Source organism: Variovorax jilinensis, from assembly GCF_030316885.1.
GTDB classification, from domain to species: domain Bacteria; phylum Pseudomonadota; class Gammaproteobacteria; order Burkholderiales; family Burkholderiaceae_C; genus Variovorax; species Variovorax jilinensis.
Window position 1 is genome coordinate 109,291 of record NZ_JASZYQ010000001.1, and the last position, 222,936, is coordinate 332,226.

At 67.7% G+C, this 222,936-nt stretch carries 216 protein-coding genes and 1 tRNA gene (1 of these 217 only partly in view); 114 read left to right on the forward strand and 103 right to left on the reverse strand.

The genetic code is table 11. The annotated features are described in order from the left end of the window. The 3 genes in view from QTH87_RS00575 to QTH87_RS00585 are tightly spaced (at most 35 nt apart) and all read right to left on the reverse strand, a layout consistent with a single transcriptional unit that may run on beyond the window. Positions 1–506 carry the 5' portion of an NAD(P)-dependent oxidoreductase gene (locus QTH87_RS00575; protein WP_286606089.1) on the reverse strand. 415 nt of this gene lie to the left of the window's left edge, so the window shows 506 of its 921 coding nt (coding positions 1–506); its start codon is at positions 504–506; the stop codon falls past the left edge of the window. 35 nt (positions 507–541) lie between these two features. Next, positions 542–1,678, reverse strand: a complete 1,137-nt coding sequence (locus QTH87_RS00580) for a PilT/PilU family type 4a pilus ATPase (protein ID WP_286606090.1) — start codon at positions 1,676–1,678, stop codon at positions 542–544. Between the two features lie 22 nt (positions 1,679–1,700). Beyond that, a complete protein-coding gene (locus QTH87_RS00585) occupies positions 1,701–2,744 on the reverse strand; it encodes a type IV pilus twitching motility protein PilT (protein ID WP_286606091.1) in 1,044 nt (347 codons plus the stop codon). 39 nt (positions 2,745–2,783) lie between these two features. Here QTH87_RS00585 and QTH87_RS00590 point away from each other — a divergent pair, with 39 nt between their 5' ends. The 3 genes from QTH87_RS00590 to QTH87_RS00600 all read left to right on the forward strand — a co-directional run bounded on the left by QTH87_RS00590 (position 2,784) and on the right by QTH87_RS00600 (position 5,663). Further along, positions 2,784–3,470, forward strand: a complete 687-nt coding sequence (locus QTH87_RS00590; protein ID WP_286606092.1) for a YggS family pyridoxal phosphate-dependent enzyme — start codon at positions 2,784–2,786, stop codon at positions 3,468–3,470. A 136-nt stretch (positions 3,471–3,606) separates the two neighbouring features. Next, positions 3,607–4,881, forward strand: coding sequence for a Glu/Leu/Phe/Val family dehydrogenase (locus QTH87_RS00595; RefSeq protein ID WP_286606093.1), 1,275 nt, complete (start codon positions 3,607–3,609; stop codon positions 4,879–4,881). A gap of 134 nt (positions 4,882–5,015) precedes the next feature. Then, a complete protein-coding gene (locus QTH87_RS00600) occupies positions 5,016–5,663 on the forward strand; it encodes a DUF2242 domain-containing protein (protein WP_286606094.1) in 648 nt (215 codons plus the stop codon). Between the two features lie 51 nt (positions 5,664–5,714). On the opposite strand, the gene QTH87_RS00605 is transcribed toward QTH87_RS00600, so the two are convergent. Beyond that, positions 5,715–6,119 carry a response regulator gene (locus QTH87_RS00605; protein WP_286606095.1) on the reverse strand — a complete coding sequence of 135 codons (405 nt, stop codon included), beginning with the start codon at positions 6,117–6,119 and terminating at the stop codon, positions 5,715–5,717. A gap of 137 nt (positions 6,120–6,256) precedes the next feature. On the opposite strand from QTH87_RS00605, the gene QTH87_RS00610 reads away from it, so the two are divergent. Beyond that, positions 6,257–6,535, forward strand: a complete 279-nt coding sequence (locus QTH87_RS00610; RefSeq protein WP_286606096.1) for a hypothetical protein — start codon at positions 6,257–6,259, stop codon at positions 6,533–6,535. A 39-nt stretch (positions 6,536–6,574) separates the two neighbouring features. On the opposite strand, the gene rocF is transcribed toward QTH87_RS00610, so the two are convergent. From rocF to QTH87_RS00625, 3 genes are all read right to left on the reverse strand, one after another. Beyond that, positions 6,575–7,486 (reverse strand): arginase, encoded by a 912-nt coding sequence (gene rocF / locus QTH87_RS00615; RefSeq protein ID WP_286606097.1) that lies wholly within the window; start codon positions 7,484–7,486, stop codon positions 6,575–6,577. A 72-nt stretch (positions 7,487–7,558) separates the two neighbouring features. Then, the gene (locus QTH87_RS00620; RefSeq protein ID WP_286606098.1) at positions 7,559–8,806 is read right to left on the reverse strand and encodes a branched-chain amino acid ABC transporter substrate-binding protein; all 1,248 of its coding nucleotides are present in this window, start codon (positions 8,804–8,806) and stop codon (positions 7,559–7,561) included. A 96-nt stretch (positions 8,807–8,902) separates the two neighbouring features. Beyond that, entirely contained in the window at positions 8,903–9,595 is a 693-nt protein-coding gene (locus QTH87_RS00625) for a TetR/AcrR family transcriptional regulator (RefSeq protein WP_286606099.1), read from the reverse strand. Positions 9,596–9,670: 75 nt separating this feature from the next. Here QTH87_RS00625 and QTH87_RS00630 point away from each other — a divergent pair, with 75 nt between their 5' ends. The 4 genes from QTH87_RS00630 to QTH87_RS00645 all read left to right on the forward strand — a co-directional run bounded on the left by QTH87_RS00630 (position 9,671) and on the right by QTH87_RS00645 (position 15,880). Beyond that, positions 9,671–11,293, forward strand: a complete 1,623-nt coding sequence (locus QTH87_RS00630) for an AMP-binding protein (RefSeq protein ID WP_286606100.1) — start codon at positions 9,671–9,673, stop codon at positions 11,291–11,293. Then, complete coding sequence (locus tag QTH87_RS00635; protein WP_286606101.1) at positions 11,293–14,598, forward strand: acetyl-CoA carboxylase family protein; 3,306 nt, start codon at positions 11,293–11,295, stop codon at positions 14,596–14,598. Before QTH87_RS00630 ends, QTH87_RS00635 begins: the two co-directional genes overlap by 1 nt. Positions 14,599–14,665: 67 nt before the next feature. Continuing rightward, complete coding sequence (locus QTH87_RS00640) at positions 14,666–15,382, forward strand: SGNH/GDSL hydrolase family protein (RefSeq protein ID WP_286606102.1); 717 nt, start codon at positions 14,666–14,668, stop codon at positions 15,380–15,382. Positions 15,383–15,505: 123 nt separating this feature from the next. Then, positions 15,506–15,880, forward strand: a complete 375-nt coding sequence (locus QTH87_RS00645; protein ID WP_286606103.1) for a hypothetical protein — start codon at positions 15,506–15,508, stop codon at positions 15,878–15,880. 11 nt (positions 15,881–15,891) lie between these two features. Here QTH87_RS00645 and QTH87_RS00650 read toward each other — a convergent pair whose 3' ends face one another. Genes QTH87_RS00650 through purU form a run of 3 tightly spaced genes read right to left on the reverse strand, consistent with a single transcriptional unit; the run spans position 15,892 to position 17,839 of the window. Further along, positions 15,892–16,617 (reverse strand): LrgB family protein, encoded by a 726-nt coding sequence (locus QTH87_RS00650; protein ID WP_286606104.1) that lies wholly within the window; start codon positions 16,615–16,617, stop codon positions 15,892–15,894. Positions 16,618–16,621: 4 nt separating this feature from the next. After that, entirely contained in the window at positions 16,622–16,981 is a 360-nt protein-coding gene (locus tag QTH87_RS00655; RefSeq protein WP_286606105.1) for a CidA/LrgA family protein, read from the reverse strand. A gap of 12 nt (positions 16,982–16,993) precedes the next feature. Further along, positions 16,994–17,839 (reverse strand): formyltetrahydrofolate deformylase, encoded by an 846-nt coding sequence (purU, locus tag QTH87_RS00660; protein ID WP_286606106.1) that lies wholly within the window; start codon positions 17,837–17,839, stop codon positions 16,994–16,996. A 90-nt stretch (positions 17,840–17,929) separates the two neighbouring features. On the opposite strand from purU, the gene aptA reads away from it, so the two are divergent. Beyond that, positions 17,930–19,264 (forward strand): omega-aminotransferase AptA, encoded by a 1,335-nt coding sequence (aptA, locus tag QTH87_RS00665; RefSeq protein WP_286606107.1) that lies wholly within the window; start codon positions 17,930–17,932, stop codon positions 19,262–19,264. A 67-nt stretch (positions 19,265–19,331) separates the two neighbouring features. On the opposite strand, the gene QTH87_RS00670 is transcribed toward aptA, so the two are convergent. The 3 genes from QTH87_RS00670 to QTH87_RS00680 all read right to left on the reverse strand — a co-directional run bounded on the left by QTH87_RS00670 (position 19,332) and on the right by QTH87_RS00680 (position 21,943). Further along, on the reverse strand, positions 19,332–20,153 hold the full coding sequence (locus QTH87_RS00670; protein ID WP_286606108.1) for a ChaN family lipoprotein: 822 nt from the start codon (positions 20,151–20,153) through the stop codon (positions 19,332–19,334). A 154-nt stretch (positions 20,154–20,307) separates the two neighbouring features. After that, positions 20,308–20,619: a BTH_I0359 family protein gene (locus tag QTH87_RS00675; protein ID WP_286606109.1), complete on the reverse strand. Its 312-nt coding sequence runs from the start codon at positions 20,617–20,619 to the stop codon at positions 20,308–20,310. 106 nt (positions 20,620–20,725) lie between these two features. Beyond that, positions 20,726–21,943 carry a DUF3108 domain-containing protein gene (locus QTH87_RS00680; protein ID WP_286606110.1) on the reverse strand — a complete coding sequence of 406 codons (1,218 nt, stop codon included), beginning with the start codon at positions 21,941–21,943 and terminating at the stop codon, positions 20,726–20,728. A gap of 107 nt (positions 21,944–22,050) precedes the next feature. Between QTH87_RS00680 and QTH87_RS00685 the strand changes: the two genes are divergently transcribed. Next, a complete protein-coding gene (locus QTH87_RS00685; protein WP_286606111.1) occupies positions 22,051–23,067 on the forward strand; it encodes a fumarylacetoacetate hydrolase family protein in 1,017 nt (338 codons plus the stop codon). Positions 23,068–23,076: 9 nt separating this feature from the next. Here QTH87_RS00685 and QTH87_RS00690 read toward each other — a convergent pair whose 3' ends face one another. Continuing rightward, positions 23,077–23,853, reverse strand: a complete 777-nt coding sequence (locus tag QTH87_RS00690; protein ID WP_286606112.1) for a helix-turn-helix transcriptional regulator — start codon at positions 23,851–23,853, stop codon at positions 23,077–23,079. Between the two features lie 73 nt (positions 23,854–23,926). Between QTH87_RS00690 and QTH87_RS00695 the strand changes: the two genes are divergently transcribed. From QTH87_RS00695 to QTH87_RS00705, 3 genes are read left to right on the forward strand one after another with little or no spacing between them, the layout of a single operon-like run. Next, a complete protein-coding gene (locus tag QTH87_RS00695) occupies positions 23,927–25,708 on the forward strand; it encodes an FAD-dependent monooxygenase (protein ID WP_286606113.1) in 1,782 nt (593 codons plus the stop codon). After that, on the forward strand, positions 25,705–25,908 hold the full coding sequence (locus QTH87_RS00700) for a hypothetical protein (protein ID WP_286606114.1): 204 nt from the start codon (positions 25,705–25,707) through the stop codon (positions 25,906–25,908). The genes QTH87_RS00695 and QTH87_RS00700 overlap by 4 nt, the downstream gene beginning before the upstream one ends. A gap of 43 nt (positions 25,909–25,951) precedes the next feature. Beyond that, complete coding sequence (locus tag QTH87_RS00705) at positions 25,952–26,932, forward strand: Bug family tripartite tricarboxylate transporter substrate binding protein (protein WP_286606115.1); 981 nt, start codon at positions 25,952–25,954, stop codon at positions 26,930–26,932. 32 nt (positions 26,933–26,964) lie between these two features. Here QTH87_RS00705 and QTH87_RS00710 read toward each other — a convergent pair whose 3' ends face one another. Together QTH87_RS00710 and QTH87_RS00715 are read right to left on the reverse strand one after the other, a co-directional pair. Further along, positions 26,965–28,158, reverse strand: a complete 1,194-nt coding sequence (locus QTH87_RS00710) for a toxin-antitoxin system YwqK family antitoxin (RefSeq protein WP_286606116.1) — start codon at positions 28,156–28,158, stop codon at positions 26,965–26,967. Then, positions 28,155–28,565, reverse strand: coding sequence for a VOC family protein (locus QTH87_RS00715; protein WP_286606117.1), 411 nt, complete (start codon positions 28,563–28,565; stop codon positions 28,155–28,157). Before QTH87_RS00715 ends, QTH87_RS00710 begins: the two co-directional genes overlap by 4 nt. Positions 28,566–28,699: 134 nt before the next feature. On the opposite strand from QTH87_RS00715, the gene QTH87_RS00720 reads away from it, so the two are divergent. Together QTH87_RS00720 and QTH87_RS00725 are read left to right on the forward strand one after the other, a co-directional pair. Continuing rightward, positions 28,700–29,455, forward strand: coding sequence for a PhaM family polyhydroxyalkanoate granule multifunctional regulatory protein (locus tag QTH87_RS00720; RefSeq protein WP_286606118.1), 756 nt, complete (start codon positions 28,700–28,702; stop codon positions 29,453–29,455). An 11-nt stretch (positions 29,456–29,466) separates the two neighbouring features. Beyond that, entirely contained in the window at positions 29,467–30,735 is a 1,269-nt protein-coding gene (locus QTH87_RS00725; protein ID WP_286606119.1) for an FIST signal transduction protein, read from the forward strand. Positions 30,736–30,764: 29 nt separating this feature from the next. On the opposite strand, the gene QTH87_RS00730 is transcribed toward QTH87_RS00725, so the two are convergent. After that, complete coding sequence (locus QTH87_RS00730; protein WP_286606120.1) at positions 30,765–32,009, reverse strand: FAD-dependent oxidoreductase; 1,245 nt, start codon at positions 32,007–32,009, stop codon at positions 30,765–30,767. Between the two features lie 236 nt (positions 32,010–32,245). Then, on the reverse strand, positions 32,246–32,980 hold the full coding sequence (locus tag QTH87_RS00735; RefSeq protein ID WP_286606121.1) for a helix-turn-helix domain-containing protein: 735 nt from the start codon (positions 32,978–32,980) through the stop codon (positions 32,246–32,248). Positions 32,981–33,106: 126 nt separating this feature from the next. Between QTH87_RS00735 and QTH87_RS00740 the strand changes: the two genes are divergently transcribed. The 5 genes from QTH87_RS00740 (at position 33,107) to QTH87_RS00760 (ending at position 38,174) form a co-directional block, all read left to right on the forward strand. Continuing rightward, positions 33,107–33,949 (forward strand): hypothetical protein, encoded by an 843-nt coding sequence (locus QTH87_RS00740; protein ID WP_286606122.1) that lies wholly within the window; start codon positions 33,107–33,109, stop codon positions 33,947–33,949. Positions 33,950–33,974: 25 nt separating this feature from the next. After that, the gene (locus QTH87_RS00745; protein ID WP_286606123.1) at positions 33,975–35,930 is read left to right on the forward strand and encodes an MFS transporter; all 1,956 of its coding nucleotides are present in this window, start codon (positions 33,975–33,977) and stop codon (positions 35,928–35,930) included. A 10-nt stretch (positions 35,931–35,940) separates the two neighbouring features. Continuing rightward, positions 35,941–36,591 (forward strand): phosphatase PAP2 family protein, encoded by a 651-nt coding sequence (locus QTH87_RS00750; protein ID WP_286606124.1) that lies wholly within the window; start codon positions 35,941–35,943, stop codon positions 36,589–36,591. A gap of 107 nt (positions 36,592–36,698) precedes the next feature. Further along, entirely contained in the window at positions 36,699–36,860 is a 162-nt protein-coding gene (locus tag QTH87_RS00755; protein ID WP_286606125.1) for a hypothetical protein, read from the forward strand. Positions 36,861–37,082: 222 nt separating this feature from the next. Beyond that, positions 37,083–38,174 carry a serine endopeptidase gene (locus QTH87_RS00760; RefSeq protein ID WP_286606126.1) on the forward strand — a complete coding sequence of 364 codons (1,092 nt, stop codon included), beginning with the start codon at positions 37,083–37,085 and terminating at the stop codon, positions 38,172–38,174. On the opposite strand, the gene QTH87_RS00765 is transcribed toward QTH87_RS00760, so the two are convergent. Further along, positions 38,147–38,926 (reverse strand): SDR family NAD(P)-dependent oxidoreductase, encoded by a 780-nt coding sequence (locus QTH87_RS00765; protein WP_286606127.1) that lies wholly within the window; start codon positions 38,924–38,926, stop codon positions 38,147–38,149. The two genes, QTH87_RS00760 and QTH87_RS00765, sit on opposite strands and share 28 nt — an antisense overlap. 123 nt (positions 38,927–39,049) lie before the next feature. On the opposite strand from QTH87_RS00765, the gene QTH87_RS00770 reads away from it, so the two are divergent. Then, positions 39,050–39,985, forward strand: coding sequence for an aldose 1-epimerase (locus tag QTH87_RS00770; protein WP_286606128.1), 936 nt, complete (start codon positions 39,050–39,052; stop codon positions 39,983–39,985). Between the two features lie 3 nt (positions 39,986–39,988). Here QTH87_RS00770 and tgt read toward each other — a convergent pair whose 3' ends face one another. Then, positions 39,989–41,161, reverse strand: a complete 1,173-nt coding sequence (tgt, locus tag QTH87_RS00775) for a tRNA guanosine(34) transglycosylase Tgt (RefSeq protein WP_286606129.1) — start codon at positions 41,159–41,161, stop codon at positions 39,989–39,991. After that, positions 41,155–42,207, reverse strand: coding sequence for a tRNA preQ1(34) S-adenosylmethionine ribosyltransferase-isomerase QueA (queA, locus tag QTH87_RS00780; RefSeq protein ID WP_286606130.1), 1,053 nt, complete (start codon positions 42,205–42,207; stop codon positions 41,155–41,157). Before queA ends, tgt begins: the two co-directional genes overlap by 7 nt. A gap of 103 nt (positions 42,208–42,310) precedes the next feature. Between queA and recG the strand changes: the two genes are divergently transcribed. The 4 genes from recG to ubiA all read left to right on the forward strand — a co-directional run bounded on the left by recG (position 42,311) and on the right by ubiA (position 47,156). After that, positions 42,311–44,419, forward strand: a complete 2,109-nt coding sequence (gene recG / locus QTH87_RS00785; RefSeq protein WP_286606131.1) for an ATP-dependent DNA helicase RecG — start codon at positions 42,311–42,313, stop codon at positions 44,417–44,419. 52 nt (positions 44,420–44,471) lie between these two features. Continuing rightward, positions 44,472–45,437 (forward strand): LysR substrate-binding domain-containing protein, encoded by a 966-nt coding sequence (locus QTH87_RS00790; protein WP_286606132.1) that lies wholly within the window; start codon positions 44,472–44,474, stop codon positions 45,435–45,437. A 128-nt stretch (positions 45,438–45,565) separates the two neighbouring features. Further along, positions 45,566–46,150: a Dps family protein gene (locus QTH87_RS00795; protein ID WP_286606133.1), complete on the forward strand. Its 585-nt coding sequence runs from the start codon at positions 45,566–45,568 to the stop codon at positions 46,148–46,150. Positions 46,151–46,289: 139 nt separating this feature from the next. Then, positions 46,290–47,156 (forward strand): 4-hydroxybenzoate octaprenyltransferase, encoded by an 867-nt coding sequence (gene ubiA, locus QTH87_RS00800; RefSeq protein WP_286606134.1) that lies wholly within the window; start codon positions 46,290–46,292, stop codon positions 47,154–47,156. 30 nt (positions 47,157–47,186) lie between these two features. Here the strand turns inward: ubiA and proC are convergent, their stop codons facing one another. Continuing rightward, the gene (gene proC / locus QTH87_RS00805) at positions 47,187–48,044 is read right to left on the reverse strand and encodes a pyrroline-5-carboxylate reductase (RefSeq protein WP_286606135.1); all 858 of its coding nucleotides are present in this window, start codon (positions 48,042–48,044) and stop codon (positions 47,187–47,189) included. Then, on the reverse strand, positions 48,041–49,210 hold the full coding sequence (locus QTH87_RS00810) for an esterase-like activity of phytase family protein (protein ID WP_286606136.1): 1,170 nt from the start codon (positions 49,208–49,210) through the stop codon (positions 48,041–48,043). Before QTH87_RS00810 ends, proC begins: the two co-directional genes overlap by 4 nt. 281 nt (positions 49,211–49,491) lie before the next feature. Here QTH87_RS00810 and rplN point away from each other — a divergent pair, with 281 nt between their 5' ends. The 18 genes from rplN (at position 49,492) to QTH87_RS00900 (ending at position 58,360) form a co-directional block, all read left to right on the forward strand. Then, positions 49,492–49,860: a 50S ribosomal protein L14 gene (gene rplN, locus QTH87_RS00815; protein ID WP_068674584.1), complete on the forward strand. Its 369-nt coding sequence runs from the start codon at positions 49,492–49,494 to the stop codon at positions 49,858–49,860. A 13-nt stretch (positions 49,861–49,873) separates the two neighbouring features. Continuing rightward, the gene (gene rplX / locus QTH87_RS00820; RefSeq protein WP_286606137.1) at positions 49,874–50,191 is read left to right on the forward strand and encodes a 50S ribosomal protein L24; all 318 of its coding nucleotides are present in this window, start codon (positions 49,874–49,876) and stop codon (positions 50,189–50,191) included. A gap of 11 nt (positions 50,192–50,202) precedes the next feature. After that, positions 50,203–50,742: a 50S ribosomal protein L5 gene (gene rplE, locus QTH87_RS00825; protein WP_286606138.1), complete on the forward strand. Its 540-nt coding sequence runs from the start codon at positions 50,203–50,205 to the stop codon at positions 50,740–50,742. A gap of 8 nt (positions 50,743–50,750) precedes the next feature. Then, complete coding sequence (gene rpsN / locus QTH87_RS00830) at positions 50,751–51,056, forward strand: 30S ribosomal protein S14 (protein ID WP_286606139.1); 306 nt, start codon at positions 50,751–50,753, stop codon at positions 51,054–51,056. Between the two features lie 15 nt (positions 51,057–51,071). Then, positions 51,072–51,467 carry a 30S ribosomal protein S8 gene (gene rpsH / locus QTH87_RS00835; RefSeq protein WP_286606140.1) on the forward strand — a complete coding sequence of 132 codons (396 nt, stop codon included), beginning with the start codon at positions 51,072–51,074 and terminating at the stop codon, positions 51,465–51,467. Positions 51,468–51,491: 24 nt separating this feature from the next. Continuing rightward, positions 51,492–52,025: a 50S ribosomal protein L6 gene (gene rplF, locus QTH87_RS00840; RefSeq protein WP_286606141.1), complete on the forward strand. Its 534-nt coding sequence runs from the start codon at positions 51,492–51,494 to the stop codon at positions 52,023–52,025. Positions 52,026–52,039: 14 nt separating this feature from the next. Next, positions 52,040–52,405: a 50S ribosomal protein L18 gene (gene rplR, locus QTH87_RS00845; protein ID WP_286607988.1), complete on the forward strand. Its 366-nt coding sequence runs from the start codon at positions 52,040–52,042 to the stop codon at positions 52,403–52,405. 19 nt (positions 52,406–52,424) lie between these two features. Further along, a complete protein-coding gene (gene rpsE / locus QTH87_RS00850; protein ID WP_028250822.1) occupies positions 52,425–52,943 on the forward strand; it encodes a 30S ribosomal protein S5 in 519 nt (172 codons plus the stop codon). Between the two features lie 14 nt (positions 52,944–52,957). Beyond that, a complete protein-coding gene (gene rpmD, locus QTH87_RS00855; protein WP_286606142.1) occupies positions 52,958–53,143 on the forward strand; it encodes a 50S ribosomal protein L30 in 186 nt (61 codons plus the stop codon). Between the two features lie 21 nt (positions 53,144–53,164). After that, positions 53,165–53,596, forward strand: a complete 432-nt coding sequence (rplO, locus tag QTH87_RS00860) for a 50S ribosomal protein L15 (protein WP_286506519.1) — start codon at positions 53,165–53,167, stop codon at positions 53,594–53,596. Positions 53,597–53,624: 28 nt separating this feature from the next. Beyond that, positions 53,625–54,935, forward strand: coding sequence for a preprotein translocase subunit SecY (secY, locus tag QTH87_RS00865; RefSeq protein WP_286606143.1), 1,311 nt, complete (start codon positions 53,625–53,627; stop codon positions 54,933–54,935). Between the two features lie 51 nt (positions 54,936–54,986). Further along, complete coding sequence (rpmJ, locus tag QTH87_RS00870) at positions 54,987–55,100, forward strand: 50S ribosomal protein L36 (RefSeq protein WP_038201958.1); 114 nt, start codon at positions 54,987–54,989, stop codon at positions 55,098–55,100. Between the two features lie 24 nt (positions 55,101–55,124). Continuing rightward, positions 55,125–55,490 (forward strand): 30S ribosomal protein S13, encoded by a 366-nt coding sequence (rpsM, locus tag QTH87_RS00875; protein WP_286371094.1) that lies wholly within the window; start codon positions 55,125–55,127, stop codon positions 55,488–55,490. A gap of 12 nt (positions 55,491–55,502) precedes the next feature. After that, on the forward strand, positions 55,503–55,907 hold the full coding sequence (rpsK, locus tag QTH87_RS00880; RefSeq protein WP_009124825.1) for a 30S ribosomal protein S11: 405 nt from the start codon (positions 55,503–55,505) through the stop codon (positions 55,905–55,907). Between the two features lie 133 nt (positions 55,908–56,040). Beyond that, positions 56,041–56,664 carry a 30S ribosomal protein S4 gene (rpsD, locus tag QTH87_RS00885; protein ID WP_286606144.1) on the forward strand — a complete coding sequence of 208 codons (624 nt, stop codon included), beginning with the start codon at positions 56,041–56,043 and terminating at the stop codon, positions 56,662–56,664. Positions 56,665–56,788: 124 nt separating this feature from the next. Beyond that, positions 56,789–57,778 (forward strand): DNA-directed RNA polymerase subunit alpha, encoded by a 990-nt coding sequence (locus tag QTH87_RS00890; RefSeq protein ID WP_093059385.1) that lies wholly within the window; start codon positions 56,789–56,791, stop codon positions 57,776–57,778. A gap of 85 nt (positions 57,779–57,863) precedes the next feature. After that, positions 57,864–58,265 (forward strand): 50S ribosomal protein L17, encoded by a 402-nt coding sequence (gene rplQ / locus QTH87_RS00895; RefSeq protein WP_286606145.1) that lies wholly within the window; start codon positions 57,864–57,866, stop codon positions 58,263–58,265. Positions 58,266–58,283: 18 nt separating this feature from the next. Then, positions 58,284–58,360: transfer RNA gene (locus QTH87_RS00900), tRNA-Met, on the forward strand. 157 nt (positions 58,361–58,517) lie between these two features. On the opposite strand, the gene QTH87_RS00905 is transcribed toward QTH87_RS00900, so the two are convergent. From QTH87_RS00905 to QTH87_RS00930, 6 genes are read right to left on the reverse strand one after another with little or no spacing between them, the layout of a single operon-like run. Beyond that, entirely contained in the window at positions 58,518–58,913 is a 396-nt protein-coding gene (locus QTH87_RS00905; RefSeq protein ID WP_286606146.1) for a RidA family protein, read from the reverse strand. Further along, positions 58,910–60,538, reverse strand: a complete 1,629-nt coding sequence (locus QTH87_RS00910) for an AMP-binding protein (protein ID WP_286606147.1) — start codon at positions 60,536–60,538, stop codon at positions 58,910–58,912. The genes QTH87_RS00905 and QTH87_RS00910 overlap by 4 nt, the downstream gene beginning before the upstream one ends. Continuing rightward, positions 60,535–61,737, reverse strand: coding sequence for an acyl-CoA dehydrogenase family protein (locus tag QTH87_RS00915; RefSeq protein ID WP_286606148.1), 1,203 nt, complete (start codon positions 61,735–61,737; stop codon positions 60,535–60,537). The genes QTH87_RS00910 and QTH87_RS00915 overlap by 4 nt, the downstream gene beginning before the upstream one ends. Positions 61,738–61,741: 4 nt before the next feature. Beyond that, a complete protein-coding gene (locus QTH87_RS00920) occupies positions 61,742–62,596 on the reverse strand; it encodes an enoyl-CoA hydratase family protein (protein ID WP_286606149.1) in 855 nt (284 codons plus the stop codon). Continuing rightward, the gene (locus QTH87_RS00925) at positions 62,593–63,072 is read right to left on the reverse strand and encodes a MarR family winged helix-turn-helix transcriptional regulator (protein ID WP_286606150.1); all 480 of its coding nucleotides are present in this window, start codon (positions 63,070–63,072) and stop codon (positions 62,593–62,595) included. Before QTH87_RS00925 ends, QTH87_RS00920 begins: the two co-directional genes overlap by 4 nt. Continuing rightward, on the reverse strand, positions 63,072–65,429 hold the full coding sequence (locus QTH87_RS00930; RefSeq protein ID WP_286606151.1) for a bifunctional salicylyl-CoA 5-hydroxylase/oxidoreductase: 2,358 nt from the start codon (positions 65,427–65,429) through the stop codon (positions 63,072–63,074). The genes QTH87_RS00925 and QTH87_RS00930 overlap by 1 nt, the downstream gene beginning before the upstream one ends. A 106-nt stretch (positions 65,430–65,535) precedes the next feature. Between QTH87_RS00930 and QTH87_RS00935 the strand changes: the two genes are divergently transcribed. Next, complete coding sequence (locus tag QTH87_RS00935) at positions 65,536–66,807, forward strand: class I SAM-dependent methyltransferase (protein WP_286606152.1); 1,272 nt, start codon at positions 65,536–65,538, stop codon at positions 66,805–66,807. A 12-nt stretch (positions 66,808–66,819) separates the two neighbouring features. Beyond that, on the forward strand, positions 66,820–67,143 hold the full coding sequence (locus tag QTH87_RS00940; RefSeq protein WP_286606153.1) for a DUF1840 domain-containing protein: 324 nt from the start codon (positions 66,820–66,822) through the stop codon (positions 67,141–67,143). Positions 67,144–67,325: 182 nt separating this feature from the next. Here the strand turns inward: QTH87_RS00940 and QTH87_RS00945 are convergent, their stop codons facing one another. Further along, positions 67,326–68,342, reverse strand: coding sequence for a Bug family tripartite tricarboxylate transporter substrate binding protein (locus QTH87_RS00945; RefSeq protein WP_286606154.1), 1,017 nt, complete (start codon positions 68,340–68,342; stop codon positions 67,326–67,328). Positions 68,343–68,404: 62 nt separating this feature from the next. Further along, positions 68,405–69,328 (reverse strand): LysR family transcriptional regulator, encoded by a 924-nt coding sequence (locus tag QTH87_RS00950; protein ID WP_286607990.1) that lies wholly within the window; start codon positions 69,326–69,328, stop codon positions 68,405–68,407. A 112-nt stretch (positions 69,329–69,440) separates the two neighbouring features. Here QTH87_RS00950 and QTH87_RS00955 point away from each other — a divergent pair, with 112 nt between their 5' ends. Then, a complete protein-coding gene (locus QTH87_RS00955; protein WP_286606155.1) occupies positions 69,441–70,205 on the forward strand; it encodes an SDR family oxidoreductase in 765 nt (254 codons plus the stop codon). Positions 70,206–70,334: 129 nt separating this feature from the next. Here the strand turns inward: QTH87_RS00955 and QTH87_RS00960 are convergent, their stop codons facing one another. The 4 genes from QTH87_RS00960 to QTH87_RS00975 all read right to left on the reverse strand — a co-directional run bounded on the left by QTH87_RS00960 (position 70,335) and on the right by QTH87_RS00975 (position 73,991). Then, the gene (locus QTH87_RS00960; RefSeq protein WP_286606156.1) at positions 70,335–71,357 is read right to left on the reverse strand and encodes an alpha-ketoacid dehydrogenase subunit beta; all 1,023 of its coding nucleotides are present in this window, start codon (positions 71,355–71,357) and stop codon (positions 70,335–70,337) included. Then, a complete protein-coding gene (locus tag QTH87_RS00965) occupies positions 71,348–72,370 on the reverse strand; it encodes a thiamine pyrophosphate-dependent dehydrogenase E1 component subunit alpha (RefSeq protein WP_286606157.1) in 1,023 nt (340 codons plus the stop codon). Before QTH87_RS00965 ends, QTH87_RS00960 begins: the two co-directional genes overlap by 10 nt. Before the next feature lie 73 nt (positions 72,371–72,443). Continuing rightward, positions 72,444–72,716 (reverse strand): hypothetical protein, encoded by a 273-nt coding sequence (locus QTH87_RS00970; protein ID WP_286606158.1) that lies wholly within the window; start codon positions 72,714–72,716, stop codon positions 72,444–72,446. 18 nt (positions 72,717–72,734) lie between these two features. After that, positions 72,735–73,991, reverse strand: coding sequence for a helix-turn-helix domain-containing protein (locus tag QTH87_RS00975; RefSeq protein ID WP_286606159.1), 1,257 nt, complete (start codon positions 73,989–73,991; stop codon positions 72,735–72,737). 132 nt (positions 73,992–74,123) lie between these two features. Between QTH87_RS00975 and QTH87_RS00980 the strand changes: the two genes are divergently transcribed. Next, on the forward strand, positions 74,124–76,232 hold the full coding sequence (locus QTH87_RS00980; protein ID WP_286606160.1) for a PQQ-dependent dehydrogenase, methanol/ethanol family: 2,109 nt from the start codon (positions 74,124–74,126) through the stop codon (positions 76,230–76,232). Positions 76,233–76,522: 290 nt separating this feature from the next. Here QTH87_RS00980 and QTH87_RS00985 read toward each other — a convergent pair whose 3' ends face one another. Further along, complete coding sequence (locus tag QTH87_RS00985) at positions 76,523–77,500, reverse strand: tripartite tricarboxylate transporter substrate-binding protein (protein ID WP_286606161.1); 978 nt, start codon at positions 77,498–77,500, stop codon at positions 76,523–76,525. A gap of 128 nt (positions 77,501–77,628) precedes the next feature. On the opposite strand from QTH87_RS00985, the gene QTH87_RS00990 reads away from it, so the two are divergent. Further along, on the forward strand, positions 77,629–78,360 hold the full coding sequence (locus tag QTH87_RS00990; protein WP_286606162.1) for an SIR2 family NAD-dependent protein deacylase: 732 nt from the start codon (positions 77,629–77,631) through the stop codon (positions 78,358–78,360). Between the two features lie 15 nt (positions 78,361–78,375). Here QTH87_RS00990 and QTH87_RS00995 read toward each other — a convergent pair whose 3' ends face one another. Continuing rightward, entirely contained in the window at positions 78,376–79,884 is a 1,509-nt protein-coding gene (locus tag QTH87_RS00995) for a hypothetical protein (protein WP_286606163.1), read from the reverse strand. A gap of 226 nt (positions 79,885–80,110) precedes the next feature. On the opposite strand from QTH87_RS00995, the gene QTH87_RS01000 reads away from it, so the two are divergent. Then, entirely contained in the window at positions 80,111–80,542 is a 432-nt protein-coding gene (locus QTH87_RS01000; protein ID WP_286606164.1) for a CBS domain-containing protein, read from the forward strand. Positions 80,543–80,554: 12 nt separating this feature from the next. On the opposite strand, the gene QTH87_RS01005 is transcribed toward QTH87_RS01000, so the two are convergent. The 8 genes from QTH87_RS01005 to QTH87_RS01040 all read right to left on the reverse strand — a co-directional run bounded on the left by QTH87_RS01005 (position 80,555) and on the right by QTH87_RS01040 (position 90,304). Beyond that, a complete protein-coding gene (locus tag QTH87_RS01005; RefSeq protein ID WP_286606165.1) occupies positions 80,555–81,850 on the reverse strand; it encodes an acetyl-CoA hydrolase/transferase family protein in 1,296 nt (431 codons plus the stop codon). Positions 81,851–81,889: 39 nt separating this feature from the next. Next, complete coding sequence (locus QTH87_RS01010; RefSeq protein WP_286606166.1) at positions 81,890–83,137, reverse strand: phenylacetate--CoA ligase family protein; 1,248 nt, start codon at positions 83,135–83,137, stop codon at positions 81,890–81,892. Positions 83,138–83,173: 36 nt separating this feature from the next. After that, positions 83,174–84,013: an ABC transporter ATP-binding protein gene (locus tag QTH87_RS01015; protein WP_286606167.1), complete on the reverse strand. Its 840-nt coding sequence runs from the start codon at positions 84,011–84,013 to the stop codon at positions 83,174–83,176. A gap of 13 nt (positions 84,014–84,026) precedes the next feature. Further along, entirely contained in the window at positions 84,027–85,352 is a 1,326-nt protein-coding gene (locus QTH87_RS01020; RefSeq protein WP_286606168.1) for an ABC transporter substrate-binding protein, read from the reverse strand. A 45-nt stretch (positions 85,353–85,397) separates the two neighbouring features. Next, positions 85,398–86,462, reverse strand: a complete 1,065-nt coding sequence (locus QTH87_RS01025) for a branched-chain amino acid ABC transporter permease (RefSeq protein WP_286606169.1) — start codon at positions 86,460–86,462, stop codon at positions 85,398–85,400. 97 nt (positions 86,463–86,559) lie between these two features. Next, entirely contained in the window at positions 86,560–87,489 is a 930-nt protein-coding gene (locus QTH87_RS01030; RefSeq protein WP_286606170.1) for a branched-chain amino acid ABC transporter permease, read from the reverse strand. Positions 87,490–87,578: 89 nt separating this feature from the next. Beyond that, positions 87,579–88,364 carry an ABC transporter ATP-binding protein gene (locus QTH87_RS01035; RefSeq protein ID WP_286606171.1) on the reverse strand — a complete coding sequence of 262 codons (786 nt, stop codon included), beginning with the start codon at positions 88,362–88,364 and terminating at the stop codon, positions 87,579–87,581. Continuing rightward, entirely contained in the window at positions 88,361–90,304 is a 1,944-nt protein-coding gene (locus QTH87_RS01040; protein WP_286606172.1) for an AMP-dependent synthetase/ligase, read from the reverse strand. Before QTH87_RS01040 ends, QTH87_RS01035 begins: the two co-directional genes overlap by 4 nt. Before the next feature lie 82 nt (positions 90,305–90,386). On the opposite strand from QTH87_RS01040, the gene QTH87_RS01045 reads away from it, so the two are divergent. Further along, the gene (locus tag QTH87_RS01045) at positions 90,387–91,127 is read left to right on the forward strand and encodes a Crp/Fnr family transcriptional regulator (RefSeq protein WP_286606173.1); all 741 of its coding nucleotides are present in this window, start codon (positions 90,387–90,389) and stop codon (positions 91,125–91,127) included. A gap of 9 nt (positions 91,128–91,136) precedes the next feature. Here the strand turns inward: QTH87_RS01045 and QTH87_RS01050 are convergent, their stop codons facing one another. Continuing rightward, positions 91,137–91,757 carry an SOS response-associated peptidase family protein gene (locus QTH87_RS01050; RefSeq protein WP_286606174.1) on the reverse strand — a complete coding sequence of 207 codons (621 nt, stop codon included), beginning with the start codon at positions 91,755–91,757 and terminating at the stop codon, positions 91,137–91,139. A 122-nt stretch (positions 91,758–91,879) separates the two neighbouring features. Between QTH87_RS01050 and QTH87_RS01055 the strand changes: the two genes are divergently transcribed. Further along, positions 91,880–92,638 (forward strand): SDR family NAD(P)-dependent oxidoreductase, encoded by a 759-nt coding sequence (locus QTH87_RS01055; RefSeq protein WP_286606175.1) that lies wholly within the window; start codon positions 91,880–91,882, stop codon positions 92,636–92,638. Positions 92,639–92,659: 21 nt separating this feature from the next. Here QTH87_RS01055 and QTH87_RS01060 read toward each other — a convergent pair whose 3' ends face one another. Both QTH87_RS01060 and QTH87_RS01065 read right to left on the reverse strand, forming a co-directional pair. Next, positions 92,660–93,634 (reverse strand): Bug family tripartite tricarboxylate transporter substrate binding protein, encoded by a 975-nt coding sequence (locus QTH87_RS01060; RefSeq protein WP_286606176.1) that lies wholly within the window; start codon positions 93,632–93,634, stop codon positions 92,660–92,662. A gap of 125 nt (positions 93,635–93,759) precedes the next feature. After that, positions 93,760–94,026, reverse strand: a complete 267-nt coding sequence (locus tag QTH87_RS01065; protein ID WP_286606177.1) for a hypothetical protein — start codon at positions 94,024–94,026, stop codon at positions 93,760–93,762. Between the two features lie 150 nt (positions 94,027–94,176). Here QTH87_RS01065 and QTH87_RS01070 point away from each other — a divergent pair, with 150 nt between their 5' ends. The 6 genes from QTH87_RS01070 to QTH87_RS01095 all read left to right on the forward strand — a co-directional run bounded on the left by QTH87_RS01070 (position 94,177) and on the right by QTH87_RS01095 (position 100,828). Continuing rightward, positions 94,177–94,947 carry a pseudouridine synthase gene (locus QTH87_RS01070; RefSeq protein ID WP_286606178.1) on the forward strand — a complete coding sequence of 257 codons (771 nt, stop codon included), beginning with the start codon at positions 94,177–94,179 and terminating at the stop codon, positions 94,945–94,947. 115 nt (positions 94,948–95,062) lie between these two features. Beyond that, complete coding sequence (locus tag QTH87_RS01075; protein WP_286606179.1) at positions 95,063–95,722, forward strand: response regulator; 660 nt, start codon at positions 95,063–95,065, stop codon at positions 95,720–95,722. Continuing rightward, positions 95,719–97,104 (forward strand): sensor histidine kinase, encoded by a 1,386-nt coding sequence (locus tag QTH87_RS01080; RefSeq protein WP_286606180.1) that lies wholly within the window; start codon positions 95,719–95,721, stop codon positions 97,102–97,104. Before QTH87_RS01075 ends, QTH87_RS01080 begins: the two co-directional genes overlap by 4 nt. A 45-nt stretch (positions 97,105–97,149) precedes the next feature. Continuing rightward, on the forward strand, positions 97,150–98,178 hold the full coding sequence (locus QTH87_RS01085; protein ID WP_286606181.1) for an ABC transporter substrate-binding protein: 1,029 nt from the start codon (positions 97,150–97,152) through the stop codon (positions 98,176–98,178). A 116-nt stretch (positions 98,179–98,294) separates the two neighbouring features. Further along, positions 98,295–100,337 carry a molecular chaperone HtpG gene (gene htpG / locus QTH87_RS01090; protein ID WP_286606182.1) on the forward strand — a complete coding sequence of 681 codons (2,043 nt, stop codon included), beginning with the start codon at positions 98,295–98,297 and terminating at the stop codon, positions 100,335–100,337. A 26-nt stretch (positions 100,338–100,363) separates the two neighbouring features. Next, a complete protein-coding gene (locus tag QTH87_RS01095) occupies positions 100,364–100,828 on the forward strand; it encodes an EVE domain-containing protein (RefSeq protein WP_286606183.1) in 465 nt (154 codons plus the stop codon). 12 nt (positions 100,829–100,840) lie between these two features. Here QTH87_RS01095 and QTH87_RS01100 read toward each other — a convergent pair whose 3' ends face one another. From QTH87_RS01100 to QTH87_RS01110, 3 genes are read right to left on the reverse strand one after another with little or no spacing between them, the layout of a single operon-like run. Next, a complete protein-coding gene (locus QTH87_RS01100) occupies positions 100,841–101,962 on the reverse strand; it encodes a CaiB/BaiF CoA transferase family protein (RefSeq protein WP_286606184.1) in 1,122 nt (373 codons plus the stop codon). Positions 101,963–101,983: 21 nt separating this feature from the next. Then, on the reverse strand, positions 101,984–102,967 hold the full coding sequence (locus QTH87_RS01105) for a Bug family tripartite tricarboxylate transporter substrate binding protein (RefSeq protein ID WP_286606185.1): 984 nt from the start codon (positions 102,965–102,967) through the stop codon (positions 101,984–101,986). Positions 102,968–103,017: 50 nt separating this feature from the next. Next, a complete protein-coding gene (locus QTH87_RS01110; protein WP_286606186.1) occupies positions 103,018–104,736 on the reverse strand; it encodes an acyl-CoA dehydrogenase family protein in 1,719 nt (572 codons plus the stop codon). 106 nt (positions 104,737–104,842) lie between these two features. Between QTH87_RS01110 and QTH87_RS01115 the strand changes: the two genes are divergently transcribed. Next, entirely contained in the window at positions 104,843–105,856 is a 1,014-nt protein-coding gene (locus QTH87_RS01115; protein ID WP_286606187.1) for a LysR family transcriptional regulator, read from the forward strand. Here the strand turns inward: QTH87_RS01115 and QTH87_RS01120 are convergent. Next, a complete protein-coding gene (locus QTH87_RS01120) occupies positions 105,756–106,805 on the reverse strand; it encodes a serine/threonine protein kinase (RefSeq protein WP_286606188.1) in 1,050 nt (349 codons plus the stop codon). The genes QTH87_RS01115 and QTH87_RS01120 overlap by 101 nt on opposite strands. A 162-nt stretch (positions 106,806–106,967) precedes the next feature. On the opposite strand from QTH87_RS01120, the gene QTH87_RS01125 reads away from it, so the two are divergent. Both QTH87_RS01125 and QTH87_RS01130 read left to right on the forward strand, forming a co-directional pair. Beyond that, positions 106,968–107,363: a DUF3597 domain-containing protein gene (locus QTH87_RS01125; RefSeq protein WP_286606189.1), complete on the forward strand. Its 396-nt coding sequence runs from the start codon at positions 106,968–106,970 to the stop codon at positions 107,361–107,363. Positions 107,364–107,453: 90 nt separating this feature from the next. After that, on the forward strand, positions 107,454–108,491 hold the full coding sequence (locus QTH87_RS01130; protein ID WP_286606190.1) for a VWA domain-containing protein: 1,038 nt from the start codon (positions 107,454–107,456) through the stop codon (positions 108,489–108,491). Positions 108,492–108,510: 19 nt separating this feature from the next. On the opposite strand, the gene QTH87_RS01135 is transcribed toward QTH87_RS01130, so the two are convergent. From QTH87_RS01135 to QTH87_RS01160, 6 genes are all read right to left on the reverse strand, one after another. Then, positions 108,511–109,623, reverse strand: coding sequence for a DUF2855 family protein (locus tag QTH87_RS01135; protein WP_286606191.1), 1,113 nt, complete (start codon positions 109,621–109,623; stop codon positions 108,511–108,513). 112 nt (positions 109,624–109,735) lie between these two features. Continuing rightward, positions 109,736–110,161, reverse strand: a complete 426-nt coding sequence (locus QTH87_RS01140) for an organic hydroperoxide resistance protein (RefSeq protein ID WP_286606192.1) — start codon at positions 110,159–110,161, stop codon at positions 109,736–109,738. Positions 110,162–110,222: 61 nt separating this feature from the next. Beyond that, a complete protein-coding gene (locus tag QTH87_RS01145) occupies positions 110,223–110,678 on the reverse strand; it encodes a MarR family winged helix-turn-helix transcriptional regulator (protein ID WP_286606193.1) in 456 nt (151 codons plus the stop codon). Positions 110,679–110,751: 73 nt separating this feature from the next. Continuing rightward, positions 110,752–112,017, reverse strand: a complete 1,266-nt coding sequence (locus QTH87_RS01150) for a serine hydrolase domain-containing protein (RefSeq protein WP_286606194.1) — start codon at positions 112,015–112,017, stop codon at positions 110,752–110,754. Then, complete coding sequence (locus QTH87_RS01155) at positions 112,017–112,832, reverse strand: crotonase/enoyl-CoA hydratase family protein (protein ID WP_286606195.1); 816 nt, start codon at positions 112,830–112,832, stop codon at positions 112,017–112,019. Before QTH87_RS01155 ends, QTH87_RS01150 begins: the two co-directional genes overlap by 1 nt. Before the next feature lie 37 nt (positions 112,833–112,869). Further along, positions 112,870–113,718, reverse strand: a complete 849-nt coding sequence (locus tag QTH87_RS01160) for a 3-hydroxybutyryl-CoA dehydrogenase (protein WP_286606196.1) — start codon at positions 113,716–113,718, stop codon at positions 112,870–112,872. Positions 113,719–113,899: 181 nt separating this feature from the next. Here QTH87_RS01160 and purT point away from each other — a divergent pair, with 181 nt between their 5' ends. Together purT and lipP1 are read left to right on the forward strand one after the other, a co-directional pair. Beyond that, complete coding sequence (gene purT, locus QTH87_RS01165; protein WP_286606197.1) at positions 113,900–115,102, forward strand: formate-dependent phosphoribosylglycinamide formyltransferase; 1,203 nt, start codon at positions 113,900–113,902, stop codon at positions 115,100–115,102. Between the two features lie 29 nt (positions 115,103–115,131). Continuing rightward, the gene (gene lipP1, locus QTH87_RS01170; RefSeq protein ID WP_286606198.1) at positions 115,132–116,070 is read left to right on the forward strand and encodes a LipP1 family hormone-sensitive lipase; all 939 of its coding nucleotides are present in this window, start codon (positions 115,132–115,134) and stop codon (positions 116,068–116,070) included. A 465-nt stretch (positions 116,071–116,535) separates the two neighbouring features. On the opposite strand, the gene QTH87_RS01180 is transcribed toward lipP1, so the two are convergent. Genes QTH87_RS01180 through QTH87_RS01195 form a run of 4 tightly spaced genes read right to left on the reverse strand, consistent with a single transcriptional unit; the run spans position 116,536 to position 124,248 of the window. Then, positions 116,536–117,660, reverse strand: coding sequence for an SEL1-like repeat protein (locus QTH87_RS01180; RefSeq protein WP_286606199.1), 1,125 nt, complete (start codon positions 117,658–117,660; stop codon positions 116,536–116,538). Between the two features lie 8 nt (positions 117,661–117,668). Beyond that, positions 117,669–119,357: an SEL1-like repeat protein gene (locus QTH87_RS01185; RefSeq protein WP_286606200.1), complete on the reverse strand. Its 1,689-nt coding sequence runs from the start codon at positions 119,355–119,357 to the stop codon at positions 117,669–117,671. A gap of 8 nt (positions 119,358–119,365) precedes the next feature. Beyond that, positions 119,366–121,387, reverse strand: coding sequence for a phospholipase D-like domain-containing protein (locus QTH87_RS01190; protein WP_286606202.1), 2,022 nt, complete (start codon positions 121,385–121,387; stop codon positions 119,366–119,368). After that, entirely contained in the window at positions 121,384–124,248 is a 2,865-nt protein-coding gene (locus QTH87_RS01195) for a type VI secretion system Vgr family protein (RefSeq protein WP_286606204.1), read from the reverse strand. The genes QTH87_RS01190 and QTH87_RS01195 overlap by 4 nt, the downstream gene beginning before the upstream one ends. Before the next feature lie 473 nt (positions 124,249–124,721). Between QTH87_RS01195 and QTH87_RS01200 the strand changes: the two genes are divergently transcribed. From QTH87_RS01200 to QTH87_RS01230, 7 genes are all read left to right on the forward strand, one after another. Beyond that, positions 124,722–125,465: a helix-turn-helix domain-containing protein gene (locus QTH87_RS01200; RefSeq protein WP_286606207.1), complete on the forward strand. Its 744-nt coding sequence runs from the start codon at positions 124,722–124,724 to the stop codon at positions 125,463–125,465. Between the two features lie 95 nt (positions 125,466–125,560). Continuing rightward, a complete protein-coding gene (locus QTH87_RS01205; RefSeq protein WP_286606209.1) occupies positions 125,561–126,436 on the forward strand; it encodes a branched-chain amino acid ABC transporter permease in 876 nt (291 codons plus the stop codon). A gap of 6 nt (positions 126,437–126,442) precedes the next feature. After that, a complete protein-coding gene (locus QTH87_RS01210; RefSeq protein ID WP_286606210.1) occupies positions 126,443–127,519 on the forward strand; it encodes a branched-chain amino acid ABC transporter permease in 1,077 nt (358 codons plus the stop codon). Further along, positions 127,516–128,337: an ABC transporter ATP-binding protein gene (locus tag QTH87_RS01215; RefSeq protein WP_286606211.1), complete on the forward strand. Its 822-nt coding sequence runs from the start codon at positions 127,516–127,518 to the stop codon at positions 128,335–128,337. Before QTH87_RS01210 ends, QTH87_RS01215 begins: the two co-directional genes overlap by 4 nt. Positions 128,338–128,392: 55 nt before the next feature. After that, on the forward strand, positions 128,393–129,166 hold the full coding sequence (locus tag QTH87_RS01220; protein ID WP_286606212.1) for an ABC transporter ATP-binding protein: 774 nt from the start codon (positions 128,393–128,395) through the stop codon (positions 129,164–129,166). Then, positions 129,163–131,055, forward strand: coding sequence for an AMP-dependent synthetase/ligase (locus tag QTH87_RS01225; protein ID WP_286606213.1), 1,893 nt, complete (start codon positions 129,163–129,165; stop codon positions 131,053–131,055). The genes QTH87_RS01220 and QTH87_RS01225 overlap by 4 nt, the downstream gene beginning before the upstream one ends. 42 nt (positions 131,056–131,097) lie before the next feature. Beyond that, positions 131,098–132,267 (forward strand): ABC transporter substrate-binding protein, encoded by a 1,170-nt coding sequence (locus tag QTH87_RS01230; RefSeq protein ID WP_444812731.1) that lies wholly within the window; start codon positions 131,098–131,100, stop codon positions 132,265–132,267. A gap of 88 nt (positions 132,268–132,355) precedes the next feature. On the opposite strand, the gene rbp is transcribed toward QTH87_RS01230, so the two are convergent. Beyond that, positions 132,356–132,766: an RNA-binding regulator gene (gene rbp / locus QTH87_RS01235; protein WP_286606214.1), complete on the reverse strand. Its 411-nt coding sequence runs from the start codon at positions 132,764–132,766 to the stop codon at positions 132,356–132,358. Positions 132,767–132,987: 221 nt separating this feature from the next. Continuing rightward, positions 132,988–133,212: a DUF3820 family protein gene (locus tag QTH87_RS01240; RefSeq protein ID WP_286606215.1), complete on the reverse strand. Its 225-nt coding sequence runs from the start codon at positions 133,210–133,212 to the stop codon at positions 132,988–132,990. 88 nt (positions 133,213–133,300) lie between these two features. Between QTH87_RS01240 and QTH87_RS01245 the strand changes: the two genes are divergently transcribed. After that, positions 133,301–134,584 (forward strand): DEAD/DEAH box helicase, encoded by a 1,284-nt coding sequence (locus tag QTH87_RS01245; protein ID WP_286606216.1) that lies wholly within the window; start codon positions 133,301–133,303, stop codon positions 134,582–134,584. 40 nt (positions 134,585–134,624) lie between these two features. Here the strand turns inward: QTH87_RS01245 and QTH87_RS01250 are convergent, their stop codons facing one another. The 5 genes from QTH87_RS01250 to QTH87_RS01270 form a co-directional block, all read right to left on the reverse strand. Continuing rightward, positions 134,625–135,785 carry an acyl-CoA dehydrogenase family protein gene (locus QTH87_RS01250; protein WP_286606217.1) on the reverse strand — a complete coding sequence of 387 codons (1,161 nt, stop codon included), beginning with the start codon at positions 135,783–135,785 and terminating at the stop codon, positions 134,625–134,627. A gap of 105 nt (positions 135,786–135,890) precedes the next feature. Continuing rightward, positions 135,891–137,531 carry a Vgb family protein gene (locus QTH87_RS01255; protein ID WP_286606218.1) on the reverse strand — a complete coding sequence of 547 codons (1,641 nt, stop codon included), beginning with the start codon at positions 137,529–137,531 and terminating at the stop codon, positions 135,891–135,893. An 83-nt stretch (positions 137,532–137,614) separates the two neighbouring features. Further along, positions 137,615–138,457 carry an ABC transporter permease gene (locus QTH87_RS01260; protein WP_286606219.1) on the reverse strand — a complete coding sequence of 281 codons (843 nt, stop codon included), beginning with the start codon at positions 138,455–138,457 and terminating at the stop codon, positions 137,615–137,617. Positions 138,458–138,460: 3 nt separating this feature from the next. Then, positions 138,461–139,432: an ATP-binding cassette domain-containing protein gene (locus QTH87_RS01265; RefSeq protein WP_286607992.1), complete on the reverse strand. Its 972-nt coding sequence runs from the start codon at positions 139,430–139,432 to the stop codon at positions 138,461–138,463. A 25-nt stretch (positions 139,433–139,457) separates the two neighbouring features. Then, the gene (locus QTH87_RS01270) at positions 139,458–140,348 is read right to left on the reverse strand and encodes a LysR family transcriptional regulator (protein ID WP_286606221.1); all 891 of its coding nucleotides are present in this window, start codon (positions 140,346–140,348) and stop codon (positions 139,458–139,460) included. A gap of 82 nt (positions 140,349–140,430) precedes the next feature. Between QTH87_RS01270 and QTH87_RS01275 the strand changes: the two genes are divergently transcribed. After that, entirely contained in the window at positions 140,431–141,102 is a 672-nt protein-coding gene (locus QTH87_RS01275; RefSeq protein ID WP_286606223.1) for a glutathione S-transferase family protein, read from the forward strand. A 29-nt stretch (positions 141,103–141,131) separates the two neighbouring features. Then, a complete protein-coding gene (locus QTH87_RS01280; RefSeq protein WP_286607994.1) occupies positions 141,132–142,064 on the forward strand; it encodes a pyridoxamine 5'-phosphate oxidase family protein in 933 nt (310 codons plus the stop codon). Positions 142,065–142,074: 10 nt separating this feature from the next. On the opposite strand, the gene QTH87_RS01285 is transcribed toward QTH87_RS01280, so the two are convergent. Beyond that, positions 142,075–143,250: a cytochrome P450 gene (locus QTH87_RS01285; RefSeq protein WP_286606224.1), complete on the reverse strand. Its 1,176-nt coding sequence runs from the start codon at positions 143,248–143,250 to the stop codon at positions 142,075–142,077. Between the two features lie 50 nt (positions 143,251–143,300). Between QTH87_RS01285 and QTH87_RS01290 the strand changes: the two genes are divergently transcribed. Beyond that, entirely contained in the window at positions 143,301–143,993 is a 693-nt protein-coding gene (locus tag QTH87_RS01290) for an ArsR/SmtB family transcription factor (protein ID WP_286606225.1), read from the forward strand. A 15-nt stretch (positions 143,994–144,008) separates the two neighbouring features. Here QTH87_RS01290 and QTH87_RS01295 read toward each other — a convergent pair whose 3' ends face one another. From QTH87_RS01295 to QTH87_RS01315, 5 genes are all read right to left on the reverse strand, one after another. Next, the gene (locus QTH87_RS01295; RefSeq protein WP_286606227.1) at positions 144,009–145,526 is read right to left on the reverse strand and encodes an AMP nucleosidase; all 1,518 of its coding nucleotides are present in this window, start codon (positions 145,524–145,526) and stop codon (positions 144,009–144,011) included. A 28-nt stretch (positions 145,527–145,554) separates the two neighbouring features. After that, positions 145,555–146,910, reverse strand: a complete 1,356-nt coding sequence (gene gorA / locus QTH87_RS01300; protein ID WP_286606230.1) for a glutathione-disulfide reductase — start codon at positions 146,908–146,910, stop codon at positions 145,555–145,557. A gap of 73 nt (positions 146,911–146,983) precedes the next feature. After that, positions 146,984–149,233: a DUF6600 domain-containing protein gene (locus QTH87_RS01305; protein ID WP_286606232.1), complete on the reverse strand. Its 2,250-nt coding sequence runs from the start codon at positions 149,231–149,233 to the stop codon at positions 146,984–146,986. 145 nt (positions 149,234–149,378) lie between these two features. Beyond that, a complete protein-coding gene (locus QTH87_RS01310) occupies positions 149,379–150,590 on the reverse strand; it encodes an extracellular catalytic domain type 1 short-chain-length polyhydroxyalkanoate depolymerase (protein WP_286606233.1) in 1,212 nt (403 codons plus the stop codon). Positions 150,591–150,624: 34 nt separating this feature from the next. Beyond that, complete coding sequence (locus QTH87_RS01315; RefSeq protein WP_286606235.1) at positions 150,625–151,059, reverse strand: ribbon-helix-helix domain-containing protein; 435 nt, start codon at positions 151,057–151,059, stop codon at positions 150,625–150,627. An 89-nt stretch (positions 151,060–151,148) separates the two neighbouring features. On the opposite strand from QTH87_RS01315, the gene QTH87_RS01320 reads away from it, so the two are divergent. Continuing rightward, a complete protein-coding gene (locus QTH87_RS01320; protein WP_286606237.1) occupies positions 151,149–151,598 on the forward strand; it encodes a rhodanese-like domain-containing protein in 450 nt (149 codons plus the stop codon). 31 nt (positions 151,599–151,629) lie between these two features. Here QTH87_RS01320 and lysM read toward each other — a convergent pair whose 3' ends face one another. After that, positions 151,630–152,097 (reverse strand): peptidoglycan-binding protein LysM, encoded by a 468-nt coding sequence (lysM, locus tag QTH87_RS01325; protein WP_286606239.1) that lies wholly within the window; start codon positions 152,095–152,097, stop codon positions 151,630–151,632. Positions 152,098–152,217: 120 nt separating this feature from the next. On the opposite strand from lysM, the gene QTH87_RS01330 reads away from it, so the two are divergent. After that, positions 152,218–152,991 (forward strand): type III pantothenate kinase, encoded by a 774-nt coding sequence (locus tag QTH87_RS01330; RefSeq protein ID WP_286606240.1) that lies wholly within the window; start codon positions 152,218–152,220, stop codon positions 152,989–152,991. Positions 152,992–153,123: 132 nt separating this feature from the next. Here QTH87_RS01330 and QTH87_RS01335 read toward each other — a convergent pair whose 3' ends face one another. Continuing rightward, on the reverse strand, positions 153,124–154,356 hold the full coding sequence (locus QTH87_RS01335) for a DUF445 domain-containing protein (RefSeq protein ID WP_286606241.1): 1,233 nt from the start codon (positions 154,354–154,356) through the stop codon (positions 153,124–153,126). A gap of 7 nt (positions 154,357–154,363) precedes the next feature. Next, the gene (gene argE, locus QTH87_RS01340; protein ID WP_286606242.1) at positions 154,364–155,572 is read right to left on the reverse strand and encodes an acetylornithine deacetylase; all 1,209 of its coding nucleotides are present in this window, start codon (positions 155,570–155,572) and stop codon (positions 154,364–154,366) included. Positions 155,573–155,659: 87 nt separating this feature from the next. Between argE and QTH87_RS01345 the strand changes: the two genes are divergently transcribed. From QTH87_RS01345 to QTH87_RS01365, 5 genes are read left to right on the forward strand one after another with little or no spacing between them, the layout of a single operon-like run. Next, positions 155,660–156,874: a M20 aminoacylase family protein gene (locus tag QTH87_RS01345; protein ID WP_286606244.1), complete on the forward strand. Its 1,215-nt coding sequence runs from the start codon at positions 155,660–155,662 to the stop codon at positions 156,872–156,874. Beyond that, entirely contained in the window at positions 156,871–157,974 is a 1,104-nt protein-coding gene (locus QTH87_RS01350) for a M14 family metallopeptidase (protein ID WP_286606245.1), read from the forward strand. Before QTH87_RS01345 ends, QTH87_RS01350 begins: the two co-directional genes overlap by 4 nt. Positions 157,975–157,999: 25 nt before the next feature. Beyond that, positions 158,000–160,081, forward strand: coding sequence for a molybdopterin-containing oxidoreductase family protein (locus QTH87_RS01355; protein WP_286606247.1), 2,082 nt, complete (start codon positions 158,000–158,002; stop codon positions 160,079–160,081). Then, a complete protein-coding gene (locus QTH87_RS01360; RefSeq protein WP_286606248.1) occupies positions 160,078–161,229 on the forward strand; it encodes an aminopeptidase in 1,152 nt (383 codons plus the stop codon). The genes QTH87_RS01355 and QTH87_RS01360 overlap by 4 nt, the downstream gene beginning before the upstream one ends. Further along, entirely contained in the window at positions 161,222–161,536 is a 315-nt protein-coding gene (locus QTH87_RS01365; protein ID WP_286606249.1) for a polyhydroxyalkanoic acid system family protein, read from the forward strand. Before QTH87_RS01360 ends, QTH87_RS01365 begins: the two co-directional genes overlap by 8 nt. Positions 161,537–161,551: 15 nt before the next feature. Here the strand turns inward: QTH87_RS01365 and QTH87_RS01370 are convergent, their stop codons facing one another. Next, positions 161,552–161,806, reverse strand: a complete 255-nt coding sequence (locus QTH87_RS01370) for an acyl-CoA-binding protein (protein WP_286606251.1) — start codon at positions 161,804–161,806, stop codon at positions 161,552–161,554. Between the two features lie 148 nt (positions 161,807–161,954). Here QTH87_RS01370 and QTH87_RS01375 point away from each other — a divergent pair, with 148 nt between their 5' ends. Beyond that, entirely contained in the window at positions 161,955–163,034 is a 1,080-nt protein-coding gene (locus QTH87_RS01375) for an acyltransferase family protein (RefSeq protein ID WP_286606252.1), read from the forward strand. A gap of 132 nt (positions 163,035–163,166) precedes the next feature. Here QTH87_RS01375 and QTH87_RS01380 read toward each other — a convergent pair whose 3' ends face one another. The 3 genes from QTH87_RS01380 to QTH87_RS01390 form a co-directional block, all read right to left on the reverse strand. Beyond that, positions 163,167–163,997, reverse strand: a complete 831-nt coding sequence (locus QTH87_RS01380) for a tetratricopeptide repeat protein (RefSeq protein ID WP_286606254.1) — start codon at positions 163,995–163,997, stop codon at positions 163,167–163,169. 13 nt (positions 163,998–164,010) lie between these two features. Continuing rightward, positions 164,011–164,685: a TetR/AcrR family transcriptional regulator gene (locus QTH87_RS01385; protein WP_286606256.1), complete on the reverse strand. Its 675-nt coding sequence runs from the start codon at positions 164,683–164,685 to the stop codon at positions 164,011–164,013. A 111-nt stretch (positions 164,686–164,796) separates the two neighbouring features. Continuing rightward, positions 164,797–165,327, reverse strand: a complete 531-nt coding sequence (locus QTH87_RS01390) for a phasin family protein (RefSeq protein ID WP_286606258.1) — start codon at positions 165,325–165,327, stop codon at positions 164,797–164,799. A 215-nt stretch (positions 165,328–165,542) separates the two neighbouring features. Here QTH87_RS01390 and QTH87_RS01395 point away from each other — a divergent pair, with 215 nt between their 5' ends. The 5 genes from QTH87_RS01395 (at position 165,543) to rfbC (ending at position 172,150) form a co-directional block, all read left to right on the forward strand. Next, a complete protein-coding gene (locus QTH87_RS01395) occupies positions 165,543–168,569 on the forward strand; it encodes a glycosyltransferase (protein ID WP_286606259.1) in 3,027 nt (1,008 codons plus the stop codon). 147 nt (positions 168,570–168,716) lie between these two features. Next, complete coding sequence (gene rfbB, locus QTH87_RS01400; RefSeq protein ID WP_286606261.1) at positions 168,717–169,799, forward strand: dTDP-glucose 4,6-dehydratase; 1,083 nt, start codon at positions 168,717–168,719, stop codon at positions 169,797–169,799. Beyond that, positions 169,796–170,689, forward strand: a complete 894-nt coding sequence (gene rfbD / locus QTH87_RS01405) for a dTDP-4-dehydrorhamnose reductase (RefSeq protein WP_286606262.1) — start codon at positions 169,796–169,798, stop codon at positions 170,687–170,689. Before rfbB ends, rfbD begins: the two co-directional genes overlap by 4 nt. Before the next feature lie 22 nt (positions 170,690–170,711). After that, positions 170,712–171,605 (forward strand): glucose-1-phosphate thymidylyltransferase RfbA, encoded by an 894-nt coding sequence (gene rfbA, locus QTH87_RS01410; protein ID WP_286606263.1) that lies wholly within the window; start codon positions 170,712–170,714, stop codon positions 171,603–171,605. Next, a complete protein-coding gene (gene rfbC, locus QTH87_RS01415; RefSeq protein ID WP_286606266.1) occupies positions 171,602–172,150 on the forward strand; it encodes a dTDP-4-dehydrorhamnose 3,5-epimerase in 549 nt (182 codons plus the stop codon). The genes rfbA and rfbC overlap by 4 nt, the downstream gene beginning before the upstream one ends. Before the next feature lie 160 nt (positions 172,151–172,310). Here rfbC and QTH87_RS01420 read toward each other — a convergent pair whose 3' ends face one another. From QTH87_RS01420 to QTH87_RS01445, 6 genes are all read right to left on the reverse strand, one after another. Further along, positions 172,311–173,414: a hypothetical protein gene (locus tag QTH87_RS01420; protein ID WP_286606268.1), complete on the reverse strand. Its 1,104-nt coding sequence runs from the start codon at positions 173,412–173,414 to the stop codon at positions 172,311–172,313. Between the two features lie 254 nt (positions 173,415–173,668). Next, positions 173,669–174,706: a GDP-mannose 4,6-dehydratase gene (gene gmd / locus QTH87_RS01425; protein WP_286606269.1), complete on the reverse strand. Its 1,038-nt coding sequence runs from the start codon at positions 174,704–174,706 to the stop codon at positions 173,669–173,671. A 46-nt stretch (positions 174,707–174,752) separates the two neighbouring features. Continuing rightward, positions 174,753–175,715: a GDP-L-fucose synthase family protein gene (locus tag QTH87_RS01430; protein WP_353506136.1), complete on the reverse strand. Its 963-nt coding sequence runs from the start codon at positions 175,713–175,715 to the stop codon at positions 174,753–174,755. A 2-nt stretch (positions 175,716–175,717) separates the two neighbouring features. After that, entirely contained in the window at positions 175,718–176,866 is a 1,149-nt protein-coding gene (locus tag QTH87_RS01435) for a glycosyltransferase (protein WP_286606270.1), read from the reverse strand. Positions 176,867–176,888: 22 nt separating this feature from the next. Then, complete coding sequence (locus QTH87_RS01440) at positions 176,889–178,154, reverse strand: hypothetical protein (RefSeq protein ID WP_286606272.1); 1,266 nt, start codon at positions 178,152–178,154, stop codon at positions 176,889–176,891. A gap of 148 nt (positions 178,155–178,302) precedes the next feature. After that, a complete protein-coding gene (locus QTH87_RS01445) occupies positions 178,303–179,748 on the reverse strand; it encodes a capsular polysaccharide export protein, LipB/KpsS family (RefSeq protein ID WP_286606274.1) in 1,446 nt (481 codons plus the stop codon). 292 nt (positions 179,749–180,040) lie between these two features. Here QTH87_RS01445 and QTH87_RS01450 point away from each other — a divergent pair, with 292 nt between their 5' ends. Then, on the forward strand, positions 180,041–182,227 hold the full coding sequence (locus QTH87_RS01450; protein WP_286606275.1) for a glycosyltransferase family 4 protein: 2,187 nt from the start codon (positions 180,041–180,043) through the stop codon (positions 182,225–182,227). Here the strand turns inward: QTH87_RS01450 and QTH87_RS01455 are convergent. From QTH87_RS01455 to QTH87_RS01465, 3 genes are read right to left on the reverse strand one after another with little or no spacing between them, the layout of a single operon-like run. Continuing rightward, the gene (locus QTH87_RS01455; RefSeq protein ID WP_286606276.1) at positions 182,211–182,915 is read right to left on the reverse strand and encodes an ABC transporter ATP-binding protein; all 705 of its coding nucleotides are present in this window, start codon (positions 182,913–182,915) and stop codon (positions 182,211–182,213) included. The two genes, QTH87_RS01450 and QTH87_RS01455, sit on opposite strands and share 17 nt — an antisense overlap. 6 nt (positions 182,916–182,921) lie before the next feature. Next, positions 182,922–183,725, reverse strand: coding sequence for an ABC transporter permease (locus QTH87_RS01460; protein ID WP_286606278.1), 804 nt, complete (start codon positions 183,723–183,725; stop codon positions 182,922–182,924). After that, a complete protein-coding gene (locus QTH87_RS01465; protein ID WP_286606280.1) occupies positions 183,722–185,140 on the reverse strand; it encodes a mannose-1-phosphate guanylyltransferase/mannose-6-phosphate isomerase in 1,419 nt (472 codons plus the stop codon). The genes QTH87_RS01460 and QTH87_RS01465 overlap by 4 nt, the downstream gene beginning before the upstream one ends. A gap of 113 nt (positions 185,141–185,253) precedes the next feature. Here QTH87_RS01465 and QTH87_RS01470 point away from each other — a divergent pair, with 113 nt between their 5' ends. The 3 genes from QTH87_RS01470 to QTH87_RS01480 are packed head-to-tail and all read left to right on the forward strand — an operon-like array spanning position 185,254 to position 189,318. Beyond that, positions 185,254–187,224, forward strand: a complete 1,971-nt coding sequence (locus QTH87_RS01470) for a glycosyltransferase family 2 protein (RefSeq protein ID WP_286606281.1) — start codon at positions 185,254–185,256, stop codon at positions 187,222–187,224. After that, complete coding sequence (locus QTH87_RS01475; RefSeq protein WP_286606283.1) at positions 187,221–188,213, forward strand: glycosyltransferase family 2 protein; 993 nt, start codon at positions 187,221–187,223, stop codon at positions 188,211–188,213. The genes QTH87_RS01470 and QTH87_RS01475 overlap by 4 nt, the downstream gene beginning before the upstream one ends. Positions 188,214–188,259: 46 nt before the next feature. Further along, a complete protein-coding gene (locus tag QTH87_RS01480; protein ID WP_286606284.1) occupies positions 188,260–189,318 on the forward strand; it encodes a glycosyltransferase family 2 protein in 1,059 nt (352 codons plus the stop codon). On the opposite strand, the gene QTH87_RS01485 is transcribed toward QTH87_RS01480, so the two are convergent. Beyond that, the gene (locus QTH87_RS01485; protein WP_286606285.1) at positions 189,300–190,076 is read right to left on the reverse strand and encodes a glycosyltransferase family 2 protein; all 777 of its coding nucleotides are present in this window, start codon (positions 190,074–190,076) and stop codon (positions 189,300–189,302) included. The genes QTH87_RS01480 and QTH87_RS01485 overlap by 19 nt on opposite strands. Positions 190,077–190,120: 44 nt before the next feature. On the opposite strand from QTH87_RS01485, the gene QTH87_RS01490 reads away from it, so the two are divergent. After that, positions 190,121–191,215 (forward strand): glycosyltransferase family 4 protein, encoded by a 1,095-nt coding sequence (locus tag QTH87_RS01490; RefSeq protein ID WP_286606286.1) that lies wholly within the window; start codon positions 190,121–190,123, stop codon positions 191,213–191,215. 67 nt (positions 191,216–191,282) lie between these two features. Then, positions 191,283–192,176: an acetylglutamate kinase gene (gene argB / locus QTH87_RS01495; protein WP_286606288.1), complete on the forward strand. Its 894-nt coding sequence runs from the start codon at positions 191,283–191,285 to the stop codon at positions 192,174–192,176. Here argB and galE read toward each other — a convergent pair. Then, a complete protein-coding gene (galE, locus tag QTH87_RS01500; protein ID WP_286606289.1) occupies positions 192,173–193,192 on the reverse strand; it encodes a UDP-glucose 4-epimerase GalE in 1,020 nt (339 codons plus the stop codon). The two genes, argB and galE, sit on opposite strands and share 4 nt — an antisense overlap. Before the next feature lie 122 nt (positions 193,193–193,314). On the opposite strand from galE, the gene slmA reads away from it, so the two are divergent. Continuing rightward, positions 193,315–193,962 (forward strand): nucleoid occlusion factor SlmA, encoded by a 648-nt coding sequence (slmA, locus tag QTH87_RS01505; protein ID WP_286606291.1) that lies wholly within the window; start codon positions 193,315–193,317, stop codon positions 193,960–193,962. 176 nt (positions 193,963–194,138) lie between these two features. Continuing rightward, on the forward strand, positions 194,139–196,388 hold the full coding sequence (gene katG / locus QTH87_RS01510; RefSeq protein ID WP_286606293.1) for a catalase/peroxidase HPI: 2,250 nt from the start codon (positions 194,139–194,141) through the stop codon (positions 196,386–196,388). A 31-nt stretch (positions 196,389–196,419) separates the two neighbouring features. On the opposite strand, the gene QTH87_RS01515 is transcribed toward katG, so the two are convergent. From QTH87_RS01515 to QTH87_RS01545, 7 genes are all read right to left on the reverse strand, one after another. Next, on the reverse strand, positions 196,420–196,842 hold the full coding sequence (locus QTH87_RS01515; protein ID WP_286606295.1) for a YjjA family protein: 423 nt from the start codon (positions 196,840–196,842) through the stop codon (positions 196,420–196,422). Between the two features lie 110 nt (positions 196,843–196,952). Continuing rightward, entirely contained in the window at positions 196,953–198,011 is a 1,059-nt protein-coding gene (locus QTH87_RS01520; protein WP_286606297.1) for a malate/lactate/ureidoglycolate dehydrogenase, read from the reverse strand. A 13-nt stretch (positions 198,012–198,024) separates the two neighbouring features. Beyond that, a complete protein-coding gene (locus QTH87_RS01525; RefSeq protein ID WP_286606298.1) occupies positions 198,025–199,551 on the reverse strand; it encodes a UxaA family hydrolase in 1,527 nt (508 codons plus the stop codon). 31 nt (positions 199,552–199,582) lie between these two features. After that, positions 199,583–200,977 (reverse strand): TRAP transporter large permease, encoded by a 1,395-nt coding sequence (locus tag QTH87_RS01530; RefSeq protein ID WP_286606300.1) that lies wholly within the window; start codon positions 200,975–200,977, stop codon positions 199,583–199,585. Between the two features lie 9 nt (positions 200,978–200,986). Beyond that, positions 200,987–201,544: a TRAP transporter small permease gene (locus tag QTH87_RS01535; protein WP_286606302.1), complete on the reverse strand. Its 558-nt coding sequence runs from the start codon at positions 201,542–201,544 to the stop codon at positions 200,987–200,989. Between the two features lie 65 nt (positions 201,545–201,609). Further along, positions 201,610–202,605, reverse strand: a complete 996-nt coding sequence (locus QTH87_RS01540) for a sialic acid TRAP transporter substrate-binding protein SiaP (RefSeq protein ID WP_286606304.1) — start codon at positions 202,603–202,605, stop codon at positions 201,610–201,612. A 50-nt stretch (positions 202,606–202,655) separates the two neighbouring features. Continuing rightward, positions 202,656–203,363, reverse strand: a complete 708-nt coding sequence (locus tag QTH87_RS01545) for a FadR/GntR family transcriptional regulator (RefSeq protein ID WP_286606306.1) — start codon at positions 203,361–203,363, stop codon at positions 202,656–202,658. Positions 203,364–203,528: 165 nt separating this feature from the next. Between QTH87_RS01545 and QTH87_RS01550 the strand changes: the two genes are divergently transcribed. The 5 genes from QTH87_RS01550 to QTH87_RS01570 all read left to right on the forward strand — a co-directional run bounded on the left by QTH87_RS01550 (position 203,529) and on the right by QTH87_RS01570 (position 207,866). Beyond that, entirely contained in the window at positions 203,529–204,263 is a 735-nt protein-coding gene (locus QTH87_RS01550; RefSeq protein ID WP_286606308.1) for an SDR family oxidoreductase, read from the forward strand. Next, positions 204,260–205,006, forward strand: coding sequence for an SDR family NAD(P)-dependent oxidoreductase (locus tag QTH87_RS01555; RefSeq protein ID WP_286606310.1), 747 nt, complete (start codon positions 204,260–204,262; stop codon positions 205,004–205,006). The genes QTH87_RS01550 and QTH87_RS01555 overlap by 4 nt, the downstream gene beginning before the upstream one ends. A gap of 19 nt (positions 205,007–205,025) precedes the next feature. Next, a complete protein-coding gene (locus QTH87_RS01560) occupies positions 205,026–205,877 on the forward strand; it encodes a fumarylacetoacetate hydrolase family protein (RefSeq protein WP_286606311.1) in 852 nt (283 codons plus the stop codon). 68 nt (positions 205,878–205,945) lie between these two features. Continuing rightward, on the forward strand, positions 205,946–206,929 hold the full coding sequence (locus QTH87_RS01565) for a Bug family tripartite tricarboxylate transporter substrate binding protein (protein ID WP_286606312.1): 984 nt from the start codon (positions 205,946–205,948) through the stop codon (positions 206,927–206,929). A 31-nt stretch (positions 206,930–206,960) separates the two neighbouring features. Then, positions 206,961–207,866 (forward strand): NAD(P)-dependent oxidoreductase, encoded by a 906-nt coding sequence (locus QTH87_RS01570; protein WP_286606313.1) that lies wholly within the window; start codon positions 206,961–206,963, stop codon positions 207,864–207,866. Positions 207,867–207,888: 22 nt separating this feature from the next. On the opposite strand, the gene QTH87_RS01575 is transcribed toward QTH87_RS01570, so the two are convergent. Then, on the reverse strand, positions 207,889–208,797 hold the full coding sequence (locus QTH87_RS01575; protein ID WP_286606314.1) for a LysR substrate-binding domain-containing protein: 909 nt from the start codon (positions 208,795–208,797) through the stop codon (positions 207,889–207,891). Positions 208,798–208,926: 129 nt separating this feature from the next. On the opposite strand from QTH87_RS01575, the gene QTH87_RS01580 reads away from it, so the two are divergent. From QTH87_RS01580 to QTH87_RS01620, 9 genes are all read left to right on the forward strand, one after another. Beyond that, the gene (locus QTH87_RS01580; RefSeq protein WP_286606315.1) at positions 208,927–209,616 is read left to right on the forward strand and encodes a substrate-binding domain-containing protein; all 690 of its coding nucleotides are present in this window, start codon (positions 208,927–208,929) and stop codon (positions 209,614–209,616) included. 86 nt (positions 209,617–209,702) lie between these two features. Continuing rightward, positions 209,703–210,731 (forward strand): amidohydrolase family protein, encoded by a 1,029-nt coding sequence (locus QTH87_RS01585; protein ID WP_286606317.1) that lies wholly within the window; start codon positions 209,703–209,705, stop codon positions 210,729–210,731. A gap of 23 nt (positions 210,732–210,754) precedes the next feature. Next, on the forward strand, positions 210,755–211,438 hold the full coding sequence (ligK, locus tag QTH87_RS01590; RefSeq protein WP_286606318.1) for a 4-carboxy-4-hydroxy-2-oxoadipate aldolase/oxaloacetate decarboxylase: 684 nt from the start codon (positions 210,755–210,757) through the stop codon (positions 211,436–211,438). Positions 211,439–211,468: 30 nt separating this feature from the next. After that, positions 211,469–212,455: a Bug family tripartite tricarboxylate transporter substrate binding protein gene (locus QTH87_RS01595; protein WP_286606319.1), complete on the forward strand. Its 987-nt coding sequence runs from the start codon at positions 211,469–211,471 to the stop codon at positions 212,453–212,455. 4 nt (positions 212,456–212,459) lie between these two features. Further along, a complete protein-coding gene (locus tag QTH87_RS01600; RefSeq protein WP_286606320.1) occupies positions 212,460–213,377 on the forward strand; it encodes an amidohydrolase family protein in 918 nt (305 codons plus the stop codon). After that, positions 213,377–213,817, forward strand: a complete 441-nt coding sequence (ligA, locus tag QTH87_RS01605) for a protocatechuate 4,5-dioxygenase subunit alpha (RefSeq protein WP_286606321.1) — start codon at positions 213,377–213,379, stop codon at positions 213,815–213,817. Before QTH87_RS01600 ends, ligA begins: the two co-directional genes overlap by 1 nt. A gap of 1 nt (position 213,818) precedes the next feature. Then, positions 213,819–214,673, forward strand: coding sequence for a class III extradiol dioxygenase subunit beta (locus tag QTH87_RS01610; RefSeq protein ID WP_286606322.1), 855 nt, complete (start codon positions 213,819–213,821; stop codon positions 214,671–214,673). Between the two features lies 1 nt (position 214,674). Then, entirely contained in the window at positions 214,675–215,634 is a 960-nt protein-coding gene (locus QTH87_RS01615) for a Gfo/Idh/MocA family oxidoreductase (protein WP_286606323.1), read from the forward strand. Positions 215,635–215,647: 13 nt separating this feature from the next. Next, entirely contained in the window at positions 215,648–216,655 is a 1,008-nt protein-coding gene (locus tag QTH87_RS01620) for an aldo/keto reductase (protein ID WP_286606324.1), read from the forward strand. A 40-nt stretch (positions 216,656–216,695) separates the two neighbouring features. Here the strand turns inward: QTH87_RS01620 and QTH87_RS01625 are convergent, their stop codons facing one another. After that, a complete protein-coding gene (locus QTH87_RS01625; protein WP_286606325.1) occupies positions 216,696–217,121 on the reverse strand; it encodes a hypothetical protein in 426 nt (141 codons plus the stop codon). Positions 217,122–217,351: 230 nt separating this feature from the next. Between QTH87_RS01625 and QTH87_RS01630 the strand changes: the two genes are divergently transcribed. Both QTH87_RS01630 and QTH87_RS01635 read left to right on the forward strand, forming a co-directional pair. Continuing rightward, the gene (locus tag QTH87_RS01630; protein WP_286606326.1) at positions 217,352–217,915 is read left to right on the forward strand and encodes a cytochrome b; all 564 of its coding nucleotides are present in this window, start codon (positions 217,352–217,354) and stop codon (positions 217,913–217,915) included. Continuing rightward, positions 217,912–218,250, forward strand: a complete 339-nt coding sequence (locus tag QTH87_RS01635; RefSeq protein WP_286606327.1) for a shikimate kinase — start codon at positions 217,912–217,914, stop codon at positions 218,248–218,250. The genes QTH87_RS01630 and QTH87_RS01635 overlap by 4 nt, the downstream gene beginning before the upstream one ends. On the opposite strand, the gene QTH87_RS01640 is transcribed toward QTH87_RS01635, so the two are convergent. Next, positions 218,196–218,486, reverse strand: coding sequence for a DUF7661 family protein (locus tag QTH87_RS01640; RefSeq protein ID WP_444812732.1), 291 nt, complete (start codon positions 218,484–218,486; stop codon positions 218,196–218,198). The genes QTH87_RS01635 and QTH87_RS01640 overlap by 55 nt on opposite strands. A 28-nt stretch (positions 218,487–218,514) precedes the next feature. Between QTH87_RS01640 and chrA the strand changes: the two genes are divergently transcribed. From chrA to QTH87_RS01660, 4 genes are all read left to right on the forward strand, one after another. After that, positions 218,515–219,762 carry a chromate efflux transporter gene (gene chrA, locus QTH87_RS01645; protein WP_286606328.1) on the forward strand — a complete coding sequence of 416 codons (1,248 nt, stop codon included), beginning with the start codon at positions 218,515–218,517 and terminating at the stop codon, positions 219,760–219,762. A 163-nt stretch (positions 219,763–219,925) separates the two neighbouring features. Continuing rightward, positions 219,926–220,606 carry a TetR/AcrR family transcriptional regulator gene (locus QTH87_RS01650; protein ID WP_286606329.1) on the forward strand — a complete coding sequence of 227 codons (681 nt, stop codon included), beginning with the start codon at positions 219,926–219,928 and terminating at the stop codon, positions 220,604–220,606. Between the two features lie 71 nt (positions 220,607–220,677). After that, positions 220,678–222,474 carry an acyl-CoA dehydrogenase C-terminal domain-containing protein gene (locus tag QTH87_RS01655; RefSeq protein ID WP_286606330.1) on the forward strand — a complete coding sequence of 599 codons (1,797 nt, stop codon included), beginning with the start codon at positions 220,678–220,680 and terminating at the stop codon, positions 222,472–222,474. Between the two features lie 5 nt (positions 222,475–222,479). Next, a complete protein-coding gene (locus tag QTH87_RS01660; protein ID WP_286606331.1) occupies positions 222,480–222,914 on the forward strand; it encodes a DUF2147 domain-containing protein in 435 nt (144 codons plus the stop codon). Positions 222,915–222,936: the final 22 nt, after the last annotated feature.

Below are 222,936 nucleotides of genomic sequence, written 5' to 3' on the forward strand. Positions count from 1 at the left end.
GGCTGGATGCGCGCGAAGGTGGCGGCGTCGCCGCCGCACATGACGGTCAGGGCGCCGTTCTGCGCGCCGGCCTGGCCGCCGGAGACCGGCGCGTCGATGAACTGCAGGCCGCGCTCCCGCGCCACCTTCGACAGCTCGCGTGCGACATCGGCCGAGGCGGTCGTGTGGTCGACGAAGACCGAGCCCGGCGCCATGCCAGCGAAGGCACCGTTCTCGCCCAGCACCACCGAGCGCAGGTCGTCGTCGTTGCCGACGCAGCAGAACACGATCGAGGCGCCGTCGGCAGCGCCGCGCGGCGTGTCGGCGTGGCTGAGCGCGGCCTTCGCCTGCGGCTTGAATTCGGCCTGCCAGTCGGCGGCCTTGCCCGCGCTGCGGTTGTAGACCGTCACGCTGTGGCCTGCCAGCGCGAGGTGGCCGGCCATCGGAAAGCCCATCACGCCGAGGCCGAGGAAGGCGACCTTGTGTGATGGAATGGAGTCGTATGTCTTGGGGTTGATGCTGCTCATGGGGCGCTAGCTTAGCGCCCCGCGATCCGCTGCCGTCAAACGATCGTCAGATGCTCGGTGCCGGCCGCGAGATCCGTCGTGCGCGCGCGCTGGCTGTTGAGCTTGATCTGCAGCCGCAGGTCGTTGGCCGAGTCGGCGTTGCGGATCGCATCCTCGAAGCTGATCGCGTTGCCTTCGAACAGGTCGAACAGCGCCTGGTCGAAGGTCTGCATGCCGAGGTTGCGGCTCTTCTTCATGATCTCCTTGATCTCGCCCACCTCGCCCTTGAAGATCATGTCGGAGACCAGCGGCGTGTTGAGCAGGATCTCGACCGCGGCGATGCGGCCGTGGCCGTCCTCGGTCGGAATCAGCCGCTGCGAGACCAGCGAGCGCAGGTTCAGCGACAGGTCCATCAGCAACTGGGCACGGCGCTCTTCGGGGAAGAAGTTGATGATCCGGTCGAGCGCCTGGTTGGCGCTGTTGGCATGCAGCGTGGCCATGCACAGATGGCCGGTCTCGGCGAAGGCCACCGCGTGTTCCATGGTCTCGCGGTCGCGGATCTCGCCCATCAGGATCACGTCGGGTGCCTGGCGCAGCGTGTTCTTGAGCGCCGCTTCCCAGCTGTCGGTGTCGATGCCGACCTCGCGCTGGGTCACGACGCAGTTCTTGTGCGGATGCACGAATTCCACCGGGTCTTCCACCGTCACGATGTGGCCGAACGAGTTCTCGTTGCGCCAGTCGATCATCGCGGCCAGCGTGGTCGACTTGCCCGAGCCGGTGGCGCCGACCAGGATGGTCAGGCCGCGCTTGGTCATCGCCACGTCCTTCAGGACCTGCGGCATGCCCAGGCCGTCGATGGTCGGCAGCTTGGCGGGAATGGTCCGCAGCACCATGCCGACCTTGCCCTGCTGCACGAAGGCATTGACGCGGAAGCGGCCGATGCCGGTCGGCGAGATCGCGAAGTTGCATTCCTTGGTGCGCTCGAACTCGGCCGTCTGGCGGTCGTTCATGATGGCGCGCGTGAGCGCCAGCGTGTGCTGGGCGCCGAGCGCCTGCGCGGAGACCTTCGTCACCTTGCCGTCGACCTTGATCGCGGGCGGGAATTCGGCCGTGATGAACAGGTCGCTGCCGTTGCGGCTCACCATGAGCTTCAGCAGGTCGTTGATGAACTGGCTGGCTTGATCGCGTTCCATGATGGGCGGCTCCGGTGCGGCCTCAGCCGGGGAAGTTTTCGGGGATCTTGGCCTTTCCGCGCGCCTCGGCGGCGGAAATGACGCTGCGGCGGACCAGGTCCGTGAGGTTCTGGTCGAGCGTCTGCATGCCCTGGCCCATGCCGGTCTGGATCGAGGAATACATCTGCGCCACCTTGGCCTCGCGGATCAGGTTCCGGATCGCGGGCGTGCCGAGCATGATCTCGTGCGCCGCCACGCGGCCCTGGCCGTCCTTGGTCTTGCACAGCGTCTGCGAGATGACGGCCTGCAGCGATTCCGAGAGCATGGCGCGGATCATCTCCTTTTCCTCCCCGGGGAAGACGTCGATGATCCGGTCGATGGTCTTGGCGGCCGACGAGGTGTGCAGCGTGCCGAACACCAGATGGCCGGTCTCGGCCGCGGTCATTGCCAGCCGGATGGTCTCGAGGTCGCGCAGTTCGCCGACCAGGATCGCGTCCGGATCCTCGCGCAGCGCCGAGCGCAGGGCGTTCGCGAACGACAGGGTCATCGGCCCGACCTCGCGCTGGTTGATCAGGCACTTCTTGGATTCGTGCACGAACTCGATCGGGTCCTCGACCGTGAGGATGTGGCCGTACTCGGTCTCGTTGAGGTAGTTGACCATCGCCGCCAGCGTGGTCGACTTGCCCGAGCCCGTGGGGCCGGTGACCAGCACCAGGCCGCGCGGCTTGAGGGCCAGGTCGCCGAAAATCTTCGGCGCATTGAGCTGCTCGAGCGTCAGGATCTTGGAGGGAATGGTCCGGAACACCGCTGCCGCGCCGCGCGCCTGGTTGAAGGCATTGACGCGAAAGCGTGCCAGGCCGTCGATCTCGAACGAGAAGTCGACCTCCAGGAATTCTTCGTAGTGCTTGCGGTGGGTGTCGCTCATGATGTCGTACACCATGGCGTGCACCGCCTTGTGGTCGAGGGCGTCGACATTGATGCGCCGCACGTCGCCGTGCACGCGGATCATGGGCGGCAGACCGGCCGAGAGGTGCAGGTCGGACGCCTTGTTCTTGACGCTGAAGGCGAGCAGTTGGGTAATGTCCACGCAGTTCCTCGGTGACGTTTTGATACGCTTTTGATGATTATGACGATGATTGGTGACAATCTCCAGCAAGTTCGGGCCCGGATCGTGACGGCCTGCACGGCCGCCGGCCAAGACCCGGCGAGCGTGCGCTTGCTTGCGGTGTCCAAGACCTTCGGCGCCGACGCCGTGCGCGAGGCCCATGCCGCGGGCCAGCGCGCCTTCGGCGAGAACTACGTGCAGGAGGGCGTGGCGAAGATCGAGGCCCTGGCCGATCTGCGCGCCGGGATCGAGTGGCACTGCATCGGGCCGCTGCAGAGCAACAAGACCCGGTTGGTGGCTGCCCACTTCGACTGGGTCCACGGCATCGACCGGCTGAAGATCGCCGAGCGCCTGTCCGAGCAGCGGCCGGCCGGGTTGCCGGCGCTCCAGGTCTGTCTGCAGGTCAACGTGGACGGCGGTGCCAACAAGTCGGGCGTGGCAGCGGGCGAGGCCTTGGAACTGGCGCTGGCCGTGGCGGCTTTGCCACGCTTGCGGCTGCGCGGGCTCATGGCGATCCCCGAGCCGGCTCCGGATTTCGACGCCCAGCGCGCGCTTTTCCTGCGCGCCCGGGCGGTTTTCGACCAGCTGCGCGAGGCCGGCCTGGCGCTCGACACGCTCTCGCTCGGCATGTCGGCCGACCTCGAGGCCGCGGTTTCGGCGGGCAGCACGATGGTGCGCGTCGGCACGGCGATCTTCGGGGGGCGATGACGGCTGCCCACGGCAGGCCGGAGCCCGGCCCGCTTGCCGCCGGCGCATAACGTCAGCGCAAACGCGCATAGGCATGGCGCCGGCGGCCGCGCGGGACTATCGTCGCGGCTTGCCGTTCACCCCAACAAGGATCGCCATGAGCTCTGAACTCTCCTACGTCCAGCCGACCGCCAACAGCCCCTGGGGCACCTACCTGTCGCAGGTCGATCGCGTCGTGCCCTACCTCGGCGGGCTGGCCCGCTGGGTCGAGACGCTCAAGCGCCCGAAGCGCGCGCTGATCGTGGATGTGCCGATCGAGATGGACGACGGCTCCATCGCCCACTTCGAGGGCTACCGGGTGCAGCACAACATGTCGCGCGGCCCGGGCAAGGGCGGCGTGCGCTTCCACCCGGACGTCACGCTCGAGGAAGTGATGGCCCTGTCGGCCTGGATGACGGTCAAGACCGCGGCCGTGAACCTGCCCTACGGCGGCGCCAAGGGCGGGATCCGGGTCGATCCCAAGAAGCTGTCGCACAAGGAGCTGGAGAAGGTCACGCGTCGCTACACCAGCGAGATCGGCATCATCATCGGCCCGCACACCGACATCCCGGCGCCGGACGTCAACACCAACGCCCAGATCATGGCCTGGATGATGGACACCTATTCGATGAACGTCGGCGGCACCGCCACCGGCGTGGTCACGGGCAAGCCGCTGCACCTGGGCGGCTCGCTGGGCCGGGTCAAGGCCACCGGCCGCGGCGTGTTCGTCACCGGCCGCGAGGCGGCGCGCCGCCTCGGGCTCGACCTGCGCGGCGCACGGATCGCGGTGCAGGGCTTCGGCAACGTGGGTTCGGTGGCGGCCGAGCTGTTCGCCGAGGCCGGCGCAAAGATCGTCGCGGTGCAGGACCACACGGGCACCATCCTCAACCAGAACGGGCTGGACCTCGCGGGGCTGGTGCCGGCCTCGCGCACCGCGGGCGGCGCGGTGAGCTTCAAGGGCGGCGACGTGGTGCCCAACGAGCAGTTCTGGGACGTGGACTGCGACATCCTGATCCCGGCCGCGCTCGAAGGCCAGATCACGGCCGAGCGGGCCCAGAAGACCAAGGCCAGGCTGGTGCTCGAGGGCGCCAACGGCCCGACGGTGCCGACCGCCGACGACATCCTGGCCGAACGCGGCGTGCTCGTCGTGCCGGACGTGATCTGCAACGCCGGCGGCGTGACGGTCAGCTACTTCGAGTGGGTGCAGGACTTCTCGTCCTTCTTCTGGGACGAGGACGAGATCAACGTGCGGCTCGACCGCATCATGATGAACGCGCTCAACAACATCTGGGACACGGCCGACAAGCACAAGATCACCCTGCGCACCGCGACCTTCGCGGTCGCCTGCGAGCGCATCCTGATGGCGCGCCAGGAACGCGGCCTCTACCCCTGAGCCGCCAAGGGGCCGCCCGGTCTCGCCCGGCCGTTCCGCGCGCGGGCGGGAACGTCCGGGCGCCGGCGCGCTCCAAGGGGCTGCCGCGCTCCGCGGCTTGCTAGCATTCGTGCCTCGCCCACCTCATGCCCGCCATGCGCCCCTCGCCCCTCCGCGCCGCCGCCCTCCTGCTGCTGCTCGCCTCGTCGCTGCTCGCCGCCTGCAGCACCCTCACGCCGGCGCGGCGCGTCTCCTACGACCCGGAAGAGTTCGATTCCACCACCACGCACACGCGCAGCTACGTCGCCACCGAGGCCCAGACCTGCGAGGCCGCACGTCGCGCGCTGCTGAGCCAGGGCTACATGGTCACCAGCGCCAGCGCCGACGGCGTGAGCGGCCGCAAGAGCTTCCAGCCGGCGGCCGAGGTGCATGTGGAGGTCGAGTTCCGCGTCGTCTGCGCGCGCGACATCAATGCACGCAACGGGGCGCGCGGGTCGATCGCCTTCGCGAGCGCGCTGCAGGATCGCTACGGCATCAAGAAGGTCAACAACTCGGCGACCGTGGGCGTGGGGGCGATCGGCTCGCTGTCGTTGCCCTTCAGCTCGAGCGACGACGCGCTGGTCAAGGTGGCGAGCGAGACGCTGACCGACGAGCGCCTCTACGACCGGTTCTTCGCGCTGATCGACCGCTTCCTGCCGGCCGCCGCCGAGGCCCGTCCGGCCGAGACCTCGCCGGTGGTCACGCCAGAGCCCTTGTTCGAGTCGCCGTTGCGGCCGGTGCCGCCGTCGCCCTCCCGGGGCTGATCGCCGCGAAGTCGTCTGCGCAGTCGTCTGCGGAGCTGCAGCGGTGGGGCTTCAGCCTTCGCCGCGGGCGCTGCCGCTGCGCGCCAAGGCCTCTGCCAGCTGGTCGACGCTGAAGGGCTTCTGCAGCCAGACGGTATCGGGAATCGGGGTGTCCGGCGGGGCGCGGCCGGTCGCGAAGATCACGCCCAACCGCGACAAATGGAAGCGGGTGCGCAGGATCTCGGCCAGGTCGAGGCCAGACAGGGCCGGCAGTCCGACGTCGGTCATGAGGACGTCGAAGGCATTCTCGTAGTAGCGGTCCTTGGCGATCTCGGCGCTGCGCACGCCGGCCGCCCAGTGGCCGAGCAGCTGAAGCATCTCGACCGTCGCGGACAGGGCGTCGGGATCGTCCTCCACCACCAGCACGCGCAGCGGCTTGTCGCCTGCCGTCGTGTCTTCTTGCCCGTTAGATGCCATCGTCGTCGTTGTCCGCGGAAATGCCCACGCATGGACTGTACGCGGCCGCGCATGCAGCGGCGCTTCCGGCCCGGCGACAGTCCTCGTAGGAGAGCGGCGCCTGGTGCGGAGCCCGGTTTCGTGCCATTCTGTCGCCCATGATCCGCATCGGAACGCTTTGCTACGTGCTGCCGAGCTGTGTCGCGAGTCCGTTGACGCAGCAGGCGGTGGGGCGAATCGTCGAGGTCGTGTCGGCGCCCTACGAAGCGCCCGACGACTGGCGCTACCTGCCCGGCACCTACTACGACGTCGCCTTTGAGGGCTGGACCTTCTATTGCCATGCCGACAAGCTGCGGCCGATCTCGGACCCGGGCGCGGAGCTTTCGCAGGCCGAGGCCGATGCGCTGCCGCGGCCGGTGGAACTCGCCGCGGACTGAATCGAGACGCGGCCAGGCGCGCGCCTTTCCTGGGGCCTTTCAGCGCACCAGGGTCGACTTGCCGAACAGGCTCTCGATCAGCTCGACCGCGATCTCGGCCGTGCGGTTGCGCACGTCGAGCGCCGGATTGAGTTCCACCACGTCGAGCGAGCCCAGTCGGCCGGTGTCGGCGATCATTTCCATGCACAGCTGCATCTCGCGCCAGGTGGGGCCGCCGCGCACGCCGGTGCCCACGCCCGGCGCGTAGTCGGGGTCGAGGCAGTCGAGGTCGAAGCTCACGTGCAGGTGGGTGTCGTCGTCGACGTCCTGCAGCGCCTCGGTCATGGTCGTGCGCATGCCGTATTCATCGATGTGGCGCATGTCGAACACGCTCAGTCCCATGGCGCGGATCGCTGCCTTCTCCTCGGCGTCGACGCTGCGGATGCCCACGAAGCGGATGGCGTCGTGCTCGATCGCGGCGCGTTCGCCGCTCCAGCCGGTGAGCGCGGCGGGTCCGTGGCCCAGCAGGCACGACACCGGCATGCCGTGCAGGTTGCCGCTCGGGCTCGTGGTCTCGGTGTTGACGTCGGTATGGGCGTCGAACCACAGCACGCGCAGCTTCTGGCCGCGCCGGCGCACGTGCCAGGCGATGGCGCTGATCGAGCCGACCGCGACGCAGTGGTCGCCCCCCATCAGCACCGGCAGCCGCCGCGCGCCCATGGCCTGGTCGACCGCCTCGTAGACCAGGCGGTTCCAGGCCACCACCTCGTCGAGATGGTGCAGTCCCTCGGTCGGCACTTCCCAGGGCGTGGCGGGTCCGGCCAGGTTGCCGCCGTCGAGCACCTCGAAGCCGAGGCCGGCCAAGGTGTTGGCGATGCCGGCGACGCGCAGCGCGTCCGGCCCCATGCCGGCGCCGCGCGTGCTGGCGCCGATGTCGGTGGCGGCGCCTATCAGTTGGAGCGTTCGGGTCATGCGCGGGCTTTCCTGGTGGATGGACGAGGCGCTACGGTAGCGCACGGCCATGACGGCCCGCAAGCAGGTCGATCAGGGGCGCGCCATCTTGCAGTCGGTGCCCTGCGCCAGTTCGTTGCCGCTGTAGACAGCGTCGGTGCGGAAGCCGTAGTTCGTGCCTTCCCAGCCCATCTTCACCGCCTTGCCGTCGACCGGCGCGATCGTGTTCACCACCTGTGGCAGCAGCAGTTGGTGGTCCTCGGCCCGCATGCGCACCGGGCCGACCACCGAATCGAAGCTCAGGTCTTCCAGTGCGCGCGCCACCTTGGCGGTGTCGGTGCTGCCGGCCTTGTTGATCGCGGCGGCCAGCAGCCGCGGCGTCATCTCGATGCGGGGCGCGAGGAAGTCCTTGCCGGTCTTGACCTTGTAGCTCTTCGCGAGCGCGTCCACCTTCGGCGAGTCGGCCTGGCCCGGATGCCATTCGGCCACCCAGGTGAGCTGACCCAGCCTGGCCTGCGAGACGGCCAGCACCGTGCCGGGCACCGAGCCCGCGCTGTGGTTGTAGTAGTGCAGGTCGTAGCCGGCATCGCCCGCGGCCTTGAGCAGCAGCGTCATGTCCTGGCCCCAGTTGCCCGTGATCACCGAATCGGCACCCGACTGCTTGATGTTCGCGAGATAGGGGGCGAAGTCCTTGACGCGGCCGATCGGGTGCAGGGTCTCGCCGACGAACTGGATGTCGGGCCGTGCCAGGCCCACCAGCTGGCGTCCGTAGCCGGCCCATTGCTTGCCGTGGGCGTAGTCCTGGTTGAGCAGGTAGACCTTCCTGACCTCGGGCGAGCGCTTGATCGTGTTGGCGATGGCCTTCATCTTCATCGCGGTGTTGGCGTCGGTCTGGAAGTGCCAGAAGCTGCAGGCCTTGCCGGTGAGCTCGGGGTCGATCGACGAATGGTTGAGCACCAGCAGCTCGCGACCCGGGTTGCGCTGGTTCCATCGGTTGACCGCCTGAACCAGCGCGCTGACCACCGACGAGCCCGAGCCGCCCGTGACGATCGCCTGTGCGCCCTGGTCGATCGCGGCCTGCAGCGCGCTCTGGCTCTCCTGCGCCGACAGCTTGCTGTCGAACTGCAGCAGTTGCAGCTTGGTGCCGCCCAGCACGCCGCCCCTGGCATTGATGTCCTCGACCGCGTACTGCGTGTGCGTGAGCATCAGCTCGCCGACATTGGCAAAGGGCCCGGACAGCGGGTCGATGTAGGCGATCTTGTAGGTCTGCTGGGCATGGGCGCCGCCCGCGGCGAGCAATGCAGCGGCGGCCAGGGGTGCGAGCAGGAAGGGGAACTTCATGGCGGTCTCCGGAGTTCGTGGATGGGCGGGGCTTCGATGGCGAAGCGAATGAGCGGCGCGAGTGGGCCGAGCAAGGCGAATGAGGCGAGCGGGCTTTCAGCGCGCGCGTTCGCGCAGGCCGAGCACGCGCCAGGCCAGGCGGCTGAGTTCGGCCACCACGTCCTCGGGCGGGAGCCGGCCGTCGGGCCGGTACCAGCTGTAGAGGAAGCCCGGCAGGCTCAGTGCCGCGAAGGCGGTGATGCGGGTGTCGCCGAAATCGAGGTCGCCGTCGCGCCGCGCCTGCTCGAGCAGCGGGAAGAGCTGGTCGTAGAAGTGATGCGCCAGCCTCTTCTGCGCCGCGAGGTATTCGGGCCGGTAGACCTGCGGCTCCTTGTAGGCGAAGAAGGCGCAGGGATGGTGCGCCACGGTGGCGGCGATCAGGCGCGAGATGCCTTCCTTGACCTTGTCGACCGCGCGCCGCGAGTCGGTGGCCGCGAAGTCGAGCGCCGTGAAGCAATCGACCGCCGGGCGCCACGAGAGCGTCTCGAAGATCTCCTGCTTGTCGCGGAAGTAGTAGTAGACGAAGGGCTTCGTGACGTCGAGCGCGTTCACGATCTGCGCCATGGTGGTGTTGGCATAGCCCTGCGCTGCGAACAGCTGCGCGGCCGCCTGCAGGATGCGTTCGCGCTGGAGATCGGTGCCCGCGGTGGCGGCGCGCTGCCGGCCGGTTCCCTGGGGCAGGTCGATGCGCCGCCGCGGCACGGCGCCGTGGTCAGCGGGTTTGTGCGGTGTCGCCGAAGTTATACCCATGGGTAGGATGTTGGTGCACCATGCCGCGCTTGGCAAGCGCCCGAGTTCTATCGATAACCCTGAGAGAGTGACGCCATGGAGACAAGCCCCGTGCAGCTACCCGACCGCCCGCAGCAGCCGCTGCATGAATACCTTCGCACCCATGCGCGCGAGCGCGGCGCGCATCCGGCCTGCATCTGGTACGGGCACTCGATGAGCTTCGCCGAGCTCGATGCCGCGAGCGATGCCTTCGCGGCCCGGCTGCAGGCCGTCGGCGTGCAGAAGGGCGAGCCCGTGGTGCTGTTCCTCAACAACTGCCCGCAGTACCTGGTGGCGCATTTCGGCATCCAGAAGATCGGCGCCATCGTCTGCCCGAGCGGCCCGCTCAACAAGGAGCACGAGCTGTCCTATCAGCTCGGCGACCTGCAGGCCCGCGTGATCGTCGCCGCCGCCTCGCTGCTGCCCGTGGTCGACAAGGTGCGCGCGGCCAGCGCACTGACCCATGTGTTCGTCGTGCACTACGCCGACCTGCTGCCGGCCGAGAGCGCGATCGACCTGCCGGCCGAGCTGGCTGCGGCGCAGCGGGAGCCGCGTGTGGTGCCGGCAGGCTGCGAAGATTTCCTTTCGGTGATGCAGGCCGGCGGTCGTCCCGCGCCGGTGGCGCTGTCGCTCGACGATGTCGCGCTCATGACCTACACCTCGGGCACCACGGGCCTGCCCAAGGGCGCCATGCTGAGCTACGGCAACGCGCTCTTCAAGACCCGCGCCGCGGCCGACTGCAATGGCGTCTCGGGCGACGACGTGCTGCTGTCGATCGCGCCGCTCTATCACATCGCAGGCATGCTGATGGGCGTGAACGTGCCGGTGCTGACCGGTGCGACCTCGGTTCTGCTGCACCGCTTCGATCCGCGCGCCACGCTGCAGGCCATCGCGCGCTGGCGCGTGAGCTGGTGGTACAGCATCGCGCCGATGAACGTCGCCTGCATGCAGGTGCCCGACATCTCGAGCTTCGACCTCGCCAGCCTGCGCAGGAATCCGGTCACGAGCTTCGGCATCACCTTCACGGCGCCGCTGGCCGCACAGTGGCGCGGCTTCGCTCCGAACTGCAGCTCCTTCGAGGCTGCCTACGGCCTGAGCGAGACCCACACCTGCGACACCTACACGCCGCACCACGCGCCGCGCTGGGGCACGCAGGGCATCGCCGTGCCCGGCGTGACGATCCGCATCGTCGACGGCGACAGCGGCCGCGACAAGCCTGCCGGCGAGGTCGGCGAGATCGTCCTGCGCAGCCCCGGCACCTTCAAGGGCTACTGGAACAAGCCCGAGGCCACGGCCGCGACGCTGCGCGACGGCTGGGTGCATACGGGCGACATGGGCACGCTCGATGCCGACGGCTACCTGAGCTTCATCGGCCGCTTCAAGGAGATGATCAAGGTGTCGGGCTACAGCGTGTTTCCGGAGGAGGTCGAGACCATCCTGATCAAGCATCCGGGCGTGGCGCAGGCGGCAGCGATCGCCCAGCCCGATGCCGAGAAGGGCGAGGTGGTGAAGGCCTTCATCGTCAGAAAAGCAGGTGCCGAACTCGACGCGGCCGCGCTGATGGCCTGGTCGCGCGACAACATGGCGAGCTACAAGGCGCCGCGCGCGGTGAGCTTCATCGACGCGTTGCCCACTACCGGCGCCGGCAAGGTGCTGCGCCGGCTTCTGAAGGACGCCTGATGATCAAGAAGGTCCTGATCGCCAACCGTGGCGAGATCGCGGTGCGGCTGGTGCGCGCGCTGCGCGACCTCGGCATCGCGAGCGTCGCGGTGCATGCGCGCGACGATGCGCAGGCGCTGCACGTGCAGCTGGCCGACCGCGCGGTCGCGCTCGATGCCACCGGGCCCGCTGCCTACCTCGACATCGCGGCGCTGGTCGCGGTCGCGCGCGCCGAGGGCTGCGATGCGGTCCACCCGGGCTACGGCTTCCTGAGCGAGCGCGCCGACTTCGCGCAGGCCACGGCCGACGCCGGCCTGCGCTTCATCGGCCCCACGCCCGCTCAGCTCGCGCTGTTCGGCGACAAGGCGCGCGCCCGCGCGCTGGCCGCGCAATGCGATGTGCCCGTGATGCCGGGCAGTGCCGGCGCCGTGAGCCTCGCCGAGGCCCAGGCCTTCTTCGCGCTGCAGCAGGCCGATGGCGCCGGCGTGATGGTCAAGGCGGTCGGCGGCGGCGGCGGACGCGGCATGCGCGCGGTGCTGCGCGCCGAGGATCTTCCCGAGGCGCATGCGCGCTGCACCTCCGAGGCACGCGCGGCCTTCGGCGTCGATGGCGTCTACGTCGAGCGCCTGATGCGCAACGCGCGCCACATCGAGATCCAGGTGCTCGGCGACGGCGAGTCCGCGGCGAGCCTCGGCGAGCGCGAATGCACGCTGCAGCGCCGTTTCCAGAAGCTGGTCGAGATCGCGCCGAGCCCCTCGCTGCCCAAGTCGCTGCGCGCGCAGATCACGCAGGCGGCATTGCGCATGGCCACGGCGGTGCGCTACGAAGGCCTCGGCACCTTCGAGTTCCTGGTCGACCCGGAATCGTCGACGCTGCCCTTCGTCTTCATCGAGGCCAACGCGCGGCTGCAGGTCGAGCACACCGTGACCGAGGCGGTCACGGGGCTCGACCTGGTGCAGCTGCAGCTCGCGGTGGCGGACGGACGGCGGCTCGCCGAGCTCGGCATCGAGCCCGGTGGCAGCGCCGCGCAGCGCGGCTTCGCGGTGCAGTGGCGCATCAACGCCGAAACCCTCGATGCCGACGGGCAGGCCCGCCCCTCGAGCGGGGTGCTCGCGCGCTTCGACCTGCCGAGCGGCCCCGGCGTACGCGTCGACAGCCACGGCTATGCGGGCCTCGCGCCCTCGCCGCACTACGACACGCTGCTGGCCAAGCTGATCGTGCACGTGCCTGCGGCGCGCTTCGACGACCTGCTGCGGCGTTCGCTGCGCGCGCTCGAGGAATGCCGCATCGAGGGTGTCGCGACCAATCTCGCGCTGCTGCGTGCGATCGCGCTGCGGCCCGAGTTCGCGACCCAGGCAGTGCACACGCGCTTCGTGGAGGCGCACCTCGCCGACCTCCTGGCGGCCGCCGCGCATTTCGCACAGGCCGACGTGCAGGCCGCACGGCCCGTGTCGGCTCCGATCCCGGCGGCATCGGTGGCCCTCGACGCGCACGACGACGGCCTCACGGTCAAGGCGCCGATGCCCGCGAAGCTCGTGCAGTTCGAGGTCGACGTCGGCGACATCGTGCCGGCCGGCGCGCAGCTCGGCGTGCTCGAAGCCATGAAGATGGAGCACCTGCTGCATGCGCCCGTGGCGGGCCGCGTGGTGGCGCTGCTCGCTGCGGCCGGCGACTACCTGGTCGAAGGCCAGTCGCTGCTGCGGCTCGAGGCGGTCGATGCCCAGGCGGTCGAGGCCGAGGCCGGCACCGAGCGGGACCTGGACGAGATCCGCCCCGACCTGCGCCGCGTGATCGAGCGCCATGCACCGACGCTCGATGCCCATCGCCCGGCCGCGGTCGCCAAGCGCCTTGCGCAGGGTGGCCGCACCGCCCGCGCCAACATCGCCGACCTCTGCGCGCTGGAGGAAGACCCCGGCAACTTCATCGAGTACGGTGCGCTCGCGATCGCGGCCCAGACCCGGCGCCGCACACTCGAGGACCTGGTCGCCAACACGCCGGCCGACGGCATGGTGACCGGCATCGGCAGCATCAATGCCAGGGAGTTCGGGCCGGAGAAATCGCGCGCGGTCGTGATGGCCTACGACTACACGGTGCTGGCCGGCACGCAGGGCATGCGCAACCACCACAAGACCGACCGCATGCTCGGCATCGCGCACCAGTTGCGGCTGCCCGTGGTGCTGTTCGCCGAAGGCGGCGGGGGGCGGCCCGGCGACACCGACATGCCGATCGTGGCCGGCCTCAACAACCACACCTTCAGCCAGTTCGCGGCGCTGTCGGGCAAGGTGCCGGTGGTGGGCATCGTCCACGGGCGCTGCTTCGCGGGCAACGCGGCGCTGCTCGGCTGCGCCGACGTGATCATCGCCACCGAGGGCAGCAACATCGGCATGAGCGGGCCCGCGATGATCGAGGGCGGCGGCCTCGGCAGCTTCGCGCCCGAGCAGATCGGCCCGAGCAGCGTGCAGTCGCGCAACGGCGTGATCGACATCCTCGTCAAGGACGAAGCCGAGGCGGTCGCGGTCGCCCGCCAGTACCTCTCGTACTTCCAGGGCGCCACGGGCGACTGGCAGTGCGCCGACCCGCGCGCGCTGCGCCATGCGGTGCCCGAGAACCGGCTGCGGGTGTACGACGTGCGCGCCGCGATGCGCGGCATCGCCGACACCGGCTCCGTGCTCGAGCTGCGCGCGGGCTTCGGCGCCGGCATCGTCACGGCGCTCGCGCGCATCGAGGGCAGGCCGGTCGGCGTGCTCGCGAACAACCCGCACCACCTGGGCGGCGCGATCGACGTCGAGGCGGCCGACAAGGCGGCCCGCTTCATGCAGCTGTGCAACGCGCACGGCCTGCCGCTGGTGTCGCTGTGCGATACCCCGGGCTTCATGGTCGGACCCGAGATCGAGGCCCAGGCCCAGGTGCGCCATGTGTGCCGCATGTTCATGGTGGCATCGCACCTGCGCGTGCCCTTCTTCGCCGTGGTGCTGCGCAAGGGCTACGGCCTTGGCGCCCAGGCCATGACTGCGGGCGGCTTCGATGCGCCGGTGTTCACGGTCGCCTGGCCGACCGGCGAGTTCGGCGCCATGGGCCTCGAGGGCGCGGTGCGGCTGGGCTTTCGCAAGGAGCTCGCCGCCGCCGCCGAGGGTGCCGAGCGCGACGCGCTGTTCAGGCAGCTGGTGGCCCAGCAGTACGCCAACGGCGAGGCGATCCACATGGCGCAGACGCTCGAGATCGACGCCGTCATCGACCCGGCCGACACGCGCGCCTGGCTGGTGCGCGGCCTGGCCTCGGCCGTCGGGGTGCAGCCCGCGGCCAGCGCTTACGTCGACACCTGGTGAAGGACAAGGCCGCGTCCGCGCGCGGCCCGCAGCGGCGGCCGCTAGACTGGGCCGCTTTGCGAATCACATGAAGTCCCTGCCTCGTCTCGTCGCGGCCGTGTTGCTCGGTGGATGGCTGCTGCTGGCCCAGGCGGCCGGCCCCGTGATCGTGGCCTTCGGCGATTCGATCACCGAAGGCGCGGGCACCCAGGCCGGCTCGGGCGCGGTGCGCTTTCCCGATCGCCTGGCCGAACGCCTGCGTGCACAGCAGGGCGCAGGGGCCGCGTCCCAGGTGCTCAATGCGGGCATCTCGGGCAATCGCCTGCTGGCCGATGGCGTCGGACCCAAGGGCATCGACCGCTTCGCGAACGATGCGCTGGCGCGGCCCGGCGTGACGCACGTGCTGATCCTCATCGGCATCAACGACATCGGCTTCAGCATGCCCGAAGGTGCGCCGGGCCCGATCCGCGGCCAGCCCGATGCGAAGCAGATCACCGACGGCCTGCGACTCCTGATCGACCAGGCCCGCGCACGCGGCGTCAAGGTGCTGCTCGGCACGCTGCTGCCCTTCGAAGGCGCGAGCTACTGGGACAAGGAAAAGGAAGCGCGGCGCGACGCGGTCAACCGATGGATCCGCAATCGGCGCGACGTGGCGGCCGTGGTCGACTTCGATGCCGCGCTGCGCAGTCCGTCCGAGCCGCGGCGCCTGAGCCCGGCCTACGACAGTGGCGACCATCTTCATCCCGGCAATGCAGGCCATGCCGCGATGGCCGATGCGATCGACCTGCGCGCGCTGCGTCGATAGCGCGCGTGCGCGTGGGATGGTCCCGGCGAGCGTCACAGCTCTACACAAGACTTCGCCCGGCGCTTACAGGCGGTTCACATGGGACGCGGAGGATGAAGGCTCCAGCAACAACAAGGAGCTCCCATGAAGAAACTTGCAGTCAGCCTCGCCATCGGTGCCGCATCGCTGCTTTCGCTCGGTGCCGCCGTGATCCCCGCGACCGCGCAGGCGCAACCCGGCGTCGTGGTGCGCGTCGCACCGCCGCCGCCGCGCCACGAGCACGTGCCTCCGCCGCGCAAGGGCTATGTGTGGGCACCGGGCCACTACGAGTGGAGCGGCCATCGCTACGTCTGGCACAAGGGCAGCTACATGCGCGCGCGTTCGGGCTATGCGTACCGCGCGCCGCAATGGGATGAACGCAACGGCCACTGGGAATACCGCGGCGGCGGCTGGGACCGCGACCGCGATGGCGTGCCCAACCAGCACGACCGCCGTCCCGACAATCCGCACCGTTCCTGAACGGCGGGCGCTCAGAACAGCTTGAATGTGAGCGGCATCAGCAGGGCCGCGAGCACCACCTGCATCCCGAGCGCCAGGCCGGCATAGGCCCCCGCATCGGCGTCGACGAGCATGGCTCGGGCGGCGCCGATGCCGTGTGCGGCGGTGCCGAGGCCGAAGCCGCGCGCCGCGTAGCCGGCGGCATCGGTGCCGATGCGCAGCGCATCGAAGAGGTACTTGGCCGAGAGCGCGCCGATCATGCCGGTCAGCACCGCGAACACCGCGGACAGCGCCGGAATGCCACCGATCTTCTCCGAGATGCCCATGGCCACGGGCGCGGTGACCGACTTGGGGGCCAGCGAGACCACCACGTCGTGCGGCAGGCCCACCGCCCATCCGAGCGCAACCGCCGATCCCGCGGCCGCGATGCCGCCGAGCAGCGAGGCGAGCAGCAGTCGACCGAAGCGCGCCCGCAGTTCGGCGCGGCGCTGCCACAGCGGCCAGGCCAGCGCCACCACGGCCGGCCCGAGCAGGAAGTGGATGAACTGCGCTCCGGCGAAGTAGGTCGGGTAGTCGACCCGGGTCAGCAGCAGGCCGCTCGCGAGCACCACCACCGACCACAGCACCGGGTTGGCCCAGGGCGCGCCGCCGGTGCGCATGTAGGCCGCATTGGCGAGCAGATAGACCACCAGCGTCGCCGTGAGGCCGAACAGCGGCGTCGCCGAAAGATAGATCCAGAGCTCGACGAAGCGCGGCATGGGCTCAGGCGTCCGTCGTGGACTTCGCGTGCCGGTCGGGCCAGAACAGCACCAGCGCCGTGACCGCGAGGCCGATCCAGGTCGACAGCGCGATCACGAACAGCATGCGGCCGCCGTACTGGCCGAGCAGCGCGAGGTGCGTCATCACGCCGACGCCCACGGGCACGAACAGCAGCGACAGGTGGGCGAGCAGGAAGTTCGCGCAGGCCGAGACCGGCTCGCGCACGATCTCGAAACGCAGGCCCGCCAGCATCAGCATCATGCCGAGTACCGGGCCGGGCAGCGGCAGCGACAGGCCGCGCGAGAGCAGTTCGCCGACCGACTGGAACACCAGCAGCCAGGCCATGCCGCGCAGTCCTTTCACGGCGGCGGCCTGCTACTTGAAGATCACCGTGCGGTGGCCGTTCAGCAGCACGCGGTGTTCGGCGTGCCACTTGACGGCGCGCGCCAGCACCTGGCTCTCGGTGTCGCGGCCGCGGGCCGTGAGGGCCTCGACCGTATCGGTGTGGTCGGCGCGCTCGACGTCCTGCTCGATGATCGGGCCTTCGTCGAGGTCGGCCGTGACGTAGTGGGCGGTGGCGCCGATCAGCTTCACGCCTCGGTCGTGCGCCTGGTAGTAGGGCTTGGCACCCTTGAAGCTTGGCAGGAACGAGTGGTGGATGTTGATTGCGCGGCCCGCGAGCTTGACGCACAGGTCGTTGCTGAGGATCTGCATGTAGCGGGCGAGCACCACCAGGTCGGCGCCTTCCGATTCGATGATCTCGAGCTGCCGGGCCTCGCCCTGCGCCTTGGTCGCGGCAGTGACCGGGATGTGGTGGAAGGGCACGTTGTAGCTGGCCGCGAGCTGATAGAAGTCGCGGTGGTTCGAGACGATCGCGCGCACGTCGATGGCCAGCAGGCCGCTCTTCCAGCGGAACAGCAGGTCGTTGAGGCAGTGGCCTTCCTTGCTGACCAGGATGACGGTCTTCATCGGCTCGGCCGCCGGGTGCAGCTTCCAGTGCATGCCGAAGTCGGCCGCGAGCGCGGCGATCTGCTCGCGCAGCACGCTCTCGCCCTGCTCGCAGGCAAAGCGCACGCGCATGAAGAACAGGCCCGTGTGGTGGTCGTTGTATTGCGCCGCTTCTTCGATGTTGCCGCCGCGCTCGAGCAGGAAACCGGAGACGGCATGCACGATGCCCGTGCGGTCGGGGCAGGAAAGGGTGAGGATGTACGCGGGGTTCATAAGCGCCGTTATTGTCGCAGGGCACCCGCGCCGAAGCGCCGCCGGTGCCAAAATGCCCGCTTCCGACAGCCCTTCTGCAGGAGTGAACCCATGGCCTTCAACGACTTCAACATGGACAACCAGTGGTTGCCCTTCACGCCCAACCGCTCGTTCAAGAAGGACCCGCGGGTCTTCGTGGCGGCCGACGGCATGGAGTTCACCACGCACGACGGCCGCAAGGTGATCGACGGCATCTCGTCGCTCTGGTGCGTCGGCGCCGGCCACCGCCGCCTGCCCATCAACGAGGCGATCAAGAAGCAGCTCGACACGCTCGACTACGCCACCGCGTTCCAGGTCAGCAACGACCGTGCCTTCAAGGCGGCCGAGATGATCGCCGCCATGGCGCCCGGCGACCTGAACAAGGTGCTGTTCTGCAATTCGGGCAGCGAAGCCGCCGACACCTCGATGAAGGTGGCGCTGGCCTATCACCGCGCCCGCGGCGAGGGCCACCGCAACCTCTTCATCGGCCGCGAGAAGGGCTACCACGGCGTCGGCTTCGGCGGCATGTCGGTGGGCGGCATCCCGGGCAACCGCAAGGTGTTCGGCTCGGCCTTCCTGCCGCGCGTGGACCACATGCGCTTCATCCACGACCCGGTCAACCATGCCTACATCCACAACCAGGAGCCGGTGTGGGCCGAGGACCCGCTGGCCGACCTCGAGCAGCGCATCCTGCCGCTGCACGATCCGAGCAACGTGGCGGCGATCATCGTCGAGCCGATCGCGGGATCGGCTGGCTGGTACGTGCCGCCCAAGGGCTACCTCCAGAAGCTGCGCGAGATCTGCGACAAGCACGGCATCCTGCTGATCTTCGACGAGGTCATCACGGGCTTCGGCCGCATGGGCACCAACTTCGCGTCGGACTACTTCGGCGTCGTGCCCGACATGCTCAACTTCGCCAAGTGCGTGACCAACGGCGTGATCCCGCTCGGCGGCGTCATCTGCCGCGACAAGCTCTACGACGAGATGATGAAGACCTCGGCGCCCGAGCACGTGGTGGAGTTCTTCCACGGCTACACCTACTCGGGCCATCCGGTGGCCTGCGCGGCGGCGATCGCCACGCTCGAGCTGTTCCAGAAGGAGCAGCTGTTCGCCCGTGCCGGCGAGATGGGCACCGTGCTCGGCGATGCCTTCCACAGCGCCTTCAAGGGCCTGCCCAATGTGATCGGCATCCGCAGCCTGGGCCTCGCGGCCGCGGTCGAGCTGGCGCCGATCGCCGGCCTGCCGGGCAAGCGCGCCTACGACATCTTCCTCGACTGCTTCCACAAGGGCGCACTGGTGCGCCCGGCCGGCGACGTGCTCGTCATCGCGCCGCCCTACATCGTCGAGAAGTCGCACATCGACACGCTGGTCAACACGCTGGCGGACGCCATCAAACGAAACGCCTGAAAGGGCCAGTCGCTACCCCCCGAGGGGGCGGCCCGGCGCCGGCCTCGCGCACTGTGGGGGTCGCTGCTCAGCCGGCCGAACGCGGCGGCGGCGCCTTGACGTCGGCGCAGTAGTCCTTCTCGGGCAGCGCCGGCGTGAGCCAGACGGCATCGAAGGCGCCCGCGGCGTTGTCGCCCGGGCCGGCCTGCAGGCGCACCGCCTTGATCGCGACATCGGTGGGCAGGTGCTGCGGCACGCCCAGCAGCTTGTTGCCGTGGCCGGCGCCGATGACCAGCAGCACGGTCTTGCCGGGCACGCGCGCCTTGACCACCGTCTGCGCCATCGCGCGGTCGCGGGCGATCTGGATCCGCGTCATCGGGACGATCTGCGATTCGGGCAGCAGCCTGCAATGGCCGTCGCGCACGGCGTCCTGCTGGGCCAGGCGCGCGGGCTCCGCCAGTTGCGCATCGAGCGAGACGTCGGCCATCGCATCCTTCATGTGGGCGCGCTGAAGGTTGGCCCCGATCACCGGCGCACCGGCTCGCACCGCGGCCATCACGACCGGGCCGTAGGCGGCCCACGGCCAGGCCTTGTCGTTCCAGCTCAGTGCGGTTCGCACCTGCACCTCGGTGGCATCGGCGTGCAGGTGCGCCGTGGTGTTGCCTTCCTCGGCCATCTCGAGCGCCAGCGCGGCGAGCCTGCCGCGCTGGGCCAGCGCCTCGACCGCCTCGCGCTCGATCACCTGGTGCTCGACCGCGTCGTGCTGTTCGCCAAGCAGCAGCGCGTCGGTCGGCAGCTGGGACGCGACGCGGCGGGACGTGGTCGCCTGGGCGTCGAGCGCGCCGGGCGACGAGCAGGCCGAGAGCGCGATCGTGCTGCCGAGCAGCAGCGCCGCGAGCACGGCCGTCATAAAAGGGGAGCGGACGGGCAGCGCCCGAGCTTGGGAAGACGGATGCGGGTTCGGCGTCATCCCGCGATCCTAGCGGCGCCCGGGACGCGGCCCGTGGTCGCTTTCCGATCCGGCATGAGGGCGTTCACGCCGGCTTTGGTGCCAACGTTCGGGCTCAGTGCACTAGCACGGGCGTGTGTGCGAGCTCGGCGTAGCCTTCGAGCGTGTCCTCGACCTCTTCCTGCGTCGGGGTATTGAGCTGCCAGGCCGCGATCTGTTGCTGAAACAGCTCGGCCCACGAGCCGTCGAGGTAGACCTCCTTGCCCGAGCGCTTGTCGACGATCTCGAAGCCGTGGCGTGCCAGCACCGGCAGGTGGGGCGCTGCAGGCGCCTCGCCTTCGGTCGGCTGCACGTGCACGACGACGAAGGACTCGGAGTCGTAAAGCATTTGCATGTCGGGGCCCGTCAGGATGTCGATGGCATTCATGGTGCTTAGATAGCAATCAACGCGCCAGTTTCAATACGGGAGGTCCGGATGTAGGCCCGAGGCTGTTTCCGGGTGTGTTTTTTCGCACGATTCGCCCTTTTCGGTCCTAGATGGGGCCTTGGTCGCGCAGTTGGAGGTCGACGAAGTCGCCATTGGTCTGGGTCTGACGGATGCGCACCGGCAGCCAGCCGAGCACGGGCGCGAGCCACAGCTCGATCTTGTCGTCGAAGGGCTTGCGCGGGTTGCGCGTGAGCTTGCGGGCCTTGAAGACGCCGGCCGGGACCTCGATTTCCTCTTCCTCGCCGACGTTGAAGGTCCAGATCTCGCCATCTCGCGGTCCCACGGTCTGGACCGCGATCACCGTGCCCGGCGGGTAGCGCGTCGGCTCGCCCGCCATCATCGCGCCGAGCTGCAGCACCACGCTGAGGCGGTCCTGCGCGCCGGCCAGCAGCATCACGCTCGGCGCGTTGCTGCTGAAGAAGACCTGGCCCTTCTCGCGATCGAACTGGGACACCAGCTCGGTCTTGCGGGTGTCCGAGAAGCGCTGCGGCTCGATGCCGGTCGGGCCGATCACGCCCGCGCTCTGCTGGCTGCGCAGCGTCTTGAACAGGAAGGTGAGCGCCAGGCGGGCGTCGTAGCGGCTGCCGTCCTGCAGCCAGTCGAGCACGCCGAAAACGCCCTGCAGGGGCTGCGCGCCCTGCTGCGCAGTGGCCGCGAAGCGCAGCCGCACCGAGCCGGGGATCTGCACCGCCACCGGTCCGCCGAACTGGCCCGCCGCATTGCCGCTGCCTGCCGTCGCGCCATTGCCGTTGCCCGAGGTCGCCGCGGGTGCATTCGCGGCACCTTCGGCCGCCGGGCCCGCGCCGCCATCGACGGCGGCCTGGGCGGGCAGGTCGCCGGGCGACGCTGCGGCGGCCGGTGCAGCGTCGGGCGCAGGTTCGGGTTCTGGGGCGGCTTCGGTGACGGGCGCCGGTGCCGGTGCGGCGGGCTTGGGCGCGACCGCCGCCCGAGGTCGCACCGGCCGCGGCGGAGAGGGCGGCCGGGCCGCCGCGGGCGCAGCGGGGGCTGCCGCGGGCGGCGCCGAGGCCGCAGGTTCGGCCGCTGCCGGCGGCGCGGGCGCTGGCACTGGGGCCACCACGATGCTGCGCGTGATGAAGGTCTCCGCCAGCGCCGGGCGCCGCTGCCCCGAGCCCGGGGGCAGCAGGCCCAGCAGCGCCAGGTGGATCAGCACCACGGCCACGGTCAGCAACGCCAGCGCGCGCCAGGGCGGCCGCGGACCCGGCGCGGGACGATGGTCGGAAGAGGGCGCGAACGCGGTGGACATCGGGGATGGAGCGGGCGCGGGCGCGGAGGTTCGCAGGGAGCACCTCGGTACACTGCCGCCCGTCACCCAGTTTAGTAGCGATGCCGCGCCGGCCTCGCCGCCACCCCATGAAACTCGCCACCCTCAAGGACGGTTCGCGCGACGGCCAGCTGGTCGTCGTCTCGCGCGATCTCGCCAGCGCCCACTACGCCACCGGCATCGCGAGCCGCCTGCAGCAGGTGCTCGACGACTGGGGCTTCATGAGTCCGCAGCTCGAGGACCTCTACGGCATGCTCAATGCCGGCCGCGCGCGCCATGCCTTTCCCTTCGATCCGGCACAGTGCATGGCGCCGCTGCCGCGCGCCTACCAGTGGGCCGACGGCTCGGCCTACCTGAATCACGTCGAACTGGTGCGCCGGGCGCGCAATGCCGAGGTGCCGCAGAGCTTCTACACCGACCCGCTCATGTACCAGGGCGGCAGCGACGACTTCATCGGCCCCTGCGATCCGGTCGTGGTCGCGAGCGAGGCCTTCGGCATCGACTTCGAGGCCGAGATCGCGGTGGTCACGGGCGATGTCCGCATGGGCGCCACGCCGGCCCAGGCGCTCGACGGCATCCGCCTCGTGATGCTGGTCAACGACGTCAGCCTGCGCAACCTGATCCCGGCCGAACTGGCCAAGGGCTTCGGCTTCTTCCAGAGCAAGCCGGCGACTGCGTTCAGCCCGGTCGCCGTCACGACCGACGAGCTCGGCGAGGCCTGGCAGGAGGGCCGCGTGCACCTTTCGCTTGCCAGCACCTGGAACGGCCGCAAGGTCGGGCTGTGCGATGCCGGCGAAGAGATGAGCTTTCATTTCGGCGAGTTGATCGCGCACATCGCGAAGACCCGCAACGTGCGCGCGGGGTCGATCGTGGGCAGCGGCACCGTCAGCAACAAGGGCGTCGAGAAGGACGGCCGCATGGAATGGCCGCGCGGCTACAGCTGCATCGCGGAGAAGCGCTGCATCGAGACCATCCAGGACGGCCAGCCCGCGACCGAGTTCATGAGGTACGGCGACACCATCCGCATCGAGATGAAGGGCGCCGACGGCCAATCGGTGTTCGGCGCGATCGATCAGGAAGTGGTCGCGCCGGCGGCGCTTCGCTGACGGCGCGATTCAGGGCAGCGTTGCGCGCAGCAGGTCCTTGAGACCCCGGATGCCGAGCCGGCGAAAGGCCCGGTATTGGTGCGTGCGCACCGTCGTGAGCTCGATGCCGAGCGCGCGCGCCGCTTCCTTGGCGGTCTTGCCGGCCAGCAGGTGGCCGATCACCTCGCGCTCGCGCAGGCTCAGGCCGAGCAGGCGCGAGGCCAGCGCAGGCCCTGCGGCCTCGCGCGCTGCCATGGCGCTGCGGCCATGGGCGGCGGTGGCATCGGCCAGCAGCGCCGCGTGGGCCTCGAGCAGCGCGAACTCCGCGGCATCGAATTCCGGCTGCGCCAGGCTGCGGTAGAAGCTCACGGCCGAGCGCTGCCCGGTCGGCAGCAGCTGCAGCACAGAGCAGCGCTCCCGGATGCCGACGTCCTCGTAGCAGGCGGCGCGATAGCTGGGCTCCGCCACCTCGTCGGCACGGTGGTGGCCGAGCCAGAGCTGTTCGCGCCTGGGCAGCTTGCGGCCGGCCAGCCAGGCCATGTGCGGATCAAAGCGGTCGAAGCGCTCGGCCACGTAGCGCTCGGCGGTGCGTTCGGCCGTGTGGCCGTAGGCGCTGGCGGCCGAGATGGTGCCGATGCGGCCGTTCGCGCTGGCTGCGAAGACGGTGCAGAAGGTCACGGGCAGCACCTGCTGCACCGCGCCCAGGATGCTTGCGGCCAGGTGCGGCGTGCCGATGCCGGCCATGACGCTGGCGACCACCGGCCCGGCCAGGCTTCGGCCGGTCTCTCGCACGGGCCAGCGCTTCATGGAGATGCTCGGGTAAACACGTCGTACGAAGTTACGACATCGGCGCGACCGGTGCATCCGGACAATCCCCTTCATGAACAACGCCGCAGTGCTTCCAACACCCGCCGCCCGTGCCGGCGATGCCGCCGGCGGGCCGCTGCCGCCGCCGCGCGACGAGGCGAGCCTGCCGCCATCGGTGGGCGGCTTCCACTACACGCGCTTCGCGCCCGCTCTGCCGCCGCTCGCGCAAGGCGTCGAGCCCGGACGCCATGCGGTCGTGATCGCGGGCGGCGGGCCGGTCGGCATGTCGCTGGCGCTCGGCCTGGCGAACCACGGCGTGCCGAGCGTGGTGCTCGAGGCCGACGACACGGTCTGCGTCGGCAGCCGCGCGGCCTGCATCTCGCGCCGCAGCCTCGAGATCATCGAGCGTCTGGGCGCGCTGCCGGCCTTCCTGGCCAAGGGCCTGCCGTGGAGCGGGGGCCGCAGCTTCTACAAGACCGAGGAGGTGTTCCGCTTCGAGATGCCGCACGACGATCGCCAGAAGCTGCCGCCGATGATCAACCTCGAGCAGTACTACATCGAGCAGTACCTGCTCGACGAGATCGATCGCCGCAACGCCGCCTCGCCGGGCCTGATCGATCTGCGCTGGGGCACCGAGCTGACCGGCTTCGAGGACGAGGCCGACGGCCTGCTGCTCGACGCACGCAATGCCGAGGGCAGCTACCGACTGCGCGCGGGCTGGCTTGCGGCCTGCGACGGCGGCCAGAGCTTCGTGCGCCGCGCGCTCGGCCTCGAACTGGTAGGCACCGGCTACGAAGGCCGCTACGTGATCATCGACATCGAGCTGCACAGCAGCCACCCGACCGAGCGCCGGGCCTGGTTCGATCCGCCCTGGAACCCGGGCTCGACCGTGCTCATGCACCGCCAGCCCGACGACATCTGGCGCATCGACTACCAGCTGCGGGCCGGCCAGAGCACCGAGGAGGCGCTGCAGCCCGCCGCGGTGCGCGAGTTCGTGCAGCGCCATCTCGACGCCATCGGCGAGGGCCACCTGCCGTGGCACACGGTCTGGACCTCGGTCTACCGCGCCGGTGCGATGACGCTCGAAAGCTATCGGCACGGCCGCGTGATGTTCGCCGGCAATGCCGCGCATGCGATGCCGATCTTCGGCGTGCGCGGCCTCAACTCGGGCTTCGACGATGCCGACAACCTGGCCTGGAAGCTGGCGCTGGTGGCGCGCGGCGTCGCGGACGCGTCGCTGCTCGACAGCTATTCGCAGGAGCGGGTCTCGGCCTTCCACATCAACGCGGAGAACGCGATGCGCAGCACCGAGTTCATGTCGCCGCCCTCGCGCGGCTTCGACCTGCTGCGCGAGGCGGCACTGTCGCTGGCCGGCGCCCACCGCGGCATCGCCAACCTGATCAATCCGCGCCAGACGCAGGCGGTCGGGTACGCCGGTTCGGCGCTCTCGAGCCCGGGCGACGCGCTCGATGCGGGTCCGCTGCCGGGCGAGGTCATGGCCGAGCAGCCGCTGGCCTCCGGCCTGCATCTCACGGACCGTCTCGGGCCGGCCTTCACGGTGCTGGTGCTCAACATGCCCGAGGCCGATGCGGCGCTGGCCGACGAGGTGGCGGCCGCGCAGGCCGGGCCGCTGCCGGTCGCGCTGTGCGAGCTGCTGCCCGGCGAGGCCGCGCCCGAGGTGTTCGCGGCGCTCGGCGCCGCGCAGGGCGCGGTCTACCTGCTGCGTCCCGACGGCCACGTGGCGGCGCGCTGGCGCCGCCTCGAGGCCGGCCTGCTGCAGCAGGCGCTGGGCCGGGCCTCGGCCATTCCATGCCCGCATGCCGCCGCGGCGCGCCGCAAGGAGGTGTCGCCATGAGCGCCCTGGCCCCGGAGGCGCGCGACCGCCTCTATGCCGAATGCGCGCGTGCGATCAGCGAAGCCGGCGGTTCGCGCGAGTCGCTCTTCCTCGCGCGGCTGGCCCTGCTGCTGTTCGAGCAGGTCGGCGACGAGGCGCGCTGCCGGAGCGCGATCGCGCAGGCCCTGGATGGCTTGCCGCAGCCTTCGCTGTCAGCTTGAAGCCTTACATTTCTAGTACTCAAGAAAACAGGAGACTTTCCAGATGGACCGCAGAACCCTGCTCACCCGACTCGCTGCTGCCGCCGCGGCTGCCGGCGTCGCGCCGTGGGCCCAGGCCCAGGGCGCCTTTCCCGACCAGATCATCAAGTGGGTCGTGCCCTACCCCGCAGGTGGCGGCACCGACGTGATCGCGCGCACGCTGGCCGAAGCCATGCGCGTGACGCTGGGCCAGCAGATCGTGATCGACAACCGACCGGGCGCCTCGACCAACATCGGCGCCGAGCTGGTGGCGCGCGCCAAGCCCGACGGCTACACCATCATGTCGGCCGACAACGCGCTGCTGGCATTCAACGAATTCCTCTTCGGCAAGCTGCCCTTCAATCCCGAAAAGGACTTCACCTACATCGGCGCGATCGGCAAGTTCCCGCTCGCGCTCGTGGTGCACCCGGATTTCCCGGCGCAGGACTTCAAGGCCTTCCTGGCCTACGTGAAGGCCAATCCGGGCAAGGTCAACTACGCCTCGCCGGGCAACGGCTCGCCGCACCATCTCGCGATGGAGATGTTCAAGAACCGCACCGGCACCTTCATCACGCACATCCCCTACCGGGGCGCCGCACCCGCGATGAACGACGTGATGGCCGGCCAGGTGCCCGCGATGTTCCTGGACCTGGCCTCGGGCCTGCCGATCATGCAGGGCAAGAAGGTGCGGGTGCTGGCCATCGGTTCGGCCACGCGGTCGAAGCTGCTGCCCGATGTGCCGACCCTGGCCGAGGTGGGCGTGGCGAACACCGAGGTCTTCGCGTTCCAGGGCCTGGTGGGACCGGCCGGCATTCCGGCCCCGGTGGTCAACCGGCTCAACACCGACCTCAATCGCGCCTTCACGGTGCCCGCGGTGCAGAAGCGCTTCAGCGACTTCGGCATGGAGGCGATGCCCGGCTCGCCGCAGCAGTTCGCGGCACTGGCGCGCGCCGAGGCGCTGCGCTGGGGCCCGATCATCAAGGCCGCCGGCATCAAGCTGGACTAGGCCTGTGAGCAGGCCCGAGGCGCCGGCGCGACTCAGGGCCGTGCGAAGGTCTTGCGCGAGCCGTCGGCGAACACTTCGTCGTCGCGCTCGGGCTTGCCATCGGGGTCCCAGCTGCGCTCGCGCGTGACGCGGCCGCGGTCGTCGTGGACCGACTCGGCGATCAGCATGCCGGTGATCGTGAAGCGCTGGTGGGTGCCGACCGGCAGCTGGCTGAAGCGATCGATGGCGAGGTAGCGGCCGATGGCGGCGCGCTGGCCGTTGTCGTAGAACTCGACCACCTCGATCAGGCGTCCGTTGCCGTTCACGCCGCGCACCGACTTGCTGCGCGGCTGCCCGTTCTGATAGAAGCTCTCGTCGCTGACCGGCTCGCCGGCCGCGTTCCAGCGCTGGTCGCGCAGCAGCGTGCCGCGCTCGGAGAATTCGAGTTCGCGCTGGCGCACGGTGCCGCGTTCGCCGACCACCGAGATCACCTCGCGGCGCTTGACGCCTTCCGAGGAAAAGCGCCGCTCGGTGCGCTGGTTGCCGACGATCTCGTCGAGCGCCGCAGGCTTGCCGTTGTCGTAGAAATCCTCGCTGCGCACGCGCTTGCCGGCCACGTAGGAGAGGCGTGCGCGCAGGATGCCCTTGCCGTCGTACAGCTCGACCTTCGATGGCCCGTTGCCGAAGCCGCAGAGCTGGGCGTCGTCGGCCAGCGGTGCCAGCATCGGCCGGTCGCCGCAGCGCAGCGCCGACAGCTGGCCGCGCTCGGTGAATTCGACCGAGGCCCGCTCGCCCGATGCATTGGCGAAGAAGGTCGCGCGCCGCAGCGCGCCGTTCGGGTGGAAGCTGCGCGCCATCCCGACCTCGCGGCCGTCCTCGTACGTGGCATCGCGCAGCACCTGGCCGGTGGGCGAGAACTCGCGTGCGCGGCCCTCCATGTTGCCGCTGGCGTTGAGGGTGTGCTCCTTGACGAGCTTGTCGTTCTCGTAGACGCGCACCGGCCCGGCGAAGACGCCGCCCTGTACCTGCTGCTCGCGCACCAGCAGGCCGCTGTCGCGGTCCTTGCAGCGCATGAGGCCGGTCTTGCCGGCGGTGCTGGCGGCATTGGCGGGATTCACGGCCTGGCCGTTGAGCTCGCAGTCTTCGGCCGCCTGCGCGCTGCTGCACGCGAGCGCCAGCGCGGCGACCGCCGCCAGCGCGAGGCGCGGGCGCGTCGACGGGCGGACGACGGCGGCGGCGAGGTTCATGCGTCGTAGACGGTCGCGAGCGAACGGAAGCCCTTGGCCTCGATCGGGTTGCCGAAGGGGTCGCAGAAGAACATCGTCCATTGCTCGCCCGGCAGGCCCTCGAAGCGCAGCTGCGGCTTGAGCACGAACTCGGTGCCGCCGGCCTCGAGGCGCGCGGCCAGTTGCTGCCAGGCCGGCAGCTCGAGCACGATGCCGAAATGCGGCATCGGGACCATGACGTCGCCGACCCGGCCCGTGCGCGTGGTCGCAAAGGGTTCGCCGAGGTGCAGCGAGATCTGGTGGCCGAAGAAATCGAAGTCGACCCAGGTGTCGGTGCTGCGTCCTTCGGTGCAGCCGAGCAGGCCGCCGTAGAAGCGGCGGGCCTCGGTCAGGTCGCGGACATGAAAGGCGAGATGGAAGATGGACATGTGACTTTCTGTGTCTGTACGACCATTGTCCACAGACCGGGCCCTGCTGGCGAGCCCCCCGGACGAGCGGCAAAGGGCCATTGCGCCCATGCTTGGAGTAAGCTGCCCGCACAAGAATCACACCGGAGCACCCCATGAGCGACGCCACCCAGCCATTCGCCTTCAGCCAGTTCGTTCCGGGCTTCGACTTCCTCCAGAACCTGGCTGGCGCCAGCGCCACGCCGAGCGCCGTGCCGGGGCTGCCGAGCCTGTCGAGCTGGGTGGCACCGACGCTCAGCGTCGAGGAGGTCGACAAGCGCATCCAGGAACTCAAGACCGTGCAGTACTGGCTCGAGCAGAACGGCCATGCACTCAAGGCCACGATCCAGGCGCTCGAGGTGCAGAAGATGACGCTCTCGACGCTGCGGGGCATGAACGTCCGCATGGAAGACCTCACCAGCGCCTTCACGCGTGCCGCTGCCGCGCCGACCGCCGCGCCCGCGGCCCCGGCTGCCCCGGCACCCGCCTATCGCGCCGCGCCCGAGCCGCAGCCCGCCCCGGAGCCCGAACCGGACTCGGAGCCCGAGGTCGATGCCGGGCCCGAAGCCGAATCGGCCGACGCTTCGCCGCAGCGCGCCAAGGCTGGCGCGGCAGCCGCCGCGGACGGCCCCGGCGTGGTCGATCCGCTTCAATGGTGGGGCGCCCTGACACAGCAGTTCCAGCAGATCGCGAGCGCGGCACTGCAGGACGCGGCGCATCTGAAGGTGCCCGCGATGGCCCAGGCCTCCGCCGCTTCGTCGAAGGAGCCCGCGGCCCGCAAGGCGCCGGCGGCGAAGAAGAAAAAGGCCGGTTCCTCGAGCAGCGCTCCCGCGGCCCGGCGCGCCGCTCCCGCGCGCAAATCCACGCGCTGAAGGAACGGGCCATGAAGCTGTTTCCCACCGGCCATGCCACGCATCCGCAGTGGCGCATGGCCGCCGGCCTGGTGCTGGCGCAACTGCGCGCCCAGATGGCGTTGCCCGACTACGCGCGCGGCCCCACGCTGGGCCTGCTCTACATCACCGACCACTACGGCGAGGACGCGCAGGAGATCCTCGACCACCTGGGCGCCGAGCTGCCCGAGATCACCGACTGGACCGGCACCGTGGGCGTCGGCGTGGCCGCCAACAACGCCGAGTACTTCGACGAGCCCGCGCTGAGCGTGATGCTGTGCGAGCTCCCGAGCGACCAGTACCGCGTGTTCTCGGGCGTGGCGCCGCTGGCCAGCTCCGAGATGAGCGGCTTCGCGGCCCATACCGCGCTCGTGCATGCCGATCCGCGCACGCCCGAGCTCGCAGAGCTGATCGCCGAGATGGCCGACCGCACTGATACCGGCTACCTGTTCGGCGGCCTGTCGTCGGGCCGGGTCGGCTCGCTGCAGTTCGCGATCGGCGGCAACGGCAACATCCGCGGCCACGGCGCGGTCGGCGGCGTCTTCTCGGGCGGGCTGTCGGGCGTGGTCTTCGGCGAGGGCGTGCGGCTGGTGTCCCGCGTCACGCAGGGCTGCCAGCCGGTGTCGCGCGAACGCGAGATCACGCGCGCCGACGGCAACCTGCTGCTCGAACTTGACGGCGAAGCTGCGCTCGACGTGCTGCTGGCCGACCTCGATGTCTCGCTCGACGCCCCCGAGCAGGCGATCGAGGCGGTGCGCGCCACCCTGGTCGGCCTGGTCGAGGCCGGCAGCGACGGTGTCCGGCGCACCGGCGACCTCGGCGCCGACGTGCGGGTGCGCCACATCATCGGGCTCGATCCGACGCGTCGCGGCGTGGCGATCGCCGACAACGCCGAGGCCGGCATGCGCATGAGCTTCTGCCGCCGCAACGCCCAGGCCGCGCGTGCCGACCTAATGCGGGTCTGCGCCGAGATCCGCGAGGAACTGGAGCCGCAGGAGCAGACCCTGGCCACCGCGCAAGCGGTCGCGGCCGGCGAGGCCGAGGCGGCGCCGCATCCGGCCCGACGCATCGCGGGCGCCATCTACGTGAGCTGCTCCGGCCGCGGCGGGCCGCATTTCGGCGCGCCGGGCGCCGAGCTGCAGATCGTGCGCCATGCGCTGGGCGACGTCCCGCTGGTCGGCTTCTTCGCCGCCGGCGAGATCGCCCGCCACCATCTCTACGGCTACACGGGCGTGCTGACGGTCTTCACCGAGGCCGACTGAGCCGCGCCGATGCCGTGAGCCGCCGCCTGCTAGGGGCGGCGGAAGGCGAAATCGAGTTCGGGTCGGAGGCCGCTCACGATGCGCGCGATCGACTTCCCCGCGCCACAGGCGTGGATCCAGCTGCGCGAGCCGGGTGCGACATTGAGGAACAGGTTCGGCAGCCGGGTCTTGCCGATGATCGGCAGGCCGCTGGTGCTGACCGCATGCAGGGCGGTGTCGAGCTCGGCGGCGGTGGTGTCGGCGGCGCCGGGCAGCAGCAGCTCGGTGCGGCGCAGGATCGCCTCGAAGCGCTCGGAGTCCGGCTCCAGCGTCTCTTCGGGACCGGCCTGCACCGTGGCACTGACCCGCAGCCGGTCGCCCGCCGGCGTCTCGATGCGGGCAATGCGCAGCCGGCCCTGCAGGTCGCGCAGCGTGGCGCGCGGGGCCCGTTCCGGGTCGAGCAGCGGCATCGTCACGATGTACTCGCGCAGGCTGCGCATCGACATCCGGATGCCGAGCTCGCGCGCATGGGGGGCGCTCGAGGCGCCCAGCGCCAGCACGTAGGCCTGGGCGCGCATGCGCTGCGGCTCGCCGGCGGCGTCGAGCACGTCCACGTGCTCGACGCGGCCATCGCGCTGCGCCAGGCCGACCACCGTGTGGCGCGGCAGGAAGCGCACGCCGGCGGCGCGGCACAGGAAGACCAGGCTGGCGGCGAACGACGCCGGGTCGCGTGTCGGGTCCTCGGCGGCGCAGCTGGCGCCGACCAGCCGGCCGCGCAGCGCGCGCAATGCGGGCTCCATCGCGATCGCCTCGTCGGCCGACAGCAGGGTCTCCTCGCAGCCGAGGCCGGACCAGTGGGGCGCGCCGGAAACCCGCCGACCGAAGGAGTCCGGGCAGGTGAAGAGGTTCAGGAGCGGCGGGACGCGCGGGCCGTGGCCTGGCGGCAGGCCGGCTTCGTCGCGCAACGCGCGCACGTTCTGGCGGCTGTAGGCGCCGAGCCGCACCAGGTGGTCGAGCGGAACCGGCCGCGGCGGCGCGCCCAGGGCGCGGTCCAGCAGCCGTGCGACGCGGCGCCGCGCGAGCACGTAGGCGCCCGTCCAGCGCCGGGCGATCCGCTTCGAGGGCGACAGCGGGCGCCGGGCCGGCATGCCGGTCGGCGGCTGGTCCGCGATGCCACGCGCCCTGGCCGCCGGCATGGCATGGCGGTCGACCACCGTCACCTCGTGGCCCAGCTGCTGGAGGTAGTAGGCCGAGGCGACACCGAGCAGGCCGGCGCCGAGGACGAGCACGCGCATTTCCGAATCCTTCCGAGATCCTTGTGGGATGGGCGGACGCCGTCCGCCGGCGCCCTCTGTGGAGGCGTCGGACGTCAGGGGTCCGGAATCAATCGACATCGAGGCAGCGATGGAACCGCGTTGGCGCGGTTCACCCGTGTATCCCCAGCGGGCGGACACGGGCCGCAGGGACGAAGGCCCGCTGCTGCCGGCGACAATTTTACTGAACCGTCACATTTAACGGGTATCAGGCTGTTTCAGCCGCGCCGCAGCCGGGTGAACAGCTCGAATTCCCAGTTGCGCATGCCGAGCAGCAGGGTGTAGCCCTCGCGCTCCTTGGGCGACAGCTTCTGGTCGGTCTGGTGCTGCTGGGCGAAGTCCTGCGCCACGCGCTGCAGCCGCTCGAGGAAGGCCGGCGCCAGCGACTTGCTGATCGAGCCATGCACCAGCAGCAGGCCTTCGGCCGGGCCGTCGAAGCCGCCGCGGTAGTAGTCCAGCACGACGTTCTCGCGGAAGAAATCCATCACCGGCCCGTGCGGGCGCCAGCGGAAGGTCTTCGCGAGCTTGAGCCGGTAACGGTTCAGCGGACGCAGCTCGATGATGCCGATCCGGTCGAGTTGCGCCAGGTAGCCGATGCATTCGGCCTCGCTGATCCGGTAGGCGCCGACGATCTGCTCGAGCGTCCACTGGCTCAGCACGCAGATCGCGAGCAGCAGCAGCTTCTTGTCCTTCACCACGGCCTTTTCCTGCTCGAGCGTCAGCTCCTTGAGCAGCGGCTGGGCGTCCGCCACGCGCCGCGCGAGCTCCGCGAAGTCGATCTTGAGCGCGCGGCAGATGGCGTCGACCCGGGTCAGCGGCATGTCGCCCTTGGCCAGCATCCGCTTGACGCTGGATTCGGCCATGTCGAGCGACTTGGCCAGGTCGGCGTAGGTCATGTGGGCGGTCTTGAGTTCGTTCTTGAGTGCGTTGACCAGGTCGACTGTGGTGCTCATGGGCTTCGAAGGTACCGCTAACTGATACCCAAAGTGGTGAAAAAGTACTCCGTATCGATTCTCGATGCCTGGCACGGGGTTGACAACCTAGTCTCCGCCTCCAACAGCCACCCACCGGAGCCCGCCATGTCCATGTCGTCACTTCAGCCTCGAGAACGCTTCCTGCTGGCGCTCGCCGCGCTGCTCCTGGGCGCCGCCGTGGTCGGACCCTCGGTGCCGGCAGAGACCCTCGGCGGCGCGTCCTTCGCGGACGGCCGCGCCTGGGGCCCGTTGCCGAATGCAATGGACGTGCTGAGCAACCTGCCGCTCGCGGTCATCGGCCTCTGGGGCCTGCACTGGCTGCGCTGGCTGGACCGCGCGCACGAAGCGATGCAGGACCGCGCCGTGCAGCCGCAGCCGCAGGCGCCGCAACCGGTCAATGCACTCGACTGCGCCTGGATGTTCTTCGCCGGCCTGGTGCTGACCGCCCTCGGTTCGGCCTTCTTCCATCTGCAGCCGGACCCGATGCGGCTGGCGGCCGACCGCGCCGGCATGTCGCTGGCGTTCGCGGGCCTGGTGGGCTTTGCGGTCTGCGAGCGGGTCAGTGCGCGGGCTGGCTGGCCGGCCGCCTGGTTCACGCTGGCCGGCGGGCTGCTCGCCACCGCCGTCTGCTTCCATACCGGCAACGGGCTGCCGTGGGCGCTCGTGGAGTTTGGCGGCATGGCGCTGCTGCTGGTGCTCGCCCTGGGGCGTCCGGTGGCCGGTGCGGTCGGCCTGCGGCTCGGCGGCGTGCTGCTGTTCTGCGCGCTGGCCAAGCTGTTCGAGTTCGGCGATTCCGCGATCCACGAGGCCACGCACGAGTTGATCTCGGGTTACAGCCTCAAGCACCTGAGCGCCGCTGCAGCCGCGCTGCCCGTGCTGCTGGTGCTGCAGGCGATGGGGCGGCGGACGCTGCGGCACAATCGCCATGCCGCCCCGCTGACGGTCTGACGCAGGAGCGCGTCACCCGCTACGAATGACTCAAACCACCCAAGCCGCAGCCGAACCGTCCCCAGCCGAAGACTCGGCCCACGCCAACCAGTTCACCCTGCTGCGGCAGCGGCGCTTCGGCCCGTTCTTCTGGACCCAGTTCGCAGGTGCCGCCAACGACAACCTGTTCAAGTTCGCCTTCACGGTGATGGTGACCTACCAGCTGCAGGTGGCCTGGATGCCGCCGGCGCTGGCCGGGCTCGCGATCGGCGCGCTGTTCATCCTGCCCTTCCTGCTGTTCTCGGCCACGTCGGGACAGCTCGCCGACAAGCACGACAAGACCCGCCTGATCCGCTTCGTCAAGAACCTCGAGATCGGCATCATGGTGCTCGCGGCCTGGGGTTTCCTGCGCGCCGATGCGGTGCTGCTGCTGAGCTGCGTGTTCCTGATGGGGCTGCACTCGACGCTGTTCGGCCCGGTCAAGTTCGCCCTGCTGCCGCAGGTGCTGACGCCGCGCGAGATCACGGGCGGCAACGGCATGATCGAGATGGGCACCTTCGTCGCCATCCTGCTCGGCCAGGTCGCGGGCGGGCTGCTGGTGGCCCTGCCGGAGGTCGGCCACCTCACCGTGGCCGCGGCCTGCCTGCTGCTGGCGGTGGCCGGCCGCGCGGTGGCGCAGGCCATACCGCCGGCACCGGCCACCGATCCGGGCCTGACGATCAACTGGAACCCCGTCACCGAGACCTGGCGCAACCTGAAGCTGGCCCACGGCAACGTGGTGGTGTTCCGCTCGCTGCTGGGCATCTCGTGGATGTGGTTCTTCGGCGCCGTCTTCCTGTCGCAGTTCCCGAGCTTCGCCAAGGAGGTGCTGCACGGCGACGAGCACGTCGCCTCGCTTCTGCTCGTGGTGTTCTCGGTCGGCATCGGCGCCGGCTCGCTGCTGTGCGAGACCCTGAGCCGGCGCCAGGTCGAGATCGGCCTGGTGCCGCTCGGCGCCATCGGCATGAGCGTGTTCGCGGTCGACCTGTACTTCGCATCGCGCGGCCTGCCCGAAGTGGCGCAGATGGGCCTCTCGGCCTTCGTCGCCCAGCCCGCGCACTGGCGCGTGATGGCCGACCTGGGGCTGCTCTCGCTGTTCGCCGGGCTCTACAGCGTGCCCATGTACGCGCTGATCCAGATGCGCAGCGAGCCGACGCACCGGGCCCGCGTCATCGCGGCCAACAACATCCTCAACGCGCTGTTCATGATCGTGAGCGCGGTGCTCGCCGGCGCCCTGCTCAAGGGCGGCTTCTCGCTGCCGCAGGTGTTTCTGTTCACGGGCATCGCGAATGCGGTGGTCGCGTTCTACATCTTCATGCTGGTGCCCGAATACCTGCTGCGCTTCGTGGCCTGGGTGCTGTCGCGCTTCGTCTACCGCTTCACGATCCGGGGCCAGCAGAACATCCCGGTCGAAGGCCCTGCCGTGCTGGTGTGCAACCACGTGAGCTTCATCGATGCGGTGCTGCTGATGGCCGCCAGCCCGCGGCCGATCCGCTTCATCATGGACCACCGCATCTTCCAGGTGCCGGTGCTCGGCTGGCTGTTCCGGCTCGCCAAGGCGATCCCGATCGCGCCCCAGAAGGAAGATCCCTTGGCCTACGAGCGCGCCTTCACCGAGGCGATCCAGGTGCTGCGCGAGGGCGATCTGCTGGCGATCTTCCCGGAGGGCGCGATCACGCGCGACGGCCTCCTGCAGCCCTTCAGGGGCGGCGTGATGAAGATCCTGGAGGGCGCCCGCGCCGTCGGCGTCGAACCGCCCGTGGTGCCGATGGCGCTCAGCAACCTGTGGGGTTCCTTCTTCAGCCGGATCGAGCTGCGCGGCGGCCACAACGTCGCCATGGTCCGGCCCTTCCGGCGCGGTTTCTTCAGCCGGGTGGGGCTCCATGTCGGCCCCGCGATGCGCGGCGTCGAGGTGCAGCCCGAATTGCTGCAGAGGCGTGTCGGCGCGCTGCTCGACAGCTGACTGCCGCCCGATGCACCTGAGTTCCCTCCTGCATGTTCTGACCTGGTTCGGCGACAGCGGCTTCCTGCTGCCCGCCGCGCTGTGGATCGCGGTCTGGCTCGGCATCCGCAGCCCGACCCGGCCGCTGGCCGTGCTGTGGCTGCTGCTGTTCGGCTTCGCGGGCGCGCTGATCGCGGTCTCGAAGATCGCCTTCATGGGCTGGGGCATCGGCAGCGCGACCCTGAACTTCACCGGCTTCAGCGGCCACACGGCGATGGCCGCGAGCATCTGGCCGGTGGCCTGCTGGCTCGCCGTCTCGCGCTGGGAGCATCGTGTGCGGGTCGCGGCCGCGGTGTTCGGCTGGCTGTTCGCGGCCCTGATCGGCTTCACGCGCCTGTGGCTCGATGCGCACTCGGTGTCCGAGGTGGTCGCGGGCTACGGGCTCGGCCTCGCGGTCAGCGGAATCTTCCTGTGGTGGCAGCACCGGCTGCCGCATCCGCGCCTGAGCTGGGCGCTGGTGCTCGCGAGCCTGGCGACGCCGCTGCTGTTCATGCCGCTCGGCAAGCCGGCGCCGACGCAGGACGCGCTCGAGGTGATCGCGGTCCGGCTGGCCGGCATCGAGCGCCCCTACCGGCGCTCGGACCTGCGCATGGGCCGCCGCGTGCCGTCCAGTATCAGATAACGATACCGGCGGCGGCCGGCGCCGCCACTGCTGCATTCAGACGCCCCTCGGAGCGAAGGTGCGGACCATCATCCGCCCACTTTCACTTACCAGGACGAGAGGACACCATGAAGCAGTACATGCTCACCTTCCTGATCGCAGCCTGTGCGGCCTGCAGCCATGTCGTCGCGCCGCTCGAAGCAGGGTTGCAGCAGCGGACCGCCACGGACCGCACACCGGCCCAGCCGGCGCCGACCCTGGTGCTGGCACTGGGCGGGAGGCCGTGGTGAGGAGCGCGCCGACCAACTTCGGCCCCTACGAGCGCGAATACCGCGAGCGGGTGTCCCGGCCGCGCCACCTGGCCTGGCTGGCGTTCCAGTCGGGCGTGATGGCCTCGGCGGTGATCGTGGCCGCGATCTACGTGTTCCCGGTGGACATCGAGGCGCGGCGGGCCATCGTCCAGAATCAACTGTCCAGCGACGCGAGTTCGTATCAACAAAAGGAAGAATGCGATGAGCAAGGCACTGCGCCTGTCCGAAAAGTGGTTTCGCCGCGGCCTCTGGGTGGTGGCGATTGTGTTCGCCAGCTTCCTGGTGGGCCTCGGTAGCTCGGTCGTCGGCGACCTGCCGCAGGTCGAGCACCGGCTCGAACTCGACGACTTCATCGACCGCGCGGCGGCCGACCCGCTGCGCGCCACGGTGCGCGAGGCCGAGCGCACCGAACTGCAGGCGGCGCGCGAGCGCGAGCAGGCCGAGCTCAAGCTGGCGGCGGCGCGCCAGGCGAGCCGGGCCGCGCGCGAGACCTTCGGCAACTGGCTGGCCACGCGCCACGCCACCGCCCAGCCCGACCAGGATTCCGAGCTGATCGCGCGCACCAAGGCGCTCGACGCCTTGAAGCAGAAGGAGGACGAGGCCGAGCGCGCCGTCGGCGCCCAGCGCCAGGTGGCGCTCGACGCGCGGCAGGGCGAACAGCGCGCCCAGCAGCAGCTCCAGCTGCTCGAGGAAGACGCCCGCATCAAGCTCGAGGCCGAGAACCGCAAGGTCGAGCTGCGCGTCTTCCTCTACCGGCTGGCGCTCACGCTGCCGCTGCTGGTCATCGCGGGCTGGCTGTTCGCGAAGAAGCGCAAGAGCACGTGGTGGCCCTTCGTCTGGGGCTTCATCTACTTCGCGCTGTTCGCCTTCTTCGTCGAGCTGGTGCCCTACCTGCCGAGCTACGGCGGCTACGTGCGCTACGCGGTCGGCATCGTCGTGACCGTGCTGGTGGGGCGCTATGCCATCCTCGCGCTCAACCGCTACCTGGCTCGCCAGAAGCTGGCCGAGGCGCAGCCCGAGACCGTGCGCCGCAACGAACTGAGCTACGACACCGCGCTCGCGCGGCTGGCCAAGAGCGTGTGCCCAGGCTGCGAGCGGCCGGTGGACCTGAAGAACACCGAGATCGACTTCTGCCCGCACTGCGGCATCGGCCTGTTCGACCACTGCCGTGCCTGCGACGCGCGCAAGAGCGCGTTCGCCAAGTTCTGCCATGCCTGCGGCACCGTGGCCGAGACCGGCGCTGCCCCGGACCTGCCGGGCCCGCTTCAGGTCCAGCCGGCGTCCACGACGTAGTTCTGGGCGCTGCACATCTTCGAGTCGTCCGCGGCCAGGAACAGCGCCATGCTGGCGATGTCCTCGGCCATCACCCGGCCCGGCAGGCACTGGGCGGCGTCGATCTCGGCATCCGAGCCGGGCTTGACCCACAGGCGCAGCTGGCGCTCGGTCATGACCCAGCCCGGCACGATGGTGTTGACGCGGATGCCGACCTTGCCGAGGTCGCGCGCGAGCGCACGCGTGAGCCCGTGCGCGGCCGCCTTGCTGGCCTGGTAGACCGGGTAGCCGGCGCCCTTGATCATCCAGCTCACCGAGCCGAAGTTGACGATCGAGCCGCCGCCCAGCGCGCGCATGTCCCCGGCGACCGCCTGCGCGGCGAAGAACTGGTGCTTGAGGTTGACCGCCACGAGGCGGTCGAAATCATCGCTCGTGACCTCCGCCATCGGGTGGCGTCGATCGTTGGCGGCGTTGTTCAGCAGCACCCCGATGGGGCCGAAGCGCGCGCGCACCGCGGCGATCGCGGCGCCCAGGGCGGCAACGTCGGTGACGTCGCAGATCTCGAAGTGCGGCGCGTTCCCGCCGCCCAGGCCGGCCGCCAGCGCGCGCCCGGCCGCGGCATCGATGTCGCAGAAGCCGACCCGCGCGCCCTGGCCGTGGAAGGCCCGCACCAGGGCCTCGCCGATGCCGGTGGCACCGCCCGAGATGAACACCGTGCGCCCTGTGAGCGAGGGATAGATCGCCGAGGGCGCGCGCGTGGTCGTTGCTTCCATGAGGGAGTCCTTGGAGTCTTCCGGTGTGAGGGGCCAGCGGGAATTCTGGCGGCCTTCCAGGTGCCGCGTCACCCGTGTGAACGAGAATTCCGCGCATCGCAACCGCTTCAGGAGGCCTTCGACATGCGCGACGACCCGCCCCGGGACCCTCTCGTCGAACTCGCGGCGGGCGCGCTGCGCCTGGTGCTGGCGCCCGCGGCCGGCGGCTCGATCGCGGCGCTCCACGACCTGCACGAGGGCCGGCGCTTCGATTGGCTGCGCCCTGCGGGCGTCGATGACCTCGCGCGGCGCGAGCCCTTCGCGATGGCCAGCTTTCCGCTGCTGCCCTGGTGCAACCGCATCCGCGACAGCCGGGCCGAAGTCGGCGGCCGCCGCATCTCGCTGCCGGCCACGCACCCCGCGCGGCCATCGGGCCGGCACGCGCTGCACGGGCTCGGCCTGCTGCAGCCGTGGCGCGTGGATGCGACGAGCGCGACCGGCGCCACGCTCGCGCTGGACTTCGAAGCCGACGACCGATGGCCCTGGCGCTTCGAGGCAACGCAGCGATTCGATGTCGAGCCCGATGGCCTTCGCTGCGCGATCACCCTGACCAATCGCGATTCGGTGCCGATGCCGGCGGGCATCGGCCACCACCCGTATTTCCCGCACCGGCCGGGCACCCGGCTGACCACCGGCACCGCCGCGATGTGGCGGGCCGACGCCGAGGTGATGCCGCTGGCGCTCGAGGCCGGCGACGAGGTGGCGAGATTGCGCGCCGGCGTACGGCTCGATGCGCTCGACCTCGACAACAACTTCACGGGCTGGGAACGTCGGGCGCAGATCGACTGGCCGGACGCAGGCCGCGCGCTGCTGCTGGAGGCCGAGTCGCCGCTCGACTTCTTCGTGCTGTACTGCCCGCGCGGCGGCGGCCACTTCTGTGCCGAGCCCGTGAGCCAGTGCACCGACCAGATCAACCTGGCGCCGCGCTTCGGGCCCACGCAGGTGGGCGGCGCGTTGCTGGCGCCCGGCGAATCGCTGGTCGGGCGCTGGTCGCTGCGATCGATCGCCAGCGCGTGCTGAGGCCTAGATGCCTCTCGCCCTCTCGGCCTTGAAGCGCAGCCGGAACTCGGCGAAGCGGCCGGCATCGAGCGCCTCGCGAATCTCGCGCATCAGGTTCAGGTAGTAGTGCAGGTTGTGCACGGTCGTGAGCATCGGGCCGAGCATCTCGCCGCAGCGGTCCAGGTGGTGCAGGTAGGCGCGGCTGAAGCCGTCGCGCCCGCCCGCTTCCCATGACACGCCCGAAGCGCCCGCGCAGGCGTGGCAGGTGCAGCTGACGTCGATCGGCTGCGGGTCGCTCTTGTGGCGCGCATTGCGCATCTTGAGGTCGCCGTAGCGCGAGAAGAGGGTGCCGTTGCGCGCGTTGCGGGTCGGCATCACGCAGTCGAACATGTCGACGCCCTGGGCCACGCCCTCGACCAGGTCCTCGGGCGTGCCGACGCCCATCAGGTAGCGCGGCTTGTTCGCCGGCAGCCGGTGCGGCGTGTGGGCCATGATGCGCAGCATCTCGTCCTTCGGTTCGCCGACGCTGACGCCGCCGATCGCGTAGCCCGGGAAGTCCATCTCGACCAGCTGGGCCAGCGATTCATCGCGCAGGTTCTCGAACATGCCACCCTGGACGATGCCGAAGAGCGCATTCGGGTTCTCGAGCCTGGCGAACTCGGCCTGGCAGCGCCGGGCCCAGCGCAGGCTCAGTTCCATCGAGGTGCGCGCCTCTGCCTCGGTCGTCACGTGGCCGTCGACGTCGTAGGGCGTGCATTCGTCGAACTGCATCACGATGTCGCTGTTGAGGATGGTCTGGATCTGCATCGAGACCTCCGGCGTCAGGAAGAGCTTGTCGCCGTTCACCGGCGACGCGAACTTCACGCCTTCCTCGCTGATCTTGCGCATCGCGCCGAGCGACCAGACCTGGAAGCCACCCGAGTCGGTGAGGATCGGCTTGTCCCATTTCTCGAACTGGTGCAGGCCGCCGAAGGCCGCCATGACGTCGAGGCCGGGGCGCATCCACAGGTGGAAGGTGTTGCCCAGGATGATCTGCGCGCCCATCTCGTGCAGGCTGCGCGGCATCACGCCCTTGACCGTGCCGTAGGTGCCGACGGGCATGAAGATCGGCGTCTGCACCACGCCGTGGTTGAGGGTCAGGGTGCCGCGGCGCGCGTGGCTCGCGGGATCGGTGGCGAGGAGTTCGAAGTTCAGCATGGTGTGGTGGGGGTTCGGGCCAGCAGCATGGCGTCGCCGTAGCTGAAGAAGCGATAGCCCTCGCGGATCGCGTGGGCGTAGAGCGCCATCACGTGCTCGTAGCCCGCGAAGGCGCTCACGAGCATCATCAGCGTGCTCTTGGGCAGGTGGAAGTTGGTGACCAGCAGGTCGACGTGGCGGAAGGCGAAGCCCGGCGTGATGAAGATGCGGGTGTCGCCGGCGGCCTCGCCGCAGGCGGCCCACGACTCGAGCGTGCGCACGGTGGTGGTGCCCACGGCCACCACGCGGCCGCCGCGCGCCTTGCACTCGGCGATGGCCTGCTGCGTGGCGGGCGGCACCTCGTAGCGCTCGGCGTGCATCGTGTGCTCGGCGATGTTCTCGGTCTTCACGGGCTGGAAGGTGCCGGCGCCCACGTGCAGCGTGACGCTGGCGCGCTGCACGCCGCGGGCATCGAGCGCGGCCAGCAGCGCCTCGTCGAAATGCAGTGCCGCGGTCGGCGCCGCGACCGCACCCGGCACGCGCGCGAACACGGTCTGGTAGCGGCTCTCGTCCTCGGCCGAATCGTCGTGCGCGATGTAGGGCGGCAGCGGCACGTGGCCGCAGCGTGCCATCAGCGCGTAGGGGTCTTCGCCGGCCGGGCTGTCGAAGCGGAAGCGGAACAGCGCGCCGTCCTCGTCGGGCCAGCGGCCCAGCAGCGTGGCGCTGAAGCCGCCCGTCATCGCGAGCGTGGTGCCGACCGGCGGCTTCTTGCTGACCTTCATGTGGGCCACCACCTCGGCGCCCTGCAGCACGCGCTCGACCAGCAGCTCGAGCTTGCCGCCCGTGGGCTTCTCGCCGAACAGGCGCGCCTTGACCACGCGCGTGTCGTTGAAGACCAGCAGGTCGCCGGCGCGCAGCAGCGAAGGCAGCTGGTTGAAGATGCGGTCGACCGGCGCGGCGCCTGTGCCGTCGAGCAGGCGCGATGCACTGCGCTCGGCAGCCGGATGCTGGGCCACCAGGTCGGGCGGCAGGTCGAAGTCGAAATCGGAAAGCGTGAAGACGCGCATGGTGCTTGAGGGCCGGACGGGCCCGTGCCAAGGAGGCATGGGAAACGAAAAAGGAGAAGGGGATGGCGCCGGGGCAGGGCCTCGGGCCGGGCAGAATTGTCCCATGCCTGCCGCCGCCAAGTCCCCGCCTGCCGAAAAGCCCGCCGCCGCGCCGGCGCCGGGCGTGGGGCTCAGCGCGGTGCAGCGCGCGCTGCGCAAGCTCGGCCTGCTGCGCGACATCGACTTCGCGCTCTACCTGCCGATGCGATACGAGGACGAGACCCGGGTCGTGCGACTGGCCGACGTGCGCGACGGCGAGACCGCGCAGATCGAGGCCGTGGTCACTGCCAGCGAGGTGGCGTTCCGGCCGCGGCGCCAGCTGATCGTGAACGTGGACGACGGCAGCGACACCTGCCAGCTGCGCTTCTTCAATTTCTATCCCTCGCAGCAGAAGCAGCTCGAGGTCGGCGTGCGCGTGCGCGTGCGCGGCGAGCTGCGCGGCGGCTTCATCGGGCGCACGATGATGCATCCGACCGTGAAGGCAGCGGGCACCCAGCTGCCCGAGGCGCTGACGCCGGTCTACTCGACCATCGCCGGGCTGGCCCAGCCGGTGCTGCGGCGCGAGGTTCGCGCGGGCCTCGCGCGCGCGGTGCTCGACGAGACCCTGCCCGCTGACGCTGCGCCGACAGGCGCCTGGGACCTGCGGCGGGCGCTGAACTTCCTGCACTATCCGGCGCCCGACGTCTCGATGGCCACGCTCGAGGACCACAGCCATCCGGCCTGGCAGCGGCTCAAGGCCGACGAGCTGCTGGCGCAGCAGCTGTCGCAGCTGCAGGCGCGCCGCGCACGCGCGGCGCAACGCGCGCCGGTGCTGGACGCCGCCGCTTCGGGCGATTCGCTGCACCGCGAACTGCTGGCCGTGCTGCCCTTCGCGCTGACCGGGGCCCAGCAGCGCGTGGGTGTCGAGATCGCCCGCGACCTCGCGCGGGCCTTGCCGATGCACCGGCTGCTGCAGGGCGACGTCGGTTCCGGCAAGACCGTGGTCGCGGCGCTGGCGGCCGCACGTTGCATCGACGCCGGGCACCAGTGCGCGCTGATGGCACCGACGGAGATCCTCGCGGCCCAGCATTTCGGCAAGCTGGTCGGCTGGCTGGCACCGCTGCTGGCCGAGCGCGGGCTGCGCGTGGCCTGGCTCACCGGCAGCCAGAAGAAGAAGGAACGCGACACCATGGCGGCCGCGGTCGAGAGCGGCGAGGCCGCGCTCGTGATCGGCACCCATGCCGTGATCTCCGAGAAGGTGCGCTTTCGCAATCTCGCGCTCGCGATCATCGACGAGCAGCATCGCTTCGGCGTGGCGCAGCGGCTGGCGCTGCGCGGCAAGGCAGCGGGCGACCTCGAGCCGCACCTGCTCATGATGAGCGCCACCCCGATCCCGCGCACCCTCGCGATGAGCTATTACGCCGACCTCGACGTCTCGACGCTCGACGAGCTGCCGCCGGGCCGCACGCCGATCGTCACGCGGCTGGTGGCCGAGCACCGGCGCGACGAGGTGATCGACCGCATCCAGGCCCAGCTGGCGCAGGGCCGGCAGGTGTACTGGGTCTGTCCGCTGATCGAGGAAAGCGAGGCGGTCGACCTGCGCAACGCCACCGCGACGCGCGACGAGCTGGCCGAGGCGCTCGGCAATGGCGTCGGCGTCGGCCTGCTGCACTCGCGCATGCCGACCGCCGAGAAGCAGGCCGTGATGGAGAGCTTCACGGCCAACCGGCTGCAGGTGCTGGTCAGCACCACCGTGATCGAGGTCGGCGTCGACGTGCCCAACGCCTCGCTGATGGTGATCGAGCATGCCGAGCGCTTCGGCCTCTCGCAGCTGCACCAGCTGCGCGGGCGGGTCGGCCGCGGCGCTGCCGCCTCGGCCTGCGTGCTGCTCTACGCGCCCAACGAGGGAGGCAGGGTCGGCGAGGCCGCGCGCGCCCGGCTCAAGGCGATGGCCGAGACCGGCGATGGCTTCGAGATCGCGCGCCGCGACCTCGAGATCCGCGGCCCCGGCGAGTTCCTCGGCGCGCGCCAGTCGGGCGCGCCGCTGCTGCGCTTCGCCGATCTCACCACCGACGTGCTGCTGCTCGGCTGGGCGCGCGAACTGGCGCCGCGCATGCTCGACCGCCATCCGGCGCTGGCCGCCGCGCACGTGGATCGCTGGCTCGGCAGCAAGGCCGAGTACCTGAAGGCCTGATCGCGGGCTTGCGGGTGCGCTGCCGCGCTCCTGCGCATAATTGACAAAAGCTATGACCCTCACCGAACTCAAATACATCGTTGCAGTGGCGCGCGAGCGGCATTTCGGCAAGGCGGCCGAAGCCTGCTATGTCTCGCAGCCCACGCTGTCGGTCGCGATCAAGAAGCTCGAGGACGAGCTCGAGGTCAAGCTGTTCGAGCGCAGCGCCGGCGAGGTCACGGTCACGCCGCTCGGCGAGCAGATCGTGCAGCAGGCGCAGAGCGTGCTCGATCAGGCGGCCAGCATCAAGGAGATCGCCAAGCGCGGCAAGGACCCGCTGTCGGGGCCGCTGAACCTCGGCGTGATCTACACCATCGGCCCCTACCTGCTGCCCGACCTGGTGCGCCAGATCATCGCGCGCACGCCGCAGATGCCGCTCATGCTGCAGGAGAACTTCACGGCCAAGCTGCTCGAGATGCTGCGTGCCGGCGACATCGACTGCGCCATCATGGCCGAGCCCTTTCCGGACACCGGCCTGGCGGTGGCCGCGCTCTACGACGAGCCCTTCATGGCTGCCCTGCCCATCAGGCATCCGCTGGCCGACCGCGAGTCGGTGAGCTCCGACGAACTCAGGCAGGAGACCATGCTGCTGCTCGGCACCGGCCACTGCTTTCGCGACCACGTGCTCGAGGTCTGCCCCGAGTTCGCGCGCTTCTCGAGCAATGCCGAGGGCATCCGCAAGAGTTTCGAGGGCTCGTCGCTCGAGACCATCAAGCACATGGTGGCTTCGGGCATGGGCGTGACGCTGGTGCCGCGGCTGTCGGTGCCGGCTGCGGCGCTCAAGGCGCGTGCAAAGGGCCGCAAGGAGCCCGAGCAGATCGTGCGCTACCTGCCGGTGCGCGACGCCCACGGCGGCGAGCCGCCGACCCGGCGCGTGGTGCTGGCCTGGCGCCGCAGCTTCACGCGCTACGAGGCGATCGCGGCGCTGCGCAATGCGATCTACGCCTGCGAGCTGCCGGGCGTGAAGCGGCTGTCCTAGTTCGCGCCGGGCGGCGTGGCGGCAGATCGCGAGACGCCGCGCATGGCTGCGATAGAGTGCGGCTGTTGCGAAGCCGTCCCGCGGCTGCCAAGATTTCATCGTCCATCACCTGAAGAAAGAACCGTTCCATGGTCAAAGCCGCAAAGAAATCCAAGCCTGTCACGCCGTCCTCCGCAGCCGGCAAGGTGCCCAAGAAGGGCGGCGTCAAGGTCGCCGAGGAATCGGGCAGCCGCAACGCGCCGATCATCAACATCGGCATCGACCGCCAGGATCGCGCGACCATCGCCGAAGGCCTGAGCCGCGTGCTGGCCGACACCTACACGCTGTACCTCACGACCCACAACTTCCACTGGAACGTGACCGGTCCGCACTTCAACTCGCTGCACGCGATGTTCATGGACCAGTACACCGAGCTGTGGGGCTCGACCGACGTGCTCGCCGAGCGCATCCGCGCCCTGGGCCACTACGCGCCCGGTTCCTATTCGGAGTTCAGCAAGATCGCCACCGTGCCCGACGTGCCGCAGAACCCGCCCAAGGCGATGGAGATGGTGCGCATCCTGGTCAAGGGCCACGAGACCGTCTCGCGCATCGCGCGCGAATTCATCCCCGTGGCTGCCGAAGCCGGCGACGATCCCACGGCCGACATGCTCACGGCACGCTGCACGGTGCACGACCAGACCGCCTGGATGCTGCGTTCGCTGCTCGAGGAATAGGCTCTCCCCCAGGTTGGCTCACTGCGTGTAGCCGCCCACCCCCTCGCCGGGGGCGACACCTGCGGCCCGGCAGAGCCGGTTCCGCGGTGTCTCACCAACGGGCCTGGCATGCGCCGGCCTCGCGATTCCCTTCTCTCCCATGACTGTTGCGCCTTCGCGCCTTGCGCTCTATCTCGACCTCATCCGCTGGAACCGGCCGGCCGGGTGGCTGCTGCTGCTGTGGCCCAGCCTCGGCGCGCTGTGGTTCGCGGCCGATGGCTGGCCCGGCTGGCACCTGATCGTGGTGTTCGTGCTCGGCACGATCCTGATGCGCAGTGCAGGCTGCTGCGTCAACGACGTCGCCGACCGCGACTTCGACCGCCACGTCAAGCGCACCGCGCAGCGGCCCGTCACGAGCGGCGCGGTGTCGGTCCGGGAGGCACTGGCGCTCGGCGCCGTGCTCGCGCTGTGCGCCTTCGGACTGGTGCTGAGCACCAACCGGGTCACGGTGCTCTGGTCCTTCGCCGCGCTTGCCATCACGCTCGCCTATCCGTTCGCGAAACGCTACGTCTCGGTGCCGCAGGCGGTGCTCGGCATTGCCTTCAGCTTCGGCATTCCGATGGCCTTCGCGGCGGTGCGCGCCGACGTGCCTGCGCTGGCCTGGTGGCTGCTCGCGGGCAACCTCTTCTGGGTGCTGGCCTACGACACCGAATACGCGATGGTCGACCGCGACGACGACCTGCGCATCGGCATGAAGACCTCGGCCATCACCTTCGGCCGCTTCGACGTCGCGATCGTGATGGCCTGCTATGCGATGTTCCTCGCGATCTGGGCCGGCATCGGCGCCGGGCGCGGGCTCGGATGGGCATTCGCCGCGGGCATCGCCATCGCGGCGGCGCAGGCCGCCTGGCATTGGCGGCTGATCCGCGACCGCACGCGCGAAGGCTGCTTCAAGGCCTTCAGGCTCAACCACTGGCTGGGCTTCGCGGTCTTCGCAGGCGTGGCGCTCGGCTACGCGCTGCGCTGAGGCCCGGGCCCCGACCGGGAGCCCGGCCGCTCAGGCCTGGCCGAACTGCTGAGCCAGTTCGCCCGCACGCGCATGCGCGGCGCGGATCGCGGCCTTGAACTTCGCGCCCACGTCGTCGTTCTCCATCGACGTGATCGCCGCGTAGGTGGTGCCGCCCTTGGAGGTCACGCGTTCGCGCAGCACGGCGGGCGGCTCGCTGGCACCGGCGGCCAGCGCGGTGGCGCCCGAGAAGGTGCCGACCGCCAGCTGGTGCGCCTGCTCGGGCGCCAGGCCCAGCGCGATGCCGGCCTCGGTCATCGCCTCGATGAAATAGAACACGTAGGCCGGTCCCGAGCCCGAGATCGCGGTCACCGCGTCGAGCGCGGGCTCGGCGTCGACCCACAGCAGCTCGCCCGTGGGCGCCAGCACCTGCTCGACGCGCGCGCGGCCTGCGCCGTCGACCGCTTCGCGCGCGAACAGGCCGGTCATGCCCTGGCCGATCAGCGCCGGCGTGTTGGGCATCGCGCGCACCACGCGCTCGCTGCCGAGCCAGCGAGCGATGCTGTCGGAGGGGATGCCCGCGGCCACGCTCAGGTGCAGCGCATCGGGCGCCAGGCCGCGCACGGGCTTCGCGGCTTCGGCGAAGCTCTGCGGCTTGACCGCCCAGACCACGACCTCGCAACGCGCGAGGGCGGGCCCGGCCTCGGCCTGGGCCTTGATGCCGAATTCATGCGCGAGCCGCTCGCGGGCCTCGGCGTGGGGCTCCACCACCTCGAAGGTGCCGGCCGGCGTGTCCTGTCGGATGAGCCCGCCGATGATGGCGCTGGCCATGTTGCCACCGCCGATGAAGGCGATGGGAGGCAGCGGGGTCGGGTCCTGGCGCGGCAGGAAGGTGACTGCGATGTTCATGACTTGTCCGTGAATTCGAAGGCTGCGAACTGCGTGATCTGCAGCGGATTGAAATTGTCGTCGCTCACGGCCACCAGCATGCGCCGGCCGCCGGGCAGGTCGGGGCCCCAGCAGAGGCCCTCGGTGTTGTCGAGGCGCGGCAGGCCGAGCGTCGCGAAGTCGGCCACCAGCGTCTTGGCGGCCGACCGGTGATTGTCCGGCGTCAACCGGTCGAGGGCCAGCGTGTCGCTGGCGTCTCGGGTGTCGATCTCGTAGAGGCGCAGCGAATTGCCGACCCCGGCGGCGTAGGCGCGTTCGAGCACCAGCATGCGCGTGGCGTCGATCATCAGCACCTCGCTCACGCCGTTGTCGGCGTAGGTGCCCGGAATCAGCGGTGCGCGCGGAATCGGGTCCGGCACGTAGGCAATCTGTGCCACCGCGCGGCCGTTCGACAAGTCGATGCGCGTGAGGCGGCACGGCCCGCCGGCGGCGCGCAGGGTCGGCTCCGGCCCGTCCTGCAGCAGCGCGTTTTCCATCGCGAGCCAAGCATGGCGGCCATCGGGCGTCAATGCCAGGCCTTCCAGCGCAAGGTTGTCCCGCGGTCCGCGCCCCGCGCCCGGATCGGGTTCGAACATCGCGGGCAGGGCGATCTGCCGTACCAGGCTGCCATCGGGCCGTGATTCGTACAGGGCCGGACCGAAGCCGCGCGCCAGGTCGCCTTCGCTGGTCCAGAGCAGGGTGCCGGTCTCGGCGCGCCAGCGCAGTGCCTCGGGGTCGACCACCGGTATGCCAGGGCGGGCCATGCGGCGCGACGGCCACGGCGCGCCGTCGGCCTGTCGCAGCAGGGTGACGCCGAGCGGCTCGGGCGCCGAACCATCGGCCGGAGCTGGCCAGCGCGCGCCGTAGAAACGCGCCGGGGCCAGGTCCGATCGGTCATCGCTCAAGAGCAGGTACTCACGTCGCGCGGGGTCGTAGTCGATAGCCGAGAGGCCGCCGGCGGCCGTGGCGTCGATCGGCAGCCGGTGCGGCCAGCGCGACTCGGCCAGCAGGCGCAGGCGCTGCGGACCGGTTGTCGATGCGGGCGGCGGCGCTGCGCTCCGGCAGGCGGTCAGACCGCCCAGCGCCAGCGCTGCGCCCGCTGCCAGCAGGCGGCGACGTCGGGACAGCGATGGCGGCGGGAAGAACACGGCGCGAAAGCAGATGGAAGGAACGAAGGAAGGAAGGAAGGAGATGCGAAGGGCTGCCTTCCCTAGGAAGTCTACGGGCTCGGCAATCCGGCGAGGTGGGGGTGTTGACGCGTTTCGCAGACTATGCAACAATCGCGGGCTTCGCTTCAAAAGCGAATACGTTTCTGCCCAGCGGAAGCGCATCGAAATGGTTTCGGTGCGTGGACGACGGGCCCAAGACTGACCGCAGCGTCTTTTCCATTTCGGATGAGGCAAACGGTACAAGTTGGGAATATCACGCAATGATCCAAACTGAATCCCGGCTCGATGTGGCCGACAACACGGGCGCGAAATCCGTCCTGTGTATCAAGGTGCTCGGCGGCTCCAAGCGGCGTTATGCCAGCGTGGGCGACGTCATCAAGGTCAGCATCAAGGAAGCTGCGCCGCGCGGTCGCGTCAAGAAGGGCGAGATCTACAGCGCAGTGGTGGTTCGCACCGCCAAGGGCATCCGTCGCGCCGACGGTTCGCTCGTCAAGTTCGACGGCAATGCCGCCGTGTTGCTCAACGCCAAGCTGGAGCCGATCGGCACCCGCATCTTCGGACCGGTCACGCGCGAACTGCGCACCGAGAAGTTCATGAAGATCGTGTCGCTGGCACCTGAAGTTCTGTAAGGACAACAACGTCATGAACAAGATTCGCAAAGGCGACCAGGTCATCGTGTTGGCCGGCCGCGACAAGGGCAAGCGCGGCACTGTGTCGCTGCGCAAGGACGATTCGCACCTGATCGTCGACGGCGTGAACATCGTCAAGAAGCACACCAAGCCGAACCCCCTCAAGGGCACGACCGGTGGCATCGTCGAGAAGACCATGCCGATCCATCAATCCAACGTGGCGATCTTCAATGCCGCGACCGGCAAGGCCGATCGCGTGGGCATCAAGGTCACGGACGGCAAGCGCGTGCGCGTCTTCAAGTCCAGCGGCGACGAAATCAAGCTGGCCTAAGGAGCACTCACATGGCACGTCTCCAACAACACTACCGCGAAAAGATCGCGAAGGACCTGGCCGAGAAGTTCGGCTACACCTCGCCGATGCAGGTCCCGCGCCTCACCAAGATCACGCTCAACATGGGCGTGGGTGAAGCCGTCGCCGACAAGAAGGTCCTCGACAACGCCGTTGCCGACCTGACCAAGATCGCCGGCCAGAAGCCCGTGATCACCAAGTCGAAGAAGGCCATCGCCGGTTTCAAGATCCGCGAAATGCAACCGATCGGCTGCATGGTCACGCTGCGTGGCGTCCACATGTACGAGTTCCTCGATCGTTTCGTCACCGTGGCCCTGCCGCGCGTGCGTGACTTCCGCGGTATCTCGGGTCGCGCCTTCGACGGCCGCGGCAACTACAACATCGGCGTCAAAGAGCAGATCATTTTCCCCGAGATCGAATACGACAAGGTCGATGCCCTGCGCGGTCTCAACATCAGCATCACGACGACGGCAAAGACCGATGAAGAGGCCAAGGCGCTCCTCGCCGGCTTCCGTTTCCCGTTCAAGAACTGAGGCGACCTGTGGCTAAAGCATCTCTGATCCAACGCGAACTCAAGCGCGACAACCTGGTCGCCAAGTACGCCGCCAAGCACGCCGAACTCAAGGCGATCGCCAACGACGCCAAGAAGAGCGACGAAGAGCGCGCAGCCGCCCGCCTGGGCCTGCAAAAGCTGCCGCGCAACGCGAACCCCACGCGCCAGCGCAACCGTTGCGAAATCACCGGTCGTCCGCGTGGCACCTTCCGTCAATTCGGTCTGGGCCGCGCCAAGATCCGTGAACTGGCTTTCGCTGGCGACATCCCCGGTGTCACCAAGGCCAGCTGGTAAGCAGGAGCAAACAACATGAGCATGAGTGATCCCATTGCCGACCTGCTGACGCGTATCCGTAACGCGCAGATGGTGGCGAAGCCCACTGTGTCGGTCCCGTCTTCCAAGGTGAAGATCGCGATCTCGCAGGTCCTCAAGGACGAAGGCTATATCGACGGCTTCCAGGTCAAGACCGAAGACGGCAAGTCCGAACTCGTCATCACGCTGAAGTACTACGCTGGCCGTCCGGTCATCGAGCGCATCGAACGCGTGAGCCGCCCCGGCCTGCGCGTCTACAAGGCCTCGCAAGCCATTCCGCAAGTCCAGAACGGCCTCGGCGTCGCCATCGTCACGACCCCCCAGGGCGTGATGACCGACCGCAAGGCGCGCGCTACCGGTGTCGGTGGCGAAGTCCTGTGCTACGTCGCCTAACCGAGACATCGAGGAGTCACTGAAATGTCCCGAGTAGGAAAAATGCCGGTCGCCATCCCCGCAGGCGTGGATGTGTCGATCAAGGAAGACCAGATCAGCGTCAAGGGCACGGGCGGTTCGCTCAGCCTGCCGCGCAACGCGCTGGTCAACGTCGTCAGCAATGACGGCAAACTGAGCTTCGAGCCCGCCAACGATTCGCGTGAAGCGAATGCGATGAGCGGCACGATCCGCCAGCTGGTCAACAACATGGTGGTTGGCGTGACCAAGGGCTTCGAGAAGAAGCTCAACCTGGTCGGCGTCGGCTACAAGGCCGCAGCGTCCAACAACAAGTTGAACCTGCAGGTCGGCTATTCGCACCCGGTCAACATCGACATGCCCCAGGGCATCACGGTGGCCACCGCGACCCCGACCGAAATCGTGATCAAGGGTGCTGACCGCCAGCGCGTTGGTCAAATCGCCGCTGAGATCCGTGCCGTTCGTCCGCCTGAGCCCTACAAGGGCAAGGGCATCCGTTATTCGGACGAGAAGATCACGATCAAAGAGACCAAGAAGAAATAAGGGGCAGCAAAATGATGTTGACCAAGAAAGCACAGCGCCTTCGCCGCTCGCGCCAGACCCGCATTCGCATCGCGACGCAGGGTGTGGCTCGCCTGACGGTGAACCGCACCAACCTGCACATCTACGCCACCGTCATCTCCGACGACGGCTCCAAGGTGATTGCAACCGCATCGACCGCCGAAGCCGAAATGCGCACCGCGCTGGGCGCTTCGGGCAAGGGCGCCACCGCTGCTGCGGCCACCGCCATCGGCAAGCGCATCGCTGAGAAGGCGAAGGCTGCCGGCGTCGAGAAGGTCGCCTTCGACCGCGCAGGTTTCGCCTACCACGGCCGCGTCAAGGCGCTGGCCGAGGCCGCCCGCGAAGCCGGCCTGCAGTTCTAACCGGACACGAGAAATCAAAATGGCAAAGATTCAGGCAAGAACGCAGAACGAAGGCCCCGAGGACGGTCTGCGCGAGAAGATGATCGCGATCAACCGCGTCACCAAGGTGGTGAAGGGTGGTCGTATCCTCGGTTTCGCAGCACTCACCGTGGTGGGTGACGGCGACGGCCGCGTCGGCATGGGCAAGGGCAAGTCCAAGGAAGTGCCCGCCGCCGTGCAGAAGGCGATGGAAGAAGCCCGTCGCAACCTGGCCAAGATTTCGATCAAGAACGGCACGCTGCATCACCGCGTGACGGGTCACCATGGCGCCGCTTCGGTCGTCATGATCCCCGCTCCCAAGGGTACCGGCATCATCGCCGGCGGCCCGATGCGCGCCGTCTTCGAAGTCATGGGCATCACCGACATCGTGGCCAAGAGCCATGGTTCGTCGAACCCCTACAACATGGTCCGCGCCACCCTGGACGGCCTGAAGAACTCGACCACCGCGTCCGAAGTCGCTGCCAAGCGCGGACTGACGGTCGAAGAGCTCTTCGCCTGAACCGGAGCAGCAACATGACGACGCAACAACAAACCGTCAAGGTGCAATTGGTCAAGAGCCCGATCGGCACCAAGGAATCGCATCGCGCCACCGTGCGCGGCCTGGGCCTGCGCAAGCTCAACAGCGTGAGCGAGCTGCAGGACACGCCCGCAGTGCGCGGCATGATCAACAAGATCAGTTATCTGGTCAAAGTGCTCTAACCGGCACCGAGAGAGACGCATATGGAACTCAATGGCATCAAGCCGGCCGACGGCGCCAAGCATGCAAAGCGCCGTGTCGGTCGCGGCATCGGCTCGGGCATCGGCAAGACCGCAGGTCGCGGTCACAAGGGTCAGAAGTCGCGTGCGGGCGGTTTCCACAAGGTGGGCTTCGAAGGCGGTCAGATGCCTTTGCAGCGTCGCCTGCCGAAGCGCGGCTTCAAGTCGCAGCTGCTCAAGTACAACGCCGAAGTCACGCTGACTGCCCTCGAGCAGCTCGGCCTGGCCGAAGTCGACCTGCTGGCGCTCAAGCAAGCGGGCCTCGTGGGCCAGATCGCCAAGGTCGTCAAGGTCATCAAGACCGGCGAACTGACCAAGGCCGTCAAGCTGACGGGCATCGGCGCGACCGCCGGCGCCAAGGCCGCGATCGAAGCTGCCGGCGGCAGCATCGCCTGAACACAGCACGGACTGAAAGTACTTCTTCGTGGCAACCAACGCGGCAACGCTCGCAAAGACTGGCAAGTTCGGTGACCTCCGTCGCCGGCTCGTCTTTCTGCTGCTCGCGCTCGTGGTCTATCGCATCGGGGCTCATATCCCGGTGCCGGGCATCAACCCGGACCAGCTGGCGCAACTGTTCCAGGGGCAGCAGGGCGGTATCCTGAGCCTGTTCAACATGTTCTCGGGCGGTGCGCTGTCGCGCTTCACCGTGTTCGCGTTGGGCATCATGCCGTACATCTCCGCGTCGATCATCATGCAACTGATGACCTACGTGGTGCCGACCTTCGAGCAATTGAAGAAGGAAGGCGAGGCCGGCCGGCGCAAGATCACGCAGTACACGCGCTACGGCACGCTGGGCCTGGCCCTGTTCCAGTCCTTCAGCATCTCGGTGGCGCTGGAATCGTCGGCAGGCCTCGTGATTGCGCCGGGCTTCGGCTTCCGCATCACGGCCATGATCAGCCTCACGGCCGGTTCGATGTTCCTGATGTGGCTCGGCGAGCAGATCACCGAGCGCGGTCTGGGCAACGGCATCTCGATCCTGATCTTCGCGGGTATCGCGGCCGGTCTGCCGAGCGCCATCGGCGGCCTGGCTTCGCTGGTCACCACCGGCGCGATGAACCCGATCGTGGCGCTCTTCATCATCGCGGTCGTGGTGCTGGTCACCTACTTCGTGGTGTTCGTGGAACGCGGTCAACGCAAGATCCTGGTCAACTATGCGCGGCGACAGGTCGGCAACAAGGTCTACGGCGGTCAGTCGTCGCACCTGCCGCTCAAGCTGAACATGGCTGGCGTGATCCCGCCGATCTTCGCCTCGTCGATCATCCTGCTGCCGGCGACGGTGGTCGGCTGGTTCAGCACGGGCGACGGCATGCGCTGGATCCGGGACATCGCGAGCGCGCTGCAGCCGGGACAACCGATCTACGTGCTGCTGTACGCCACCGCGATCGTGTTCTTCTGCTTCTTCTACACGGCGCTGGTGTTCAACAGCCGCGAAACCGCCGACAACCTGAAGAAGAGCGGTGCGTTCATTCCGGGCATCCGCCCGGGTGACCAGACTGCTCGTTATATCGACAAGATCCTGGTTCGCCTGACGTTGGCCGGCGCGGTGTACATCACCTTCGTCTGCCTGCTGCCCGAGTTCCTGATCCTGAAGTACAACGTGCCGTTCTACTTCGGTGGTACCTCCCTGCTGATCATCGTGGTCGTCACGATGGACTTCATGGCCCAGGTGCAGAACTACATGATGTCCCAGCAGTACGAGTCGCTGCTGAAGAAGGCCAATTTCAAGACTTCGTAAGGCGAGAGGGCATGGTCCCGCCGGGTTGAACAGAGTTTTAGGAGAAATGAAATGAGAGTTTCGGCTTCGGTCAAAACCATTTGCCGTAATTGCAAGATCATCCGCCGCAAGGGTGTGGTGCGTGTGATCTGTACCGACCCGCGCCACAAGCAGCGCCAGGGTTGATTGTTAGAGATTTAGAGGACGCACATGGCACGTATTGCTGGCATCAACATTCCGCCGCACAAGCACGCTGAAATCGGCCTGACCGCCATTTTCGGTATCGGACGCACCCGCGCACGCAAGATTTGCGAAGCGAGCGGCATCGACTATGCGAAGAAGATCAAGGATCTGACCGACGCCGATCTCGAGAAGATCCGCGACCAGATCGCTCTCTTCACCATCGAAGGTGACCTGCGTCGCGAAACGACGATGAACATCAAGCGCTTGATGGACATCGGCTGCTATCGCGGCTTCCGTCACCGTCGCGGCCTGCCGATGCGCGGCCAGCGTACGCGCACCAACGCCCGCACTCGCAAGGGTCCGCGCAAGGCTGCGCAGTCCCTGAAGAAATAAGGATAGACCCCCATGGCCAAAGCTCCTGCCAATAACGCGGCACAACGCGTTCGCAAGAAGGTCCGCAAGAACGTTGCGGACGGCATCGCGCACGTGCACGCGTCGTTCAACAACACGATCATCACGATCACCGATCGCCAGGGCAACGCCCTGTCGTGGGCATCGTCGGGTGGTCAGGGCTTCAAGGGCTCGCGAAAGTCGACGCCGTTCGCTGCGCAGGTCGCTTCCGAAGTCGCCGGCCGCGCTGCGGTCGAGCAAGGCATCAAGAACCTCGACGTCGAGATCAAGGGCCCGGGCCCCGGTCGCGAATCGTCGGTGCGCGCCCTGGCTGCGCTCGGCATCCGGATCAATTCCATTGCCGACGTGACGCCCGTGCCGCACAACGGCTGCCGCCCGCAGAAGCGTCGTCGCATCTGAGGCAATGCCGCCCGGCGCAGCCCGCTTCACGGCGGCTGCGCATTTTTCGTTTTTCAACAAGCCCACCGCCATCGGCACGCCGCTGATGGCTCCCGCAGCAACCCTGCGGCAGATGACATAGAAGGAAGATCAAGTGGCACGCTACCTCGGCCCCAAGGCCAAACTCTCCCGCCGCGAAGGCACCGACCTGTTCCTCAAGAGCGCCCGCCGCTCGATCCAGGACAAGGCCAAGTTCGACTCCAAGCCCGGCCAGCATGGCCGCACCTCGGGTCAGCGCACCTCCGACTTCGGCCTGCAACTGCGTGAAAAGCAGAAGGTCAAGCGCATGTACGGCGTGCTCGAGAAGCAGTTCCGCCGCTACTTCGAGGAAGCCGATCGCCGCCGTGGCAACACCGGCGCCAACCTGCTGTTCATCCTCGAATCGCGCCTGGACAACGTGGTCTATCGCATGGGCTTCGGCTCCACGCGCGCCGAAGCACGCCAGCTGGTGTCGCACAAGGCGATCACGGTGAACGGCAAGTCGGTCAACATCCCGTCGTACCTGGTCAAGACCGGCGACGTGATCGCCGTGCGCGACAAGTCGAAGAAGCAGACCCGCATTGCCGAGGCACTGCAGCTGGCGCAACAGGTCGGTATTCCGGCCTGGGTCGAAGTCAACGCCGACAAGGGCGAAGGCACCTTCAAGAAGGTGCCCGATCGCGACGAGTTCGCTGCCGACATCAACGAATCGCTGATCGTCGAACTGTATTCGCGTTGAGCGGACAGCGAGCCGCAGCGCGGCTCGCACTTGAATTTTTTTGTTCCCGCCGGGATGCGCTCCCGCCGGGCGCTTCACCAGCCTTACCGGTGTAACGAGCCGGGGGTATTGAGAGGAAGTCTGCATGCAAACCACCCTGCTGAAACCCAAGACCATCCAGGTCGAGCAACTCGCGCCCAACAAGGCCAAGGTCACGCTCGAGCCCTTCGAGCGCGGCTACGGCCACACGCTCGGCAATGCGCTGCGCCGCGTCCTGCTGTCGTCGATGGTCGGCTACTCGGCCACCGAAGTCACGATCGCCGGCGTGCTGCACGAATACTCGTCGATCGACGGCGTGCAGGAAGACGTCGTCAACATCCTGCTGAACCTCAAGGGCGTGGTGTTCAAGCTCCACAACCGCGATGAAGTCACGCTGAGCCTGCGCAAGGACGGCGAAGGCCCGGTTCTGGCGTCGGACATCCAGACCCCGCACGACGTCGAGATCATCAATCCCGACCATGTCATCGCCCACCTGTCGCAAGGCGGCAAGCTCGACATGCAGATCAAGGTCGAGAAGGGCCGTGGCTACGTGCCCGGCACGATGCGCCGCTACGCCGACGAGCCGACCAAGTCGATCGGCCGGATCGTGCTTGACGCTTCGTTCTCGCCGGTCAAGCGCGTGAGCTACACGGTCGAGAGCGCCCGCGTCGAGCAGCGCACCGACCTCGACAAGCTCCTGGTCGAGATCGAGACCAACGGCGCGATCACGGCCGAAGACGCAGTGCGCGCCTCGGCCAAGATCCTGGTCGAGCAGCTGGCGGTGTTCGCCCAGCTCGAAGGCGGCGAACTCGCTGCATTCGATGCACCGGCACCGCGCAGCGCACAGCAGTTCGACCCGATCCTGCTGCGCCCGGTCGACGAGCTCGAACTCACGGTGCGTTCGGCCAACTGCCTGAAGGCCGAGAACATCTACTACATCGGTGACCTGATCCAGCGCACCGAGAACGAGCTGCTCAAGACCCCGAACCTGGGTCGCAAGTCGCTCAACGAAATCAAGGAAGTGCTCGCCTCGCGCGGCCTGACCCTTGGCATGAAGCTCGAGAGCTGGCCGCCGGCCGGTCTCGACAAGCGATAATTCGAATCGGCCCTGAAGAAGAGGGCCAGTGCACCGGGCAGTACCTCGTACGGCTGCCCGTTTTTATAAAGTAAAGGAAAGCACCATGCGTCACGGACACGGACTCCGCAAACTCAACCGCACCAGCTCGCACCGCCTCGCGATGCTGCAGAACATGATGAACTCGCTCATCGAGCACGAGGCCATCAAGACCACGGTCCCCAAGGCCAAGGAACTGCGCCGCGTCATCGAGCCGATGATCACCCTCGCCAAGAAGCCCACGGTCGCCAACAAGCGCCTGGCCTTCGATCGCCTGCGCGACCGCGACAGCGTCGTCAAGCTGTTCGGCGAACTCGGCCCGCGCTACCAGGCACGTCCGGGCGGCTACACGCGCATCCTGAAAATGGGTTTCCGCGTGGGCGACAACGCGCCGATGGCGCTGGTCGAACTGGTTGATCGTCCCGATGTGACGGAAGTTGCTTCGGACGAGCAGAACGCCGCAGAATAGTATATAATTCCATCTTGCCGCGCGATGGAGCAGCCTGGTAGCTCGTTGGGCTCATAACCCAAAGGTCGCAAGTTCAAATCTTGCTCGCGCAACCAAATTCCCGGTGACCCTCACAGGTCGTCGACGAAGCAGAAAAGCCCACTTTCAAGTGGGCTTTTTTGTGGGCGCTCGATGGCGCCAGCCGGCCGACCGAAGGCTCGCAGGGCAAGGCGTGCCCGGCAGCACGCGTTCACCGCGTGCCATGCCATGCCATCAGTCCGGCAGCACCGCCGTGACCTCGATTTCCACCTTGGCACGTGCCTCCACCAGTCTGGCCACCTGCACGCAGGTCATGGCCGGGAAGTTCTTGCCCATCGCGTCGCGATAGACAGGGCCGAGTTCGCGCAGGCGCGCGTTGTATTCGTCGCGGTCGGTGATGTACCAGGTCATGCGCACCATGTGCTCGGGTCCGGCACCGGCCTCGCGCAGAACCTCGACGATGTTGCGCAGCGCCTGTCCGCATTGGGCGATGAAGTCGTCGGTCTCGAACTGCTGCTGTCCGTTCCAGCCGATCTGCCCGCCGACATAGACGGTGGTGCCGCGCGCGGCGATGCCGTTCGCGTAACCCTTGGGTGCCAGCCATCCGGGTGGCTGAAGGTGCTTGATCATGTGAGCTGCCTCAATTTGAATCGTTGGAGTTTGCCGGTCTCGGTGCGCGGCAGGCTGGCCACGAACGCGATCTCCCGCGGGTACTTGTAGGGTGCGATGCTGGCCTTGACGTGTTCCTGCAGCGCCTTGGTCATCGCCGCGTCGCCCTCGTGGCCGGGCTTGAGGACGCAGAAGGCCATGACGATCATGCCGCGCTCCTCGTCGGGCTTGCCGATCACGCCGCACTCGGCCACCGCCGGGTGCTTGAGCAGCGCGTCCTCGACCTCGGGGCCGCCGACGTTGTAGCCGGCGGTGACGATCATGTCGTCGGCGCGCGACTGGTAGAAGAAGTAGCCGTCCTCGTCCTCGACGAAGGCATCGCCGGGGTAGTTCCAGCCGTCGCGTACGTAGTCGGCCTGCCGCACGTCGTCGAGGTAGCGGCAGCCCACCGGGCCGATGATCGCGAGCTTGCCGACCGTGCCGCGCGGCACCTCGCGGCCCTCGTCGTCGACCACCTTGGCGGTGAATCCCGGGACGGCCCGGCCGACCGCACCGCGCCGCACATCGTCGCCGGCGGCCGAGATGTAGATGTGGAAGACCTCGGTCCCGCCGATGCCGTCGATCATCTCGAGGCCGGTGGCCTGCTTCCAGAGCTGGCGAGTGGCATCGGGCAGCGCTTCGCCGGCGCTCACGCTGATGCGCAGGCTCGGCACGCCCTTGGCCTTGGCGAACGGCGCCATCTGGCGATAGAAGGTCGGCGCCGTGTAGCAGAGCGTGGCGCCGACATCGCGGATCACGTCCACCATGGCTTCCGGCGTGTAGGGCTTGTCGTGGAAATACACCGATGCACCGGCCCACATCGGAAACACCAGCAGGCCGCCGAGGCCGAAGGTGAAGGCCAGCGGCGGCGAGCCGATGACGATGTCGTCGCTGCGCGCCTTCAGCACGTGGCGCGGCCAGGTCTCGCACATCGCGAGCACGTCGCGGTGCGTGGTCACGGGCGCCTTGGGCTTGCCGGTGGTGCCCGAGGTGAAGGCCAGCAGTGCGATGTCGTCGGCCGCCGTCGGGCAGGGCGCGAAGACGCCGCTCTTGGCGGCCGCGCGCGTGGTGAGCGAATCGGGCGCATCGAGCCGGTTGAAGGCGACGATGGTGCGCAGCGATGGATGCTGCCGCTGGGCCGCCTCGAGCTCGTCGAGCAGCTTGCCTTCGCACAGCGCCACCGTGGGCTGCGCCTTCTCGATGATCTCGCCGAGCTCCTTGGCGCGCAGCAGCGGCATGGTGGCGACCGCGACCATCCCGGCCTTGACCACCGCGAGCCAGGCCAGCGCCATGGCAACCGAGTTGCCGCCGCGCAGCAGCACGCGATTGCCGGGCACCAGGCCGAGGTCCTCGGTCAGCACCTGCGCGATGCGGTTGACCTCGACCGCGGCCTCGGCGTAGCTCAGGGTGCGGTTGGGCGAGCGCAGCATCGGCCGGTCGGCGTAGCCCTTGGCGGACGCCTTGTCGAGCAGCTCCTCGACCAGGTTCAGGCGATCGGGCAGCTGAAGCTCGGGCAGGTCGTAGCGAAAGATCGGCAGCCGTTCGGCCGGCGGCAGGCGGTCGTGCACGAAGCGATCGACCTGGGCGCTGTAGGGGGCGGTCGTCATGCGCCCCTCAACGCGGCCTTGCCGATGATGAGTTGCTGGACTTCGGTCGCGCCTTCGTAGATGCGCAGCGAGCGGATGTCGCGGTACAGGCTCTCGACCTTGGTGCCGACCTTGACGCCGAGGCCGCCGTGCATCTGCAGGGCCATGTCGATCACGCAGCTGGCGTTCTCGGTGGCGCACATCTTGGCCATCGCGGCGGCGGCGGTGAGGTCGCCGACCGCGGGACCGCCGCGCTGCTCTGCCTCGTCGCGCATCCAGGCAGCGCGGTAGGTGAGCAGCGCCGCGCCGTCGATCAGCGCGGCCATCTCGCCGAGCCTAGCCTGCGTGAGCTGGAAGTCGGCCAGGGTCTGGCCGAACATCTTGCGCTGCTGCGCGTGCTGGATCGCGTCGGAGAGCGCGCGCCGTGCCATGCCGAGCGCCGCGCCCGCGACCGAGGCGCGGAAGATGTCGAGTGTGCGCATCGCGAGCTTGAAGCCCCCGTGCAGGTCGCCCAGTTGCGCCGTGCGCGGCACGCGGCAGCCGTCGAAGTCGAGCGTGGCCAGCGGATGCGGCGCCATCACCTCGATGTGCTGCGAGCTGTCGAGGCCCGGCGTGGTGGCATCGACGATGAAGGCCGTGATCCCGCGCGCGCCCGCGCTCGGGTCGGTCTTGGCGAACACGCAATAGAAGTCGGCAATGCCGCCATTGCTGATCCAGGTCTTCTGGCCCGTGAGCCGCCAGCCCTCGCCGTCGGGCTCGGCCCGCATCGCCATCGCGCCGACGTCGGAGCCGGCTTCGGGTTCGCTGAGCGCGAAGGCCGCGATCTTGTCGCCGCGGCCCACGGCAGCAAGGTAGTCGGCCTGTTGCGCGGCGCTGCCCGCGAGCGTGATCGCGCCGCTGCCCAGGCCCTGCATCGCGAAAGCGAAATCGGCCAGCGGCGAGTGGAAGGCGAGCGTCTCGCGCAGCAGCACCAGCGCGCGCGAGTCGAGCCGCTCGAGCGCGCCGCCGACGCTGGCCGGCACGCAGTAGCGCAGCCAGCCGCCGTCGCCCAGGCGCCGCACCCAGTCGCGGCAGGCCGCGCGGTCGTCGCGCTCGTCGACCGACTGCGCGGCGGCCCAGGGCAGCAGGTCGCGCGCCAGGGCGCGGTGGGCCTCGTCGAAGAAGGGCAGCGCCAGGTGCGCCGTCGAAGGATCGTGGGTGGAACGGGTGGAGGAGGCCATCGGATCAGTCCCCCTGGAAGACAGGCTTGCGCTTGGCCGAGAAGGCCTCGTAGGCGCGCCTGAAATCCTCGGTCTGCATGCAGATCGCCTGCGCCTGGGCCTCGGCCTCGATCGCCTGGTCGATGGTCATCGACCATTCCTGCGACAGCATGGTCTTGGTCATGCCGTGCGCGAAGCTCGGGCCCTCGGCCAGGTCGCGGGCGACTGCGGTGGCCGCGGCGAGCAGCGCATCGCCTTCGTGCAAGGCGTTGAAGAAGCCCCAGGCCTGGCCTTCCTGCGCCGTCATCGCGCGGCCCGTGAACAGCAGCTCGGAGGCGCGTCCCTGGCCGATCACGCGCGGCAGCAGCGCGCAGGCGCCCATGTCGGCGCCCGCCAGGCCCACGCGCGTGAACAGGAAGGCGGTCTTGGTGGCCGGCGTGCCGTAGCGCAGGTCGCAGGCCAGCGCGATCATCGCGCCGGCGCCCGCGCAGACGCCGTCGATGGCGCCGACGATCGGTTGCGGGCAATGGCGGATCGCCTTGACCAGGTCGCCGGTCATGCGCGTGAACTCGAGCAGCTCGGGCATCTTCATCTGCGTGAGCGGGCCGATGATCTCGTGCACGTCGCCGCCCGAACAGAAGTTGCCGCCGGCGCCGGTGACCACGATTGCCTTGACGTCCGTGGCAAAGCTCAAGGCCCGGAACAGGTCGCGCAGCTCGGCATAGGAGTCGAAGGTCAGCGGGTTCTTGCGCTCGGGGCGGTTCAGCGTCACGGTGCCGACGCCGGCCTCGAAGGCCCACGAGAAATGCGTGGCCTGGTAGCCGGCCTTGGGTTCGAATTGCGCGCGCATGGGACTCGCCGCGCCGATGTAGTGCTTCATGTAAGGGCCTCCGCCATTTGGTTGTGAGAGTGCTGCTTGACCTTGCCGAGCAGCTTGTGGAGCTGGGTGATTTCCTTCGGGCTCAGCGCCGCGAAGGCGTCGCAGATCCAGGCTTCGTGCTGCTGCGCCATGTCGTTGAAGAGCTTGCGCCCGCGCGCCGTGAGCCGCACGCGCCAGGCCCGGCGGTCGCCCGCGACATCGAGGCGCTCGACCAGGCCTTCGGTCACCAGCTGGTCGGTGATGCCCGTGACGTTGCCGCCCGTGACCATCATGCGGCGCGACAGCTCGTTCATCTTCAGCCCCTCGGGCGCACGCTCGAGCTGCGACATCAGGTCGAAGCGCGGCAGCGTGGTCGCGAACTGCTCGCGCAGCTCGTTGCGCACCTGCTTCTCGATCAGCTGGGTACAGGTGAGCAGGCGCAGCCAGAGCCGCAGCTCGTCGGGATGCTCGCTGTGCGCGCGTGCCTCGAGGTCCATCAGCTTTCCTCCTCGGCGCTTCGCGGCGCGCCCGCCAGCGCCGCCGCCATCTGCTGCTGCTTGGCGATCTCGCGGTACATCTGGTCGCGGCCGCTCAGGTACTGCTTCGGCCAGTCGACGTCGCGGCTTTGCAGCTTGGCCGCCTCGTGCAAGGTCCAGGCCGGGTCGGCCAGGTGCGGACGTGCGACGGCGCAGAGGTCGGCACGGCCCGCGGCGATGATGCTGTTGGCCTGGTCGGCGTCGGTGATGGCGCCGACCGCGATGGTCGCGATGCCGACCTCGTTGCGGATGCGGTCGGCGAAGGGCGTCTGGTACATGCGCCCGTACACCGGCTGCGCCGCTCGCGTGGTCTGACCTGAGGAGACGTCGATGAAGTCGCAGCCCGCGGCCTTGAACGCGCGCGCCATCTCGACCGCGTCGGCGTCGGTGTTGCCGCCCGGTGCCCAGTCGTGGGCCGACAGGCGCACGCTCATCGGGCGATCGGCCGGCCAGGCGGCGCGCATGGCCTCGAAGACCTCGAGCGGATAGCGCAGCCGGTTGGCCAGACTGCCGCCGTAGTCGTCATCGCGCTGGTTGGTGAGCGGGCTCAGGAAGGCCGAAAGCAGGTAGCCGTGGGCGCAGTGCAGCTCGAGCCAGTCGAAGCCGATCTCGGCGGCACGGCGGGTGGAGGCGACGAACTGGTCGCGCATCTGGTCCATCTGCGCGCGGGTCATTGCCGCCGGCAGCTGGTTCTGCTCGCCGTAGGCCACCGCGCTGGCAGAAAGCAGCGGCCAGTTGCCCGCGGCGAGCGGCTCGTCGGTGCCTTCCCAGCCGACCTGCGTCGAGCCCTTGGGACCGCTGTGGCCGAGCTGCAGGCCGATCTTTGCGCTCGACTGGCCATGGACGAAATCGACGATGCGCCGGAACGCCGCCTGCTGCGCGTCGTTGTAGAGCCCGGTGCAGGCCGGCGTGATGCGGCCTTCGGGCGTGGGGCTGGTCATCTCGACCATCACCATCGCGGCACCGCCGAGTGCCCGCGCGCCCAGATGCACCAGCAGGAAATCCTGCGGCACGCCGTCGACCGCGCTGTAGGTGGCCATGGGCGAGACCAGGATGCGGTTCTTGAGTTCGAGCTTGCGCACCTTCAGCGGCAGAAGCATCGGCATGGTGCGCTTGCCGCCGGCCAGCCATTGCTCGTAGCCCCCCAGCCATTGCGTGTCGCGCAGCCGCAGGTTCTCGTGGCTGATGCGCTGCGAACGCGTCAGCAGCGAATACGCGAACTGCTCGATCTCCATGCCCGTGTAGCGCGGCACGTTCTCGAACCATTCGGTGGAGTTGCGCGCAGCGTTCTGGATCTTGAGCACCTCGACGCTGCGGCGGGCCTCGTAGGCCTCGAGCACCTCGTCGATCTCGCCGCCGTCGGCGAAGGTGTTCGCGAGGTCGATCGCGTCTTCCAGCGCCAGCTTGGTGCCCGAGCCGATCGAGAAATGGGCCGTGTGGGCGGCATCGCCCATCAGCACCACGGGCACGCTTCGGCCGTCGATCTCGACGCGATGGGTCCAGTGCTTGCAGACCACGCGCGGGAACCGGATCCAGTTGGCCGAGCCGCGCAGATGGGTGGCATTGCTGATCAGCGCGTGCCCGCCGAGGTACCTGGCGAACAGCTTCTCGCAGAAGGCGATGGCTTCGGGCTGCTCCATCTTGTCGAGGCCGTGGGCCTGCCAGACCGCCTCGGGCGTCTCGACGATGAAGGTCGAGGTCTTGTCGTCGAACTGGTAGGCGTGGGCCTGGAACCAGCCGTGCTCGGTTTGTTCGAAGGCGAAGGTGAAGGCGTCGAAGGTCTGGTGCGTGCCGAGCCAGACGAAGCGGCACTTGCGCAGGTCGATGTCGGGCTCGAAGACATCCTGGTAGCGCGTTCGGATGCGGCTGTTGAGGCCGTCGCTCGCGATCACGAGGTCGGCGCGGTACTGGGCGGCGAGGGCCTGGTCGTCGACGGCGTCGGTCTCGAAGACCAGGTCGACGCCGAGCGCGAGGCAGCGCTCCTGCAGGATGTTCAGCAGCCGCTTGCGCCCGATGCCGCAGAAGCCATGGCCGCCCGAGCGCACCTGCCGGCCCTTGAAGAAGACCTGGATGTCGTCCCAGTGGTGGAACTCGCCACCGATCAACGCGGCGGTGTCGGCGTCGGCGGCCTGCAGGTTGGCCAGCGTCTGGTCGCTCAGCACCACGCCCCAGCCGAAGGTGTCGAAGGGCCGGTTGCGCTCGATCACGGTGATCTCGAGCGAAGGCTGGCGGGCCTTCATGAGCAGCGCGAAGTAGAGGCCGGCAGGACCGCCCCCGATGCACAGAACGCGACGAAGATTCGGTGTGAAGCTATTCATGGATAAATAGTTTAGACATAAACGATCTCGTGTCAACCATGGCAAGCCCGGGGTCCTCGGCGGCACCCAGTTGACGAGCCCGTTTCCGCTGGCAAGAATCAATCTCATGCAAAGCCTCCTTCCCAAGATCGAGTCCCAGCTTTCATCCTTGTCCGTTCCCATCGCGTTGCAGCTTCCGGATGGCCGGCAGGTGGCCCGCGCCGGAGCCCGCGTCACGCTTGCCTTCAAGGACTGGTCGGCACTCGCCAAGCTCGGCGGCCGGCAGATCGGCGCCATCGGCGAGGCCTATGTCGAAGGCCGCGTGCAGATCGAAGGCGCCATGCGCGACCTGATCGATGCCGCGGTCGGGCTGCTGCCAGGCAACCCGGCCGAGACCGACACCGGCTGGTGGAGCCGACTGCAGCGGCGCGCCAAGTCGCGCGGCTCGCATTCGCTGGGCAAGGATGCGGCCCAGATCGAGTTCCACTACGACGTCTCGGACGACTTCTATGCGCTGTGGCTGGACCCGCGCCGGGTCTATTCATGCGCCTACTTCAGCGATCATGCGATGACGCTCGCGCAGGCCCAGGAAGCCAAGCTCGATCACATCTGCCGCAAGCTCATGCTGCAGCCCGGCGAACGCTACCTGGACATCGGTTCGGGCTGGGGCGCGCTGCTGCTGTGGGCGGCCGAACACTATGGCGTCGACGCCACCGGCATCACGCTGTCGAAGAACCAGCATGCCCACGTGCAGCGTCTGATCGAGGAAAAGGGACTGCAGGGCCGCGTGCGCGTCGAGCTGCGCGACTACCGCGCGCTCGACGATGGCAAGCCCTTCGACAAGATCTCGTCGGTCGGCATGTTCGAGCACGTGGGCAGCGCCAACATGGGCATGTACTTCCGCAAGATCCATGCACTGCTGGCGCCGGGCGGCCTGGTCATGAACCACGGCATCACCTCGGGCCAGCTCGACTACCGGCAGCTCGGCAACGGCATGGGCGACTTCATCGAGAAGTACATCTTTCCCGGCGGCGAACTGCTGCACGTGACGCACGTGCTGCGCGAGACGGCAGCCGCGGGGCTCGAGATGGTCGACACCGAGAACCTGCGTCCGCACTACGCGCGCACGCTGTGGGCCTGGTCGGACACCCTCGAGGAAAGGCTGGCCGAAGCGCGTGAAGTCCTACAGCGAAGCGGCGGGCGCCAGGGCGAGAATGCCGAGCGGATTCTGCGCGCCTACCGCCTCTACCTGGCGGGCTCCGCCATGAGCTTCGAGCAGGGCTGGATTTCGCTGCACCAGATGCTGTCGACCAAACCCGACGGCAAGGTGGATGCGCGGACCCTGCGAGGTGCCCAGTCGGAGTACCCTTTCGTGCGCAGCTACATGTACAACCGATAAGAGATCTCTCCAATGCTCTACAAATTCCAGTCGCGTGCGACGCCTCCGTTCGTGATGCTCGAAGTCCATGCCCGCCAGCTCTTCGACGTGATCGGGAAGTCGCCCGCTCCGAAGGGCATCATCACGGTCGACCAGATGCCGGCTGCGATCTCTGCACTCGAGGCCGCGATGGCGCGCGAAGGCCAGAACGCCCACAACGCCGATGACTATGCGGTCGAGGCTCACGACAACGAGGCCGAGAAGCAGCACATCGGGCTGCGCCAGCGCGCGTCGCCGCTGCTGCACATGCTCAAGGATTCCCTCGCCGAGAAGAAGGACGTCATCTGGGAGGTTTGAGCTCGCCCCCAGGTTGGGCTCACTGCGTGTAGCCCGCCCACCCCCGGCCGGGGGCAACACCTGCGGCCCGGCGGAGCCGGTTCCGCGGTGTTTCGCGAGGGGGCCGTCCTTCGGCGGCCCGACGGCATGGGGCCTGGGGCCCAAGGCCTCGGTCGACGTTCGTGCCTCGGCGCCCGGGGGCCTCAGTCGACCTTGGCGCCGGAGGCTTTCACCACCTTCGCCCACTTGGCGTGTTCGCTGTCGATGAGCTTCGCGAACGCCGCCGGCGTGTCGCCGCTCGGGATCGCGCCCTGGGCCAGCATCTTTTCCTTGACGGCCGGGGTGGCGAGTGACTTGGCGACTTCCTGCTGGATGCGGCTGACGACCTCGGGCGGGGTGCCGGCCGGTGCCAGCAGGCCGAACCACGAACTGGCCTCGTAGCCCTTGAGCGCGGGGCCGCCGGCTTCTTCCACCGTGGGCACGTCGGGCAGCGCGGGCGATCGCTGGGCGCTGGTCACCGCCAGCGGGAGCAGCTTGCCGCCCTTGATCTGCTGCATCGAGGAGGGCAGGTTGTCGAACATCACGTCGGCGTTGCCACCCACCATGTCCATCAGCGCCGGGCCCGAGCCACGGTACGGGATGTGGGTCATGTAGCTGCCGGTCATGCTCTTGAACAGCTCGCCGGCCAGGTGGATCGAGGTGCCGCTTCCGCTTGAGGCCATGTTGAGCTTGCCGGGATTGGCCTTCGCGTATTTGATGAAGTCGGCCACGTTTCGGATGCCGAGCGCGGCCGCCTTGTCGGCGTTCATCTCCATCACGTTGGGCACTGCGGCCACCAGCGTGATCGGTGTGAAGTCCTTGATCGGGTCGTAGGGCAGCTTGGGGTAGAGCGCGCGGTTGATGCCGTGCGTGCCGACCGTGCCCATCAGCAGCGTGTAGCCGTCGTTCGGGGCCTTGGCCACGATCTCGGCGCCGACGTTGCCGCCGGCGCCGGCACGGTTGTCGACCACGAACTGCTGGCCGAAGGCGCGGCTGAGTTCGGGTGCGACCGCGCGGGCCAGGATGTCGGTGGTGCCGCCCGGCGCAAAGGGCACGACGATGCGCACCGGCTTGGTGGGCCACGTGCCTTGTGCCGCGGCGGGGCCGCCGAGCAGTGCGAGGGCCGCGGTCGCGGTCGCCGTCAGCAGAAGGCGGCGCGGTTGGGAAGTGCAGAAGGTCATGGGGTGTTTTTAACGACCCGGCGCTTCGGCGTCGCGGGTGGAAACCCCGTGCGCGGCCTCGTTCAGGTGCCGCGCATGCGCTGGTCGAAGTCTTCGGCGCGCAGGCGCTCGACCACGAAGTCCACGAAGGCGCGCGTCTTGGCGGGCAGCAGCTTCTTGCTCGGGTAGTGGAGCGAGATCGGCCCGTTGTCGGCCCACCAGCCCGGCAGCAGGCGCACCAGCGCACCGCTCTGCAGTGCGGGCCGCGCGAAGACCATCGGCAGCAGCGCCACGCCCAGGCCCATGACCGCGGCATCGCGCATGGCCTCCGGATCGCTGAAGACCAGGCGCGGGCGCAGTTCGACCGCGCCTTCGTCGCCGGCCTCGTTGCGCAGTGTCCAGGCCCGTATCCGGCCGGTGGGCGACGAGCGCCGCAGGATGCCGTCGTGCCCGGTCAGATCGGCGGGATGGCGCGGCAGGGGGCGGCCCGCGAGATAGCCGGGCGCCGCCGTCGCCACCACGTGCACCCGCGCCAGCTCGCGCGCTACCAGTCCCTGCGTGAGTTCGACGCCGCCGCCGATGCCGGCGTCGAAGCCCTCGCCGATCAGGTCGACCTGCCGGTTGTCGAAGTGCCAGTCGGGCAGCACGGCCGGATAGCGGGCCAGGAAATCCGGCAGCAGCGGCAGCACGTAGGCCCGCCCGAAGGCCTGGCCCATGCTGACCTTGAGCACGCCGGCCGGCGCTCCGCCTTCCTGGGCCAGCCCGGCGACCGCGTCGGACAGTGTCACCAGGGCGCCACCGATCTGGCCATGCAGGCGATCGCCGCTCTCGGTCAGGGTCAGGCGCCGGGTGCTGCGCTGGAACAGCCTGACGCCCAGTGCGAGCTCGAGCCGGGCGACGTTCTTGCTGACCGCCGCCGGCGTCAGGCCGAGCTGGCGTGCCGCGGCCGAGAAGCTGCCGGCCTCGGCCGTGCGGACGAAGGATTCGAGATGGCTGAGCGGCTGCATGGTGATCATTTTCAACCATTGGTTGAATTTGATGCGGCATTTTCATGGCTACTCGAAATGCAATCGGAAGCCCAAACTGCATCCCATCCCAACCACTTTCCTGGAGTTCGACATGAGCACTTCCCCTGACCTTCACCCCGCAACCCAGGCCGGCAAGGTGGCGCTCGTGACCGGCGGCTCGCGCGGCATCGGCGCGGCGATCGTGCGGCGGCTCGTGCGCGATGGCGTGGCAGTCGCCTTCACCTATGCCGGCAACGAGGCCGCGGCCCACGCGCTGGCAGCCGAGATCGAGGCCGGCGGCGGTCACACGCTGGCGATCCGCGCCGACAGCGCCGATGCTGATGCCGTGCGCAGCGCGGTCGACCAGACGGCCCGGGCCTTCGGCCGGCTCGATATCCTGGTCAACAACGCCGGCGTCTTTCTCGGCGGCACGGTCGAGCAGATGTCGCTCGCGGACTTCGACCGCACGCTGGACATCAATGTGCGAGCCGTCTTCGTCGCCACCCAGGCCGCCGTGCGCCACATGGGCCAGGGCGGTCGGGTCATCACCATCGGCAGCACCAACGCCGAACGCATGCCCTGGGCCGGCTTCGCGGCCTATGCGATGAGCAAGTCGGCCCTCAGCGGCCTGACGCGCGGCCTGGCGCGCGACCTGGGCCCGCGCGGCATCACGGTCAACAACGTGCAGCCCGGCCCGGTCGACACCGAGATGAACCCGGCCGGTGGCCCGAACGCCGAGGCGATGCATGCGCTGATGGCGCTGCCCCGGCACGGGCGCGGCGAGGAGATCGCCGGCATGGTCGCCTACCTCGCAAGCCCCGAGGCCGCCTTCGTGACCGGCGCCAGCCTGATGATCGACGGCGGCTTCTCCGCCTGAGACAGGACGCCCCCCGATGCGCCTGCGGCGCCTCTCCCACTAGGGGGCAGGCCGGCCGCTTCGGAGCGGCCGCGCGCGGCGGCCTCTGGAATGGGACGCCGCGCCGGCCTCTGGAATGGACGCTGCGCGTCAGGCGTCGCGAGCGGGGTGCGGCGCCAGGAGGGCTTTCGCCGCCTCGGCGATCCGGCCAGCACCGATGCGCGACTGCGCCTCGAGCACCGGCGCGTAGCCGACCGGGATGCGCGGCGCTCCGAGGCGCGCGATGCGGCAGCCGGTGGCCTCGGCCGCGCTGGCCGCGATCTCGGCGCCGAAGCCGGCCGCCTGCACCGCCTCGTGAACCACCAGCAGGCGGCCCGTGCGGCCGCAGGAGCCGAGCACGGTCTCCCGGTCCCAGGGCCACAGCGTGCGCAGGTCGATCAGCTCGACCGCGATGCCCTCGGCCGCGAGCGCATCGCAGGCTTCGGCGCAGGCCAGCATCTGCCGGCCCCAGCTGACCAGCGTGAGCGCATCGCCGCGGCGTCGCACGGCGGCCCGGCCGAGCGGCACCTCGATGCCTTCGTCGACCTCGCCGCGCAGGCCCCAGAGCGTCTTGTGCTCGATGTAGACCACCGGGTCACCGCAGCGCAGCGCCGCCCGCAGCAGCGCGTAGTTGTCCTGCGGCGTGCCGGGGCAGACCACGACGACGCCGGGCAGGTGTGCGAACCAGGCCTCGAGCGATTGCGAGTGCTGCGCCGCCGAGGCGTCCCAGATGCCGCCCGGCATGCGCGCCACCAGCGGCACGCGGCCCTGGCCGCCGAACATGAAACGGTTCTTCGCCGCCTGGTTGACCAGCTCGTCCATCCCGCAGAGCGCGAAATCGACCACCCGCATCTCGACCACCGGCCGAAGCCCGGCCAGCGCCATGCCGACGCCGGCACCCATGATCGCGGCCTCGGAAATCGGCGTGTCGATCACGCGCTCGGTGCCGAAGCGCTGCTGCAGGCCCTTGTACTGGCCGAAGATGCCGCCGCGGCCGACGTCCTCGCCGAGCACCACCACGCGCGCATCGGCTTCCATCTCGCGTTGCACCGCGAGCGCCGCGGCCTCGGCGTAGCTCAGCTGCCGAAGCTGCAGCGTGCCGTCTTCGCGGCTGCTGCCCAGGGTCATGTCCATTGGCCGGCTCCGGTGGTCTGCACGTCGGTGAAGGCGCTGGCCGCATCGGGCCAGGGCGCGGCATCGGCCGCGGCGAGCGCCGCCTCGACCTCGGCTGCGGCCGCGTTCTCGATCTCGGCCAGCACGCCGGCATCCACCCCGGCCGCCAGCAGCCGGGCGCGTGCTCGCGCGATCGGATCGGTCTCGAGCGCAGCCGCCAGTTCGGCCGGATCGCGGTAGGCCGCCGGATCGACCGACACGTGGCCCTTCACGCGGTAGGTGAGCGCATGCAGCAGGCGCGGCCCGCCGTCCGCGCGCACCTGCGCCACCAGCTCGTGCGCCGCGGCATGCACTGCGAACACCTCGTTGCCGTCGACGCGGGTGGCAGCGATGTCGAGCGCCTCGGCGCGCGCGGAAGCGCCGTCGCCGGCGGTCATCGGGCCGCTCGCGGTGGTGGCGCTCCAGCGGTTGTCCTCGCACACGAACAGCACCGGCAGCCGGTAGACGCGGGCCCAGTTGAGGGCCTCCAGGAAGGGACCGCGGTTGATCGCGCCGTCGCCGAAGAAGCAGACCGTGATCGCGTCCCGATGCAGCAGTTTCTGCGCGTGCGCGGCGCCGACCGCGATCGGCAGGCCGGCCGCGACCACGCCGTTGGCGCCCAGCATGCCGACCGAGAAATCGGCGATGTGCATCGAGCCGCCCTTGCCGCCGTTGAAGCCAGTCGCCTTGCCGAACAGCTCGGCCATCATGCGGCCGAGATCGGCACCCTTGGCCAGCGTGTGACCGTGGCCGCGATGGGTCGAGGTGAGGTAGTCGGCGGCGCGCAGATGGGCGCACACGCCGGCCGGCACCGCCTCCTGGCCGGTCGACAGGTGCAGCGGCCCTCGCACCTTGGCGCCGCCCGCGGCCTGTTGGCCATAGGCGCTGACGCCGCCCTGGCTCGCGGTCTCGGCGGCGTTCTCGAAGGCGCGGATGCGCACCATCGTGCGGTAGAGCGCGAGCCCTTCCGGTGTTGTCGGTATCGAAATGTCCATCTTGTCTCCGGCACGCGCGGTACGTGCGATCTGCGCCGAATGCTAACCATGGTCACCCAGGGTCGGCAGCGCGCTAACCCGGATCGCGGGTGGCCGCCTGCTGCCGCTCGGCGATCCAGCGCTCGAAATTGCGCTCGGCCTGCAGCTTGAACTCGTTCCGCGCCTGGTTGCAGGCAGCGTGCGAGAGCCGGCGGTGCTTCTGCTTGCGCACGCCGCCGAGGGTCGAATCGTTGAGGTGCTCGATGGTCGCCGCGTCGGGGCCGGTGCGCGGTTCGCCGAATCGCATCGGCAGTCCGCACCAGTGGCAGTTGGGACCGAAGGAAGACCGCAATGCCTGGACGCTCATGGGGCGTCGAGCATACCTTCAGGCCGGGGGCGCCGCCTCGCTCTCGCGCCAGCTGCGCAGGCGCCGGTAGAGCGTGCCGCGCGACACGCGCAGCTGGCGCGCGGCGTTCGAGATGTTGCCGTGATGCGCCGCGAGCGTTTCCTCGATCAGCCGGCGGCTGTGGCCACGCAGGCTGGGGTCGTCCGCGCCGGCGTCGCCGCCTTGCGCATCGCTGCTCGCGGGTGGCACGGGCGCGGGCGCCGTGGACTCGTCGGGACCGGCGATGGACGACGGCAGGTCCGCGGAAACGGAAACCGCATGACCGAAATCGATGCCGTCGAGCGCAGGGGTGCGCGCCTGCAGCCAGACCCCGAGCCCGCTCGCGAGCCGCACCGGCTGCGCCGCGTTGCGGCAGCCGATGCGCAGCAGCGTCGCGAGGTCGAAGCCGAACAGCATCTCGACGTTGCAGGGCTCGGCCTCGGGCAGGCCGCCGACCAGGCGCGCAGCGGCGGTGTTGAGCCAGACGACCCGGCCGTCCGCGGCGACGCCGGCCAGCGCCTCGAGCGGCGTTCCGAGCAGGCTCGGACTGGCCTGGAAGCGCAGCACCAGCAGCTCGGGCGACTGCGTGACCAGGAGGCGGTTCTCGATCGTGGTGGCATGCAGCCCGACCATCGAGGCGGCGTCGAAGCCGAAGCGGCGCGACTCGATCGACAGGTCGAGCACGCCGGCCAGACGGCCATTCACGTCGCGGATCGGCGCCGCTGCGCAGCTCATCGTGCGCAGGCATTCGAAGTAATGCTCGGCACCGTCGACCGTGCAGGCCTGGCCGGTGCTGGCGACGATGCCGGGCGCGGTGGTGCCGACCACGCTCTCGGCGATGTTGACGCCGAGCCGCGCGGTGCTGCGCAGGATCGGCTGCTGGGCCGCGGCCGGATGGTGCGTGACGTGCACGATCACGCCCTGGGCGTCGGTCAGCAGCACGCGGCAGTCGGTGCCCGCGAGCGCGCTCTCCATGCCGGCCAGCTCGCCGTGCGCGGCCTGCAGCAGTTCGTGGTTGCGTGCCAGCGTGGCGTGCAGTCGGCTCGGCGTCACGGCCTCGAAGCTCACGCTGCGGCGCGTGTCGGCATGGGCGCGCGTGCAGCGCAGCCAGGACTGGATCACGGCCTCGCCGACCAGGCCCGAAGGGCGCACGCCTTCCTCGAAGAACTGGGTCCGGGCCAGCGCCACCCGTTCCGCGACGGTGCTGGCGAACAGCTGCCGCGGACCGCCGGCCTGGGCGCGCGTCGAAAGGGGCAAGTGGACCTCCGCTTCGGAACGAGGGCTCGAATTTGTTCCGCAATGGAACACTCAGGCGCTAGGGAAATCCCGAGGGTGATGAATGGCCCGCCGCGCACCATCCTTCGCAGCACAACGACAGGAGACGACACGATGAAGAAATTCCCCGCCGCGCTGGCGCTGGGCGCGTTGCTGTGCCTGGGCGCCTCGGCTGCATGGGCCCAGGCCGCCAAGGGCTCGCCGGAGCACATCAAGGCCGCGATCCAGAAGGTCGACGGCGCCTTCATCCGGGCCAATGCAGCCAAGACCCCCGACTGGCCCAGCTACGGCCTCGACTACGCCGAGACGCGCTTCAGCAAGCTCGACCAGGTCAACGCCGGCAACGTGAAGGACCTCGGACTGGTCTGGTCCTACGACCTGCAGTCCACGCGCGGCGTCGAGGCCACGCCGCTGGTGGTCGACGGCATCATGTACGTCACGGCTTCTTGGAGCGTGGTGCATGCGATCGATGCGCGCACCGGCAAGCGGATCTGGACCTACGACCCGAAGGTCGACCGCTCGAAGGGCTACCGCGGCTGCTGCGACGTGGTCAACCGCGGTGTGGCGCTGCACCAGGGCAAGGTCTACGTGGCCGCCTACGACGGCCGGCTGATCGCCCTCGACGCCGCCACGGGCCAGGTGGTGTGGGAGAAGGGCACCATCATCGACCACAAGCGCTCCTACACCATCACCGGCGCGCCGCGCGTGTTCAAGGGCAAGGTGATCATCGGCAACGGCGGCGCCGAATACGGCGTGCGCGGCTACGTCACGGCCTACGACGCCGCCTCGGGCGAGCAGAAGTGGCGCTGGTTCGTGGTGCCCGGCGATCCGTCCAAGCCCTTCGAGGACGCCTCGATGGCCAAGGCCGCCAAGACCTGGGACCCGAGCAACAAGTACTGGGAGTCGGGCGGCGGCGGCACGGCGTGGGACACGCTCACCTTCGATCCCGAACTCAACCTGATGTACGTGGGCACCGGCAACGGCTCGCCGTGGGCCCACAGCCAGCGCAGCCCGAAGGGCGGTGACAACCTCTACCTGGCCTCGATCGTCGCGCTCGACCCCGACACCGGCAAGTACAAGTGGCACTACCAGGAGACGCCCGGCGACAACTGGGACTACACCTCGACCCAGCCGATGATCCTGGCCGACGTGAAGATCGACAACAAGCCGCGCAAGGTCATCCTGCACGCGCCCAAGAACGGCTTCTTCTTCGTCATCGATCGCACCAACGGCAAGTTCATCTCGGCAAAGAATTTCGTCGACGTGAACTGGGCCACGGGCTACGACAAGAACGGCCGCCCGATCGAGATTGCGGCCGCGCGCCAGAACACCAAGCCCGGCGACAGCATCCCGGGGCCCTTCGGCGCCCACAACTGGCATCCGATGTCCTACAACCCGCAGACCGGGCTGGCCTACCTGCCGGCGCAGCACGTGCCGCTCAACCTCATGGACGACAAGGACTGGAAGTTCAACGAGAACGCGCCGGGCCGTCCGCACGCGGCGCTGGGCTGGAACACGGCCATGTTCGCCAACGCGGCACCGCCGACCAGCAAGCCGATGGGCCGCCTCGTGGCCTGGGACCCGGTCGCGCAGAAGGAAGCCTGGGGCGTGGAGTACGCCTCGCCCTGGAACGGCGGCACCCTCACCACCGCGGGCAACCTCGTGTTCCAGGGTACGGCGGACGGCCGCCTGGTGGCCTACAACGCGAAGAGCGGCGACAAGCTCTGGGAGACGCCCACCGGCACCGGCGTGGTCGCGGCACCGGCCACCTTCATGGTCGACGGCAAGCAATACGTGTCGGTGGCGGTCGGCTGGGGCGGCGTCTACGGACTGGCCCAGCGCGCCACCGACCGCCAGGGCCCGGGCACGGTCTACACCTTCGCGGTGGGCGGCAACGCGCCGAAGCCCGAGTTCGTGCAGTACCGCATGGACAAGCTGCTGCAGGGCGTGAAGTACAACCCCGCGAGCGTCGAGGCCGGCACCTACCTCTACGTGAGCAACTGCGTCTTCTGCCACGGCGTGCCGGGTGTCGACCGCGGCGGCAACATCCCGAACCTCGGCTACATGGCGCCCGCGTACATCGAGAACCTCGGCCAGTCGGTCTTCAAGGGCCCCGCGATGGCGCGCGGCATGCCCGACTTCACGGGCAAGCTGACGCCGGACGACGTCGAGAAGATCAAGGCCTTTATCCAGGGAACGGCCGACGCGATCCGGCCGAAGTGAGTGTTGCTCGCCCCCAGGTTGCCCGGCACTTCGTGTCCGGGCGCCCACCCCCTGCCGGGGGCAACACCTGCGGCCCGGCGAAGCCGGTTCCGCGGTGTTTCACCAACGGGCCTGGCTGCGCCGGCCGACAGAAGACAGGACAGTGACGGCGGTGCGTGCTATCGGGCGGGGCGCAGCGCCCGCCTGTTCGTGGGCAGTCGCGGAACCGGCTTTGCCGGGCCGCTGACTGCGCCCCCGGCAGGGGGTGGGCGGGCTACACGAAGTGAGCCCAACCTGGGGGCGAGCCAATGTCAGTCGGCATACACGCCGGCGGCCTTGATGATCGGGCTCCACTTGGCGATCTCGGCGGCCACGAACTTCTTGTGGCCCTCCGGCTCGACGCGGCCGTCGGCGGCGACCACGGCGCCCAGGCCTTCCTGCTTCTTGATGAACTCGGGGTCCTTCAGGGCGACCTTGAGCGCATCGTTGAGCTTCTTCGTGACGGCCGGCGGCGTGCCCTTGGGCGCGTAGAGGCCGTGCCAGATCGTGACCTCGAAGCCCTTGAGGCCTTCTTCCTGCAGCGTCGGCAGGTCCTTCAGCAGCGGCGTGGTCAGGCGCTTGCTGGTGGTCACTGCATAGGGCTTGACCTTCTTGGCCTCGATCTGCGGCGAGGTGTTGGTGGTCTGGTCGCACAGCAGGTCGATCTGGCCGCCGATCAGGTCGGTGATGGCGGGCGCCGTGCCCTTGTAGGGAACCGGCGTCATCTCGGTCTTCATGGCCGTCTGGTAGAGCAGGCCGCACAGGTGCGAGGCCGAGCCGATGCCGGCATTGCCGAGGTTGATCTTGCCCTTGTTGGCAGCGATCCAGGCGGTCAGTTCCTTGTAGTTGTTGGCCGCCATCTGCGGCTTGGCGATCAGGGTCATCGGCACGTCGTTGACGATGCCCAGGTATTCGAAGTCGCTCTCGACCTTGAACGGCACGTTGCGCACCAGCGTCGGGATGGTCGACATGCCGATGTGGTTCAGCAGCAGCGTGTAGCCATCGGGATTGGCACGTGCCACCTTGGCGGCGCCGATCGAACTGCCGGCGCCCGGCACGTTGTCGACCACGATGCTGCCGCCGCCGAGCGGCTTGCGCAGCGCTTCGGCAAGGTCACGCGCGACGCGGTCGGTCGGGCCGCCTGCCGCGAACGGCACCACGATGCTGATGGGCTTGCTGCCCGGAAAATCTTGCGCGTGGACGCTCAGGGCAGCGGCGGCGATGGCCGTGAAGGCAAACAGCTTGTTCATGATTGGCGATGGGTTACAGAATGCGAGGGCGCGATCTTATCGACTGACCGAGACCTGACGAATCGCGGATTCCCCTGAGTTCGCGCAGATATTGCACTTTGAAGGAAGTTAAATGGAACGTGTGTCGAATGACGGCTGAGGGCGCGCTCGAACGGGCCGTCGGCCTGCTGCGCGAGGCGCGGCGCATCGTGGTGTTCTCCGGCGCGGGGCTCTCGAAGGCGTCGGGCATACCGACGTATCGCGATGCCGACGGTCTCTGGATGAATCAGCAGTCCGCGCATTTCTCGCATGCCGACGACCTGAAGCGCGACCCGGCCGGCTTCACGAAGTTCTGGGGCCAGCGCCTGGCAGCCGTCGAGGCGGCGCGTCCCAATCCGGCGCACCTGGCGCTGGTTCAACTGCAGCGGTTGCGACCGGCGACACGGCTCGTGACCCAGAACGTGGACGGCCTGCTGAACCAGGCCGGCGCGCACGACGTGCTCGAACTGCACGGCTCGCTGCGCCGCTGGCGCTGCGACCATTGCGGCAACCGGCGCGGCCCGTGGATCTTCCACCGCTGCCTGCGCTGCGGCTTCCGGGGCCGGCCCGACGTCGTGATGTTCGGCGAGATGCTCAACAAGGGCGTGCTGCTCGACGCCCAGGTCGCGGCCGAGGAATGCGATGTGTTCCTGCTGGTCGGCAGCACCGCCGTGGTCTACCCGGCCGCGGAACTGCCCGAGCTGGCGCTGTCGCGCGGCGGCCGGCTCGTGACGCTCAATGCCGAGCCGCTGGCGCTCGATCGCTCGGCCGCCGCGGTGCTGCGCGGCAAGGCCGAGGAACTGCTGCCGCTGCTGGTCGAGGGCGCGACCGCGGCGGCTTGAGCGCTTCTGCCTCCGTTACTGGAAGCGGAAGTTGCGGGCGTTGCTGCCGTTGAAGCGGATCTTGCCGATCTGCCAGTTGGCGTCGACCGCGGTGCCGCTTTCGCCGAGCACGACCACAGCGCCGCTGTGGGCCTTGCCGCAGGTGGCGGGCTTGCCGCCCCCCAGCCCGCCGGTCGTGTCCTGGCAATCCGTACTCGTGTTGTCGCGGAACATGCCGCCGTCGCCCGAGATGCCGTCCACGATGCAGGCATTCGGATACTTCACGAAATTGAAGGTCTCGAAGTCTTCCGAGCCGATGTAGTCCGGATTGATCGCGACCTTGTCGCCGACCGGGTCGCCGGCCGAGATGCGCCAGCCCGGCGTCTTGTACTCGAATTTCACGCTGCTGAAGTCCGCGTCCGAGATCGGGGTGCTGGCCTTCTGCACGAACTGGTAGAACGGATCGAAGATCACGATGCGGCGCTTCTTGCGCACATCGGCCAGCGTGGCGTTGGCGGCCAGGGGCTCTCCCTTGCACTCCAGGTCGACCATGAAATTCACGTAGGCATAGACGTTCTTGCCGTCCGATCTGGTGGCGCCCTTGACCTCCATCGACATGTCCTTGAAGTCGATGAGCTTCTGGCCCGCAAGGCCAGGCAGCTGCAGCACGGCCTTGTTGCCCGTGCCGCTGCCGACATACGCCCCGACCTCGCTAGCGCCGGCTTCTAGCTGCATCGAAAGCTTGTCGCCGCTGGCCTTGATCTTTGCCTTGTTGAGCTGCGGCATCGCCGCCAGCTCGTCGGTCTTGAAGACGTGCGTCAGGGGAACCTGCACCACCTTGTCACCGGCCGCCGCGACCGCCGTCAGCAGCTTGCCGAGGTCCGTGTTCTCGTCCGCGAGCGAGCGCATCAGCTGCGCGATCAGGTCGTCGTGCAGATCGCCGGCCACCGGGCTGAAGCTGGCCGTGAGCGGATTGCCCGCGAGCGGCGCATAGCCGGAAGCCTTGAGGATGGCGTTGACCTTGGCCAGGCCCTGCTCGAGTGCCTTGGCCGCGTCCGCGAGGCCGCTGCCCGAGGCCAGCGCCGAAGGCGCAGCCTGCGCCGCGCTGGCGACCACGAGGCTGGTCAACGGCGTGACGTTGACGGCCGAGGCGTCGAGCGCCACCGAGTACAACGACTGCTCGGCCGGCAGGCTGCCGCCCGAGACGGTCACGAGGCAGGGGAAGGTGGCGTCGGTCAGGGACACGCTCCAGGCGCCGTTCGAATCGGTGCTGGCGGTCGTGGCCTTGCCACCGACGCATTGCACTGCGACGGCAGAGTTGGCCACGGGCGCGCCGGTGGCGGCGATGCCGCTCAGCGTGACGGGCTTGGGATCGGTGGTCTCGGGCGTGGTGGGCGCTGCCGGTGCAGCGGGTGCGGCAGGGTCCGCAGGTGCCTGGGCGGCAGGCGTGATCGGGAAAGAAGCGCCGCCGCCACCACCGCCACAACCGGCGATGACGAGGAGGGCAGCAGTAGCAAAGGCCGAGCGCACGAAAGGCAGTCTCATTGAGATATGTATCGACAAGTTACGGAGCCGGTAGTTTAAAAACGCAGACGGCCAAAAAGATCGATGCCGTGCATTTGACTCGCGCAACCCGTGCAGATGTCACGCCCGCGCCCGCGAAGCGCACCGCGGAGGTGCGTGCGTGCAACGGTCGCCGGCAGCGATACCGACTCGGGCATCACATCCGTTGCGCTTGTGGCCGTGGTTCCGGCCGCGCAGAATGAGTGCCATGAAAACCGTAGCTGAAATCCTCAAGGCCAAGGGCAATTCGGCGGTGCATGCGATCGCACCTTCGGCATCGGTGTACGAGGCGGTCGCGCTGATGGCCGAGAAGAACGTCGGCGCGCTGCTGGTGATGGACGGCGAGCGCATCGTCGGCATGGTCACCGAGCGCGACTACGCGCGGAAGGTGGTCCTGCTCTCGCGCTCGTCCAAGGAGACGCCGCTGCGCGACGTCATGACCGCGGCCGTGATCTACGTCAGGCCGGACCAGACCACCGAGGACTGCATGGCGCTCATGACGCAGAGCCGCATCCGCCACCTGCCGGTGCTCGACAACGGCAAGCTGGTCGGCCTGATCTCGATCGGCGACCTGGTGAAGGGCATCATGTCCGAGCAGACCTTCATCATCGAGCAGCTGCAGAGCTACATCTCGGGCTGAGCGCCCGCTTCGTCAGAGCAGCCTGGCGCGCTGCGCCTGGTCCGTGAGCTCAGCGCGGAAGTCCGGGTGCGCGATGCCGATCAGCGCCTGCGCGCGCTGCTTGGCCGATTTGCCGCGCAGCTGCGCGACGCCGTATTCGGTCACCACGTAGTTGATGTCGTTCTTGCTCGTGCTCACGTGGGTGCCGGGCGAAAGCGACGGCACGATGCGCGAGATGGTGTCGCCCTTGGCCGAGGACGGAAGCACGATGAAGGCCTTGCCGCCGCGCGAGCGGTTGGCCGCACGCACGAAGTCCGACTGCCCGCCGGTGCCCGAGTACGGCGCATGGCCCAGGCTCTCGGAGCCGCACTGGCCGAGCAGGTCGATCTGGAGCGTGGCGTTGATCGCGATCAGCTTGTCGTTCTGGCCCGCGAGGTACGGGTCGTTGGTGAAGTTGACCGGATGCATCTCGATCGCCGGATTGCGGTCCATGAAGCGATAAAGCTTGTTCGAGCCGAGCGCGAAGGTGGCGACCGTCTTGCCGGGGAGGTAGTTCTTGCGCCGGTTGTTGACCACGCCGGCCTCGATCAGCGTGAGGATGCCGTCGCCGAGCATCTCGGTATGGATGCCGAGGTCGCGCTTGTCGGTGAGCTGCATCACGACCGCATCCGGAATGCCGCCGTAGCCGATCTGCAGGGTCGAGCCGTCCTCGATCAGGTCGGCCACGTGCTTGCCGATGGCCTGCTGCACCGGGCCGATCTTGGGCAGTCCGACCTCGAGCACCGGCTCGCTGCTCTCCACCAGCGCCGCCACCTGCGAGATGTGCACATGGCAGTTGCCGTAGGCGAAGGGCACATTGGGATTGACCTCGAGCACCACCGCGCGCGCCTGGGCGATGGCCGCCATCGTGTAGTCGGCGCCCAGGCTCAGCGAGAAGTAGCCGTGCGCATCCATCGGCGAGGCCATGCTGAACACCACCTCGGCCGGGATCTGGCCACGCTCGATCTGGGCCGGGATCTCGGAGAAGTAGTTCGGGATAAAGTCCGTCCAGCCCTCCTGCCCGCCGGGGCGCGAGGCGCCACCGAAGAACAGCGAGACATGGCGCACGTGCTGTGTCGTCTCGCGGTCGAAGTACGCGTACTTGCGCATCGCGAGGATCTGCGACACCTTCACGTCGTTGAAGTCGCGCCGTTGCTCGGAGAGCGCGGTCAGCAGGCTCGGCGGCTCGCCGACGCCGGTGGGCACGACGATCATGTCGCCGTCGCGCACGAGGCGCACGGCCTCGGCCGCGGGAATCAGTTTCTGGCGGTACTGGTCTTGATGGCTCATCGCGAGGTCCTTCGGGTTCGAACGCGCATGGACCTTATCTTATTGGTAGCTGCGCGCATCCTCGATCACCTTGCCGTCGTTGGGCAGGCTGCCCGGCGCAACGAACTCGACCGCGCCGCGCAGCTTCGTGACGTCGCGGATCGCCTCGGCGACGCGCTCGGCCAGGCCTTCGGGCACGGCCGCGCATTCGATGCGCAGCGTCATGCGGTCGTTGGCCATCTCGCCCTCGACCACCAGCCGCGCGCGCCCCGCCTCGGGGAAGCGGCGCACCACCTCCGCCACCTGTCCCGGATGCACGAACATGCCGCGCACCTTGGTGGTCTGGTCGGCGCGCCCGAGCCAGCCGCGGATTCGCGCATTGGTACGGCCGGTCGGGCAGCGGCCGGGCAGCAGCGCCGACAGGTCGCCGGTGCCGAAGCGGATCAGCGGGTAGTCGGGATTCAGCGTCGTGACCACGACCTCGCCGACCTCGCCCTCGGGCACCGGGTCGCCGGTGCCGGGCCGCACGATCTCGACCAGCACGCCCTCGTCGAGCACCAGGCCCTCGCGGGCCGCTGTCTCGTAGGCGATCAGGCCCAGGTCGGCGGTCGCATAGCACTGCATGCCGGTCACGCCGCGCTCGGCGATCCAGTCGCGCAGGCTGGGCGGAAAGGCCTCGCCCGACACCAGCGCCTTGGTCATCGAGCCGATCGCGACCTTCTTCTCGGCCGCCTTCTCGATCAGGATCTTGAGGAAGCTCGGCGTGCCGATGTAGCCGGCCGGGCGCAGTTCGGCGATGGCGTCGAGCTGCTGCTCGGTCTGGCCGGTGCCGCCCGCGAACACGGTGCAGCCGAGCGCATGCGCGCCGCACTCCATGATCGATCCGGCCGGCGTCATGTGGTAGCTGAAGCTGTTGTGCGCCAGCTCGCCCGGGCGGAAGCCCGCCGCATGCAGCGCGCGCGCCGTGCGCCAATAGTCCGCCGCCTCGCCCTCGGGCTCGTACAGCGTGCCGGGGCTCGCGAACACGCGCCGCATGCGCGGTCCGAAGCGCAGCGCCGAGAAGCCGCCGAAGGGGTCGCTCGCGCGCCGCTGCTGCTGCAGCGCGAGCAGTTCCGACTTGCGCGTCACGGACAGACTGGCAAGCGCCTCGCGGCTCGTCACCGCGGTCGGCTCGACGCCGTCGAGGATGGTGGCGAAGGCCGTGGTCGCGGTCTTCGCCTGCAGGATCTGCCTCGGCAGCGCGGCGAGCAGGTCGCGCTCGCGCTCGGCCGGGTTGCGCACTTCGAGCGCGTCATAGTGATCGGTCATTGCCGTCGGCTCCCTTCCACCGTTCGCCAGGATGTCTCAGGCCAGCCAGCGCTTGCGGCGCTTGTAGCTCTTCACGTCGCGGAAGCTCTTGCGATCCGCGCCGCCGACGCCGAGGTAGAACTCCTTGACGTCCTCGTTCTCGCGCAGGCTCGCGGCCTCGCCGTCCATCACGATGCGGCCGTTCTCGAGGATGTAGCCGTAGTCCGCATAGCGCAGCGCCATGTTGGTGTTCTGCTCGGCGAGCAGGAAGGTCACGCCTTCCTTCTCGTTGAGGTCGCGCACGATGCCGAACACCTCGTCGACGATCTGCGGTGCCAGCCCCATCGAGGGCTCGTCGAGCAGCACCATGTTCGGGTTCGCCATCAGCGCGCGGCCGATGGCGCACATCTGCTGCTCGCCGCCCGAGGTGTAGGCGGCCTGCGAGCCGCGCCGGGTCTTGAGCCGCGGGAAGTAGGCATAGACCTTCTCGAGCGTGGCCGCGACCGCGGCCTTGCCGTCGGTGCGCGTGTAGGCGCCGCTCATGAGGTTGTCCTCGATCGTCAGGTGGGCGAAGCAGTGACGCCCCTCCATCACCTGGATCAGGCCTCGCTTCACGAGCTCGGCCGGCGACAGCGCCTCGATGCGCTCGCCGCGCAGCTCGATCGTTCCCTTGGTGACCGCGCCGCGCTCGCCCGCGAGCAGGTTCGACACCGCGCGCAGCGTGGTGGTCTTGCCCGCGCCGTTGCCGCCGAGCAGCGCCACGATGCCGCCTTCGGGCACCGTGAGCGAGACGCCCTTGAGCACCAGGATCACGTGGTTGTAGATGACCTCGATGCCGTTGACCTCCAGCAGCGTGGCGGCTGCCGGGGCGGCGGGGGGCGCGGAGACGTCGACCATGGTCTTTGAACGATCAGCTGCAGCTGCGCGGCTTGATGTTCTTGTCCTTGGCGTACTTGGCCGAGTACTCGGCCACCAGCGGATCGAGGTTGGCCTTGCGCGCCTGGTACCAGTCGGGCTGCACCACCCACTTGGATCCGTCCCACTGCGCGATGCGCGCCCAGTCGGTGCCCATGTGGTTGCTGCACGAGGTCTTGACCGGCCGCATGATCTCGCCGAAGCCCAGCGCCTTGAGCTTGTCGGCCGAGAGGTCGAGGTTCTCGAAGCCCCAGCGCACCTGCTCGGGCGTGAGGGTCTTGCCCTTGCCGAACTTCTCCTGCGCCGCGCGGATCGCCTCCACCTGCAGCATCGAGATCATCATGCCGCGCGTGTGGGCCATGACGCCGATCTCGTTCGCGTTGGCGGCCGTGCCCTGGCCCTTGTCGTAGACGAACTTCTTCAGATCCTCGTGCACCTTGTCCTTCGAGGCGCTGTTGTGGATCGTCACGGTGTTGTAGCCCTTGGCGCCTTCGCCGATGTCACGCACGTCGTGATCGGAGCCGGCCCACCAGACCGAGTACATCTTGTCGCGCGGGAAGCCGCTGGCCTGGGCCTCGCGGATGCCGGCCGGGGTCATCACGCCGGCGCTCCAGAACAGCACGTAGTCGGGCTTCTGCTGGCGGATCTGCAGCCAGGTCGACTTCTGCTCGACGCCGGGTGGCGTGACGGGGAACAGCGAGAGGTCGAAGCCTTCCTGCGCCGCGAGCTTCTGCAGCAGCAGGATAGGCTCCTTGCCATAGGGCGAGTCGTGATAGACCAGCGCGATCTTCTTGCCCTTGAGGCTGCCCTTCTCCTTCTTGGCGATGTCCTGCAGGATCACGTCGGTGGCGGTCCAGTAGGTGCCGAGTAGCGGGAAGTTCCATTCGAACACCGTGCCGTCGACCGACTGCGACAGGCCGTAGCCCATGGTCTCGATCGTGACCTTGTCGTTGAAGGCCTTGTCGGTCACCGCGAAGGTGATGCCGGTCGATTGCGGATCGAAGCCCGAGGCGCCCGTGCCCTTGGCCTTGAGGCGGTCGTAGCATTCCACGCCCTTGGCCGCGTCGTAGGCGGTCTCGCATTCCTCGTAGGCCAGCTTGACGCCGTTGACGCCGCCGTCGCGCGCGTTGATGAGCTTCAGGTAGTCCTGCTTGCCGTCGGCCCAGGGAATGCCGAGTGGCGCGAACTGCCCCGTGCGATAGACCAGCAACGGGATGAACTGCTCGCCTGCGGCCTGGGCCTGGGCGGGCGCCGGCAGCATCGCGGACGAAAGCCCGGCAGCCGCGATGGCCGCCGCGAGAGCAATGGACTGGAACTTCATGCTTTGTCTCCTGTTGTCGAGTGGTGAACGGGTCGGGAAAGGTGCTCAGTGCGGGAAGGGCCAGAGCCGCAGCTTCTGGCGCGCGGTGGACCACAGGGCGGCGAGGCCGTGCGGCTCCACGATCAGGAAGAAGACGATCAGTGCGCCGAAGATCATGTGCTCGAGGAAGCTCGCGGTGCCGGTCGAGATCGCGAGGCCCAGCCAGTGCGGCACGAAGTTCAGCAGCAGCGGCAGCAGCACGATGAAGGCGGCGCCGAACACCGCGCCGACGATCGAGCCCAGGCCGCCGATGATCACCATGAACAGCAGCTGGAACGACTTGTCGATGCCGAAGGCGGCCGGCTCCCAGGCGCCCAGGTGCACGAAGCCCCACAGCGCGCCGGCCACGCCGACGATGAAGGAACTCACTGCGAAGGCGCTGAGCTTGGCGTAGACCGGACGGATGCCGATCACCGCGGCGGCGACGTCCATGTCGCGCATCGCCATCCATTCGCGGCCGATGGCGCCGCGCACCAGGTTCTTGGCCATCAGCCCGAACAGCACCAGCAGCGACAGGCACAGCAGGTACCGACGCACCGGCGTGTCGAGCGGGAGTCCGAACAGGTGCAGCGCCGAGACGCTGACCGAGCCCGACGAGGAGCCGTTCGTGACCCAGGCCACGCGATTGGTGAACCAGTCGACGAAGAACTGCGCCGCCAGCGTCGCCACCGCAAGGTAGAGGCCCCGGATGCGCAGGCTCGGGATGCCGAACAGGATGCCGAACACCATCGCGCAGAGGCCGCCGCCGATCAGCGAGAGCAGCAGCGGCATGCCGTCGATGCGCACGTTGAGATTGAAGGCCGCGTACGCGCCGACCGCCATGAAGGCGCCGGTGCCGAGCGAGATCTGGCCGCAGTAGCCCACCAGGATGTTGAGGCCGATGGCCGCCAGCGACAGGATCAGGAACGGCACCAGCACGGCGCGGAACAGGTAGTCGCTGGCCAGCATGGGCACGGCGACGAAGGCGACGAGCGCCAGCAATCCGATCGCGAAGCGGTCCTGCGCGACCGGGAAGATCTGCAGGTCGCTCTTGTAGGTGGCCTTGAACTGGCCGTTCTCGCGGTAGAACATGGTCGTGTCAGTGCCCGCTCGGCCGCCCGGAGGGCACTGAGCGCCCCCTCGGGGGGCAGCGATACGCGAAGCGATGAGCGTGGGGGATTTTCATTTTCTAGACGCGGTCGATGATCTTGTCGCCGAAGAGGCCTTGCGGCCGCACCAGCAGGAAGGCGAGGGCCAGCACGTAGGCGAACCAGTTCTCGATGCCACCGCCGACCATCGGGCCGATGTAGATCTCCGAGAGCTTCTCGCCGACGCCGATGATCAGGCCGCCCAGGATGGCGCCCGGCACCGAAGTGAGGCCGCCGAGGATCACCACCGGGAAGGCCTTGAGCGCCACCAGCGAGATCGAATACTGCACGCCGAGCTTGGAGCCCCAGATGATCCCGGCCACCAGCGCCACCAGGCCGCCGATCGACCACACGATGACCCAGATGCGGGCCAGCGGAATGCCGATCGATTGCGCCGCCTGGTGGTCGTCGGCCACCGCACGCAGCGCGCGCCCGGTCTTGGTCTTCTGGAAGAACAGCGACAGCAGCACCACCAGCAGCGCCGCTGCGGCCGCCGCGTAGAGGTCCTCGCGGCTCAGCAGCAGGCCACCCTGGAAGGTGTTCTCCAGCACGATCATCGGGTCCTTGGGCATGCCGACGTCGATCTTGTAGGTGCTGCTGCCGAACAGCAGCTGGCCCGCGCCGTCGAGGAAATAGCTGATGCCGAGCGTCGCCATCAGCAGCGTGATGCCCTCCTGGTTTACCAGGTGGCGCAGCACCAGCCGCTCGACCAGCCAGGCCACCAGCACCATCGCCGCGGCGGCCACGCAGACCGCGAGCAGGTTGACCAGCAGCTTGCTTTCGAGGCCGGTCCAGCGCGGAATCCACTCGGCGAAGCGCGCCATGGTGAGCGCCGCGAACAGCACCATCGCGCCCTGCGCGAAATTGAAGACGCCGGAGGCCTTGAAGATCAGCACGAAGCCGATCGCCACCAGCGCATAGAGCATGCCGGCCATGAGGCCGCCGAAGACGGTTTCGAGGAAGAAGCCCATGTCAGGCCTCCCGCCGGACCGCCCCAAGGGAGGCCTGCGCCCCCTCAGGGGGCAGCGAATACACGAAGTGATGAGCGTGGGGGGTCATATCAATGTTCGACGCCCAGGTAAGCCCGGATCACGTCCTCGTTGTTGCGAACCTCGTCGGGCGTGCCGTCGCCGATCTTCTTGCCGTAGTCGAGCACCACCACGCGGTCGGAGATGTCCATCACCACGCCCATGTCGTGCTCGATCAGCACGATGGTGGTACCGAACTCGTCGTTGACGTCGAGGATGAAGCGGCTCATGTCCTGCTTTTCCTCCACGTTCATGCCGGCCATCGGCTCGTCGAGCAGCAGCACCTGCGGCTCCATCGCCAGCGCGCGACCCAGGTCGACGCGCTTCTGCAGCCCATAGGGGAGGCGGCCGACGGGTGTCTTGCGATGCAGCTGGATCTCGAGGAAGTCGATGATGCGCTCGACGAACTCGCGCTGCGCGATCTCCTCGCGCGCGGCCGGTCCGAAGCGCACGGCCTGCGCGAGCAGTCCGCTCTTCATCTTGAGGTTGCGCCCGGTCATGATGTTGTCGAGCACGCTCATGCCCTTGAACAGCGCCAGGTTCTGGAAGGTCCGCGCCACGCCCATCTCGGCCACCTGGCGCGAGTTCATGTGCTTGAAGGTCTGGCCGCGGAAGGTGATCGAGCCCTGCTGCGGCTGGTAGACGCCGTTGATGCAGTTGAGCATCGAGCTCTTGCCGGCGCCGTTGGGTCCGATGATCGCGCGCACCTCGTGCTCGCGCACGTTGAAGCTGATGTCGGTGAGCGCCTTCACGCCGCCGAAGCTCAGGGAGATGTTCTGGACGTCGAGGATGACGTCACCCGCCTTGCGCGCGCTCATGCCGCCACCTTCACGGGAGGAAAGCGCCTGGCATCGACGATCGCCAGCGTCGCGCTGACGACGCCGCTGCGACCGTCCTCGAACTTGACCTGGGTCTCGATGAACTGCTCGCGCCGGCCGCCGTAGAGCGCCTCGATCAGCACCGCGTACTTGTCGGCGACGAAGCCGCGCCGCACCTTGCGCGTGCGCGTGAGTTCGTCGTCGTCGGGATCGAGCTCCTTGTGCAGCACGAGGAAGCGGGCGATCTGCGTGTCGGCCATGCCTTCCTCGGTGGCGAGGTCGGCATTCACCTGCGCGAGGCATTCGGCCACCAGCGCCAGCACCTCGGGCTTGCCCGCCAGGTCGACATAGCCGCCATAGGCCAGCCCGCGCCGTTCGGCCCAGTTGCCCACGGCCTCGAAGTCGATGTTGACGAAGGCGCAGACCTCGTCGCGCTCGTGGCCGAAGCACACGGCTTCCTTGATCTGCGGGAAGAACTTGAGCTTGTTCTCGATGTAGTTGGGCGCGAACATCGCGCCGTTGTGCATGCGGCCGACGTCCTTGGCCCGGTCGATGATGCGCAGGTGCCCTTCGGCGTCGATCACGCCGGCATCGCCCGTGTGGAAGTAGCCGTCGGCGTCGAGCACCTCGGCCGTGGCGTCGGGGCGCTTGTAGTATTCCTTGAGCACCGAGACGCCGCGCACCAGCACCTCGCCGTCGGCCGCGATCTTGAGCTCGATGCCCGGTGCCGCGCTGCCCACGGTCTGCAGCTTGACCTTGCCGTCCTGCTGCAGGCAGACGTAGGCGCAGGTCTCGGTCTGGCCGTAGAACTGCTTCAGGTTGACGCCGATCGAGCGATAGAAGCGGAACAGGTCGGGCCCGATCGCCGCGCCCGCGGTGTAGGCCACGCGGATGCGGCTCATTCCCAGCACGTTGCGCAGCGGCCCGTAGATCACGAGGTCGCCGAGGCCGTAGAGCAGGCGATCCGCCAGGCCGACCGGCGCACCGTTCAGGATGTCGGCACCCACGCGCCGTGCCAGCGCCATGAACTTCGCATAGAGCCAGCGCTTGGGCGCGGCCGCGTCCTCCATCCGGATCGAGACCGCGGTCAGCAGGCCCTCGAAGGTGCGCGGCGGCCCGAAGTAGTAGCTCGGTCCGATCTCGCGCATGTCGTTCATCACGGTCTCGGCCGACTCGGGGCAGTTGAGCGTGAAGCCGCCGACCAGCCACTGCGCCACCGAGAACAGGTGGTCGCCGACCCAGGCCATCGGCAGGTAGCTCATGATGTCGTCGCCCGGGCCGAGGCGGTCGGTCTCGACGCCGCCGCGGCCTGCGGCGATGAAGCTCGCATGGGTCTGGCACACGCCCTTGGGCCGGCCCGTGGTGCCCGAGGTATAGAGGATCACGGCGACGTCGCCGGGCTCGCCCGCGGCGACACTGCGATCGAAGGCGCCCGGGTTGGCAGCGTCCCAGTCGCGACCCAGTTCGCGCAGCTTGTCGTAGCCGATCAGGCCCGGTTGCGTGTAGTGGCGCAGCCCGCGCGGGTCGTCGTAGACGATGTGGCGGATCGCCGGCGCGGTCTCGCGGCATTCGAGCAGCTTGTCGACCTGCTCCTGGTCCTCGGCGATCACGAACTCGATGCCGGCGTCCTGCAGCATGAACACCATCTCGGCCGCCACCGCGTCCTGGTAGAGGGGCACCGGCACGCCGCGCAGGCACTGCGCCGCCACCACCGCCATGTACAGATGCGGCCGGTTGGCGCCGACGATCGCCAGGTTCTGGCCGGCCTCGAAGCCCAGGCTGGCCAGCCCGCAGGCCAGCTCGCGCACCTCGCGGGCAACCTCGCCCCAGCTCCAGGTCTGCCAGATGCCGAGGTCCTTCTCGCGAATCGCCGGCGCGCCTGCGCGCTCGGCGGCATGGGCGAGAAGCAGGCGGGGAAAGGTGTTCGATGGGGTCTGCACGTCGCGGACTGTAGGACCAGCTTTGACGTCAGGTTGTCGTTACGACGACAATCCTAGGGTCATCACTCCCCGGAGTTTCCCGATGCTTCTCGGCCGCGAACGCCCCGGCTCCTCGATCCGCGATCGCGTGCGCGCCGCCACCGACAGCGAGCTGGACAACGTGCCCTGGCTGCTGCGGCTGACACCTTCCGAGCGCCGGCGGGCGGCGGCTGCGGTGGTGGTCGGCGAGGCCGAGCCCGGCGACCTGGTCTGCCGCATCGGGCGACCGCCTACCTTCTGGTTCGGCGTGGTGGAGGGCCTGCTCAAGATGAGCAACGACAACGCCGACGGCACCTCGATGACCTACAGCGGACTGCCGCCGGGCGGCTGGTTCGGCGAGGGCACGGCGCTCAAGCGCGAGCCCTACCGCTACAACATCCAGGCGCTGCGACGCAGCGTGGTGGCGGGCCTGCCGATCGACGAGTTCCACTGGCTGCTGGACCACTCGATCGGTTTCAACCGCTTCGTCATGAACCAGCTCAACGAGCGGCTCGGCCAGTTCATCGCGGCGCGCGAGACCGACCGCCTGAACGATCCCGACGTGCGCGTGGCGCGCAACCTGGCGGCGCTGTTCAACCCGGTGCTGTTTCCGGGCGTGGGCGAACTGCTGCGCATCACTCAGCAGGAACTGGCCTACCTGATCGGGCTTTCGCGCCAGCGCGTGAACGAGGCGCTGCGCACGCTGCAGGCGCAGGGCGCGATCCGCGTCGAATACGGCGGGCTGAGGGTGATCGATCTGGGGGCGCTGCGTACCAGCGGGTCGGCTGGCAAGGAGGGGCGGTAGCGCAGGCGCTCAAGCCGCGGCATCGGCCGGCAACGCGCGCCGCAGCAGCTTGTCGTCGGCGTAGGGGCGCAGATAGGCCGCGGTTTCCTCGACCGGGCACTGGAGCCAGTCGTCGATCCAGGCATCGCGCAGGATCGCGGTGCGGCGCCGCTCGGGATGGCCGGGCAGGGCGAAGGTCAGCAGTGCAAAGCTCTCGACGCATTCGCCGCTCGGCGAGCGCCAGCCGTTCCAGAGGCCCGCGAGCGCGAGCGGCTGGCCATCGACGCGCGATACGCGCACGGTCGTGCCATCGCTCTCGCCGGCCTGGAACAGCGAGTCGGCCAGCACCACGCAGCGGTGGCCGCGTTTCCAGGGCTGGTAGAAGTTGCGCTCGGAGGCAGCGCTCTCGCCGCGCGCCTCGAAGGTGTTGGCGTCCAGGCCGTCCTTGCTGAACAGCGGAATCAGGCCCCAGCGGCCCGGCGCGATCTGGTAGCGGACCACCGAGCCCGTGGTGGGCCCATCGGCCCGTGGACGCCGCACGAACAGCCCCTGCTCGCCCGGTCGGACGATGGCTCCGTTCGGGTTGAAGGCGATACCAAAGCGCTGGGCGAAATGGTTCGGATCGCTTGCAGCCTGGTAGTGGGTGGGCATGGCCGGATCTTGTGAAAGCGGGCCGATTCTAGACAGGGGTCGATACCATTGGAAGCACCGTCGCGGGTCGAACCAGGCCCGCGGTGCGCCATAGCTCACGAAATCACGCACCAAACCCAGCCATGACTCTTTCCAGCCTCACCATCATCACGGGCGCCTCGCGCGGACTCGGCCGCGCCATGGCCGAACAGCTGCTGCAGCCGGGCCAGCGCCTGCTGTGCATCTCGCGCCGCAGCGACGAGGCGCTGGCCGGGCGCGCCCGCGCCGCCGGCGCCGAACTGCTGCAGTGGCAGCTCGACCTGTCCGACCCGGTGCCGGCCGCGGCGCGGCTCGAAGCCTGGCTCGCGGAGCAGGACGCTGCCTCCATCGCGCAGGCCTCGCTGATCAACAACGCGGGAACGGTGGGTCGCCCTCGTCCCCTGTCCGAGGCCGTGGCGAGCGAACTCGCCCAGGCGCTGCGCGTGGGCCTCGAGGCGCCGATGCTTCTGACCAGCGCCTTCCTCGGCGCCACCAAGGGCTGGCGCGCGCAACGCAAGGTGCTCAACATCTCGTCGGGCCTGGGTCGCAACGCCATGGGCAGCCAGGCGCCTTACTGCGCCGCCAAGGCCGGCATGGATCACTTCTCGCGCGCGGTCGCGCTCGAGGAGAAGCTGGCTGCCAACGGGGCCCGCATCGTCTCGCTGGCGCCCGGCATCATCGACACCGACATGCAGGTGGAGCTGCGCGGCGCCGAGGCGGACATGTTCCCGGACCGTGCCCGCTTCGAGAAGTTCAAGAGCGAGGGCCTGCTCGATTCGCCCTCGGCGGCAGCCGCCAAGATCCTTGCCTACCTGCAGCGGGCCGACTACGGCGTCAACCCCGTCGCCGACATCCGGGACTGAAGGCGCCGGCGACCTGGGGGGTTACTCGATCACCGCGCCGCTGGCCTGGACGATGGTCTTCCACTTGAGATAGTCGTTCTTGAGCAGCGTCTGCAGCTGATCGGGCGTCATGGCCTGCGGCTCCGCGCCCTGGGCCACGATCGCGGCCTTCATCTCGGGCGTCGCGAGCAGCCTGTTCACCTCGGCGTTGACGGTCGCCACGATCTCCTTCGGCGTGCCGGCCGGCATGAAGAGGCCGTACCAGGTGCTGACGTCGAAGTCCTTGTAGCCCGATTCGGCCACGGTCGGCACGTCGGGCATCGAGCTGCTGCGGCGGGCCGAGGTGACGGCAAGCGGACGCAGCTTGCCGGCCTGGATTTGCGCCATGGCCGACGGCAGCGACGACACCATGAGGTCGACGTTGCCGGCCAGCACGTCCATCATCGCGGCGTTCGAGCCCTTGTACGGCACGTGGCGGATCTTGATGTTGGCCGCGCTCTTGAAGATCTCGCCGGCCAGGTGGATCGTCGTGCCGTTGCCCGGCGAGCCGTAGGTGATCGCATCGGGCGCCGCGCGCGCGGCCGCGACCACGTCGGCCAGCGTCTTGAACTTCGAGTCGGCGCGCGTGACGATCACCACCGGCGTATAGGCCACGTGGGCCGCGGCCGCGAGATCGCGTGTCGGTTCGTAGCTCAGGTTCTTGTAGAGCCAGGGGGCGACGACCATGTTGTCCTTCTGGCCCATCACCATGTCGTAGCCGGTCGGCGCCGCGCGCACGGCTTCGGCGATGCCGATGGTGCCGCCCGCGCCGGCGCGGTTGTCGGGCACCACGGTCCACTTGCTGACCTCGGTGAGCTTGCTGGCCACCAGCCGCGACAGGATGTCGGTGCCGCCACCGGGCGGGAACGGCACGATCAGGCGGATCGGCTTGGTGGGGAAGGGCTGGGCCTGGGGCTGGGCATGCGCGGCCGTGAAGGCCAGCGCCAGGGCGGCGAGGGTGAGCAGCTTGCGGATCATGGGGTGTCTCTTCGTTCGGCGCCGCCGGTTGCGGCGCGCTAGCGCCGCCAGTGTGCCGCAAGCCCCGGTGGCGAGCGTTCGCGCTTCGAGATGGCCGTCGTCGCCGAAGCAGACGCAGCCGGCGCTCAATGGATCGTCGCGGGCCCGAAGTCCTGTCGCGGATCGATGCGCACGGTGACCGTCGGCGCGGCGCTGCCGTCCGTGCAGCCGCGCGCATCGGCACGACGCTGCAGGGCCGCGATGCCGGCCATCATGGCCGCGCCGTAGCTCGGCATCGGGCCCGGCGCCGCATCCACGGGGCGGCAATCGGAGCCGTCCTGCTTCTGCAGCACCCAGTAGAAGTGGCCGGCGATCGGCTCGTCGACGATCAGTGCGATGGCATCGGGGTTCATGGCGGTCCTTCCTTGGCGTCAGTCCATGCGGCTGGTTGTATGCCTCGGGCGGCCGGGCGCACAGCAACGAATTCACGCGCCGGCCCGGGGGTTTGAAACAGCGCCCGCTTGCGTGACAAAGGGCCGCCTCGGATGGCGGAAAATGCTCCGATGCCCGACACCGCCGCCGAACCCTCCCGTCTCAACAAGCGCATGGCCGAGCTCGGCCTCTGCTCGCGCCGCGAGGCCGACGACTGGATCGCACAGGGCTGGGTCAAGGTCAACGGCCGGGTGGCCGAGATGGGCGTCAAGGTGCTGCCCGCGGACCGCATCGAGGTCGACCGCAAGGCGCAGAACCAGCAGCAGCAGCAGGTCACGATCCTGCTGCACAAGCCGATGGGCTACGTGAGCGGCCAGGCCGAGGACGGCCACGAGCCGGCGGTGGTGCTGATCAACCCGCGCACCCACTGGCGCGAGGACCCGAGCCGCAACCGCTTCTCGCCGCCGCAGCTGCGCGGCCTGGCGCCGGCCGGCCGGCTCGACATCGATTCGGTGGGCCTGCTGGTGCTGACGCAGGACGGCCGCGTGGCTCGCCAGCTGATCGGCGAGGATTCCGGCATCGAGAAGGAATACCTGGTGCGCGTCTCCTACGGCCCGGTGGCGCAGAACTCGCAGGCCGCCTTCCCGCGCGAGGAGCTGGCCCGGCTGCGCCACGGACTGAGCCTCGACGGCCAGCCGCTCAAGCCGGCCCGGGTCGACTGGCAGAACCCCGAGCAGCTGCGCTTCATCCTCACCGAGGGCAAGAAGCGCCAGATCCGCCGCATGTGCGAGCAGGTCGGGCTCAAGGTGGTGGGCCTGAAGCGCATCCGCATCGGCAACGTGGTGCTCGGCAACCTGCCGGTCGGCGCCTGGCGCTACCTGGGGCCGCACGAGCGGTTCTAGGGCCCGTGAACTCTATGTCCGGGACCCGGAATTAGCGTTCACATGCCCTAGATTGCTCATGCAGGGCTAAGAAATCGGGCGTAGCCTTGCCGTCGGACCCGACCCAGGAGACCCCGTGCGCGCATTGCTGGTGGAAGACGACGAAATGATCGGCGCGAGCCTGGCCCACGCGCTCGGCGGCGCGGGCTGGTCGGTCGACTGGGTGCGCGACGGCCTGCTGGCGCAGAGCGCGCTGGCCGATGGCGGCTACACCTGCGTGCTGCTCGACCTCGGCCTGCCCAAGCAGGACGGCACCGAGGTGCTGCGGCGGGCGCGCCAGCGCGGGGACGCGACGCCGGTGCTGGTGCTGACCGCGCGTGGCGGCCTCGACGACCGCATCGCGACGCTGGACCTCGGCGCCGACGACTACCTGCACAAGCCCTTCGAGCTGCGCGAGCTGCTCGCGCGCATGCGCGCCGTGGTGAGGCGGCGCGACGGCGCTGCCCATTCGGTGATCGGCACCGCCGCGCTGCAGCTCGACCTCACGACCCGCGACGTGATCGTCAACGGGGTGCGGGAGGTGCTCACCGCGCGTGAGTTCGCGCTGCTGCACGCGCTGCTCGAGCGGCCCGGCGCCATCCTCTCGCGCGAGCAGCTCGAGGAGCGCATCTACGGCTGGGGCGACGAGGTGACGAGCAACGCGATCGACGTGCTGATCCACGGCATGCGGCGCAAGCTCGGCGCCGAGGCGATCCGCAACGTGCGCGGCCTCGGCTGGCGGGTCGTGCCGGCGTGACATTGGCAGGCTGGCGCCCGCGCTCGTTGCGCAGCCGCTTGCTGGTCTCGCTGGCGGCGCTGAACCTGGTGGCGATCGCGGCCACCGCCTGGTTTTCCTACGTCGCCTACGGCCGGCTCGTGAACGGCTTCATGGACGACCAGATGCGCCTGGTTGCCGAGTCGCACATCGCTTCTCCGCAGCGGCTTTCGGCATTGCAGGCCGTGAGCGCCGACGACGTGCTGCAGCGCGGCGCCTTCGTGGTCCAGATCTGGCGTGGCGACGGCGCTGCGCTGCTGGCCAGCTCGTCGCCGGCCTTCGCCGTGCCGCTGCAGCCGGGCGCGGGCTTCGTCGAACTCCGCTCGGACACAGGCGCAGGCGCAGGCGAGGGATGGCGCGTCTACACCGCGCCACGCGATCCCGGCGGCGGCGCCGACACGCCGCAGGTCCAGGTGATCCAGAGCGACCGCTTCCGGCACCAGCGGATCGTGCGCCGCGCGCTGTTCGAGAGCCTGCCGATCCTGCTGCTGCTGCCGGTCACGCTGCTGCTGCTGTGGTTCATCGTCGCGGGCGCCAGCCGTTCGCTGCGCGAAGTTGCGCGCGAGGTGGCGGCGCAGGACGAGGCCAGCCCGCACGGCCTGCCCGTGGCGCGCGTGCCCGAGGAGCTGGCGCCGCTGGTCGCGGCCTTCAACACCCTGCTCGGGCGGCTGCGCGATGCGCTGTCGACCCAGCGCCGCTTCATGCAGGACGCCGCGCACGAGCTGCGCACGCCGATGGCCGCGATCGGGCTGCAGATCGACAACCTGCGCGCCCACGTGCCGAGCGGCGACGCTGCCGACCGCTTCGCCCAGCTCGAGGGCGGCGTGCGCCGGGCGCAGCACCTGATCGAGCAGCTGCTGCGCCTGTCGCGCCAGGATGCGCCCGCGGCCGGCAGCGGCAGCGGCGGCGCCCGTGGCCCGGTGGACATCTCGGCCTTGCTGCGCGACAGCGTCGGCCAGCTCATGGTGCTGGCCGACCAGCGGCGGGTCGACGTCGGCTTCGAGGGCCGGGTCTCGCCCTGGGTCAATGCGCCGCCGGCCGAACTGCGCAGCGTGTTCGACAACCTGATCGACAACGCGGTGCGCTACGCGTCCGAGGGCGGCGTGGTCGACGTGCGGCTGCACGTGGTCGACGGGCTCGCGGTGGTCGACGTGGTGGACGACGGCCCCGGCGTCCCGCCCGACCAGCTCGACCGCCTCTTCGACCGCTTCTACCGGGTCGCCGGCTCGCCCGCGGGCGGCAGCGGCCTGGGCCTCGCGATCGCGCAGGCGGCCGCGCAGCGCCACGGCATGCGGATCGAACTCGCCAACCGCAGCGACCGCAGCGGCCTGGTGGCGCGGGTGCATCTGCCGCGCGCGAACTGAGCGGGCGGCGCTATCCTGCGCCTTCGCCTCACAGCCGGAGACCTCATGCACCGCTTCCTGATTCGTCTCGTCGCCAGCACTGCACTCGGCACGGCAGCGCTGGCCGCGCAGGCCCAGCAGGGCACCGTCAATGCGCTGTGCAGCACCGACGCCGGCTGGTGCGAGGCGGCGGCGGCTGCGTTCAGCCGCGCCACCGGCATCCGCGTGCAGCAGGCCCACAAGGGCACCGGCGAGATCGGTGCGCAGCTGCGCGCCGAGGCCGCCAACCCGAAGACCGACATCTGGTGGGGCGGCACCGGCGATCCCTTCCTGCAGGCGGCCGGCGAAGGGCTGCTCGACCCCTACCGGCCGGCCTACATCAACGACCTGCACGACTGGTCGGTGCGCCAGTACGCGATGTCGCAGAACATGGTGGGCGGCTTCTACACCAGTGCCATGGGCTTCGGCTTCAACACCGAGGTGCTCAAGAAGAAGGGGCTGCCCGAACCGCGCTGCTGGGCCGACCTGATCAAGCCGGGCTACAAGGGCGAGGTGGAGATGTCGCATCCGGCCACCAGCGGCACGGGCTACACCATCGTCGCCGGCCTGGTCCAGATGATGGGCGAGGACGCGGCCTTCGACTACCTGAAGAAGCTGCATCGGAACACGATCGCCTACACGCGCAGCGGCCAGGCCCAGGCGCCCAACGTGGCCAAGGGCGAAGTCGCGGTCGGCATCAGCTTCATCTTCGGCTTCGACAAGTGGCGCCACGACAAGTACCCGGTCAGGAGCATCGCGCCCTGCGAAGGCACGGGCTACGAGATCGGCGGCATCGCGCTGGTGAAGGGTGCCCGCAACAAGGCCAACGCCCAGCGCTACTACGACTGGCTCATGAGCCCGGCCGGACAGGCGATCGGCGCCACCGCCGGCAGCCTGCAGTCGCCGGCCAACAAGACATTCAAGCCCGACCCTCGCATTCCGTCGATGGACGGCGTCAAGCTGATCAAGTACGACTTCGAGAAGTACGGCCAGGCGGCCGAGCGCAAGCGGCTGATCGACCGCTGGACGCGCGAGGTCGAGTCGCAGCCGCGCTGAGCCGCCGGCAGGGTTTCGGAACGCCCGGCCCTTGCGAAAGCGACGGCCAGCCCCAGGTCTTGTAAAGTCGAATGTTCGCCGACGGCGAGCTTTTTTCCCTGCATTCCTCTCGTGCCATGACCACCTCCAAGACCAAACTCCCGTTCCAGGCCGAAGTCGCCCAGCTGCTGCACCTGGTCACGCATTCGCTCTACTCGAACAAGGAGATCTTCCTGCGCGAGCTGATCTCGAATGCGTCGGACGCCTGCGACAAGCTGCGCTTCGAGGCCATCGACCAGCCCGCGCTGTTCGAGGACCAGCCCAGGCTCGAAGTGCGCGTCGCCTTCGATGCCGCCGCCAAGACCCTGACCATCACCGACACCGGCATCGGCCTCAGCGAGCAGGAAGCCATCGACAACCTCGGCACCATCGCCAAGAGCGGCACCAAGGAATTCATGAGCCGGCTCTCGGGCGACCAGAAGGCCGACGCGCAGCTGATCGGCCAGTTCGGCGTCGGCTTCTACTCGGGCTTCATCGTGGCCGACCGCATCACGGTCGAGTCGCGCCGCGCCGGCCTGCCGGCCGACCAGGGCGTGCGCTGGGCCAGCACCGGTGCCGGCGACTTCGAGGTCGACACCATCACGCGCGCCGAGCGCGGCACCAGCGTCACGCTGCACCTGCGAGACGACGCCGACGAATACCTCAACGCCTGGAAGCTCAAGTCGATCATCGGCAAGTACTCCGACCACATCTCGCTGCCGATCCTCATGGAGAAGGAAGAGTGGAAGGAAGGCGAGGACGACAAGGGCGGCGCCATGGTCAAGACCGGCGAGTGGGAGCCGGTCAACAAGGCCAACGCGCTCTGGAGCCGGGCCAAGAAGGACATCAGCGACGAGCAGTACGTCGACTTCTACAAGAACATCAGCCACGACTTCGAGGCGCCGCTGGCCTGGAGCCACAACCGCGTCGAGGGCAACACCGAGTACACGCAACTGCTCTACGTCCCGGCCAAGGCGCCGATGGACCTGTGGAACCGCGACAAGGGCGCCGGCGTCAAGCTCTACGTCAAGCGCGTCTTCATCATGGACGACGCCGAAGCGCTGCTGCCGAGCTACCTGCGCTTCGTCAAGGGCGTGATCGACTCGGCCGACCTGCCGCTCAACGTGAGCCGCGAGCTGCTGCAGGAAAGCCGCGACGTGAAGGCGATCCGCGAAGGCAGCACCAAGCGCGTGCTCGGCATGCTGGAAGACCTGGCGAAGAAACAGAAGACCGCCGCCGAAAGCGGCGAGGGCAAGATCGACGTCGGCTCCGGCGAGTCGGTGCCGGCGCCCGAGCCGACCGAGGGCGTCACCGACGTGGTCGACAAGAAGGCCGCCGACGCGACCCCGGCCGCAGAGGCCGCCGCAGGCTACACCGACGAATCGGGCAAGTACGCGAAGTTCTATGCCGAGTTCGGCTCGGTGCTCAAGGAAGGCCTGGGCGAGGACTTCGGCAACCGCGACCGCATCGCGAAGCTGCTGCGCTTCGCCTCCAGCACCAGCGACACCGTGAGCGTGAGCTTTGCCGACTACAAGTCGCGCATGAAGGAAGGACAGGACGCGATCTACTACATCACGGCCGACACGCTCGCCGCCGCCAAGAACAGCCCGCAGCTCGAGATCTTCAAGAAGAAGGGCATCGAGGTGCTGCTCATGACCGACCGCGTCGACGAATGGGCGCTCAACTACCTGACCGAGTTCGACGGCACGCCGCTGCAGAGCGTGGCCAAGGGCGCGGTCGACCTCGGCAAGCTGCAGGACGAGTCGGAGAAGAAGGCCGCCGAAGAGGCTGCCGAATCGTTCAAGCCGCTGCTGGAGCGCCTCAAGGAAGCCCTCAAGGACAAGGCCGAGGACGTGCGTGTCACGACGCGCCTGGTCGATTCGCCGGCCTGCCTCGTGGTTCAGGACGGCGGCATGAGTACGCAGCTCGCGCGCATGCTCAAGCAGGCCGGCCAGCCGGCGCCCGACCTGAAGCCCGTGCTCGAGGTCAACGCCGAGCATCCCTTGGTGAGGAAGCTGGAAGGCTCGGCGCACTTCGACGACCTCGCCAACATCCTGTTCGACCAGGCGCTGCTGGCCGAAGGCGGCCTGCCGGCCGACCCGGCGGCCTATGTGCGTCGCGTGAACGCGCTGCTGGTCTGATCAAAAGCGCTTCGGAGGACGAGGACATGACCGGCTACTGGCTCATGAAATCCGAACCCGACGAATGCTCGATCGACGATGCCCTCGCCGCGCCGAAGTCGACCGTGCCCTGGACCGGCGTGCGCAGCTACCAGGCACGCAACTTCATGCGCGACGCCATGCAGGTCGGCGACGGCGTGCTGTTCTATCACTCGAGCTGCCCAGAGCCCGGCATCGTCGGCATCGCGCGCGTGGCCTCGGGCACGCGTGCCGACCCGACCCAGTTCGATCCGAAGTCGCCGTATTTCGACGCCGCATCGAAGCCCGAGGCGCCGCGCTGGCTGCTGCTCGACGTGCAGGCCCTGCGCAAGACGCGTCTGCTCTCGCTGCCCGAGCTTCGCGCCACCCCCGAGCTGGCCGACATGCTGGTGCTGCGGCGCGGCAACCGGCTGTCGATCACGCCGGTGGACGAGGCGCATTGGCGCTTCATCACCGAGGGCCTGCTGGCCTGAAGCCCGGCCTCGCTAGAGGAAGTCGTCGCCGGCCGTGAGCGGCGCGAATCGGTAGCTGGCCGGTGTGCGGCCGAGCTTCACGGGCGCGCCGATCCCGCGGTAGCCGCCTTCCATCTCGACGACCATCTCGCGATGCGCCGTGTGCGGATGCGCGAGCGCCGCGTCGACCGACAGCACCGGTGCCGCCGGCACGCCTGCCGCCATGAGCTGCTCGACCAGTTGGCGGCCGTCGAAGCCCGCGAGGCGGGCCTCGAGCCGCTGCTTGAGTGCATCGCGGTTGACCGAGCGGGAACCGGCGTCGCGGTAGAGCGGATCGTCGGCGAGCTCGGGCAGCCCGATCGTGCGGCAGAAGCTTGCGAACTGGCGGTCGTTGCCGACCGCGAGAAAGATCGGATCGGTGCCGGTGGCGAGCGCGTCGTAGGGATAGATGTTCGGATGAGCGTTGCCTGTGCGCCGTGGCGCCCGGCCGTCGAGGAACCAGTTGGCCGCGTGCGGATGCAGCAGCGACAGGCCGCTGTCGTAGAGCGCGGCTTCCACGAACTGGCCGCGGCCGCTGCGGTGGCGCTCCTGCAACGCGAGCAGCACGCCGATCACGGCGTTGAGTCCGGTCACCATGTCGACCACCGGCAGGCCGACGCGCAGCGGTCCCCCCTCGGCCTCGCCGTTGATGCTCATGATGCCGGTCATGGCCTGTACCGCGGCGTCGTAGCCCGGCAGCGCACCGAGCGGGCCGTCGGCGCCGAAGCCCGACACGCGGCACCACACCAGCCGCGGGAAGCGTCTGGACAGCTCTTCGTAGCCTATGCCCCAGCGCTCCATCGTCCCGGTCTTGAAGTTCTCGATCAGCACGTCGGCCTCGGCCACCAGCGCGAGCAGGGCTTCGCGCCCTTCGGCGCTCGCGAGGTCGAGCGCCATCGTGCGCTTGTTGCGGTTGAGCCCGTGGTAGTAGGAGGCCACGCCCTCCTTGAACGGCGGGCCCCAGGTGCGCGTGTCGTCGCCCTGCGGCGGCTCGACCTTGAGCACGTCGGCACCGTGGTCGCCGAGGATCTGGCCGCAGTAGGGGCCGCCCAGGATGCGCGAGATGTCGAGGACGCGGATGCCCGCGAGGGCGCCGGTGTTGGGGGTCGGGTTCATGGCGGTCTCCTTCCGGTGGCTTCAGTCGAGCTGCGCGCCCGACTTCTTCACGACCTCTTTCCACTTCGCGGTCTCGGAGGCGATGAAGCGACCCAGTTGCTGCGGCGAGCTGTCGGGCGCCTGTTCGAGGCCCTGCGAGGCAAAGAGCTGCCTCACCTTGGGGCTCGCGAGGGCATCGGCGAAGGCCTTGTTGAGCTTCGCGACCGTGGCCGGCGGCGTGCCGGCCGGCGCCACGATGCCGAAGAAGACGCTCACGTCGTAGCCGGTCACGCCCTGCTCCGCCAGCGTCGCAAGCTCGGGCAGGGCCTGCGAACGCTGCGCGGTCGCGATGCCGAGCGCGCGCAGCTTGCCGGCCTTGACGTAGGGCAGGGCGGTGAGCACGTCGGTGAAGCTCATCGATACCTGGCCACCCAGCAGATCGTTGAGCGCGGGGCCGGTGCCCTTGTACGGGATGTGCTGGAAGTCGGTGCCGGCGATGCCGTTGAACAGCACGCCCGCGAGATGCGACGAGGCGCCGTTGCCCGACGAGGCATAGCTGAGCTTGCCCGGGTTGGCCTTGGCGTAGGCGATGAGTTCGCGCACGTCCTTCGCGGGCACCGAGGGATTGACCACCAGGATATTGGGCAGGTAGCCGATCTGGATCACGGGCGCGAAGCTCTTCACAGGGTCGTAGCCGATCTTGCGGTAGAGGCTGCTGTTGATCGCGAGCGGGCCCGAGGTGCCGAACATCAGCGTATGGCCGTCGGCCTCGGCGCGCGCCACCAGGTCGGCACCGATGTTGCCGCCGGCGCCGGCGCGGTTGTCGACGATCACGGGTTGTCCCAGTGCGTCGCGGACCTCGGCCGCGAGCGTGCGGGCCATGGCGTCGGTCGGGCCGCCTGGCGGGAAGGGCACGATCAGCGAGATCGGCTTGGTCGGGAAGGCCTGTTGTGCCGCCGACAGGGCGGGCAGCAGCAGCAGGGCGCCCGCACAGCCGGCGAGCAGGATGGTCTTGAGCGATTTCATGTCTTGTCTCCTGGTTTCTTCGTGTCTGTCTTGTCCGTGGTGGTGGCCGCTCAGGCGGCGACCGTCTCGATCTCGGTGCCTGGCTGCATCTGCCAGGCGGCCGGCACGACTTGCGCAGTCAGCGGATCGCGCGGCAGCACGCGGTGCAGCAGCACCAGCTGCGCCCACTCGATGCGATCGGCGGAGCCGCCGCGTGCACCTTCCCAGGCCATCGCGATCGCGCTGCAACAGTGGTAGAGCGAGGAAGCCGCCTGCCGTGCCAGCAGGTCGCCGCCCTCGGCGGCCGCGGTCGTCGCCAGCTCGGCGGCGCGCCCGAGCGCCTCGCGCAGCGCGGTGGCGAAGGCCGGCGCGAGTCCGGCCTGATCGATCAGGTCGCCGAAGTGCGCCTGCAGCGCGGGCAGCGACTGTTCACGCTTGATCGCGCGGATGACATCGAGCGCGACGATGTTGCTGGTGCCTTCCCAGATCGAGCCGAGGTGCGCATCGCGCACCAGCCGCGGGTCGGACCATTCCTCGATGTAGCCGCAGCCGCCGCGCACTTCCATCGCGTCGCCCGTGACCTTGCGGGCATCGCGGCAGGCGCGGAACTTGATGAGCGGCGTGAGGATGCGCAGCAGCGCGTAGGCGCCGTCCTCGCCGGCGTCCGAGCGCGCCAGCGTGGCCGCGGTCTGGAACACCATGGTGCGGGCCTGCTCGGCCGGCAGGCGCAGCTTCTGCAGCTGGCGCTGCATGAGCGGCATGTCGGCCAGTCGACGGCCGAAGGCACGGCGCTCGGCGGCGACGTATTCGGCCTCGGCCAGTGCCCGGCGCATGAGGCCGGCCGAGCGCACGCCGTTCGACAGCCGCGAGTTGTTGACCATGTCGGCCATCTGCTGGAACCCGCGGCCCGCTTCGCCGACCAGGTAGGCGATCGCCCCCTCGAGGCGGATCTCGCCGCTGGCCATGGAGCGGGTGCCGAGCTTGTCCTTCAGGCGCAGGATGCGGTAGTGGTTGTGGCTGCCGTCGTCGAGCTGCCTGGGCAAGAGGAACAGCGAGACGCCTTTCATCCCTGCAGGTGCGTCGTCGGCCCGCGCCAGCACCATGGCGAAGTCGGCGTCGGGGTTCGAGCAGAACCACTTGTCGCCTTCGAGGCGCCACTGGCCGGTCTCGTCCAGGCGCGCCCGCGTGACGGTGGCCGCGATGTCGGAACCGGCCGCCTGTTCGGTCATGAACATCGCGCCCTGGGCCAGCGTGTCGAAGTCGAGCGACTGGAAGCGCGGCAGCACGCGCGCCACGAGTTCGGGGCTGCCGTACCTGCGCAGCGTGCGTGCGAGCGAATCGGTCATCGAGACCGGGCAGCAGAGGCCGAACTCGGCCTGGACGAACAGGTAGGTCAGCACGTACTTGACCAGCGGCGGCATCTTGCCCTTCCAGCCCAGCGTTTCGTCGCGGTGCGACATCGCGGCCAGGCCGAACTCGCTCAGCGCGAGGCGCTCCATCTCGACGTAGGCCGGGTGCTTGAGGATGCGCTGGTCGTCGATGCCGGTGCGCGTGCGCAGCGACAGCACGGGCGGGTTCCGGTCGGCGGTCCGGGCCAGCTCGTCGAGCGGTCCGCCGGCCAGCGCGCCGAGCCGCTCGAAGTGGGGCCGCAGATGCTGCAGCAGGTCGGCCGGCAGATACAGCGCGAGCAGGCGGTGCAGCTCGGTGTCGGTGCTGAACAGGTTCTGGCCGTGGCGATCGGGCACGGGGTGGGCGGCGCTGGTTGCGCTCTGCGCTGCGGGGATGGGCATGGCTTGTCTCCTTGGGCGGTCGCATCTTTGCCCGCCGGACGATTGCTGTCCAATATCAGATCTGTCTTGATTGATTTGATCTCGCTATCGTGAAAGACTGCGGTGCATGGAGCTTCGTCATCTGCGTTACTTCGTCGTGCTGGCCGACGAACTTCACTTCGGCCGTGCGGCGCGCCGGCTCGCGATCTCGCAGCCACCGCTCAGCGTGGCGATCCGCCAGCTCGAGGAATCGGTGGGCGCGCGCCTGTTCGAACGCAACAGCAAGGAAGTGCACCTGACGCCGGCCGGCCTGGCGATGCGGGACTCGGCGCGCCGGCTGCTGCGCCAGGCGGAAGAGGCCGCGCTGCAGGCGCGCGACGTCTCGCTGGGCATGGCCGGCCGGCTGCGCATCGGCTTCGTGGGCGCGATGCTTTACCGTGGTTTGCCGCAGGCCCTCGGCAGCTTCCAGGCCAGCCACCCGGCCGTGCGCATCACGCTGTCCGAGCTCAATTCAGGCGAACAGATCACCGAGCTGCTGCACGACCGGCTCGACGTCGGCTTCGTCCACAGCAGTCGCATGCCGGCCGAACTGCGCCATGCGCTGCTGGTGTCCGAACCCTTCGTCGCCTGCCTGCCGACCGGTCATCGCCTGGCGCGGCGGCGCAGCCTGTCTGTCGAGAGCCTGCGCGACGAGCATTTCGTGCTGTTCGCGCGCGCCGTCTCGCCCGACTACCACGAGCGCATCCTCGCGATCTGCGCCGGTGCGGGCTTCCTGCCCGAGGTGCGGCACGAGGTGCGCCACTGGCTGTCGGTGGTGTCGCTGGTGTCGCAGGGCATGGGCGTGGCGCTGGTGCCGAGTGCGCTGCGCCATGCGGCGCTGCGCGGCGCCGTGTTCCGCCCGCTCGAGGACGTGGCGACGCATTCGGACGCCTACGCCGTCTGGCAGGCAGGGCCCGGAAACGCGCTGATCGAGCGCTTCCTGGCCATCGTGCAGGCGCACCTGCCCGAGGAGGCGACACCCATCGACCCGCCGGCGGGCCTCAGGCGTACAGCGGCTCCTCGGCCATCGACTCGCACTGGTCCTGCAGCATCAGGATCTGGCCCTTCCAGTAGTCGCTCGACCCGAACCAGGGGAAGTTGATCGGAAAGATCGGGTCTTCCCAGCGGCGCGCCAGCCAGGCGCTGTAGTGGATCAGGCGCAGGGTGCGCAGCGGTTCGATCAGCGCGAGCTCGCGGCGGTCGAAGTCGCGGAACTGCTCGTAGCCGTCGAGCAGGCCGCTGAGCTGGCCGGTGCGCTGGGCACGGTCGCCCGACAGCAGCATCCACAGGTCCTGCACCGCGAAGCCGGTGCGGGCATCGTCGAGGTCGACGAAGTGCGGGCCGCCCCCAGGTCGGTCGGTCGGGATCCAGAGGATGTTGCCGGGATGGACGTCGCCATGCAGCCGCAGCTTCTTCAACGGCGGATCGGCGTCGCCGTCGTGGCCGCTGCCGAGCGCGGTGGCGGCGATCATCTCGAGCGCCACATTGCAGGCGACTTCCCATTCGCGCTGCACGTCGAGCGGCACCATCTGGTGGCCGAGCAGCCAGTCGCGTGAGGCGGTGCCGAATGTCTGCAGGTCCAGCGCGGGCCGTGCCACGAAGGGATGGCGCGCGCCGACGGCGTGGATGCGCCCGAGGAAGCGGCCGACCCATTCCAGCACCTCGAAATCGTCGAGCTCGGGCGCGCGGCCGCCGCGGTAGGGGCTGACGCTGAACGAGAAGCCGCCGTGCGCATGAAGCGTGCGGCCCTCGACCGCCAGCGGCGGCACCGCCGGCACCTCGGCCGCGGCCAGCTCGAGCGCGAATTCATGTTCCTCGAGGATCTCGGCCTCGCTCCAGCGGCCTGGCCGGTAGAACTTGACCACCACGGCGCTGCGGTCCTCGAGCCAGACCTGGTAGACGCGGTTCTCGTAGGAGTTGAGCGCCGTCAGGCGGCCGTCGCCGTGCATGCCGAGCGTGGCGAGCGCATCCAGCACGACGTCGGGCGTGAGGCGCTCGTAGGGATGGGCGGCGGAGGCCGGCGCAGGGGAGGACGTATTGAAAGGCGGCACGCCGCATTGTCGGGCCTGCGCCTCATGGCCGGCGATGCAATCGGTTTCGCCTTCGTCGCTGGGGCCGCGGGAGAGCGTGGTACAACGAAATGCCTCGTTACGCGGCCACCCGGCCAGGGGCCATCCGAATTCCCCTCGTCTCACCCTCACCGGAGCACAACCATGAGCATTTTCGGCAGCATATTCTCAAAGATCTTCCCGTCCGCCCAGGCTGCGCCTGCTCCCGCAGCCCCCACGCCGGCGCCCGCACCCGGCGCGACCGCCGCGCCGGCTCCGGCCGTGGCAGCGCCACCCCCCGCCATCTCGCTCGGCGACGTGCCGGCCATCCTCGACGCCATGCCCGGTGCCAAGAATCTCAACTGGCGCACCTCGATCGTCGACCTCATGAAGCTGCTCGGCCTCGACAGCAGTCTCGAGGAACGCAAGAAGCTGGCGGCCGAGCTCAGCTACGGCGCCGACACCAGCGACAGCGCGAAGATGAACATCTGGCTGCACCGCCAGGTGATGACCAAGCTCGCGGCGAACGGCGGCACGGTGCCGGCCGAACTGCGCGACTGATCCGGCACAGGCCGCAGCGCGCGGCCCGCCCGACCCTGGCCCTGCGCTCCGGCCGCGGTCGGACGGCCCGGCATCCGCCACGTGCCGCCCATGTACTTCCTCTGGCCCCAGTACCTCTGGCTCCTGCCGGCGCTGGCCTTGCTGCCGGCGGCCTACGTCTGGCTGCTGCGGCGGCGGAACAGGGCCGCCCTGCACTACAGCAGCCTCGGTGTCGTGCGCGCCGCGGCGGCCGGCCGCCAGTGGCGGCGCCACCTGCCGCCGGCATTGCTGCTGCTGGCGCTGGTCGGGCTGCTGCTGGCTGCAGCGCGTCCGGTCGCGCAGGTGCCCCTGCCCTGGGCGCGCTCGACGATCATGCTGGCGATCGACGTCTCGCTCAGCATGCGCGTGAGCGACGTCCAGCCGACCCGGATGGTGGCCGCGCAGGAAGCGGCAAAGCTCTTCCTTCGCGAACTGCCGAGCCACATCGAGGTCGGTCTGGTGACGTTCGCGGGCAGCAGCCAGGTGGCTCAGCGCCCGACGCTCGACCGCGCGGCGCTGACCGCGGGCATCGATGCCTTCCAGATGCAGGTCGGCACCGCGGTGGGCGATTCGATCGTGCTGTGCCTCGCGGAGCTGTTTCCCGAGGACGGCATCGACCTTGGCGAGCTGACCTTCGGCAGCCGGCCGCAGGCGCGCAGCCTGGACCCGAAGCCGCGGCCGGCACCGCGTGAGTTCAGGCCCGTGGCGCCGGGCTCCTTCGGCTCGGCCGCGATCATCCTGCTGAGCGACGGCCGGCGAACCACCGGCATCGACACGCTGGCGGCGGCCAGGATGGCGGCCGACCGCGGCGTGCGCGTCTACGTGGTGGGGCTCGGCACGGTCGACGGCGAGGCTGCCACGCCCGACGGCATGGCGATCTACATGAAGCTCGACGAGCCGACCCTGCGCGAGGTGGCGCGCATGACCGGCGGCGAGTACCAGCATGCAGGTACCGCGGAGAAGCTGCGCAACGTGTACGAGAACATGGGTTCGCGCGTGCAGGTGCTCACGCGCGAGACCGAGCTCGCGGGCGTGCTGGCGCTGGCCTCGGCCGTGCTGGCGATCGCGGCGGCGCTGCTTTCACTGCTGTGGTTCGGGCGCATGGCCTGAGCCCGGGCGCGCGGGGTCGCTACGCCGGTGGCGCCATCGTCACCACGTGGCCGCCGCGCGGATCGCCGCGCCCCGCCAGCACTTCGGCATAGGCGGCCTGCGCGGCTGCACCGCCGGCATGCCGTTGCGGCAGCAGCCACGGGGCCTTCGGGTCGGCCACCTTGGCGATGAAGGCCTGCCAGGCCTGCACCATGCGCTGGCCGAATGGCGCCGCGCCCCAGTCGGTGCTGCGCTTCTTGGCCTGTGCCGGCGCGAAGAACAGCGTGGCGCGCGGGCCGGGCAGCGTCTTGCCGGCGCCGCTGGCGGCGAGTTGCTCGACGTGCGTGCCGCCGATCGAGGCGCTGTGCTTCAGGTTCGCGAAGCGCGTGTGGATCCGGCGCCGCAGTTCGCCGTTGCCCGCGAAGTCGACATAGACGCAGGGCGTGTCGGCCGCAATCTGGTCGAGCTCCTCGTAGGCCAGCACGCGGTGGTAGCAACCCAGGCTCTCGCAGAAGGCCTTGTTGGCGGCCGAGGTCAGGCCGATGACCTCGATGCCTTCGCGCCTTGCCAGCTGGAAGGCCGTACCGTAGGCGGTCTTGCTCGATGCGCTCGACAGCAGCGCGGCGCCGGGACGGGCGCCGAAGAAGTCGTTGTCGTCCAGGAAGTCGTCGATCAGCCACGAGGTGAGGAACAGCGGCCGCAGCAGCACCTGCAGGTCCTCGGTGTCGGCGTCGTAGAGCGGATCGGTGCGCGTGCGCAGGTAGCGGTTGTAGAGCACGTGCAGCGCACTGCGGTGCGGGGCCGCGTCGGTGAAATGCTCGGGCGTCAGCCGGTCGGGCGTGAGCACCGCGCTGGCCGCCATCGGGAAGTAGCCATAAAGCCGCTCGCCGACCGCCACGCCCGGATGCAGCGACTGCGTCACGGTCGCGAAACCCCACACCGGCACGATGCCCCAGCCGTCCTCGCCGCTCGGGAAGAACTGCCAGTAGCTCATCGCGTCGCCGAAGGCCGCGTAGGTGATGTTGTTGGCGGTCAGCGCGAAGCGCTCGATGCGCACGCGCACCTGGCCGTCGGCGAGGCGCAGCTCTTCGGCCGCGTGCAGGCGGGAGGCATGCAGGTCGTCCTTGCGGACCAGGAGGGTGTCGTTGGGCATCGGCCGACCTTAGCGCAGCGGACGCGCAGGCGCACGAGAAAAAGCCCGGCAGGCAGTCGCTCTTGCGACCCCATGCCGGGCTTCGATGGCGGCTGGCGCCGCGCTCGTGAGATCAGGCGATCGACAGTTCGACGTCGATGTTGCCGCGCGTGGCATTGGAGTACGGGCAGACCTGGTGCGCGGTCTCGACCAGCAGCTTCTTCTGGGCATCGTCGAGGCCCGGCAGCGAGATCGCCAGCTTGACCGCGATGCCATAGGCCTTGCCTTCGTTGATCGGGCCGAGCGAGACGCTGGAGTCGATCGCGACATCGTCGGGTACCTTCACGCTGATCTTCGGGCCTACGGCCTTCATGGCGCCGATGAAGCAGGCCGCATAGCCGACCGCGAACAGCTGCTCGGGATTGGTGCCGGGCTTGCCCGAGCCGGGCGGGCTGAGCTTGACGTCGAGCGAGCCGTCGCTGGACTTGCCGGCGCCGTCGCGGCCGCCTGCGGTGTGGGCTTCGGCGGTGTACAGAACCTTGTCGAGCTTGGTGGTCATGGTGATTCCTTTGCGGTGGTGGTGGAGAAAGGGTGAGACGGGAGGGGCATGACGATGACGTTCAGGCTGCATTCGCGATGCGGTCGCGCAGCGACTGCACCTGCTGGGTGAGCGAGACCAGCTCGGGCACCGAGCACTGCGAGGCGGCCATGAGGCAGCCCGGCACCTGGGCCGCACGGGCCTTGAGCCGGCGGCCCGCGGCCGTGAGGCTGATGTGGACGCGGCGCTCGTCGGCGGCGTCGCGCAGGCGCACCACCAGGCCGTTGGCTTCCAGCCGCTTGAGCAGCGGCGTGAGCGTGCCCGAGTCGAGCGAAAGGCGCTCGCCGAGCTCGGACACCGAGAGGCCGTCGCGCTCCCACAGCACCAGCAGCACGAGGTATTGCGGGTAGGTGAGGCCGAGCTTCTCGAGCAGTGGCTTGTAGAGCCGCGTCATTGCGAGCGAGGCCGAATACACCGCGAAGCACAGCTGGTTGTCCAGCTTGAGCATGTCATCGGCGGAGAACTTGGCGGCGGGCATGGATCGAATGTTAACGAGCAATTAAATTGTGCGCAATCTAATTGCCGCGACGACCCTGCCGTGGACGCGGGATTCAACCCCGCATCAGCGCCTCGGCCACCGCCTGGAAGGCCGGCAGGGTCAGCGGGTCGTTGGCGCCGTTGGCGGCCATCGGATGGGCCGCATAGCGCGCGATCACCATCTCGGCCGTCGGATCGACATAGATGCACTGGCCGTGGATGCCGCGCGCCATGAAGGCCCGATGCGGGTTGTTCGTGATCCACCACATGTCGCGGTACGACCAGCCGTCGAGCAGGGGGTAGCCGGCCCGCGAGAACTTCGCCGGATCGCCGCCGCGCGTGATGTCGGCCACCGCGGCGGCCGGGATGGCACGCCGGCCGCCGGGTGCGATGCCGCCGTTGCGCATCGTCTCGCCGAAGCGCGCAAGGTCGCGCAGCGTGGTGTTGAGACCGCCGCCGCCGGCCTCGGTGCCGATGCGGTCGACCATGAAGTAGGCGTCCTGCTCGGCGCCGATGGGTCGCCAGATCTTCTCGCTCAGCAGGTCGGCCAGCGAGCGGCCGCTGGCGCGGCGAAGCACCCAGGCCAGCACCTCGGCATTGACCGTCTTGTAGGCGAAGGCGTCGCCGTGCGCGCCGTCCTTCTCGAGCGTGACGAGGAATTCGTAGAAGGACTTCGGGCCGGCGTAGCCCGGGCCCTGAACCAGCATGCCGCCCGCGCGCGCATAGCCCCAGACCTCGGCTGCGGGATCGGCGTAGTCCTCGGAGTAGCGCACGCCGATCGTCATGTCCATGACCTCGCGCACGCTCGCATCGCCATAGGCAGTGGGCGCGAGTTCGGGCAGGTGGATCGTGACCGGCGCCTCGGCATCCAGGGCGCCCTCGGCGACCAGGATCGCGGCCAGCGTACCGACGAAGGACTTGGTGACCGACATCGCGATGTGCGGGCGTTCGGGCGCCAGCGCGCCGAAGTACTGCTCGCAGACCACCGCGCCGCGATGCAGCACCAGGATGCCGTCGGCGTAGGTGCGCTCGACCATCTCGCCGAAGCTCATCGGCTGGCCCGCCGCAGTCGTGAAGGCGATCTGCGACAGATCGCGCGGCGCCGCCGGCAGCGGACTCGGCGGGCCGTTGCCGCGCCAGACGTTGGCGGTGGGCACGGTCTCGCGAACGTGCGAGAAGGACCAGCGCGTGCGCGGATAGGCGCCGCCCGCCGGATCGTCGAAGGTGATGAGCTTGTCGGTCGGGGGCGGGTAGCCCTGCATCCAGCCCATGGCGTCGACCGAGGTGGCTGCCGGATCGGGCAGCTCGGCGGCAGCGGCGGGCGGTGGCGACGACGACATCAACGGCCCGTGAAGCGTGCGGGGCGCCGCTCGACGAAGGAGCGCACGCCTTCGGCAGCATCCTCGCTGTTGGCGAGCGTCTGCTGCACCGGGATGAAGTCCTCGACCGCGGCCAGCGGACCTTGTTCGATCGCCTTGATGACGTTGAGCCGGGTCGCGACCACCGCCAGCGGCGCCTGGGCCGCGATGCGCTGGGCAATGCGCAGGGCCTCGTCGAGCTCCTGGCCGGCCGGCACCACGCGCTGGACGAAGTGCAGGCGCAGCGCCTCGGCGCTGTCGAACTCGTCGGCCGTGAGCAGGTGCAGCATGGCATTGCCGAGGCCGGCGCGCTCGGCCATGCGCAACGTCGCGCCGCCCGTGGCCATGATGCCGCGCTGCACCTCCATCTGCGAGAAGCGGCAGTTGTCGGCCGCGACCACGATGTCGGCGCCCAGCATCAGCTCGATGCCGACCGTGAAGCAGATGCCCTTGACCGCCGCGACCATCGGCTTGCTCCGGCGCCGGTAGCCGGCCAGGCCGAAATCGTGCGGCTCGACCAGCCCCTGCGGGATGGCCTTCTCGCCGCGCTTCATGTATTCGGCCACGGCGGGCAGGTCCAGGCCGGCCGTGAAGTGGTCGCCGAAGGCATGCAGCACACCGACGCGCAGCGCGGGATCGTCGTCGAGCCGGGTGTAGGCCTCGGCCAGCTGCCTGAACATCGGCGGCGTCCAGCCGTTGCGCTTGGCCGGCCGGTTGATGCCGATCAGGAGCACGTGGTCGAGCACCTGGGTGTCGATGCAGCCTTCGGCGGGTGGGGTGGTGGCGGTGGCGGTCATGGTGCTTGTCTCGTCGTCGTTGTGGTTTGCGGGCGGGTCAGTACAGATACACGCCGCGTTTCGTCTTGCGACCGAGCTGGCCGGCCGCGACCATTTCCTTCAGCAGCGGGCAGGGGCGGTACTTCGAGTCGCCGAACTGCTCGAGGTAGACCTCCATCACGGCCAGGCAGACGTCGAGGCCGATCATGTCGGCCAGCGCCAGCGGGCCGATCGGCTGGTTGCAGCCGAGCTTCATGCCGGCGTCGATGTCCTCGGCCGTGGCGATGCCCTCGGACAGCACGAAGAAGGCCTCGTTGATCATCGGCACCAGGATCCGGTTGACCACGAAGCCCGGTGCGTTCTTGACCGTGATCGGCGACTTGCCGAGTTTCTCGGACAGCGCCTTCACCGCGTCGTGCGTGGCGTCGCTGGTGAGGTAGCCGCGGATGATCTCCACCAGCGCCATCATCGGCACCGGGTTGAAGAAGTGCATGCCGATGAAGCGGTCGGGCCGCGAGGTGGCGGCGGCCAGCTGCGTGATCGAGATCGACGAGGTGTTCGACGCAATGATCACCTCGGGCGCCAGCAGCTCGTCGACCTGCTTGAGGATCTTGAGCTTGAGCGCGTGGTTCTCGGTCGCGGCCTCGATCACGAGCTGTGCGGACTTCAGGTCTTCGTAGTTCGTCGAGCCCTTGATCAGCGCCAGCGCCGCGGTCTTCTCGTCCTCGCTGAGCTTCTCCTTCTTGATCAGGCGGTCCAGGCTGCCCGACACCGTGGCCAGGCCCTTGTCGACCGCGGCCTGCGCGATGTCGACCATCACGACCTTGACGCCCGCGACCGCGCAGGCCTGTGCGATGCCGTTGCCCATCGTTCCGGCGCCGATGATGCCGACTGTCTGGATTGCCATGAGAAATGCTCCTTGAAGGGGAATGATTGAAAAGGGTGGGGCGGCCGGCAGGCGGCGGCCATGGGCTCGATTGTGGAACAGAGCGCACGGCCGCCGATTCCCGCGGGTGACAGCGCGAGCCTGCCGCCGGCCGCGCGATTCCATTAAAGTTCTGCGTCCAACCCAAGCACGAAGCGCACCCATGACCACCCTCGGCACGCCCCTTTCTCCTTCCGCCACCCGCGTCATGCTGCTGGGCTCGGGCGAACTCGGCAAGGAGGTGTTGATCGCGCTGCAGCGCCTGGGCGTCGAGACCATCGCGGTCGATCGCTACGAGAACGCGCCGGGCCAGCAGGTGGCGCACCATGCGCGCACGCTGACGATGAGCGACCCGGTACAGCTCAAGGCCCTGATCGAGGCCGAGCGCCCGCATCTCGTGGTGCCCGAGATCGAGGCCATCGCCACGCCCATGCTGCAGCAGCTGGAAGACGCCGGCGTGGTGCGCGTGATCCCGACCGCGCGTGCGGCCCGCCTCACGATGGACCGCGAGGGCATCCGCCGGCTGGCCGCCGAGACGCTGGGCGTGCCGACCAGCCCCTACAAGTTCTGCGATTCGCTGGCCGAGCTGCAGGCCGCGATCGACGCCGGCATCGGCTACCCCTGCATCGTCAAGCCCGTCATGAGCAGCTCGGGCAAGGGTCAGAGCAAGATCGACGGCCCGGCTGATGTGCAGAAGGCCTGGGACCACGCCATGGCCGGTGGCCGCGTGAGCCATGGCCGCGTCATCGTCGAGGGCTTCATCGATTTCGACTACGAGATCACGCTGCTGACCGTGCGGGCCCTCGACGGCACCGGCGTGGTGCAGACGAAGTTCTGCGAGCCGATCGGTCACGTGCAGGTCAGCGGCGACTACGTCGAGAGCTGGCAGCCGCATCCGATGGCGCCCGCCGCACTGCAGAAGGCGCAGCAGATCGCCGAGGCCGTCACGGCCGATCTCGGCGGCCAGGGACTGTTCGGCGTCGAGCTGTTCGTCAAGGGCGAAGAGGTCTGGTTCAGCGAGGTCAGCCCGCGCCCGCACGACACCGGCATGGTGACCATGGCCACGCAATGGCAGAACGAGTTCGAGCTGCATGCGCGCGCGATCCTCGGCCTGCCGGTCGACACCACGCTCAAGAGCCCGGGCGCCAGCGCCGTCATCTATGGCGGCGTCGATGCGCTCGGCATCGCCTTCGACGGCGCGGCCGAAGCGCTCGCGGTGCCGGGCACCGACCTGCGGCTGTTCGGCAAGCCCGAGAGCTTCGTCAAGCGGCGAATGGGCGTGGCGCTCGCGCATGCGGCCGACGTCGACACCGCGCGCCGCAATGCCAAGGAAGCCGCCTCGCGCGTCAAGCCGCGGCAGGCCTGAACTGCCTCGCCCTCAACCCTGGAGCCCTCATGCTGCATCCGCAAGCCAAAGCCTTCATCGACCTGCTCGAACAGCGCGGCGTGCCGCCCACCCACACGCTGACGCCACAGGACGCGCGCAAGTTCTATCGGGAACGGCGCGCCCTCACGCAGCCCGATCCGTCGACGGTGGCCGAGGTGCGCGAACTGCAGGCGCAGGGCGCGGGCGGCCCGATTCCGCTGCGGCTCTACCGGCCGCTGGGCTCCAGCGCGGACACGCTGCTGCCGGTGCTGGTGTACTACCACGGCGGCGGCTGGACCATCGGCGACCTCGACACGCACGACACGCTGTGCCGCGCGCTCAGCAACGGCGCGGGCTGCGCGGTGGTCGCGGTCGACTACCGCATGGGCCCCGAGCATCGCTTCCCGGCCGCGGTCAACGACGTGCTGGCCGCCACGCGCTGGGTGCGCCGGGAGGCGGCCTCGCTCGGCGTCGACGCGAGCCGGCTCGCGGTCGGCGGCGACAGCGCCGGCGGCAACCTGGCGGCGGTGGTGGCGATCGCGGCGCGCGATGCCGGCGACCTGCCGATCGCCTTCCAGCTGCTGATCTACCCGGCTACCGACATGCGCTGCGTGCATCCCTCGCATACCAGCAACGGCCAGGGCTACGTGCTGACCAGCGACAGCATCAAGTACTTCCACGACAACTACATCGACGATCCGAAGCACGACGCCGACTGGCGCGCCTCGCCGTTGCTGCACACCGACCTCGCGAACCTGCCGCCCGCGCTGGTGCTGACCGCGGGCTACGACCCGCTGCGCGACGAGGGCCTGGCGTACGCGGAAGCGCTTACGGCCGCGGGCAACCGCGCGAGCTACGTCTGCTTCGAGCGGCAGATCCATGGCTTCATCACGATGGGGCGGCTGCTCGACGAGGCCAACACCGCGGTCGACTTCTGCGCCGCGGCGCTGCGCCGCGCGCTCGGTTGATTCGTCGGCCCCCTGTTGACGCGAGCGCAGGATCGCCCTCTCGTCGGGAAAGCGGCTCACGCCACCTCCAGCCCCGCAAACCCGGTACAGCCGCACGCCGTGCAGAGCCTCCGCCGCCGCCGGATCGCTCAGCTCGAACCACTGTAGAAATCAGTGAGTGTGCAGCATCGTCGTGATCGCACGCGGGCGTCCAGTCTTGGCGGGTGTGCTGTGCGGCTCGACGACCCGTCTCAACGCACGCCAGGGAGCCACCCGATCCATCTCGTCGAGAAATCGCGCCTGAACGTTTTCTTTGCGAGATGCTCAGGCCAATGCCACGGACCGCCGCCGATCAGGCCGCCAGGCGCCGCATCGAACCCACCGACATCGTCGTTCTTGAAGATGGCCTTCTGGCAATAGCACCAAGTCGGAGGCGGCCATCTGATCCTTGCCGAGCAAAGCGGGCTCAATTTCCAGGCAGAGCGTTCAAGGCGATGCGCGGCGGCGGTCACCCGGCTCCTGCCAATCGCGGGCGGGGATGACCGGCTGCTGCGGCAGCACATGGTCCTGCGGGATGTGGGTGCGGCCGGTGCGCTGTGAGCCCGGTGTCGGCTGGACCTTTGGCTTGGGCACGACCTGCTTCGCGGCGTCGATGAGCGTCTGAGGCTGGCTCATGTCCCACTGGGGGAGCTTGGCCGGTGGCAGTGGCAGCACCTTGTCGAGGTTGGGGAAGCGGAGGTCGGGGTTCAGGTACAGGGCGTCGCCTAGTGCACCGTAGCGTTCGGCACGGGCTGGGTCACGGGAGGGAGCTCCTTTCGCTATTTCTGCTCCACGGAAAAGCGTGGAAAGAGTGTTCGCGCTACCTTCGCTCCCGAACTTCACGCCTTCGTGAAGTGTTCGGATCGTCCGGTCCCAGCCTTCCGATGTCTTGTCTCGCTCATAGACCAGCGCCAACTTCTCTGCCCCGTTCCCGTTCCCTTGAGAAAAGGAGCACTGCAGCATCTTCAAACCGACAGGACGGTTGTCCCAGAATCGCTCCTTGGGGTTGTCATAGGCTGCGGAAAGGTCATAGCCCAGAAACGCCTGCGCACTCGGACTGCCCATGTCCGCTGCCAATTCCCAGAACGCATAGGCGCGACTCGCGTCCCCGTTTACACCCAGGCCGCGCTGGTGGTACGTGCCCATGGCATCGAAGGCGGCAGGAATGCCCAACTTCATCGCCTCTTCCACGATCTGGATGGCCCGCTCGGTGTCCGGAGGCACCACATAAGCCTCGGTGCCATCGCCCTGGATCAGCACACCGGCCAGATTCATCATCGCCTTCCAGTGCTTGCGCTCGGCGGCCTGCTGCCACAGCACCACCGCCTTCGGGTAGTCGCGCTGGTCGGGCCAGAGGTCGCGGCTGGTGATGCGCAGGCCCTCCTGGAGCCAGGCCTCGGCCTGGACATCGATCGGCGGCACCGAGTCGGCCTCGTGCTTGCACACGAAGTCCTGGCGATGCGGGTCGAAGGCCTTCAGGGACATGTTGCGGGGCAAAGGGCTGGACGGCGCAAGGCAGGCCACGAGCGCGCAGGCGCACATGACCACGCACAGCACACGGAACAAGCGCATGCGTCGATTCAAGCCAGGGGCTTGCCCTGCTCGTCGTGCAGGTCGCTCAGCGTGATCTGCTTGATCTGCATGCCCGCCGCAGCCGGCTGGTTGGCGTTGTCGGCCCACAGCCATCGAAGCTCATGCGGATCGATGTCCAGATACGAATCACGTGGATCGGGGAAGGGCTGGTCCTTCTCGACGTAGGCCTGGCGGCTCAAGCTGTCGAAGACGTTGGCGAGCGCGTGCCCTTCGTCCACATGGGGCTCCCAGATGCCGGTGCGCGGGCACGGCCGGTTGCCCCGGCAGGTGACGAAGGGCATCGGGATGCGGCTCGTGCGGGCGATGCCGCGTGCGGCCTCGATCGGCGGCTCGGGGTCGGCCAGCTTCACCGGCTGGCCCAGGTAGTGCCAACGCACGCCGATCACCTGGGCGTATTCGCCGAGACTGCGCTTGTCGGGAGAAACGAAGACTTCGCCCTGCGTGTAGCGCAAGGGCACCTGGCGCTCGTTCCATTCGACCTGGAACGCGCGCAGGTTCTGGGTCAGCTGCGCCAGCCAGTAGCCGGAGAACGGCGCGGTGCCGGGATCGCGCTGAGGCTCTACATGGGCGGTCAAACGGTCGAAGCGCTCCGTGAATTCGGACGCGGGCACCACGGGATTGCGCGGCAGTGCATGGCCTTGCGGGATGTGAGCGCGGCCGGTGCGCTGTGAGCCCGGTGTCGGCTGGACCTTTGGCGCGGGCACGATCTGCTTGGCCGCGTCGATGAGCGTCTGCGGCTGGCTCATGTCCCACTGGGGGAGCTTGGCCGGTGGCAGTGGCAGCACCTTGTCGAGGTTGGGGAAGCGCAGGTCGGGGTTCAGGTACAGGGCGTCGCCTAGTGCACCGTAGCGTTCCTCGCGAGCAGGATCGGGGGATGGTCCTCCGCGCGTCATCTCCGCCCCTCCAAACAAGGTGGCAAGAGAGTTCGCGCTCCGCTCGCTTCCGAACTTCACGCCTTCGTGCCAGACGCGAATCGCCTTCCCATAGTCTCGATCGACAACGCTGTAATCAAGTGCCAACTCGTGGGCCGCCTTGCCATTGCCCTGCGCGAACGCGCATTCCAGCATCTTGAATCCAACGGGCCGGTTGCTCCATATGCCAGCCTTCGGATTGTCATAGCCGGCAAGCAATGCACGACCCAGAAACGCCTGCGCACTCGGGCTGCCCATGTCTGCCGCCAGCTCCCAGAGCGCATAGGCGCGACTCGCGTCGCCGTTCACGCCCATCGCTCGCCTGTGATACGTGCCCATGGCATCGAAGGCGGCAGGAATGCCCAGCCTCATCGCCTCTTCCACGATCCGGATGGCCCGCTCGGTGTCCGGAGGCACCACATAGGGCTCGGTGCCATCGCCCTGGATCAGCACACCGGCCAGATTCATCATCGCCTTCCAGTGCTTGCGCTCGGCGGCCTGCTGCCACAGCACCACCGCCTTCGGGTAGTCGCGCTGGTCGGGCCAGAGGTCGCGGCTGGTGATGCGAAGGCCCTCCTGGAACCATGCTTCGGCCTGGGCATCGATGGGCGGCATCGCGTCGGCCTCGTGCTTGCACACGAAGTCCTGGCGATGCGGGTCGAAGGCCTTCAGGGACATGTTGCGGGGCAAGGCGCTGGAGCTGGACATGGGGCAGGCAGTGAGAGTGAGCAAGGAGAAGCAGAAAAGAACGATGAAACGAGTCATTGGCACATTCATCCGTGGCGGAAGTAAATCTCGCGTTCGTCTTCAAAGGGGATGACGAAGCCAGTCATCGATTCGCTTCGACCCTGGTCAACGATCTTCTTGTTCAGCTCCATCACTTTCTGCCAATCTGCGAAAGCACTCTTTATCGCAACTGGTCCGCCTTCTCCGCCAGCCGATTTGTTGTAGCCCCCCGCATGCATCCCCCAAACCCGCTTCCTCAGGTCCTTGGCCTTCAGGTGGTCGTCCGTGATCATGTTGAGTTCGCTGTCCACCGCCATGCTGCGCACGTTCATGTTGGCGCTGCCCAGGGTGAAGCAGGCGTCGTCGATCAGCATCAGCTTGCTGTGGATGTAGATCTGACGGAAGTCCTGCTCCGGTCGGGGCATGGGCTTGCCCTTGTTCTGCGTCACCAGCCGCGCGATCAGCACCTTCAGCCCCAGGCCCTCCAGTTCGCCGGTCATGTGGTTCTTGACCGGTGCCGCCACCTGCCGCGCGGTGGCGTACACGGCATTCCACACGGGCGCGTTGTCGGGGTCCAGGCGCTTGTCCTCGGGCAACTGGCTCCAGCGCTCCCACTTCCGGCCAATGGCCTTCATGCCCTTGTCCTGGTTGGGCATGCTGTCGGCCTCGCCCAGGCTTTTGACCATGTCGTAGGTACGCGGGATCATTCCGTCGTCCTCGGGCGACGGAATGACGGCAATCAGATGCAGCATCTGGGGCGGCCTGGATGCCTTTTGCAGACCCTTCATGAACCGGGCGCGTGTCTCCTTGAGATGACGCACCCAGCTCTCGTAGTAGAAGTACTGGTTCTCGATGTAGATGTACTGGCGCGCGAAGCTGGCCGCCTGCCAGTAGGCGTTCTTGATGCTCTTGTCGGAGCCCTCCTGCGGCTGGGTGCGCACGATCTGGATGATCGAACCGGGACTGGCGAATGCCTTGAGCTTGGGCGGCAATGCGTCCTGGTCCCGGGAGCCGACGCTGCCGCCCGCCCGGACCCAGGCCTTGACGAAGTTGCGCTGCACGCCTTGCAACGCCGGGCCCTGGATGCGGCTGGCGTAGTCCTGCAACGGATCGCGGCTGACATCCCGGCTCTTGGGTAGTGCCGCGGCGGTGGCTGTCTTGCGCGCCCAGTCGACTTCGCGCAGCGGGGTGTCGAACTCATGATCCTCGCTGTCCCAGTAGTCGGTGACGGAGTTCAGGCCCATCACATAGCCGACCGCCTTTGCGCCTTCCTTCCATGCGTAGTCGATGAGGATGGTCTTCTGGTGGTGGGTGGGAAACCGTTCCAGCAGCATCTTCTCCGTGGCCAAACCACCCGCGCTTCCGGCCGCGGAGCTGGGGAGGTCTTCCTCGTTGCCCTTGCAGCCGAGGCTCTCGCGGACCTCATCGCTGCTGCTGCCGCCGCGGAGCCTGACTTCGATGCGGGTGCGGATGTCGCCTTTCTCGGCCGGTGCCATGACGCGGCGCCACCATTCGACGCAGTAGTCATGCCGCTGCTGCTCGCAAGAGCGCATGTCTTGCCTGCCGAGAACCGGCGGCGGACTGTTCAGGCCCAGTGCCGCCATATCCTCGCGACGGGTGGTCGTCTTGTCGATCCAATAGCCTGTCCGCTGGTCGCCGGTGTAGCCGGGCATGTTGTTCTGCTTGGCGCTGCCCAGCCGGTCGTACCAGATCAGAAGCCGCACGGCGACCCCGCGCCCGGCTGCCGCGTCCAGCAGGCTGCCGAAGTGCTGTCCCCGAGGCCAGCCCTGTTCGTCCTTCTTGACTTTGTCGTTCGTCTCCCGCACGAGCTCCATGCCGGGGTCGAAACCCCAGCACACCAGATCGATGGAATCCTCGGCTGCCTCGATGTCCTTCGCGATCTCGGCGAAGGCCTTCTGCCCGCAGATGAACACGTCCACCGCATTGTTGGCGGATACCGGATGTGTCTGGCTGTTCAGTTCCGGTCGCCATTGAACAGTCAGGTCGGCGGTGCGCCGACGTTCATCGATGTGGACGATGTTGGGGTTCTGGGTGATGGGGCCTGTCATGCGTCGTTGCCTCGTTCGTCGATTCCGTAGTCTTGGTGGCGGCTGCGGCTGCCCTTGTTGGCGCGGAAGCCCTTGTTGGCAAGTCGATGCTCGGCGGAGTCCGTCAGCCTGTCGTGGACACGAAGGTCGAACCTGGCGCCGTTGGTAAGCCGAACCTCATAGGAGGCCGTGCCGCCTTGATGGTCCTTGACGAGGATCTGCCCGTGTTCGTCGGTGATCCCGTGGCCGATGGATGCACCGTTTCTGAAGAGCTCGTACGGCTCGCCCGCGAACACATATCCGTTCTGTGTGTGGGAGCCCAAACGCAGTAGCAGCATGTTTGGCGAGTCCTTGACATCCGCAACGGGCAACTGCGGCACCGGTACGTTGTCCGGCCCTGGCGATCCATGGCTCGCCGCATGCTCCACCCAATACCCCTGCGTGCCGTGTTCAATGCCTTCGCTGCTCCAGCGGGTGTAGCTGGTGCCGCCGTTGATGACGACCTCGTCCTTGGCAGTGATGGCGATCTTCTGGCCCTGCACGCTGATGTTCATCTTGGCAAGCAGGTTGACGCTGTGCTTGAGCGCGGTCACGTCGATGTCGCCTCGTCCGGCCTTCAGCATGACGCCCGTCCTGACTGCAAACATCCGGATGGCCTCCTTCACGCTCGCCAGCAGGCTCCTGCCCGCCGAGACACTGATGTGACCGCCGCTGGTGAAGGCCGTGTGCGCATCGCTGGCGATGTGGGTGGAGCCAGCGGTGGTGCTCTCGATGCCCGCCGGGCTGGCCAGCACCAGGTGCGGCTCGCCGAGTTCCGGGAAATGGCCTTCACTTTCGCCTGTGCCTGTGCCGCCGCCCTCGATGGCATCGTTCTGCGCCTTCAGCGCCTGCGTCACTTCGTCCTGATCACCGTCCAGGTGCGCCCGGGCCTGCAGCGCGGCTTCAGAGAGGTCTTCGTGCCGGTCGCGGGCCGCGGTCAGCCGCTGCACGGTCTCCCCCATGTCCGTGACGTGGCCGCGCGCGTGGGTCCGGCCTTCGGTGCTGATCAGCAAACCATCCTTGGCGCGCACGACGCCGTGGCCATCGGTCCTCAGCTCAAAGCCTTCGCCGCGCGCGTCCTTGCGCCCGGCGTTGTCCTCGATGCGCGTGATGTGCCCGAGGCTCAGCTGGCTGTGCTGGTGGTCGCTCTTGAGCTGGGCCTGGATCTTCGCTTCCGTGTCGTCGAGGACCAGGTGGTTGCTGCGGCCCGCCGCCGAGTTGCCGCCTTCCTTGGTCAGCTCCCGGCTTCTGAAGCCCGAGAGCGCCGACTGGCTCGGCAGACTCCACGGCGGCAGGTTGACCTGGTTGTGAACCCGGCCGGTGCAGATCGGAAGGTCCGCATCGCCACCCAGGAAGTCGACGATGACTTCCTGGCCGATTCTCGGGATGTGGATGCCACCGAGCTGATTGCCGGCCCACGGCGAGGACACGCGCAGCCAGCAGGTGCTGTGCTGGTTCCGGGCGCCGATGCGGTCCCAGGGGAACTGGACCTTGATGCGGCCCAGTTCGTCGGTCCACAGGTTCTGGCCCTCGGGGCCGACCACCAGCGCGGTCTGCGGGCCGTGGGTGTGGGGCTTGGCCCGGGTCGGCTCGGGTCGAAGGGGTTCCGTGACGGGGTGGGCCGTGAGGTCGACCTCCACGCGCCACTGCTGCCGCAGGCCCGGCGCGTTGCCCGGGCCCGGGCGCTGGCTGTCCTGGCCCACGTTCTCGATCAGGAAGCGGGTGTCGAGAATCAGATAGTCGGCATTGGCGGTCTGCCGGGGGTGCTTCCTGAGCCCGAAGGTGAAGCCCGGAGTCATGCCGCGCAGGTTGCCGCTGGCCTGGGCGCGCGCGCCGTGGGTGCGCAGCGCCTGCATGCGCAACAGCGCGATCAGGCGGCCTTCGTCGTGCGGGTCGTTGGCCTCGGCGCTTCCGGCGCGGGGCTGGGCGTAGTGGCTGCCGGCGCTTCCTGCACCTCCTGCACCTCCAGCACCGCCGTCATGCCACTGGTAGACCTCGCCATCGGCCTGCCCGGTGGGGCGCGGGTCCTGGCGGCCCTGGCTGAGGTCGGCACGCGGGCGGGTGTAGTCGTAGTCACGCGTAGCGTAGCGGCCGCTGGTGAGATGGTGCTCGGGCACGAAGGCGTGGAGGTACTCGGCATCGGGCTTCCAGCCGGGTGTGTGGTACGCCACCTGGCGGTAGGCCTCGCTCGGGTTCTCCTGAAACGCGCCCATGTTGTCGATGAGCACCAGCCGGTGCTTGCCCTCGGCGTGCGCGAAGAAGTAGTTGATGCCCCATTCCTGGCACAGGCGCTCGAAGAAGGCGAAGTCGCTTTCGTTGAACTGGGTCTGGTAGTCGCGCGGCGGGTAGGTCTCGACGAGGCGCCTGTCGACCGCGAAGGGGTAGTCGGCCAGCAGTTCGTCCAGGATCTCGACCACGGTCTTGTTCTGGAAGATCTTGCAGTCGGTGCTGAGGGTGGCGAGGTGCAGCCAAGGGCGCAGGGTCAGGCGATAGCGGATGTGGCGGCCTTGCTCGCCCAGGCAGGCGGCGTCGGCGATGAGGGCGTTGATCTCGCGTGTGCCCGCGCCTATGTGGTCGACGCTGGCGCCCACCACGCCGGGGATGAAGCGGCCCGAGCCATCGAGTGCGATCGTGCAGCTGATCTCGCGGCCGATGAAGTCGTCGAGGTTGAAGTCGGCGGCTGCGCTGGCGCCAAGGTTCAACGTGTCGGGGGTCTGGAGAAGAAGCTCGTACTCGAACAGGCGGTTGAGGCCCTCGCGGCCCGACAGGCGCACGGGCTCCAACGCGGGCGCGCCGAGGAACACGGGCACGGCTGCGCTGCTGACGGTCAGCGTGTGCGACATGATTTGACTACTCCCTGATATCTCTATGGATCGACCGCCGTGACAATGGCGGGGCTGCAGCGATCCGGTGTCGCCGCAATGCAAGAAGGAGCTTAGGTCAATGAATACAAGTCAATGACCGCCTTCCGATTTCAGAGAAGAAGCGGACACCGAGACGAGGCGAATCGATAGACAAATCGATCCCAAACCCGGGCAAACCCGGGCGGGAGAACAGGACGAGCCCTCTCGCTCGATGCAATTGAAGACGCCCGAATCTTTGGTCGGGTGCCCCATCGATGGGTGGTCAACACCCACTAAGGGAAAGTCCCCGCGCATCTCCCCCGCGCCGCGCGGGCCTGCGCCGCTACGATCGGGCGATGGCGACGCCGGCCGCACCCGACCGGCCGTCGCCGGCGGAGGAAACGGCTTTGGTCAATGGGCAACCCCGGCATGCGCCACGCGACGAGCACCGCTCGCACCGCGATGAGCGCCTCATGTGGATCACCTCGCAGCGCGTGTTCTATGCCGGTCTGCTCGGCGCGGCCAGCGAACGCACGATGGGCGGCTACGGCATCTGCGTGTCGCAGCACGGTGCGCCGCTGCGCATCCGCCTGGGGGGCGGCGCCTGGCAGAGCGGCGAGCTGATCGTGGTGCCGCCGCAGGTGCCGCACCGGATCGAATCCGCGCATCCGCAGATCCTCAGCATCCTGGTCGAATCCGAGTCGGTCGATGCGGCTCGGCTCCCGGCCTTCCTGCAGCATTGCGGCCCGGTCGAGGCGCCGGCCTTCGTGCAGCGCGTGCGCGATGCGCATGCGCGCCTCGCAGAGGCTTCGGGCCGCGAGAGCTTCGAGCGCTTCGACTTCGACCAGCTGCTGTTCGGCGCGGCGCTGGCGGCACGGCCGCTCGATGCGCGCATCCGGCAGGTGGTCGACCGCATCAACGCCGACCCCGCCGAGCCCACCTCGGCGGAGATCTGCGCGCACGCCGTCGGGCTCTCGTTCTCGCGCTTCCTGCACCTCTTCAAGCAGGAGACCGGTCAGACCTTCCGCGCCTTCCGCGCCTGGAAGCGCGCGCGCAGCCTGCTGCGCCACGTGCGCCAGAGCGCCACGCTGACCGACATCGCGCTCGACACCGGCTACCCCGATTCGACCCACTTCAGCCATTCGATCCGGCAGGTCTACGGCCTGCGCCCGAGCGACATCCTGGCCGGCTCGCGCCGGCTCGCGCTGCACCAGTGAGCCGTGCCGGCGCGCGCGAGCAGATGCGGGTGAACCCTCTGCGTCGCCGTCGCCACTCACCGCTATAAACCGCAAACCCCGAACGAGCCGCTCCTTTGCAAATACTCCAGCTCCTTCTCTCAGGCATCGCACAAGGCTGCATCTACGGCCTGATCGCGCTGGGGTTCGTGCTGATCTACAAGGCCACCGAGACCGTGAGCTTTTCGCAGGGCGAGCTCATGATGGTCGGCGCCTTCTGCGCCTTCGCGGGCATGTCGCTGTTCGGGCTGCCGTTCTGGCTCGCGGCGCTGCTGGCGGTGATCGCGATGGTGGCGCTCGGCGTGCTGCTCGAACTGGTCGTGATCCGGCCGATCCTGGGCCAGCCGCAGTTCTCGATCGTGATGCTGACCATCGGCGTCGGCTACGTGGCGCGTGGCCTGGTGACGATGATCCCGGGCATCGGCACCGAGACCCACACGCTGCCGGTGCCGTACAAGGACCAGATCTGGAAGCTCGGCGAGCTCGTGATCAACCTCGAGCAGCTGGCGGTCATCGTGGCCACCGCGGTGCTGTGCGGGCTGCTGTTCGCGATGTTCCGCTACAGCAAGCTGGGCATCGCGATGCAGGCCTCGTCGCAGAACCAGCTTGCGGCCTACTACATGGGCATTCCGGTCAAGCGGCTCAACGGCCTGGTGTGGGGCCTGGCCGCGGCGGTGGCCGCGATCGCGGGCATGCTGCTGGCGCCGATCACCTTCGTGCACGCGAACATGGGCTTCATCGGCCTCAAGGCCTTTCCGGCCGCGGTGGTGGGCGGCTTCGGCAGCCTGCCGGGTGCGATCGTCGGCGGCCTGGTGATCGGCATCGTCGAATCCTTCGCGGGCTTCTACCTGCCCGACGGCTTCAAGGACACGGCGCCGTACATCGTGGTGCTGGTGATGCTGATGGTGAAGCCGAACGGCCTGTTCGGCGAGAAGCTCAGGAAGAAGGTGTAGACCGGCATGCGCTACATCTTCAAGACCAGCTACGCGCAGGACATCGCGCTCGCCCGACATGGCGGCCACGTGTTCTGGTATGGGCTGCTGTGCGTGGCGCTGCTGGCGGCACCCTGGGTGGTGCCCGAATACTGGCTGGCGCAGCTCACCTTCGTGCTGATCTACGGCATCGTGGGCCTGGGGCTGATGCTGCTCGCGGGCTTCACGGGCCAGTTCTCGATCGGACATGCGGCCTTCCTGGGCACGGGTGCCTACACGCAGGCCGTGCTCGGCAATCTGGGCGTGCCGTTTCCGCTCGCGCTGCTGGCCTCGGCGGCGCTGTCGGCGGCGGTCGGCGTGGTGGTGGCCCTGCCGGCGCTGCGGGTCAAGGGCATCTACCTGGGCATCGCGACGCTGGCCTTCGGCTTCATCGTCGAAGAGGTGTTCGCGCGCTGGGAAAGCGTCACGGGCGGCAACTCGGGACTGCACGTGAAGTCGCCCACCCTGTTCGGCTGGTCCCTCGGTTCGAGCGAGAGCTTCTACCTCGTCTGCCTGGTGGTCGCCGTGCTGTGCACGCTCGCGATACTGAACCTGCTGCGCTCGCCGACCGGCCGTGCCTTCGTCGCCATCCGCGATTCCGAGATCTCGGCCCAGAGCATGGGCATCCACCTGGCGCGCTACAAGACGCTGTCGTTCGCGATCTCGGCCGCGCTCGCGGGCCTGGGCGGCGCGCTCTATGCGCACAAGCTGAGCTTCATCTCGCCCGACCAGTTCAGCATCCTGCAGTCGATCGACCTCTTGCTGCTGGTGGTGATCGGCGGCCTCGGGTCCGTGCACGGCGCCTTTCTCGGCGCGATCTTCCTGATCGCGATGCCGCAGCTGATCGCCTCGGCCAAGGACTTCCTGCCCCAGGCGATCGGCCAGGCGCCCGGGCTGCAGGGCCTGGTCTACGGCCTGGTGCTGATCGCCTTCGTGCTGTTCGAGCCGCTCGGTCTGTACGGGCGCTGGGTCAAGGTGCGCACCTGGCTGCAGTTGTTCCCGTTCTACCGGCGCGGGCTGTTCAAGCGGCAGAAGTCGTTCACCAAATCGGATCGCCTGCGATGAGCACCGGCGACATCCTCCTCTCGGCCCGGGACCTGAGCGTGCGCTTCGGCGGCGTGCTGGCGGTCAACAACGTGAGCTTCGACGTCCGACGCGGCGAGGTCTTCACGCTGATCGGGCCCAACGGCGCGGGCAAGACCACGGTGTTCAACCTGATCAGCCGCATCTACACCCCGACCGCGGGGCAGATCCTCTGGCACGGCGAGAACGGCGGCGCGCCGCTGGCGCTCACGCAGCAGGCGCCGTACGAGATTGCGGCCCTGGGCATCGCGCGCACCTTCCAGAACATCGAGCTGTTCGAGCACGCGACCGTGCTGCACAACCTGCTGATCGGCCGCCATACACACCGCAGCACGAGCTTCCTGAGCGAGGTGTTCTTCACGCCCGCCACCCGGCGCGCCGAGATCCGGGCGCGCGAGAAGGTGGAGCAGGTGATCGACCTGCTCGATCTGCAGCATCACCGCGATTCCATGGTGGCCGGCCTGCCCTATGGCGTGCGCAAGGTGGTGGAGCTGGCGCGCGCGCTGTGCACCGAGCCCAAGCTGCTGCTGCTCGATGAGCCGTCGTCCGGCCTCAATGTCGAGGAGACGGCCGACATGGCCTTCTGGATCCAGGATATCCAGCACGAGCTCGGCATCTCGGTGCTGATGGTCGAGCACGACATGTCGCTGGTGTCGAAGGTGTCGGACCGCGTGCTCGCGATGAACATGGGCGAGGCGCTGGCTTCGGGCACGCCTTCGGAGGTGCAGTCGGATGCGAAGGTGATCGAGGCCTATCTGGGCACCGTGGACGACGTGAGCAGCCTGCGGAGGACGGCATGAGCCGCATGGCCGCTCCGAAGGCGAACGCCGAAGCGCTGCTGCGCGAGGTTCTCCCATGAGCGACATCGTGCTGCAGCTTCTCAACGTGGAAAGCGCCTACGGCCCGATCAAGGCGATCCGCGGCGTCAGCCTCAAGGTGCGCGCGGGCGAGATCGCGACCGTGCTGGGTTCCAACGGCGCGGGCAAGACCACCATCCTCAAGACCATCTCGGGGATCATCGATCCGCGCAAGGGCAGCATCGAGTTCAAGGGCCAGAACATCACGGCCCAGGACCCGGCCCGCATCGTGCAGCAGGGGCTGAGCCATGTGCCCGAGGGGCGCGAGGTGTTTCCGCTGCTGTCGGTGCGCGACAACCTGCTCATGGGCGCCTACACGCGCCAGGACCGCGACGGCGTGGCACGCGACATGGAGACGGTCTTCAACTACTTCCCGATCCTGCGCGAGCGCGCCACGCAGGATGCCGGGCTGCTGTCGGGCGGGCAGCAGCAGATGCTGGCCATCTCGCGCGCCATCATGGCGGCGCCGCAGCTGATCCTGCTCGACGAGCCGAGCCTGGGCCTGTCGCCCAAGCTCACGAAGGAGATCTTCGAGATCGTGGTGCGCATCAACCGCGAGCGCGGCACCACCATCCTCCTGGTCGAGCAGAACGCCAACATGGCGCTCAACGCCTCCGACTACGGCTACGTGCTCGAGAACGGCCGCATCGTCATGGAAGACACCTGCGAGCGGCTGCGCGAGAAGGACGACATCAAGGAGTTCTACCTCGGCCTCAAGGACGACGGCGTGCGCGGCGAGCGGCGCTGGAAAAAGAAGAAGAACTGGAGATGAGCCAAGCCAAGCCCCCGCACACCAGGCCGCCCGCCGGTCTCTGGGACCTCGATCGGCTGCAGCCCCGCACCGGGATCGTGGTCGAAGGCGAGACCGTGCCGGCACTGTTCTGGAACGCCGCCCGCATGCGCAGCGAAAACGTGTGGATGCGGCAGAAGAAGCTCGGCATCTGGCGCAGCTGGACCTGGAAGCAGACCGCCGACGCGGTCGCCGAGATCGCGGGCGGACTGATGGCGATCGGCTTCGCGCCGCACGAGTGCGCCTCGATCCTCTCGAACACCGTCATCGAGTGGGTGCTGTGCGACCTCGCGGTGCTCAGCTGCGGCGGCGTCGCCAACGGCATCTACCCGACCGACGCTGCCTCGCAGGTGCACTACCTGAGCGAGGATTCGCGCACCACGGTGCTGTTCGTCGAGGACGACGAGCAGCTCGACAAGGCATTGGAGGTGCGCGCCGGCCTGCCGCTGCTGCGAAAGATCGTGGTCTTCGACATGGAGGGCCTGCGCGACCTGCGCGACCCCGACGTGATCAGCCTCGACGCGTTGCGCGCGCTCGGCCGCGATCACCTGGCCGCGCATCCGCAGGCGCTCGAGGCGCGCATCGCGGGCTGCAGGCCCCAGGACCTCGCGATCCTGGTCTACACCTCGGGCACCACCGGCAGGCCCAAGGGCGCGATGCACACCCACCGCGGCCTGGTCTATTCCGCGCGCGGCTACAACACGCTGGTGGCGCAGGACGAGCGCGACGAGCGCATGTGCTTCCTGCCGCTTTGCCACATCGCCGAGCGCATGGGCGGCGAGTATTTCGCGATGTACACGGGATCGATCCTCAATTTCGTCGAGAACCCCGAGACCGTGCCCGAGAACGTGCGCGAGATCGCGCCAACCATCTTCACCGCGGTGCCGCGCGTGTGGGAGAAGTTCTATTCGGGCGTGATGATCGCGCTCAAGGAAGCGAGCGGCCTGCAGCAGGCCGCCTACGCCTGGAGCATCGGCGTCGGCACCGAGATCGCCGAGCGCGTGCTGGCCGGCCAGCCGGTCGGCGGCCTGCTCAGGTTCAAGTTCATGCTCGCGCGCCGACTCGCGCTCGACAACGTGCGCAAGCTGATCGGCATCCATCGCGCGCGCTTCCTGGTGACCGGCGCGGCGCCGATCTCGCCCGAGCTGGTCAAGTGGTACCTCGCGCTCGGCGTGCCGATGCTCGAGGTCTGGGGCATGACGGAAACCTGCGGTGCCGCCACCGGCGTCCCGGCCGGACGCATCAAGCCGGGTTCGATCGGGCCGGCCGCCAGCTACAACGAGGTGCGCGTCGACCCGGTCACGGGCGAGATCCTGGTGCGCGGGCCGAACGTCTTCGCGGGCTACCTGAACCTGCCCGAGAAGACCGCCGAGACCATCGATGCCGACGGCTGGCTGCACACCGGCGATGTCGGCACGGTCGACGAGGACGGGTTTTTCCGCATCACCGACCGCATGAAGGACATCATCATCACCGCCGGTGGCAAGAACATCACGCCGAGCGAACTCGAGAACGAGCTCAAGTTCAGCCCGTACATCACCGACGCCGTGGTGATCGGCGACGCCCGGCCCTACCTCACGGTGATCGTCATGATCGACCAGGAGAACGTCGAGAAATTCGCCCAGGACCACGACGTGCCGTTCAGCAACTACCAGAGCCTCACGCGCACGCAGGAGGTGCAGGACCTGATCCAGGCCGAGCTCGACCGGGTCAACGCCAAGTTCGCGCGCGTCGAGCAGATCAAGAAGTTCTTCCTGCTCGAGACCCAGCTCAGCGCCGAGGACGAGGAGCTCACGCCGACCATGAAGCTCAAGCGCAAGCTGGTGCAGACCAAGTACGCCGAGCGCATCGACGCCATGTATGCCGCCTGACGCCGGGCCGGTTTCTTTCGCCAACCTAGAGGAGACATCCGTATGAAGACCCAGACACTGATCCCCCTGGCCGCCGCGGCCGGTCTCGCACTGGCCTCCGGCATGGCCGGCGCGCAGCAGGGCGTGAGCAAGGACGAGATCCGCATCGGCACCATCCAGGATCTGTCCGGCCCGCTGGCCGGCTTCGGCAAGCAGGCCCGCAACGGCATGCAGCTCGGCGTGGACGAATTCAACGAGCAGGGCAGCGTGCACGGCCGCAAGCTCAAGCTCTTCGTCGAGGATTCGGGCTACGACCCCAAGAAGGCGGTGCTGGCGGCGCAGAAGCTGGTCAACCAGGAAAAGATCTTCATCATGGCGGGCCACATCGGCACGGCGCAGAACATGGCGGCGATGCCGGTGCAGTTCGACAAGAACATCGTCAACTTCTTCCCGATCACGGCGGCGCGCGAGATGTACGAGCCGCTCAACCGGCTCAAGTATTCGTTCGCCGCCACCTACTACGACCAGATCCGCATGGCGCTGCCCAAGCTGATCAAGGACAAGGGCGCCAAGAAGGTCTGCACCATCTACCAGGACGACGAGTTCGGTCTCGAGGTGCAGCGCGGCGCCGAGGCCGGCCTCAAGGCGGCGGGCATGGAACTCGCCGAGAAGACCTCGTTCAAGCGCGGCGCCACCGACTTCTCGTCGCAGGTCGCCAAGATGAAGGCCGCCAACTGCGATCTCGTGGTGCTGGGCACCATCATCCGCGAGACCATCGGCACCGTCGGCGAGGCGCGCAAGACCGGCTTCAATCCGACCTTCCTGGGCTCCAGCGCGGCCTACACCGACCTGATCCACAAGCTCGGCGGCAAGCCGATGGACGGCGTCTACGCCACCATGACGGTGCAGAACCCCTACACCGACGAGCAGTCGCAGCCGCTGCGCTTCTGGGCCAACAAGTACAAGACCAAGTTCAACGAGGACCCGACCGTGTTCTCGGTCTACGGCTACATGATCGTCCAGAGCTTCGTTCAGGCGGCCAACAAGGCCGGCCCCAACCTCACGACCGACAGCTTCATCAAGGCCATGGATGCGAGCACCTTCGAGCCCGACATGTTCGGCAGCCCCAAGATGACCTTCACCGCCACCAAGCGGCTGGGCAACGACCAGTCGCGCCTCTCGCAGATCGTCGATGGCAAGTGGAAGGTGGTGTCGGACTACCTGGCGCCGTGAGTAGCTCGGGCCTGCCGAGCCGGACACAATGCAAAAAGGCTCCCGAGGGAGCCTTTTTCATGCCGAAGCAGGTAGGGAGCGCGAGGGCTTAGTAGCCGCCGCGGCCACCGCCGCCGCCGCCGTAGCCGCCGCCACCACCGCTGCGGCCACCGCCGCCGCCGCCGCCGCCGTAGCCGCCACCGCCGCCACCACCGTAGCCGCCGCCACCGCTGCGGCCACCGCCGCCGCCGAAGCCGCCGGGCGAACGGGGTTCCATCGGACGGGCTTCATTGACCGTCAGGCTGCGGCCGTCGAGGGCCTGGCCGTTCAGGCCTTCGATGGCTGCCAGCGCTTCCGCGTCGGTGCCCATTTCGACAAAGCCGAAGCCCTTGGAGCGACCGCTGTCGCGTTCCATCATGACCTTGGCGCTCGCGACCGAACCGTACTGGCTGAAAGCCTGTTCGAGGTCGTTGTCGCGGATGGAGTAGGCGAGGTTGCCTACGTAGAGTTTCTTGCCCATGGAGGGACTCCTAATCAAACCAAAAAAACAAAGCGATGGAGTCCCAGAATCACAACAAACAAAAGTGGCGCTGTGGCGCGAAACTGACCGATCACCGGTTGACGCATCAGACAGAGAACTGCCTGAGACGCTCCGGCATTGTCGTGCACTATCAAACTTTTTGGTGAACTTCCGCTTAAATTTCCAGTGTTTTTTTGTTTTCCAGGCAAAAAAGCTGCGGATCAGGTCTTCGGACGGCTGCGGCGCAGCGGCTCCAGCAGCCCTTTGAGACCGTTGTGGTCGATTTCGTGCATGAGCGCGAGCAGGCGGCCGATCTCGCCGGGCGGAAAGCCCTCGCGCGCGAACCAGGTCAGGTAGTTGCCGGGCAGGTCGGCCACCAGGCGGCCCTTGTACTTGCCGAAAGGCATCTCGCGCGTGACGAGTTTCTGGAGGTCGTCGGGGCTCATCGCGATGCATCCTGTGTGTGATCCGTTGCCATGGTGGCTATGCTCGCGAGTCCCGCGCAAGCCGCCTCCTTCCATTTCCGATCTTCCCATGCCCTTTCTCAAGCTCGGCCTCGATCCTGCCCTGGTGCGCGCCGCGGCCGACAAGGGCTACGCGACGCCCACCGCGATCCAGCGGGAAGCCATCCCCGCGATCCTGAAGGGTCGCGACCTGCTCGGCTCGGCCCAGACCGGCTCCGGCAAGACGGCCGCCTTCGCGCTGCCCCTGCTGCAGCGGCTGGCCGATCGGGTGCCGGCTTCGCCGCGCCGCCTGCAGTCGCTGGTGCTGGTGCCGACGCGCGAACTGGCGGCCCAGGTGGGCGAGACCCTGCGGGGTCTGGCCCAGTCGCTGCCGACGCCGGTACGCATCGCGGTCGCCTTCGGCGGCGTGTCGATCAATCCGCAGATGATGGCGCTGCGCGGCGGCGCCGACATCATGGTCGCGACGCCGGGCCGCCTGCTCGACCTCGTCGGGCAGCGCGCGCTGCGGCTCACGACGGTGCAGACCCTTGTGCTCGACGAGGCCGACCGGCTGTTCGACCTCGGCTTTGCCGAGGAGCTGGGCCGCATCCTCGCGCTGCTGCCCGCGCAGAGGCAGAACCTGCTCTTCTCTGCCACCTTCCCGCCCGCGATCCAGGCACTGGCCGAGCAGTTGCTGCACGACCCGCTCCGCATCGAGGTGGCCTCCGAGCCCGCGCACGAGCCCGCCATCCAGCAACGCGCGATCGAGGTCGACCCCGATCGCCGCACGCAGCTGCTGCGCCAGCTGGTCAAGGGCAGCGGCTGGAGCCGCGTGCTGGTCTTCGTTGCCACCAAGCATGCGGCCGAGACCGCGGCCGACAAGCTGCGCCGTGCCGGCATCGAGGCCGAACCCTTCCACGGCCTGCTTAGCCAAGGCAAGCGCAGCCAGGTGCTGGCCGACTTCAAGGCGCAACGCGTGCACGTGGTGGTGGCCACCGACCTCGCGGCGCGCGGCATCGACGTGGTGCAGCTGCCGGTGGTGGTCAACTACGACCTGCCGCGCTCCTCGGTCGACTATGTCCATCGCATCGGCCGCACGGGGCGGGCCGGACAGAGCGGCGTGGCCGTGAGCTTCGTGAGCGCGGCGACCGAGGCGCATTTCCGCCTGATCGAGAAGCGCCAGGGCTTGAACGTGCCGCGCGAGCGCGTGGCGGGCTTCGAGCCGACCCAGCCGCCGGCCGGCAGCGAGGGCGTTGCCGGCGCAGGAGCACAGGGCGCGCCGGGCAGCGGCGGCATCAAGGGCAAGCGGCCGAGCAAGAAGGACAAGCTGCGCGCGCTGCAGGCCGAGGGCGCCAACCCGGCAGGCAAGCGCTGAGCCTGCGGGCGGTCGCGAGCGGCACATGCCGCGCGCCTCGTCAATCCCGCGGCGGCCGCTTGGCGATGCCCATGGTCTTCGCGAGGATGCCGAGCATGACCTCGTCGGCGCCGCCCCCGATCGAGGCCAGCCGGCCGTCTCGGTACAGGCGCGAGACCCGGTTCTCCCAGGTGAAGCCCATGCCGCCCCAGAACTGCAGGCAGGTGTCGGCCACCTCGCGCGTGAGCCGGCCGGTCTTGAGCTTGGCCATCGAGGCCAGTTCGGTCACGTCCCGGCCCTGCACGTGCAGGTCGCAGGCGCGGTAGGTGAGGGCGCGCAGGGCCTCGACCTCGGTCTTGAGCTCTGCCAGCTTGAACTGCACCCACTGCTGGTCGGCCAGCGTGCCGCCGAACAGCTTTCGCTGCTGCGCCCATTCGATGGTCTCGGCGATGCATTCATCGAGCGGCACCAGCGAGCTCGCGGCGCACCACAGGCGCTCTTCCTGAAACTGCTGCATCTGGTAGACGAAGCCCTGGCCTTCCTCGCCGATGCGGTAGCGCTGCGGCACGCGCACCTCGTCGAAGTAGATCAGGCCGGTGTCGCTCGAATGCATGCCGATCTTGCGGATCTTCTGTGCCTTCTCGATGCCCGGGCTGTCCATCGGCACCATCACCAGCGACTTGTTGCGGTGCACCGCGCCGTCGCTGGTGTTCACGAGCATGCACATCCAGTCGGCCTGCAGGCTGTTGGTGATCCACATCTTCTGGCCGCTGATGAGGTAGTCGCCGCCGTCCTTGCGCGCGTGGCTCTTGAGGCCTGCGACGTCGCTGCCGGCGCCCGGCTCGCTGACGCCGATGCAGCCGACCGTCTGGCCGGCGATGGCGGGCGCGAGGAACTCGCGCCGTAGCTCGTCGCTGCCGAAGCGCGCCAGCGCGGGCGTGCACATGTCGGTCTGCACGCCGATCGCCATCGGCACGCCGCCGCAGCTGACATGGCCGAGCGCCTCGGCCAACGCCATCGCATAGGAGTAGTCGAGGCCGGCGCCGCCGTATTCCTCGGGCTTGTTGAGCCCCAGCAGCCCGAGCGCGCCGAGCCGCGCGAACACCTGGTGGGCCGGAAAGCTCTCGGCCGCTTCCCATTCGTCGACATGCGGATTGATCTCCTCGTCGATGAAACGGCGCATCGTCTTCTGGATCTCGAGGTGCTCGTGCGTGTAGTTCATGCCTGGATGTCTCCGGTCGGGTGCAGTGCTGCGCACTCTAGGCGTGGGCCGGTCGATGCGCTTGCGGCAAGTGGCTGGTGGCTGGTGGCTGGTGGCTGGCGCGCTTCAGCGCTGCGGTCTGATGCGATAGAGCGCATTGTTGCGGTCGGCCGTGAAGTACACCGTGCCATCGGCGCCGACCGCGACCCCGGTCGGCACGTAGGGCGGCGGCATGCCGGGACCGGGCTCGAGGCCGATGGGCAGGTTCTCGGCCACGACGCGGCGCGTGTTGCCCGCGGGGTCGATCTCGACCAGCCGGCGCGCCGCGGTCTCGGCCACGATGAAGGTGCCCCAGGGCGTCTGCGAAACGCCTTCCGGCATCGCGAGGCCCTCGGCCACCGGGCGCAGCGGTGCGCTCGCATCGAGCGGGATGCGCGTGAGCTTGCCCGCGGCCTCGGTGACGTAGAGCGCGCCGTCCTTGCCGAGGATCATCTGCACCGGGCCGCCCAGGCCGCTGGCCAGCACGTCGCGCTTCTCGAACGTCGGGCCGCTCGCGCGCGTCACGCTGCCGGTCGCGATCTCGGCGAACACCACGCTGCCGTCGGCCATGGGAATCGCGTCGACCGGTGCCTTCAGCCCGTGGATCACGGCCGTGGTCTTGAGCGTCTTGCGGTCGACCAGCTGCACCGTGCCCGTGAACCACGAAGTCAACGCGAAATGCGTGGCCGAGAGGCCGACCGCGAACGGGTATTCGAGCTCGGGTTCGCGCTGCATGCGGAAGACGTCGGTCACGGCGCCGCTGCCTGCATCGATCTGGCGGAAGCCGAACACGTCGGCCACCCACAGCGTGTTGCCGTCGATCTTCAGGCCCGCGGGCACCGCGAGCTTGCCGCCGGTCAGGAGGCGCAACTCGCCGGTCGCGGGGTTGAAGGCCTCGATCGAGTTGTCGGCCATGTTCGAGACATAGATCGTGCCGTCGGGCGCGATCGCGAGGTTGTCGAGCGAGGGCTTGAGCTGCCGGGCGACCGTCTTGCGGCCGGTGGCCAGCTCGACCCGCACCAGCTCGCCGCTGCGCGCATCGACCACCCACAGGTTGCCCTTGCCGTCGAGGTTGGCTGCAGCGGGGATCTTGAAGCCGTCGGCGATCACGGTCAGCGCGCCGTTGGCCGGATCGATCTTCACGACCTGGCCCTTGAACCATAGCGGCCCGTAGAGCATGCCGTCGGGGCCGACCTCGAAGCCGTTGAAGCCGCCCATGTCCTTCTTTATGAGGCGCGGCGGCTTCTGGCCGGCCGGGTCGATCTCCCACAGCGCATCGCCGAGGAAGACCTGCGAGGCGTAGAGCTTGCCGTTGCGGCGGTCGAAGTCGAGCGAGTTGAGGCCCGGCAGGTCCTTGGCGACCACCCGCATCGGCGCGCCATCGGCGTCGCGCATGCGCAGCATGCCCATGATGTAGTTGGTCCAGGCCAGCTCGCCCTTGGGCCCGACCGCGATGTCGTCCGCCTGGCCTTCGGGCGCATTGACCAGCACGCGCGCCGCACCGGTGCGGCGGTCGACTTCCCACAGCGTGTTGCCGACCACCGAGCCGGCCAGCAGCCGGCCCTTGCCGTCGACTGCGAGGCCATGGACGCCGGCGAAGGAAGAGGGCGCCACCAGGGCCTCGGGCGCGGCCCAGGCCGCGGGGCGGGTGGCGGGTGGTGCCACGGTGGTGCAGGCGGCGAAGGCGAGCGTCGACGCCAGCAGGGCGCTGGACAGGATGCGGTTCATGGTTGTCTCCTCGTTGTACGGAAAGCCGCTGGCAGGCTATCAGCGAAGGGCGGGCTTGCAGTCACCCTGGAGACAAGCCGCGCTCAGGCCCTGAACCGCTTTCGTGTGAGCGCCAGCGCGACCCAGAACGCCGCCACCGTGTAGACCGCGAGCACCGCCGCGTGCAGCCACCATTCGGCCGGCCACTGGTCCATGAACAGCGGCCGCACCAGCGCCACCGCATTCGACAGCGGCAGCCAGGCCGCCACCGATCGCACCACGGCGGGCAGCTGCTCGAGCGGGAAGAAGACGCCCGAGAGGAACATCATCGGCGTCATGAACAGGGTGAAGTAGTAGGTGAAGAAGTCGTAGCCCTTGGCCAGCGCGTTGAAGATCAGCGCGATGCACGAGAAGGTGATGCCGACCCCGACCAGCACGAACCAGGCGACGATCAGCTTGGGGCTGTGGCTGATGCCGAGCGCCAGCATCACGAACAGGATCGCGGTGGTCGTGAAGATGGCCTTGAAGCCGGCCCACAGCATCTCGGCCATCACGACGTCGTCGAGGCCGACCGGCGCGTTCATGATGCCGTCCCAGGTCTTCTGCACGTGCATGCGCGAGAAGGCCGAATAGAGCGCCTCGAACGACGCCGCGTTCATCGCGCTCATGCAGATCGAGCCGCTGGCGAGGAACAGGATGTAGGGCACGGCGACGCCGTCGACCTGGACCTGGCCGACCAGTGCGCCCATTCCGTAGCCGAAGGCCACGAGCCAGATCAGGGGCTCGGCGATGTTGCCGATCAGGCTCGGGATGGCGAGCTTGCGCCACACCAGCAGGTTGCGCAGGAACACCGGCCACCAGCGCATCGAGAGCTCGGGCGGGCGCCAGACGGAGGGCGCCGCGGGCGGCGCCGGGGATGTCGCGAGCGTGGAAGTCGTGTCCGCCATGGTTCAGCCGTCCTCCCTGATCTGCCGGCCGGTCAGCTTGAGGAACAGGTCCTCCAGATTGGCCGGCCGATGAAAGGTGCGCAGGCCGCTGCGGTCGCCGAGCGCCGCCATCAGGCCGCGCGCGTCCTGCGTGTAGAAGAAGGCGGTCTCGCCGCTGACCTCGACCCGGGCCGCGAAATCCTTGAGCGGCGAGCGCGCGAGCTCGAGCGCGCCATTGCCGTAGAGCTCGACCACGTCGGGCTCCAGATGCTCGGCGATCAGGTCGCGCGGACGGCCCTCGGCGATCTTGCGGCCATGGTCGAGCACCAGCAGCCGGGAGCACAGGCGCTCGGCCTCGTCCATGAAATGGGTGGTGAGCAGGATCGACTTGCCCTGCGCGAGCAGCACCTGCAGCCGCTCCCACATCAGGTGGCGCGCCTGCGGGTCGAGCCCGGTGGTGGGCTCGTCGAGCATCAGCAGCTGCGGATCGTTGACCAGCGCGCGTGCCAGCGACAGCCGTCGGCGCATGCCGCCCGACAGCTCGCCGGGCTTGGCATCCGCCTTGTGCGAAAGCGCCGCGAACTCGAGCAGCTGCGGCACGCGTGGCGCGATCTCGCTGCGGCGCATGCCGAAGTAGCGCGCATAGACCATCAGGTTCTCAGCGCAGCTGAAGTCGGGATCGAGTGTGTCGAACTGGCTCACGACCCCGAGCCGGGCCTTGATGGCGCGCGCGTCGCGCGGCATCGAGAGGCCGTCGAGTGCCTCGATGCTGCCGCTGTCGGGCGTCGTGAGGCCGAGGCACATGCGGATGGTGGTGGTCTTGCCGGCGCCGTTGGGGCCGATCACGCCCAGGCATTCGCCGGGCGCGATCTCGAAGGACAGATCGTCCACCACCGTGGTCGTGCCGTAGCGCTTGCGCAGGTGGCTGGCGCGGAACAGGGGCGAGAGGGGCGTCAAGGGCGAGGGCGGCGTCGGCACCGCGGCATTGTGGCCCATGCGCCGCGCATGGCTCGCGCCGACGTCAGAGCGCAAGCCCGCTGAACTCGGCCTTCATCCAGTCGATGAAGGCCCGTGTGCGTGCGGGCAGCATGCGCGCATGCGGATAGATCACGCTCACGGGACGCGGCGGCGCCTCGAACGCCTCGAGCAGGATCTCGAGCCGGCCCTGGGCCACCAGCGGCAGCACCTGGTAGGACAGGAACATGCCGACGCCCGCGCCCGCGGCGCAGGTCTCGATCGCGGGCGCGATGTGATTGAAGTCGATGTTGCCGCGAACACCGACCACCAGCCGGCGACCGTCCTCGCGAAAGACCCACTGTGCGATCGTGTTGGGACGCACGCAGATGCAGTTCAGGTGGGCCAGTTCGCGCGGGTGGCCGGGCCTGCCGTGCGTGCGCAGCCAGTCGGGGCTGGCGACCACCACGCGCCGGATGCTGCCGAGCTGCTGTGCCACCAGCGAGGAATCGTCGAGCGCGCTGATGCGGATGCCGACGTCGATGCCCTCTTCCAGCAGGTTCACGGTGCGGTCGTGCAGCAGCACGCTGCAGCGCACGCGTTCGTGGCGCTGGAGAAAGCGCACGACCGCGGGCGCCACGTACATGTGGCCGAACAGCACCGGCGCCGTGACCGTGAGATGTCCGACCGGTTCCGACGCGTCGACCGACAGTGCGCGGTCGGCGGCGTCGGCCGCAGCCAGCACCTCGCGGGCGCTGTCGAGGTAGCGGCGGCCTTCCTCGGTGAGCGAGATGCGCCGGGTCGTGCGGTGGAACAGACGGACGCCCAGATGGGCCTCGAGCGCCGCCAGCGACCGCACCACGGCAGGCAGCGAGCTGCCCTGCGCCTCGGCCGCCCGCGTGAGGCTGCCGCGATCGGCGATCTGCACGAAGGTCTGCATGGCCTTGAGACGATCCATCGCCTGATTAAACCGTAAATCGAAGCAGTCATATGCAGTCGAGGCCATTACTCCAGTGCAGAGATCAAAGAACAATCGGTGCATGCCATTGCAACTCCAGGAGGAATCCATGGTCGCCACGCTTCCCGCCGCACCGATCCGTCTCTATGGCGCCCCCGTCTCGGGGCACTCGCACCGTGTGCGCCTGTTCCTTTCGCTGCTCGGCCTGCCGTTCGAGACCATCGACGTCGATCTGCGCGCGGGCGAGCACCGGCAGGCCGGGTTCCTGCGCCGCAACGCCTTCGGCCAGATTCCCGTGATCGAGGACGGCGACTGCACCGTCGCCGATTCGAACGCCATCCTGGTCTACCTCGCCGAGCGCTATGCGGCCGAGCCGGCGCGCTGGATGCCGCGCGATGCGGTCGGCGCGGCGCAGGTGCAGCGCTGGTTCTCGGTGGCGGCAGGGCCGCTGGCCTCGGGCCCCGCGGCGGCCCGCGTGATCGCGCTGTTCGGGCTGGACCAGGACCCGGCCGAGACGATCGCACGCTCGCACAAGCTGCTGGGCGTGATGGAGCTGCAGTTGACGATGCAGGCCTACCTGGCCGGAGCCGCGGTCACGCTGGCCGACATCGCCAACTACACCTATGTGGCCCACGCGCCCGAAGGCGGCGTTTCGCTCGCGGCCTATCCGGCGGTACGCGCGTGGCTGGCGCGCATCGAGGCGCTGCCGGGCTTCGTGCCGATGGCACCGGCGCGCGTCGGAGCCGTGACGTGAATGCCCCGGCCTTCGTCCTGCAGGCCGGCATCGATGGCGGGCCCTGGCATGCGGGCGAGCGTGCGATGCAGGGCCTGGCGGGGGTGCGCGAACGCATGGCCGAGATCGGCCCGCGCGTGATCCGCGACCACATGCCGCAGCAGCACCGCGACTTCTTTGCCCAGCTGCCTTTCCTCGTCACGGGAGTCGTCGATACGCACGGGCAACCCTGGGCCGGTGTGCTTGCGGGCCCCGCGGGTTTCGCGCACTCGCCCGACGAGCACCATCTGCGCATCGATGCGCTGCCACGATCGCAGGACCCGATGGCGGCTGCGCTGTTGCCGGGCGCCGCGATCGGCCTGCTCGGCATCGAGCCGCACACGCGCCGCCGCAACCGCATGAACGGCGTGGTCGACGAGGTCGATGCGCGGGGCTTCGCGGTCGCGGTGCGGCAGAGCTTCGGCAACTGCCCGAAGTACATCCAGGCGCGCGAGCCGGTCTTCGTCGATGCGCCGGCCCAGGACCTGCCGGCACATCGGTCGTCGCGCCTGGAGGGTGAGGCGCGCCGGATGGTGGAAGCCGCCGACACCTTCTTCATCGCAAGCGCCCATCCGGCGTCGCAGGGGGTCGACGTCTCGCACCGTGGCGGGCGGCCGGGCTTCGTGCGTGTCGAGGCCGATGGCACGCTGACGGCGCCGGACTTCGCGGGCAATCTCTTCTTCAACACGCTGGGCAACATCGCAGTCGAGCCGCGTGCGGGCCTGCTGTTCGTCGACTTCGAGCGCGGCCACCTGCTGCAGCTGGCCGTCGAGGCCGAGGTGCTGTGGGACGGTCCCGAGCTCGAATCCTTCCAGGGCGCGCAACGACTGCTTCGCATGCGGGTGCTCTCGTCGCTGTACCGGCCGCAAGCCCTGCCGCTTCGGTGGGGCGCGGCGCAGCCCTCGCCGTACCTGGCGGCCACCGGGCGCTGGAGCGCTGCCTGACGAGCTTGCCTCACTCGAAGACGGGAATGCGCACGTTGACCGAGGGCCGGTAGCGCCAGCTGCCCTGCGCGAGGACGTCGAGGTCCAGGCCCTGTTCGAGCAGGGTCTCGACGCCGGCAGTCGCGAGCGCGCAGGCCAGGGCCTCGCCAGGACAGGCATGGGCGCCGTGGCCGAAGCCCAGGGAGCGGCGCTCGCTGCGTTGCAGCTCGAAGCGATCGGGCGCAGGGTTCAACGAGGGATCGCGGTTGGCGGCAGCCAGCACCAGCAGCAGCGCGTCCCCCGTCGCGAGCTCGACGCCCGCCACGCGGGTCGGAGTGGCGACGAAGCGGCGCGTGTTGTGGACCGCCGGATCGAAGCGTGCGACCTCGCCGACCAGACTCGCCAGGAGATCGCGCCGCGCGTCCAAGGCGGTTCGCAGGTCCGGGTTGCGTGCCAGCGCCAGCACGCTGTTGCCGACGAGCCCGGCCGTGGCTTCGCAGGTCTGCGACAGCAGGCCGACCAGGTTGGCCTGCAGCGCGCGCGAGGGCGGTTCGGACGATTCGGCCTGCAGCCGCGCGAGCACGCTGCCCGGTGCCGCCGGCCTTGCGGCGGCCAGGGCCTCGAAGCGGCGCAGCAGCGCTTCAGCGGCTTCCGCGGCCTGCACGAGCTGCGCGGGATTCGACAGCGGCGACAGGCAGGCGACGAAGTCGCGCACCCAGTGCACGACCTGCGGCAGCTCGCGCAGGTCGAAGCCGAGCCACAGCGCCACGCTCGCGACCGGGAGCGCGAACAGTCGCTCGTCGAGCGGCGCTTCGGCGATGGGGCCTTCGCGCGCGATGCGGTGCACGGCATCGCGTGCGGCCGCGAGATCGATGCCGCCGATCAGGCGCTGCAGCACCGGCCGATGCGCGGCATGGCGCGCGCCGTCGTTCATGCGAACGAGCTGGCCGAACAGTTCGCCCGCGGGCGTGCCGGCGAAGGTGCGCGGCACCGGCTCGGCCGGAGGACGCACCCGCAGCGCGGGGTTGGCGAAGATCTCGCGCAGCACGTCGGCGCGGCTCGCGATCCAGAGCTTGCTTGCGGGGTCGAAGACCAGCGGCGGCCCGGCGCGCAGGCGTGCATAGAAGGGGTAGGGATCGGCCGAGGTGACGGCGGCGATCGCATCGGACGCTTGGATCGCGTCGAGCGGATGGGCGATGGCGTTCATGCGCGCAGTGTGGACTTTTCGCTCCGACACGCTTCGTCTACCATCGAAATATGGAAAGCCTGTCGGCCGAGAACTGCCTTGCGCGCCTGGCCGGCGCAATCGCCGAGCCTGCCCGCGCGCGCATGCTGTGCTGCCTGATGGACGGCCACGCCCGCACCGCGACCGAGCTGGCGGCCGTTGCCGAGGTCGCGGCCTCGACCGCGAGCGCGCACCTGTCACGGCTCAGGGAACAGCGGCTGGTCGACGCCATGGCCCAGGGCAAGCATCGCTACTTCCGGCTCGCGGGCCCCGAGGTGGCCGCGGCGCTCGAAGGCCTGCTGGTGGTCGCTGGCGCGCCGCGTGGCGAGTTCCGGCCGAGCACGCCGAACCGCCTGCGTGCCGCCCGCACCTGCTACGACCACATGGCAGGCGCCGCGGGCGTGGCGATGCACGACAGCCTCCATGCGCAGGGCTGGCTGCGCGCGGGGTCCGACGGCAACGACTACCTGCTCAGCGCGGAAGGCGAGCTCGCGCTCGAAAGCCTCGGCGTCGACATTGCGCAGGCGCGCGGCGCGCGTCGGCGCTTCGCCTGCGCCTGCCTCGACTGGAGCGAGCGCCGGCCACACCTGGGTGGGGCGCTCGGCGCGGCCTGCCTGCAGCTCGCGCTGCGCCGGGGCTGGGTGCGGCAGGTGCTCGACAGCCGTGAACTCGCCGTCACCCCCAGGGCCGAACGCGAGATCCCGGAGCTTTTCGGCCTGGGCTGATTGCCAGACGCGCGGCTACTGGAACGCCACTTCGGCGAAGCTGCGCAGCTTGCGGCTGTGCAGGCGGCTCGAGCCTTCCTGGCGCAGGATGTCGATCGCCGCCATGCCGATGCGCAGGTGCTGCTCGACCCGCTCGCGGTAGAACTGGTTGGCCATGCCGGGCAGCTTGATCTCGCCGTGCAGCGGCTTGTCGCTCACGCACAGCAGCGTGCCGTAGGGCACACGGAAGCGGAAGCCGTTGGCCGCGATGGTGGCGCTTTCCATGTCGAGCGCGACCGCGCGGCTCTGGCTGAAGCGGCGTTGCGGCTGGTTTCCGGGCAGCAGCTCCCAGTTGCGGTTGTCGGTGCTGGCCACGGTGCCGGTGCGCATGATCTTCTTGAGCTCGGTGCCCTGCGTGTTCGTGACCTCGGCCACGGCCTTCTCGAGCGCGAGCTGGATTTCGGACAACGCCGGGATCGGCACCCACAGCGGCAGCTCCTCGTCGAGCACGTGGTCTTCTCGCACGTAGGCATGGGCGAGCACGTAGTCGCCGAGCTGCTGGCCCTGCCGCAGGCCGGCGCAGTGGCCGAGCATGACCCAGGCATGCGGGCGCAGCACCGCCACGTGGTCGGTGATGGTCTTGGCATTGGCCGGGCCGACGCCGATGTTGACCATGCTGATGCCGGTGCAGTCCTCGCGCACCAGGTGATAGCCCGGCATCTGCGGCAGCCGCGGCGGCGGGGTGCCCTGCGAGCCGTCGAGCAGGCTGCCGTACATCGTGCTCGATCCCGCGGCCAGTCCGCGCCGGCGCGTGACCACGTTGCCGGGCTCGATGAAGGCGTTGTATTCGCTGTTCTCGTCGGCCATGGCCTCGCGGCCCAGGCGCACGAACTCGTCGATGTAGAACTGGTAGTTGGTGAACAGCACGAAGTTCTGGAACCACTCGGGCGCAGTGCCGCTGTAGTGGCGCAGCCGGTGCAGCGAATAGTCGACCCGCGCCGCGGTGAACAGCGACAGCGGCTGCGCCTCGCCGGCCTTGGGCTCGTAGGTGCCGTTGGCGATGCCGTCGTCCATGGCGCCGAGGTCGGGCAGGTCGAAGACGTCGCGCATCAGCGCGCGCCTTTCGGCGCTCATCGTGCCTTCGATGTGGTCGTTCTCGGCGAACGAGAAATGGATGGGGATCGGCTGCGTGCTGGTGCCGATCTCGAGCTCGACCTGGTGGTTCTCGAGCAGCAGCCGGAACTGGTCGCGGTAGTAGCGCGAAAAGAGGTCGGGGCGGGTCAGCGTGGTCTCGTAGCGGCCCGGACCGGAGACGAAGCCGTAGCTCAGGCCCGCATTGGCGGCCGGCGTGCGGCGCGAGACGGTGTGGGTGTGGACCCGCACGAAGGGATAGCAGGCGCGCACGCGGCCCGGAAGGCTTTCGCCGGCCACGAAGCGCTGCATGGCCTCGCGCAGGTGCTGGAGGCCACCGTCGTAGATGTTGCGGACCTGTTCGAGGGCGGCGTCGGCGTCGGTGAAACGCGCGGGCGCGATGAAGGCTGGCATGTAGGGCATGAGCAATTGTGGCCCACAGCCCTCCCGTCTAACCCGGCATCGGTTCGCGCATCGTGACGAATTCCTCCGCCACCGTGGGATGGATGCCGATGGTGGCGTCGAACATCGCCTTGGTCGCGCCCGCACGCATCGCGACCGCGAAGCCCTGAACGATCTCGCCGGCCTCGGGGCCGACCATGTGGAGGCCCACCACGCGGTCGCTGGCCTTGTCGACGATCAGCTTCATGAAGGTGCGCTCGGGTCGGCCCGAGAGCGTGTGGCGCAGTGCACGGAACTCGCTCGAGAACAGCGTCACCTCGCCGAACTTCATGCGCGCGCCGGCTTCGGTGTAGCCGCAGGTGCCGACGTTGGGATGCGTGAACACCGCCGTGGGCGTGAACGCGTAGTCCATGCGCCGCTTGCCCTTGCCGAAGAGCAGGTCGACAACCACCATCGCCTCGGCCAGCGCCACCGGCGTGAGCGGCTGGCGCGTGGCGACATCGCCGACCGCGAGGATCGACGGCACCGAGCTGCGGTAGTCGGCGTCGATCTTCACGCGGCCGCGGTCGTCGAGCGCGACGCCGACCTGCTCGAGCCCCATGCCCTGGGTGTTGGGAACGCGCCCCGTCGCGAACAGGATCACGTCGGCCTCCACGCGCTGGCCGCGTGCGAGCACCGCGCACAGGCCGTGTTCGATCTCGCGGATCGACGCGATCTCGGAATTGAAGCGGATGTCGATGCCGGCGCGGCGCATCTCCTGGGCCAGGAAATCGCGAACGTCCTCGTCGAACTCGGACAACAGGTGGGCCTTGCGCTGCAGCAGCGTGACCTCGCATCCGAGGCCCTTGAAGATCGATGCGAATTCGCAGGCGATGTACCCGCCGCCGACCACCAGCAGGCGCTTGGGGAAGGGGTCGAGGTCGAACATCTGGTCCGACACGACCACGTGTTCCTTGCCCGGCAGTTCGGGGACGAAGGGCATGCCGCCGGTGGCGAGCAGGATGTGTTGCGCGGTGAAGCGGCGTTCGCCGACCATCACCGTGTGGGCATCGACGAGCTGGGCCCAACCCGCGATCAGGGTCGCGCCCGCGCCATCGAGCAGGCTCTCGTAGACCTCGTTGAGGCGGTGGATCTCGCGCGCGCGGTTGGCCTTGAGGCGCGCCCAGTCGAAGTGCGGCTTGGCGACATCCCAGCCATAGCCGGCCGCTTCCTCGAAGGCCTCCGCGTAGCCTGCCGCATAGCTGTAGAGCTTCTTGGGAATGCAGCCGACGTTGACGCAGGTGCCGCCGAGCTCGGCGCATTCCGCGATCGCGACCCGGGCACCGCGCTGGGCTGCCATGCGAGCGGCACGCACGCCGCCGCTGCCGCCGCCGATGACGAAGAGATCGAAGTCGTAGGTGGGCATGGGAACTCCTTCGCGCCGACTGTAGCCGGCGCGAGGGATGCCTGCCCGCCGCCATGCGCGATGCGCGCGGCGCTCAGGGGCGATCGGGCTGCTGCTGCTGGGCCTGGGCTGCGCGCTGCTGCATCGCGCGGAACTGCTGTTGTTGCTGCTGCTGCTGCTGTTGCTGCATCTGGGCCGCGCGCTGCTGCATCTCCTGCGCCTGGCGCATGGCATTGGCCTGCTGGGCCTGTTGCGCCTGCTGCATGTGTTGCTGGGCCTGTTGCGCCTGCTGGGCCTGCTGCGCCTGCTGCGCCTGCAGCTGTTGCATCTGCTGGGCACGCTGCTGCTGCAACTGCTGCTGGGCCTGGGCCTGGGCCTGCTGCGCCTGGACCTGGGCCGCGCGTTGCTGCATCTCCTGCTGGCGTTGCATCTGCTGAGCCTGCAGTTGCTGGGCCTGTTGCTGCTGTGCCTGTGCTGCGCGCTGCTGCGCCTCCTGCTGCTGGCGCTGGACCTGCTGCATCTGCTGGGCCTGCGCCTGCTGCATCTGCTGCGCCTGTGCCTGCTGCTGAGCTTGCGCCGCGCGCTGCTGGGCCTCGATCTGCTGGCGTTGCGCCTGCTGCTGTTGCTGAGCCTGTTGCATCTGCTGCTGGGCCTGCATCTGCTGTGCCTGTGCTGCGCGCTGCTGAACCTCCTGCTGCTGGCGCTGCATCTGCTGGGCCTGCTGCACCTGTTGAGCCTGCTGCGCCTGTTGGGCTTGCTGGATCCGCTGTGCCTGCTGCACCTGCATCTGCTGGGCCTGCTGCACCTGTTGAGCCTGCAAGGCCTGCTGAGCTTGCTGCATCTGCTGTGCTTGCGCGGCCTGCGCCTGCACCCCGCGCTGCTGCTGCAGCAACTGCTGCTGTGCCTGCTGCACCTGTCGCGCCTGCTGAAGTTGCTGGGCTTGCTGCGCCTGCTGAACCTGCTCGAATTGCCGCATCTGCATCGCGGCCTGCGGCGGCGGCGTGGCGCGGCGGCCGAATCCGGCCCGGTCCTCGCGCAGAGGGATTGGCGCCCCCATGCCGACGGGCACGCCCGCGAAGCGGTCGGCTGGCAGCCGCACCACGTCGCGCCGACCGATCGGGCCGCGGCCGAAGACGTCGGTCGGCACCACGGTGACCGCGCCGGGCAATTGCCGGTTCGCGTAGCCGCCCTGGTGCGCCGCCGCGACCTGCCGCTGGAATGCGGCGCGATTGGCCTCGTCGACGTAGCGCTGGCTGGCGCGGTAGCCGGGCCGCCAGGCCTCGCCGGGGGCGAGCGGGAACCAACCCACGCCGGGTCGGCCGCTGCCGAGTGCAAGGTTTGCTCCGCCACCCGCGGGGCCGCCGACGAAGCCCACCAGCGCGGGCGAATACACGGGACGCGCGCGGTGCTGCCCCGGCACCCAGCCCCAGCGCGGGCCGATGCGGGCCCAGCGTCCGTAGTGGGCGGGGGCGAAGCCCCAGGGAGCGGCATCGACCCAGGTCCAGCCCCAGGGCGCGACGTCGACCCACTGGCCGTCGCGGTAGGGCGCCCATTCGGGATCGACGTTGCGCGGATACCAGACGTTGCCGTAGCCCGGGTCGGTCTGCCAGTCGCCATGGGCGTCGAGCTGCTGGTAGCCCACCACCTCGCGCGAGACGTAGCGCGCCGACACCGATTGCTCCTCGAGCCGGTCGCGCTCGGCCACCCAGCGATCGAAGCCGGTGCCGGTCCGCACCGCCGCGCCGCTGACGGCCGTGAGGTTGCGGCCGGAGGTCGCGAGCTGCTGCTGGGCGCCGAGCGCGACCGATTCGCCGCCGTCGCCGAACAATGTGGCGCGACCCGAGGCCACTGCCACCCGCGTGATGCCGTCGACCGGATCGACCTCGATGCGGTAGTCACCCGGCGCATCGATCACCATGGCGAGGTTCGAGGTGTCGACCTCGAGCCGGCGGCCGGCGAGGTCCTCGCGCACGCGCAGCTGCAGCCGGCCCTGCGACACCGTGATGCGGGCCGTGTCGTCGTCGAGTTCGGAAATCGAGACGCCGGTCTGCTCGTCGAGCCGCAGCGCGGTGGCGCCGACCTGCAGCTCCGCACGCGCGTCGCGGTCAGTCCAGAGCCGGTCGCCGGTCGTGAGCGGGCGATTGGCAGAGGGCTCGAACCAGTCGTTCTCGCCCGCGGGCGAGAAGCTCACGCTGCCTTGCTGGTCGTTGAGCCGGCCGACGCGGCCGGGCGGGTCCTGAGGCTGCTGCTGCTGTGCCATTGCCGGAGCGATGGCGCAAAGGAGGAGCAGGCCGAGCAGCCAGGCGACGGCGCGGCCGTGGATGAAGATGGGGCGAGGGTTCATCGAGTTCTTTCGTCTCCTGTGCCTTCAACGCGCGAAGGCCGCTCGCGGACGGCTTCCGCCGTGCAAAGCAAGGAAACCATCGGTGACGAACCCGCAACTGCGTGTAAGCCGGACCTGCGCCCGGCTGCAGTCCGCGAGCGCTGCTTCAGGCCGCGGCGCCGGACCTTCGATGCGAGAGAAAGAAGCGCAGCATCTCGGCGCTGGCGTCGGGTCCCGAAGGATCGGTGTAGCTTCCGCGCGCGCTGCCGCCGGCCCAGGCATGGCCGGCGCCGTGCAGCAGCCAGTGCTCGACCGCGGGCCGGCCCTGGGCGTCGGCATGCACCCGACGCGTGAAGGCACGGCCGCCGGCCGAGCGGCCCTGCGTCGTATCGGCGGTGCGCCCCACGCCCTGCTGCTCGGCGATAGCCGCGGCCGTCACCGCTTCGCCGTTGCGCACGTGGACCGTGGCATCAGCGTCGCCGTGGAAGACGATGGTGGGCACGGTCGGCCGGCGGGTGCCGCTCGCGGCCGGGCCGTTCTTCATGGCGCCGAGCGCGGACATCAGGTCGGCGGCCGCGCCGGTGGGCAGGCCTGAATGCACGCCGGCGGCGGCGAACAGGTCCGGATAGGCATGCGCCAGGATGTCCGCCATGGCGCCGCCGGCCGAAAGGCCCGCGACGTAGACGCGCTCCGGGTCGACCGCCTGCGCGGCCATCACCGAACGGGTCAATGCAGCCAGCAGCTCGGGTTCACCGCGCCCGCGCTGCTGGTGCTGCGGCTTGAACCAGTTCCAGCACCTGGACGAGTTCGCATGCTGGGTCTGTGCCGGATAGAGCACCAGGAAGCCGTGCTCCCGCGCAAGCTGGTTCATCTGCGTGCCGGCCGCGAAGTCCTCCGGATCCTGGGTGCAGCCGTGCAGCATCAGCACCAGGGGACGCGGGCTGCCCGCGCCCTTCTCGGGCACGAAGAGCTTGTAGCCGAGCGGTCGGTGGGCGTGAACGAACAGGCCCTCGGTCCATTGCTCGGTGCCGGTGCCGGTGCCGGGCGCCGGCGGCTCGACCGTCTCGGGCGCGAGCCGCGACTCGGGCAGGTCGTGAAGGTCGTCCAGCGGATGGATGGGCGCCGTTTCCGCGGCGGTGCCCGAGGCCGTGGCCGGCAGGTCGACCACGCGGGCCTCGACGTCGACCACCAGGGTCTCGTCGCTGGCGTGGCTCGCCCGGGCAGATGCCGTCGGAGCCCCGGCAGGCGTCGCCGCCGGCGGAAAGGGTGCCGCGTCGCCTCCGAGCGCACGCTGAATCGCCCGCGTGGCTTCCTGCAGGTTGCCGCTCTGCGTGAGCTCGGTGGCCTTGCGCATGAGGCGCTCGAACAGTGGGTTCATGGGAATGCCTTTGGAGATGGAAAAGAAAGAGGGATCAACGCACCCGGTCGGCGAGCGCGGCCTTGACCGCCGCGCTGGCATGCAACGCACCGAGCACCGTGACGGAGGCAATGGTTTCGCGCGCCAGCTCGGGCGTGACGTCGGCCGCGATGGTCGCGAGGCCCAGCACGCGGATCTCGAGCCGCTCGCCGGCGCGGCGCACGGCTTCGAGCTCCGCGACGCCGAACTGCTGCAGGCCGAGCACCAGCATCTTTCGCGACACGACCTGGCGCAGCGCGTCGGCGTGCACCGCGAGCTGGTTGCGGATGGCGGTGCGGATGAAGTCGGTGCGGTTCGAGTAGAAGCCCTCGGCGACCAGCAGGTCGATGTGGCCGAGGTCGACGTAGCCGAGGTTGATCGTGATCTTCTCGGCCTCCGGCGGCCGGGCGCGAGCAGCAGAGGGGACGGGGGCGAAGGGCGTTTCGGGCATGTCGCCATCCTATCACCATCCATATGGATGGCATACGGATGTTTTTCATCGATCCGACGAATGGTCGACAAATGGTCAAGAATCGAGTCATGACGATCGCAGACCCGAATTCCTCTTCAGCACCTGATCGCTCCGGTGTCCGTGCAGCAACCGGCTACGCAGGCGACGTGACGCCCGAGCAGGCCGCCGAATGGGTCGCAGCCGGCGATGCAGTCCTGGTGGATGTGCGCAGCGATGCCGAGCGCGAGTGGGTGGGCTTCGTGCCAGGGGCGGCGCCAGTGGCCTGGAAGCAGTGGCCCGGCATGCTGCCGAACGCCGACTTCGATGCCAGCCTGCGCGCAGCGGTGCCGGCGGGCCGCAAGGTGGTGCTGCTGTGCCGCAGCGGCGTGCGCTCCATCGCCGCGGCGAAGCGCGCGACCGAACTGGGGCTGGAGGCCTACAACATCCTCGAGGGCTTCGAGGGCGACGCCGACGAAGCCGGCCATCGCGGCCGCAAGGGCGGATGGCGCTTGCGCGGCCTTCCGTGGCAGCAGAAGTAGGGCGGCTTCCGCGGGCCGCCTCGCGCGCCGCCTACTTAGGGATTCGCAGCTTCTGGCCCGGATAGATCTTGTCCGGGTGGGTCAGCATCGGCTTGTTGGCCTCGAAGATCTTGTTGTACTTGTTGGCGTCGCCGTAGTACTTCTTGGAAATGGCGGACAGCGTGTCGCCGCGCACCACGTCGTGGTACTGCGCCGGGTCGGCCGCCGGTGCCACCAGCTTGTTGTCCACCTGGGTCACGTTGGCCACGTTGCCCGCGGCCAGCGAGGCCTTCTCGCTGGCTTCCTGCGAGGGCGCCTTGCCCGACAGCGTCACGATGCCGGTGGCACCCGCGTAGACCACCGCCAGTTCGGTGAGGCCGAGGTTCTGGGTCTCGATGTAGGTCTTGATGGCCGCGCCGGCCGTCTGGTCCTTGTCGGCACTGGCGGGCTCGGCCGCGTGCGCCGCCGAACCGCCGAAGAGCTTCTCGCCGGCCTCCTTGATGAAACTGAGCAATCCCATGCTTTTCTCCTTGTGGCTGTGGATCGACGGGCCACTTTACGGCGCGCGAAAGCGGATTCACGTAGGCGGGCGGCGCGCAAGTGCAAGCACCCGTAAGCACAACTCGCAATAATCCGGCGCATGGCATTCCTCGCGATCGACATCGGCAACACCCGCCTCAAGTGGTCCATCTACGACGGCGCGCGTCCCGGTGCCCGGCCGATCGCCCACGGCGCCGAGTTCCTCGACCACATCGAGCGCCTGGCCGAAGGCCCGTGGGCCGAACTCGCATCGCCCGATTCGATGCTGGGCTGCGTGGTGGCCGGCGACGCCGTGCGGCGCCGGGCCGAGGAGCAGATCGTGGAGCGCTTCGAATGCTCGCCGCGCTGGGTGGTGTCGAGCGTGGCCGAGGCCGGCATCGTCAACGGCTACGACCATCCCACGCGACTCGGCGCCGACCGCTGGGTGGCCATGATCGGTGCCCGCCAGCGCATGCTGACGCAGGGCGCCGCGCGGCCGATGGTGGTGGTCATGATCGGCACCGCGGTGACGGTCGAGGCGGTCGACGCCAACGGCCGCTTCCTGGGCGGCCTGATCCTGCCGGGCCACGGCATCATGCTGCGGGCGCTCGAATCGGGCACCGCCGGACTGCACGTGCCGACCGGCGAGGTGCGCGAATTCCCGACCAACACCAGCGACGCCCTCACGAGCGGCGGCACCTACGCGATCGCGGGCGCGGTCGAGCGCATGGTGCAGCACGTGCGCGCGCATTGCGGCGCAGAGCCGGCCTGCTTCATGACCGGCGGCGCCGGCTGGAAGATGGCGCCGAGCATGAACGGCGACTTCGAACTGGTCGACAGCCTGATCATGGACGGCCTGCTGGTCATTGCCGAGGAGCGCATGCTGCCCGGGTGAATGTGGCCCCCACGCTCCCCCACTTCGTGTGGGTCGCTGCCCCCCGAGGGGGCCGCAGGCCGCCTTGGGAGCGGCCCGGCGCCGGCCTGATGTCGCCCCCACGCTCCCCCACTTCGCGGGCCTGATGCCTCTTCAGCCTTTCCAGAGTTGCGTCGCGGTGTGGATCAGCAGCCCCACCAGCCCGCCCACCAGCGTGCCGTTGACGCGGATGAACTGCAGGTCGCGGCCGATGTTGCGCTCGAGCTCGACCGTCATCTCGTCGGCATTCCACTCGGCGACGCGCTCGACGATGTAGCGGCGGATGTCCTCGCGATAGCGCTCGATGGCGCGCGGCGCGGCATCCACGATCTGCTCGTTGATCCAGCGCCGCATCGGCTCGTCGGCGGCCAGGCGGGCGCCGAGCCCGCCGGCGAGGCCCACCAGGCGCTGGCGGATGCTCGAATCCTCCTTGGCGAGGTCGTCGTGCAGCCAGCCCAGCAGCTCGCTCCACAGGCCGTGCAGGTAGTCGCCGAGCGCCGGATGCGCCTGCAGCTCGGCCCGGATGGCCTCGCCGCGGCGCTGGAATTCAGGGTCGGTCTTGAGCCGCTCGACGAAGTCGGTCATGTAGGCGTCAAAGCGCTGCCGCAGCGGATGCGCCGGCTCCGCGGCCATCTCGCCGAGCGTGTGGACCGCGGCCGCCACGATCTTGCGGGTCGCGAGCTTGGCCGCCATCTGGTCCAGTCCGACGTAGCGCAGCGCCTTGATCTCGCGCGCGATCGCCTCGGTGATGCGCTCCTGGACTTCCTCCCCCTCGACCACCGCCGACACCTGCTGCAGCAGGTCGTCGAGCAGCGCCTGGTGGCGCCCGCCCGCGGTCAGCGCGTCGAGCGCCTGGCCGGCAAGGCGCGCGAGGTCGACCTGCGCCAGGCCGGCGGTCGCCATGCGGCCGAGGAAGTCGCGCACGCGCGCGTCGTCGAAAGCCGCCAGCCCGTAGCGCGCCGCGGCCACCAGGTGGCCGCCGAGCTTCTCGGTGCTCGCGGGGCGCGACAGCCACTCGGCCAGCCGCGCCGCCGGATCGAACTGCGCGAGCTTGGCCAGGACCTGCGGCGTGCTCAGGAAGTTGTCGACGATGAAGCCGGCCAGCTTGGCGCCGATGCGGTCCTTGTTGGCCGGGATGATCGCGGTGTGGGGGATCGGCAGCCCGAGCGGATGGCGGAACAATGCCACCACTGCGAACCAGTCCGCGATGGCGCCGACCATGGCGGCCTCGGCGAAGGCCGCCACGTAGCCCCAGCCCGCCCAGGCCGCCGGGCGTGCCTCGAGCGCGGTCGCCAGCGCGTAGAGCAGCGCGGCAGCGCCCAGCAGGGCCAGCGCGATCCGCTTCATGGCGGACCTAGCGGATCTCCCGGGTGCTCGCGAGGCCGCGCAGGAACAGCTCGCAGCGCGCCAACTGCTCGAGCGTGACGTACTCGTCGGGCTGGTGCGCCTGCACGATGCTGCCGGGGCCGCAGACGACGGTCGGGATGCCGGCATTGCGGAACAGCCCCGCCTCGGTGCCGAAGGCGACCAGCGTGGTGCGCGATTCCTTGGCCAGCCGCTGGGCCATGCGCGTGACCGGCTCCTCGGCCGAGCTCAGGAAGCTCGGGATCTCGCAGATGGTCTCGAAGCTGAAGCCGGCATCGGGCGCGACCTTCTTCATCGCCGCCTCGGTGCGGCTCGCATAGGCCAGCACTTCCTTCTGCATCAGGGCCGCGTCGGCGGTCGGCAGGTTGCGGAATTCGTAGCGGAACTCGGCGTCGCGCGGCACCACGTTGTCGGCGATGCCGCCGTGGAACTGGCCCACGCTGGCGGTGCTGAAGGGCACGTCGAACCCCTCGTAGCGGCGCTCCTCGCGCTCGAAGCCCTCGGCCATGTCGCGCAGCTTGCCCACCACGCGCGCCGCCATCTCGATCGCATTGACCGACTGCGGGGTGAGCGAGGAATGGGCTTCCTTGCCGCGCACGCAGCACTTGTAGCGGTAGACGCCCTTGTGCGCGATGGCCGGCACCATCAGGGTCGGCTCGCCGATCACGCAGGCCAGCGGCTTGATGCCCTGGTCCTTCATGTCGGCGATCAGCTCGCGCACGCCGAAGCAGCCCACTTCCTCGTCGTAGCTGAAGGCGAAATGCACCGCGAAAGGGGAATCGCTCTCGATGAAGCGCTCGGCGTTGGCCAGAGCGATCGCGATGAAGCTCTTCATGTCGGCGGCTCCGCGGCCGTAGAGGCGGGGCTCGACGCGCGCCGCATCGGCGTTGGCGTCGTCGGCCGGCCAGTCCTGCACGATGGCCGACAGCGGGTCCACGCTCCAGTCCTGGCCATCCCAGGGCACCGTGTCTGTGTGGCCGGAGACGATCACGCCGGCCTTCTTTCCGGCTCCCAGCGTGGCGAACAGGTTGGCCTTGGTGCGGTCGGCGTTGTAGGTCAGCCGGCTGCGGATGCCCAGTCCCGCGAGGTGATCGCGCGCAAAGTCGATCAGCTCGAGGTTGCTGTTGGCGCTGACCGTGTTCATGCGCACCAGGGTCTGCGCGAGTTCGAGGCTTCGGTTGGAAAGGACGTGTGACATGAGGGTCATTCTCACGGAAGTTCGGCGCCGACGGGTATGGGGCACGATCTTTGCGGCGGCTGCCCGCAAAGCCTAGACTCTTGCCCCATGAAACTCATCGATTCCCTCGTCACCCAGGCGGCCGGCATCGCCGCGGTGCGACGCGACCTCCATGCCCACCCCGAACTCTGCTTCCAGGAGGTGCGCACCGCCGACGTGGTGGCGGCCAAGCTCACCGAATGGGGCATCCCGATCCACCGCGGGCTGGGCACCACCGGCGTGGTCGGCATCGTGAAGAACGGCAGCAGCGACCGCGCCGTGGGCCTGCGCGCCGACATGGACGCGCTGCCGGTCACCGAGCTCAACACCTTCGAGCATGCGAGCAAGCACCAGGGCAAGATGCACGCCTGCGGCCACGACGGCCACACGGCGATGCTGCTGGCGGCGGCCCAGCACCTGGCGAAGAACCGCAACTTCGACGGCACCGTCTACCTGATCTTCCAGCCGGCCGAGGAGGGCGGCGGCGGCGCCCGCGAGATGATCAAGGAAGGCCTGTTCGAGCAGTTCCCCATGGAGGCGGTGTTCGGCATGCACAACTGGCCCGGCATGAAGGCCGGCCAGTTCGCGGTCAGCCCCGGTCCCGCCATGGCCTCGAGCAACGAGTTCACCGTGAAGATCACCGGCAAGGGCGGCCATGCGGCCCAGCCGCACACCGGCATCGATCCGGTGCCGGTGGCCTGCGAGATGGTGCAGGCCTTCCAGACCATCATCACCCGCAACAAGAAGCCGACCGACGCCGGCGTGATCTCGGTCACGATGATCCATGGCGGCGAGGCCAGCAACGTGATTCCCGACACCTGCGAGATCCGGGGTACGGTGCGCACCTTCTCGCTCGAGGTGCTCGACCTGATCGAGTCGCGCATGAAGACGATCGCCGAGCACGTCTGCGCGGCGCACGAGACGCACTGCGACTTCCACTTCCACCGCAACTACCCGCCGACCATCAATTCCCCGCCCGAGGCCGACTTCGCGCGCCGCGTGATGGCCGGCATCGTCGGCGCGGACAACGTGCTGGTGCAGGAGCCCGCGATGACCGCCGAGGACTTCTCGTTCATGCTGCTGGCCCGGCCGGGCGCCTATGCCTTCATCGGCAACGGCGACGGCAGCCACCGCGTGGCGCATCACGGCGACGGGCCCTGCATGCTGCACAACGCGAGCTACGACTTCAACGACGACCTGATCCCGCTCGGCGCCACCTGCTGGGTCGAGCTGGCCGAGCAGTTCCTCAACGGCCCGAAGCTGGGCGCGGGAGCCGCCGCATGATCGGCGTCGGCGAAGCCTTTTCCGCGCGCTACGCACAGGCGCGCCAGAAGTTCCTGCAGGGTTGCGCGGCCGCCGGCCTCGAGGTGCGCTCGCATCTGCATCCGCTGAAGGGCCGCGACGGCGAGGAGCTGGCGATGGACGTCGCGCTCGACGGCGATCCGCAGGCCGAGCAATTGCTGATCGTCACCAGCGCCTGCCATGGCGTCGAGGGCCACTGCGGCAGCGGCGTGCAGGTGTTTGCACTGCACGATGCCGAATGGCGCGAGAAGGCCCGCAGCCAGGGCGTCGCGGTGCTGTACGTGCATGCGCTCAACCCGCACGGCTTCTCGCACGGGCGCCGCGTGACGAACGAGAACTGCGACCTGAATCGCAACTTCTTCGACTTCAGCGGACCGCTGCCGGTCAATGCGAACTACGCCGAGCTTCATGCGTTGCTGCTGCCCGCCCAGTGGCCGCCGACCGCCGCCAACGAGACCGCGATCGGCGAATGGATCGAGCGCCATGGCGCCACCGCCTACCAGGCCGCGGTCACGTCGGGCCAGTACCAGTTCGAAGACGGCCTGTTCTTTGGCGGCAAGGCCCCGACCTGGAGCAACCGCACGCTGCGCGAGGTCCTGCGCACGCATGCGCAGTCGGCGCGCCGGCTGGCCTGGATCGACCTTCACACGGGTCTAGGCCCGAACGGACTCGGCGAGCGCATCTTTTCGTGCCGCGACGACAAGGCCGCGTATGCGCGTGCCAATGCCTGGTGGGGCACGCCGGCCGCGCCGGTCACGTCGATCTACGACGGCTCGTCGACCTCTGCCTTTCTCACGGGCCTGATGTGGAGCTCGGTCTACGAGGAGTGCCCCGAGGCCGAGTACACCGGCATCGCGCTCGAGTACGGCACGGTGCCGGTGATGGAGGTGGTCGGAGCCCTGCGCGGCGACCACTGGCTGCACAAGCACCCCGAGGCCCCGGACGAACTGGCCGCATCGATCCGCGCCCGGATGGTCGAGGCCTTCTATACCGACACCGACGCCTGGCGCGGCCAGATCATCAGCCAGGCCCGGCAGGCGATGTTCCAGGCGGTGGATGGTCTGACCGGCAAGTCGTCCTGAGCCGCATTCGATCCGCATAACGACGATGACTTCCCCCATTTCCGCCGAGGGCGTCCAGGTGCTCGGCGCCTGCCCGCACGACTGCCCCGACACCTGCGCCCTTGTGACCACCGTGAAGGACGGCATCGCCGTCAAGCTGCAGGGCAATCCGGCGCACCCGCACACGGCCGGCGTGCTGTGCACCAAGGTCTCGCGCTACATCGAGCGCAACGACCACCCCGAACGCCTGGTCCAGCCGATGCGGCGCGTGGGGCTCAAGGGCAGCGGCCGCTTCGAGCCCGTGAGCTGGGACGAGGCGCTCGACGACATCGCGGCCCGCCTGGGCGCCATCGCGCGCCGCAATCCCGAGGCGATCCTGCCCTACAGCTACGCCGGCACCATGGGCCTGGTGCAGGGCGAATCGATGGACCGCCGCTTCTTCCACAAGCTCGGCGCCTCGCTGCTGGACCGCACCATCTGCTCGACGGCGGGCGGCGAAGCCATGGCCTACACGCTGGGCGGCAAGGTCGGCATGCGGATCGAGTTCTTCGCCGAATCGAAGCTGATCCTGATCTGGGGCAGCAACTCGATCGCGAGCAACCTGCATTTCTGGCGCCATGCGCAGGCGGCCCGGCGCGCGGGCGCGCGGCTGGTCTGCATCGATCCGCGCAAGACCGAGACCGCCGACAAGTGCGACGAGCACGTGGCCCTGCTGCCCGGCACCGATGGCGCGCTGGCGCTCGCGCTGATGCACGAGCTGATCGTCAACGACTGGCTCGACCATGACTACATTGCGCGCCATACGCTGGGCTGGGAGGCATTGCGCGAGCGCGCGCTTCAATGGCCACCGGCGCGCGCGGCCGCCGTGTGCGGCCTGCCCGAGGCGCAGATCGTCGAACTGGCGCGCGCCTACGGCACCACGAAGCCGGCCGCGATCCGCCTGAACTACGGCATGCAGCGCGTGCGTGGCGGCGGAAACGCGGCGCGCGCCGTGGCCTGCCTGCCGGCGCTGGTCGGCGCCTGGCGCCATCGGGCGGGCGGTGTGCTGCTGAGCAGTTCGGGCCTCTACCCGGTCGACCGCGCGGCGCTGCAGCGGCCCGAGCTGCTGGCCGGCCGGCGGCCGCGCACCATCAACATGAGCACCATCGGCGATGCATTGACCGACCGCGCGAACCCGGTCGAGGCCATCGTCGTCTACAACAGCAACCCGGTGGCAGTGGCGCCCGATTCGGCCAATGTCGTGGCGGGCTTCGCGCGCGAGGACCTCTTCACCGTGGTGCTCGAGCAGTTCCAGACCGACACCGCCGACTATGCCGACTACCTGCTGCCGGCCACCACGCAGCTCGAGCACTGGGACATCCACACGAGCTATGGCCACACCGACGTGCTGCTGAATCGGCCCGCGGTGGCGCCGCGCGGCGAGGCGCGCAGCAATGGCCAGGTGTTCCGCGATCTGGCCGCGCGCATGGGCTTCGACGAGCCCTGCTTTCGCGACGACGACGAGGCGATCTGTCGCAGCGCCTTCGCCGCCGCGACCATCGACTTCGAACTGCTGAAGGCGCAGGGCTTTGCGTCGCTGAAGCTGCCCGATGCGCCGTATGCCGAAGGCGGCTTCCCGACCGCTTCAGGGCGCTGCGAATTCTTCAGCGAACGGCTCGCGGCGCAGGGCCAGGACGGCCTGCCGGACCACGTGCCCAACTACGAGAGCTTCGGCAGCTCGAAGGAATATCCGCTTGCGATGATCTCGCCGCCGGCGCGCAACTTCCTCAACTCGAGCTTCGTCAACGTGCGCAGCCTGCGCGCGATCGAGGGCGAGCCGTTGCTCGAGATCCACGCGGCCGACGCCGCCGCGCGCGGCATCGCCGACGGCGCCACCGTGCGCATCTACAACCAGCGCGGCGAGCATCGCTGCCGGGCCGAGATCTCGCGCCGCGCGCGGCCCGGCGTGGTGCACGGCCTGGGCATCTGGTGGCGCAAGCTCGGCCTGGACGGCACCAACGTCAACCAGCTCACGAGCCAGCGCCTGACCGACATCGGCCGCGGCCCCACCTTCTACGACTGCCTGGTCGAGGTCGAGGCGGTCCCCGTCGCAACTGCCGCAGCCCCGGCCGAGGTGGCCGCATCGTGAGATTCGGCCGGCGTGGCGCCGCCGTGCTCGCGGTGACCGCGGCCGCGCTGCTGCTGCTGGCCGGTTGCGCCGACCTGGGCTACTACTGGCAGTCGGCCAGCGGCCATCTGGGCCTGATGCGCGCCGCGCGGCCGGTGCCCGAATGGCTCGACGACCCGGCCACCTCGCAGGCGCTCAAGACCAAGCTCGAACTGTCGCAGCGCATCCGGACGTTCGCGGTCGCGGATCTCGGCCTGCCCGACAACGCGAGCTACAAGTCCTATGCCGACCTGCACCGCAACGCCGCGCTCTGGAACGTGGTGGCGGCACCCGCGCATTCGCTCAAGCTCAAGACCTGGTGCTTCCCGGTGGCGGGCTGCGTGGGCTACCGCGGCTACTACGACGAGGCCGCCGCCAGGGCGGAAGCAGCATCGCTGCAGGGCGAGGGGCTCGAGAGCGCCGTCTACCCGGTGCCGGCCTATTCCACCCTGGGCTGGATGAACTGGGCTGGCGGCGATCCGCTGCTCTCGACCTTCATCGGCTACCCCGAGGGCGAACTCGCGCGCATGGTGTTCCACGAACTCGCGCACCAGGTGCTCTATGTGCCCGACGACACCATGTTCAACGAGTCTTTTGCCACCGCGGTCGAGCGCATCGGCGGTGCGCGCTGGCTGGCGTCGCAGGCCGGCGATGCGGCCCGCACCGAATATGCGCAGTTCGACGCCCGCCGCCAGCAGTTCCGGGCACTCATGGCCGACACCCGGCGCGCCTTGCAGGCGGTCTACGACTCGCCCGAGGCCAAGGCCCAGGACTGGCCCGCGGTCGATGCGATGAAGCAGCGCGCGATGGCGGAATTCCGTGAACGCTACGCAAGGCTGCGCGCAGACTGGCCCGCGGGCCCGCGTCAGGGCGCCTACGACGGCTGGGTGCCCCGTGCCAACAACGCCACCTTCGCGGCCCAGGCCGCCTACGACGAGCTGGTGCCCGGCTTCGAGGCGCTGTTCGAGCGCGAGGGTCGCGACTGGCCGCGCTTCTATGCGGCAGTCAGGAAGCTCGCGGAACTGCCCAGGGCCGAGCGCCGCGAGGCGCTGCGCGTCGATGCGTTGCCGGCCACGGCCGGGGCGGTGCCGACAAAGGCCAAGTCCGGAAACGGAGACCGCGGTGGCTGACATCCTGATCGAACGCAACCACACGCTCGGCCTGGTTCGCGCCCGCAAGGTGGCGCGGCGCTGGATGCAGCAGGCCGAGGCCGCCTACGGCCTGAGCTGCAGCTACCGGGAGGCCGAAGAGGGCGAGCAAGCTGACACGGCGCAATTCACGCGCGCCGGCGTCGACGGCCGGGTCGAGGTCGGCGCCGGGCACTTCAGGCTCGAGGCGACACTGGGCTTTCTGTTCGCGGCATTCGGGGAGCAGATCTCGCAGAGGCTTGCGCAAAGCCTGGATGAGTTGCTGGGGGCGGCGAAGAGTCAGGGCTGAGGCGCTGTCAGAGGCTCAGCGCAGCGATTCGATCAGGTCGACGTACTGCTGCTTGGCCTCGTCGGCCGTCAGGCCCTTGCGCGAGGTCCAGGCATCCCACTTGGCGCGTGCCACGATGTCGCTGAAGCTGGGCTTCTTCTCGGTGTTGTCGCCTGCGGTGGCCTGCTTGAAAAGGCCGTAGATCTTGAGCAGCGTGGGGTTGTCCGGACGCTCGGCGAGCAGCTTGGAATTGGCTTGTGCGGTTTCGAACAGGGTGTTCAGGTCGGACATGGCGAGAGCGTGGAAAAAGGGAGCTGCAATTTTAGGGGGGCCGAGGCCGCGGTCTGGAGGCATCGTTCGGTGGACAATCCGGGTCGGACCCCGACGGTGAGTCCGGATGCTCGAACCTAGGACACGGCTCTTTCGCCCATCGACAAACATGCGCACGCCAAGCGGACATCCCTCGAACAACTTTGACTTCCTGAGGCTGCTGGCTGCTGCGCTTGTGATCCTCGGTCACCACTACGTGGTGTTCGGGCGTCTGGAATCGGTGCCGGGGCTGCTCGGAAAGGGTGTTCACGTGCTTGGCGTGGAAATATTCTTCGCGATCTCGGGCTATCTGGTGGCCTCGAGCTGGAAGTTCGATGCCAATCTGCCGCGCTTCATGCTGAAAAGATCGTTGAGGATTTTTCCGGCGCTGATCGGTGTTTGCGTGTTTTCGGTCTTCCTGCTCGGGCCGATCTTCACCAACTTGTCAGCGCGAGAGTATTTTTCGAGCCGGGCGACATACGGCTACTTCTCCAACGTCTGGCTCTATGTTGCATATTCGCTGCCCGGGCTTTTCGAAGGGAATGTGATCAAGGCCGTGGTCAACGGGTCGCTTTGGAGTTTGCCTGCAGAGTTCTCGATGTATCTTCTGGTGGCATTCTTGGGGCTATGCGCCGCGCTTCGCGTGTCGTCGCGCGTGTTGTGGGCTGGCGCGCTGTTGGCGTCCGTGTTGGGCAAATACTATCTGTCGGAGGTGCGGGTGGGGCCGCCGCCCATCGTTTGGGGCACCTCCGTCACTGCCACGCTCGAAGTTGGCGTCTATTTTGTGGGCGGAGCGTTCATTGCCAGCCTTGGCGATCGATTCAAGCCAAGTCTTGTCCTGGCGGTCGTATCGATCGCACTTATTTTTGCGCTTCCCCTGTCGGTCAATCGGTGGGTCGATGCCCTCTTGTTCCCTTATGCCGTATTGGCTCTCGGGATGCTGAGCACCCCCTATATCCGTGAAGCTGGTCGTTTCGGCGATTTTTCCTATGGCTTGTATCTCTACGCGTTTCCGATCCAGCAGGCGCTCTATCAGACGATGGGACTGCGACTGGGTCTGCAGATTCCGCTGTTGCTGACTCTGGGAGCCACGCTGGCCTTGGCCGCAGTTTCGTGGCATTGGATCGAGAAGCCTTCGCTGCGCTACAAGCCGACGCGGGGCGCGAAAATCAAGCTGCAATCCGAAGCGTCGTCATCCGTGGGTGCGTGACAGCCATTCCCGGCCATCGCCTCTCCAAATGCACGCCGGAGCTCGTGCAACGGGTTGGACTGCACCGGTCCGGCAAAAATCCACCGACGGACGTAAAAAGGCGAAGCCTGCCCCGTCAAATGCGCCGTCGATTCAATCCGACAGGCCCGCCCGCGCCAATTCGACGTCGAGCTTTTCGCGCGCATCCGCCGGCTGGAGGCGAGACGCCCTCTCGTAGAGCCGCGTGGCTTCGGCGATGCGGGATTCACCTTGCAGCATCAGCAGGCCACGGGCGTATTCCATCAAGGCGCTGGCCGAATTCGGGTTGAGCTGCAGGCCGCGCTCGAACAGAGCCAACGAGGCGTCGGCGCGGGCGCCGTAGGTCATGCGAGCCACCAGCGAGCCCACCTTGTCGACCACCTCGGCGTGGAAGGCCGCGAGCGCCACGTGGGCGTCGGCATGGTCAGGGCGCAGTTCGATCACGCGCTCCAGGGCGCCCTTGACCTTGCTGCCCAGGCCCTGGGCAAGTGCGCGCGCCACGCTGATGCCCTGGCTGTAACGTCCGAGGGCGTAGGCCTGCCAATAGAGTGCCTGGCAATCGTCGTGATGATGGGCAATCTGCGCCGTGGCGCGTTCGGCCACCTGCTTGAACAATGCCAGCCGCACCGATTCGCGCGGCTCGAGGTAGTTGGCGTAGATCGCGGTCGCCTGGTTGGCGAGCGCAATGCCCTCGCCGCCATGGCGCAGACCGAGTGCCGCAGCGCGTTCGAAATCGCCGCTGTGATAGAGCGCCCAGCCTTCGGCCAGGGGCCCCTGCGCGGGCGGCGGCAGCCCCTGTCCCGCATGCAGGCGGGGCCAGTGCGCAGCCAGGTCGTCGGCGCTGAAGCGCGGCGCGTCCGGGTAGGGATGGCGCGTCCATTGCGCCGACGCATCGGTCTCGGCGGGCGTGAGCAGCGAGCGCGGATCGGATGGCGATGGGTTCATGCGAAGAATGAATTCAGGCAGTCGCGGGTTGATCTTCGCCGGCGTAGGCACTGCTCAGTGTCAGCAGATGCCGTCGTTGCTCGGTCGCCAGATAGGGCGCGAGCAGGTGCAGCGTGTGATGGGCGCCGCGCAGCAGCGCGCTCTGGGCATGGGCCGGCTCCAGGGCCTCGCGCGGGTTGCGCACGTACTCGAAGCTGAGCCAGTAGGTCAGCACCACCACCATGCTCTGCGCGAGCGTGTCGACCTCGCGCGAATCGATGTCCAGATGGCCCTCGGCCCCGAGCCCCGCGATCAAGGCACGGATCGCGCGCGCCTTGTTCTTGAGCACCAGTTGCAGCTGGGTTTCGAGGTGGCGGTTCTTGCTCAGCAGATCGTTGAGATCGCGGTAGAGGAAGCGGTAGCGCCAGATCAGCTCGAACAGGCTGTGCATGAAGAACCAGGCGTCCTCCACGTCGTGCACGCCCTCGCTGGCGTGCAGCAGTTCGAGCAACTCGGCCTCGTAGCCCTCGTAGAGCCGGTTGATCAGCTCGTCCTTGGCAGGGTAGTGGTAGTAGAGGTTGCCGGGGCTGATGTTGAGCTCGCCCGCCACCAGCGTGGTCGAGACGTTCGGCTCCCCGAACCGGTTGAACAGGTCAAGTGCGGTCTCGAGGATGCGTTGTGCAGTGCGGCGTGGCGCTTTCTTGGCCATGTCGGAACCCCGGTTTGTCTCTGGGGCCGACTCTAGCCGAAGTCGGTGGCGGCCGGACAGGGGCCGATCCGGATGCCCTGCCTCCTCAGTGAGCGGGCGAGATCCTCTGCATCAACCTTCGCTGCCGGGTCTGGCGCGACGGCGAGAGGGCTTGCTGGCCGCAGCTTCGGCAGGCGCCTTGCGTGCAGCGGTCTTGCGGGGCGCTGCTGCGGCTGCTGCGGCGCGCGCCGGCCGGCTCGTCTCGCTGTCGCGCCGCCTGAGCTCGGCCTCAAGCGCGTCGACGCGGGTTCGAAGCGCTGCAACGTCCTCTGCCGAGGGCATGCCGAGCTTCTCGAGCGCCCGCGCCACGCGCTCCTCGAAGATGTTCTCGAGCTTGCCCCAGCCGCCTGCGGCCTTGGTGCCGAACTCGTTCGCGAAGCCGGCCATGCGCGCCTGCGCCTGGGCCAGCGTCTCCTCCGCGGCCTGCTGGGTCTTCTTCTGCACCCCCGCGCCGTCCTTCACCAGTGCTTCGAACGCCTTGCTGCCTTCCTGCTGCATCTTGGCGAAGGCGCCGAGGCCGGCGAGCCAGATCTGCTGGGCGGAGTCCTTGATGCGGTCGGTGGCGGCGGCGCCGGGATCGGATTCGGGAGTTCGCTTTTCCATGGAATCACCTGAGACGTTGAGGCGTTCGACTTTAGTGCACAAGCGCATGGTTTTTTAGGTGCGAATGCCAAGCAAGAGGCTGCGAGGCGTAGGCGGGATCGGCCTACATTCGGCGCCGCCGCTAGCAACCGTCAAATGCAGGCGAAAATTGCAAACTTCGGTGAAACGAATGCGTACGATCAGGAATCGGCGCGATCGCAATACAGAGAGACATCTTGAATCTGCTGAACAAAGCGTCCCTCGTGGAGCCAGCGCGGCTGGTGTGGCCCGGCTCGTGGGTGGGGCACATACCGTTCGCCTCCTGGCTGATGGGCGAACTGCGCCCTAACCTGCTCGTCGAGCTCGGCACCCATTCAGGGAATTCGTACTGCAGCTTCTGTCAGGCGATCGCAACGCAGGACCTTCCCACCCGCGCCTATGCCGTCGACACCTGGGAGGGCGACAGCCATGCCGGCCAGTACGACAGCAGCGTGCTCGAGGCACTCGCGGACTATCACGATCCGCTGTACGGCGGCTTTTCGACGCTGCTGCGACTCACCTTCGACGAAGCGCTGGACCGCTTCGAGGACGGCAGCGTCGATCTGCTTCATATCGACGGACTGCATACCTATGAAGCGGTGTTGCACGACTTCGAGTCCTGGCTGCCGAAGATGTCGAACCGGGGCGTGGTGCTCTTCCACGATACCGCCGTGCACCGCGACGACTTCGGCGTCTTTCGGCTGTGGGATGCGCTGAAGACACGCTACCCAGGCTTCGAGTTCAGGCATTCCAACGGCCTCGGCGTGTTGCTGGTTGGCGCCGAAGTTCCTCCCGTTCTCAACCAGTTGGTGGCCAGTGACAGGGCCGAGCCTCCCGACGGCCTTGCGCGCCCCTTCTTCGAACTTCTCGGGTTGCGGCTCGAACAGCAGCTCGAGATGGCCGACCGGGGCGTCATCCTGAGGGCGCGCGAGGAGGAGATCGAGCGTCTGCAAGGCGTGGTCGAGCATCGCGACAGGGACGTCACGGAGCTTCGGCTGGCTGTCGAGGCACGCGACGAACAGCTCGCGTTGCTCGGACAGGCGCCGGCCGCGAACCAGACGGAAATCCATCGTCAATTGCTGGCTCGCGCTGCACAGCTGGAAGAGCGGCTCGCCGTCAGTGCGTTCGAAATCCATGCCCTCACTCGCGATCGCGCTGCCCATGCGGCAGACCTGGCTGCCGTGCGCCGCAGTCTCTCTTGGCGCGTCACGGCGCCCCTGCGGCTGGTCGGCCTGCTCGCCAGGGGCCAGTTTTCCGACGCCGGTCGCCGAGTGGCCGGGTGGTACCACCGCGTGCCCAACGTCAGCCGCATCCGGAACGCCGTGGTCGCGCGGGTGCGGGCGAGGCTGAGCCGTTCCGCAGGTGCGAACTACGACCATCAGGTCAATACGGCATCCAACGATTCGCTGGTGCGCGAGCGCAATGCCGCCACCGACAGACCCGTCCGCGCGGATGCCATGACCGCGGCGGCGCCGCCGACATGGCCACGGGTGGACGTGAGCGTGGTGACCTACAACAGCGAGCGCTGGATCGATGCGTTTCTCGACAGCGTGGCGGCACTCGAATATCCGCGGGATCGGATATTCCTGCGATTCGTCGACAACCATTCCTCCGATCAGACGGCATCGCGCCTGGAAGCCGCATTGCCTCGGCTGCAAGCGCTGGGCATCGCAGTCGAGTTGCTGAGGCGCCCCAACCGAGGATTCGGCGCCGGTCACAACGCCGGATTGGCCGGAGGCGCCGGCGAGTTCTGCCTGGTCACCAACATCGATCTGGAATTCGTGCCCGATTCCCTGGCCCGCGCGGTGTCGATGGCGGTTGCCGACTCGCGGTCTGCGGTGGCGTGGGAGTTCCGCCAGAAGCCGTACGAGCATCCGAAGTTCTACGACCCGGTAACCGGCACGACGAACTGGAACAGCCATGCCTGCGTCCTCCTGCGGCGTTCCGCCTTCGATGCGGTGGGTGGCTACGACGACAACCTGTTCATGTACGGCGAGGACGTCGAGCTGTCTTATCGCCTGCGCATGAACGGCGGCCTGTTGCGCTATTGCCCGGGCGCGATCGTCATGCACTACAGCTATGCCGAAGCGGGAGAGATCAAGCCGCTCCAGTACACCGGCAGCACCTTTGCCAACCTCTATCTGCGCCTCAAGTACGGCAGCCGCAAGAATGCCCGCGCGGTTCCGCTGATGGGACTTGGCCTGGTGCTGGCGCCGGAGGCGTACCCCGGCGCGCGGCGCGACGTCACGCGAAGTCTGCTGCGCCTTTGCGTCAAGGCGCCGGCTGCCCTGATGCAGCGCAAGAAGAACCAGCAAGCCTTCGCATTCCGCGAATGGGACTATGAAATGGCCCGTGAAGGCGCCTTCGTCGAGGCGAAGCCCCTGGCGCAGGACCGTCCGCTGGTCAGCGTCGTCACGCGCACCTACCGCGGCCGTGGCCGCTTCCTGCGCCAGGCGATCCTGTCCGTCGCGCACCAGACCTATCCGAACATCGAGCATGTGATCGTGGAGGACGGCCAGGAAACGCTTCGCTCCATCGTGGACGAGATCGCGGCCCTGACCGGCCTCCGGACCCGCTACCTGGCGATCGAGAAGGCCGGGCGCTCGGCCGCGGGCAACGCGGGGCTTGCGGCGGCGCAAGGCCGCTGGTGCGTTTTTCTCGATGATGACGATCTGCTTTTCGCCGACCACATCGAGTTGCTGGTCCAGGCATTGCAGGATGCCCCACAGGCCGTGGCCGCCTATTCACCCGCGATCGAGATCGCGACCGAATATCCGGCGGAGCCTGGCGAGGCCTACGCCGAGCTGGAGCATGCCGTGCCACCGCCGCTGCTGCAGCCGTTCGATGTCAGTGTCTTGAGGCATCACAACTTCATGGCGATCCAGTCGGTCCTGTTCGAGCGGCGACTGTTTGTGGAGCGCGGCGGATTCGAGCTCGATATGCACGCTCTGGAAGACTGGGTCCTCTGGAACGTGTACGCATGCCGGAATGAGTTCGTCTATGTTCCCAAGGTGACGTCGCTGTTCAGGACGCCATCGAGCCTCAAGGCCAGGGTGCAGCGGAATGCGGTCTTCAGCGAAGCCTACGACCTGGCCCGGGAGCGCATCGCGCGGCGCCTGATCGAGGTCAACAGCCGTGCCATGGCCTGCGAAATGTCGAGCCCGCCGTCGACGTCGCAGGCTCCTGGCTCGACGGTGGCGAAAACACACGCAACCGAGGTCTGATTGAAAGCTCGTGCGCGGCGCGGTGGGTTCCTTCGCTTGGCCGTTGCTCTGACAGGCACCACGAATTGAAACGAATGCAGATGTGATAATTCGCCCCCGAGCGTCGGCCATCGGCGTGCTTGAAATCAATGATCTAGAGGGACTCAGATGATCCTGGTCACCGGAGGCGCCGGCTTCATCGGCGCGAATTTCGTACTCGACTGGCTGGCCAAGGCCGGCGAACCCGTCGTCAACCTCGACAAGCTGACCTACGCCGGCAATCTCGAGACCCTGGCCTCGCTCAAGGGCAACCCGAATCATGTGTTCGCGCAGGGCGACATCGGCGACAGCGCCCTGGTCGACCGCCTGCTGGCAGAGCACAAGCCGCGCGCGGTGCTCAACTTCGCGGCCGAGTCGCATGTCGACCGCTCGATCCACGGCCCCGAGGATTTCGTCCAGACGAACGTGCTCGGCACTTTCAGGCTGCTCGAGTCGGTCCGTGGCTACTGGAATGCTCTCCCGGCCGACCAGAAGGCTGCCTTCCGCTTCCTGCATGTCTCGACCGACGAGGTCTATGGCTCGCTGTCGGCCACCGACCCGGCGTTCACCGAAGAGAACAAGTACGAGCCCAACAGCCCGTACTCGGCCAGCAAGGCCGCCAGCGACCATCTGGTGCGGGCCTGGCATCACACCTACGGGCTGCCCGTGGTGACGACCAACTGCTCGAACAACTACGGCCCCTTCCATTTCCCCGAGAAGCTGATCCCGCTGATGATCGTCAACGCCCTCGCGGGCAAGCCGTTGCCGGTGTACGGCGACGGCATGCAGGTGCGCGACTGGCTCTACGTCAAGGACCATTGCAGCGCGATCCGCCGCGTGCTCGAGGCCGGCCGGCTCGGCGAGACCTACAACGTGGGCGGATGGAACGAGAAGCCCAACATTGAGATCGTCAATACCGTCTGCGCGCTGCTCGACGAGCTGCGTCCGCGCGCTGATGGCAAGAGCTACCGCGAACAGATCAGCTACGTCACCGATCGCCCGGGCCATGACCGCCGCTATGCGATCGATGCCCGCAAGCTCGAGCGCGAGCTGGGCTGGAAGCCGGCCGAGACCTTCGACACCGGCATTCGCAAGACCGTCGAGTGGTACCTCGCGAACGCCGAGTGGGTCGCCAACGTGCAAAGCGGCGCATACCGCGAATGGGTGCAGAAGCAGTACGACGCTGCGCCCGCCGCAAAGGCCGCGGCATGACGAAGCTGCTGCTGCTCGGCAAGGGCGGCCAGGTCGGCTGGGAACTGCAGCGCAGTCTGGCCCCGCTCGGCGAGGTGGTGGCGCTCGACTTCGACAGCACCGACTTCCATGCAGACTTCAGCCATCCGGAGGAGCTCGCGGAAACAGTGCTGAAGGTGCGGCCCGACGTGATCGTCAATTCCGCCGCCCACACCGCCGTCGACAAGGCCGAGAGCGAGCCCGAGTTCGCGCGCAAGCTCAATGCGACCTCGCCGGGCGTGGTGGCGGAGGCCGCGCAGCAGATCGGCGCGCTGATGGTGCACTACTCGACCGACTATGTGTTCGACGGCAGCGGGAACAAGCCCTGGTTGGAAGACGATCTCACGGCACCGCTCAGCGTCTACGGCAGCACCAAGCTCGAAGGCGAGTTGCTGGTCGCACAGAAGTGCGCACGTCATCTGATCTTTCGCACGAGCTGGGTCTACGCCGCCCGCGGCGGCAACTTCGCGAAGACCATGCTGCGCCTGGCCAAGGAACGCGACCGGCTCACGGTGATCGACGACCAGTTCGGCGCGCCCACCGGTGCCGAACTGCTGGCCGACGTCACGGCGCATGCGATCCGTGCCACCTTGCTCGATCCGGCCAAGGTCGGGCTCTATCACCTTGTGGCGGGTGGCGAGACCACTTGGCATGGCTACGCGCGCTTCGTCCTGGCGCAGGCGCAGGCCGCGGGTGTGGCGCTCAAGGCCCACCCCGACGCGGTCGAAGCCGTGCCGACCAGCGCGTTCCCGACGCCCGCGGTACGGCCGCACAATTCGCGCCTCAATACGCGCAAGCTGCAAGAAACCTTCGGCCTGACGCTGCCGCCCTGGCAGGTCGGCGTGGCGCGCATGCTGGCCGAGACTCTCTGACGACCCACGGAACCCCACAACGATGACGAAGACACAACGCAAGGGCATCATCCTCGCCGGCGGCTCCGGCACGCGGCTGCATCCGGCCACGCTGGCCATGAGCAAGCAACTGCTGCCCGTGTACGACAAGCCGATGATCTACTACCCGCTCAGCACGCTGATGCTCGGCGGCATGCGCGACATCCTGATCATCAGCACGCCGCAGGACACGCCCCGCTTCCAGCAACTGCTGGGCGACGGCAGCCAGTGGGGGATCAACCTTCAGTACGCGGTGCAGCCGAGTCCTGACGGGTTGGCGCAGGCGTTCATCATCGGTGACAAGTTCGTGGGCAACGCGCCGAGCGCGCTGGTGCTGGGGGACAACCTCTTCTACGGCCACGACTTTGCGCACCTGCTGTCGAGCGCCGATGCGAAGACGAACGGCGCGACCGTGTTCGCCTACCACGTGCAGGACCCAGAGCGATACGGCGTGGTCGCGTTCGACGCCCAGGGTCAGGCCAGCAGCATCGAGGAGAAGCCGCTCAAGCCGAAGAGCAGCTACGCGGTCACGGGCCTGTATTTTTACGACAACACGGTCGTCGACATCGCCAAGGCGGTCAAGCCGAGCGCGCGCGGTGAATTGGAGATCACTGCCGTCAATCAGGCTTACCTCGAGCGCGGCCGACTCAGCGTGCAGATCATGCAGCGTGGCTACGCGTGGCTCGACACGGGCACGCACGAGAGCCTGCTGGAAGCGGGGCAGTTCATCGCCACGCTCGAGCACCGGCAGGGGCTCAAGATCGCCTGTCCCGAAGAAATCGCCTGGCGTCACGGCTTCATCACGAACGAGCAACTCGCCGCGCTCGCAGCGCCGTTGCAGAAGAGCGGCTACGGCAAATACCTCAACCATCTTTTGGCCGAGGAAGTCCGTTCATGAAGGTCACGCCCACAGCGATTCCCGACGTGCTGGTCATCGAGCCAAAGGTGTTCGGCGACGCGCGCGGATTCTTCTACGAGAGCTTCAACCAGAAGGCGTTCGACGAGGCCGTGGGGCGGCAGGTGGAGTTCGTACAGGACAACCATTCGCGGTCGGTCAAGGGTGTGCTGCGCGGGCTGCACTATCAGATCCAGCAGCCGCAGGGGAAACTGGTGCGCGTGGCACGTGGGGAGGTCTTCGACGTGGCCGTCGACATCCGCGAGTCATCGCCGACGTTCGGCCGATGGGTCGGCGTTGAACTGAGCGAACATAACCACAAGCAGTTGTGGATCCCGGCCGGGTTCGCCCATGGTTTCCTGGTGACCAGCGAATCGGCAGACTTTCTCTACAAGACTACCGACTACTACGCACCGGAGGCCGAGAGAAGCATCCTTTGGAACGATCCGATCATCGGCATTCAATGGCCCCACATGGCTGTCGCCGCCAAGCTGTCGGCAAAGGATCAGAACGCAATGTCATTCGCGCAAGCTGCATATTTCGCGTAGCCACTTCGTGCGGGTCGCCTTTGGCGACGAAGACGCCTGTATGCGTTTCGCGCCCCAGGAGCGAGCGGGTTGGGCGCCTCACGCATTGCATCGCCTCTGAGAACACCCCCTGAGCATGGCTTGCTCCGCGCTGGTGGGTCAGCGCGGCCCTTCGCGTCGATCAGCCGACGAAGTGCGGATTTCGAAGGAATATCTCGCCATCGGTACGTGTCATCGCCTCAAGCGTAGGCTTGGACTTGTCATAGTCGAATACGCAGGGCGTTTGCAGCAGCACTTCCCACTTGCGTGCGTAGAAAAGCTCCAGCAGATGTCCTTCGATAGCGCGGCTATGAGTGCCGATGAAAAGATATCTCACGTTCTTCTGGAGGAAGTCGATAGATGCGCGAGCTGTCTCGAGCTCGGCGCCCTGTATATCCCAGTGCATGTAGTCGACGAAACCCAATCCAGCGCAGATCGTAGGTACAGAAAAGGCTTGCACGGCCACATGCTCGGCTTCATGTCCGCGATAGTCCACATCTCCTTCGTGTGCCGTGGCGGCGCCACCGTGGTCTCGCACGTCAATCTTCGGAAAGCGCAATTCGGTGTCTTCCTTCCATGCTGCCCCGAGCATCACCTTCGAATGCACGCCGTCTACGTTCATCAAGCCATTGCGCGTGAGGTGCTGACGCATCATTTCGGCTTTGGCGTCGTGCGCCTCGACACCTACAAGCTGGATGTCCTTGACTCCGAGACGCTTGCAAACGATCCCTACCGCCGAGATCCATGGCCCCCACCCGGCACCCAACTCAACCGCGACAAAGCGCTTGCGGTCCGATGACGCATCGATAGCTTTGAGGAGGGACGTATATTCGGCGTTCCCGCCATACACGCCGTCGTCGTGCAGAGGCAAGTCCGCCAGAACTTTGCCGCGAATTTGGTCTGCGTTGCCGAACATCCCCGCCTCCGTTTCCAGACCCAGCCAGTTCACGTAGCAAGCGGGATCCGTAAGAAGCAACTCCTCGCTTGGCGCCGCAAAGCGCCGAAGCCACTCAGCAGCAGGTGACGGTCCAGGTGTGGCTGCAGGGGACGCCGGAGTGGGCGCAGGCGCCCTAGCTTGCGCAGCAACTGCCTGAATGGCGACAGTTTGAACTTTGATGCTGCGCACAATTTTTTCACTGGACGCCTCTACGGTTTCCGTGAGCTTGGAAATCAATTGAGTCGCAGACAGAGCCGCGCTGTACAGGCGCACGATCTGGCGAATCGGGGTCATGTTGCGTAGGGTCATGGCATTCCGCAAGAGGGTGCGTGGGCACATTCTAGGCATATCAACGCCATGAACCTGACCCGAAAATTGGTGAAACGCGCAGGCACTGGTGGATCCTTTCTCGATGATGAAAGCGGCTGTCCGGTAGCCGATTGCCGGACACTGCGCGAAAATCAGAGACTGTCGAGTGCCGGCCATTAGCGAGGCGCGCCCTGGTTCGCAAGACCCAGAACGGCGCAGACCACCCCGAGCGCGTTACACAGATGAGCCGACCGCTAGAACGAGTGACCCTCGGTGTTGCGGCGGAGGTCTGCCTCGACCATCATTGCACAAAGTTGCTCCAATGATGTCGTGGGTTCCCACCCGAGTTTCTCTTTGGCGCGCGCGGGATTTCCAATCAACAAATCGACCTCCGCGGGGCGATAATATTTGGGATTGACGCGAACCAAGACCTTGCCGCTCTTGGTGTCGATGCCGACTTCGTGTTGTTCATTGCCCTCGAAACGAAGCTCAAACCCCGCCGCCCTGAACGCCATGTCAACGAATTGGCGAACCGTCTCGGTACGATTGGTCGCCAGAACGAAAGTATCCGGTTCGTCCGCCTGCAACATTCGCCACATACCTTCGACATATTCTTTGGCAAAGCCCCAGTCGCGCTTGGCATCCAAATTGCCAAGTTCCAAGAGGTCAATCTTTCCAAGCTTCAATTTGGCAACGCCATCCGTTATCTTACGCGTCACGAACTCTCGTCCGCGCAACGGACTTTCATGATTGAACAAGATGCCGCTACTTCCGAAGATGCCATAGCTCTCACGGTAATTGATAGTCATCCAGTGAGCAAAAAGCTTTGCTACACCATAGGGGCTCCGAGGATAGAAAGGGGTATCCTCCACTTGTGGGATAGCTTGAACTTTGCCGAACATCTCGGACGTGGACGCTTGATAGAACCGGATACCGGTGTTCGTCAACCGAATCGCCTCCAGCAAATGCAGCGCACCCATCGCGGTGATCTGAGCTGTCGCATCGGGCTGGTTGAAACTCACTCCAACAAAACTCTGCGCTGCCAGATTGTAGACCTCGTGCGGATCGGTTTCCTTGATTAAAGTGAGTGAGCTGCCAAGATCGGTCAAATCATATTCGACCAGATGAAGGCGTGGGTTGTCTTGAATGCCCAGTTCCTCTATGCGCCAGAAATTGACGGAGCTAGTCCTACGGAAAGTCCCGTAGACCGTGTAGCCTTTGCTCAAAAGCAACTCGGCAAGATAGGCGCCGTCTTGCCCGGTAATCCCGGTAACCACTGCACGTTTATTCATCATCAATTCCTTTATAATACCGAATTCACGCTCGCCAGAATGTCCATTATTGCGTCGATAGCTTAGACAGAAAATCCTCATAAGCAACGGCAATCCCTTGCTCGAAATTCGTCGAGGCCTTCCAGCCCAAGGCTTCTATCTTTTTCACATCTAGGAGCTTTTGAGGAGTTCCGTCTGGCTTGCTGGCGTCAAATTCAATGCGTCCGTTGTATCCCACGATCTTTCCGACGGTCTGTGCAAGCTCGCGAATCGTCATATCGAATCCGCACCCGACATTCATCAACGGAGCATTTTCCGGTTCTGTGAGGCGGGTGAAACTTGAGATAGGCATCCGCAATAAGAAGCTGATCGCCTGGCCAAGGTCCTCGGAAAAGAGAAACTCCCTGCGCGGATTGCCGGAGCCCCAAACCTCGACTGCTGTTGCCCCGGAAATCTTGGCTTCGTGAAATCGCCGTATGAGCGCCGGCAAGACATGTGAATGCGTGGGATGGTAGTTATCGCCAAGACCGTACATGTTGGTCGGCATCAAAGCGAGATAATTCGTATGGTGCTGGCGGTTGTACGACCAGCAAGATTCAACCCCGGCAATCTTCGCAAGTGCATAAGCGCGATTAGTTGCTTCCAACGGCCCCGTCAGCAAATAATCCTCTCGAATAGGTTGGGGGCAATCGCGCGGATAGATACACGATGATCCAAGAAATATCAAACGTTTAACGCCGATCGAAAAGGCAGCCTCAAAAACGTTAAGTTGAATCCGCAAGTTATTGTGAAGAAAGTCGACGGGCAACTGCGAATTTGCAAGTATCCCGCCTACCTTCGCTGCGCACATAACCACTGAATCCGGCCGCTCCGCCTCGAAAAAGGCCATCGTCGCCTGCGAGTCAAGCAGATCTAACTCAGAATGCGCGCGGACGATCGGACGGAAAGCTTCGGGTTCTTTTTGGAGTGCACGGAGCGTTGCGGACCCAACGAGTCCGCGATGACCGGCAACGAAAACGCTCTGATTCAAAATTATCTCCTAACAAGGATGCGGCGCATCATGGGGTATGTAGCTCGTACTACCGAGCGCATGACCGGTCGATCGGTCAGCTTCTCGGAAATTCTCGCAAGTCGCGTGGTCTGCAACTGTTTGTCGTTCGTCTCAAGCCGATTTTCACGTGCAATTTGCACGCAGGCAACGTTGTAGGCCGCGGTATCATTGAAGAAATAATAGGCAATTCGTGCTGCTTGTCGAGGGCTCAAATTATGGAGGGCCGCTGGTGGGGCCGTGGAAACATACCGTTCGACTCTTTCGTGCAGATCGTCCAAACCGCTTTCCCACGCGCCGCGACCCAGTTCGCTCTTCCGCCGTGCCGCGGATCCGACCCTATGCATTTCTTCCGCAGAGGGTTCATGGATGCCAGCATGAAGGTGGCCCAGCAGGTATCCCGTTCGTCCATTCTCTATGTACTCGTTTAGTGTCGGACGGTCGAGGCCATAGATGACCATGCCGTGAGACATGGCTTCCAAGAAAGAAAACCCTATTCCCTCGTTTGGGCGTGATGCGATGAAGATGTTGAATTTGCCGAATACGTCCAAGAACTCACTCTTTTTTGCAAACCAGGTAGAAGTGGTTACGATAGATTGCGGGAAAAGCTCAGCTACATTGTCGGGATGGATCGATGAGTATTCGCATGGATCGGCACTAAGGTGGAGATGCACATGCGACGGCGGCGTAACCCAATTCTTGAGCTGCTCGGCCATCCACGTGGCGGACAGGCCAGAACTTGGCGTTCTCTCCCAGAAAAAAACTCTCTTCGAGTCATACGATTGCGTCAATTCCGACGATGGCTTCGGGAAGTATTGGCGCTGGATCGAATCGAGCGAAAGATTTTCGTGAGTCTGATGCAATGCTTCCGAAAAATTGAGCATCAGCGCTCCCTTTTGAAGCAGCCAGTGAGCAGGATGCGCTTCTCCGGATCCGTCGTACATCGGAACAGAAACCACTCGACGCCCATGCGCACGAAGAAATATAGAGAGAAAGTCGTACTGAAAAACGACGTATAGATCAAATTTCGTTTTCAGTATCCGGTCGAGATTTTCCTCCGAAAAATCATCGATCCAATATTCCGTCACCTCCATCCGCGACTTAAAAAAATCGCGGATGAAGACGGTGGACATTGTCTTCTGATGGTAGACGTGATCAATAAATGCGCACGATGTTTTTTCCATTCGTAACGTCCCCCAGGTTGTTCGTCAAAGTGTCAAGATATCGAAGCTGGCGAGCTTTTAGGCGCTCGCGCGACACGTCATTCTGCTGCATCACTGTCTCAAAGGCTCGGTCTAGGCTGTGCCAGTCATGAAAGGTGACGCCTAGCCCGAAACTGTCGATGCTGTCGCCAAAACCGGTGCCTCGACGGCCGACAATAAGTTTTCCAAACGGAAGCGAGTCGAACAATATCGCAGAACCGCGCTGTGCGTAGGTGCCTGTGGAGTACGGCAGATACACAGCGTCAGACCGGGCGATCCAAGAAAAAAGCACGTCATCTTCCAGATAAGCGGGCAGCAATGTCACGTTGATGCTGCGTGCCAGTGCCAGTTCATAGGTCAGGTTGTACTCAGGATTTTGCGGCGACATTCTTTGCACGTAGAAGTGCATAGACCTGCCCCAAGTAAGGCGGCATCGTTGAGCATGCTCAAACAATTCGAAATAACCTTTGTCCGCTCTCGCACCTCCAAGGCATACAACGTTGCGAGTGGTTGGAGAGGAATTTGGGCTCGCCGGAACAACAGTTGTTTTCGCCTCGTGAATCGGAATGTGAGTCACCGGAACGTTGATCTTCAGTTGTCGCTCGAGAAAAGTGGCGTATTTTTCGGTTTCACCCGAAATCAAGATTCTAAGTCTATGCGCCGTCAGGAGTTGCAAGGCGGTCAAATACATCTCGTGCGAACCAGGCAGGTACCCCGCCGTTTCCATCACGCCCATCAACCGCACCACAATCAGCTGATCTGGTTTGATCAGTCCCTTCTTGGCAAGTTCGTGCAATGCCAGAATCGAGAACAAATCTGCTCCGGGCATAAACAGCAAGCTGGGTTCGCTTTTTAGCGCCTTGCCTAGTGACCCTCGAATTCCCCTAAGACTAACTAGGTGAAAAAGCAGGAAAAACGGGGAAAGTGCAATGCGGACCAACTTCGAAGTGGGCGCTACATGCTTGATGCGACGAACAAAGCGCTGGAGCCAGGGATGTGGTGCACGACTCTGCGTCGGTAGAAAGTATTCGTAGACCCACGGCAAGTTCTTCTTGACCGGGATAGTGGTCTCCGCGGGGTCGCAATCACTCTCAGGGATCCAGATTTCGGGCTGGCCCTGGCCATTTTCAATCATCCATTCTGCATATTTAATTGCAGTCTTGTAGTTATGCCCTCTGGCAGAACCACAAACCGGGTCAAATACTATCGGTGCTCCCAAGGAATTTCCTCTCAATGTTGCTCTTTTGTCCATAAAACTACCGATGACATTCCGCAGGACAAGGGGCCTGCAAGCATAGAGTATGCCCCGCCTGCGTATCGCGGAGTGGACTTGCTTTCGGTCTGATAATGCTATTAAGTAACGATTTTCAGGGCTGACGATCCTGGCCGCAGTCCGACGAATTGCGGCTCGGATTTCGAGGCTCCTGTGCTTCCAAAAGCGCGAGCTGGCTGATGCGAATTGAATTTTCGAATTGGAGCTCAGTTATATATTTGCTCGTCTCACTGTTGTGGGAATTCTGAAGGAAATTAAGGTATCTAATCGCTCCCGATTCCATTTCCGGATAGAATTGATTGGAGCTTTGCAGGATTTTTGAGATGAGTGATGCTTGCCCCGTGAATGATCGTCGCCATCCAGCTTGTGACGAACTCATTGCCAAGGACTGGATCTCAGAGTTAATTCTTCCGGAGCCCGAGAAATGACTCGGGATCGAAAAGTTGCTCACGTACATGTCCAGCATATTTGATTTGAAGTTCACCGCATCTTCGGTCCAATAGTTTCCGGCCTTGACGGTGTCTACGAAGTCTCTGATGTGGGAGGCTGATGTAAATTCTTGGCGCGGGGCCTTGTATCCAGCCCTGCCCAATACGAGGGTCGGGCGCCCACAGGCGATGGCTTCAAAGCCAGCCGACGAATTTACAGTGATGAAGCAATCGTGACCGCCGATGGCATGCCGGATGTCTGCGCCTTTTGTATCGAAACCTATATTTGATTTCTCAGCGATCTTCTTGATCTCCGATGCTGAGCTTGCCAGCGGATGCGGGCGCAGTGTAATGTCGATCTCTGGCACTTGAAGCAGCGCTTCTGTGACCGTCTGGAAGTATTCTTGTTGACACGAAAAATTACTGAAAAGCACGTTATTGACGTCGTCGTCTTTTTGGCCGAGCACGCAAATTCGTGCCTTCCTGCTCCTTTTCAATCCTTCTCCATGAATTGATGCGTCAAATACGTCGGCTACGATATGATCTGAAGCCCATGCATTTCCCTTTGGGCATGGGCGCTTCAATTTTTCAGAATCGAGACTCGCTCTGAAGAGCGACAGGGGGCCGTAATTTTGTGGGTCAATTGTGGTCCGGCGACCGGAAACAGAACGCAGGTAACCTTGTTCCATGAAAAGAACATTTATCCCGCGTGCCGTCGCTAACCGGCGGGCGGTTTCGTTCATGTTCCAGATGTAGACAACATCGGGTTGAGCCAGATCGAAAATATCCTTGTAGAAACCAATCCACGCGAGCGAAGTCGAGCCTTTGAGAATACTTTCCCATTCCTCCGGCCAGTTTGAAGGCTGTGTATCCGAGATGCCTGCCCGATCCGGCGAGTAAGTCTGAATCTCTGGCGAGTACTTTTTTGCCAGTTCCGTCGAGCAAATGATCGAACAGGTCGCGAGGCCAGACTGCTGCAAGATGAATGCTTGCCGCAGAAAGTGCAAAAACGGAACTTCAAAATCAAGTCCACCGCTTCGACATGGGTACGGTTCGACGATAAACAGTACGCGTGGGCGGCGTGGCGCCCGAAAGGCATTTGAGAAGATCATTAAACGAACGCCGACAGAGCTTTCTGTGCGCCGAAACAATGAGTAACTGTTTCAGTTGATGCGGGGAACTCGGGGATGAGTGAGCGGTGAGCGTCTTCACGAAGACGTCTTTCGAACTAGCGGGTGATTATGGCAGTTCTGAGAGTTGGCGACGGCTGAGCGGGGTAGCTGCCGGAGGTGTCTCAAGCACGAAAGAGTTGTGTCTGCTTGACGTTGGGCAATGCATCGCGTAATCAGGGCCCCCGGTCGAAGCACTAAACTGGGGCGCTCAGACACTAAGGATATCTAGGTCATGGAAACATCGGTCGGCCTACTTCGGGCGAGTGCTCGCCGGGCCGCAAAGGCGTTGTGGTGGGTGGTAACCCCTTGGCGCGCTTCCGCGAGAGTACGGTTCCTGCGGAGACGGCGGCAGGACAAGGCTGCTGCTGACGCTCTGGAGTCTTTCGTCGCGCGTCAGCGTGACGGGTTGTCTGCTCCACAGGCCTGTACTCCTGCGGGACTCGGCCGCGCTCTTGATCCGTGGGATGTCGCCAGATTGCAGCAGGCGCTTGGCCCGTCTTGCGACGTGGTGCTATGGAAGCCGCAGTCGGCCGCTCTGGTCATTGACCGCCGAAGCGCAATGCGTTTCTGCATCGATTTCTTGCGCAGCGACGAGGCATGCCATTGGCGCTCCCGCGCGCCCCTATCCAGTCTCTCAGGCACAGGATTTGCGGCCTGGCTGGTCAGCGAAGATGCTCGTTACTTGGGACTCACGCAGGAGGGTCGGCAGCACGTTGAAGCACTCTTCTCGCAGGATGTGGAGGGCACTGCGCGCAGGGTCTTTATGGATGACCTGCGAATACGCAATCTCCTGCCCCACGGCTTGACCCCGGCCGGAAGTGCCGCCTTGTTTGAATGGTTCGTCCGGTTCGCCTTGCGCGACAGCGAGTTGTGCGCAGAGGAGGTCTGGTGGCTATTCATCAAAGCGGCGGAGACGCCGGCGCTTGAACTGGCTCGCGCTCACTCGTTCACGCCCGAATGGCAGCAGCGCTTTCCGGACGGCTTGACAGTGTTCGGTCGGGAGGAGTTTGCTCGCTGGTTCGTGCGGACCTATGGCGGCATGGGCGAGTGGATCGATCCCGCGACCTGGCCCGAATGGCAATCACCGCCAGTGCAGATCCGCCTCGCTTATCTTTCCAGAGCCGACTGGCAGCAGGCTCACCCTGAAGCACTCATCGACCAAAAACGAGCCGGTGATTTGCTCGACTGGCTGGCCGCGTCGCCAAGACCTTACGCTCTTGCGGTAAACGCTTGGCGCGCACGGTCAGACAGGGTCCGATTGACGTCAGATTTGGTCAAGGTCGGCGTGAATGTGATCGGCCATTTCTGCTATCCATCGGGATTGCGCGTCTCTGCGGAGTCCTTGGTCGAAGCGTTGTCGATGTCGCATGTGCCGACTTCGCTGAGAGACGTGCGGACGGACATTCGCGACGATCCGTTTCACGTGCAGTTCGACGGGCCCGAATGTCATCAAGTGACTTTGATCCATACCCAACCTACGCCATTTTTCAGCCAGGCCTATGCGCTGTCGGATCTACACGAGCGCTCCCCGCGAACTTACAGAATTGCGTATTGGTATTGGGAATTCGATTCCATTCCGGACTCGTGGCACGAGCAAGCGGCGAGCGTCGACGAGGTTTGGACCGCAACAGAGTTCATTGCAAGGGGATTGCGGGCTAAGCTGCGCGCGCCAGTTCGCACAATGTTTCCCGGGGTGCGTCTCGCCCCCTATCGCAAGAGAAGCAAGTCAGACTTCAACCTTCCCGAGAGTTCGTTCCTTTTCCTCTTCGCGTTTCACATGATGAGCGTCATGGAGCGAAAGAACCCGCTGGGACTTATCGAAGCCTTTAGACAGGCGTTTACCACTGACGAGCAAGTGACACTGGTATTGAAGACATCGTTCGGAGACCGGCATGCGGAAGAGTTTGCACGCCTACTTCAAGCCGCGTCTGACCTTAACGTCATCATCGTCAATGACGTCTACACGCCCGACGAAATGTTGTCGTTGATCGACGTGTGCGATGCCTATGTTTCGCTCCATCGCAGCGAGGGCCTGGGATTGACAATGGCCGAAGCAATGCTGTTAGGAAAGCCAGTGATTGCAACGAATTTTTCCGGAAACGTCGACTTCATGGACTCTGGCAACAGCTTGCTGGTGGACTACACGCTAGTCAAGGTCGGGCCAGACATGCCGCCATATTCCGCCGAGTCCGAATGGGCCGCGCCGTCGACCAACCATGCGGCGGAACTAATGCGTAAAGTATTCGACCATCAAGATTGGGCGCGAGCACTTGGTGTCGCAGCTCAGCGGGATGCAAACGATCGATTGGGCGTAAAGCGCGCCGGCATCAAGATGCATTCCCGCTTAAATGAGCTGAAGGATTCGCAGATGCTCCATCGCACGTTCAACTTTCCTGAATCAATTATTCCTGAGAAATAATTCTGCCATGCTCGAGATGGATGACCCGATTGCATTCTTTGGCAATGAGGGCCGGAGAATGAGAAGCGAGCACCAAAATTCCGGATTTCGCCACAACGTCCTTCATTCGTTGCTCCGCTTTTTCCGTAAACTCTGCGTCACCGACGGATAGCCATTCATCCATTAAAAGAATATCTGCCTGGATACTGGTCGAAATCGAAAAGGCTAAACGCATCAACATGCCGGTCGAGTATGTTCGAACGGGCATGTTGACGTATTCGCCGAGGCCGCTGAACTCGCAGATTTCGGGCGTTAACTGGTCGATTTGTTTCTTGCCCATGCCCATGACCAATCCACGAAGCATGATGTTTTCTATGCCCGTGGCGTCGACTTCGATCCCCAGGGATGGATCGATCAGGCTCGAAACCGTTCCTTCCCGAACGAATTCTCCGGAGGAGGGTTCGTAAACCCCGGCGAGGGCCCTGAGCAGGGTCGATTTGCCCGCGCCGTTATGACCCACCAGTCCCAAGCGATCCCCGCTTCGCAATTCCAGGTTGATATCGCTCAACGCTTGAACGACATTGACGCCGGTTTCCTTTCCAAAGCGGCCGCCGGTCACGGAGGCAGCGATAGTCTTCTTGAATGATGCTGCGCCAGCTCCATAGATCGGGAAATTCACCGATACATTTTTCAGGGAAATTAAAGCCATGATTTATTAGAGCCAGTAGACGACGCGGCGGCGATACTTTGCAAAAAGCAGGCATGAAGCCAGGATGCTCAGAGCCGTCCACCCAAAAATCCCCCACCAATTGTGAGCCTCGGCAACGCCGCCCATCAGCGGCGTCCTCAGAAGGTCGAGCATCTGTGCGAACGGATTCCACAGGACATATTTAGCGCGACCTGGCAGGCTGGATGGCAACCAGAATACCGGGGTGAGAAACATCAACATCTGCATGACGCTGGTTACGATCTGGGTCACGTCACGGAACCGCGTGCAAACCAGCCCCAGAACTAGCCCAAGCGCCTGCGCATTCACGAGTACCAGCAGGAATGCGGGAATGAAAAGAAGAGCCGACCACGACAAGGTTATGCCGGCCCATATGGCCACAGGGATATAAAGCACGATCTGGTGAGCAAACTGGATCAAGTTGCGTGCGATTGTTCTCCAAACAAAAAGGCTGATCGGGAAATAGCCTTGCTTTAGGTAGTTTGCAGAACCTATGAAGGCATTGCAGGATTCGGTGACCATGCTGGAGAAAAATCCCCAGAAGATGATGCCCAGCGCGAGATGCGGGAAAAACTTTGAGAGCTCGGTCCCGAACAAGGAACTGTAGAGCGGCCCCATACCGCCAATCATCGCGCCCATGCTCAGCGTCAGCCAGATCGGCCCTAGCATAGAGCGCCGGTAGCGCAGCACGATGTCGAACCAGGCCAGAGTCCACCAGATGTCTGTTCGTCGAGTGCCGTCCCACCAGTCGGTCCACGCGGTGCGGTGCAAGTTGGAATGTGCTTGGCTCATGACCGTCCGTACGTATCTGCCAGTCGCACAATATCGTCCTCGCCCAAATAGGAGCCGCACTGAACTTCGACTAGTACCAGTTCGTCTTCGCCAACATTTGTCAATCTATGTTTCTCTTTGAGCGGGATATAGCGGTATTGGCCAGGATAGGTGGGGTGTTCTGTGTCGCCGATCTGCACGAGGCCGGTCCCGCGAACGACAACCCAGTGCTCTGCTCGCTGATGGTGATACTGGAGCGAAAGTGATTGTCCCGGCTTGACGGTAATTCTTTTGACTTTATAGCCTTCTTCTTCCTTAAGCGACGCATAGGTGCCCCAGGGGCGATGGACGACGGCCGGCAAATGAGCTGCTTCGTGATTGCGCGACCTCAGTGAGTCGACGATCCGCTTGACGTCCTGTGCATTGTCCTTGTGCGCCACCAGCAGCGCATCTGGGGTGTCGACGATCACGAGGTCGTGTACGCCCAGCGTCGCCACAACCTTCGGGCCGTGACTTTCAACCTGGACGTGCGTGCCGGTGGTGTCGAACGCCACAACACTTGCGGGCATGGTGTTGCCGCTGGCGTCGGCATTGTGCGCCCGGGCCACCGAAGGCCACGATCCAACGTCGCTCCAACCGAACTTGGCCGGCACCACATGAACGTTATCGGCGCGCTCCATGACTGCATAGTCGATGCTGATGTCAGGTTGCAAGCCGAACGTGTGCAGATCGAACTGCACTGCGCCGTTCGTCGTTTGCGATGTGTCGATCGCCTGTCGGGCCGCGCGCAGCAGGCCCGGGGCATGCGCCTCAAAGGCCTCGACGATGGCATCCGCCGTAAAGCAGAACATCCCGCTGTTCCAGTAGTAGCGCCCCGTCGCGAGGTACTCCTGAGCTGTTTGCAGATCGGGCTTCTCAACGAAGCGCTTGGCCCTCTGGCTTTCGCGCGAAACATGCTCCACCTCGACGTAGCCAAAACCGGTGTCGGGGCTTGTGGGGCTGATGCCAAAGGTCACCAAGGCCCCATTGGCGGCCAGCCTGAATGCTTCGCTCGCGCTGGCAACGAAGGCGGCAACATCAGGCACCAGATGGTCGGACGACAGCACCAGCATGATCGTGTCGCCGCTGAACTGACGAATGCATTGCAGCGCCGCGAGCGCGATCGCTGGGGCGGTGTTGCGGCCCTTGGGTTCGAGCAGCAACGTGGCATCGGGCGGATCGACCATCTGGCGCAGCACGTCGAGGGTAAGAAACTGATGGTCCTTGTTGGTGACGATCATCAGGTCACCGGTGCCGCAGGCCTGCCCGCGCTCGATGGCCTGCTGGAGCAGGGTCGATTCGCCGACCTTCATGAAGGGCTTCGGAAAGGCCTGGCGCGACGCGGGCCACAGGCGGGATCCTGCGCCTCCCGAGAGCACAACTGAAAGCAAGCGCATTTTTTTCCTGATATCTGGACGGGCGATAATTTTACCGGTCCGACCCCGGCCCCTGTTCGGAGCCGCGGGCCGGGGTCCCGCCAATCATGCATTCCTTCCGCAACTGACGATCGATGTCCACCAAGCCCATCCTGCCGGCAGCCCATCAGCCGGAAGGCCCCAGACCGCGCAGTATCGATCGCGACAAGGCCCAGTTGCACCGCCAGGTCCGGCTCCTGACCGCCGAGGTGATCGGGCTCGAGGAGCAATTGCAGGCGCTGCGCCAGTCCACCAGCTGGCGCGTGTCCGCACCGCTGCGCTGGATGAGCCGGCAGCTGCAAGGGAAGGCCGCACGCAATCGGCCGCCGCCGAAGGCGCAGCGCCACTACGCCGAATGGGTCCGGCTTTATGACACAGCGGCCCCCGGCGGGCAGGGCCTGCAGGCGGCCGACGCATCTGGCACGCCTCCACGGGCATCCTTCGCGATCGTGTTGGCGCCACGCCCCGACCAAATGCAGGCGGCAGCCGCATCGATCGATGCGATCCGGGCTCAGGGCCATCCCGACTGGGAATTGCTGATCGTCGTCGAGCCCGCAGCGTTGGCCGATGCCGAGGGCTTGCGTGCCGAGGCCGGGCCCGTGCGAGATCGCGTCCAGCTGTGCGAATGCGCCGCGGGCGGGTCGAAGGCGGCGGCGTTCAACTGCGCGCTCGAACGCGTGCGCAGCGACTGGACCCTGTGGCTCGAGCCGGGCGATGTCCTGCCGCCATGGGCGCTCGGCCATTTCGCGGCCGAGGCCGCAGGCCGCGAGGAGGTCGGCATCCTCTATTGCGACCACGACCATTTGGATGAGTCGGGGCAACGCTGCGCTCCCCGATTCAAGCCCGACTGGAATCCGGACCTGTTCCATGCGCAGGACTACATTGCCGGGGCGGTTGCCTGGTCGACGTCGTTGCTGCGAGACGTCGGGGGGATGCGTGACGGCTTCGCAGACGCGACTTCCTACGACCTCCTGTTGAGGTGTGTCGAGCGCCTGCGCACGGCCCAGGTGCTCCGAGTTCCTCGCGTGCTGTGGCACAAGGCGGGCGCGAATGTCCCGGCGCGCCTGGATGACGAAGCATCGGCGCACGAAGCGCGCGCTCTCGCCCAACACCTGGATCGCTCTGGCATCACTGCCCAAGTGGCGCCAGGAGACGGCGTGCGCCGTCTGCGCTACGCGCTGCCCGCCGAGCCGCCGCTCGTCACGCTGATCATCCCGACCCGCAACGGGTTGTCACTGCTTCGGCAATGCGTCGAGAGCATCGTCGCGCTAACCACCTATCCCAACTACGAACTGCTGCTGGTCGACAACGGCTCGGACGAGCCCCAGGCCCTGGCCTATTTGGCCGCACTCGATGGCCAGCCGGGCATCACCGTGATTCGGGACGACCGGCCATTCAATTACTCGGCGCTCAACAACATGGCGGCCCGCCGGGCGCGGGGCACTGTGCTCGGGTTGATCAACAACGACATCGAACTGATCTCGCCCGACTGGCTCGAGGAGATGGTCTCGCTGGCGCTGCAGCCCGGTGTCGGCGCCGTAGGGGCCAAGCTGCTGTATCCGGACGGGACGGTCCAGCATGGTGGCGTCCTGCTGGGCGTCGGCGGCGCGACCGGAATCGCGGGCCATGCGAACAAGGACCTGCCCGCCGGCGAGCCGGGCTACATGCGGCGCAGCGTGTCGACCCAATCGTTCTCGGCAGTGACCGCCGCCTGCCTGATCGTGCGCAAAGCGCTCTACGAGCAGGTCGACGGGCTCGACGAAGTCGACCTGACGATCGCCTACAACGACGTCGATTTCTGCCTGAAACTGCGCGAGGCCGGCTACCGAAACGTCTGGACACCCTATGCCGAGCTGTTCCATCACGAATCCGCGACGCGAGGCTCCGATTTCTCCCCGGCCAAGCGCGAGCGCTTCGATCGAGAGCAGGAGCACATGCGATCTAAGTGGGGTCCGCTGATTGCCGACGATCCGGCCTACAACCCGAACCTGACCGTCTACGCCGAGGACTTCGGCCTCGCCTGGCCACCCCGCGTGCCGTGGATCTCGGGTGCCGCCCAGCCATGACCCTCCCCATCTCCGTAGCCCTCTGCACCCACAACGGCGCCCGTTATATCGCCGAACAGGTCCGCAGCATCTGCCTGCAAACCCTGCCGCCGACCGAGATCGTGCTGTCGGATGACGCCTCCACCGACGACGGCGTCCAGGTCGCCAAGGCCACCTTGGAGGCCTGCATGCAGGAAAAGCCAGGCCTGCACATCGCCTTCCGGTCCTTCCGCAACGACCCCGCGCTGCGGGTCACGAAGAACTTCGAGCAGGCCGTGCGCGCCTGCACCGGCGAGCTGATCGCCCTCAGCGACCAGGACGACGTCTGGCACCCGGAGCGCCTCGCGCGCATGCACGCCGAGTTCGCGCGCCGTCCGGACCTGCTGCTCCTGCACACCGACGCCCGCCTCGTCGACGGATCGCTCAAGCCGCTGGGCAACACCCTGTTCCATGCGCTCGAGGTCCAGCCCTTCGAACTGGACTGGCTCCATGGCGGCCGCGCCTTCGACGTCTTCCTGCGCCGCAACCTCGTGACCGGGGCGACCACGTTGTTCCGGCGATCGCTGCTCGAGCAGGCGCTCGACTTCCCCAGGGAATGGCTGCACGACGAATGGCTGGGCATCGTGGCTTCCGCGGTCGGCCGGGTCGATGCGCTGGAGGATCCGCTCATCGACTACCGCCAGCACGAGAGCAACCAGATCGGCGCGCGGCGCGATTCCTTCCTCGGCAAGGTCGGGAAGGCGCTGGCGTCGCGCGGCACCACGCATCACGAGCGGGCCCGCAAGGCCGAACTGCTGCTCGAACGGCTGCTGTCGCTCGGCGACCAGGTGTCGCCCGACACGATCCACAAGCTGCGCGACAAGATCGAGCACCAGCGCTTTCGGGCCGCGCTGCCGGCTTCGCGCGTCGCGCGCTGCCTGCCGGTGCTGCGCGAGGCCATGACCGGCCGCTACGACAAGTTCGGCCGCGGCGTGCGCGGTGTGGTGCGCGACCTGTTCGAGTCGGTCTGAGGGCCCGACAATCAACCCCCATAAGAACCACGAGCCACCCCGCCGCATGTCCGCCCCCGCACTCGACCCCACTTCCGCACCGAACAGGCCCTCGGTCGTGGTCGTCATTCCGTTCTACAACGGCGCCGACTTCATCGAACGCTCGGTCCGGAGCGTGTTCAACCAGACCGTGCCGGCCGACGAGGTGGTCGTCGTCAACGACGGCTCGCGCCCCGAGGAGCGCGAAGTGCTCGGCGCGCTGGCGCTGCGCTATCCGTTCCGCATCATCGACAAGGAGAACGGTGGCCAGGGCTCGGCGCGCAATGCGGGCGTGGCTGCCTCGACCGCGTCGTACATCTGCTTTCTCGACCAGGACGATTTCTACCTGCCGAACCACATCGAGCTGCTGGTCGACGCGATCCCGCGCGACGATGCGCGATTCGGCTTCGTCTATGCCGACCTCTACGAGGCCGACGTGGACGGCAACGTGGTGCGCACCGAACTGGTCAAGCAGCACTCGAAGGACCATCCCAAGACGAGCATCTTCGACATCCTGCGCCACGACATGTTCGTGCTGCCGTCGGCGACGCTCGTGAGCCGGGCCGCCTTCGACGCCGTGCAAGGCTTCGATGACCAGTTCATGGGCTTCGAGGACGACGACCTGTTCATGCGGATCTTTCGCAAGGGCTACAGCAACCACTACCTCGACCGCGCGGTGACGGTCTGGTGCATCCACACCGAGAGCACCTCCTTCGGCATCCGCATGATCCGCAGCCGCTACCGCTTCTTCAAGAAGCTGGCGGCCACCTATCCGGACGAGCCCAAGCGCAACCGCTACTACCTGCGCGACTACCTGATGCCGCGCTTCGGCAAGCTGTTCGTCGACCACGCGATCCAGGCGATCAAGCTCGACAACGAGTACCGCGAGGAGATGTTTGCCCACCTGGACGACTACGCGGGCATGGTGCTGGGCAATCCCTACGTGGGCTGGCGCGCCAAGACCAGGCTTCGGCTGACGCGCTTCCTGCTGGCCCACAGCTCGCCCGGCATGGTGCGCGCCATCGGCAATGCCACCAAGCTGCCGCTGTTCCGGGGCTTTCGCCGGCTCTACCGCACCGAAGCCTGAGCCGCCGCCTTGCGCAGCGCGGCGCGAAAGCGCCAGAAGGCCTTCGATCCCCACACCTTCAACAGGCTGGTGACGTGCCAGTAGAGGTGCCTGCGGCTGGTGCGGCTGGCGCGGCGCGCATCGTGGAGGGCCAGCAGGTCCTCTGCCACCTGCAGCTTCCAGCCCGCGAGCTGGGTTCGGGCGCAGATGTCGAAATCCTCGCCATACATGAAGTAGCGCTCGTCGAAGCCCCCGATCTCGCGGTAGGCCTGGCTGCGGAACATCATGAAGAGGCCCGGGATCCAGTGCGGTACCACCGGACGCACGTAGCCGGGCCGGCGCCGCACCAGGATCTCGTGCGGCGTGATGATGGCCCGATGCTGTTCGGGCTCGGCCTTGCCGGGCTCGAGGATGCGCGGCGTCAGGAGTCCGCTGTCGGGCCGCGCCTGCGCCACCAGATCGGCCAGGATGTCGCGGTCGAAGCGGATGTCGGGATTGAGCACCAGGAACCAGGGCGTGGCGCAGCGCGCAAAGGCCTGGTTGTGATTGGCGCCGAAGCCGAGGGGCCGGGCATTCTCGATCCGTTCGACCTCGAAACCCCAGTCCATGCCCGCGAGCAGGTCGGGCTCGGGGATGTTGAGGGTCAGCACCACCCGGGCGACCATGTCGCGGCTGAAGCGGTCGAGCTCCTCGATCAGCGGCCGTACCAGTTCGAGCTGGCCGTGGCTCACGATCGACACCGTGATGGAAGGAGAGGGCGGGGAGGGGGTCGTTGGCATGGTCTAATTTCGCACGGGAATTCTAGGGTTCCCGCCCCACACCCATGATTGCCCTGATCGTCATCAGCTTCCTCCTCTCCGCCGTCGCCGTGCAGCTGTTCATGCGCCGGGCCCGCCGCCATGCGCGGCGCTATGCCGCCGACATGCCGCAGCGCTTCCACAAGGGCCACGTGCCGCGGCTCGGTGGCGCCGGCATCTTCATCGGCATGGGCATCGCCTGGCTGGTGGCGGGCCTCGGCACCGACACGTTCAACGTCAACTGGCCCATGAAGGCCTCGGCGCTGGCCCTGATCTGCATCGCGCCCGCGGTGCTCGGCGGCATCGTCGAGGACGTGACGCAGCGCGTCTCGGTGCGCTACCGGCTCGGCCTCACGATCGGCTCGGCGCTGCTGCTGTGCTGGGTGCTCAACCTGGGCCTTTCTCGCGTCGGCATCCCGGTGGTCGACGGCTGGCTGCAGGCCATGCCCTATGCGGCAATGCTGTTCGCGGCGCTGGCCATCGGCGGCCTGCCGCATGCCTTCAACATCATCGACGGCTACAACGGCCTGGCCGGAACGGTGGCGGTGCTGGTCTGCCTCGCGATCTCTCACGTGGCGCTGCAGGTCGGCGACCGCCAGCTGGCTGCGATGGTGATCTGCCTGGTTGGCGCCACGCTGGGCTTCCTGATCTGGAACTACCCGCGCGGCAAGATCTTCGCCGGCGACGGCGGCGCCTACGTGTGGGGCATGGTGATCGCGGTAGCGGCCGTGACGCTGGTGCAGCGCCACCGCGTGGTGTCGCCGTGGTTCCCGATGCTGCTGCTGATCTACCCGGTGTGGGAGACGCTGTTCTCCATCTACCGCAAGCTGGCACGCGGGCAGTCGCCGGGCACCGCCGACGCGCTGCACTTCCACCAGCTGATCTTCCGCCGCATCGTGCGCGTGGCGTTTGCGGATGACGAGGCGCGGCAGCTGCTGGCGCGCAACAACCGGACCTCGCCCTACCTGTGGATCTTCGCTGCGCTGACCGTGGTGCCCGCGGTGCTGTTCTGGAACAACACGCCGGTGCTGATCGCCTTCTGCCTGCTGTTCGTGGCCACCTACGTGGCGGCCTACCTGATGATCGTGCGCTTCAAGGTGCCGCGCTGGCTGCGGCCCTGAAGCGCATGAAGCCGCCGTCATCGAGTTCCGCCACAATCGCGAAACCCGTCTTCTTCATCGCCCGCCCATGACCGACCCTGTGTTGAACATCCCCCCGCGCGACAAGGCCGAGATCCTGGCCCAGGCGCTGCCCTACATCCGCAAGTTCCACGGCAAGACCATCGTCATCAAGTACGGCGGCAATGCCATGACCGACCCCGAGCTGCAGGCCGACTTCGCCGAGGACGTGGTGCTGCTCAAGCTGGTCGGCATGAACCCGGTGGTGGTGCACGGTGGCGGCCCGCAGATCGAGGCGGCGCTCAAGCGGCTCGGCAAGACCGGCCACTTCATCCAGGGCATGCGCGTGACCGACTCCGAGACCATGGAGGTGGTCGAGTGGGTGCTGGCCGGCGAGGTGCAGCAGGACATCGTGGGCCTGATCAACCAGGCCGGCGGCAAGGCCGTGGGCCTGACCGGGCGCGACGGCGGCCTGATCCGGGCGCAGAAGCTCAAGATGGCCGACCGCAACGACCCGAGCCTGCATCACGACGTCGGCCAGGTCGGCGACATCGTCTCGATTGACCCCAGCGTGGTCAAGGCGCTGCAGGACGACGCCTTCATCCCGGTGGTGAGCCCGATCGGCTTCGGCGAGGACAACGAGAGCTACAACATCAATGCCGACGTCGTCGCGGGCAAGCTCGCGACCGTGCTGCAGGCCGAGAAGCTCATGATGCTGACCAACACGCCCGGCGTGCTCGACAAGAACGGCACGCTGCTGACCGACCTCAGCGCGCGCGAGATCGACGAGCTGTTCGCCGACGGCACCATCTCGGGCGGCATGCTGCCGAAGATCGAGGGCGCGCTCGATGCGGCCAAGAGCGGCGTCAACGCGGTCCACATCATCGACGGCCGGGTGCCGCACGCGATGCTGCTGGAGATCCTGACCGATCAGGCCTACGGCACCATGATCCGCGCCCGCTAGCCTTCGTACCCGCGCGGATTGCCCTGCTGCCAGCGCCAGCTGTCGGCGCACATTGCATCCAGGCTGCGCGTGGCGCGCCAGCCCAGCGTGTCTTGCGCCAGCGTCGGGTCGCCCCAGTAGGCCGGCACGTCGCCGGGTCGGCGCGGGCCGATGTGGTAGGCGATCTTTCGCCCGCTCGCGCGCTCGAAGGCCTTCACCACGTCGAGCACCGAGGCCCCGAGGCCGGTACCGAGGTTCACCGTGACCAGGCCGGGTTGCGACTCGGCATGGCGCAGTGCTGCCACGTGTCCTTCGGCCAGGTCCATCACGTGCACGTAGTCGCGCACGCCGGTGCCGTCGGGTGTCGGGTAGTCGCCACCGTGGACGGCCAGCTGGTCTCGCAGCCCCACCGCCACCTGGCAGACGAAGGGCATCAGGTTGTTCGGCCTGCCCTGCGGATGCTCGCCGATGAGCCCGGTCTCGTGCGCGCCCACCGGGTTGAAGTAGCGCAGCAGGCCGATGCGCCAGCTCGCATCCGCACGCTGCAGGTCGCCGAGCGCCTGCTCCACCATCAGCTTCGAGCGGCCATAGGGATTGGCAGGCCGCAGCGGCGCGCTCTCGGGAATCGGCGAACTGTCGGGGTCCCCGTAGACGGTGGCGGAAGACGAGAAGATCAGGATGCGCACCCCGGCGGCCTGCATCGCCGCGGCCAGCACGAAGCTGCCATGCACGTTGTTGTCGTAGTAGCCGATCGGGTCGGCCACCGAGTCGCCCACCGCCTTCAGGCCGGCGAAATGGATCACGCCCGCGATCGGCCGCTCGGCGAAGAGCCGGTCGAGCATGGCCCGGTCGCGCACGTCGCCTTCGATGAACTCGGGCGCGACGCCACTGATGCGCGCCAGCCGGTCGAGCACGCGCCGGTCGCTGTTGCCGAGATTGTCGAGCACGAGCGGCAGGTAGCCCGCGGCCGCGAGCGCGACGCAGGTGTGGCTGCCGATGAAGCCGGCGCCGCCGGTGACGAGGATGGTCTTTGGCATCTGGAGCTTGAGGCTTGGGTCGAGAATGGCTGTCGATTCTGCGCGACATCCAGGGCATGCCCGGTTGGCGCGCGCTCACTGCCCTGTGCGAGAATCATTTTTTTACATTTTGCACGCGCCCCATGCAGAACGACGAGCCGAGCGCCTCAGGCGCCAACAGCGAAAGTCCAGAACCCGTGGCCGCACCGACCCGCAAGCGGCCCAAGCCGGGCGAGCGGCGCGTGCAGATTCTGCAGGCGCTGGCGGCCATGCTCGAGCAGCCGGGGGCCGAGCGGGTGACCACCGCCGCGCTGGCGGCGCGGCTCGAGGTGAGCGAGGCCGCGCTCTACCGCCACTTCGCGAGCAAGGCCCAGATGTTCGAGGGCCTGATCGACTTCATCGAGCAGAGCGTCTTCACGCTGGTCAACCAGATCGTCGAGCGCGAGGCGCCGGGCCGCGAGCAGGCGGCACGCATCGTCGCGATGCTGGTGCAGTTCGCCGAGAAGAATCCCGGCATGACGCGCGTCATGGTCGGCGACGCGCTGGTGTTCGAGAACGAACGCCTGCAAAGCCGCATGAACCAGTTCTTCGACAAGATCGAGGCCACGCTGCGCCAGTCGCTGCGCGATGCGGCCGCAGGCGAAGGCTCGGCCACCCCGAGCGTCGATGCGCAGGTGCGTGCCTCGGTGCTGACGGCATTCCTGGTGGGGCGCCTTCAGCGCTTCGCGCGCTCGGGATTCCGGCGCGCACCGTCCGAGCACCTGGAAGCGGCCGTCGCGCTGATGCTCTGAGGCGTCGAGCCGATCCGGCGCAACCCGCCCGCACCTTCCGTTCATGTCGCGCGGTGCGGCGCTCCGGACGCGCGCAGGTGGATGCTATTGCCCCCATTTGCAACCCCTATTCGCACCATGTCGGTTCTGCCACAGAATCGAACTCCTTCCCCACAACCGAGAAGAGGAGTTCGACCATGAGCGACGACAAGACAGAGGCAAAGTGTCCTTTCAGCAAGGCGCCCGAGAGCGGCACCACCAACCGTGATTGGTGGCCCGAGCAGTTGCGGGTCGATCTGCTTCACCAGCACTCCTCCAAGTCCGATCCCATGGGTGAAGCCTTCGACTACGCCGCGGAGTTCAAGAGCCTCGACCTTGCCGCGGTGAAGAAGGACCTCGCCGCCGTCATGACCGACTCGCAGGAGTGGTGGCCCGCCGACTTCGGGCACTACGGTCCGTTCTTCATCCGCATGGCCTGGCACAGCGCCGGCACCTATCGCATCGGCGATGGCCGCGGTGGCGCAGGCCGTGGGCAGCAGCGCTTCGCGCCGCTCAACAGCTGGCCCGACAATGTGAGCCTCGACAAGGCCCGGCGCCTGATCTGGCCGGTCAAGCAGAAGTACGGCCGCAAGATCTCGTGGGCCGACCTGATCATCCTCACGGGCAACGTCGCACTCGAGACGATGGGCTTCAAGACCTTCGGCTTCGGCGGCGGCCGCCCCGACGTCTGGGAGCCCGACCAGGACGTGTACTGGGGCCGCGAGACCAAGTGGCTCGGCGGCGACGTCCGCTATTCGCGGGGCTCGCCCGGGGTCGAGAAGGAGGGTGCGGTGCTGCCGAAGGACGACGACAGCCAGGTGCCGCACTCGCGCGATCTCGAGAACCCGCTGGCGGCCGTGCAGATGGGCCTGATCTACGTCAACCCCGAAGGCCCGGACGGCAAGCCCGATCCGATCGCCGCAGCACACGACATCCGCGACACGTTCGCGCGCATGGCGATGGACGACGAGGAAACCGTGGCGCTGATCGCCGGCGGCCATACCTTCGGCAAGACCCACGGCGCAGCCTCGGCCAGCCATGTCGGCGTGGAGCCCGAAGCGGCCGGCATAGAACTGCAAGGCCTCGGCTGGAAGAGCGACTACGGCAGTGGCAATGCCGGCGACACGATCAGCAGCGGCCTCGAGGTGACCTGGACCACCACGCCGACCAAGTGGACTGCCAACTTCTTCTGGAACCTGTTCGGCTACGAGTACGAGCTGACCAAGAGCCCCGCGGGTGCCTATCAATGGGTGGCCAAGGGCGCCGGGGCGACCATTCCGCATGCCCACGATCCGTCGAAGAAGCTGGTGCCGACCATGCTGACCACCGACCTTTCGCTGCGCTTCGATCCGGCCTACGAGAAGATCTCGCGGCGCTTCATGGAGAACCCCGACCAGTTCGCCGACGCCTTTGCGCGCGCCTGGTTCAAGCTCACGCACCGCGACATGGGTCCGCGTGCGCGCTATCTCGGCCCCGAGGTGCCGGCCGAGGAGCTGATCTGGCAGGACGTGGTCCCCGCGGTCGACCATCCCCTGGTCGATGCGCAGGACGTGGCGGCCCTGACGCAGAAGGTGCTGGCATCGGGCCTCACGCCCGCGCAGCTGGTCGCCACGGCCTGGGCGTCGGCCTCCACCTTCCGCGGATCGGACATGCGCGGCGGTGCCAACGGCGCCCGGATTCGCCTGGCGCCGCAGAAGGACTGGGCGGTCAACCAGCCCGAGCAGCTGGCCAAGGTGCTGCAGGTGCTGGAAGGCGTGCGCAGCGACTTCAACGCGGCGCAGAGCGGCGGCAAGAAGATCTCGCTGGCCGACCTGATCGTGCTCGCCGGCGGCGCCGGTGTGGAGCAGGCCGCCCGCAACGGCGGCCGCGAGGTCAAGGTGGCCTTCACGCCCGGGCGCACGGATGCCTCGCAGGAGCAGACCGATGTGCCTTCGTTCGAGCCGCTGGAGCCGTACGCCGATGGCTTCCGCAACTTCGTGAAGGGCCGCTACGAGGTGCCGGCCGAGGTGCTGCTGATCGACAGGGCGCAACTGCTGACCCTGACCGCGCCCGAACTGGCGGTGCTGGTGGGCGGGCTGCGCGTGATCGGCGCCAATGCCGGGGCGTCCACGCACGGCGTCCTGACCGCCAAGCCGGGTGCATTGAGCAACGACTTCTTCGTCAACCTGCTCGACATGGGCACGGTCTGGAAGCCGGTGGGCGGCAACGCCGAATTCGAGGGCCACGACCGCAAGTCGGGCGAACGCAAATGGACCGGCACCCGTGCCGACCTGGTGTTCGGCTCGAACTCCCAGTTGCGTGCGGTCGCCGAGGTCTATGCGAGCGCGGATGCCAAGGACAAGTTCGTCGATGACTTCGTGGCCGCATGGACCAAGGTCATGAACCTCGACCGCTTCGACGTCGCCTGAAGCGGCAACGGCGGGGCCGGGCAGTGGGTGATCAGATCATCGACTTGCCCTGCTTGAGGACGAAGTCGCAGGCCTTGCGAGTCACCTGTTCCTTGAGCCCGCCGCCCGTCAGGTCCATCTTCTTGCCGTCGGTGCCGGTGAGGATGCCCTGGGCGCCTGCGACGTAGCCCGGGTCGGCGGCCGGCTTGTCGCCGCCGCCGAGCTTGCCCATGAGCTTGTCCTTGACCGATGCGGCGTCGCCGCCGCTCAGGTAGTTGTTCTTGAGGCAGTACTCGATCACGCCGGCCGCATTGCCCATGCTTCCCGAGGCCATCGAACCGAGAGCGCTGCTGCTGCCGCCGCCGCCGGCCAGGCCCTTGAGCGCGTCCAGGCCCTGGGCCTGCACGAAGCCGGCGCTCCCGATCAGCAGCGCGATCGCGCTGACGCGCATGAAGCGTTGGTGGATGCTGTTCATGTTCCGCTCCTTTGGATTCCGAGTGAGTCTCGAAGGAACCATAGCGGAAGTCCGGGCCCTTCCCGTGACGGCATTTGAAACAGTTGGTGGCAGTGTTTTCTCGCCGGCTTTCAGTTCACCGTGACGCCCACCTTGCGGCCCGCATCGACGATCTCGCTCCACGTCGCATCGTCGAGCCAGATGCCTTCGCGCTCGCGCGCAGCACGCGCGCTGCGCTCGGGCTCGCCGGCGATCTGCACCGCGTCGAAACCCGCGCCCGGCGGGCTCTGGCGCAGCCAGTCGATGAAGGCTGCGGCTTCCTGGTCGAAGCTGTCCCGGGTGCCGAGCCGGGCGGGATCGATCAGCACCGCGAGCATGCCGTTGAGCACGGTGCGCGCGGTGTCGGCCGGGCGGTGCCAGGTGCCGCCGCCGGTCAGTGCGCCGCCGAGCAGCTCGCAGGCCACCGCCATGCCGTAGCCCTTGTGTTCGCCGAAGGTCATGAGTGCGCCGAACAGGCCATTGCCCTGCGGCACCACCACCACGCCGGGGTCGTCGGTCGGCTGGCCCCGCTCGTCGATCAGGTGGCCCGGCGCGACGCGCTCGCCCTTGTTGTAGGCCACGCGCATCTTGCCCTGCGCCACGCGGCTGGTCGCGAAGTCGAGGATGAAGGGCTCGGCGCCGGCCAGCGGAATGCCGATGCAGCAGGGGTTGGTGCCGAAGCGGCCGTCGCCGCCGCCCCAGGGCGCGACCACCGGCCGCGACAGCACGTTCACGAAGTGCATCGCGACCAGGCCCTGCGCCACCGCCATCTCGGCGAAGTGGCCGATGCGGCCCAGGTGATGCGCCGCCGACAGGGACACGATGCAGCTGCCGTGCTGCTTCGCACGCGCGATGCCGAGCTCCATCGCCTGCACGCCGACGATCTGGCCGTAGCCGTGCTGGCCATCGAGCGCGAGCATGGCGCCGCTGTCGAGGTTGATCTTGACCGAGGCGTTGGGCATCAGGCCGCCCTCGGCCACCGCATCGACATAGCGCGGCAGCATGCCGACGCCATGCGAGTCGTGGCCGCTGAGGTTGGCGAGCACCAGGTTGTCTGCCACCTGGCGCGCCTCGGCCGGCGCGCTGCCGGCTGCTTCGAGGATGGCGCCGACCTGCGTGCGCAACCGTTCGGCGGCGAGTGTCTTGGGCATGGCTGGGTTGCTCCTACATGACCGCGCCGACTTGCCACGGCACGAATTCGTTCTGGCCGTAGCCGTGGCGTTCGCTCTTCGACTGTTCGCCCGAGGCGGTCGCGAGCACGAGGTCGAAGATGCGCTGGCCCATCTCCTGGATCGACACCGAGCCTTCGACGATCTCGCCGCAGTTGATGTCCATGTCTTCTTCCTGCCGCTGCCACAGCGCCGAATTGGTGGCCAGCTTGAGCGAGGGCGAGGGGGCGCAGCCATAGGCCGAGCCGCGGCCGGTCGTGAAGCAGATCAGGTTGGCGCCGCCCGCCACCTGCCCCGTGGCGCTGACCGGGTCGTAGCCCGGCGTGTCCATGTAGACGAAGCCGTGTGCAGTCACCGGCTCAGCGTATTCGTAGACCGCCTCGAGATTGCTGGTGCCGCCCTTGGCCACGGCGCCGAGCGATTTCTCGAGGATGGTCGTGAGGCCGCCGGCCTTGTTGCCCGGCGAGGGGTTGTTGTTCATCTCGCCCTCGTTGATCTCGGTGTAGTGCTCCCACCAGCGGATGCGCTCGACCAGCTTCTCGCCCACCTCGCGCCGCACTGCGCGCCGCGTCAGCAGGTGCTCGGCGCCGTAGACCTCGGGCGTCTCGGAGAGGATCGCGGTGCCGCCGTGCGCCACCAGCAGGTCGACCGCGGCGCCTAGCGCGGGATTGGCGCTGATGCCCGAATAGCCGTCCGAGCCGCCGCACTGCAGCCCGATCGTGATGTGCGATGCGCTGACCGGCTCGCGTACCGCCGCGTTGGCGCGCGGCAGCATCTCGTTGATGAGGGCCACGCCCTTTTCGACCGTCTTGCGCGTGCCGCCGGTGTCCTGGATGTTGAAGACGCGCAGGTTCTCGCCTTCGGCCAGGTTGCCGGTCGCGAGCCAGGCGTTGATCTGGTTGGCCTCGCAGCCCAGCCCGACCACCAGCACCGCCGCGAAGTTGGCATGGGTGGCGTAGCCCGTGAGCGTGCGCTCGAGGATCTGCATGCCCATGCCGCCGGTGTCCATGCCGCAGCCGGTGCCGTGCGTGAGCGCGACCACGCCGTCGACGTTGGGAAAGTCCGCGAGCGCCTGCGGATTGCTCCTGCGCGAGAAGTGGTCGGCGATCGCGCGCGCGGCCGTGGCCGAGCAGTTGACGCTGGTCAGCACGCCGATGTAGTTGCGCGTGGCGACGCGGCCGTCGGCGCGGCGGATGCCCATGAAGCTGGCCTCGCGCCGAGCGGGCGGCGGCTTGACGTCGGCGCCATAGGCGTAGTCGCGCTCGAAGTGGCCCTTGTCGGGCCCCATGTCGAGGTTGTGCGTGTGGACGTGCTCGCCGGGTGCGATCGGCCGGCTGGCGAAGCCGATGATCTGGTTGTAGCGGCGCACCGGCTCGCCCGCCGCGATCGCGCGCACCGCGACCTTGTGGCCAGGCGGTATCAGCCCGCGCACCGCGACGCCTTCGACGCTGGTGCCGCCGACCAGCTGGGCGCGCGCGATGACGACGTCGTCGGCCGGATGGAGGCGGATAAAAGGGTTCATCGTGGGCTCCCGTTTCTCGTGGTTCCGTGGGTCACTGCATGATCTTCGGCAGCCAAAGCACGGTGGCCGGCCAGTAGGTGATCAGCGCCAGGCTCAGCAGCAGCGGTATCAGCCACGGCAGGATCGCCATGGTGGTGCGCTCGATGCTCAGGTTGGCGATGCGCGCGAGCACGAACAGCACCATGCCCATGGGCGGATGCAGCACGCCGATCATGAGGTTGAGCACCATCACCACGCCGAAGTGCACCGGGTCGATCCCGAGCTGGTTCGAGATCGGCAGCAGGATCGGCACCAGGATCGTGATCGCCGCGGTGGTCTCGAGGAAGCAGCCGACGAACAGCATCAGCAGGTTCGCGAGCAGCAGGAAGACCCAGGCTTCCTTGGTGAAGGCGAGCACCCAGGCCGCGATGTCGGCCGTGACGCCGGTGGCCGTGAGCATCCAGCCGAAGATCGATGCGGCCGCGACGATGAACAGCACGGTGGAGGTCGACTCGACGGTCTCGAGGCAGACCTTCACGAACATCTTCCAGCTCAGCGTGCGATACCAGAAGAAGCCCAGCACCATGGCCCAGACGCAGGCCGCGATCGCGCCTTCGGTGGCGGTGAAGAGGCCGTTCGCCATGCCGCCGATCAGCAGCACCGGCGTCATGATGGGCAGCACCGCCTCGAACTTGAACATCTTGTCGGCGACGAACAGGATCACCAGCGCGATGAGCACCGCCGGCTGCGCGGGTGCGCCGAAATCGTCGACCGCGATCCACAGCAGCGTGGGCCAGAGGCAGACCACCAGCAGTTCGACCAGCGCCTTCATGAGCCGAGGCCACTGGAACTTGACGTCCGCGCCCCAGCCGTTCTTGTGTGCGTAGTAGGTGACCGTGAGCATCATGAGGATGGTCATGATCGCGCCCGGCAGGATGCCCGCGATGAACAGCGCGCCGACCGACACGTTGGCCATCATCCCGTAGATCACGAAGGGCAGGCTGGGCGGAATGATCGGGCCGAGCGTGGCCGAGGCGGCGGTCACGCCGACGGCGAATTCGGTCGAGTAGCCGTGCTCCTTCATCGCCTTGATCTCGATGGTGCCGAGGCCCGCGGCGTCGGCGATGGCCGTGCCGCTCATGCCCGAGAAGATCACCGAGCCCAGCACGTTCACATGGCCGAGCCCGCCCCGCAGCCACCCTACCAGCGCGAGCGCGAAGTTGTAGATGCGGTTCGTGATGCCCGCGTTGTTCATCAGGTTGCCGGCCAGGATGAAGAAGGGCACGGCCAGAAGCGGAAAGCTGTCGACGCCGCTCACCATGCGGTGGATGACGACGAAGCCCGGCAGGTTGCCGCTCCAGAGGATGTAGACCAGCGAGGCGCCGGCCATGGCCACGGCGACCGGAATGCCGGCGCTCATGAAGAGAAGGAATGCGATCTTGAGCATGCGGCTTCCTCAGCGGTCGTGGATGGCGGTCTCGGGCCGCTCGAGCACGGTGTAGCCGCGCCGCCAGTGCACCACGCTGACCTGGATCGAGCGCGCCAGCATGGCGACGAAGCCGAACAGGCAGACGGCGTAGACGATGTTCATCGGCAGGTCGACGATGGTCATGCTGGCGTTGTTGCCGATCTTGGCCATCATCTGCGCGGTCATGACCACAGCCGCGACGAAGAACAGCGTGCGCACCACATCCACCGCGAGGCCCATGAAGCGGCACATTGCGGGCGGCATGTGGCGGTAGAAGAAATCGACCTGGATGTGGTTGTTCTTGGCCACGCCGATTGCGGCCCCAACGAAGACGACGCCCACCAGCAGGTAGCGCGCGATCTCCTCGGTCCACGAGGCCGAGTCGTTCATCACGTAGCGCGTGACGAACTGGTAGAGCACCGTGAGCCCGAGCAGCCAGAAGATGCCGAGGGCCAGCCAGCCTTCGAAGATGGTGTCCGAGAGGTCGACCGCCTCGTCCTTGACATGGAACTCGCCGTCGTCGCCGAGCAGTTTCTCGTCGCTCATCGTGTCTCCTATCGTTCTTCGGGTGAAGGCCCGGCGCCGTGCCGGGCCTGCGTGCGGTCGGCCGGCTACTTGATCGCGATGATGCGGTCGTAGTCCTGCTGGCGATAGCCCTGGTCGGTCGGCTTGGTGGCCTTGAGCACGGCTTCGCGGAAGGCGTTCTTGTCGACCGTGATGACGTTGTTGCCCTTCTTCTTGAACTCGTCGACCAGCCGGCCCTCGGAGGCGATGATCTCGCGGCCGGTCTTCTCGGCGGCTTCCTGCATCACCTCGCTGAAGATCTTCTTCTCGTCGGGCGTGAGCTTGTTCCAGAGCTGGCCCGAAGTCACGGTGAGCAGCGAGTCGACGATGTGGCCGGTCAGCGAGATGTTCTTCTGCACCTCGTAGAACTTCTTGGCCTCGATGGTCGGCAGCGGGTTCTCCTGCGCGTCGACCGTGCCGCTCTGCAGCGCGAGGTAGACCTCGGCGAAGGCGATCGGCGTGGCGTTGGCGCCCAGCGACTTGGGGAACGCCAGGTAGGCCGGCGCATCGGGCACGCGGATCTTCAGGCCCTTCATGTCCTCGGGCTTGCCGACCGGCTTGGCTGCGGCCGAGGTCACGTGGCGCGCGCCGTAGTAGTTGAGGGCGGTGATGTGGTTGCCGCTCTTCTCGTCGTAGCCCTTGGCCAGTTCCTTGAAGACGTCGCTCTGCGCGTACTTCATCAGGTGCTCGGAGTCGCGGAATATGAACGGGAAGTAGGTCACCGCCAGCGGCTTGTAGGTGTTGCCCGCGAAGCTCGCGCCGGTGAGGATGATGTCGACCGTGCCCAGCGTGAGGCCCTGGTTGATGTCGCTCTCCTTGCCGAGGCTTGAGGCCGGGAACACTTGGATGTCGTACTTGCCGTTGGTGCGCTTCTTGATCTCCTCGGCGGCCCACACCGAATACTTGTGGAAGGGCTCCGAGGTCTCGTAGACGTGGGCCCACTTGAGCTTGGTCTGGGCCTGCGCGAGTCCGAAGCTGCCGAGCGCCCCGGCCGCAAGGGCGCAGGCGACGAGGGTCTTGAGGGCGAAACGTTTGCTGGTCATCGACTTGTCTCCGTTGTGGTTGGAAAGGAAAGACTGACTGGGCTGGCGGATCAGGAAACCTTGGCGCGGCGCCAGCTCGCGCTGAACCTCTGATGGGACTTGTCCATGTGGGCGTGCATGGCGTCGCGCGCGGCGTCGGCGTCGCGCGCGGCGATCGCGTCGCGGATCGCCTCGTGCTCGGCGATTGCGCTGCGCCACGACTTCACGGTCTCGAAGTAGCCGCCCAGGCGCGTGAAGATCGGCCCGTTGCGCGAATCCCAGAAGCCCTGCACCGTCTCGGACAGCACCACGTTGCCGCAGGCCTCGACGATCGCGAGATGGAAGGCGCGGTCGCCCTCGAGCGGCATCATGTTGCGGTCGGCCGTCTCGCGCATGTGCTCGATGGCCTGGCTCATGGCATCGATGTCGCGGCGCCTGGCCGCCGCGGCGGCCAGCGCCGCGGTCTCTCCCTCGACCACGCGGCGCGCACGGATCAGCTCGAGCGGCCCCCACTCGGCCGCCGCCACGGGCGCTGCAGCCCGGTGCGAGCGATCGAGCACGTAGACGCCCGAGCCGGTGCGCACCTCGACCCAGCCCTCGACCTCGAGCGCGATCAGTGCCTCGCGCACCGAGGGCCGGCTGACGCCGAGCTGCTTGGACAGGTCGCGCTCGGCCGGCAGCCGGGCGCCGACCGCGAACTCGCCGGCCGCGATCAGCGCGCGCAGCTGATCCGCGATCTGGCGATAGAGGCGCTGGGGCTCGACGGTCTGGAGCGGCACGTGGGAAGGTCGGGCAAGGGCGGTTAAGGGTTGTCCTGAATTGGACAAGTGGTAAGGCCAATTCAGAATACGGTCGGCACCGGGGCGCAGCCATCGGGCGAAACCCTGAACGCGCCGCGGCCCGGCGGCCTCACCATCGCCACCAGCTTTCGAGAGGAACATCCCATGAGACTTCAGGGCAAGACCGCGCTCGTCACCGCGGCCGGACAGGGCATCGGCCACGCGAGCGTGCTGGCCATGGCGGCCGAGGGCGCGCAGGTGTGGGCCACCGACGTCAACGAGAAACTGCTCGAGCGCTACGCAGGCGTCGCCAACGTCAGGACCGCCAGGCTCGACGTGCTCGACAAGGCCGCCATCGAGGCCTTCTTCAAGACGCTGCCGACGCTCGACGTGCTGTTCAATTGCGCGGGCGTGGTGCACAGCGGCACCGCGCTCGACGCCACCGACGACGATCTCGAGTTCGCCTTCCACCTCAACGTGCGCGCCCAGTTCTGGACCATCCGGTCGGTGCTGCCCGCGATGCTCGCGGCGGGCCGCGGCAGCATCATCAACATGGCGAGCGTCTGCTCGAGCATGAAGGGCCTGCCGAACCGCTTCGTCTACGGCACCACCAAGGCCGCGGTGCTGGGCCTCACCAAGAGCGTGGCCGCCGACTACGTCACCAAGGGCATCCGCTGCAACGCGGTCTGCCCCGGCACCGTCGACACGCCTTCGCTCGGCGAGCGCATCAATGCCAATGCCGATCCCGAAGAGGCACGCAAGGCCTTCATAGCACGACAGCCCATGGGCCGGCTGGCGCGGGCCGAGGAAATCGCGCCGGTGGTGGTGTTCCTGGCCAGCGACGAATCGGTGTTCGCCACCGGCCAGGCCTTCACGGTCGACGGGGGGATCATGATATGAACCAGCTCGATTTCAACGGCCGCCACGCGGTCGTCACGGGCGGCGCCACGGGCCTGGGCTTCGGCATCGCCAAGCGGCTGATCGCCTCCGGCGGCAGCGTGACGCTCTGGGACCTCGACGGCGAGGCGGCCAGCAAGGCCGCCTGGGCACTCGGTGCCAAGGCCTATGGCCTCGCGGTCGACGTCTCGCAGCAGCCCTCGGTGGCCAAGGCCGTGGCCGCCACGCTGGCGCAGGCCGGGCGCATCGACGCGCTGGTCAACAGCGCCGGCATCACCGGACCGAACACCAAGGTGTGGGACTACCCGGTCGATGCCTGGCGCCAGGTGATAGAGGTCAACCTCACCGGAACCTTCATCTGCTGCCGCGAGGTGGCGGGCCAGATGCGCACGCAGGGCTACGGCCGCATCGTCAACATCGCCTCTGTGGCCGGCAAGGACGGCAACCCCAACGCGAGCGCCTACAGTGCGAGCAAGGCCGGCGTGATCGCGCTGACCAAGTCGCTCGGCAAGGAGCTCGCCGACACCGGCATCCGCGTCAACTGCGTAACGCCGGCAGCGGTGAAGACCGCGATCTTCGACCAGATGACCCAGGAGCACATCGCCTTCATGCTGTCGAAGATCCCGATGGGTCGCTTCGGCACGGTCGAGGAAGTCGCCGCGATGGTGAGCTGGCTCTGCACCGAAGACTGTTCCTTTTCCACCGGCGCGACCTTCGACCTCTCGGGCGGCCGCTCCACCTTCTGAACTGCAACCAAGGACAACCATGAAACTCGTTCGCTACGGCAACCCGGGCAAGGAAAAGCCAGGCCTCATCGACGCCGAAGGCAAGCTGCGCGACCTCAGCGCGGTGATCGGCGACATCGGCCCGGCGCAGCTCGGCGACGCCACGCTCGACAAGCTGCGAAAGCTCAAGGTCGACAAGCTGCCGCTGGTCAGGGGCAAGCCGCGCTTCGGCTGCCCGGTGGCCAAGGTCGGCAAGTTCGTCGCCATCGGACTCAACTACGCCGACCACGCAGCCGAATCGAACATGCCGATCCCGAAGGAGCCGGTGGTGTTCACCAAGGCAGTGAGCTGCATCCAGGGCCCCAACGACCCGGTCATGCTGCCCAAGAACTCGGTCAAGAGCGATTGGGAGGTCGAGCTCGGCGTGGTCATCGGCACGCGCGCACGCTATGTCTCGCAGAAGGATGCGCTGAGCTACGTCGCGGGCTTCTGCGTCATCAACGACGTGAGCGAGCGCGAATGGCAGCTCGAGCACGGCCTGACCTGGGACAAGGGCAAGGGCTTCGACACCTTCGGCCCGATCGGCCCCTGGCTCGTGACCCGCGACGAGGTGCCGAATCCGCAGAAGCTCGCGATGTGGCTCGACCTCAACGGCAAGCGCATGCAGACCGGCAATACCAAGACCATGGTCTTCAACGTCGCCAAGCTCGTGAGCTACGTGAGCCAGCTCAACACGCTCGAGCCCGGCGACATCATCACGACCGGCACGCCGCCGGGCGTCGGCATGGGCGTCAAGCCGGAGCCCGTGTTCCTGCGCAAGGGCGACGTCATGACGCTCGGCATCGAGGGCCTCGGCGAGCAGCGGCAGGACGTGGTGGCGTTCAAGCTCTAGGGTTCGGCGTTCGCGGCCCGGGAATCCGGGCTGCGCGAACGTTTTCCATGCCGGGCAGAATCACCCGCATGCAACGTCGCCATCTCATCCTCTGCGGCGCCGGCGCGGGCCTCGCGGCCGCCTGGCCCATCGCCGCCCTGGCCGCCGACAGCCGCGATACCCAGCCCATCCGCCTCGTCGTTCCCTTCGGCGCCGGCGGCGTCGCCGACCTCACGGCGCGGGTGGTCGGCAAGGCCATGGCCGGCCAGCTGGGCCAACCCGTGATCGTCGACAACCGGCCTGGCGCAGGCGGCGTGGTGGCCGGCACCATGGTTTCCACGGCCGCGCCCGACGGCCTCACGCTGCTGCTCATGAGCAACGGCACCGCGGTCAGCGAGGGCCTGTTCCAGCGCCTGCCCTTCGATACCCGCAAGGATTTCGCACCCGTCTCGCTGATCGGATATTTCGACCTCGCGATCGTGGTGCCCGAAGGCTCGCCGCTGCGCAGCCTGTCGGATCTGGTGGCTGCGGCCAAGGCGCGCCCCGGTGCGCTCAACATCGGCAGCGTGGCGATCGGCAGCACCCAGAACCTCGCCGCCGAACTGTTCAAGACCCGCGCCGGCATCGACGCCCAGGTCGTGCCTTTCAACGGCACGCCTGCGGTGGTCACGGCGCTGCGCAGCGGGCAGATCGATGCGGCGGTCGAGATCCTCTCGCCGGTGATGCCGCAGATCGGCGCCAAGGCGCTGCGGCCGCTGGCCGTGATGGGCGTGCGCCGCAATCCGGCGTTGCCGGCGGTGCCCACGGTGGCCGAGGCCGCGCCCGCGCTCAAGGACTTCGACGTGCGCTCCTGGAATGCGCTCGCGGCGCCGGCAAGGACGCCGCGCGATCGGGTCGACCGGCTCAATCAGGCGCTGCGCAGCGCCCTGGCCTCGCCCGAGGTCCGGCAGCAGCTCGCGACGCTGAACGTGCAACCGCAGGCCGGCACGCCCGAGGAACTGGCCGCGCTGCTGGCGAGCGAGATCGTGCGCTGGAGCGGCGTCATCGCGGCGGCCGGCATCCCGAAGCAGTGACGCCGGCCCCGGCGAAGAAGGAGACCTCCCCATGCAACTCGATCCAATCGGCCTCGTGGGCTACGGCGAGGTCGGCAAGACCTTCGCCGCCGGCCTCCGGGACAAGCCCGGCGTGCGCGGCGTCGCCGCCTGGGACCTGAAGTTCGCGGACCCGGTGCGCCAGGCCGCCGAGTGCGCGCACGCGGCCGAGGCGGGCATCGAGGCCTGCAGCGACATGCGCGCGCTGTGCCAGGCCAGCGACTTCGTGATCTCGGCCGTCACGGCCTCCAACACGCTGGCGGTGGCACGCGAGGCGGCGCCACACCTGCGGCCCGGCACGGTCTTCCTCGACCTCAACTCGGCCTCGCCGGGCACCAAGCAGCAGTGCGCGGCGCTGGTCGACGCGGCCGGCGCGCACTATGTCGAGGCCGGCGTGATGACCTCGGTGCCGCCCTATGGCATCCGCGTGCCGATGCTGCTGGGTGGCGCGCGCGCGGCCGCGCTGGCCGAGGCGCTGGTGGCCTGGGGCCTGGACACGCGGGCGGTCAGCGACCGGCTCGGCGTCGCCAGCGCGATCAAGATGAGTCGCAGCGTGATGATCAAGGGCCTCGAGGCGCTCGTGATCGAGAGCTACGCCACCGCGCGCGCCTACGGTGTCGAGGCGCACGTGCTGCCCACGCTGCAGGAAACCTTTCCGAGCATCGACTGGAGCCGGCAGGGCGCCTACTTCTTCAGCCGCGTGGTGCAGCACGGCCAGCGCCGCGCCGAGGAGATGCGCGAAGCCGCCAACACCGTGCGCGAGGCCGGCTTCGCGCCGGTCATGACGGCGGCCATTGCAGAGAAGCAGCAATGGGTGGCGGACCTGGCCAGGCAAGGGTTGTTCGACGGGCTCGACAAGGATTCGGACTGGCAGGCCTACGCCGACCGGTTGCTGGCGGCGCGGCAACCGCAGGCGTGAGCGGGGCGCCGAGCGGCGCCCCTCACTCCCTGTGCAGCAGCTCGAAGGTCTCGCGGATCAGCTCGCGCGTCGCCTGCTGGGTCAGCGTCGCGGGCCGCAGCGCGCTGACCGCCGTGAAGAGCGGAATGCGCAGCGTCGGCGGTGCGATGCCGCGCATCACGAAGGCCGACGGATTGATCGAGCGCGTGACCGCGTTGCGCGGCAGCACCGCGTAGCCCGAGCCGTCGGTCACCAGGTCGAGGATGGCCGAGACGCCGTCGATCTCGAGCGCCACCTGGGGCCGGCAGCCGATGCCGGCCATCTCGGATTCGAGGTGCATGCGGATCGCGTTGGGCTGGCTCGGGATCACGAGCGGCAGCTTCGCGACCTCGGCGAGGCCGATCGGGCCCGGCGGCGGGTCCTCCGCCAGGCCGACCGGACGCGGCCCGACCAGGTAGAGCGCCTCCTCGAGCAGCGGCTGCACGTCGAGCTCGGCGGTCGGCCGCGCGTTGTAGAGCACGGCGATGTCGATGCCGCCGTGGGCCAGCCGTTCCTGCATCGCGGCCGACAGGCCTTCGCTGATCGACAGGCTGGCCTCGGGCAGGCGGCGCCGGAAGGCCCGCGTCAGCGGCACCGTGAGCACGCGCGCCACGCTGGGAGGCAGCCCGACCGCGACCCTTCCCGCGAGCGAGCCGCGCAGCTGGCCGAGCTCGTCGCGTGCGCGCTGCACCTGGTGCAGGATGCCGCGACCATGGGCCAGCAGCAGCAGGCCGGCCTCGGTCGGCGTGGCACCGCGGCCGTTGCGCACCAGCAGGTTCTGCCGCAGCTCGACCTCGAGCAGGCGCACCTGGCGGCTCAAGGCGGGCTGGGCGATGTCGAGCGCCGCCGCGGCGCGCGTGAAGCTGCCCAGCTCGGCCACACGGACGAAATAGCCAAGCTGCTTCAAATCCATGGCTGCGATGGCTTGTTGGGCATGCAGCGCGATGATATGCCGAATCGTTCTAGCTGCTAGTCGGTTATGACGCTGGCGTTGGTGCGGATCGCGCCGCAGAATCGCACCCAGACCCCAGGAGACATCTGCATGGCGACCGAGATCAAGGGCATCTCATCGATGGCCACCCGCCAGCTGCTCGGCGAGCTGGCAACCCGATACAAGGAACGGAGCGACGTCGCGGTGGCGATCGAAGCGGTGGGCGGCGTCGATGCCGCCAAGCGCGTGCTGGCCGGCGAAGCCTTCGACGTCGTCATCCTGGCCTCCGACGCGATCGACAAGCTGAGCGCGGCGGGCCGCATCGAGCCCGGCACCAAGACCGACCTGGTGCGCTCCGGCGTGGCGGTGGCGGTGAAGGCCGGCGCACCGCATCCCGACATCGGTTCCGAAGCCGCGCTGCGCAGCGCCGTGCTGGCGGCGCGCAACCTCAGCTATTCCACTGGCCCGAGCGGCGTTGCGCTGGCCGCGCTGTTCGAGCGCTGGGGCATCGCGGCGCAGATCAAGGACCGCATCGTGCAGGCGCCGCCCGGCGTTCCGGTCGGCACGCTCGTCGCGCGCGGCGAGGTCGAGCTCGGATTCCAGCAACTGAGCGAGCTGATCCACCTGCAGGGCATCGACCTGCTGGGCGCGCTGCCGGCCGAGATTCAGATCGTCACGACTTTTTCAGGCGCGGTCTGCGCCGGATCGGCCCGCGCCGAGGCCGTGCGTGCCATGCTGGACTTCATGGCCTCGCCCGAGACCGAGGCCGCCAAGCGCGCGCAGGGCATGGAGCCTGTCTGAGACCTTGCGGGACAGACCAAGAAACTGCGCAGCAGTTTTTGCTCTGACCTCAACTGATTTAGTGACTTAACCAGGAGCAACCCGACATGATCATCGACGTCCACGGTCACTACACGACCGCCCCCGCAGCCCTCGGCGCCTGGCGCGACCTGCAGATCGCCGGCCTCAAGGACCCGTCCAAGGCGCCCAGGGCCAGCGAGCTGAAGATCAGCGACGACGACATCCGCGAGACGATCGAGAACAACCAGCTCAAGCTCATGAAGGAGCGCGGCTCCGACCTCACGATCTTCAGCCCGCGCGCGAGCTTCATGGCGCACCACATCGGCGACTTCGAAACCTCGTCGACCTGGGCCGCGATCTGCAACGAGCTCTGCTATCGCGTGAGCCAGCTGTTCCCGGACCATTTCATCCCGGCCGCGATGCTGCCGCAGTCGCCGGGTGTCGATCCCAAGACCTGCATTCCCGAGCTCGAGCGCTGCGTGAAGGAATACGGCAACGTCGGCATCAACCTGAACCCCGATCCGAGCGGCGGCCACTGGACCAGCCCGCCGCTGAGCGACCGCCAGTGGTACCCGATCTACGAGAAGATGGTCGAGCACGACATCCCCGCGATGATCCACGTCAGCACCAGCTGCAACCCGGCCTTCCACACCACCGGCTCGCACTACCTCAATGCCGACACCACGGCCTTCATGCAGTGCCTGACCTCGGACCTGTTCAAGGACTTCCCGACCCTGCGTTTCCTGATTCCCCACGGCGGCGGCGCGGTGCCCTACCACTGGGGCCGATTCCGCGGCCTGGCGCAGGAGCTCAAGAAGCCGCTGCTCGACGAGCATCTCCTCAATAACATCTACTTCGACACCTGCGTCTATCACCAGCCGGGCATCGACCTGCTGAACACGGTGATTCCGGTCAAGAACGTGCTGTTCGCCTCCGAGATGATCGGCGCCGTGCGCGGCATCGACCCGACCACGGGTCACTACTACGACGACACCAAGCGCTACATCGAATCGAGCAAGATCCTGAGCGACGCCGATCGCCACCAGATCTACGAAGGCAACGCGCGCCGCGTGTTCCCGCGGCTCGACGCCGCCCTCAAGGCCAAGGGCCTCTGACCCTTCAACAAGGAAGCAAGACCATGTACGAACTCGGAGTCGTCTATCGCAACATCGAGCGCGCCGACAGCGCCACGGCCGACGCGCTCGCCAAGCTCGGCTCGGCCACGGTGCACGAGGCCATGGGCCGAGTCGGCCTGCTCAAGCCCTACATGCGGCCGATCTATCCCGGCGTGCCGGTGTCGGGCACCGCGGTCACGGTGCTGCTGCAGCCCGGCGACAACTGGATGATGCACGTCGCGGCCGAACAGATCCGTCCCGGCGACATCGTGGTTGCCGCAGTCACGGCCGAATGCACCGACGGCTACTTCGGCGACCTGCTCGCGACCAGCTTCCAGTCGCGCGGCGCACGGGCGCTGATCATCGATGCCGGCGTGCGCGACGTGAAGACGCTGCAGGAGATGAACTTCCCGGTCTGGAGCCGCGCGATCTCGTCCAAGGGCACCATCAAGGCGACGCTCGGCTCGGTCAACATCCCGGTGGTGTGCGCGGGCATGCTCGTGACGCCCGGCGACGTGATCGTGGCCGACGACGACGGCGTGGTCTGCGTGCCGAAGGCCATGGCGGCCAAGGCGCTCGAGGCTGCCACCGCACGCGAAGCCAACGAGGGCGCCAAGCGCGAGAAGCTGGCTTCGGGCGTGCTGGGCCTCGACATGTACAAGATGCGGGAGCCGCTCGAGAAGGCCGGCCTGCGCTACATCGACTGAACCCATTTCCTTCTTCAAGTTTTTTTCGACATGCAAGTCTCCCGACGTCTCTTCGCCCTCGCCACCGCCGCTCTGTCCGTGGCGGCCCTGCCGACCGGCGCCTTCGCCCAGCAGCAGTTCCCGACCAAGCCGGTGCGCATCATCACGCCGTTCCCGGTGGGCGGCGGACCCGACGGCGTTGCGCGCCTGGTGGCCGACAAGCTCTCGCGCGCCTGGGGCCAGCCCGTGGTGGTCGAGAACCGCCCGGGCGGCAACGGCTTCATCGCGATCGATGCCTTCAAGCGCGGCGCCAAGGACGGCCACGACATGCTGGTGGTCGACAACGTGCACCTCGCGGCCTATCCGGCGCTGTTCAAGAAGCTGCCCTACGACCCGGTGAAGGACTTCGACACGCTGCTGCCGCTGTTCAAGACCTACTTCTTCTTCACGGTCGCGACAGACAGCAAGTACAAGTCGGTCGGCGACATCATCGCGGACGCCAAGGCCAACCCCGGCAAGCTCAACTTCGGCTCCTGGTCGATCGGCAACCCGGTGCACCTGGGCTCGGAGCTGTTCGCGAGCACCGCGGGCATCAAGATGGAGCACGTGCTCTACAAGGAAACCACCCAGCTCTACACCTCGGTGTCGACCGGTGAACTGGCCTTCGCGCTCGGCAGCGCCGCCACCGCGGGCCCGCTGCAACGGGCCGGCAAGCTGCGCTTCCTGGCCGTGACCGCGCCGCAGCGGCTCTCGAGCTTCCCGGACGTGCCGACGGTCGGCGAATCGGGCGGCCCGAAGGGCTTCGAGGTCACGGGCTGGAACGCGATCGCAGTGCCGCCGGGCCTGCCGCCCGCCGTCACCGAGAAGATCAAGAAGGACATCGAGACCGCACTGGCGAGCCCCGACGTGCAGGAGAAGTTCAAGAGCTTCGGCTACGAGCCCTTCCCGCAGACGCGCGACCAGTTCAACCAGTTCGTCAAGGCCGAGACACAGCGCTTCGGCGACGTGATCCGCAAGGCCAACATCACCCTGGACTAACACCATGACCGAATTCACCAAGACCCCTGGCTGGCTCGACTGGTACGCCGGCCCCTCGAAGCCGCGCTTCAAGGTGCCGCCGGGCAGCGTCGATGCGCACTGCCATGTGTTCGGCCCTGGCGACCAGTTCCCGTTCGCCCCCGAGCGCAAGTACACGCCCTGCGACGCCTCGAAGGACCAGCTGTTCGCGCTGCGCGACCACCTCGGCTTCGACAAGAACGTCGTCGTGCAGGCCACCTGCCACGGCGCCGACAACCGCGCGATGGTCGATGCGCTCAAGGCCTCCAACGGCCGCGCCAAGGGCATCGCCACCGTGAAGCGCAGCATCAGCGACGCCGAACTGAAGGAACTGCACGAGGCCGGCGTGCGCGGCGTGCGCTTCAACTTCGTCAAGCGGCTGGTCGACTTCACGCCCAAGGACGAGCTGCTGGAGATCGCCAACCGCATCGCGCCGCTCGGCTGGCATGTGGTGATCTACTTCGAGGCGGTCGACCTGCCCGAGCTGTGGGATTTCTTCACGGCGCTGCCGACCACGGTGGTGGTCGACCACATGGGCCGCCCCGACGTCGGCAAGCCCGTGGACGGCCCCGAGTTCGAGCTGTTCCTGAAGTTCATGCGCGAGCACACCAATGTCTGGAGCAAGGTGAGCTGCCCCGAGCGCCTGTCGCTCACCGGCCCCAAGGCGCTGGACGGCGAGCAGGCCGCCTACCAGGACGTCGTTCCCTTCGCGCGCAAGGTGGTCGAGAGCTTCCCCGACCGCGTGCTGTGGGGCACCGACTGGCCGCATCCGAACCTCAAGGACCACATGCCTGACGACGGCCTGCTGGTCGATTTCATCCCGCAGATCGCGACCACCGCCGAACTGCAGCGCAAGCTGCTGGTCGACAACCCGACGCGTCTGTACTGGCCGGAGCTGAAGTAATGTCCCTCGACAAGCCCTACAAGGACGTGCCCGGCACGACCATCTTCGATGCCGAGCAATCGCGCCTCGGCTACCACCTTAACCAGTTCTGCATGTCGCTCATGAAGGCCGCCAACCGCGAGCGCTTCAAGGCCGACGAGCGGGCCTACCTCGACGAGTGGCCGATGACCGAGGAGCAGAAGCTGGCGGTGCTCGCGCGCGACCTCAACCGCTGCATCGCGCTCGGCGGCAACATCTATTTCCTGGCCAAGATCGGCGCCACCGACGGCAGGAGCTTCCAGCAGATGGCGGGCAGCATGACCGGCATGACCGAAGAGGAATACCGCGACATGATGATCAAGGGCGGCCGCTCGGTCGAAGGCAATCGCCGCATCGGCGAGGACGGCACCGCGCAGGCGCATCGCCAGCCGCAGGGAGCGGCCGGCAACAAGGGCAACTGACATGGCACGCATCACCGCATCCGTCTACACCTCGCACGTGCCCGCCATCGGCGCGGCGCTCGATCTCGGCAAGTCGAACGAGCCCTACTGGCAGCCGCTGTTCGCGGGCTACGACTTCTCCAAGCAATGGCTCAAGGACAACAAGCCCGACGTCGTGTTCCTGGTCTTCAACGACCACGCGACCGCCTTCAGCCTCGACATGATCCCGACCTTCGCGATCGGCACCGCCGACAGCTACCAGCCGGCCGACGAAGGCTGGGGCCCGCGCCCGGTGCCGGTGGTCAAGGGCCATGCGCCGCTGGCCTCGCACATCGCGCAGAGCGTGATCCAGCAGGACTTCGACCTCACGATCGTCAACAGGATGGACGTCGACCACGGCCTCACGGTGCCGCTGTCGCTGATGTGCGGCCAGACCGAGGCCTGGCCGTTTCCGGTCATTCCGTTCGCGGTCAACGTCGTGCAGTACCCGGTGCCCAGCGGCCGCCGCTGCTTCATGCTGGGCCAGGCGATCCGCCGCGCGGTCGAGTCCTTCGACGAAGACCTCAACGTGCAGATCTGGGGCACCGGCGGCATGAGCCACCAGCTGCAGGGTCCGCGCGCCGGCCTCATCAACGCCGACTGGGACAACAAGTTCCTCGACCGCCTGATCGCCGACCCCGACGGCCTGTCGAAGGTGCCGCACATCGACTACGTGCGCGAAGCCGGCTCCGAGGGCATCGAGCTCGTCATGTGGCTGATCGCACGCGGCGCCATGGCCGACGTCGCGGGCGGCAAGCCGCCGAAGGTCGCGCGCCGCTTCTTCCACGTGCCGGCTTCCAACACGGCCGTGGGCCATCTCATCCTGGAGAACCAATAACATGAGCAACAAGACCATCAAGGTGGCGCTCGCCGGCGCCGGCGCCTTCGGCATCAAGCACCTGGACGGCATCAAGAACATCGAGGGCGTGGAAGTCGTCTCGCTGGTCAGCCGCGAGCTCGACAAGACCCGTGAAGTGGCGGCCAGGTACGGCATCGCCCACGTCACGACCGACCTGGCCGACTCGCTCGCGATCGAGGAAGTCGATGCCGTGATCCTCTGCACGCCGACGCAGATGCATGCCGCGCAGAGCATCGCGGCGCTGAAGGCCGGCAAGCACGTGCAGGTCGAGATTCCGCTGGCCGATTCGCTCAAGGACGCCGAGGAAGTGGTGGCGCTGCAGAAGGCGACCGGCCTTGTCGCGATGTGCGGCCACACGCGCCGCTTCAATCCGAGCCACCAGTGGGTGCACAAGAAGATCGAGGCGGGCGAGTTCAACATCCAGCAGATGGACGTGCAGACCTACTTCTTCCGCCGCACCAACATGAATGCGCTGGGCCAGGCGCGCAGCTGGACCGACCACCTGCTGTGGCACCATGCGGCGCACACGGTCGACCTGTTCGCCTACCAGGCCGGCAGCCCGATCGTGAAGGCCAATGCGGTGCAGGGCCCGATCCATCCGACGCTGGGCATCGCGATGGACATGTCGATCCAGCTGCAGGCGGCCAACGGCGCCATCTGCACGCTGTCGCTGTCCTTCAACAACGACGGTCCGCTCGGCACCTTCTTCCGCTACATCGGCGACACCGGCACCTACCTCGCGCGCTACGACGACCTGTTCAACGGCAAGGACGAGAAGATCGATGTCTCGAAGGTCGACGTCTCGATGAACGGCATCGAGCTGCAGGACCGCGAATTCTTCGCCGCCATCCGCGAAGGGCGCGAGCCCAACTCCAGCGTGGCCCAGGTGCTGCCCTGCTACCAGGTGCTGCAGAAGCTGGAGCAGCAGCTGCAGGGCTGATGCGAGCCGTTAGATGAACAAGCGACAACTCGGTCCCTTCGCGGTCGGCGCCATCGGCCTCGGCTGCATGAACCTGAGCCACGCCTACGGCGTGCCGCCGTCGGCAGAGGAGGGCGAGCGCCTGCTGCTGGCGGCCTTCGATGCCGGCGTGACGCTGTTCGACACCGCCGCGCTCTACGGCTTCGGTGCCAACGAGGAACTGGTCGGGCGCGCGATGAAGCCGCACCGCCAGGCCATCACGCTGTGCAGCAAGGGCGGCATGGCCGGCGTGCGCGGCGACGACGGCACGATGCGCCGGGTCATCGACGGGCGTCCCGCCACGCTGCGCCGCAATTGCGAGGACAGCCTGCGGCGCCTGCAGACCGAGGTCATCGATCTCTACTACCTGCACCGCTGGGACAAGTCGGTGCCGATCGAGGAGTCGGTCGGCGAGATGTCGCGGCTCGTCGAAGAAGGCAAGGTGCGGACACTGGGCCTTTCGGAAGTCTCGGCCGCCACCTTGCGGCGCGCCCACGCGGTGCATCCGATCACCGCGGTGCAGAACGAATACTCGCTGTGGAGCCGCAACTGCGAGATCGGCGTGCTCGAGGCCACGCGCGAACTCGGCGTTGCGCTGGTCGCCTTCAGCCCGCTCGCGCGCGGCTTCCTGTGCGGCACGCTGACCGACGTGACGGCGTTCGACGCCAAGGACATCCGGCGCGCGATGCCGCGCTTCTCGATCGAGAACCATGCGCGCAACATGGCGCTGCTGCCGGCCTATGCGGCGCTCGCGCACGAGGCCGGCTGCAGCCCCGCCCAGCTCGCACTGGCCTGGCTGCTGCATCGCGGCGACCACGTCATCCCGATTCCCGGCACCGCGCAGATCCCGCACCTGCAAGAGAACATCGGCGCCGACGGCGTGGCGCTCGCTGCGGACCTGATCGCGCGACTCGACGTGCTGATCAACCAGCACACCGTGGCGGGCGAACGCTACGGCGCGCAGAGCAGCGCCGAGGTCGATACGGAAGTCTTCGCGCACTGAGCGCGCGGCGCGCATCGAGGCCCTGTGGCCGGCGCAGACGCTAGCGTGTGGTCGACATCACGGTCGCGCGGCAGCGCGGCTGTTCGCGTGGAGCGAGCAGCACGCAGTTGTCGAGCGCACGCCGCTGCATGTCGCTGAGCTTGGGCGGCGCCTGCTGGTAGCGCGGCTGCGGCCCGTAATAGGGCGGCGGGCCTCCGTAGCCCGGGGCCGGGCGGTAGTACGACGGCGGCGGCGGTGGCGGCGGATAGTAGGCCGGAGGCGGCTGGTAATAGCCCGGCGCCGGTGCGTAGTAGACCGGCGGCGGCTGCACGTAGACCGGCTGCGGCGGGGGTTGGTAGTAGCCGGGTGTCTGTACCTCGACCGACCAGTTGGCCTGGGCATGAGCCACGACCGCGGCCGTGCATGCGGTGACCGCCAACGCGGTCGCGCAGGCCCATTTCACGAGCGGGATGCCGATAGGGCGCACGAGAGATTCTCCAGATGTGGGGCGGCAGTGCCGCCGATTGCTGATTCAACGTGACAGGAACGGTCCCGGTGGACACGGCGTTCCGCAACTGCCCTGGTTCGATGCATTGTGGACTGTTGCGCCGAGGCGTTCCGAACAAAGGAACTCCACCTAGCACCGTGTATCCCATGGCCTTCATTCCCGCCCGTGATTTCGGCATCGGGCAAGCTTCGAATTCAGGAAGGAAGCACATGGACCGCACCGCGCCCCATCTCGCCGCCGAAGGCTGGCCCAGATCCGACTCGACGACGCGCTACGGCACCGTGAGCCGCTGCCTCCATTGGGGCATGGCGGCCTGCTTCGCGATCGTCTTCGCCGCGGCGCTCGCGCACTACTTCGCCAAGGATTCCGCGGCCGAGGCGCTGCTGTGGCCGGCGCACAAGCCGGTGGGCTTCCTGCTCTTCGTGCTCGTCGCACTGCGCGTGGTATGGGCGCTGATGCGGGCGCGCCGCAGGCCACCCCACCTCAGCGCGGCGGCGCGCTGGGGCCATCGCGCGCTCTACCTGCTGATGATCGCAGTGCCGTCCATCGGCCTGCTGCGCCAGTACGGCTCCGCCCGCGCCTTCGAGCCCTTCGGTCTGCAGGTGATGGACGCACGCGAGGACGGCAGGATCGGCTGGATGGTCGAACTCGGCGGCCTCGTTCATGGCGAACTCGGCTGGGCGTTGCTGGCCCTCGTGACGGGTCACATCGCCATGGTGCTGTGGCATCGGCGCAGCGGGCACGACGTGCTGCCGCGCATGGCGGGAGATTGACCCGCCTTCTTCATCTCGTCGGCCCGGGCGGTGCGGGCAAGACGACGGTCGGGCCCGTGCTGGCGCGGCGACTGGGTTGGTCGTTCATCGATCTCGACGAACGCTTCCTGGGCCGGCACGGTGACATCGCAGGCTGCATCGAGACGCACGGCCATGCCCGCTACGCGCGTCGCAACCTGGCGCTGTACTTCGATATCCAGCGGTCACTGGCCACGCCCGCCGTGCTGGCACTTTTCCTCCGGCAAACCCACGTGCGCGCGCGGCGCCGAGCGTTCGGGGTTCATGACGCACGGATCTCGAACACGTCGCCGTTGGTTGGCGTCGCGTTCTCGTGATAGATGTCGTACAGGTACTGTGCGAGCTCGTCGGGGCCGAGTTCCGAAGGAATGGCCAACTGGGCCTTCGCGCGCTTGCCGTCCGGGCCGCTCAGATGGGCGACCCATCGCTCATCGACTCTTTCGATGGCCATGATCCGGCCGAAGACGTTGAAGAGGTGGCGCATGGGGGTTGAAGCGTAGGGGCGGTGCGGCGAGGGTCGCTGCTGTCGAGCGCAGGATTCGTCGCCGTCCATCAGAATCGAGGCAGAGCCTGACAACCTGATGACATCCCCACTCGGCGAATCCGGCGCCGCCCGCATTCCGACGGTATCGACGACACCACGCGGCAGCGCGTGGGAGGTCTTCGTTGTCTTCCTCCGGCTCGGACTGACCTCCTTCGGCGGCCCCGTCGCGCACCTGGGCTATTTCCGCACCGAGTTCGTCGAACGCCGGCGCTGGCTCGACGACCGCAGCTATTCCGATCTGGTCGCGCTGTGTCAATTCCTTCCCGGGCCGGCGAGCAGCCAGGTCGGCATGGCGCTGGGACTCGGCCGCGCGGGCTGGTGGGGCTGCCTGGCCGCGTGGACCGGCTTCACCATGCCTTCGGCCATCGCGTTGATCCTGTTCGCCTATGGCGCGGCCGACTACCGGGGCTTCGCCGATTCGGGTTGGGTGCACGGCCTCAAGCTGGCGGCCGTGGCGGTGGTCGCGCAGGCGGTCTGGGGCATGGCCAGGACCCTGTGCCCCGATCGCCTCAGGGCCGGGATTGCCATCCTTGCCGCGGTGCTGACATTCATGCTGCCGTCGGCCTCCGGGCAGATCGTGGCCATCGTGGTGACGGGTCTGCTGGGGCGCTGGTGGGTCAGGTTGCCCGCCTTCCACGGCGGGCCACGGCCGGACTGCGGCGTTTCCAGGCGGGCTGGATTGGCGGCATGGGCCACGCTCGGACTGCTGCTTGTCGGCTTGCCGCTGTGGGCGGCGGCAAGTGGCTCGTCGACCGTCGCGCTGGTGAGCGGGGTCGTGCGTTCCGGCGCCCTGGTGTTCGGCGGTGGGCACGTCGTCCTGCCGTTGCTGCAGGCGACGGTCGTCCCATCGGGGCTGGTCGACAACGCCGACTTCCTCGCCGGGTACGGCGCCGCGCAGGCCGTTCCGGGGCCGCTCTTCTCCTTCGCCGCCTATCTGGGAACGGTGGCAGACGGCCCCCTGCACGGTGGGGTGGGCGGCCTCGTGCTGCTGGTCGCCATCTTCGTGCCGGCCTTCCTCGTGCTCGTCGGCGCCTTGCCGTACTGGGAGAGCCTGCGCCATCGCAGCCAGGTCCGGTCGACGCTGGCGGGCATCAATGCCGGTGTCGTCGGCATCCTGCTGTCGGCGCTCTACGATCCGGTCTGGACCAGCGCGGTCCACTCGAAGGCCGACTTCGGCCTCGCGCTGGTGGCGTTCGGACTGCTGGTCTACGCCAGGGTATCGCCGGTTCTCGTGGTGATGCTCGCGGCGCTGGGCGGGTGGGCGCTGGCGCTGCTGGGTTCCTGAGGGCGATACCGATGCCGCCCGGCCGGGTTCGCTCGATGCGATCACCGACGCGAGCGATCGCGATTCTTCAAAGACCCGGTGCCGCCACGGGTCATTCGACTTTGGGACGGAAGAAATCTCCTGCAAAATAGCACGACCGTTCGTTTTATTATCCAAGACCTCGATGCCCGACACCGCCGTCCCCGCCAAGCCTGCGCGCGCGCCCCAGAAGGGCCAGCAGACCAAGGCCGTCATCATCGACGCGGCGCTGAGCCTGGCGGCGCAGATCGGCCTCGAGGGCCTGTCGATCGGGGCCATCGCCGAGGTCACCCAGATGAGCAAGTCGGGCGTCTTCGCCCACTTCGGCTCGCGGGAGGAACTGCAGATCTCGGTGGTGCGCGAATACCACCTGCGCTTCGAGCAGGAGGTGTTCTATCCGGCCCTGAAGTCGCCGCGCGGACTGCCTCGCCTGCGCGCCATGTTCGACAACTGGATGAAGCGCACCTCCACCGAGATCGACTCGGGCTGCATCTACATCAGCGGCGCGGTCGAATTCGACGACCGCACCGGCCCGGTGCGCGACGCGCTGGCCGATTCGGTCAACACCTGGCTGGCCGCGATGTACCGCGCGGTGGTCCAGGCCAAGGCCGAGGGCCATCTGCGCGAGGACGCCGACGAGAAGCAGATCTCGTTCGAGATCCACGCGCTGATCCTCGCGCTGCACTACGAAGCCCGGTTCCTGCGCTCGCCCGGTTCGCTCGAGCGCGCCAACGCCGGCTTCGCCAACATCCTTGCGCGCAGCGCGGCCCCCGAGGCCGCGCCCGCGTCGCCCACGCCGGCCCGCAGGCTGAAGACCGCGCGCTGAGCGCGCACGCAGGCCCGCACCCGACCGTCCGTTTTTTCTTTCCTTTTCATTTCTTCTTCGGAGACCTTCCCATGCCCGCCTACACCCCGCCGCTCCGCGACATGCAGTTCGTCATGCACGAAGTGCTGAACATCACCGAGGAACTGAAGGCGCTGCCGCGCCATGCCGACGTCGATGCCGAGACCATCAACGCGATCCTCGAGGAGGGCGGCAAGTTCGCCACCGAGGTCACCTTCCCGCTCAACATCAGCGGCGACGAAGAAGGCTGCGTGCTCGACAAGACCACGCACGAGGTGAAGACGCCCAAGGGCTTCAAGGAAGCCTACGCGCAGTACGTCGAGGGCGGCTGGGCGGCGCTGTCCTGCGACCCGGCCTACGGCGGCCAGGGCCTGCCGTATGCGGTGAACCAGTGCGTCTACGAGATGCTCAACTCGGCCAACCAGGCCTGGACGATGTACCCGGGCCTCTCGCACGGCGCCTACGAGGCGCTCGCCGCGCACGGCACCGACGAGCAGAAGAAGACCTACCTGCCCAAGCTCACGAGCGGCGAATGGACCGGCACGATGTGCCTGACCGAACCCCATTGCGGTACCGACCTGGGTCTGCTGCGCACCAAGGCAGAACCGCAGCCCGACGGCACCTACAAGATCACCGGCAACAAGATCTTCATCTCGGCCGGCGAGCACGACATGACCTCGAACATCATCCACCTGGTGCTGGCCCGCCTGCCCGATGCGCCCAAGGGCAGCAAGGGCATCAGCCTGTTCGTGGTGCCGAAGTTCAATGTCAACGCCGACGGCTCGATCGGTTCGCGCAACGGCATCTACTGCGGCGGCCTCGAGCACAAGATGGGCATCCACGGCAACGCGACCGCTCAGATCGTGATCGAAGGCGCCACCGGCACGCTGGTCGGCCAGCCCAACAAGGGCCTGGCCGCGATGTTCGTGATGATGAACGCGGCGCGCCTGGGCGTCGGCAACCAGTCGCTGGGCCTGACCGAAGTGGCGTTCCAGAACGCGCTGGCCTACGCCAAGGACCGCACGCAGATGCGATCGCTGTCGGGCGTCAAGGCCAAGGACAAGGACGCCGATCCGATCATCGTCCACCCCGACGTGCGCAAGATGCTGATGACCGCCAAGGCCTATGCCGAAGGCGGCCGCGCGCTGTCGATCTTCTGCACGCTGCTGCTCGACAAGGAGCACCACCATCCCGACGAGAAGGTGCGCAAGGAGTCCGGCGAGATCGTCGCGCTGCTGACCCCGATCGTGAAGGCCTTCATCACCGACAACGGCCACACCTCGACCAACGCCTGCATGCAGGTGTTCGGCGGCCATGGCTTCATCAAGGAATGGGGCATGGAGCAGTTCGTGCGCGACAACCGCATCAACATGATCTACGAAGGCACCAACACGATCCAGTCGCTGGACCTTCTGGGACGCAAGGTGCTCGGCAACAACGGCGCGACGCTCAAGAAGTTCGGCAAGCTGGTCGGCAAGCTGGTGGCCGAGGAGGGCGTGAACGAGAAGATGAGCGAGTTCATCACGCCGGTGGCGGTGCTCGGCGAGCAACTCACCAAGTTCACGACCGAGATCGGCTTCAAGGGATTCCAGAACCCCGACGAAGTGGGCGCGGCCGCGGTCGACTACCTGCGCGTCGCCGGCCATTTCGTGTTCGGCTACATGTTCGCGCTGATGGCGCGCACCGCGCTGCGCGAGATCGCGGCCGGCAACGACGATCCGTTCTACGTCGCCAAGCTGCAGACCGCGCGCTTCTACTTTGCCAAGCTGTTCCCCGAGACCGCCACGCTGATGCGCACCGCGCGCGCCGGCGCCGCGTCGCTCATGAACACCGACGCCGCACTGGCCTGAACGCCATGAAAGCACTCTTCGCAGCGATCGTGATGGCCGGCGGCGCCACCGCGGCCATGGCACAGATGACGCCCGTGGGCACCTGGCGCAGCGTCGACGACAAGACCAACGAGTCGAAGGCCGAGATCCGGATCGTCGAATCGGGCGGCGCGCTCGTCGGCCGCATCGAGAAGACCTTGCGCAAGGACGCCAAGCCCGACGCGGTCTGCGAGGAGTGCAGCGACGAACGCAAGGGCAAGCCGATCGCGGGCCTGGAGATCATCCGCGGCGGCAAGAAGACCGAGGGCAAGGACGTCTGGGAAGGCGGCCGCATCCTCGATCCCGAGAACGGCAAGGAATACCGCGCCAGCTTCACGCCGATCGACGGCGGGAAGAAGCTCGAAGTCCGCGGCTACCTCGGGCCCTTCTGGCGCACCCAGACCTGGGTCCGCAATCCTTGACCCACCCCCGAATGCGGCTCAC

Excerpts from the sequence above, each read along its gene's own strand:
- QTH87_RS00580 (WP_286606090.1), bottom strand. The coding sequence starts at position 1,678 with ATGGAACGCGATCAAGCCAGCCAGTTCATCAACGACCTGCTGAAGCTC.
- QTH87_RS00590 (WP_286606092.1), top strand. The coding sequence starts at position 2,784 with ATGACGATGATTGGTGACAATCTCCAGCAAGTTCGGGCCCGGATCGTG.
- QTH87_RS00595 (WP_286606093.1), top strand. The coding sequence starts at position 3,607 with ATGAGCTCTGAACTCTCCTACGTCCAGCCGACCGCCAACAGCCCCTGG.
- QTH87_RS00600 (WP_286606094.1), top strand. The coding sequence starts at position 5,016 with ATGCGCCCCTCGCCCCTCCGCGCCGCCGCCCTCCTGCTGCTGCTCGCC.
- QTH87_RS00605 (WP_286606095.1), bottom strand. The coding sequence starts at position 6,119 with ATGGCATCTAACGGGCAAGAAGACACGACGGCAGGCGACAAGCCGCTG.
- QTH87_RS00610 (WP_286606096.1), top strand. The coding sequence starts at position 6,257 with ATGATCCGCATCGGAACGCTTTGCTACGTGCTGCCGAGCTGTGTCGCG.
- rocF (WP_286606097.1), bottom strand. The coding sequence starts at position 7,486 with ATGACCCGAACGCTCCAACTGATAGGCGCCGCCACCGACATCGGCGCC.
- QTH87_RS00620 (WP_286606098.1), bottom strand. The coding sequence starts at position 8,806 with ATGAAGTTCCCCTTCCTGCTCGCACCCCTGGCCGCCGCTGCATTGCTC.
- QTH87_RS00625 (WP_286606099.1), bottom strand. The coding sequence starts at position 9,595 with ATGGGTATAACTTCGGCGACACCGCACAAACCCGCTGACCACGGCGCC.
- QTH87_RS00630 (WP_286606100.1), top strand. The coding sequence starts at position 9,671 with ATGGAGACAAGCCCCGTGCAGCTACCCGACCGCCCGCAGCAGCCGCTG.
- QTH87_RS00635 (WP_286606101.1), top strand. The coding sequence starts at position 11,293 with ATGATCAAGAAGGTCCTGATCGCCAACCGTGGCGAGATCGCGGTGCGG.
- QTH87_RS00640 (WP_286606102.1), top strand. The coding sequence starts at position 14,666 with ATGAAGTCCCTGCCTCGTCTCGTCGCGGCCGTGTTGCTCGGTGGATGG.
- QTH87_RS00645 (WP_286606103.1), top strand. The coding sequence starts at position 15,506 with ATGAAGAAACTTGCAGTCAGCCTCGCCATCGGTGCCGCATCGCTGCTT.
- QTH87_RS00650 (WP_286606104.1), bottom strand. The coding sequence starts at position 16,617 with ATGCCGCGCTTCGTCGAGCTCTGGATCTATCTTTCGGCGACGCCGCTG.
- purU (WP_286606106.1), bottom strand. The coding sequence starts at position 17,839 with ATGAACCCCGCGTACATCCTCACCCTTTCCTGCCCCGACCGCACGGGC.
- aptA (WP_286606107.1), top strand. The coding sequence starts at position 17,930 with ATGGCCTTCAACGACTTCAACATGGACAACCAGTGGTTGCCCTTCACG.
- QTH87_RS00670 (WP_286606108.1), bottom strand. The coding sequence starts at position 20,153 with ATGACGGCCGTGCTCGCGGCGCTGCTGCTCGGCAGCACGATCGCGCTC.
- QTH87_RS00675 (WP_286606109.1), bottom strand. The coding sequence starts at position 20,619 with ATGAATGCCATCGACATCCTGACGGGCCCCGACATGCAAATGCTTTAC.
- QTH87_RS00680 (WP_286606110.1), bottom strand. The coding sequence starts at position 21,943 with ATGTCCACCGCGTTCGCGCCCTCTTCCGACCATCGTCCCGCGCCGGGT.
- QTH87_RS00685 (WP_286606111.1), top strand. The coding sequence starts at position 22,051 with ATGAAACTCGCCACCCTCAAGGACGGTTCGCGCGACGGCCAGCTGGTC.
- QTH87_RS00690 (WP_286606112.1), bottom strand. The coding sequence starts at position 23,853 with ATGAAGCGCTGGCCCGTGCGAGAGACCGGCCGAAGCCTGGCCGGGCCG.
- QTH87_RS00695 (WP_286606113.1), top strand. The coding sequence starts at position 23,927 with ATGAACAACGCCGCAGTGCTTCCAACACCCGCCGCCCGTGCCGGCGAT.
- QTH87_RS00700 (WP_286606114.1), top strand. The coding sequence starts at position 25,705 with ATGAGCGCCCTGGCCCCGGAGGCGCGCGACCGCCTCTATGCCGAATGC.
- QTH87_RS00705 (WP_286606115.1), top strand. The coding sequence starts at position 25,952 with ATGGACCGCAGAACCCTGCTCACCCGACTCGCTGCTGCCGCCGCGGCT.
- QTH87_RS00710 (WP_286606116.1), bottom strand. The coding sequence starts at position 28,158 with ATGAACCTCGCCGCCGCCGTCGTCCGCCCGTCGACGCGCCCGCGCCTC.
- QTH87_RS00715 (WP_286606117.1), bottom strand. The coding sequence starts at position 28,565 with ATGTCCATCTTCCATCTCGCCTTTCATGTCCGCGACCTGACCGAGGCC.
- QTH87_RS00720 (WP_286606118.1), top strand. The coding sequence starts at position 28,700 with ATGAGCGACGCCACCCAGCCATTCGCCTTCAGCCAGTTCGTTCCGGGC.
- QTH87_RS00725 (WP_286606119.1), top strand. The coding sequence starts at position 29,467 with ATGAAGCTGTTTCCCACCGGCCATGCCACGCATCCGCAGTGGCGCATG.
- QTH87_RS00730 (WP_286606120.1), bottom strand. The coding sequence starts at position 32,009 with ATGCGCGTGCTCGTCCTCGGCGCCGGCCTGCTCGGTGTCGCCTCGGCC.
- QTH87_RS00735 (WP_286606121.1), bottom strand. The coding sequence starts at position 32,980 with ATGAGCACCACAGTCGACCTGGTCAACGCACTCAAGAACGAACTCAAG.
- QTH87_RS00740 (WP_286606122.1), top strand. The coding sequence starts at position 33,107 with ATGTCCATGTCGTCACTTCAGCCTCGAGAACGCTTCCTGCTGGCGCTC.
- QTH87_RS00745 (WP_286606123.1), top strand. The coding sequence starts at position 33,975 with ATGACTCAAACCACCCAAGCCGCAGCCGAACCGTCCCCAGCCGAAGAC.
- QTH87_RS00750 (WP_286606124.1), top strand. The coding sequence starts at position 35,941 with ATGCACCTGAGTTCCCTCCTGCATGTTCTGACCTGGTTCGGCGACAGC.
- QTH87_RS00755 (WP_286606125.1), top strand. The coding sequence starts at position 36,699 with ATGAAGCAGTACATGCTCACCTTCCTGATCGCAGCCTGTGCGGCCTGC.
- QTH87_RS00760 (WP_286606126.1), top strand. The coding sequence starts at position 37,083 with ATGAGCAAGGCACTGCGCCTGTCCGAAAAGTGGTTTCGCCGCGGCCTC.
- QTH87_RS00765 (WP_286606127.1), bottom strand. The coding sequence starts at position 38,926 with ATGGAAGCAACGACCACGCGCGCGCCCTCGGCGATCTATCCCTCGCTC.
- QTH87_RS00770 (WP_286606128.1), top strand. The coding sequence starts at position 39,050 with ATGCGCGACGACCCGCCCCGGGACCCTCTCGTCGAACTCGCGGCGGGC.
- tgt (WP_286606129.1), bottom strand. The coding sequence starts at position 41,161 with ATGCTGAACTTCGAACTCCTCGCCACCGATCCCGCGAGCCACGCGCGC.
- queA (WP_286606130.1), bottom strand. The coding sequence starts at position 42,207 with ATGCGCGTCTTCACGCTTTCCGATTTCGACTTCGACCTGCCGCCCGAC.
- recG (WP_286606131.1), top strand. The coding sequence starts at position 42,311 with ATGCCTGCCGCCGCCAAGTCCCCGCCTGCCGAAAAGCCCGCCGCCGCG.
- QTH87_RS00790 (WP_286606132.1), top strand. The coding sequence starts at position 44,472 with ATGACCCTCACCGAACTCAAATACATCGTTGCAGTGGCGCGCGAGCGG.
- QTH87_RS00795 (WP_286606133.1), top strand. The coding sequence starts at position 45,566 with ATGGTCAAAGCCGCAAAGAAATCCAAGCCTGTCACGCCGTCCTCCGCA.
- ubiA (WP_286606134.1), top strand. The coding sequence starts at position 46,290 with ATGACTGTTGCGCCTTCGCGCCTTGCGCTCTATCTCGACCTCATCCGC.
- proC (WP_286606135.1), bottom strand. The coding sequence starts at position 48,044 with ATGAACATCGCAGTCACCTTCCTGCCGCGCCAGGACCCGACCCCGCTG.
- rplN (WP_068674584.1), top strand. The coding sequence starts at position 49,492 with ATGATCCAAACTGAATCCCGGCTCGATGTGGCCGACAACACGGGCGCG.
- rplX (WP_286606137.1), top strand. The coding sequence starts at position 49,874 with ATGAACAAGATTCGCAAAGGCGACCAGGTCATCGTGTTGGCCGGCCGC.
- rplE (WP_286606138.1), top strand. The coding sequence starts at position 50,203 with ATGGCACGTCTCCAACAACACTACCGCGAAAAGATCGCGAAGGACCTG.
- rpsH (WP_286606140.1), top strand. The coding sequence starts at position 51,072 with ATGAGCATGAGTGATCCCATTGCCGACCTGCTGACGCGTATCCGTAAC.
- rplF (WP_286606141.1), top strand. The coding sequence starts at position 51,492 with ATGTCCCGAGTAGGAAAAATGCCGGTCGCCATCCCCGCAGGCGTGGAT.
- rplR (WP_286607988.1), top strand. The coding sequence starts at position 52,040 with ATGTTGACCAAGAAAGCACAGCGCCTTCGCCGCTCGCGCCAGACCCGC.
- rpsE (WP_028250822.1), top strand. The coding sequence starts at position 52,425 with ATGGCAAAGATTCAGGCAAGAACGCAGAACGAAGGCCCCGAGGACGGT.
- rpmD (WP_286606142.1), top strand. The coding sequence starts at position 52,958 with ATGACGACGCAACAACAAACCGTCAAGGTGCAATTGGTCAAGAGCCCG.
- rplO (WP_286506519.1), top strand. The coding sequence starts at position 53,165 with ATGGAACTCAATGGCATCAAGCCGGCCGACGGCGCCAAGCATGCAAAG.
- rpmJ (WP_038201958.1), top strand. The coding sequence starts at position 54,987 with ATGAGAGTTTCGGCTTCGGTCAAAACCATTTGCCGTAATTGCAAGATC.
- rpsM (WP_286371094.1), top strand. The coding sequence starts at position 55,125 with ATGGCACGTATTGCTGGCATCAACATTCCGCCGCACAAGCACGCTGAA.
- rpsK (WP_009124825.1), top strand. The coding sequence starts at position 55,503 with ATGGCCAAAGCTCCTGCCAATAACGCGGCACAACGCGTTCGCAAGAAG.
- QTH87_RS00890 (WP_093059385.1), top strand. The coding sequence starts at position 56,789 with ATGCAAACCACCCTGCTGAAACCCAAGACCATCCAGGTCGAGCAACTC.
- rplQ (WP_286606145.1), top strand. The coding sequence starts at position 57,864 with ATGCGTCACGGACACGGACTCCGCAAACTCAACCGCACCAGCTCGCAC.
- QTH87_RS00905 (WP_286606146.1), bottom strand. The coding sequence starts at position 58,913 with ATGATCAAGCACCTTCAGCCACCCGGATGGCTGGCACCCAAGGGTTAC.
- QTH87_RS00910 (WP_286606147.1), bottom strand. The coding sequence starts at position 60,538 with ATGACGACCGCCCCCTACAGCGCCCAGGTCGATCGCTTCGTGCACGAC.
- QTH87_RS00915 (WP_286606148.1), bottom strand. The coding sequence starts at position 61,737 with ATGGCCTCCTCCACCCGTTCCACCCACGATCCTTCGACGGCGCACCTG.
- QTH87_RS00920 (WP_286606149.1), bottom strand. The coding sequence starts at position 62,596 with ATGAAGCACTACATCGGCGCGGCGAGTCCCATGCGCGCGCAATTCGAA.
- QTH87_RS00925 (WP_286606150.1), bottom strand. The coding sequence starts at position 63,072 with ATGGACCTCGAGGCACGCGCGCACAGCGAGCATCCCGACGAGCTGCGG.
- QTH87_RS00930 (WP_286606151.1), bottom strand. The coding sequence starts at position 65,429 with ATGAATAGCTTCACACCGAATCTTCGTCGCGTTCTGTGCATCGGGGGC.
- QTH87_RS00935 (WP_286606152.1), top strand. The coding sequence starts at position 65,536 with ATGCAAAGCCTCCTTCCCAAGATCGAGTCCCAGCTTTCATCCTTGTCC.
- QTH87_RS00940 (WP_286606153.1), top strand. The coding sequence starts at position 66,820 with ATGCTCTACAAATTCCAGTCGCGTGCGACGCCTCCGTTCGTGATGCTC.
- QTH87_RS00945 (WP_286606154.1), bottom strand. The coding sequence starts at position 68,342 with ATGACCTTCTGCACTTCCCAACCGCGCCGCCTTCTGCTGACGGCGACC.
- QTH87_RS00950 (WP_286607990.1), bottom strand. The coding sequence starts at position 69,328 with ATGCAGCCGCTCAGCCATCTCGAATCCTTCGTCCGCACGGCCGAGGCC.
- QTH87_RS00955 (WP_286606155.1), top strand. The coding sequence starts at position 69,441 with ATGAGCACTTCCCCTGACCTTCACCCCGCAACCCAGGCCGGCAAGGTG.
- QTH87_RS00960 (WP_286606156.1), bottom strand. The coding sequence starts at position 71,357 with ATGGACATGACCCTGGGCAGCAGCCGCGAAGACGGCACGCTGCAGCTT.
- QTH87_RS00965 (WP_286606157.1), bottom strand. The coding sequence starts at position 72,370 with ATGGACATTTCGATACCGACAACACCGGAAGGGCTCGCGCTCTACCGC.
- QTH87_RS00970 (WP_286606158.1), bottom strand. The coding sequence starts at position 72,716 with ATGAGCGTCCAGGCATTGCGGTCTTCCTTCGGTCCCAACTGCCACTGG.
- QTH87_RS00980 (WP_286606160.1), top strand. The coding sequence starts at position 74,124 with ATGAAGAAATTCCCCGCCGCGCTGGCGCTGGGCGCGTTGCTGTGCCTG.
- QTH87_RS00985 (WP_286606161.1), bottom strand. The coding sequence starts at position 77,500 with ATGAACAAGCTGTTTGCCTTCACGGCCATCGCCGCCGCTGCCCTGAGC.
- QTH87_RS00990 (WP_286606162.1), top strand. The coding sequence starts at position 77,629 with ATGACGGCTGAGGGCGCGCTCGAACGGGCCGTCGGCCTGCTGCGCGAG.
- QTH87_RS00995 (WP_286606163.1), bottom strand. The coding sequence starts at position 79,884 with ATGAGACTGCCTTTCGTGCGCTCGGCCTTTGCTACTGCTGCCCTCCTC.
- QTH87_RS01000 (WP_286606164.1), top strand. The coding sequence starts at position 80,111 with ATGAAAACCGTAGCTGAAATCCTCAAGGCCAAGGGCAATTCGGCGGTG.
- QTH87_RS01005 (WP_286606165.1), bottom strand. The coding sequence starts at position 81,850 with ATGAGCCATCAAGACCAGTACCGCCAGAAACTGATTCCCGCGGCCGAG.
- QTH87_RS01010 (WP_286606166.1), bottom strand. The coding sequence starts at position 83,137 with ATGACCGATCACTATGACGCGCTCGAAGTGCGCAACCCGGCCGAGCGC.
- QTH87_RS01015 (WP_286606167.1), bottom strand. The coding sequence starts at position 84,013 with ATGGTCGACGTCTCCGCGCCCCCCGCCGCCCCGGCAGCCGCCACGCTG.
- QTH87_RS01020 (WP_286606168.1), bottom strand. The coding sequence starts at position 85,352 with ATGAAGTTCCAGTCCATTGCTCTCGCGGCGGCCATCGCGGCTGCCGGG.
- QTH87_RS01025 (WP_286606169.1), bottom strand. The coding sequence starts at position 86,462 with ATGTTCTACCGCGAGAACGGCCAGTTCAAGGCCACCTACAAGAGCGAC.
- QTH87_RS01030 (WP_286606170.1), bottom strand. The coding sequence starts at position 87,489 with ATGGGCTTCTTCCTCGAAACCGTCTTCGGCGGCCTCATGGCCGGCATG.
- QTH87_RS01035 (WP_286606171.1), bottom strand. The coding sequence starts at position 88,364 with ATGAGCGCGCGCAAGGCGGGTGACGTCATCCTCGACGTCCAGAACATC.
- QTH87_RS01045 (WP_286606173.1), top strand. The coding sequence starts at position 90,387 with ATGCTTCTCGGCCGCGAACGCCCCGGCTCCTCGATCCGCGATCGCGTG.
- QTH87_RS01050 (WP_286606174.1), bottom strand. The coding sequence starts at position 91,757 with ATGCCCACCCACTACCAGGCTGCAAGCGATCCGAACCATTTCGCCCAG.
- QTH87_RS01055 (WP_286606175.1), top strand. The coding sequence starts at position 91,880 with ATGACTCTTTCCAGCCTCACCATCATCACGGGCGCCTCGCGCGGACTC.
- QTH87_RS01060 (WP_286606176.1), bottom strand. The coding sequence starts at position 93,634 with ATGATCCGCAAGCTGCTCACCCTCGCCGCCCTGGCGCTGGCCTTCACG.
- QTH87_RS01065 (WP_286606177.1), bottom strand. The coding sequence starts at position 94,026 with ATGAACCCCGATGCCATCGCACTGATCGTCGACGAGCCGATCGCCGGC.
- QTH87_RS01070 (WP_286606178.1), top strand. The coding sequence starts at position 94,177 with ATGCCCGACACCGCCGCCGAACCCTCCCGTCTCAACAAGCGCATGGCC.
- QTH87_RS01085 (WP_286606181.1), top strand. The coding sequence starts at position 97,150 with ATGCACCGCTTCCTGATTCGTCTCGTCGCCAGCACTGCACTCGGCACG.
- htpG (WP_286606182.1), top strand. The coding sequence starts at position 98,295 with ATGACCACCTCCAAGACCAAACTCCCGTTCCAGGCCGAAGTCGCCCAG.
- QTH87_RS01095 (WP_286606183.1), top strand. The coding sequence starts at position 100,364 with ATGACCGGCTACTGGCTCATGAAATCCGAACCCGACGAATGCTCGATC.
- QTH87_RS01100 (WP_286606184.1), bottom strand. The coding sequence starts at position 101,962 with ATGAACCCGACCCCCAACACCGGCGCCCTCGCGGGCATCCGCGTCCTC.
- QTH87_RS01105 (WP_286606185.1), bottom strand. The coding sequence starts at position 102,967 with ATGAAATCGCTCAAGACCATCCTGCTCGCCGGCTGTGCGGGCGCCCTG.
- QTH87_RS01110 (WP_286606186.1), bottom strand. The coding sequence starts at position 104,736 with ATGCCCATCCCCGCAGCGCAGAGCGCAACCAGCGCCGCCCACCCCGTG.
- QTH87_RS01115 (WP_286606187.1), top strand. The coding sequence starts at position 104,843 with ATGGAGCTTCGTCATCTGCGTTACTTCGTCGTGCTGGCCGACGAACTT.
- QTH87_RS01125 (WP_286606189.1), top strand. The coding sequence starts at position 106,968 with ATGAGCATTTTCGGCAGCATATTCTCAAAGATCTTCCCGTCCGCCCAG.
- QTH87_RS01130 (WP_286606190.1), top strand. The coding sequence starts at position 107,454 with ATGTACTTCCTCTGGCCCCAGTACCTCTGGCTCCTGCCGGCGCTGGCC.
- QTH87_RS01135 (WP_286606191.1), bottom strand. The coding sequence starts at position 109,623 with ATGCCCAACGACACCCTCCTGGTCCGCAAGGACGACCTGCATGCCTCC.
- QTH87_RS01140 (WP_286606192.1), bottom strand. The coding sequence starts at position 110,161 with ATGACCACCAAGCTCGACAAGGTTCTGTACACCGCCGAAGCCCACACC.
- QTH87_RS01145 (WP_286606193.1), bottom strand. The coding sequence starts at position 110,678 with ATGCCCGCCGCCAAGTTCTCCGCCGATGACATGCTCAAGCTGGACAAC.
- QTH87_RS01150 (WP_286606194.1), bottom strand. The coding sequence starts at position 112,017 with ATGTCGTCGTCGCCACCGCCCGCCGCTGCCGCCGAGCTGCCCGATCCG.
- QTH87_RS01155 (WP_286606195.1), bottom strand. The coding sequence starts at position 112,832 with ATGACCGCCACCGCCACCACCCCACCCGCCGAAGGCTGCATCGACACC.
- QTH87_RS01160 (WP_286606196.1), bottom strand. The coding sequence starts at position 113,718 with ATGGCAATCCAGACAGTCGGCATCATCGGCGCCGGAACGATGGGCAAC.
- purT (WP_286606197.1), top strand. The coding sequence starts at position 113,900 with ATGACCACCCTCGGCACGCCCCTTTCTCCTTCCGCCACCCGCGTCATG.
- lipP1 (WP_286606198.1), top strand. The coding sequence starts at position 115,132 with ATGCTGCATCCGCAAGCCAAAGCCTTCATCGACCTGCTCGAACAGCGC.
- QTH87_RS01180 (WP_286606199.1), bottom strand. The coding sequence starts at position 117,660 with ATGCGCTTGTTCCGTGTGCTGTGCGTGGTCATGTGCGCCTGCGCGCTC.
- QTH87_RS01185 (WP_286606200.1), bottom strand. The coding sequence starts at position 119,357 with ATGACTCGTTTCATCGTTCTTTTCTGCTTCTCCTTGCTCACTCTCACT.
- QTH87_RS01190 (WP_286606202.1), bottom strand. The coding sequence starts at position 121,387 with ATGACAGGCCCCATCACCCAGAACCCCAACATCGTCCACATCGATGAA.
- QTH87_RS01195 (WP_286606204.1), bottom strand. The coding sequence starts at position 124,248 with ATGTCGCACACGCTGACCGTCAGCAGCGCAGCCGTGCCCGTGTTCCTC.
- QTH87_RS01200 (WP_286606207.1), top strand. The coding sequence starts at position 124,722 with ATGTGGATCACCTCGCAGCGCGTGTTCTATGCCGGTCTGCTCGGCGCG.
- QTH87_RS01210 (WP_286606210.1), top strand. The coding sequence starts at position 126,443 with ATGCGCTACATCTTCAAGACCAGCTACGCGCAGGACATCGCGCTCGCC.
- QTH87_RS01215 (WP_286606211.1), top strand. The coding sequence starts at position 127,516 with ATGAGCACCGGCGACATCCTCCTCTCGGCCCGGGACCTGAGCGTGCGC.
- QTH87_RS01220 (WP_286606212.1), top strand. The coding sequence starts at position 128,393 with ATGAGCGACATCGTGCTGCAGCTTCTCAACGTGGAAAGCGCCTACGGC.
- QTH87_RS01225 (WP_286606213.1), top strand. The coding sequence starts at position 129,163 with ATGAGCCAAGCCAAGCCCCCGCACACCAGGCCGCCCGCCGGTCTCTGG.
- QTH87_RS01230 (WP_444812731.1), top strand. The coding sequence starts at position 131,098 with ATGAAGACCCAGACACTGATCCCCCTGGCCGCCGCGGCCGGTCTCGCA.
- rbp (WP_286606214.1), bottom strand. The coding sequence starts at position 132,766 with ATGGGCAAGAAACTCTACGTAGGCAACCTCGCCTACTCCATCCGCGAC.
- QTH87_RS01240 (WP_286606215.1), bottom strand. The coding sequence starts at position 133,212 with ATGAGCCCCGACGACCTCCAGAAACTCGTCACGCGCGAGATGCCTTTC.
- QTH87_RS01245 (WP_286606216.1), top strand. The coding sequence starts at position 133,301 with ATGCCCTTTCTCAAGCTCGGCCTCGATCCTGCCCTGGTGCGCGCCGCG.
- QTH87_RS01250 (WP_286606217.1), bottom strand. The coding sequence starts at position 135,785 with ATGAACTACACGCACGAGCACCTCGAGATCCAGAAGACGATGCGCCGT.
- QTH87_RS01255 (WP_286606218.1), bottom strand. The coding sequence starts at position 137,531 with ATGAACCGCATCCTGTCCAGCGCCCTGCTGGCGTCGACGCTCGCCTTC.
- QTH87_RS01260 (WP_286606219.1), bottom strand. The coding sequence starts at position 138,457 with ATGGCGGACACGACTTCCACGCTCGCGACATCCCCGGCGCCGCCCGCG.
- QTH87_RS01265 (WP_286607992.1), bottom strand. The coding sequence starts at position 139,432 with ATGGGCCACAATGCCGCGGTGCCGACGCCGCCCTCGCCCTTGACGCCC.
- QTH87_RS01270 (WP_286606221.1), bottom strand. The coding sequence starts at position 140,348 with ATGGATCGTCTCAAGGCCATGCAGACCTTCGTGCAGATCGCCGATCGC.
- QTH87_RS01275 (WP_286606223.1), top strand. The coding sequence starts at position 140,431 with ATGCCATTGCAACTCCAGGAGGAATCCATGGTCGCCACGCTTCCCGCC.
- QTH87_RS01285 (WP_286606224.1), bottom strand. The coding sequence starts at position 143,250 with ATGAACGCCATCGCCCATCCGCTCGACGCGATCCAAGCGTCCGATGCG.
- QTH87_RS01290 (WP_286606225.1), top strand. The coding sequence starts at position 143,301 with ATGGAAAGCCTGTCGGCCGAGAACTGCCTTGCGCGCCTGGCCGGCGCA.
- QTH87_RS01295 (WP_286606227.1), bottom strand. The coding sequence starts at position 145,526 with ATGCCCTACATGCCAGCCTTCATCGCGCCCGCGCGTTTCACCGACGCC.
- gorA (WP_286606230.1), bottom strand. The coding sequence starts at position 146,910 with ATGCCCACCTACGACTTCGATCTCTTCGTCATCGGCGGCGGCAGCGGC.
- QTH87_RS01305 (WP_286606232.1), bottom strand. The coding sequence starts at position 149,233 with ATGAACCCTCGCCCCATCTTCATCCACGGCCGCGCCGTCGCCTGGCTG.
- QTH87_RS01310 (WP_286606233.1), bottom strand. The coding sequence starts at position 150,590 with ATGAACCCACTGTTCGAGCGCCTCATGCGCAAGGCCACCGAGCTCACG.
- QTH87_RS01315 (WP_286606235.1), bottom strand. The coding sequence starts at position 151,059 with ATGCCCGAAACGCCCTTCGCCCCCGTCCCCTCTGCTGCTCGCGCCCGG.
- QTH87_RS01320 (WP_286606237.1), top strand. The coding sequence starts at position 151,149 with ATGACGATCGCAGACCCGAATTCCTCTTCAGCACCTGATCGCTCCGGT.
- lysM (WP_286606239.1), bottom strand. The coding sequence starts at position 152,097 with ATGGGATTGCTCAGTTTCATCAAGGAGGCCGGCGAGAAGCTCTTCGGC.
- QTH87_RS01330 (WP_286606240.1), top strand. The coding sequence starts at position 152,218 with ATGGCATTCCTCGCGATCGACATCGGCAACACCCGCCTCAAGTGGTCC.
- QTH87_RS01335 (WP_286606241.1), bottom strand. The coding sequence starts at position 154,356 with ATGAAGCGGATCGCGCTGGCCCTGCTGGGCGCTGCCGCGCTGCTCTAC.
- argE (WP_286606242.1), bottom strand. The coding sequence starts at position 155,572 with ATGTCACACGTCCTTTCCAACCGAAGCCTCGAACTCGCGCAGACCCTG.
- QTH87_RS01345 (WP_286606244.1), top strand. The coding sequence starts at position 155,660 with ATGAAACTCATCGATTCCCTCGTCACCCAGGCGGCCGGCATCGCCGCG.
- QTH87_RS01350 (WP_286606245.1), top strand. The coding sequence starts at position 156,871 with ATGATCGGCGTCGGCGAAGCCTTTTCCGCGCGCTACGCACAGGCGCGC.
- QTH87_RS01355 (WP_286606247.1), top strand. The coding sequence starts at position 158,000 with ATGACTTCCCCCATTTCCGCCGAGGGCGTCCAGGTGCTCGGCGCCTGC.
- QTH87_RS01370 (WP_286606251.1), bottom strand. The coding sequence starts at position 161,806 with ATGTCCGACCTGAACACCCTGTTCGAAACCGCACAAGCCAATTCCAAG.
- QTH87_RS01375 (WP_286606252.1), top strand. The coding sequence starts at position 161,955 with ATGCGCACGCCAAGCGGACATCCCTCGAACAACTTTGACTTCCTGAGG.
- QTH87_RS01380 (WP_286606254.1), bottom strand. The coding sequence starts at position 163,997 with ATGAACCCATCGCCATCCGATCCGCGCTCGCTGCTCACGCCCGCCGAG.
- QTH87_RS01385 (WP_286606256.1), bottom strand. The coding sequence starts at position 164,685 with ATGGCCAAGAAAGCGCCACGCCGCACTGCACAACGCATCCTCGAGACC.
- QTH87_RS01390 (WP_286606258.1), bottom strand. The coding sequence starts at position 165,327 with ATGGAAAAGCGAACTCCCGAATCCGATCCCGGCGCCGCCGCCACCGAC.
- rfbB (WP_286606261.1), top strand. The coding sequence starts at position 168,717 with ATGATCCTGGTCACCGGAGGCGCCGGCTTCATCGGCGCGAATTTCGTA.
- rfbD (WP_286606262.1), top strand. The coding sequence starts at position 169,796 with ATGACGAAGCTGCTGCTGCTCGGCAAGGGCGGCCAGGTCGGCTGGGAA.
- rfbA (WP_286606263.1), top strand. The coding sequence starts at position 170,712 with ATGACGAAGACACAACGCAAGGGCATCATCCTCGCCGGCGGCTCCGGC.
- rfbC (WP_286606266.1), top strand. The coding sequence starts at position 171,602 with ATGAAGGTCACGCCCACAGCGATTCCCGACGTGCTGGTCATCGAGCCA.
- QTH87_RS01420 (WP_286606268.1), bottom strand. The coding sequence starts at position 173,414 with ATGACCCTACGCAACATGACCCCGATTCGCCAGATCGTGCGCCTGTAC.
- gmd (WP_286606269.1), bottom strand. The coding sequence starts at position 174,706 with ATGAATAAACGTGCAGTGGTTACCGGGATTACCGGGCAAGACGGCGCC.
- QTH87_RS01435 (WP_286606270.1), bottom strand. The coding sequence starts at position 176,866 with ATGTCCACCGTCTTCATCCGCGATTTTTTTAAGTCGCGGATGGAGGTG.
- QTH87_RS01445 (WP_286606274.1), bottom strand. The coding sequence starts at position 179,748 with ATGATCTTCTCAAATGCCTTTCGGGCGCCACGCCGCCCACGCGTACTG.
- QTH87_RS01450 (WP_286606275.1), top strand. The coding sequence starts at position 180,041 with ATGGAAACATCGGTCGGCCTACTTCGGGCGAGTGCTCGCCGGGCCGCA.
- QTH87_RS01455 (WP_286606276.1), bottom strand. The coding sequence starts at position 182,915 with ATGGCTTTAATTTCCCTGAAAAATGTATCGGTGAATTTCCCGATCTAT.
- QTH87_RS01460 (WP_286606278.1), bottom strand. The coding sequence starts at position 183,725 with ATGAGCCAAGCACATTCCAACTTGCACCGCACCGCGTGGACCGACTGG.
- QTH87_RS01465 (WP_286606280.1), bottom strand. The coding sequence starts at position 185,140 with ATGCGCTTGCTTTCAGTTGTGCTCTCGGGAGGCGCAGGATCCCGCCTG.
- QTH87_RS01470 (WP_286606281.1), top strand. The coding sequence starts at position 185,254 with ATGTCCACCAAGCCCATCCTGCCGGCAGCCCATCAGCCGGAAGGCCCC.
- QTH87_RS01475 (WP_286606283.1), top strand. The coding sequence starts at position 187,221 with ATGACCCTCCCCATCTCCGTAGCCCTCTGCACCCACAACGGCGCCCGT.
- QTH87_RS01480 (WP_286606284.1), top strand. The coding sequence starts at position 188,260 with ATGTCCGCCCCCGCACTCGACCCCACTTCCGCACCGAACAGGCCCTCG.
- QTH87_RS01485 (WP_286606285.1), bottom strand. The coding sequence starts at position 190,076 with ATGCCAACGACCCCCTCCCCGCCCTCTCCTTCCATCACGGTGTCGATC.
- QTH87_RS01490 (WP_286606286.1), top strand. The coding sequence starts at position 190,121 with ATGATTGCCCTGATCGTCATCAGCTTCCTCCTCTCCGCCGTCGCCGTG.
- argB (WP_286606288.1), top strand. The coding sequence starts at position 191,283 with ATGACCGACCCTGTGTTGAACATCCCCCCGCGCGACAAGGCCGAGATC.
- galE (WP_286606289.1), bottom strand. The coding sequence starts at position 193,192 with ATGCCAAAGACCATCCTCGTCACCGGCGGCGCCGGCTTCATCGGCAGC.
- slmA (WP_286606291.1), top strand. The coding sequence starts at position 193,315 with ATGCAGAACGACGAGCCGAGCGCCTCAGGCGCCAACAGCGAAAGTCCA.
- katG (WP_286606293.1), top strand. The coding sequence starts at position 194,139 with ATGAGCGACGACAAGACAGAGGCAAAGTGTCCTTTCAGCAAGGCGCCC.
- QTH87_RS01515 (WP_286606295.1), bottom strand. The coding sequence starts at position 196,842 with ATGAACAGCATCCACCAACGCTTCATGCGCGTCAGCGCGATCGCGCTG.
- QTH87_RS01520 (WP_286606297.1), bottom strand. The coding sequence starts at position 198,011 with ATGCCCAAGACACTCGCCGCCGAACGGTTGCGCACGCAGGTCGGCGCC.
- QTH87_RS01525 (WP_286606298.1), bottom strand. The coding sequence starts at position 199,551 with ATGAACCCTTTTATCCGCCTCCATCCGGCCGACGACGTCGTCATCGCG.
- QTH87_RS01530 (WP_286606300.1), bottom strand. The coding sequence starts at position 200,977 with ATGCTCAAGATCGCATTCCTTCTCTTCATGAGCGCCGGCATTCCGGTC.
- QTH87_RS01535 (WP_286606302.1), bottom strand. The coding sequence starts at position 201,544 with ATGAGCGACGAGAAACTGCTCGGCGACGACGGCGAGTTCCATGTCAAG.
- QTH87_RS01540 (WP_286606304.1), bottom strand. The coding sequence starts at position 202,605 with ATGACCAGCAAACGTTTCGCCCTCAAGACCCTCGTCGCCTGCGCCCTT.
- QTH87_RS01550 (WP_286606308.1), top strand. The coding sequence starts at position 203,529 with ATGAGACTTCAGGGCAAGACCGCGCTCGTCACCGCGGCCGGACAGGGC.
- QTH87_RS01555 (WP_286606310.1), top strand. The coding sequence starts at position 204,260 with ATGAACCAGCTCGATTTCAACGGCCGCCACGCGGTCGTCACGGGCGGC.
- QTH87_RS01560 (WP_286606311.1), top strand. The coding sequence starts at position 205,026 with ATGAAACTCGTTCGCTACGGCAACCCGGGCAAGGAAAAGCCAGGCCTC.
- QTH87_RS01565 (WP_286606312.1), top strand. The coding sequence starts at position 205,946 with ATGCAACGTCGCCATCTCATCCTCTGCGGCGCCGGCGCGGGCCTCGCG.
- QTH87_RS01570 (WP_286606313.1), top strand. The coding sequence starts at position 206,961 with ATGCAACTCGATCCAATCGGCCTCGTGGGCTACGGCGAGGTCGGCAAG.
- QTH87_RS01575 (WP_286606314.1), bottom strand. The coding sequence starts at position 208,797 with ATGGATTTGAAGCAGCTTGGCTATTTCGTCCGTGTGGCCGAGCTGGGC.
- QTH87_RS01580 (WP_286606315.1), top strand. The coding sequence starts at position 208,927 with ATGGCGACCGAGATCAAGGGCATCTCATCGATGGCCACCCGCCAGCTG.
- QTH87_RS01585 (WP_286606317.1), top strand. The coding sequence starts at position 209,703 with ATGATCATCGACGTCCACGGTCACTACACGACCGCCCCCGCAGCCCTC.
- ligK (WP_286606318.1), top strand. The coding sequence starts at position 210,755 with ATGTACGAACTCGGAGTCGTCTATCGCAACATCGAGCGCGCCGACAGC.
- QTH87_RS01595 (WP_286606319.1), top strand. The coding sequence starts at position 211,469 with ATGCAAGTCTCCCGACGTCTCTTCGCCCTCGCCACCGCCGCTCTGTCC.
- QTH87_RS01600 (WP_286606320.1), top strand. The coding sequence starts at position 212,460 with ATGACCGAATTCACCAAGACCCCTGGCTGGCTCGACTGGTACGCCGGC.
- ligA (WP_286606321.1), top strand. The coding sequence starts at position 213,377 with ATGTCCCTCGACAAGCCCTACAAGGACGTGCCCGGCACGACCATCTTC.
- QTH87_RS01610 (WP_286606322.1), top strand. The coding sequence starts at position 213,819 with ATGGCACGCATCACCGCATCCGTCTACACCTCGCACGTGCCCGCCATC.
- QTH87_RS01615 (WP_286606323.1), top strand. The coding sequence starts at position 214,675 with ATGAGCAACAAGACCATCAAGGTGGCGCTCGCCGGCGCCGGCGCCTTC.
- QTH87_RS01620 (WP_286606324.1), top strand. The coding sequence starts at position 215,648 with ATGAACAAGCGACAACTCGGTCCCTTCGCGGTCGGCGCCATCGGCCTC.
- QTH87_RS01630 (WP_286606326.1), top strand. The coding sequence starts at position 217,352 with ATGGACCGCACCGCGCCCCATCTCGCCGCCGAAGGCTGGCCCAGATCC.
- QTH87_RS01640 (WP_444812732.1), bottom strand. The coding sequence starts at position 218,486 with ATGGACGGCGACGAATCCTGCGCTCGACAGCAGCGACCCTCGCCGCAC.
- chrA (WP_286606328.1), top strand. The coding sequence starts at position 218,515 with ATGACATCCCCACTCGGCGAATCCGGCGCCGCCCGCATTCCGACGGTA.
- QTH87_RS01650 (WP_286606329.1), top strand. The coding sequence starts at position 219,926 with ATGCCCGACACCGCCGTCCCCGCCAAGCCTGCGCGCGCGCCCCAGAAG.
- QTH87_RS01655 (WP_286606330.1), top strand. The coding sequence starts at position 220,678 with ATGCCCGCCTACACCCCGCCGCTCCGCGACATGCAGTTCGTCATGCAC.
- QTH87_RS01660 (WP_286606331.1), top strand. The coding sequence starts at position 222,480 with ATGAAAGCACTCTTCGCAGCGATCGTGATGGCCGGCGGCGCCACCGCG.